General features: G+C 69.5%; 205 protein-coding genes (1 of these 205 cut by a window edge). 105 read left to right on the top strand and 100 right to left on the bottom strand.

All coding sequences use genetic code 11. The annotated features are described in order from the left end of the window. Positions 1 to 2: 2 nt before the first annotated feature. The 4 genes from ACIBO2_RS45745 (at position 3) to ACIBO2_RS45730 (ending at position 2,861) form a co-directional block, all read left to right on the top strand. Complete coding sequence (locus ACIBO2_RS45745) at positions 3 to 260, top strand: zinc ribbon domain-containing protein (protein ID WP_397304293.1); 258 nt, start codon at positions 3 to 5, stop codon at positions 258 to 260. Between the two features lie 86 nt (positions 261 to 346). Continuing rightward, complete coding sequence (locus tag ACIBO2_RS45740; RefSeq protein WP_397304292.1) at positions 347 to 1,576, top strand: Tm-1-like ATP-binding domain-containing protein; 1,230 nt, start codon at positions 347 to 349, stop codon at positions 1,574 to 1,576. A 46-nt stretch (positions 1,577 to 1,622) separates the two neighbouring features. Next, positions 1,623 to 2,444, top strand: coding sequence for a phosphoenolpyruvate hydrolase family protein (locus ACIBO2_RS45735; protein WP_358533097.1), 822 nt, complete (start codon positions 1,623 to 1,625; stop codon positions 2,442 to 2,444). Between the two features lie 9 nt (positions 2,445 to 2,453). Further along, positions 2,454 to 2,861 carry a cupin domain-containing protein gene (locus ACIBO2_RS45730; protein WP_358533094.1) on the top strand — a complete coding sequence of 136 codons (408 nt, stop codon included), beginning with the start codon at positions 2,454 to 2,456 and terminating at the stop codon, positions 2,859 to 2,861. Positions 2,862 to 2,996: 135 nt separating this feature from the next. Here the strand turns inward: ACIBO2_RS45730 and ACIBO2_RS45725 are convergent, their stop codons facing one another. After that, positions 2,997 to 3,881 carry a CAP domain-containing protein gene (locus tag ACIBO2_RS45725; RefSeq protein WP_358533091.1) on the bottom strand — a complete coding sequence of 295 codons (885 nt, stop codon included), beginning with the start codon at positions 3,879 to 3,881 and terminating at the stop codon, positions 2,997 to 2,999. 436 nt (positions 3,882 to 4,317) lie between these two features. Between ACIBO2_RS45725 and ACIBO2_RS45720 the strand changes: the two genes are divergently transcribed. Continuing rightward, a complete protein-coding gene (locus tag ACIBO2_RS45720) occupies positions 4,318 to 4,683 on the top strand; it encodes an ArsC/Spx/MgsR family protein (protein WP_357939188.1) in 366 nt (121 codons plus the stop codon). Positions 4,684 to 4,749: 66 nt separating this feature from the next. Here ACIBO2_RS45720 and ACIBO2_RS45715 read toward each other — a convergent pair whose 3' ends face one another. From ACIBO2_RS45715 to ACIBO2_RS45705, 3 genes are read right to left on the bottom strand one after another with little or no spacing between them, the layout of a single operon-like run. Next, positions 4,750 to 5,319: a LysM peptidoglycan-binding domain-containing protein gene (locus ACIBO2_RS45715; RefSeq protein ID WP_397304291.1), complete on the bottom strand. Its 570-nt coding sequence runs from the start codon at positions 5,317 to 5,319 to the stop codon at positions 4,750 to 4,752. Between the two features lie 3 nt (positions 5,320 to 5,322). Beyond that, a complete protein-coding gene (locus ACIBO2_RS45710) occupies positions 5,323 to 6,225 on the bottom strand; it encodes a hypothetical protein (RefSeq protein ID WP_358533085.1) in 903 nt (300 codons plus the stop codon). A gap of 14 nt (positions 6,226 to 6,239) precedes the next feature. After that, positions 6,240 to 6,602, bottom strand: coding sequence for a YbaB/EbfC family nucleoid-associated protein (locus tag ACIBO2_RS45705; RefSeq protein ID WP_358533083.1), 363 nt, complete (start codon positions 6,600 to 6,602; stop codon positions 6,240 to 6,242). A 277-nt stretch (positions 6,603 to 6,879) separates the two neighbouring features. On the opposite strand from ACIBO2_RS45705, the gene ACIBO2_RS45700 reads away from it, so the two are divergent. The 3 genes from ACIBO2_RS45700 to ACIBO2_RS45690 are packed head-to-tail and all read left to right on the top strand — an operon-like array spanning position 6,880 to position 9,756. Continuing rightward, positions 6,880 to 8,022, top strand: a complete 1,143-nt coding sequence (locus ACIBO2_RS45700; RefSeq protein WP_397304290.1) for a sugar ABC transporter substrate-binding protein — start codon at positions 6,880 to 6,882, stop codon at positions 8,020 to 8,022. A 7-nt stretch (positions 8,023 to 8,029) separates the two neighbouring features. Beyond that, positions 8,030 to 8,998, top strand: a complete 969-nt coding sequence (locus ACIBO2_RS45695) for an ABC transporter permease (RefSeq protein ID WP_358533077.1) — start codon at positions 8,030 to 8,032, stop codon at positions 8,996 to 8,998. Then, positions 8,995 to 9,756: an ATP-binding cassette domain-containing protein gene (locus ACIBO2_RS45690; RefSeq protein WP_358533074.1), complete on the top strand. Its 762-nt coding sequence runs from the start codon at positions 8,995 to 8,997 to the stop codon at positions 9,754 to 9,756. The genes ACIBO2_RS45695 and ACIBO2_RS45690 overlap by 4 nt, the downstream gene beginning before the upstream one ends. Positions 9,757 to 9,836: 80 nt before the next feature. Here ACIBO2_RS45690 and ACIBO2_RS45685 read toward each other — a convergent pair whose 3' ends face one another. Genes ACIBO2_RS45685 through ACIBO2_RS45675 form a run of 3 tightly spaced genes read right to left on the bottom strand, consistent with a single transcriptional unit; the run spans position 9,837 to position 11,742 of the window. After that, positions 9,837 to 10,619 (bottom strand): CPBP family intramembrane glutamic endopeptidase, encoded by a 783-nt coding sequence (locus ACIBO2_RS45685; RefSeq protein WP_358533071.1) that lies wholly within the window; start codon positions 10,617 to 10,619, stop codon positions 9,837 to 9,839. Next, on the bottom strand, positions 10,616 to 11,266 hold the full coding sequence (locus ACIBO2_RS45680; RefSeq protein WP_397304289.1) for a YciI family protein: 651 nt from the start codon (positions 11,264 to 11,266) through the stop codon (positions 10,616 to 10,618). Before ACIBO2_RS45680 ends, ACIBO2_RS45685 begins: the two co-directional genes overlap by 4 nt. Before the next feature lie 5 nt (positions 11,267 to 11,271). Then, a complete protein-coding gene (locus ACIBO2_RS45675) occupies positions 11,272 to 11,742 on the bottom strand; it encodes a VOC family protein (protein WP_358533065.1) in 471 nt (156 codons plus the stop codon). A 390-nt stretch (positions 11,743 to 12,132) separates the two neighbouring features. On the opposite strand from ACIBO2_RS45675, the gene chvE reads away from it, so the two are divergent. From chvE to mmsB, 3 genes are read left to right on the top strand one after another with little or no spacing between them, the layout of a single operon-like run. After that, positions 12,133 to 13,269: a multiple monosaccharide ABC transporter substrate-binding protein gene (gene chvE, locus ACIBO2_RS45670; protein ID WP_358533062.1), complete on the top strand. Its 1,137-nt coding sequence runs from the start codon at positions 12,133 to 12,135 to the stop codon at positions 13,267 to 13,269. A 4-nt stretch (positions 13,270 to 13,273) separates the two neighbouring features. Then, the gene (gene mmsA / locus ACIBO2_RS45665) at positions 13,274 to 14,812 is read left to right on the top strand and encodes a multiple monosaccharide ABC transporter ATP-binding protein (protein WP_358533059.1); all 1,539 of its coding nucleotides are present in this window, start codon (positions 13,274 to 13,276) and stop codon (positions 14,810 to 14,812) included. Continuing rightward, positions 14,809 to 16,071: a multiple monosaccharide ABC transporter permease gene (gene mmsB / locus ACIBO2_RS45660; protein ID WP_358533057.1), complete on the top strand. Its 1,263-nt coding sequence runs from the start codon at positions 14,809 to 14,811 to the stop codon at positions 16,069 to 16,071. The genes mmsA and mmsB overlap by 4 nt, the downstream gene beginning before the upstream one ends. 22 nt (positions 16,072 to 16,093) lie before the next feature. Here the strand turns inward: mmsB and ACIBO2_RS45655 are convergent, their stop codons facing one another. Then, positions 16,094 to 16,930: a PaaX family transcriptional regulator C-terminal domain-containing protein gene (locus ACIBO2_RS45655; protein WP_358534800.1), complete on the bottom strand. Its 837-nt coding sequence runs from the start codon at positions 16,928 to 16,930 to the stop codon at positions 16,094 to 16,096. Positions 16,931 to 17,076: 146 nt separating this feature from the next. On the opposite strand from ACIBO2_RS45655, the gene ACIBO2_RS45650 reads away from it, so the two are divergent. Both ACIBO2_RS45650 and ACIBO2_RS45645 read left to right on the top strand, forming a co-directional pair. Next, positions 17,077 to 18,561 (top strand): long-chain fatty acid--CoA ligase, encoded by a 1,485-nt coding sequence (locus ACIBO2_RS45650; RefSeq protein ID WP_397304288.1) that lies wholly within the window; start codon positions 17,077 to 17,079, stop codon positions 18,559 to 18,561. A 24-nt stretch (positions 18,562 to 18,585) separates the two neighbouring features. Beyond that, a complete protein-coding gene (locus ACIBO2_RS45645; protein ID WP_397304287.1) occupies positions 18,586 to 18,888 on the top strand; it encodes an ArsR/SmtB family transcription factor in 303 nt (100 codons plus the stop codon). Between the two features lie 94 nt (positions 18,889 to 18,982). On the opposite strand, the gene ACIBO2_RS45640 is transcribed toward ACIBO2_RS45645, so the two are convergent. Further along, on the bottom strand, positions 18,983 to 19,888 hold the full coding sequence (locus ACIBO2_RS45640; protein ID WP_358533052.1) for a hypothetical protein: 906 nt from the start codon (positions 19,886 to 19,888) through the stop codon (positions 18,983 to 18,985). 119 nt (positions 19,889 to 20,007) lie between these two features. Between ACIBO2_RS45640 and ACIBO2_RS45635 the strand changes: the two genes are divergently transcribed. Continuing rightward, the gene (locus ACIBO2_RS45635) at positions 20,008 to 20,859 is read left to right on the top strand and encodes a BTAD domain-containing putative transcriptional regulator (RefSeq protein ID WP_397304286.1); all 852 of its coding nucleotides are present in this window, start codon (positions 20,008 to 20,010) and stop codon (positions 20,857 to 20,859) included. On the opposite strand, the gene ACIBO2_RS45630 is transcribed toward ACIBO2_RS45635, so the two are convergent. Next, positions 20,763 to 21,779: a helix-turn-helix domain-containing protein gene (locus ACIBO2_RS45630; RefSeq protein WP_358533047.1), complete on the bottom strand. Its 1,017-nt coding sequence runs from the start codon at positions 21,777 to 21,779 to the stop codon at positions 20,763 to 20,765. The two genes, ACIBO2_RS45635 and ACIBO2_RS45630, sit on opposite strands and share 97 nt — an antisense overlap. 71 nt (positions 21,780 to 21,850) lie before the next feature. On the opposite strand from ACIBO2_RS45630, the gene ACIBO2_RS45625 reads away from it, so the two are divergent. Continuing rightward, positions 21,851 to 22,165, top strand: coding sequence for a cupin domain-containing protein (locus ACIBO2_RS45625; RefSeq protein WP_358533044.1), 315 nt, complete (start codon positions 21,851 to 21,853; stop codon positions 22,163 to 22,165). Between the two features lie 20 nt (positions 22,166 to 22,185). Then, complete coding sequence (locus ACIBO2_RS45620) at positions 22,186 to 22,629, top strand: protein-tyrosine phosphatase family protein (protein WP_358533041.1); 444 nt, start codon at positions 22,186 to 22,188, stop codon at positions 22,627 to 22,629. 9 nt (positions 22,630 to 22,638) lie between these two features. Here ACIBO2_RS45620 and ACIBO2_RS45615 read toward each other — a convergent pair whose 3' ends face one another. The 3 genes from ACIBO2_RS45615 to ACIBO2_RS45605 form a co-directional block, all read right to left on the bottom strand. Further along, on the bottom strand, positions 22,639 to 23,232 hold the full coding sequence (locus tag ACIBO2_RS45615) for a DUF305 domain-containing protein (protein WP_358533038.1): 594 nt from the start codon (positions 23,230 to 23,232) through the stop codon (positions 22,639 to 22,641). 111 nt (positions 23,233 to 23,343) lie between these two features. Continuing rightward, on the bottom strand, positions 23,344 to 24,507 hold the full coding sequence (locus ACIBO2_RS45610) for a histidinol-phosphate transaminase (RefSeq protein WP_358533035.1): 1,164 nt from the start codon (positions 24,505 to 24,507) through the stop codon (positions 23,344 to 23,346). 115 nt (positions 24,508 to 24,622) lie between these two features. Next, positions 24,623 to 26,068 carry an FG-GAP-like repeat-containing protein gene (locus tag ACIBO2_RS45605; protein WP_397304285.1) on the bottom strand — a complete coding sequence of 482 codons (1,446 nt, stop codon included), beginning with the start codon at positions 26,066 to 26,068 and terminating at the stop codon, positions 24,623 to 24,625. Between the two features lie 108 nt (positions 26,069 to 26,176). Between ACIBO2_RS45605 and ACIBO2_RS45600 the strand changes: the two genes are divergently transcribed. Genes ACIBO2_RS45600 through ACIBO2_RS45555 form a run of 10 tightly spaced genes read left to right on the top strand, consistent with a single transcriptional unit; the run spans position 26,177 to position 36,452 of the window. Continuing rightward, positions 26,177 to 26,944: a GntR family transcriptional regulator gene (locus ACIBO2_RS45600; RefSeq protein ID WP_358533029.1), complete on the top strand. Its 768-nt coding sequence runs from the start codon at positions 26,177 to 26,179 to the stop codon at positions 26,942 to 26,944. Between the two features lie 54 nt (positions 26,945 to 26,998). Next, positions 26,999 to 28,288 carry a substrate-binding domain-containing protein gene (locus tag ACIBO2_RS45595; protein ID WP_358533026.1) on the top strand — a complete coding sequence of 430 codons (1,290 nt, stop codon included), beginning with the start codon at positions 26,999 to 27,001 and terminating at the stop codon, positions 28,286 to 28,288. Positions 28,289 to 28,290: 2 nt separating this feature from the next. Beyond that, complete coding sequence (locus ACIBO2_RS45590; protein WP_397304284.1) at positions 28,291 to 29,202, top strand: carbohydrate ABC transporter permease; 912 nt, start codon at positions 28,291 to 28,293, stop codon at positions 29,200 to 29,202. After that, positions 29,199 to 29,999 (top strand): carbohydrate ABC transporter permease, encoded by an 801-nt coding sequence (locus ACIBO2_RS45585; protein ID WP_358533020.1) that lies wholly within the window; start codon positions 29,199 to 29,201, stop codon positions 29,997 to 29,999. The genes ACIBO2_RS45590 and ACIBO2_RS45585 overlap by 4 nt, the downstream gene beginning before the upstream one ends. Further along, entirely contained in the window at positions 29,996 to 31,996 is a 2,001-nt protein-coding gene (locus ACIBO2_RS45580; protein ID WP_397304283.1) for a GH36-type glycosyl hydrolase domain-containing protein, read from the top strand. The genes ACIBO2_RS45585 and ACIBO2_RS45580 overlap by 4 nt, the downstream gene beginning before the upstream one ends. Next, positions 31,993 to 32,847, top strand: a complete 855-nt coding sequence (locus ACIBO2_RS45575; protein WP_358533015.1) for an ROK family protein — start codon at positions 31,993 to 31,995, stop codon at positions 32,845 to 32,847. The genes ACIBO2_RS45580 and ACIBO2_RS45575 overlap by 4 nt, the downstream gene beginning before the upstream one ends. Next, complete coding sequence (locus tag ACIBO2_RS45570; protein ID WP_358533012.1) at positions 32,844 to 33,608, top strand: SIS domain-containing protein; 765 nt, start codon at positions 32,844 to 32,846, stop codon at positions 33,606 to 33,608. Before ACIBO2_RS45575 ends, ACIBO2_RS45570 begins: the two co-directional genes overlap by 4 nt. Beyond that, positions 33,605 to 34,297 (top strand): SDR family oxidoreductase, encoded by a 693-nt coding sequence (locus tag ACIBO2_RS45565; protein ID WP_358533010.1) that lies wholly within the window; start codon positions 33,605 to 33,607, stop codon positions 34,295 to 34,297. The genes ACIBO2_RS45570 and ACIBO2_RS45565 overlap by 4 nt, the downstream gene beginning before the upstream one ends. Further along, positions 34,294 to 35,511, top strand: a complete 1,218-nt coding sequence (locus ACIBO2_RS45560) for an FAD-dependent oxidoreductase (protein WP_358533008.1) — start codon at positions 34,294 to 34,296, stop codon at positions 35,509 to 35,511. The genes ACIBO2_RS45565 and ACIBO2_RS45560 overlap by 4 nt, the downstream gene beginning before the upstream one ends. Next, complete coding sequence (locus tag ACIBO2_RS45555; RefSeq protein WP_358533006.1) at positions 35,508 to 36,452, top strand: hypothetical protein; 945 nt, start codon at positions 35,508 to 35,510, stop codon at positions 36,450 to 36,452. Before ACIBO2_RS45560 ends, ACIBO2_RS45555 begins: the two co-directional genes overlap by 4 nt. Here ACIBO2_RS45555 and ACIBO2_RS45550 read toward each other — a convergent pair. Next, the gene (locus ACIBO2_RS45550) at positions 36,449 to 37,276 is read right to left on the bottom strand and encodes an alpha/beta hydrolase family protein (RefSeq protein WP_397304282.1); all 828 of its coding nucleotides are present in this window, start codon (positions 37,274 to 37,276) and stop codon (positions 36,449 to 36,451) included. The two genes, ACIBO2_RS45555 and ACIBO2_RS45550, sit on opposite strands and share 4 nt — an antisense overlap. 76 nt (positions 37,277 to 37,352) lie before the next feature. On the opposite strand from ACIBO2_RS45550, the gene ACIBO2_RS45545 reads away from it, so the two are divergent. After that, positions 37,353 to 38,651: a M28 family metallopeptidase gene (locus ACIBO2_RS45545; protein WP_397304281.1), complete on the top strand. Its 1,299-nt coding sequence runs from the start codon at positions 37,353 to 37,355 to the stop codon at positions 38,649 to 38,651. Between the two features lie 19 nt (positions 38,652 to 38,670). Here the strand turns inward: ACIBO2_RS45545 and ACIBO2_RS45540 are convergent, their stop codons facing one another. Then, positions 38,671 to 39,300 carry a helix-turn-helix domain-containing protein gene (locus ACIBO2_RS45540; RefSeq protein WP_358532998.1) on the bottom strand — a complete coding sequence of 210 codons (630 nt, stop codon included), beginning with the start codon at positions 39,298 to 39,300 and terminating at the stop codon, positions 38,671 to 38,673. Positions 39,301 to 39,428: 128 nt separating this feature from the next. Between ACIBO2_RS45540 and ACIBO2_RS45535 the strand changes: the two genes are divergently transcribed. Then, on the top strand, positions 39,429 to 40,403 hold the full coding sequence (locus ACIBO2_RS45535; RefSeq protein WP_397304280.1) for a YihY/virulence factor BrkB family protein: 975 nt from the start codon (positions 39,429 to 39,431) through the stop codon (positions 40,401 to 40,403). A 58-nt stretch (positions 40,404 to 40,461) separates the two neighbouring features. On the opposite strand, the gene rph is transcribed toward ACIBO2_RS45535, so the two are convergent. Beyond that, positions 40,462 to 43,134, bottom strand: a complete 2,673-nt coding sequence (gene rph, locus ACIBO2_RS45530) for a rifamycin-inactivating phosphotransferase (RefSeq protein WP_397304279.1) — start codon at positions 43,132 to 43,134, stop codon at positions 40,462 to 40,464. A gap of 166 nt (positions 43,135 to 43,300) precedes the next feature. Between rph and ACIBO2_RS45525 the strand changes: the two genes are divergently transcribed. Beyond that, positions 43,301 to 43,498: a hypothetical protein gene (locus tag ACIBO2_RS45525; protein WP_358532990.1), complete on the top strand. Its 198-nt coding sequence runs from the start codon at positions 43,301 to 43,303 to the stop codon at positions 43,496 to 43,498. After that, positions 43,495 to 44,088, top strand: coding sequence for a TetR/AcrR family transcriptional regulator (locus ACIBO2_RS45520; protein WP_358532987.1), 594 nt, complete (start codon positions 43,495 to 43,497; stop codon positions 44,086 to 44,088). The genes ACIBO2_RS45525 and ACIBO2_RS45520 overlap by 4 nt, the downstream gene beginning before the upstream one ends. 403 nt (positions 44,089 to 44,491) lie before the next feature. Here the strand turns inward: ACIBO2_RS45520 and ACIBO2_RS45515 are convergent, their stop codons facing one another. Next, positions 44,492 to 44,728, bottom strand: coding sequence for a hypothetical protein (locus tag ACIBO2_RS45515; protein ID WP_358532984.1), 237 nt, complete (start codon positions 44,726 to 44,728; stop codon positions 44,492 to 44,494). After that, positions 44,725 to 44,952: a hypothetical protein gene (locus ACIBO2_RS45510; RefSeq protein WP_397304277.1), complete on the bottom strand. Its 228-nt coding sequence runs from the start codon at positions 44,950 to 44,952 to the stop codon at positions 44,725 to 44,727. The genes ACIBO2_RS45515 and ACIBO2_RS45510 overlap by 4 nt, the downstream gene beginning before the upstream one ends. Before the next feature lie 123 nt (positions 44,953 to 45,075). Here ACIBO2_RS45510 and ACIBO2_RS45505 point away from each other — a divergent pair, with 123 nt between their 5' ends. Continuing rightward, positions 45,076 to 45,330 (top strand): winged helix-turn-helix domain-containing protein, encoded by a 255-nt coding sequence (locus ACIBO2_RS45505; protein WP_358532978.1) that lies wholly within the window; start codon positions 45,076 to 45,078, stop codon positions 45,328 to 45,330. A gap of 96 nt (positions 45,331 to 45,426) precedes the next feature. Next, entirely contained in the window at positions 45,427 to 45,606 is a 180-nt protein-coding gene (locus tag ACIBO2_RS45500) for a hypothetical protein (RefSeq protein ID WP_358532975.1), read from the top strand. A 109-nt stretch (positions 45,607 to 45,715) separates the two neighbouring features. Here ACIBO2_RS45500 and ACIBO2_RS45495 read toward each other — a convergent pair whose 3' ends face one another. After that, positions 45,716 to 46,303 (bottom strand): TetR/AcrR family transcriptional regulator, encoded by a 588-nt coding sequence (locus ACIBO2_RS45495; protein WP_397304276.1) that lies wholly within the window; start codon positions 46,301 to 46,303, stop codon positions 45,716 to 45,718. An 89-nt stretch (positions 46,304 to 46,392) separates the two neighbouring features. Here ACIBO2_RS45495 and ACIBO2_RS45490 point away from each other — a divergent pair, with 89 nt between their 5' ends. Beyond that, positions 46,393 to 47,184 carry an alpha/beta hydrolase gene (locus ACIBO2_RS45490; protein ID WP_358532971.1) on the top strand — a complete coding sequence of 264 codons (792 nt, stop codon included), beginning with the start codon at positions 46,393 to 46,395 and terminating at the stop codon, positions 47,182 to 47,184. 130 nt (positions 47,185 to 47,314) lie between these two features. Further along, positions 47,315 to 47,638 (top strand): hypothetical protein, encoded by a 324-nt coding sequence (locus ACIBO2_RS45485; RefSeq protein ID WP_358532969.1) that lies wholly within the window; start codon positions 47,315 to 47,317, stop codon positions 47,636 to 47,638. Here the strand turns inward: ACIBO2_RS45485 and ACIBO2_RS45480 are convergent. Beyond that, the gene (locus tag ACIBO2_RS45480) at positions 47,631 to 48,098 is read right to left on the bottom strand and encodes a hypothetical protein (RefSeq protein WP_358532967.1); all 468 of its coding nucleotides are present in this window, start codon (positions 48,096 to 48,098) and stop codon (positions 47,631 to 47,633) included. The genes ACIBO2_RS45485 and ACIBO2_RS45480 overlap by 8 nt on opposite strands. A 402-nt stretch (positions 48,099 to 48,500) precedes the next feature. Here ACIBO2_RS45480 and ACIBO2_RS45475 point away from each other — a divergent pair, with 402 nt between their 5' ends. The 7 genes from ACIBO2_RS45475 to ACIBO2_RS45445 all read left to right on the top strand — a co-directional run bounded on the left by ACIBO2_RS45475 (position 48,501) and on the right by ACIBO2_RS45445 (position 54,944). Continuing rightward, complete coding sequence (locus ACIBO2_RS45475; RefSeq protein WP_358532964.1) at positions 48,501 to 49,040, top strand: hypothetical protein; 540 nt, start codon at positions 48,501 to 48,503, stop codon at positions 49,038 to 49,040. Between the two features lie 139 nt (positions 49,041 to 49,179). Next, the gene (locus tag ACIBO2_RS45470; RefSeq protein WP_358532962.1) at positions 49,180 to 49,821 is read left to right on the top strand and encodes a GNAT family N-acetyltransferase; all 642 of its coding nucleotides are present in this window, start codon (positions 49,180 to 49,182) and stop codon (positions 49,819 to 49,821) included. A 142-nt stretch (positions 49,822 to 49,963) separates the two neighbouring features. Next, complete coding sequence (locus tag ACIBO2_RS45465) at positions 49,964 to 50,845, top strand: alpha/beta hydrolase (RefSeq protein WP_358532959.1); 882 nt, start codon at positions 49,964 to 49,966, stop codon at positions 50,843 to 50,845. A gap of 130 nt (positions 50,846 to 50,975) precedes the next feature. After that, entirely contained in the window at positions 50,976 to 51,233 is a 258-nt protein-coding gene (locus ACIBO2_RS45460) for a hypothetical protein (RefSeq protein ID WP_358532957.1), read from the top strand. A 3-nt stretch (positions 51,234 to 51,236) separates the two neighbouring features. Next, positions 51,237 to 52,517 (top strand): phosphotransferase, encoded by a 1,281-nt coding sequence (locus tag ACIBO2_RS45455; protein WP_358532955.1) that lies wholly within the window; start codon positions 51,237 to 51,239, stop codon positions 52,515 to 52,517. Then, positions 52,510 to 53,502: a T3SS effector HopA1 family protein gene (locus tag ACIBO2_RS45450; RefSeq protein ID WP_358532952.1), complete on the top strand. Its 993-nt coding sequence runs from the start codon at positions 52,510 to 52,512 to the stop codon at positions 53,500 to 53,502. The genes ACIBO2_RS45455 and ACIBO2_RS45450 overlap by 8 nt, the downstream gene beginning before the upstream one ends. A gap of 17 nt (positions 53,503 to 53,519) precedes the next feature. Then, positions 53,520 to 54,944, top strand: a complete 1,425-nt coding sequence (locus ACIBO2_RS45445; protein ID WP_397304275.1) for a lanthionine synthetase LanC family protein — start codon at positions 53,520 to 53,522, stop codon at positions 54,942 to 54,944. Positions 54,945 to 54,948: 4 nt separating this feature from the next. Here the strand turns inward: ACIBO2_RS45445 and ACIBO2_RS45440 are convergent, their stop codons facing one another. The 3 genes from ACIBO2_RS45440 to ACIBO2_RS45430 all read right to left on the bottom strand — a co-directional run bounded on the left by ACIBO2_RS45440 (position 54,949) and on the right by ACIBO2_RS45430 (position 58,043). After that, complete coding sequence (locus ACIBO2_RS45440; RefSeq protein ID WP_358532946.1) at positions 54,949 to 55,719, bottom strand: sulfite exporter TauE/SafE family protein; 771 nt, start codon at positions 55,717 to 55,719, stop codon at positions 54,949 to 54,951. 151 nt (positions 55,720 to 55,870) lie between these two features. Next, a complete protein-coding gene (locus ACIBO2_RS45435; protein WP_397304296.1) occupies positions 55,871 to 56,950 on the bottom strand; it encodes a serine hydrolase domain-containing protein in 1,080 nt (359 codons plus the stop codon). A gap of 130 nt (positions 56,951 to 57,080) precedes the next feature. After that, entirely contained in the window at positions 57,081 to 58,043 is a 963-nt protein-coding gene (locus ACIBO2_RS45430) for a patatin-like phospholipase family protein (protein WP_397304274.1), read from the bottom strand. A 147-nt stretch (positions 58,044 to 58,190) separates the two neighbouring features. On the opposite strand from ACIBO2_RS45430, the gene ACIBO2_RS45425 reads away from it, so the two are divergent. After that, on the top strand, positions 58,191 to 58,973 hold the full coding sequence (locus tag ACIBO2_RS45425; protein ID WP_358532940.1) for a DeoR/GlpR family DNA-binding transcription regulator: 783 nt from the start codon (positions 58,191 to 58,193) through the stop codon (positions 58,971 to 58,973). Between the two features lie 40 nt (positions 58,974 to 59,013). Here the strand turns inward: ACIBO2_RS45425 and ACIBO2_RS45420 are convergent, their stop codons facing one another. Continuing rightward, complete coding sequence (locus tag ACIBO2_RS45420; RefSeq protein WP_358532937.1) at positions 59,014 to 60,333, bottom strand: hypothetical protein; 1,320 nt, start codon at positions 60,331 to 60,333, stop codon at positions 59,014 to 59,016. A gap of 147 nt (positions 60,334 to 60,480) precedes the next feature. Between ACIBO2_RS45420 and ACIBO2_RS45415 the strand changes: the two genes are divergently transcribed. Then, a complete protein-coding gene (locus tag ACIBO2_RS45415) occupies positions 60,481 to 61,365 on the top strand; it encodes an AraC family transcriptional regulator (RefSeq protein WP_358532934.1) in 885 nt (294 codons plus the stop codon). 7 nt (positions 61,366 to 61,372) lie between these two features. Here the strand turns inward: ACIBO2_RS45415 and ACIBO2_RS45410 are convergent, their stop codons facing one another. Next, entirely contained in the window at positions 61,373 to 65,203 is a 3,831-nt protein-coding gene (locus tag ACIBO2_RS45410) for a glycosyl hydrolase (RefSeq protein WP_358532931.1), read from the bottom strand. 281 nt (positions 65,204 to 65,484) lie between these two features. Here ACIBO2_RS45410 and ACIBO2_RS45405 point away from each other — a divergent pair, with 281 nt between their 5' ends. Beyond that, positions 65,485 to 67,395 carry an amino acid transporter gene (locus ACIBO2_RS45405; RefSeq protein WP_358532928.1) on the top strand — a complete coding sequence of 637 codons (1,911 nt, stop codon included), beginning with the start codon at positions 65,485 to 65,487 and terminating at the stop codon, positions 67,393 to 67,395. A gap of 6 nt (positions 67,396 to 67,401) precedes the next feature. Here ACIBO2_RS45405 and ACIBO2_RS45400 read toward each other — a convergent pair whose 3' ends face one another. Together ACIBO2_RS45400 and ACIBO2_RS45395 are read right to left on the bottom strand one after the other, a co-directional pair. After that, positions 67,402 to 68,466, bottom strand: a complete 1,065-nt coding sequence (locus ACIBO2_RS45400) for a serine hydrolase domain-containing protein (protein WP_397304273.1) — start codon at positions 68,464 to 68,466, stop codon at positions 67,402 to 67,404. Positions 68,467 to 68,566: 100 nt separating this feature from the next. Next, the gene (locus tag ACIBO2_RS45395; RefSeq protein WP_358532922.1) at positions 68,567 to 69,166 is read right to left on the bottom strand and encodes a TetR/AcrR family transcriptional regulator; all 600 of its coding nucleotides are present in this window, start codon (positions 69,164 to 69,166) and stop codon (positions 68,567 to 68,569) included. 123 nt (positions 69,167 to 69,289) lie between these two features. Here ACIBO2_RS45395 and ACIBO2_RS45390 point away from each other — a divergent pair, with 123 nt between their 5' ends. Both ACIBO2_RS45390 and ACIBO2_RS45385 read left to right on the top strand, forming a co-directional pair. Beyond that, positions 69,290 to 70,111, top strand: a complete 822-nt coding sequence (locus ACIBO2_RS45390) for an SDR family NAD(P)-dependent oxidoreductase (RefSeq protein ID WP_397304272.1) — start codon at positions 69,290 to 69,292, stop codon at positions 70,109 to 70,111. 86 nt (positions 70,112 to 70,197) lie between these two features. Then, a complete protein-coding gene (locus ACIBO2_RS45385) occupies positions 70,198 to 71,991 on the top strand; it encodes a protein kinase (RefSeq protein WP_397304271.1) in 1,794 nt (597 codons plus the stop codon). Here the strand turns inward: ACIBO2_RS45385 and ACIBO2_RS45380 are convergent. Further along, on the bottom strand, positions 71,972 to 73,240 hold the full coding sequence (locus ACIBO2_RS45380) for an MFS transporter (protein WP_358532913.1): 1,269 nt from the start codon (positions 73,238 to 73,240) through the stop codon (positions 71,972 to 71,974). The genes ACIBO2_RS45385 and ACIBO2_RS45380 overlap by 20 nt on opposite strands. An 88-nt stretch (positions 73,241 to 73,328) precedes the next feature. On the opposite strand from ACIBO2_RS45380, the gene ACIBO2_RS45375 reads away from it, so the two are divergent. Next, entirely contained in the window at positions 73,329 to 74,528 is a 1,200-nt protein-coding gene (locus ACIBO2_RS45375; protein ID WP_358532910.1) for a HAMP domain-containing sensor histidine kinase, read from the top strand. Between the two features lie 103 nt (positions 74,529 to 74,631). Continuing rightward, positions 74,632 to 75,888: a C39 family peptidase gene (locus ACIBO2_RS45370; RefSeq protein ID WP_397304270.1), complete on the top strand. Its 1,257-nt coding sequence runs from the start codon at positions 74,632 to 74,634 to the stop codon at positions 75,886 to 75,888. A gap of 3 nt (positions 75,889 to 75,891) precedes the next feature. On the opposite strand, the gene ACIBO2_RS45365 is transcribed toward ACIBO2_RS45370, so the two are convergent. Continuing rightward, positions 75,892 to 76,908 carry an NAD(P)H-dependent flavin oxidoreductase gene (locus ACIBO2_RS45365; RefSeq protein WP_397304269.1) on the bottom strand — a complete coding sequence of 339 codons (1,017 nt, stop codon included), beginning with the start codon at positions 76,906 to 76,908 and terminating at the stop codon, positions 75,892 to 75,894. A 162-nt stretch (positions 76,909 to 77,070) separates the two neighbouring features. Here ACIBO2_RS45365 and ACIBO2_RS45360 point away from each other — a divergent pair, with 162 nt between their 5' ends. Further along, positions 77,071 to 78,834, top strand: a complete 1,764-nt coding sequence (locus tag ACIBO2_RS45360) for a CBM35 domain-containing protein (RefSeq protein ID WP_397304268.1) — start codon at positions 77,071 to 77,073, stop codon at positions 78,832 to 78,834. A gap of 68 nt (positions 78,835 to 78,902) precedes the next feature. Here ACIBO2_RS45360 and ACIBO2_RS45355 read toward each other — a convergent pair whose 3' ends face one another. From ACIBO2_RS45355 to ACIBO2_RS45330, 6 genes are all read right to left on the bottom strand, one after another. Then, on the bottom strand, positions 78,903 to 79,697 hold the full coding sequence (locus ACIBO2_RS45355) for a lytic polysaccharide monooxygenase (protein ID WP_397304267.1): 795 nt from the start codon (positions 79,695 to 79,697) through the stop codon (positions 78,903 to 78,905). A gap of 108 nt (positions 79,698 to 79,805) precedes the next feature. After that, positions 79,806 to 80,192: a hypothetical protein gene (locus tag ACIBO2_RS45350; protein ID WP_358532895.1), complete on the bottom strand. Its 387-nt coding sequence runs from the start codon at positions 80,190 to 80,192 to the stop codon at positions 79,806 to 79,808. Positions 80,193 to 80,267: 75 nt separating this feature from the next. After that, positions 80,268 to 82,634 carry a hypothetical protein gene (locus tag ACIBO2_RS45345; protein WP_358532892.1) on the bottom strand — a complete coding sequence of 789 codons (2,367 nt, stop codon included), beginning with the start codon at positions 82,632 to 82,634 and terminating at the stop codon, positions 80,268 to 80,270. 3 nt (positions 82,635 to 82,637) lie between these two features. Beyond that, on the bottom strand, positions 82,638 to 82,940 hold the full coding sequence (locus ACIBO2_RS45340; RefSeq protein ID WP_397304266.1) for a hypothetical protein: 303 nt from the start codon (positions 82,938 to 82,940) through the stop codon (positions 82,638 to 82,640). Further along, positions 82,937 to 83,323 carry a YbaB/EbfC family nucleoid-associated protein gene (locus ACIBO2_RS45335; protein WP_397304265.1) on the bottom strand — a complete coding sequence of 129 codons (387 nt, stop codon included), beginning with the start codon at positions 83,321 to 83,323 and terminating at the stop codon, positions 82,937 to 82,939. The genes ACIBO2_RS45340 and ACIBO2_RS45335 overlap by 4 nt, the downstream gene beginning before the upstream one ends. Before the next feature lie 203 nt (positions 83,324 to 83,526). After that, complete coding sequence (locus ACIBO2_RS45330; protein WP_397304264.1) at positions 83,527 to 84,756, bottom strand: RNA-guided endonuclease InsQ/TnpB family protein; 1,230 nt, start codon at positions 84,754 to 84,756, stop codon at positions 83,527 to 83,529. Positions 84,757 to 84,893: 137 nt separating this feature from the next. Between ACIBO2_RS45330 and ACIBO2_RS45325 the strand changes: the two genes are divergently transcribed. Genes ACIBO2_RS45325 through dgoD form a run of 4 tightly spaced genes read left to right on the top strand, consistent with a single transcriptional unit; the run spans position 84,894 to position 89,345 of the window. Next, on the top strand, positions 84,894 to 86,816 hold the full coding sequence (locus tag ACIBO2_RS45325) for a beta-galactosidase (protein ID WP_397304263.1): 1,923 nt from the start codon (positions 84,894 to 84,896) through the stop codon (positions 86,814 to 86,816). Then, positions 86,813 to 87,523: an SDR family NAD(P)-dependent oxidoreductase gene (locus ACIBO2_RS45320; protein WP_397304262.1), complete on the top strand. Its 711-nt coding sequence runs from the start codon at positions 86,813 to 86,815 to the stop codon at positions 87,521 to 87,523. The genes ACIBO2_RS45325 and ACIBO2_RS45320 overlap by 4 nt, the downstream gene beginning before the upstream one ends. Then, complete coding sequence (locus tag ACIBO2_RS45315) at positions 87,523 to 88,203, top strand: FadR/GntR family transcriptional regulator (protein ID WP_397304261.1); 681 nt, start codon at positions 87,523 to 87,525, stop codon at positions 88,201 to 88,203. Before ACIBO2_RS45320 ends, ACIBO2_RS45315 begins: the two co-directional genes overlap by 1 nt. Further along, positions 88,200 to 89,345: a galactonate dehydratase gene (gene dgoD / locus ACIBO2_RS45310; protein ID WP_358532871.1), complete on the top strand. Its 1,146-nt coding sequence runs from the start codon at positions 88,200 to 88,202 to the stop codon at positions 89,343 to 89,345. Before ACIBO2_RS45315 ends, dgoD begins: the two co-directional genes overlap by 4 nt. Positions 89,346 to 89,401: 56 nt before the next feature. On the opposite strand, the gene ACIBO2_RS45305 is transcribed toward dgoD, so the two are convergent. After that, on the bottom strand, positions 89,402 to 91,450 hold the full coding sequence (locus ACIBO2_RS45305) for a SufS family cysteine desulfurase (RefSeq protein WP_358532868.1): 2,049 nt from the start codon (positions 91,448 to 91,450) through the stop codon (positions 89,402 to 89,404). A gap of 196 nt (positions 91,451 to 91,646) precedes the next feature. Between ACIBO2_RS45305 and ACIBO2_RS45300 the strand changes: the two genes are divergently transcribed. Together ACIBO2_RS45300 and ACIBO2_RS45295 are read left to right on the top strand one after the other, a co-directional pair. Further along, positions 91,647 to 92,780, top strand: coding sequence for a helix-turn-helix domain-containing protein (locus tag ACIBO2_RS45300; protein ID WP_358532865.1), 1,134 nt, complete (start codon positions 91,647 to 91,649; stop codon positions 92,778 to 92,780). A gap of 105 nt (positions 92,781 to 92,885) precedes the next feature. Then, positions 92,886 to 93,557 carry an alpha/beta hydrolase gene (locus ACIBO2_RS45295; protein ID WP_358532862.1) on the top strand — a complete coding sequence of 224 codons (672 nt, stop codon included), beginning with the start codon at positions 92,886 to 92,888 and terminating at the stop codon, positions 93,555 to 93,557. A 20-nt stretch (positions 93,558 to 93,577) separates the two neighbouring features. Here ACIBO2_RS45295 and ACIBO2_RS45290 read toward each other — a convergent pair whose 3' ends face one another. Then, positions 93,578 to 94,729, bottom strand: a complete 1,152-nt coding sequence (locus ACIBO2_RS45290) for an AI-2E family transporter (protein WP_358532859.1) — start codon at positions 94,727 to 94,729, stop codon at positions 93,578 to 93,580. 130 nt (positions 94,730 to 94,859) lie between these two features. On the opposite strand from ACIBO2_RS45290, the gene ACIBO2_RS45285 reads away from it, so the two are divergent. Then, entirely contained in the window at positions 94,860 to 95,771 is a 912-nt protein-coding gene (locus ACIBO2_RS45285; RefSeq protein WP_358532856.1) for a YihY/virulence factor BrkB family protein, read from the top strand. A 105-nt stretch (positions 95,772 to 95,876) separates the two neighbouring features. Next, positions 95,877 to 96,053 carry a hypothetical protein gene (locus tag ACIBO2_RS45280; protein WP_357652507.1) on the top strand — a complete coding sequence of 59 codons (177 nt, stop codon included), beginning with the start codon at positions 95,877 to 95,879 and terminating at the stop codon, positions 96,051 to 96,053. An 8-nt stretch (positions 96,054 to 96,061) separates the two neighbouring features. On the opposite strand, the gene ACIBO2_RS45275 is transcribed toward ACIBO2_RS45280, so the two are convergent. After that, positions 96,062 to 96,721 (bottom strand): response regulator transcription factor, encoded by a 660-nt coding sequence (locus ACIBO2_RS45275; protein ID WP_358532853.1) that lies wholly within the window; start codon positions 96,719 to 96,721, stop codon positions 96,062 to 96,064. After that, positions 96,709 to 97,983: a sensor histidine kinase gene (locus ACIBO2_RS45270; protein ID WP_397304260.1), complete on the bottom strand. Its 1,275-nt coding sequence runs from the start codon at positions 97,981 to 97,983 to the stop codon at positions 96,709 to 96,711. The genes ACIBO2_RS45275 and ACIBO2_RS45270 overlap by 13 nt, the downstream gene beginning before the upstream one ends. A 199-nt stretch (positions 97,984 to 98,182) precedes the next feature. Between ACIBO2_RS45270 and ACIBO2_RS45265 the strand changes: the two genes are divergently transcribed. Continuing rightward, positions 98,183 to 98,413 (top strand): hypothetical protein, encoded by a 231-nt coding sequence (locus tag ACIBO2_RS45265; RefSeq protein ID WP_358532847.1) that lies wholly within the window; start codon positions 98,183 to 98,185, stop codon positions 98,411 to 98,413. A 7-nt stretch (positions 98,414 to 98,420) separates the two neighbouring features. On the opposite strand, the gene ACIBO2_RS45260 is transcribed toward ACIBO2_RS45265, so the two are convergent. Next, entirely contained in the window at positions 98,421 to 99,464 is a 1,044-nt protein-coding gene (locus ACIBO2_RS45260) for a sigma-70 family RNA polymerase sigma factor (protein ID WP_358532844.1), read from the bottom strand. Between the two features lie 73 nt (positions 99,465 to 99,537). Between ACIBO2_RS45260 and ACIBO2_RS45255 the strand changes: the two genes are divergently transcribed. Next, the gene (locus ACIBO2_RS45255; protein ID WP_358532841.1) at positions 99,538 to 100,344 is read left to right on the top strand and encodes an alpha/beta hydrolase; all 807 of its coding nucleotides are present in this window, start codon (positions 99,538 to 99,540) and stop codon (positions 100,342 to 100,344) included. Positions 100,345 to 100,354: 10 nt separating this feature from the next. Here the strand turns inward: ACIBO2_RS45255 and ACIBO2_RS45250 are convergent, their stop codons facing one another. The 9 genes from ACIBO2_RS45250 to ACIBO2_RS45210 all read right to left on the bottom strand — a co-directional run bounded on the left by ACIBO2_RS45250 (position 100,355) and on the right by ACIBO2_RS45210 (position 109,193). Continuing rightward, positions 100,355 to 100,975 carry a YoaK family protein gene (locus ACIBO2_RS45250; RefSeq protein WP_358532838.1) on the bottom strand — a complete coding sequence of 207 codons (621 nt, stop codon included), beginning with the start codon at positions 100,973 to 100,975 and terminating at the stop codon, positions 100,355 to 100,357. A 199-nt stretch (positions 100,976 to 101,174) separates the two neighbouring features. After that, complete coding sequence (locus ACIBO2_RS45245; protein WP_397304259.1) at positions 101,175 to 101,969, bottom strand: maleylpyruvate isomerase family mycothiol-dependent enzyme; 795 nt, start codon at positions 101,967 to 101,969, stop codon at positions 101,175 to 101,177. Positions 101,970 to 102,109: 140 nt separating this feature from the next. Beyond that, positions 102,110 to 102,691, bottom strand: a complete 582-nt coding sequence (locus tag ACIBO2_RS45240; RefSeq protein ID WP_358532832.1) for a carboxymuconolactone decarboxylase family protein — start codon at positions 102,689 to 102,691, stop codon at positions 102,110 to 102,112. 93 nt (positions 102,692 to 102,784) lie between these two features. Then, complete coding sequence (locus tag ACIBO2_RS45235; RefSeq protein WP_358532829.1) at positions 102,785 to 103,801, bottom strand: oligopeptide/dipeptide ABC transporter ATP-binding protein; 1,017 nt, start codon at positions 103,799 to 103,801, stop codon at positions 102,785 to 102,787. Next, the gene (locus tag ACIBO2_RS45230) at positions 103,794 to 104,777 is read right to left on the bottom strand and encodes an ABC transporter ATP-binding protein (protein WP_358532826.1); all 984 of its coding nucleotides are present in this window, start codon (positions 104,775 to 104,777) and stop codon (positions 103,794 to 103,796) included. The genes ACIBO2_RS45235 and ACIBO2_RS45230 overlap by 8 nt, the downstream gene beginning before the upstream one ends. Continuing rightward, on the bottom strand, positions 104,774 to 105,718 hold the full coding sequence (locus tag ACIBO2_RS45225; RefSeq protein ID WP_358532823.1) for an ABC transporter permease: 945 nt from the start codon (positions 105,716 to 105,718) through the stop codon (positions 104,774 to 104,776). The genes ACIBO2_RS45230 and ACIBO2_RS45225 overlap by 4 nt, the downstream gene beginning before the upstream one ends. Then, positions 105,715 to 106,641: an ABC transporter permease gene (locus tag ACIBO2_RS45220; protein WP_358532820.1), complete on the bottom strand. Its 927-nt coding sequence runs from the start codon at positions 106,639 to 106,641 to the stop codon at positions 105,715 to 105,717. The genes ACIBO2_RS45225 and ACIBO2_RS45220 overlap by 4 nt, the downstream gene beginning before the upstream one ends. Before the next feature lie 11 nt (positions 106,642 to 106,652). Then, positions 106,653 to 108,173, bottom strand: coding sequence for an ABC transporter substrate-binding protein (locus ACIBO2_RS45215; protein WP_358532817.1), 1,521 nt, complete (start codon positions 108,171 to 108,173; stop codon positions 106,653 to 106,655). An 87-nt stretch (positions 108,174 to 108,260) separates the two neighbouring features. Continuing rightward, positions 108,261 to 109,193: a 5-dehydro-4-deoxyglucarate dehydratase gene (locus ACIBO2_RS45210; protein WP_397304258.1), complete on the bottom strand. Its 933-nt coding sequence runs from the start codon at positions 109,191 to 109,193 to the stop codon at positions 108,261 to 108,263. Positions 109,194 to 109,286: 93 nt separating this feature from the next. Between ACIBO2_RS45210 and ACIBO2_RS45205 the strand changes: the two genes are divergently transcribed. Beyond that, positions 109,287 to 110,072 (top strand): IclR family transcriptional regulator, encoded by a 786-nt coding sequence (locus ACIBO2_RS45205; RefSeq protein WP_397304257.1) that lies wholly within the window; start codon positions 109,287 to 109,289, stop codon positions 110,070 to 110,072. A gap of 23 nt (positions 110,073 to 110,095) precedes the next feature. On the opposite strand, the gene ACIBO2_RS45200 is transcribed toward ACIBO2_RS45205, so the two are convergent. Further along, positions 110,096 to 112,213, bottom strand: coding sequence for a beta-galactosidase (locus ACIBO2_RS45200; RefSeq protein ID WP_397304256.1), 2,118 nt, complete (start codon positions 112,211 to 112,213; stop codon positions 110,096 to 110,098). Between the two features lie 129 nt (positions 112,214 to 112,342). Next, on the bottom strand, positions 112,343 to 113,332 hold the full coding sequence (locus tag ACIBO2_RS45195) for a LacI family DNA-binding transcriptional regulator (protein ID WP_358532805.1): 990 nt from the start codon (positions 113,330 to 113,332) through the stop codon (positions 112,343 to 112,345). 410 nt (positions 113,333 to 113,742) lie between these two features. Here ACIBO2_RS45195 and ACIBO2_RS45190 point away from each other — a divergent pair, with 410 nt between their 5' ends. Genes ACIBO2_RS45190 through ACIBO2_RS45180 form a run of 3 tightly spaced genes read left to right on the top strand, consistent with a single transcriptional unit; the run spans position 113,743 to position 117,004 of the window. Further along, positions 113,743 to 114,675 (top strand): sugar ABC transporter permease, encoded by a 933-nt coding sequence (locus ACIBO2_RS45190; RefSeq protein WP_358532803.1) that lies wholly within the window; start codon positions 113,743 to 113,745, stop codon positions 114,673 to 114,675. Further along, complete coding sequence (locus tag ACIBO2_RS45185) at positions 114,672 to 115,592, top strand: carbohydrate ABC transporter permease (protein WP_397304255.1); 921 nt, start codon at positions 114,672 to 114,674, stop codon at positions 115,590 to 115,592. Before ACIBO2_RS45190 ends, ACIBO2_RS45185 begins: the two co-directional genes overlap by 4 nt. Positions 115,593 to 115,627: 35 nt before the next feature. Next, the gene (locus tag ACIBO2_RS45180) at positions 115,628 to 117,004 is read left to right on the top strand and encodes a sugar ABC transporter substrate-binding protein (protein WP_358532797.1); all 1,377 of its coding nucleotides are present in this window, start codon (positions 115,628 to 115,630) and stop codon (positions 117,002 to 117,004) included. A gap of 118 nt (positions 117,005 to 117,122) precedes the next feature. On the opposite strand, the gene ACIBO2_RS45175 is transcribed toward ACIBO2_RS45180, so the two are convergent. From ACIBO2_RS45175 to ACIBO2_RS45165, 3 genes are read right to left on the bottom strand one after another with little or no spacing between them, the layout of a single operon-like run. Beyond that, complete coding sequence (locus ACIBO2_RS45175; RefSeq protein ID WP_397304254.1) at positions 117,123 to 118,745, bottom strand: ABC transporter permease; 1,623 nt, start codon at positions 118,743 to 118,745, stop codon at positions 117,123 to 117,125. Continuing rightward, positions 118,742 to 119,635 (bottom strand): ABC transporter ATP-binding protein, encoded by an 894-nt coding sequence (locus ACIBO2_RS45170; protein ID WP_358532791.1) that lies wholly within the window; start codon positions 119,633 to 119,635, stop codon positions 118,742 to 118,744. Before ACIBO2_RS45170 ends, ACIBO2_RS45175 begins: the two co-directional genes overlap by 4 nt. A gap of 34 nt (positions 119,636 to 119,669) precedes the next feature. After that, complete coding sequence (locus ACIBO2_RS45165; protein ID WP_397304253.1) at positions 119,670 to 120,494, bottom strand: oxidoreductase; 825 nt, start codon at positions 120,492 to 120,494, stop codon at positions 119,670 to 119,672. 218 nt (positions 120,495 to 120,712) lie between these two features. Between ACIBO2_RS45165 and ACIBO2_RS45160 the strand changes: the two genes are divergently transcribed. Further along, a complete protein-coding gene (locus ACIBO2_RS45160; RefSeq protein ID WP_397304251.1) occupies positions 120,713 to 121,423 on the top strand; it encodes a helix-turn-helix domain-containing protein in 711 nt (236 codons plus the stop codon). A 14-nt stretch (positions 121,424 to 121,437) separates the two neighbouring features. On the opposite strand, the gene ACIBO2_RS45155 is transcribed toward ACIBO2_RS45160, so the two are convergent. Then, entirely contained in the window at positions 121,438 to 121,752 is a 315-nt protein-coding gene (locus ACIBO2_RS45155; RefSeq protein WP_358532783.1) for a sensory rhodopsin transducer, read from the bottom strand. A gap of 141 nt (positions 121,753 to 121,893) precedes the next feature. On the opposite strand from ACIBO2_RS45155, the gene ACIBO2_RS45150 reads away from it, so the two are divergent. Continuing rightward, entirely contained in the window at positions 121,894 to 123,315 is a 1,422-nt protein-coding gene (locus ACIBO2_RS45150) for a hypothetical protein (protein WP_397304250.1), read from the top strand. On the opposite strand, the gene ACIBO2_RS45145 is transcribed toward ACIBO2_RS45150, so the two are convergent. After that, positions 123,316 to 124,665 (bottom strand): NB-ARC domain-containing protein, encoded by a 1,350-nt coding sequence (locus ACIBO2_RS45145; RefSeq protein ID WP_358532778.1) that lies wholly within the window; start codon positions 124,663 to 124,665, stop codon positions 123,316 to 123,318. A 251-nt stretch (positions 124,666 to 124,916) separates the two neighbouring features. Here ACIBO2_RS45145 and ACIBO2_RS45140 point away from each other — a divergent pair, with 251 nt between their 5' ends. From ACIBO2_RS45140 to ACIBO2_RS45125, 4 genes are all read left to right on the top strand, one after another. Then, entirely contained in the window at positions 124,917 to 128,492 is a 3,576-nt protein-coding gene (locus ACIBO2_RS45140) for a hypothetical protein (RefSeq protein ID WP_397304248.1), read from the top strand. A gap of 43 nt (positions 128,493 to 128,535) precedes the next feature. After that, a complete protein-coding gene (locus ACIBO2_RS45135; RefSeq protein WP_397304247.1) occupies positions 128,536 to 129,186 on the top strand; it encodes a hypothetical protein in 651 nt (216 codons plus the stop codon). Beyond that, a complete protein-coding gene (locus ACIBO2_RS45130) occupies positions 129,159 to 131,849 on the top strand; it encodes an NACHT domain-containing protein (RefSeq protein ID WP_397304246.1) in 2,691 nt (896 codons plus the stop codon). Before ACIBO2_RS45135 ends, ACIBO2_RS45130 begins: the two co-directional genes overlap by 28 nt. Before the next feature lie 146 nt (positions 131,850 to 131,995). After that, the gene (locus tag ACIBO2_RS45125; protein ID WP_358532767.1) at positions 131,996 to 132,463 is read left to right on the top strand and encodes a hypothetical protein; all 468 of its coding nucleotides are present in this window, start codon (positions 131,996 to 131,998) and stop codon (positions 132,461 to 132,463) included. 2 nt (positions 132,464 to 132,465) lie between these two features. Here the strand turns inward: ACIBO2_RS45125 and ACIBO2_RS45120 are convergent, their stop codons facing one another. Further along, complete coding sequence (locus ACIBO2_RS45120) at positions 132,466 to 133,851, bottom strand: serine hydrolase domain-containing protein (RefSeq protein ID WP_358532764.1); 1,386 nt, start codon at positions 133,849 to 133,851, stop codon at positions 132,466 to 132,468. A 6-nt stretch (positions 133,852 to 133,857) separates the two neighbouring features. Then, positions 133,858 to 134,106 carry a hypothetical protein gene (locus ACIBO2_RS45115; protein ID WP_358532761.1) on the bottom strand — a complete coding sequence of 83 codons (249 nt, stop codon included), beginning with the start codon at positions 134,104 to 134,106 and terminating at the stop codon, positions 133,858 to 133,860. 236 nt (positions 134,107 to 134,342) lie between these two features. On the opposite strand from ACIBO2_RS45115, the gene ACIBO2_RS45110 reads away from it, so the two are divergent. Both ACIBO2_RS45110 and ACIBO2_RS45105 read left to right on the top strand, forming a co-directional pair. Beyond that, entirely contained in the window at positions 134,343 to 135,266 is a 924-nt protein-coding gene (locus ACIBO2_RS45110) for a helix-turn-helix domain-containing protein (RefSeq protein ID WP_397304245.1), read from the top strand. A 207-nt stretch (positions 135,267 to 135,473) separates the two neighbouring features. Then, on the top strand, positions 135,474 to 135,884 hold the full coding sequence (locus ACIBO2_RS45105; protein WP_358532758.1) for a hypothetical protein: 411 nt from the start codon (positions 135,474 to 135,476) through the stop codon (positions 135,882 to 135,884). 54 nt (positions 135,885 to 135,938) lie between these two features. Here ACIBO2_RS45105 and ACIBO2_RS45100 read toward each other — a convergent pair whose 3' ends face one another. Continuing rightward, the gene (locus ACIBO2_RS45100) at positions 135,939 to 136,865 is read right to left on the bottom strand and encodes an RNA polymerase sigma-70 factor (RefSeq protein ID WP_397304244.1); all 927 of its coding nucleotides are present in this window, start codon (positions 136,863 to 136,865) and stop codon (positions 135,939 to 135,941) included. A gap of 223 nt (positions 136,866 to 137,088) precedes the next feature. On the opposite strand from ACIBO2_RS45100, the gene ACIBO2_RS45095 reads away from it, so the two are divergent. Next, entirely contained in the window at positions 137,089 to 137,844 is a 756-nt protein-coding gene (locus tag ACIBO2_RS45095; protein ID WP_397304243.1) for an SDR family oxidoreductase, read from the top strand. A 156-nt stretch (positions 137,845 to 138,000) separates the two neighbouring features. Here the strand turns inward: ACIBO2_RS45095 and ACIBO2_RS45090 are convergent, their stop codons facing one another. From ACIBO2_RS45090 to argH, 8 genes are read right to left on the bottom strand one after another with little or no spacing between them, the layout of a single operon-like run. After that, positions 138,001 to 139,293, bottom strand: coding sequence for an MmgE/PrpD family protein (locus tag ACIBO2_RS45090; protein ID WP_397304242.1), 1,293 nt, complete (start codon positions 139,291 to 139,293; stop codon positions 138,001 to 138,003). 43 nt (positions 139,294 to 139,336) lie between these two features. Beyond that, positions 139,337 to 140,176: a polysaccharide deacetylase gene (locus tag ACIBO2_RS45085; protein ID WP_358532748.1), complete on the bottom strand. Its 840-nt coding sequence runs from the start codon at positions 140,174 to 140,176 to the stop codon at positions 139,337 to 139,339. Between the two features lie 37 nt (positions 140,177 to 140,213). Further along, positions 140,214 to 141,035: a polysaccharide deacetylase gene (locus ACIBO2_RS45080; protein ID WP_397304241.1), complete on the bottom strand. Its 822-nt coding sequence runs from the start codon at positions 141,033 to 141,035 to the stop codon at positions 140,214 to 140,216. Beyond that, the gene (locus ACIBO2_RS45075) at positions 141,032 to 141,886 is read right to left on the bottom strand and encodes an ABC transporter substrate-binding protein (RefSeq protein WP_358532742.1); all 855 of its coding nucleotides are present in this window, start codon (positions 141,884 to 141,886) and stop codon (positions 141,032 to 141,034) included. Before ACIBO2_RS45075 ends, ACIBO2_RS45080 begins: the two co-directional genes overlap by 4 nt. Before the next feature lie 9 nt (positions 141,887 to 141,895). Beyond that, positions 141,896 to 142,648, bottom strand: a complete 753-nt coding sequence (locus ACIBO2_RS45070) for an amino acid ABC transporter ATP-binding protein (RefSeq protein WP_358532740.1) — start codon at positions 142,646 to 142,648, stop codon at positions 141,896 to 141,898. Continuing rightward, complete coding sequence (locus tag ACIBO2_RS45065; protein ID WP_358439145.1) at positions 142,645 to 143,466, bottom strand: amino acid ABC transporter permease; 822 nt, start codon at positions 143,464 to 143,466, stop codon at positions 142,645 to 142,647. The genes ACIBO2_RS45070 and ACIBO2_RS45065 overlap by 4 nt, the downstream gene beginning before the upstream one ends. Before the next feature lie 10 nt (positions 143,467 to 143,476). Then, positions 143,477 to 144,043, bottom strand: coding sequence for an XRE family transcriptional regulator (locus ACIBO2_RS45060; RefSeq protein ID WP_358532737.1), 567 nt, complete (start codon positions 144,041 to 144,043; stop codon positions 143,477 to 143,479). Next, positions 144,040 to 145,458 carry an argininosuccinate lyase gene (gene argH, locus ACIBO2_RS45055; RefSeq protein WP_397304240.1) on the bottom strand — a complete coding sequence of 473 codons (1,419 nt, stop codon included), beginning with the start codon at positions 145,456 to 145,458 and terminating at the stop codon, positions 144,040 to 144,042. Before argH ends, ACIBO2_RS45060 begins: the two co-directional genes overlap by 4 nt. A 107-nt stretch (positions 145,459 to 145,565) precedes the next feature. Here argH and speB point away from each other — a divergent pair, with 107 nt between their 5' ends. After that, entirely contained in the window at positions 145,566 to 146,498 is a 933-nt protein-coding gene (gene speB / locus ACIBO2_RS45050; protein ID WP_397304239.1) for an agmatinase, read from the top strand. Next, positions 146,495 to 148,069 (top strand): thiamine pyrophosphate-binding protein, encoded by a 1,575-nt coding sequence (locus ACIBO2_RS45045; RefSeq protein ID WP_397304238.1) that lies wholly within the window; start codon positions 146,495 to 146,497, stop codon positions 148,067 to 148,069. Before speB ends, ACIBO2_RS45045 begins: the two co-directional genes overlap by 4 nt. Before the next feature lie 47 nt (positions 148,070 to 148,116). Here ACIBO2_RS45045 and ACIBO2_RS45040 read toward each other — a convergent pair whose 3' ends face one another. Then, the gene (locus ACIBO2_RS45040) at positions 148,117 to 148,962 is read right to left on the bottom strand and encodes an AraC family transcriptional regulator (protein ID WP_397304237.1); all 846 of its coding nucleotides are present in this window, start codon (positions 148,960 to 148,962) and stop codon (positions 148,117 to 148,119) included. A gap of 147 nt (positions 148,963 to 149,109) precedes the next feature. Here ACIBO2_RS45040 and ACIBO2_RS45035 point away from each other — a divergent pair, with 147 nt between their 5' ends. After that, a complete protein-coding gene (locus ACIBO2_RS45035) occupies positions 149,110 to 150,075 on the top strand; it encodes a DMT family transporter (RefSeq protein WP_358532722.1) in 966 nt (321 codons plus the stop codon). Positions 150,076 to 150,347: 272 nt separating this feature from the next. Continuing rightward, positions 150,348 to 151,211 carry a M23 family metallopeptidase gene (locus ACIBO2_RS45030; RefSeq protein ID WP_397304236.1) on the top strand — a complete coding sequence of 288 codons (864 nt, stop codon included), beginning with the start codon at positions 150,348 to 150,350 and terminating at the stop codon, positions 151,209 to 151,211. 66 nt (positions 151,212 to 151,277) lie between these two features. Here the strand turns inward: ACIBO2_RS45030 and ACIBO2_RS45025 are convergent, their stop codons facing one another. Beyond that, a complete protein-coding gene (locus ACIBO2_RS45025) occupies positions 151,278 to 152,249 on the bottom strand; it encodes an EamA family transporter (protein ID WP_397304235.1) in 972 nt (323 codons plus the stop codon). Positions 152,250 to 152,466: 217 nt separating this feature from the next. Here ACIBO2_RS45025 and ACIBO2_RS45020 point away from each other — a divergent pair, with 217 nt between their 5' ends. Continuing rightward, positions 152,467 to 153,570, top strand: a complete 1,104-nt coding sequence (locus tag ACIBO2_RS45020; protein WP_358532713.1) for a diaminopropionate ammonia-lyase — start codon at positions 152,467 to 152,469, stop codon at positions 153,568 to 153,570. A 9-nt stretch (positions 153,571 to 153,579) separates the two neighbouring features. On the opposite strand, the gene ACIBO2_RS45015 is transcribed toward ACIBO2_RS45020, so the two are convergent. From ACIBO2_RS45015 to ACIBO2_RS44985, 7 genes are all read right to left on the bottom strand, one after another. After that, a complete protein-coding gene (locus ACIBO2_RS45015; protein WP_358532711.1) occupies positions 153,580 to 154,380 on the bottom strand; it encodes a GNAT family N-acetyltransferase in 801 nt (266 codons plus the stop codon). A 75-nt stretch (positions 154,381 to 154,455) separates the two neighbouring features. Continuing rightward, the gene (locus tag ACIBO2_RS45010) at positions 154,456 to 156,324 is read right to left on the bottom strand and encodes a hypothetical protein (protein ID WP_358532708.1); all 1,869 of its coding nucleotides are present in this window, start codon (positions 156,322 to 156,324) and stop codon (positions 154,456 to 154,458) included. A gap of 2 nt (positions 156,325 to 156,326) precedes the next feature. Next, the gene (locus ACIBO2_RS45005) at positions 156,327 to 157,157 is read right to left on the bottom strand and encodes a carbohydrate ABC transporter permease (RefSeq protein ID WP_358532705.1); all 831 of its coding nucleotides are present in this window, start codon (positions 157,155 to 157,157) and stop codon (positions 156,327 to 156,329) included. Then, positions 157,147 to 158,088, bottom strand: coding sequence for a sugar ABC transporter permease (locus tag ACIBO2_RS45000; RefSeq protein ID WP_358532702.1), 942 nt, complete (start codon positions 158,086 to 158,088; stop codon positions 157,147 to 157,149). Before ACIBO2_RS45000 ends, ACIBO2_RS45005 begins: the two co-directional genes overlap by 11 nt. A gap of 1 nt (position 158,089) precedes the next feature. Further along, complete coding sequence (locus ACIBO2_RS44995; RefSeq protein ID WP_397304234.1) at positions 158,090 to 159,352, bottom strand: ABC transporter substrate-binding protein; 1,263 nt, start codon at positions 159,350 to 159,352, stop codon at positions 158,090 to 158,092. A gap of 37 nt (positions 159,353 to 159,389) precedes the next feature. Next, on the bottom strand, positions 159,390 to 160,994 hold the full coding sequence (locus tag ACIBO2_RS44990) for an FAD-dependent oxidoreductase (protein WP_358532696.1): 1,605 nt from the start codon (positions 160,992 to 160,994) through the stop codon (positions 159,390 to 159,392). Between the two features lie 124 nt (positions 160,995 to 161,118). After that, on the bottom strand, positions 161,119 to 162,129 hold the full coding sequence (locus ACIBO2_RS44985) for a LacI family DNA-binding transcriptional regulator (protein ID WP_397304233.1): 1,011 nt from the start codon (positions 162,127 to 162,129) through the stop codon (positions 161,119 to 161,121). A gap of 291 nt (positions 162,130 to 162,420) precedes the next feature. On the opposite strand from ACIBO2_RS44985, the gene ACIBO2_RS44980 reads away from it, so the two are divergent. After that, positions 162,421 to 162,999 carry a hypothetical protein gene (locus ACIBO2_RS44980; protein ID WP_358532690.1) on the top strand — a complete coding sequence of 193 codons (579 nt, stop codon included), beginning with the start codon at positions 162,421 to 162,423 and terminating at the stop codon, positions 162,997 to 162,999. Between the two features lie 14 nt (positions 163,000 to 163,013). On the opposite strand, the gene ACIBO2_RS44975 is transcribed toward ACIBO2_RS44980, so the two are convergent. The 4 genes from ACIBO2_RS44975 to ACIBO2_RS44960 all read right to left on the bottom strand — a co-directional run bounded on the left by ACIBO2_RS44975 (position 163,014) and on the right by ACIBO2_RS44960 (position 166,119). Then, complete coding sequence (locus ACIBO2_RS44975; protein WP_357939483.1) at positions 163,014 to 163,391, bottom strand: helix-turn-helix domain-containing protein; 378 nt, start codon at positions 163,389 to 163,391, stop codon at positions 163,014 to 163,016. Next, the gene (locus ACIBO2_RS44970; RefSeq protein WP_358532688.1) at positions 163,388 to 163,795 is read right to left on the bottom strand and encodes a hypothetical protein; all 408 of its coding nucleotides are present in this window, start codon (positions 163,793 to 163,795) and stop codon (positions 163,388 to 163,390) included. The genes ACIBO2_RS44975 and ACIBO2_RS44970 overlap by 4 nt, the downstream gene beginning before the upstream one ends. A 66-nt stretch (positions 163,796 to 163,861) precedes the next feature. After that, a complete protein-coding gene (locus ACIBO2_RS44965) occupies positions 163,862 to 165,268 on the bottom strand; it encodes a pyridoxal phosphate-dependent decarboxylase family protein (protein WP_397304232.1) in 1,407 nt (468 codons plus the stop codon). Between the two features lie 41 nt (positions 165,269 to 165,309). Continuing rightward, a complete protein-coding gene (locus ACIBO2_RS44960) occupies positions 165,310 to 166,119 on the bottom strand; it encodes an AraC family transcriptional regulator (protein ID WP_358532683.1) in 810 nt (269 codons plus the stop codon). A 119-nt stretch (positions 166,120 to 166,238) separates the two neighbouring features. On the opposite strand from ACIBO2_RS44960, the gene ACIBO2_RS44955 reads away from it, so the two are divergent. The 5 genes from ACIBO2_RS44955 (at position 166,239) to ACIBO2_RS44935 (ending at position 170,933) form a co-directional block, all read left to right on the top strand. Continuing rightward, on the top strand, positions 166,239 to 166,952 hold the full coding sequence (locus ACIBO2_RS44955) for an ABC transporter ATP-binding protein (RefSeq protein ID WP_358532680.1): 714 nt from the start codon (positions 166,239 to 166,241) through the stop codon (positions 166,950 to 166,952). Positions 166,953 to 166,983: 31 nt separating this feature from the next. Beyond that, a complete protein-coding gene (locus tag ACIBO2_RS44950; RefSeq protein ID WP_358532677.1) occupies positions 166,984 to 167,673 on the top strand; it encodes an ABC transporter permease in 690 nt (229 codons plus the stop codon). A 20-nt stretch (positions 167,674 to 167,693) separates the two neighbouring features. Then, positions 167,694 to 168,779: a sensor histidine kinase gene (locus ACIBO2_RS44945; protein WP_397304231.1), complete on the top strand. Its 1,086-nt coding sequence runs from the start codon at positions 167,694 to 167,696 to the stop codon at positions 168,777 to 168,779. Beyond that, positions 168,779 to 169,375, top strand: a complete 597-nt coding sequence (locus tag ACIBO2_RS44940) for a response regulator (RefSeq protein ID WP_397304295.1) — start codon at positions 168,779 to 168,781, stop codon at positions 169,373 to 169,375. Before ACIBO2_RS44945 ends, ACIBO2_RS44940 begins: the two co-directional genes overlap by 1 nt. 586 nt (positions 169,376 to 169,961) lie before the next feature. Further along, positions 169,962 to 170,933 carry an NBR1-Ig-like domain-containing protein gene (locus ACIBO2_RS44935; protein ID WP_397304230.1) on the top strand — a complete coding sequence of 324 codons (972 nt, stop codon included), beginning with the start codon at positions 169,962 to 169,964 and terminating at the stop codon, positions 170,931 to 170,933. Positions 170,934 to 170,980: 47 nt separating this feature from the next. On the opposite strand, the gene ACIBO2_RS44930 is transcribed toward ACIBO2_RS44935, so the two are convergent. The 5 genes from ACIBO2_RS44930 to ACIBO2_RS44910 all read right to left on the bottom strand — a co-directional run bounded on the left by ACIBO2_RS44930 (position 170,981) and on the right by ACIBO2_RS44910 (position 175,866). Next, the gene (locus ACIBO2_RS44930) at positions 170,981 to 171,922 is read right to left on the bottom strand and encodes a SpoIID/LytB domain-containing protein (RefSeq protein ID WP_358532667.1); all 942 of its coding nucleotides are present in this window, start codon (positions 171,920 to 171,922) and stop codon (positions 170,981 to 170,983) included. A gap of 35 nt (positions 171,923 to 171,957) precedes the next feature. Beyond that, positions 171,958 to 172,851, bottom strand: a complete 894-nt coding sequence (locus ACIBO2_RS44925; protein WP_358532664.1) for a peptidase inhibitor family I36 protein — start codon at positions 172,849 to 172,851, stop codon at positions 171,958 to 171,960. Between the two features lie 67 nt (positions 172,852 to 172,918). Then, positions 172,919 to 173,764 carry a peptidoglycan-binding protein gene (locus ACIBO2_RS44920; RefSeq protein WP_358532661.1) on the bottom strand — a complete coding sequence of 282 codons (846 nt, stop codon included), beginning with the start codon at positions 173,762 to 173,764 and terminating at the stop codon, positions 172,919 to 172,921. Between the two features lie 356 nt (positions 173,765 to 174,120). Then, a complete protein-coding gene (locus tag ACIBO2_RS44915) occupies positions 174,121 to 175,494 on the bottom strand; it encodes a sulfatase (RefSeq protein ID WP_397304229.1) in 1,374 nt (457 codons plus the stop codon). 18 nt (positions 175,495 to 175,512) lie between these two features. Next, on the bottom strand, positions 175,513 to 175,866 hold the full coding sequence (locus tag ACIBO2_RS44910) for a hypothetical protein (protein WP_397304228.1): 354 nt from the start codon (positions 175,864 to 175,866) through the stop codon (positions 175,513 to 175,515). 131 nt (positions 175,867 to 175,997) lie between these two features. Here ACIBO2_RS44910 and ACIBO2_RS44905 point away from each other — a divergent pair, with 131 nt between their 5' ends. The 4 genes from ACIBO2_RS44905 to ACIBO2_RS44890 all read left to right on the top strand — a co-directional run bounded on the left by ACIBO2_RS44905 (position 175,998) and on the right by ACIBO2_RS44890 (position 179,968). Then, positions 175,998 to 177,011, top strand: a complete 1,014-nt coding sequence (locus tag ACIBO2_RS44905) for a LacI family DNA-binding transcriptional regulator (RefSeq protein WP_397304227.1) — start codon at positions 175,998 to 176,000, stop codon at positions 177,009 to 177,011. Positions 177,012 to 177,048: 37 nt separating this feature from the next. Then, positions 177,049 to 177,183, top strand: coding sequence for a hypothetical protein (locus tag ACIBO2_RS44900; RefSeq protein ID WP_397304226.1), 135 nt, complete (start codon positions 177,049 to 177,051; stop codon positions 177,181 to 177,183). A gap of 110 nt (positions 177,184 to 177,293) precedes the next feature. After that, positions 177,294 to 179,030 carry a glycoside hydrolase family 2 protein gene (locus ACIBO2_RS44895; protein ID WP_397304225.1) on the top strand — a complete coding sequence of 579 codons (1,737 nt, stop codon included), beginning with the start codon at positions 177,294 to 177,296 and terminating at the stop codon, positions 179,028 to 179,030. A 107-nt stretch (positions 179,031 to 179,137) separates the two neighbouring features. Then, entirely contained in the window at positions 179,138 to 179,968 is an 831-nt protein-coding gene (locus tag ACIBO2_RS44890) for a DUF6461 domain-containing protein (RefSeq protein WP_397304224.1), read from the top strand. Between the two features lie 150 nt (positions 179,969 to 180,118). Here ACIBO2_RS44890 and ACIBO2_RS44885 read toward each other — a convergent pair whose 3' ends face one another. Together ACIBO2_RS44885 and ACIBO2_RS44880 are read right to left on the bottom strand one after the other, a co-directional pair. Next, complete coding sequence (locus ACIBO2_RS44885; RefSeq protein WP_397304223.1) at positions 180,119 to 180,532, bottom strand: hypothetical protein; 414 nt, start codon at positions 180,530 to 180,532, stop codon at positions 180,119 to 180,121. A 13-nt stretch (positions 180,533 to 180,545) separates the two neighbouring features. Further along, positions 180,546 to 181,022, bottom strand: coding sequence for an ATP-binding protein (locus ACIBO2_RS44880; protein ID WP_397304222.1), 477 nt, complete (start codon positions 181,020 to 181,022; stop codon positions 180,546 to 180,548). Between the two features lie 238 nt (positions 181,023 to 181,260). Here ACIBO2_RS44880 and ACIBO2_RS44875 point away from each other — a divergent pair, with 238 nt between their 5' ends. The 5 genes from ACIBO2_RS44875 to mltG all read left to right on the top strand — a co-directional run bounded on the left by ACIBO2_RS44875 (position 181,261) and on the right by mltG (position 187,342). Continuing rightward, on the top strand, positions 181,261 to 182,091 hold the full coding sequence (locus ACIBO2_RS44875) for a helix-turn-helix domain-containing protein (RefSeq protein WP_397304221.1): 831 nt from the start codon (positions 181,261 to 181,263) through the stop codon (positions 182,089 to 182,091). Next, complete coding sequence (locus tag ACIBO2_RS44870; RefSeq protein WP_397304220.1) at positions 182,079 to 182,294, top strand: DUF397 domain-containing protein; 216 nt, start codon at positions 182,079 to 182,081, stop codon at positions 182,292 to 182,294. Before ACIBO2_RS44875 ends, ACIBO2_RS44870 begins: the two co-directional genes overlap by 13 nt. A 289-nt stretch (positions 182,295 to 182,583) precedes the next feature. Then, entirely contained in the window at positions 182,584 to 185,706 is a 3,123-nt protein-coding gene (locus ACIBO2_RS44865; protein ID WP_397304219.1) for a TIM-barrel domain-containing protein, read from the top strand. Between the two features lie 164 nt (positions 185,707 to 185,870). After that, entirely contained in the window at positions 185,871 to 186,383 is a 513-nt protein-coding gene (locus ACIBO2_RS44860) for a SigE family RNA polymerase sigma factor (RefSeq protein WP_358532627.1), read from the top strand. After that, the gene (gene mltG / locus ACIBO2_RS44855) at positions 186,380 to 187,342 is read left to right on the top strand and encodes an endolytic transglycosylase MltG (protein ID WP_397304218.1); all 963 of its coding nucleotides are present in this window, start codon (positions 186,380 to 186,382) and stop codon (positions 187,340 to 187,342) included. Before ACIBO2_RS44860 ends, mltG begins: the two co-directional genes overlap by 4 nt. Here the strand turns inward: mltG and ACIBO2_RS44850 are convergent. From ACIBO2_RS44850 to ACIBO2_RS44830, 5 genes are all read right to left on the bottom strand, one after another. Further along, the gene (locus ACIBO2_RS44850; protein ID WP_397304217.1) at positions 187,329 to 188,381 is read right to left on the bottom strand and encodes a family 1 glycosylhydrolase; all 1,053 of its coding nucleotides are present in this window, start codon (positions 188,379 to 188,381) and stop codon (positions 187,329 to 187,331) included. The two genes, mltG and ACIBO2_RS44850, sit on opposite strands and share 14 nt — an antisense overlap. A gap of 19 nt (positions 188,382 to 188,400) precedes the next feature. After that, the gene (locus ACIBO2_RS44845) at positions 188,401 to 190,650 is read right to left on the bottom strand and encodes a glycoside hydrolase family 3 C-terminal domain-containing protein (protein ID WP_397304216.1); all 2,250 of its coding nucleotides are present in this window, start codon (positions 190,648 to 190,650) and stop codon (positions 188,401 to 188,403) included. A gap of 72 nt (positions 190,651 to 190,722) precedes the next feature. Further along, complete coding sequence (locus ACIBO2_RS44840; RefSeq protein ID WP_358532615.1) at positions 190,723 to 192,066, bottom strand: MFS transporter; 1,344 nt, start codon at positions 192,064 to 192,066, stop codon at positions 190,723 to 190,725. A 42-nt stretch (positions 192,067 to 192,108) separates the two neighbouring features. Then, on the bottom strand, positions 192,109 to 193,872 hold the full coding sequence (locus ACIBO2_RS44835) for a sulfatase (RefSeq protein ID WP_397304215.1): 1,764 nt from the start codon (positions 193,870 to 193,872) through the stop codon (positions 192,109 to 192,111). Beyond that, positions 193,869 to 194,480 carry a PadR family transcriptional regulator gene (locus ACIBO2_RS44830; protein WP_358532609.1) on the bottom strand — a complete coding sequence of 204 codons (612 nt, stop codon included), beginning with the start codon at positions 194,478 to 194,480 and terminating at the stop codon, positions 193,869 to 193,871. Before ACIBO2_RS44830 ends, ACIBO2_RS44835 begins: the two co-directional genes overlap by 4 nt. Positions 194,481 to 195,098: 618 nt before the next feature. Between ACIBO2_RS44830 and ACIBO2_RS44825 the strand changes: the two genes are divergently transcribed. Then, a complete protein-coding gene (locus ACIBO2_RS44825) occupies positions 195,099 to 195,275 on the top strand; it encodes a hypothetical protein (RefSeq protein WP_397304214.1) in 177 nt (58 codons plus the stop codon). Positions 195,276 to 195,314: 39 nt separating this feature from the next. Here the strand turns inward: ACIBO2_RS44825 and ACIBO2_RS44820 are convergent, their stop codons facing one another. From ACIBO2_RS44820 to ACIBO2_RS44800, 5 genes are read right to left on the bottom strand one after another with little or no spacing between them, the layout of a single operon-like run. Next, complete coding sequence (locus ACIBO2_RS44820; protein ID WP_397304213.1) at positions 195,315 to 197,195, bottom strand: glycoside hydrolase family 2 protein; 1,881 nt, start codon at positions 197,193 to 197,195, stop codon at positions 195,315 to 195,317. Beyond that, positions 197,192 to 198,862: an alpha-L-arabinofuranosidase C-terminal domain-containing protein gene (locus ACIBO2_RS44815; protein WP_397304212.1), complete on the bottom strand. Its 1,671-nt coding sequence runs from the start codon at positions 198,860 to 198,862 to the stop codon at positions 197,192 to 197,194. The genes ACIBO2_RS44820 and ACIBO2_RS44815 overlap by 4 nt, the downstream gene beginning before the upstream one ends. A 22-nt stretch (positions 198,863 to 198,884) precedes the next feature. After that, the gene (locus tag ACIBO2_RS44810; protein WP_358532597.1) at positions 198,885 to 199,751 is read right to left on the bottom strand and encodes a carbohydrate ABC transporter permease; all 867 of its coding nucleotides are present in this window, start codon (positions 199,749 to 199,751) and stop codon (positions 198,885 to 198,887) included. After that, positions 199,748 to 200,683, bottom strand: a complete 936-nt coding sequence (locus ACIBO2_RS44805) for a carbohydrate ABC transporter permease (RefSeq protein ID WP_397304211.1) — start codon at positions 200,681 to 200,683, stop codon at positions 199,748 to 199,750. Before ACIBO2_RS44805 ends, ACIBO2_RS44810 begins: the two co-directional genes overlap by 4 nt. 22 nt (positions 200,684 to 200,705) lie before the next feature. After that, positions 200,706 to 202,214, bottom strand: a complete 1,509-nt coding sequence (locus ACIBO2_RS44800; RefSeq protein ID WP_397304210.1) for an ABC transporter substrate-binding protein — start codon at positions 202,212 to 202,214, stop codon at positions 200,706 to 200,708. A gap of 315 nt (positions 202,215 to 202,529) precedes the next feature. Between ACIBO2_RS44800 and ACIBO2_RS44795 the strand changes: the two genes are divergently transcribed. The 10 genes from ACIBO2_RS44795 to ACIBO2_RS44750 all read left to right on the top strand — a co-directional run bounded on the left by ACIBO2_RS44795 (position 202,530) and on the right by ACIBO2_RS44750 (position 214,492). Further along, on the top strand, positions 202,530 to 203,525 hold the full coding sequence (locus ACIBO2_RS44795) for a LacI family DNA-binding transcriptional regulator (RefSeq protein ID WP_397304209.1): 996 nt from the start codon (positions 202,530 to 202,532) through the stop codon (positions 203,523 to 203,525). A gap of 99 nt (positions 203,526 to 203,624) precedes the next feature. Beyond that, on the top strand, positions 203,625 to 204,800 hold the full coding sequence (locus tag ACIBO2_RS44790) for a hypothetical protein (protein ID WP_358532587.1): 1,176 nt from the start codon (positions 203,625 to 203,627) through the stop codon (positions 204,798 to 204,800). 134 nt (positions 204,801 to 204,934) lie between these two features. Beyond that, complete coding sequence (locus ACIBO2_RS44785; protein ID WP_397304208.1) at positions 204,935 to 206,248, top strand: family 43 glycosylhydrolase; 1,314 nt, start codon at positions 204,935 to 204,937, stop codon at positions 206,246 to 206,248. 82 nt (positions 206,249 to 206,330) lie between these two features. Beyond that, positions 206,331 to 207,284, top strand: coding sequence for an alpha/beta hydrolase (locus ACIBO2_RS44780; protein WP_358532581.1), 954 nt, complete (start codon positions 206,331 to 206,333; stop codon positions 207,282 to 207,284). 166 nt (positions 207,285 to 207,450) lie between these two features. Beyond that, on the top strand, positions 207,451 to 207,741 hold the full coding sequence (locus ACIBO2_RS44775; protein ID WP_358532578.1) for a hypothetical protein: 291 nt from the start codon (positions 207,451 to 207,453) through the stop codon (positions 207,739 to 207,741). Positions 207,742 to 207,895: 154 nt separating this feature from the next. Beyond that, the gene (locus tag ACIBO2_RS44770) at positions 207,896 to 208,429 is read left to right on the top strand and encodes a pyridoxamine 5'-phosphate oxidase family protein (RefSeq protein WP_358532575.1); all 534 of its coding nucleotides are present in this window, start codon (positions 207,896 to 207,898) and stop codon (positions 208,427 to 208,429) included. After that, positions 208,426 to 210,954: an excinuclease ABC subunit UvrA gene (locus ACIBO2_RS44765; RefSeq protein WP_397304207.1), complete on the top strand. Its 2,529-nt coding sequence runs from the start codon at positions 208,426 to 208,428 to the stop codon at positions 210,952 to 210,954. The genes ACIBO2_RS44770 and ACIBO2_RS44765 overlap by 4 nt, the downstream gene beginning before the upstream one ends. Before the next feature lie 134 nt (positions 210,955 to 211,088). Continuing rightward, entirely contained in the window at positions 211,089 to 212,492 is a 1,404-nt protein-coding gene (locus ACIBO2_RS44760; RefSeq protein WP_397304206.1) for a M1 family metallopeptidase, read from the top strand. 548 nt (positions 212,493 to 213,040) lie between these two features. Next, a complete protein-coding gene (locus ACIBO2_RS44755) occupies positions 213,041 to 213,700 on the top strand; it encodes a DUF998 domain-containing protein (RefSeq protein WP_358532566.1) in 660 nt (219 codons plus the stop codon). A 120-nt stretch (positions 213,701 to 213,820) separates the two neighbouring features. After that, positions 213,821 to 214,492 (top strand): DNA alkylation repair protein, encoded by a 672-nt coding sequence (locus ACIBO2_RS44750; RefSeq protein ID WP_358532564.1) that lies wholly within the window; start codon positions 213,821 to 213,823, stop codon positions 214,490 to 214,492. A 200-nt stretch (positions 214,493 to 214,692) separates the two neighbouring features. On the opposite strand, the gene ACIBO2_RS44745 is transcribed toward ACIBO2_RS44750, so the two are convergent. Further along, positions 214,693 to 216,276: a sulfatase gene (locus tag ACIBO2_RS44745; RefSeq protein ID WP_397304205.1), complete on the bottom strand. Its 1,584-nt coding sequence runs from the start codon at positions 216,274 to 216,276 to the stop codon at positions 214,693 to 214,695. 673 nt (positions 216,277 to 216,949) lie between these two features. Between ACIBO2_RS44745 and ACIBO2_RS44740 the strand changes: the two genes are divergently transcribed. Further along, the gene (locus ACIBO2_RS44740; RefSeq protein ID WP_358534790.1) at positions 216,950 to 217,105 is read left to right on the top strand and encodes a hypothetical protein; all 156 of its coding nucleotides are present in this window, start codon (positions 216,950 to 216,952) and stop codon (positions 217,103 to 217,105) included. A 140-nt stretch (positions 217,106 to 217,245) separates the two neighbouring features. Then, on the top strand, positions 217,246 to 217,452 hold the full coding sequence (locus ACIBO2_RS44735) for a hypothetical protein (protein ID WP_358532558.1): 207 nt from the start codon (positions 217,246 to 217,248) through the stop codon (positions 217,450 to 217,452). Positions 217,453 to 217,790: 338 nt separating this feature from the next. On the opposite strand, the gene ACIBO2_RS44730 is transcribed toward ACIBO2_RS44735, so the two are convergent. Further along, entirely contained in the window at positions 217,791 to 218,591 is an 801-nt protein-coding gene (locus ACIBO2_RS44730) for a hypothetical protein (protein WP_358532555.1), read from the bottom strand. Next, positions 218,588 to 219,889: the 3' portion of a hypothetical protein gene (locus ACIBO2_RS44725; RefSeq protein ID WP_358532552.1), read on the bottom strand. 87 nt of this gene lie beyond the right edge of the window; the window shows 1,302 of its 1,389 coding nt (coding positions 88-1,389); the start codon falls outside the window, past its right edge; its stop codon occupies positions 218,588 to 218,590. The genes ACIBO2_RS44730 and ACIBO2_RS44725 overlap by 4 nt, the downstream gene beginning before the upstream one ends.

The raw sequence follows: 219,889 nt of genomic DNA, 5'->3' as shown, positions 1-219,889 counted from the left end.
TCGTGTTGGTCGACCCCGCCTACACCTCGCAGGCGTGTCCGGAGTGCGGGTGGGTGTCCAGGGCGAATCGGCCGGCGCGGGGCCGGTTCGTCTGCCAATGGTGTGGCCTCGCTGGGCACGCCGATCACATCGCGGCCCGCAACATCGCCACACGCGGCGTTCCGGGCTGGGCTGTTATCAACCAGCCACACGCTACCGGCCTCCCTTCAGCCAGACGGGACCGTGAGAGCAAACCACCGGATTCAGCGGGTGGTAGTTGATTGCGTCCAGTACGCGGGCTTCCCAAGGGCGATCAACGCGATCAATGTGGCGAAGAAGGTCTTCGAACAGAGGGGTGTGGCGTGAGATGCCGACCGTCGTACTGATCGGGACGCTCGACACCAAGGGCGAGGAGTACGCCTGGCTGCGCAACCGGCTGGTGGAGCTGGGCAGCGACGTGCTCGTGGTCGACGCGGGAGTGAAGGAGCCCGGCGTGCCGCTGCTCGCCGACGTCTCCAACGCGCAGGTGGCCGAGGCGGCCGGAGGTGACCTGCGGGCGCTCCAGGAGGGGGGCGACCGCGGGGCCGCCGTCACCGCCATGGGGGAGGGCGCGGCGGCGATCCTGGCCGGGCTGTACGCCGAGGGCCGGGTCGACGCGGTGCTGGCCGTGGGCGGCAGCGGCGGATCGTCGATCGCCGCGCGGGCCGTCCGCGACCTGCCGATCGGCTTGCCCAAGCTGATCGTGTCCACGATGGCGTCGGGCGACGTGTCGCCTTATGTCGGAGCAAGGGACGTCACGCTGATGTACAGCGTGGTCGACATCGCCGGCGTCAACCGGGTCTCCCGGGCGATTCTCGGCAACGCGGCCGCCGCGGCGGCGGGCATGGCCAAGGCACACCAGCTGGCCAGAGCGGTGCGTACGACGCAGAACGACGAGCGGCCGCTGATCGGCGCGTCGATGTTCGGCGTGACCACGCCCGCCGTGGACGCGGCGCGCGAGCGGCTGGCCGAGCTCGGCTATGAGGTGCTGGTCTTCCACGCGACCGGGTCGGGCGGCCGGGCGCTGGAGGGGCTGGCGGCGAGCGGGCTGCTGGCCGGGGTGCTGGATCTGACCACCACCGAACTGGCGGACGACCTGGTCGGCGGGGTGCTGTCGGCCGGGCCCGAGCGGCTGACGGCGGCGGGCGCGCACGGCGTGCCGCAGGTGGTCGCCCCCGGAGCGCTGGACATGGTCAACTTCGGCCCGCGCGACACCGTGCCCGAGCGGTTCGCGGGCCGGCTGCTGTACGTGCACAACCCGACCGTGACCCTCATGCGCACCACGCCGGAGGAGATGGCCGAGCTGGGCGCCCGGGTGGCCGCCAAACTCGGCGCGGCCAGCGGCCCGACGGAGCTGTTCGTCCCGCTGGGCGGCGTGTCCGCGCTGGACGCGCCGGGCATGGACTTCCACGATCCCAAGGCCGACGCGGCCTGCTTCGAGGCGCTGGCCGCCTTTCCCGCGACCAAGCGGTTCGACCTGCACATCAACGATCCGGAATTCGGCCGGGCGATGGCCGAGCGGCTGCATCGCCTGATCTCGGGAGAGGATTCCGCATGACCAGGCAGCTCGGAATGGGATCCAGGCAGCTCGGAGGGGATGCCTCGTGACCAGGCAGGAGGTGCTGGCCAGGCTGCGCCGCACCGTCGCGGAGGGGCGGCCGGTGATCGGCGCGGGCGCGGGCACGGGCCTGTCGGCCAAGTGCGCCGAGGCCGGCGGCGTCGATCTGATCATCATCTACAACTCCGGCCGCTATCGGATGGCCGGGCGCGGCTCGCTGGCCGGGCTGCTGCCCTACGGCGACGCGAACCAGATCGTCGTCGAGATGGCCGCCGAGGTGCTGCCCGTCGTCGCCGACACCCCGGTGCTCGCGGGCGTCTGCGGCACCGACCCGTTCCGGGTCATGCCGCGCTTCCTCGACCAGCTGGCCGCGATGGGCTTCGCGGGTGTCCAGAACTTCCCCACCGTGGGCCTGTACGACGGCGTCTTCCGGCAGAACCTGGAGGAGACCGGCATGGGCTACGAGCTGGAGGTGGAGATGGTCCGGCTGGCCCACGAACGCGACCTGGTGACGGCCCCGTACGTCTTCGACGAGGACCAGGCCCGCGCCATGGCCGAGGCCGGCGCCGACGTGCTGGTCCCGCACGTCGGGCTGACCACCAAGGGCAGCATCGGCGCGGGCACCGCCCTGACCCTGGACGAGGCCGTGACCCGGGTGCAGGCCATGCGCGACGCGGCGGCGGCCGTGCGGCCCGACATCCTCGTGCTCTGCCACGGGGGCCCGATCGCCGAGCCCGCCGACGCGGCCCATGTCCTGTCGCGCACCGAGGGCGTGGTGGGCTTCTTCGGCGCCTCGTCCGTCGAGCGGCTGCCCACGGAGCGGGCCATCACCGAGCAGGTACGAGCCTTCAAGTCACTGAACTTCTGAGGAGCTGCCATGCACGTAAGTCCGGACTCCGTGCCCACGATGGCCTTCGACTGGGGGTCCATCAAGTGGTTCGTCACCCCGTCGGCCATCGAGGGGGCGAGTAGCACGCTGGGCGAGGTCATCATCAATCCCGGGCAGGGACACGCCCGGCACAACCACCCGGCGGCCGAGGAGATCATCTACGTCATCTCGGGTGAGGCGTCGCAGATGGTCGACGACGGTGAGCCGTTCGCGATCAAGGAGGGTGACACCGTGCACATTCCGGCGGGGGCCTACCACTCGACGTTCAACTCGACCTGGCGGCCGTTGCGGCTGATCGTCACGTACACGCCCGGTGGCGAGGAGAAGGCCCTGGAAGGAGCCCCCGACCTGCACTTGCACGATCCCGGCAGCGTGGCGGAGTGGCGCCAAGCCTGACGAGCCTCATCGGGCGGGCCGACCGGTAACGGACGAGCGCCCGGCTGGGTGGCCTGGCGAGCGCCAGGCCCTGAATAGGGTGATGCCCCGCGGCCGGGCGGCCGGCCGCGGGGCATCGTTCTGCTCGGGCGGCCGCTACTTGGCGGCGAAGTCCTGGGTCCAGTAGATCTGGCCCTTGGAGTTCTTGGCCGCGCCGACACCTATGAGGTTGTACTTGCAGTTCATGATGTTGGCCTTGTGGCCCGCGCTGTTCATCCAGCCGGTGACCACCGAGGCCGGGGTCGGCTGGCCCATGGCGATGTTCTCGGCCCAGCCCGTTCCGCCGGTGAAGCCCGCCCCGCGGATGCGGTCCATGAAGCTGCGGCCGTCCTGCGAGGTGTGGCTGAAGTAGTTCTTGGTCGCCATGTCGGAGGAGTGGCCGAAGGCGGCCTTGTGCAGCTGGACGTCATGCTTGAGCGGCTTGCAGCCGCCCTTCGCCCGCTCGGCGTTGGTCAGCCGCAGGACCTCGTTCTCGTCGACCGTTCCCACCACGTCAGTCGGCGGATTGGTCGTGTCGGTGGGAACGGGAGTGGGAGTGGTGGCCGTCGGCGACGGTGATGGCGTCGGCGTGGTCGTGTCGTTGGGAGTCGGAGTCGGCGTGGTCGGCGTGCAGGACGACAGCCGGACCGGCCGCGACTTGCCGGAGTTGCCGGCGTAGTCGGTGGCGACCGCGTAGTAGACACCGGGGGCGCACAGCATTGAGACCGTGACCCGAGGGCTGATGCCCCTGCCCGACGCGCTCTTGACGATCCGGTCGGGGCCGGCCACCGCGCGCTTGATGCGGACGCGGACGAGGGCGCTGCCTTCGCAGCCGCGCCTGGTGGCGGATGTCTGGATCTTTCCGGCGGCGGTGACCTGCGGCTTGGCGACGGTCACGCGGCATGCGGGTTGCGGCACCGTCGCGGCGTGGGCCGTGGCGACCGGCGCACCGAGGGTGGCCAGGCTCACAACACACGCGAGTACCCCTAGGGGTCTACGCATATGGGTGTCCTCCGTATGGATGGACGGCGGGTGGGCGTTCCGCATTCTGTCGGTGCCAGGCACCCTTTGTCATGAAATTTCGGACATCCAGGTGTGACGGGGGTAAACCAGAGGGGGTTCTGAGGCGTCGGGAATCCCTGCTTGGCCGGGGGTTTGCGGCCGTAAGAGGTGGTTTGGGATTTTACTTAAGCGACGCCCGTTATGTCACGCTCTGTGACCGTGTTGCTCTAGGTCGTGGTGGGTGGAGAGGCTCGACGCGGCGCTTGGCCGGGTGGCGGAAGCCGTACAAGCGGTGTCGCAGATTGACGTGGTAATCCGAATGGCTAACACTTGCTAGTGAAATAGGGGGTTGGCCACGTCCAGTGCGCCCCCTGTTTCTCCATGGGACGCCTTGCCGGATGGCTCCGCGCTCCTCGCATCCCCAAAGGAAGTCAGCATGGAGATCTGGATCAACCCCGACTGCTCCAAGTGCACCTCCGCGCTCGAACTCCTGGACACCGAGAACGCCGACTACACCATCCGCCGCTACCTCGACGACCCGCCCAACGAGCTCGAACTGCGCGAGGTGCTCACCAGGCTGCGCCTCGAACCGTGGGACATCACCCGCTTCGGTGAGGCCACGGCCACCGATCTCGGCATCGCCGGTTGGCCCCGCGACGCGGCCAACCGCAACCGCTGGATCAAGGCGCTGGCCAGCCATCCGATGCTCATCCAGCGCCCGATCATCACCGCCGGGGACGGGGCGGCCGTCGTCGGCCGCACCCCGGAGGCCGTCCGCTCGGTGCTGTCGCGCTCGTCCTGACCACAGCTACTCGTCCTGACCACAGCTACTCGTCCTGACCGCCGCCAACGCTCGCCCTGGCCGCCGTTAACGGTGCGGCTCACCCCAGATCGGCCGATCGGGGTCAGGCGTGGGCAACGCCGCGAGTACGGTGGTCACGTTCTCCCAGTCGGTGACCTCGGTCCGGTCGGCCACGAGCCGCAGGCGCTTCGGGATCTCGTGATGGGCGTCCTGGAGGACGTCGATGCCCTCGATGATCTGACCTGACACGGCCTCGTAGCCCATGCGGCCGCCTTCGCCCTTGAAGAAGGTGGCCCCCAGTTTGTCGTCGCCCCAGAAGTTGCCGATGGCGTTCAGCTCCGCCGCCGCGGCGTTGACGAATTCGCCGAGATCGTGTTTCTCGGTGTCGAAGCCCCCGGCGGCGGCCCTGATGTGACCCGGGTAGATCTCCATCGGCAGGCGGAGCCGCATGCCCGGCCGCACGTCGTTGGGGTTGTCAAGGACGTCGCGGTTCGCCTGGTAGATGCTCTCCCAGCGTGTGGGGTCCTCGAAGAGCCGCTGGGCGATCTCCCAAAGTGAGTCGTAGTCCCCGCCGGGAGGCGTGACGGTGATGGTATCCGGCCGCTCCGGCGGCTTGGGGTCAGGTTCAGGTGCCATGCGTCATCCCGCTGGTTTGTGGGCCATCGTGAAATAGAGCAGCACCCTGCCGAGCGTCTGTTTCCAGGTGGGGACGAGGTCCCCGCCGCTCTCCCCGTTCAGGGCGTCGTACGTGGCGCCGTAGGTGGATCCGCCTGCCATCCGGCTGATGAAGTACTGCACGTCGGCGTTCTTGCTCATCGCTCTGGCCAACGGCATGGCGGCGTCGAACGCGCCGTAGAACGCGACCGACGCGGTGAACTCCTTCAGCATCTGCTTCCCGTTGTCGCCCCACGAGCCCGTGTCCTCGCCGCGCAGCGCGTTGACCCCGGCCACCACGCCCACGTCTCCGACAGCGAAGAAGGCGCTGCCGAGGCTGTACTCGGTGAGCTTGCTCAGCACGATCCGGGCGATGTTGTGTTCGACCAGTTTCGCCAGCAGGCTCGCCTTGGCGCGGTTCATGAGGATTTCGGTGATCTTGTAGGCGGCCCCGGCCTGCCAGGGGAAGGTGGTGATGAACATGAAACTGGCGAGGTTGGCCAGGGCGAGGGACCAGTATGCGTGCTGAGCCTTCTCGATGACCTCCGCGTACTCCAGGCACGCCTCGCTGTTCTGCCGGCAGCGCTGGGCGAGCTTGTCGGCATAGCCCAGCGCGGGCGGGTTCGGATAGAGCCCGGCGGTCACGGCCTTCTTGTAGGCCTCGATCCCTTCGCCACCGTTGCGTTTCCACACCGCCTCGGCGAATGGGTAGGTCCGGTTCTCGCTCTGCTCCAGCCGGTCCGCGAGCCGCGCCCAGACGGCGGCGGCCTGCCGGGCCTTCGCCGGATCGCCGTCCGGGTAGTCGACCGCGAGCATCTTGAACACGAAGGCGGCGATGCCGACCGAGCCGACACCATAGATCGCACCGCGTGCGGGGCTGATGGCCATGGGAGATCAGCCGGCTACCGGCTGTCCCGGGGGCGACGGGTCGACCCCAGCACGGTGTCCGCGATGAACGGATCGACCAGGTCGGCCATCTCCTCCTCCGCGTTGCGCGCCGCCGCCTCGGCCGCTTCGACGATCGCGGCGGACAGCTCGTCGGAGCCCAGCCGCATGGCGCGCGGATCGATCGTGAGGCTCACGAGTGCTCCGGTCGGCCCGGTCTCAGCGACCACCCGCCCGTCCGCCGCCTCGCCTCGGCCGCGCACCTCGGTGATCCGGTCCCTGAGCTGCTCAACCTGCGCGACGTCGGCGTTGAACTGCGCCAGCAGCCGCTCGATCTCCGGATCTCCGCTTCCCCTGAGCGCGTCTGCGGGCGATGTCATCGGGTCTCCCAGAGGTCGGTGCGCGTCGGCAAGGCATGACATGAGTACGTCCCCACGAGGCTCGTCTTACACACTCGCCCCGCGTGTCACGTAGATCGTAACCCCTGCAAAAGGTAGTTTAGCGGTCGGAAATATGGGATTTGCCAACACTCTCGGCAGGTCACTCCAAGATGGCCCATTGACAGCTCCTTAAAACCTTTTACCTTTTTCATTGGGCGTGCTGACGGGGGGAAGCGACCACCCTGGACCCATCCGTCAGGAACTAGAGGTCGAGCACATGGAAAAGATCCATCCCAAGGTCGAAGAGGCAGTCGAAACCCTCAGCCTCACCCCGGTCGCCCGGCGGCGCCTGCTCTCCGGCGCCGGGCTGGTCAGCGCCTCGGCGGCGGCGTCCGCGCTGCTGGCGGCGTGCACCTCCAGCCAGGGCAAACCCGCCGCCTCCGGTGGTTCGGGCGCTCCCGGAGACTTCCCCGCCACGCCGAAGTGGAAGTTCGTGCTCGTCTGCCACGTCACCACGAACCCGTTCTTCACCCCCACCCAGTACGGGGCGCAGGACGCGTGCGCGCTGCTCGGCACCGACTTCCAGTGGACCGGCTCGAAGGACTCGATCGTGGCCGAGATGGTCAACGCCTGCAACACCGCCATCTCGGCCAAGGCCGACGGGCTGGCGGTGGCGGTGGTGGACAAGGCCGCCTTCCGCGAGCCGGTCGCCAAGGCACTGGACGCGGGGATTCCCGTGGTGTCGTACAACGCCGACGGCGCTCGCGACGACAAGGGCAGCGCGCGGCTAGCCTACATCGGCCAGGGACTCTACGAGTCCGGGTACGCCCTCGGCCAGCGGGCCCTCCAGCAGGTGGACTCCGGCGAGATCGTCGGATTCATCGCCACCCCCGGCGCGCTCAACATCCAGCCGCGGATCGACGGCGCCCAGCAGGCGATCAAGGACTCCGGGAAACCCGTCAAGTTCACCCCGGTCGGCACGAACGCCGACATCACCAAGGGTCTGTCGATCATCGACGCGTACGCCCAGGGCCACGCGAACCTGGCCGGGATGCTCGCCGTCGACGCCGGATCCACCCAGTCGATCGGGCAGACGGTCAAGAAGTACGGCATGCGGAGCAAGGGGCTCAAGGTCGCCGGCGGCTTCGACCTCGTACCCGAGACCCTGACGGCGATCAAGAACGGTGACCTCGACTACACCATCGACCAGCAGCCCTACCTCCAGGGCTTCCTGCCCGTGCTCTACCTGTACCTCTACAAGCTGTCCGGCGGACTGCTCTTCCCCTCCGAGACCAACACCGGCCTGCTCTTCGTGACGAAGGACAACGTCGGCCCCTACCAGACCACCAAGACCCGCTTCGAGGGCTCCGACACCGCGCAGAAGCTCGTGCCACGCTCCGGTGCCATCCCCCATGCTTAAGCGCCGAATGCGCAGGATCCGCGAGGAGTTCCTGCGGCACCGGGAAGCCAGTGTTCTGGTGGTCGCGATCGGCCTGGGACTGTACTTCGTGTCGGTGACGGACGTCTTCGTCTCCTACGACAACCTGGTCAACATCTCCCAGGCCACCGCTCCCGCGGCGATCGTCGCGTGCGGCACGGTCCTGCTGCTGGTCAGCGGCGAGATCGACCTGTCGGTGGGGGTGGTGGCGGCGCTGGCGCCGTTCATGATGCACTACGCCATCGACTTCTGGGGGGTGCCGGCGATCCCGGCGATCCTGCTGGCGCTGGCGACAGGGACCGCGATCGGGTTCGGGAACGGGTTCATCACCGTCGTGCTGCGGGTGCCGTCGTTCGTGACCACGCTGGGCACCTTCTACGCGGTGACCGGTGTGGTGCTCACCACCTCGCACGCCTATCCGGCCGAGATCCCCGCCGCCGTGGACGGGACGATCGGGCAGTGGCTCGGCGCGGCGAACTGGGCGCACCTCGGCTGGGCCCTGGTCATCGTGATCGTGCTGCACATCCTGCTGACCAGGACCCGGTGGGGGCTGCACACGATCGCGGTCGGCGGCAACCCGCTGGGCGCCTCGGAGGCGGGCGTACGCACCGGCCGCATCAAGATAGGAAATTTCATGATTGGCGGGACGTTGGGAGCGTTCGCCGGGCTGATCGAGGCGTTCCGCATCCACACCATCGACCCGAACATCGGCGGCGGCACCGGACTGATGTTCACCGCGGTCTCAGCGGCGGTGATCGGCGGCACGGCGCTCGCGGGCGGGTCCGGGACCATCATCGGCTGCGCGCTCGGGGCGCTGGTGCTGGCCGAGCTCCAGAACGGGATGAACCTCATCGGCATCTCCGCCAACCCGTACTTCCTCATCCTGGGCGCCGCGATCCTGCTGTCCATGATCGCGAACGTCTCATTGACCCGGCTGCGAAGGGCGGGACGGACATGACCGCGATCCTCCGTACCGAGTCCCTGTCCAAGCGGTTCGGGGCGGTCACCGCGCTCCAGGACGTCAGCCTGACCCTGGAGCGGGGGGAGGTGCTGGGGCTCATCGGCGACAATGGCGCGGGCAAGTCCACGCTGGTCAAGCTCCTGTGCGGGTTTCACCAGCCCGACTCGGGGCGCATCCTGCTCGACGGCGAGGAGATCGCGCTGAAGTCCGTACGGCAGGCGCGAGCGCTGGGCATCGACATCGTCTACCAGGACCTCGCCCTGATCAACGAGCTCAGCGTCTACCACAACATGTTCCTGGGGCGGGAGCACGTCGGCTTCGGGCGGCTGCTGAGCAACCGGCGCATGCGCCGGCTGGCCGCCGAGCACCTGGAGGCCATGGGGGTCCGCATCCCCTCGGTCGACGTCGAGGTGGCCAAGCTCTCCGGCGGGCAGCGGCAGGCGATCGCCGTGGCCCGCTCGGTGTACTCGCGGTCGCGGATCCTGCTGCTCGACGAGCCGCTGGCGGCCATGGGCGCCAAGGAGGGCGCGCTGATCCTCGACCTGGTCAGCGACCTCAAGGCGCGCGGCGAGGTGTCCATCGTGATCATCGCGCACAACTACGCCCAGATCCTGGAGGTCTGCGACCGGGTCAACCTCCTCCAGCACGGCACGATCACCTTCGACAAGCCCACGGCGCGGACCTCGCTCCAGGAGCTCACGGATCTGGTCGTGGCGGAGTATCGCCGAGCCCGCACGAGAGGAGCGCCGGAGTGACGCCCGCACGGCAAGGTGAGCGGGCTCAGGGGAGCCGGCTCGCCCTCGCTCGGGTGAGCGGGCTGGAGCGGACTGCCCGCTCAAGGGAGCCAGCTCACCTTGCCGTGCAGGGCGGCGTAGCCGGCGAAGGCGACGGCGTCGATGAGCGTGTGCGCGACGACGAGCGGCATGGCCCGGCCCCAGCGCTGGTACAGGCGGCCGAACACCAGCCCCATCACCACGTTCCCGACGAAACCCCCGAACCCCTGATAGAGGTGGTACGAGCCGCGCAGCAGCGCCGCCACCACGACGGAGCGCCAGGGCGCCCATCCCGCCTGCTCCAGCCGGTGCAGCAGGTAGCCGCTGACGAGCACCTCTTCGAGCACGCCGTTCTGCGCGGCGGCCAGCAGCAGGACCGGGATCCGCCACCACTCGTCGGGCAGCTGCCCGGCCACCACCGAGAGGTTGATCCCGATGGCGTACACGACCAGGTAGAAGGCCAGCCCGGATCCGCCGATCGCGGCCGCGAGCAGGGCGCCGCGCACCAGGTCGCGGCGCGGCTCGCGGAGGTCGACACCGATGGTCCGCATCGACTCGCCGGAGCGGACCAGCAGGTAGGCGACGAGCGCGACCGGCGCCACGCTGATCGCGATGTCGACGAGCTGCAACGTCAGGTCCAGCCAGGGCCGCCCCGGAGCCAGCGACCGGACGAGCACGGCCTGCTGGCCCTTCAGCTGCTCGGGCGCCGTGAGCGCGCCGATCAGCCGGACGAGCGCCAGGAGGCCGCTGGCCCCCAGCGAGACGGAGAACACCACCAGGATCTCGGCCTTGATCAGCCTTGGCCCGAGGGTCGGCAGTGGTGTGGCGGGGGACTGCGCGGTCATGACCGCGGGGCGGTCGGTCGAGGAGCCGTCGGAGGGGCGGACGGTTGAGGAGCCGTCGGCCAGCTGTCCGGCCGCCCGCCGAAGTCGTAGTCGTGGACCTCGATGTCGGCGTACCGGTCCGGCGTCAGGATGGCGCGTGCCGCGTCCTGGTCCGGCGCCCGGAGCAGCGCCGCCGTGCCCAGCCAGGTGGTGCCGTCGTCGGCCAGCAGCGGCCCGTACGCGATCAGCTCGTCCCGGCCGGGCGGCACGGTGAGATCGGCGGCCTGCCCCGAGCCGAGGCCGAGTACCAGGTATTTGTTGCCATCGGTCCGGCCACCGGGGAAGTCCCACATGGTGCGCCCCAGCAGGTTGCGCCACCGGCGCACCAGCACGTCACGGTAGACGCCGGCCTGGTAGTTGGGCTCGTCGAAGGCGAACGCGCGGGCGGCGGCGGAATCGGGCAGGTCGAGGATGTGCACGCTGCCGGTGGGCGTCTCGTCGTCGGCGGCGAAGGTCGGGCCGCGGGCGATCATCTCCTTCGCATACCCGTCCATGTAGGACCAGTGCTCCTCCAGCAGCTCGTCGCGCAGCGCCACCGAGCCGGGCCGATCGCGGTGGTAGCAGAAGAACTCCATCCCCACAGTGTGTACTACCTCGATCCCGGCCATAGCCGTCAGCGTGCGAAGAAATCCGCGCTCTGGACATACTCCATCGCCTTGATGAACACCGGGTCGCTGAGGCGCGCCTCGAGCTCCTCCGGCCCGACCTCTTCGACGCGGGTCTGGATCCACCACAGGTTGCCGAGCGGGTCGCGCACCCGCCCCACCTTGTCGCCCCAGTACAGGTGGGTGACCTCGGTCACCGAGGTGCCACCGGCCGCGACGGCCCGCCGGTGCACGGCGTCGGCGTCGTCCACGTACAGGCGCAGGAACGCGGGCGTCGGCGGCCAGTCCGGCACCGCGTCGAACATCATCACCACCGCGTCACCGATCCGGACCTCCGCGTGACCGATGCGGCCCTTCTCATCGGTGACTCGGCCGAGTTCCTCGGCGCCGAACGCCTCCTTGACGTAGTCGATGAACCGGGCGCTGTCGCGGCAGGCGACGAACGGCGTCACGGTGGTGTAGCCCTCGGGGACGGCCATGATCTCTCCTTCGAAGCGGGTAGCCCGACGCTAGAGGGCATATAGGTCAGTTTCTGTCCCACATGCGGGCATGCTTGATCAACCGTCCCGCTGTCACCCCGATCGACGAGCGGCCCCGTCGGCCGCGCTGCCGCGCGGGCACGCTGGAGTGGTCGGCCTTCCGGCTGACACTGCTGGCCTGTGGCTTCGAGGTCCATGAGCCCGCCGAACCCACCGGGCATCTGCCCGTGATTGGCCCGCGCCGCAGGCCCAGGGCCACTTCAACCGTGAAGGTTGTGTTACGTCTACGTTATCGGCTGCGCTTGACACCGGAAATGTTAGCGATAACACTCGCGGGATCGGCTGTCTCCCGTGACGCACGGGCACCTCCCCATTTCCGCAAGGAGAAACATGAGATTTCCACGATTCGCGACCGTGGTCTCCGTCCTGGCGCTAGCCACGGTCGCGACCGCGTGCGGCTCGGCCGAGAAGACGGTCGACAAGGAAGCCGCCGCCAGCGCCTCGGCCGGTTCGGCCGGCGCCCTGGTCGGCGTGACGATGCCGACCAAGTCGTCCGAGCGTTGGATCCACGACGGCGACAACGTCAAGACCAGCCTGGAGAAGCTCGGCTACAAGGTCGACCTGCAGTACGCCGAGAATGACATCCCGACCCAGGTCAACCAGATCGAGAACCAGATCACCAAGGGCGCCAAGCTCCTGATCATCGCCTCGATCGACGGCACGGCCATCACCACGCAGCTCCAGGAGGCGGCCGACAAGAAGATCCCGGTCGTCGCCTACGACCGGCTGATCCGTAACAGCCCGAACGTCGACTACTACGCGACCTTCGACAACTTCAAGGTCGGTGTGCAGCAGGCCACGTCACTGCTGGTCGGGCTGAAGCTGCTCAACGCCGACGGCTCCGCGGGCAGCGCCAAGGGCCCGTTCAACGTCGAGCTGTTCGCCGGTTCGCCCGACGACAACAACGCGACATTCTTCTTCAACGGCGCCATGTCGGTGCTCAAGCCGTTCATCGACAAGAAGACGATCAACGTCAAGAGCGGCCAGACCGACTTCAAGACGGTCGCCATCCTGCGCTGGGACCCGGCCACCGCGCAGAAGCGCATGGAAGACCTGCTGACCAAGACCTACAGCGGCGGCACCAAGGTCGACGGCGTCCTGTCGCCCTACGACGGCCTGTCGATCGGCATCCTGTCGGCGCTCAAGAGCAACGGCTACGGCACCTCCGGCCAGCCGTACCCGATCGTGACCGGTCAGGACGCCGAGCTCGCGTCGGTGAAGTCGATCATCGCGGGTGAGCAGTACTCCACCATCTACAAGGACACCCGGCAGCTGGCCGACGTGACCGTGAAGATGGCCGACGCCGTGCTCAAGGGCGGCAAGCCCGAGGTCAACAACACCAAGGACTACGACAACGGCAACAAGGTCGTGCCGTCGTACCTGCTCCAGCCGCTGATCGTCGACAAGACCAACTACGAGAAGGAACTCGTCTCCACCGGCTACTACACCAAGTCGCAGCTGGGCTGACGTCATGACTGATGACATCCTGCGGATGCGCGGGATCACCAAGACCTTCCCCGGAGTAAAGGCGCTGCAAGACGTCAACCTGTCCGTACGACAGGGCGAGATCCACGCGATCTGCGGCGAGAACGGCGCGGGCAAGTCCACGCTCATGAAGGTGCTGTCGGGCGTGTACCCGCACGGTTCCTATGAGGGCGAGATCTTCTTCGAGGGAGATCCGTGCCGGTTCGCCGACATCCGTGACAGCGAGCACCGCGGGATCGTCATCATCCACCAGGAGCTGGCCCTGTGCCCGCAACTGTCCATCGCCGAGAACATCTTCCTCGGCAACGAGCAGGCCACTCGCGGCCTGATCGACTGGAACCGGACCAACCATGAGGCGGCTGAGCTGCTGAACCGGGTCGGGCTGCGGGAGAACCCCGTGTCGCTCATCTCCGACATCGGCGTCGGCAAGCAGCAGCTCGTGGAGATCGCCAAGGCGCTGTCCAAGCGGGTGCGCCTGCTCATCCTCGACGAGCCGACCGCGGCGCTCAACGACGAGGACTCGGCGCACCTGCTCGACCTGCTGCGCGGCCTGCGTGACGAGGGCATCACCTGCGTGATCATCTCGCACAAGCTCAACGAGGTCATCGACATCGCCGACTCGATCACCATCCTGCGCGACGGCCGGACGATCGAGCGGCTCGACATGGTCACCGACCACGTCACGGAGGACCGCATCATCTCCGGCATGGTCGGCCGCGCCCTGGAGAACCGCTTCCCGCCGCACGAGCCGAACGTCGGCGAGGAGGCGCTGCGCATCGAGGACTGGACGGTGCACAGCCCGGCCCAGCGGGGCCGGGTGGTGGTCTCCAACGCCAGCCTCACCCTGCGCAAGGGCGAGATCGTCGGCTTGGCGGGGCTCATGGGGGCCGGCCGTACGGAGCTGGCCATGAGCGTCTTCGGCCGCTCCTATGGCACCGACATCTCCGGCCGCATCTACAAGAACGGCCGGCAGATAGAGATCAAGTCGGTGCAGGACGCGATCCGCCACGGCATCGCGTACGCCACCGAGGACCGCAAGAGGTACGGCCTCAACCTGATCGAGGACATCAAGCGGAACGTCTCCGCCGCCGCGCTCGGGAAGCTGGCCCGCCGTGGCTGGGTCAACGACAATGAGGAGCACCAGGTCGCCGAGGGGTTCCGCAAGAGCATGAACATCAAGGCGCCCAGCGTGCTGAGCGTCACCGGCAAGCTCAGCGGCGGCAACCAGCAGAAGGTGGTCCTGTCGAAGTGGATCTTCACGGACGCCGACGTGCTCATCCTGGACGAACCGACCCGGGGCATCGACGTCGGGGCCAAGTACGAGATCTACTCGATCATCAACCAGCTCGCCGACGACGGTAAGGCCATTCTGGTCATCTCATCGGAGCTGCCGGAACTCCTGGGCCTGTGCGACCGGATCTACGCGCTGTCGGCCGGTCGGATCACCGGTGAGGTCCCGCGCGAGGAGGCCACGCAGGAGGGCCTCATGCAGTACATGACGAAAGGACAGGACGAGATCCGATGAGCAGCAGTACCTCATCCACCGCCGCGGGGCCGGCGCCCACCGGGCAGGAGCCGCCTCCGCCGCGGGAAGCGGGCAGATCATCGTGGCTGTCGTTCAACGTACGGCAGAGCGGGATCTATGTCGCGTTCGCGCTGATCGTCGTGCTGTTCGCCTTCCTCACCAAGGGGGCCCTGCTCCAGCCGCAGAACATCTCCAACATCATCGTCCAGAACTCCTACATCCTGATCCTGGCCATCGGGATGATCCTGATCATCATCGCCGGGCACATCGACCTGTCGGTGGGTTCTGTCGTGGCCGTCACCGGGGCCATCGCCGCCGTGCTGATGGTCAACTACGGCGTGCCGTGGCCGGTGGCGCTGGTCATCACGCTGGTCGCGGGCGGGCTCATCGGCGCGTGGCAGGGGTTCTGGATCGCCTACTACGGCATTCCGGCGTTCATCGTGACGCTGGCCGGCATGCTGCTGTTCCGCGCGCTCACGCTGACCGTGCTGGGCAACCAGGGCATCGGCCCGTTCCCTGACGCCGTCCGTACGCTGTCGAACGGCTTCACCGACAGCTACCTGGGCAATGTCGGGCTCGGCCCGCTGGGCGGCGCCGACGTGTTCAGCCTGCTGCTCGGCCTGGTGGCGGTGGCCGGCATGGCCGCCAGCCAGTGGCGCAGCCGGATGGCGCGGCTGGGTTACCGCCAGAGCGTGGACCCGCTGCCGATCTTCCTGCTCCGCATCGCCGCGGCCGCCGCGGTGATCCTCGCCGTGGTGGTGCAGCTGGCCAGGTTCAAGAACCTGCCCTGGGTGCTGATCCTGCTCGCGGCGCTGGTGCTGGGCTACTCGCTGCTGACCGGCCGCGCCGTGTTCGGCCGGCGGATCTACGCCATCGGCGGCAACCTGCAGGCGGCGCTGCTGTCCGGTGTCAAGGTCAAGTCCGTCGTCTTCTGGATCTTCGTGAACATGGGCGTCCTGTCCGCGCTCGCCGGGATCATCTTCGCCGGACGGCTGAACCAGGCGGGGCCCACGGCGGGCAACTCCTTCGAGCTGGACGCCATCGCGGCGGCGTTCATCGGCGGCGCGGCCGTACAGGGCGGCGTCGGCAAGGTGGTCGGCGCGGTGACCGGCGGTCTGATCATGGGCGTCATCAACAACGGCATGTCGCTGGTCGGCGCGCCGAGTGAGCGGGTCATGCTCGTCAAGGGCGCGGTCCTGCTGGCCGCGGTCGCCTTCGACGTGTGGACCAAGCGCCGGGCGGCGGCCGGCACCCGCTGACCCGGCCTCGGCTCTTAGAGAGTCAGCGGGCCGGTGCGGTGAGCGTCAGTTCGTCCAGCACGGTGTCGGCCAGCGCCCTGGCGCTCGGCGCGTAGTCGCGGGCCAGGGCGCGGAACACCTGCTCGGCCCGGATCGCCGGCCAGTCGGCCGGCAGGTGTTCGGCCGGCAGGTGCGGGTCCTGGCGGACCAGCTGCAGCCAGTCGGTGTGCAGGAGGAGCTGCCGGGCCAGGTCGTCGGCCGCGAAGGGGAGCGGGGTCGGGGTGTCCCAGCGGTCGAGGAAGGCCCGGTAGCGGGCGGCGATCCGCTCGGTGCTGAACGCCTTGCGTACGAGGTCGGCCGTCTCGGTCGGCTCGAAGGCCCGCGCCGTCAGAACGGTGATGTGATCGCCGAGTTCGAGCGGCGCGAGGATGCCCGCGACGTCCTTGACGCCCGGCGCGATCCACAGCCCGCTCTGCAGCAGCCCGAACCCGGCCCAGATGAGCTGGGAGCGCAGGTCGTGCCGGGTGCTGCGCCGGCTGTCGGGGATCGAGAAGCCCACCAGGGTCCAGGCGCCGTCCCAGTCGCGGTTGACCGCGCCGGTCTCCCAGACCCGGCGGCGCCCGTCGTCGAGCACCTCCGCCGCGTGCTCGGTGAGCCCGAAGTACATCCTGCGCCCCTGACGATGCCGGGCCAGCAGGTTGCGCTTGACCATGCGGGTGAGCGTCGAGCGCACCGCCTCCTCGGTGACGCCGAGCCGGGCGAAGACGTCGATGACGCTGCCCGAATAGACGGCGGTGTCGCGCCCCAGCACGTAGACGCCGAGAAAGCTGAACATCAGGGACTGCGGACGGGCCGTCAGCACGTCTCCTTCGGCGAGCATCACAGCAAGAGGGTAGACGGATCCGTCACAGTCGGCAAAACTCTGACTCAGGTTGGGAAATTGCCGACCGACGCTGTTGACGGGCGTGATCGTGCTGCCTAGCCTCGCGATCACGGCGACTTACCGACGCGGGAGGCCGTACGCCCATGAACAACGCGGGAGTGGGAGGGTGGCCGGCTCGCCGGGCCCAGATGACGCCGGACCGTACGGCGTTCGTCTTCGAGGGGCGGGCGGTCACCTACGCCGAGGTGCACACGCGTACGACGAAGCTGGCCGCGCGCCTGCGTGCGGCCGGGGTGCGGCCGGGGGACCGGGTCGCCTACCTTGGCCCCAATCACCCGGCTCTGGCGGAGACCATGTTCGCCACCCATCTGCTCGGCGGGATCTTCGTGCCGCTGAACTACCGGCTGGCGGCGCCCGAGATCGCCTACATGCTGGGCGACTGCGAGCCGTCTGTGCTGATCCACGCGCCCGAGTGCGCCGAGGTGGTCGGGGCGCTCCCCGAGGTCCCGCCCTTGCTGGTGCCGGACTACGAGACGTTTCTCGCCGAGGGTGATCCCGCGCCGATCGACGTACGCGTCGGGCTCGACGACATCGCGCTCATCCTCTACACCTCCGGCACCACGGGCCGGCCCAAAGGTGCCATGCTCAGCCACGCCAACCTGGTGTGGAACACCTACAACATGCTGATCGGCGTCGATGTCACGAGCGAGGAGATGACGCTGATCAGCGCGCCGCTCTTCCACGTCGCGGCGCTGAACCAGACGTTGCTGCCCACGTTCGTCAAGGGCGGCTGCTCGGTGATCATGCCGTCCTGGGACGTGGACGGGTGCTACGACCTCATCGAGAAGCACGGCATCACCTGGATGTTCGGCGTCACCACGATGTTCGCCGCGTTCGCCCGGTCGCCGCGCTGGGCCACGGCCGACCTCTCCTCGCTGCGTAATCTGATGTCGGGCGGCGCCCCCATCCCGCCCGCGCTCATCCGCGTCTACCAGGAGCGGGGCCTGGTGTTCTGCCAGGGCTACGGGTTGACCGAGACGGCGCCGGGCACGACCTTCCTGGAGGCCGGGCAGAGCGTGCGCAAGGTCGGCTCGGCCGGGGTGCCGGTGTTCTTCGCCGATGTACGCGTGGTCCGGCCCGATCTCACCGACGCCGCAGTCGGAGAGCGGGGCGAGGTGCTCGTCCAGGGGCCCAACGTGAGCCCCGGCTACTGGCAGAATCCTGCCGCGACCGCGGCGGCGTTCGCGTCTGGCGACTGGCTCCGCTCGGGCGACATCGGCGCGTTCGACGCCGAGGGGCACCTGTACATCGTGGACCGGGTCAAGGACATGTTCATCTCGGGCGGGGAGAACGTCTATCCGGCGGAGGTGGAAAGCGTCCTCTTCGAGCACCCGGCGGTGGCCGAGGTCGCCGTGGTCGGAGTGCCGGACGAGACGTGGGGCGAGGTCGGGCGGGCGTTCGTGGTCAGTGGGGCGGCGGTGACGGCCGAGGAGCTACGAGAGTTCCTCGACGGGCGGCTGGCCAGGTACAAGATCCCGCGCTACTTCGACCGGGTGGATGAGTTGCCCCGGACCGGGTCGGGCAAGATCCAGAAGGCCCGGCTGCGAGACCGGCCGCTGGACAGCTAGTTAGCTAATTGCCACAATGCCCTGGTGCTGGATGTGGACCTGGTCAAGGCGCTGGCCAACGACAAGCGGCTGCTGATCCTCGAGTGGCTGCGCGAGCCTGAGCTGCACTTCCGGCCGCAGCGTGACGGTGACCTGGTGGAGGACGGGGTCTGCTCGCTGTTCATCGCGGAGAAGCTCGGGGTGAGCCAGCCGACCTGCGGCGGGCACCTGAAGGTGCTCAGCGGGGCGGGGCTGGTGCGCGGGAAGAAGATCAAGCAGTGGGTGTTCTACCGGCGTAACGAGGACCGCATCGCGGCCGCCAAGGAGGCGCTGGGCGGCGATTGGTGATCCACCGCTCCGGGCACTGACCGCGGATCCGCGCACACGAGCCGGGGAGACCTGTCGTGACTGGTCACCCCGGCCCATACGGCGCGGCACGGTGTTACGGGCAGGGGACGATCTGCTCGGCCGGGCCGCCGACCTGGACCCAGTTGGTGCCCGAGCCGGTCCACTTGTAGACGGCTCTGCGGTCAGGGCTCAGGCCGTAGATGTCACCGTTGGTGACCGCCCAGTCCCAGCCTGGGCCGCCGACGAGCTGCCAGGCGTAGGGCGTGTTGAGGTAGCGCCAGATGCTGCCGCGGTCCGGGGTGGTGGCGAACAGGCCGAAGCCGCCGCCGTACAGCCAGTTGGCCGGGCCGCCGACCTGGGTCCAGTCGGTGCCGGCGCCGTCCCACTTGTACACGCCGCTGCGGTCAGGAGCGAGGCCGTAGAGGGCGTCGTTGGTGACGGACCAGGTCCGGCCGGGGCCGCCCACGTTCTGCCAGAGATGGGGCGAGTTCAGGTAGCGCCAGATGCCGCTGCGGTCCGGGGAGGTGGCGAACAGGCCGAAGCCGCCGCCGTAGAGCCAGTTGGCCGGGCCGCCGACCTGGGTCCAGCTGGTGCCGGCGCCGTTCCACTTGTACACGCCGCTGCGGTCGGTAGCGAGGCCGTAGAGGGCGTTGTTGGTGACGGACCAGGTGAGGCCGGGGCCGCCCACGTTCTGCCAGAGGTTGTGCGAGCGGAGATAGCGCCAGATGCCGCTGCCGTCGGGCGAGGTGGCGAACAGGCCGAAGCCGCCGCCGTACAGCCTCCCGGCGGGCCCGCCGATCTGTGTCCAGCTGGTGCCATCGTCGTCGTAGCGCCACACGCCCGCGCTCCCCGGGGAGAGCGCGCAGATGGTGTGGGCGACGGCGGCGGAGGCCGGTGTCGCCACCAGGCCCACCATGGCCATGACCAGGGCGAAGAGCCCGGCGAATGTCCTGATTATGCGTGTCCTGGCCGACAGGCCGGGTTTGACGGTCACCCTCATGTTGATCCCTCCTGGGTGGAAACTCCGTCAGGGTGCCATCACGGGCTGTAATGGAGCTCCAACCAGGCTGGAACGGGGTATGAGACGACGGGGGCTGGTGGTGCGTAAGGGGGACAGGCATGCGGGTGAGACTGTTGGGGCCGGTGGACGTGCTGGTGGACGACATCCCGCGAAGGGTGATGGGGCTTCGCCGCACGGCCGTGCTCGCCGCGCTGGCGCTGCGGCCCGGTGCCGTGGTCAGTGTCGATCTCCTGGTCGAGGCGGTCTGGGGTACGACGGCACCGGCCTCGGCCGCCACGACGGTGCAGTCCCATGTCTCCTACCTGCGCGGCGTGCTCGACCGCCGGGAGGCGATCACCGCCCGCCGGCCCGGTTACCTGCTGGACCTCGGCGAGCGGGAGGCCACCGACGTCCAGACCGCCGAGCGACTCATCCGGCAGGGAATGGAGTCCGCGGCCCCGGACGTGCGGGCCGACCGCCTGCGAACCGCCGTGGCGTTGTGGCGGGGCGCGCCGCTGGCCGAGCTGGCCGGGCTGGCCTGGTTCGACGAGCAGGCCCAGCGGCTGGAGCAACTGCTGCTGGAGGCGCGCCACGCCCTCATCGACGCGCGGCTGGCCCTCGGGCAGGATCGGCAGCTTGTCCCCGAGCTGACGGACCTGAGCAGGCAGCATCCGCTCCACGAACAGGTGCACGCGCAGCTGATGCTCGCGCTGTACCGGGCCGGTCGGCAGGGTGAGGCGCTGGCCGTCTATCAACGGCTGCGCCGCACTCTGGTCGACGAGCTGGGCATTCATCCCAGCCAGCCGCTGCGGGACCTGGAGGTGGCCGTGCTGAGACAGGATCCGGTCCTGGACCGGCCTGCTCCGCCGCCCGCCTACCTGAGACGTTGCCCCGCTATGGCGGGCGGCTGCTCCCGGCCCTGGCCGGACGGTGGCTCGGTCCGCGTGCGCAGGTGGAAGGCGCGCCGGTAGGCGGCGGGGGTGGTGCGCAGGGCGTCGTTGAAACGGCGGCGGAGGTTCGTGGCCGAGGAGAGGCCCACCCGGGCGGCGATCGCGTCCACGGACAGGTCCGTCTCCTCCAGGAGCGCCCGCGCCCCGGCGATCCGCTGGGCGAGCACCCACTGCCCGGGGCTGGTGCCGAGCTGGGCGGTGAACATCCGGGCCAGCGTCCGGGTCGACACGCCGCCGTGGGCCGCCAGGTCGTCGACGGTCAGTGGCTCGCCGAGCCGCTCCGCCGCCCAATCCAGCAGGGGCGCGAGCGAGTCGGGCGCCCGGCCACGCGATGGCGCGATGGCGTACTGGAGCTGCCCGCCCTCCCGGTGCGGCGGCATGACCATGTGGCGGGCCACCTTCGCGGCGTAGGCGGCGCCGTGGTCGGTCCGTACGAGGTGCAGGCACAGGTCGATCCCCGCGCTGGTGCCGGCGCTGGTGGCGACGTCGCCATGGTCCACGTAGAGCACGTCGGGATCGACGGGGACGGCGGGGAAGCGCTCCGCGAGCTCGGCCGCCAGCCGCCAGTGGGTGGTGGCCCGCCGCCCGTCCAGCAGCCCGGCCTGCGCCAGAACGAACGCGCCGGAGCAGATGGCGGCGATCCGCGCGCCACGCCGGTGCGCCTGGCGGAGCGCGGCTAGTACGGCCCCCGAGGCCGTGCGCGTCTGCCAGCCGGGGATGACGACCGTGTCGGCGCTCTCCAGCGCGACCAGGCCCTTGGTGACCGTGATCGAGTAACCGGCCAGGGTGGGCAGCGGTCCCGGCGTCTCGGCGCAGACGCGGAAGTCGTAGGGGTGGGCCAGCCCCGGCCGTACGGTGGCGAACACCTCGGCGGCGCAGCTCAGCTCGAACGTCGCCTGGGGCGGGCTGGCCAGCGCGACGACGCGATGCTCTGACGACATGGCAGAAAAGTACTCCATGACGTCTTTTCTGGCACTGGGTGGATGCCCGGCGCGCTAGCCAGGATGGCGGCATGGAAACGGACCGGCAGGCAATGCACATCGACGACGTGGAGCCGGTGGAGGTGGCGCCCGGCATCATCAGGCGGCGGCTCACCGCGACCGGGCTGGCGCGGGGCTGGCTCATCGACTTCGCCCCCGGCACGCAGTGGCCCGAGGTGGACGTACACGAGGGGGAGGAGCGTTACTACGTGCTCAGCGGCGAGGTGATCGAGGGCGAGACGCGGTACAGGGAGGGAAGCTACGTGGTGTTCGCCGCGGGCAGCCGTCACCAGCCGCGGACCGAGACGGGAGCCCGCATGCTCGGTATCAATTTCCTGGTCAGCTGATCAGGGGCAAAAATGGGGGCATGACCGACTCGCAGCTTGTGGGAGCGATCCGCCTCCCCGATGGAACCTATGTTCGCGGCCGTGGCCTGTTGGACGAGCCGCCTACCGGGCCCGCCCCCGACTACGGCCTCTACCTGGGAACCTCGAAGTTGCGGCGGCGTGGCGGGGCCGGGCTGTCGTGGCCGCACGACTGGATCGACTGGCCGGACTTCCTGCTGCCGCGCGACCGCGACGGCGCGGTCGGCCTGATCCGCTCGTTGCACGAGCAGGCCAAGGCCGGTCGCCAGGTGGAGGTGGCCTGCGGACATGGCGTCGGCCGTACCGGCACCGTCATCGCCTGCCTGGCCGTACTGTCCGGGCTGTCGCCGGACGAGGCGATCACCTGGACACGGGAGCACCACAACCGGCGGGCGGTCGAGACCCCGTGGCAGCGCAGGTGGGTGGCACGCTTCCCGGTGGGATGAGCGCCCGGCTCAGAGGCGGTCGACGATCGTCTGGAGCTGGGCGACCTCGTCCCGCTGGTGGGACGCCATGTGCGTGGCCACCTTCTTGACCTTGGGGTCGGCCCCCTCGGCCTCCTGGGTACGGACCATCTCGATCGCGCCGTTGTGGTGCACGATCATGTGCCGGGCGAACAGCTTGTCGAACTTCTTGCCCTTGGCCTTCCTGAGCTGCTCCATGGCCTCCTCGGAGATGAGACCCGGCATCTCATGACCCACATGGCTGGACATCTCGGGCTTGTTCCACGCCGTCAGCCAGCCCTTCATGGTCTGGATCTCCGGCTCCTGGGAGGCCTTGATCTTCTCGGCGAGCTCCGTGACCTCGATGTCGCTCGCGCGGGACGGCGCCAGGCCGGCCATCTCCACCGCCTGCTCGTGGTGCGGGATCATCATCTGCGTGAACATGACGTCGGCGTCGTTGAACACGACCGACGGTGACGCGGCCGACGTGGCGGCGCCGAGCGCGCCGCCCGCTCTGCCGTCCTGGCCAGTCATGTCGTTGCCGCCGCACGCCGTGAGCAGGGCGAGTGTGCCCGTGGCGGCGGTGTAGGAGATCTTGCGTTTCATGCGCACCGCGACGTGGTCCCTTCTCGGTCCAGTCGGCTTACTGGGTAGGGCCGGGTGCCGCGCCCGGGTGGACGGGCGCGGCACCACGAATGTGGGGTTTCCGCCGGTGAGTCAGGCGGACAACGGGTTCACGGCTCGATGGTGCAGGCCGGTGACGGGGATCTCGTGCAGGCTGCCGGAGTACAGATACTGGGTCATGCCGACCAGTAATCGCCGTACGTCCTCCTGCGGCCGGACCACCAGGCGAAGGAACTGGCTGGTCGTGCCCAGTTTGTTGCCGCACTCGCGGACGTACACGCCGTGCTCGGAGAGCAGGTGGTCGCGCAGCGGCACCCCGTCGTGCCCCGGGGGCAGCTTCACCAGCAGGAAGTTGCCCTGCGAGGCGTAGACGGTCAGCTCCGGCATCGCGCTGAGCTGGTGGAACATCGCCCGCCTGTCCTGGCCGAGACGCCTGAGGCTCTCCTGGTACTCGGGCCGGCACTGCTTCATCATGAACACCACGACCTCGGCGAACGAGTTGAGGTTCCACTTGGGCAGCGCGTCGCGTACCTTCCCGGCCAGCGCCGGGTTGGCGACCATGTAGCCGAACCGGATGCCGTGCAACCCGAAGTTCTTGCCCAGGCTGCGGAGCACGATCACGTTGGGCCGGACCGCGGCCTCCGCGGCCACGCCCGGATACGGCTCGGCGTCCACGAACTCGCCGAACGACTCGTCGACGATCACCAGGTCCAGGTCGATGAGCAGGTCGAGCAGGCGCAGGACCTCGTGCTTGGGCAGGTACCCGCCGTCGGGGTTGTTGGGGTTGCAGATCACCGCCACGCGGGAGCCGCGCATGCGTACGAAGCGCACGAAGTCATTGACGTCGAGGCCGAAGTTGTGGTGCTCCATCAGCGGGTACATGTCGACCCGCTTCCCGGTCTCCATCGGCTGGTCGGTCCAGCGGCCGAAGGTGGGGATCGGCACCGCCAGGCTCTCCTTCACCAGCAGGTGGTCGATCCAGGTGATCAGCTCGGTGGATCCGTTTCCCATCGCGACCGTCTTGGGGTGGAGCCCGAGGGTGGAGCAGAGCTCCGCGGTGATCGTGTCCGCGTCGCTCGGATAGAACTTGAGGATCGTCTCCAGGTTCCTCCCGAGATGCTCGAATATTTCCGGGGTCGGGAAGTAAGGGTTACACGGGATGCAGAAGTCCACCGGGGCAAGCTGTCCCGATGATCCGCGCAGCAGTGAGAAGTACGAAGGGCTGTGCGCCTGCGCTCGCAAAAGGCTGAGCTCCACGACACCTCCTGGGGCACGTGTCCGGACGTGAGTAGGTACGCGGGGGTATGGGAGTCGGTTCAGCCGAAACTGATCTTTCGGCCCGCGCCTACGCCGGGGCAGCCCTTCGACGGCCCTATTTGGCGGACCACATTCCCAGGTGGGAGCCCGTGTCGGACGCCTGGATGGCGGCCGGGTCGAACGAGAGGGCACTGTCGGTGGTCAAGCCGCCGGGTGAACCGGGCAGCACCCAAGCCGCGCCGGTCTTCACGACTGTGCCGTCCTCTCCGGGGGCGCCCACGCCGAGATCGGCCCGGCCGTCGCCGTTGAGGTCGCGCAGGCTGACGGAGGCGCCGAACTGGTCCCCGTCCTCGGCGGTCCCCGGGATGCCCGGACTGGCCTGGGTGAACAGTCGTGCCCCGGCCGGGCCGCTCTTGCCGCCTCTGAGCAGCAGCACGGCGCCGCCGCCGGTCTTGCCGGGTACACCCGCGGCGATGTCGGAGTACCCGTCGCCGTCCACGTCCCCGGCGGCCAGGTCGAAGCCGAACTGGTCACCTCGCGCGCCGCTCCCCGGCACGCCGGGGGTGTCCTGGGTGAGAGTGCGGGTACGGCGGCCGGGACCGTCCGGCGAGCCGTACAGGACCTTGATGGTGCCCTTGTCGGCCTTCAGGGTGTCGACGAAGCCGCTGGGGATGACGCGCAGCACCAGGTCGCCGTAGTGGTCGCCGTCGAGGTCGCCCACGGCTCCGGTGGCGGCCGCGTCCAGCCGCCTCGGCCGCCCGGCGAGCCCCTGCGGACCGCCCTTCCAGAACAGGGACGGCTCGGCCGTCTCCTCCCAGGCGTGCGTGGTGACCAGGTCGTCCTTGCCGTCGCCGGTCATGTCGCCGGCGACCAGCCTGGTCGGCTGCTCGTAGGTCCCGTCAAGGACGACCTTGCGGGCCGGGCGGCCGTCACGCGGGAACGGGCCGTGGAAGACATTCACCAGCCCCCGCTCGCTGGTGGCGGCCAGGTCGTCCTTGCCGTCGCCGTCGAAGTCACCGACCGCCAGCTCCCGGCCCTCGGTCCGGTCGACCAGGTCCGGCGGGACGTCGGTGCGCGGGGGGTCGACCAGCGGAGTGCCCAGCGCCAGCCCGTCCTTGCCGCCCCACAGCAGGGTGACGAACCGCCGGTCCAGCTCGAAGGGGTTGTACGAGCTGACCGCCAGATCGGTGTAGCCGTCGGCGTCGAAGTCACCGGCGGCGGTGCGGGCCCCGAACGCGTCACCGGCCACGGGATCGCCGGCCACGTTGGAGCTGTCGAGGTGCAGGATCCGGCGCCGGGCGGGATCGACGCCACTGGCCGCGCCATACAAGATGGCGGTATATCCGGCTTTGAGGATGTGGCCGACCGTGCCCGCCGGGGCTGAGACCGCGTAGTCCTCGAAGCCGTCACGGTTGAAGTCGACCTTGGCCGCGCTGAAGCCGACCGGGGTGGCGGTGCTCGGCGAGCTCGCGGCGGGCCGGGAGCCGCCCTCGTGGGGCCGGGAGTCGCCGCCGCCCAGCACGAGAGACGCGCAGATCACCGTACACATGACGCCCCGCACAGATCCTCCACCGGCGCTCGACCTCAGCACGATACACAACGAGTGGTTGACACCATCCGGGTCGAGCGGAAAAGATACGGTCGTCCGTACAACTTAGGACGTGAGCGTATGACCGACTGGGAACGCCGGCTGGCCCTCGACCCGTCAGCCGTGGTGCCGCTCTACTACCAACTGCGCGAGCGCCTCAGGGCGGCCATCCGCGACTGCGAGCCCGACACGCCCATCCCCGCCGAGAAGGACCTCATGGCGTACGCGGGCGTGAGCCGGGCGACGGCCCGCCGGGCGATCGGCGACCTGGTGCAGGAGGGCCTGCTGGTGGCCAGGCAGGGCAGCGGCACCTACACCGCGCCGCTGGCCGTGGCCCCCGAGCTGGGCGCGGGCCCGGTCGGCTTCACCGAGACGATGGCGCGGCTCGGCCGCAGGCCGACGACGCAGGTGCTCAAGGCCCATCTGCAGCCGGCGGGCGCCGAGGTCGCCGTGGCGCTCGGTGTCCGGGAGACGGAGCAGGTCGTCTTCGTCGAGCGGCTGCGGCTGCTCGAAGGCGCGCCCTGCATGCTGGAGAGCGCCCACCTGCCCGCCGAGCTGGTGCCCGGCATCCTCGACGAGGATCTGACCGGTTCGCTCTATGACCTGCTGCGGGTGAAGTACGGACTGTCCCCCGCGAGCGGCAGGGAGACGATCGGCGCGGTCAACGCCGACTACCGGCTCGCCCAGCTGCTGCATGTCCCCATGGCCGCGGCCCTGCTCGCGACCGCCCGCAACACGTGCACCGAGAGCGGTGTCGCGCTCGAATACACCATCCGCCACGCGCGCGGCGACTTCGCCGTGTTCTCCGTGGAGCTCAACGACGCCAAGAACGCCCTGATGGGCCAGTAACACCCCCCAAAACAGTCATCTACCTGGACGGCATCGCCGTTCCGGAGGTTGAGCATGTCCATGATGACCCGGCGCAACTTGCTCAAGACCGCCGCGCTGACCACGGCGTCCGGCCTGCTGGCCGCCTGCGGCTCCGCCGATCCGGTGGCCTCGGTGCCCGCCGACGGGGTGCCGCGAGGGAAGATCTCCGTCTGGCTGCACCAGACCAAGGCGTACGACGCGGTGTTCACCCCGCTGTTGCGCAGCTACATGCAGGAGTTCGGCGGTGTCGACATCACCCCGCTCTACGTGCCCGTGGACAAGCTCGACGCCAAGCTGCTGACCGCCTTCGCCGGTGACGTGCCGCCGGACCTGTTCAGGATCGGCGGCTGGACCATCCCGGGTCACGCGCGCAAGGGCCGCCTCGCCCCGATCATCCCCAAGGCCATGGGCGTGGCCGACGAGAAGGCGCTGGTCCAGGACTACGACGAGCACGCGATCAGCTCACTGTCGTACGAGGGCAGGCTCTACGGCGTCCCCACCGACTACACGATCTGCTACCTCTACTACCGCAAGGACAGGTTCGCGGCAGCCGGCCTCGATCCGGACAAGCCGCCCACCACCTGGGAAGAGGTCGCCGAGTACAGCAAGCGGCTGACCTCGGCCGACGGCAAGAAGGTGGGCCTGCAGTGGATCCTGGGCAATCCTCAGTGGACGCTGATGCAGCTGCTCGCCCTGGTCAAGGGGAAGGGCGGCACGATACTCAGCCCCGACGCGGGCAAGGCGACGCTGGCCACCGACGCGGGGGTCGAGGCGCTGCGCTACTACGGGAGCCTGGGCAACCCGAAGCTGTCGAGCCCGCTGTCCGGCTTCGGGCTGTTCGCCACCGGTGAGGCGGCCATGCTGGTCTCCGGGCTGTTCGCGATGGACCTGTTCCCCACGCTGAATCCCAAGCTGACCTTCGGCGACGTCTTCGACATCGCCCCGATGCCGCGCTGGGACGCGGGCAAGCCGGTCGCCCCGGCCTACACCTGGGGCTGGGCGGTGGCCAAGCAGTCGAAGCTGCCGTACACCGCCTGGCACTTCGTCGACTACCTCCAGCGCCAGGACGTCGCGGCCAAGCAGCTCAAGGACGCCAGCATCCTCACTCCGGTCAAGGGCTGGGAGAAATTATCGGGCGCCGACCAGAAGGCGCTGGACATCATGGCGGACGCGGCCCCGTACGCCGACTTCGGCCCGCAGACGCCGGTGTGGAACGAGATGGCCAAGGCGCTGACCGACGCCGCCGACGCGGTGGCCTTCGGCAAGAAGACGCCCGAGCAGGCGGCGGCGGACTTCGACCAGGCGATGCGGATGACGCTGTGACGATGTCCTTACGACTGGTGCAGCCCGTCACAAAGGTCTCGGGCAAGGGCCAGCGATGGGCGGAGGCGCGCACCGGTGGCCTGCTGGCCCTGCCGGCGGCAGTCTACTTCCTGGTCTTCTGGCTCGTGCCGTTCGTCGCGGCCGTGTATCTCAGCTTCACCAGCTACGACTTCGCCGGGACACCCGAATGGACTGGCCTGGACAACTACCGCAGAATGCTCGGCGACCCCGGCTTCTGGAACTCGGCCCGCGTCACCGCCCTCTACACGATCGGCTCCGTGGTCCCGTCGATCGTGCTCGGCCTGGCGATAGCCGTACCGCTGAGCAAGCCGGGCCGCTACAACGCCTTCCTCCGCGGGCTGGTCATGATCCCGGCGGCGATGCCGCTGGTGGCCACCTCGATGGTGTGGTCGGTGATCTTCGCCGACAAGGGCCTGGCGAACGCGCTGATCGGGCTCGTCGGGGCCGAGCCGAAGCCGTGGCTGACCGACGAGGGGCTCGCGCTCTGGGCCCTGGTGATCATGACGACATGGAAGCACCTCGGGCTGTTCGTGATCATCCTGACCGCCGGGCTGCAGGGGTTGCCGCTGAGCGTGTTCGAGGCGGCCGCGCTCGACGGCGCAGGTCCGATACGGGTCTTCTACCGCATCACGCTCCCGCTGCTGCGCCGCACGCTGCTGTTCGTGCTGGTCATCGCGGTGGTCGGGGCGATGCAGTCGTTCGTGCCCGCCTTCCTGCTCACCAAGGGTGGCCCGGCCGGCGCCACCGAGGTGCTGCCGCTCTACCTGTGGGCGACCGGCTTCGGGTTCGAGCGCATGGGCTACGCCTCGGCTATCGCGATGGTCCTGCTGGTGGCCATGCTGGCGCTTTCGCTCGTGCAGTTCAGGGTGCTCAGGGGAGGCGATGACGGGTGAAGGTGGTCCGCAACACGATCCTGACCCTGGTCGTGGCCGTCCTGCTGCTGCCGGTGTACGCGATGTTCGCGGTCTCCTCCGCGTCGGACGCGACCGATCTCGGCGGGTTCGGCTTCGACGTCTCCCAGCTGGGCGCGCATGTCTCGCAGCTGTTCGACCAGGGCGGCTTCCCGATCTACCTGCGCAACAGCCTGATCCTCGCGCTCGGCATCGGCGTCCTCGAAGTGATCTTCTCCTCGGCCGCCGGATACGCGCTCGCGCAGCTCAGGTTCCCCGGCAGCCGGGTGCTGTTCGCGGTCATCGTGGGAACGCTGTCGCTGTCGCCGATCGTGGTGCTCGTGCCGATGTACCTCATCGTCAAGGAGCTGGGCTGGATCAACTCCTACCAGGGGATGATCGTGCCGTTCATGATGAGCGCGTTCGGGGTGTTCCTGGTCCGCCAGTTCGCCCTGGCCCTGCCGCATGAGCTGCTGCTGTCGGCGCGGGTGGACGGCGCGAGCGAGTTGCGGATCTTCCTCCGCATCGGGGTGCCGCTGCTGCGGCCCGCCCTGCTCACGCTCTTCCTGCTGCAGTTCCTCGCGCAGTGGGACAACCTGCTGTGGCCGCTCATCGTGGCCAACGATCCCGGCCTCTGGCCGCTGCCCGTGGGGCTCTCGCAGCTCCAGACAGAGTACGACTTCAGCATCGGCCTGGTCAGCACCGCGGCCCTGATCACGGCGGTGCCGCCGCTGGTGCTGATGTTCCTGCTGCAGCGCTACTACGTGGCGGGGCTGACCCTGGGAGGGGTACGGAAATGAGCGCGTTCGGCACATGGACCACCGCGTACGGGCTGCCCGCCTTCGCCTACACGGCGGACCAGGAGAGCGACCCGCGAGCGGAGTGGGACCCCGTCCTGGACCCGCTCACCCGGCGGCACTTCGTCCATGTCGGGAACCGGCGGATCACGCTGGTCGCGGACAACTACGGGCTCAGCGACCTGTTCGACGAGCACACCGGCCTGCTGTGGCTCACCCGTGGCACGGGGGTGACACGCGTCGGCACCCTTTCCACCGATATTTCGGGATCGGAGCGGGTCTTCGGGCCGACGTTCGCGAGCGTCCGGGTCGCCGACGACCGCGTGGCGCTGGACCGCACGGTGCTGTGCCCCGAGGGCGAGCACCCATGGGTGCTGATCCGGCTGCACGTACGCAACCTGCTCGACGAGCCGGTACGGCTGGAGCTGACCGAGGAGTGGACGGCCGGGGCTGCCAGGGTCGAGCTCATCAACGGCGCGAAGCCGACCGAGGACCCCGGGCTGGAGCTGGAGCTCGTCGGCGGCCCCAGAACCGGGTCCGGCCGCCTGGCCGTACCCCTGGAGCTGGCAGCCGGCGGAGAGCGCCTGCTGGAGCTGAGATACGGGCTGCTGGACGACGAGATGGACGGCAGGGTGGGCGAGGTGACGGGGTCGTTCGCGAGCAGCCTCGCCGCGCTGCGCGAGCGGCTGCCGAGGGCGGTCGCGGCGCGGGCGCCCGAGGCCGAGCGGGAGGTCCCGTGGCACGCGGCGCTGCTGACCGGCGCGGCCTGCGCCGACGGCGTGCTCGGCGGCCACACCCTCGACCAGGGCTCGTGCTACTCCTTCCGGCACGGCTTCAACGGCGCCGCGCGCGACCCGCTCCAGCACGCCCTGCCGCTGGTGTACATCGAGCCGGACCTGGCCCTGTCCGTACTGCGCAACACGTGCGCCTGGGGCGGCCCCGACGGTGATCTGCCTTATGCGCTCGGACCGGACAAGCAGCCATGGACCGACCTCTTCCGGCCCTCGGACCAGAACCTGTGGGCCCTGTGGCTGGCGGCCGAATACCTGAGCGCGACGGGCGACCTGGCGGCCTTCGGCGCCCCCGTGCCGTACCACCCGGTCCACGGGGCCACGCCTGTGTCGCTCGGCGCGAACCTGCGCCGGCAGTTCAGGTTCCTCACCGACGTGGTGGGCCGGGGAGAGCACGGCCACCTGCGGATACTGAACGCCGACTGGAACGACATGGCCATCACCGAGAGCGGGGTGGACCGCGAGGTGATGATCTCCCACGGCGAGTCGGTCCTGAACTCGGCCATGGCCGCCTGGGTCCTGCCCCGCTACGCGGTCCTGGCCGAGCGGCTCGGCGACCACGCGACCGCGGCCGAGGCCCGCAAGCTCGGCGAGGAGCTGCGCGACCTGGTGGCGGGGGAGTGGAACGGCCGGTGGTACCGGCGCGCGTACGGCCCGGGAGCCGTCGTCGGGGAGTCCGACCTGTGGCTGGAGGTGCAGCCTTGGGCGATTCTGTGCGGCGCCGCCCCGCCTGAGCGGGCTGTGGAGCTGTTGCACACGATTGAGCGGACCTCCGCCGCCGATTCACCGCTGGGCGCCCGGCTGCGCTGGCCCGACAAGGGCGCATACGGCCCCGGCGGGGTCGGCACGATCTGGTACGCGATCAACATGACGCTGATCTGGGCCGCCGCCGAGCACGCTCCCGAGCTGGGCTGGCAGTGGTGGCGCCGGATGTCCCTGGCCGCCCATGCGGCTGCCTATCCGGAGGTATGGGAAGGCACGCTGTCCGGCCCCGACGCCTATCTGGCGCCCGAGACCGAGCGGCCGGGACGCACCTGGGACCTGGCCGACGTCGGCGTGGCCATGCAGGCCTACCCCGTCGCCAACCTGCACAGCCACTCCCAACCGCTGCTGGCCTACCTGCGGCTGCTCGGCGTCGAGCCGTTCCGCCCGGTCGCGGCGCCCGAGGACGCCGGGTTCGCCTCGCGGGTCCTGAGGGTCGGGCTGTGACGCGGCTCGGGATCGACGTCGGCGGGACGTACACCAAATGGGTGGTTTTGGAGGGCGAGAGGGTGGTCGGCGAGGGCACTGTCCCCACCCCGCCGGACCCCGACGAGACGATGACGTTCGTGGCCTCGCTGGCCGCCCGCCGGGTGGAGAGCATCGGGATCGGGCTGCCCGGCCACGTGGACCGCGACACCGGGACCGCGCTGTTCGTGCCGAACCCGCCCGGCGACTGGGACGGCTATCCGGTCGGCTCGCGGCTGGGCGCCCTGACCGGGGCGCCGGTGACCGTGGTCAACGACGCCCGCGCGTTCGGGCTCGCCGAGCTGCTCCTCGGGGCGGCTCGCGGGCTGCCCGACGTGCTGTTCGCGGTGCTCGGGACCGGAGTGGGCGGGGCGGTGGCGCTGCGCGGCGGGATACTCGTCGGCCCGCGCGACAATCTCGGCGAGATCGGGCACGTCACGGTCTCCCCCTGGGGGCCGGTGTGCTGCTGCGGCAACCGGGGCTGCGTGGAGACGTTCGCCGGCGGGCCGGGCATCGTGCGGGCCTTCGGCTCCGGCTCGCCCAAGGAGGTCGCCGAGGCCGCCAGGACGGGCGACGGGCGGGCGCTGGGCGTGCTGTCCAGGGCCGGCTGGGCGCTCGGCATCGCGCTGGGCGACGCGGCGGCGTTCTTCGGCGTCGGCACGGTGGTCGTGGGCGGCGGGATCTCCGGCGCGCTCGATCTCATGCGATCCGCCCTGGACAAGGAACTTGAGCGGCGACGCCCGCTCATCGGGGAAATCGCGGTGCTACCCGCCGTACTCGGCCCGATGGCCGGGGCGATCGGCGCCGCGCTCTACGGGAGGAGATCTGGATGAAATGGATACGGCGCGCGATGGACCTGCTCGGCGAGATCGAGCGGACACAGGAGGACGCGCTCGCCGCGGCCGCTCGGACGGCCGCCTCGGCCATCGGCGGCGGGGGCGTGGTGCACACGTTCGGGACCGGACATTCGCGGATGGGTGTGGAGGAGATGTTCCCCCGCTACGGCTCCTATCCCGGCTTCCATCCCATCGTGGACCTGTCGACGACGTTCTACACGCAGGTGGCCGGGTCGAACGGGATGCGGCAGGCGATGTTCATCGAGCGGGTAGAAGGGCTCGCCGACGCCATCCTGGCCAACTTCGAGCTGCGGCCGAGCGACGCGGCCATCGTGTTCAGCGTCAGCGGCCTGAACGCCGTGCCGATCGAGATGGCGATGGGGCTGCGCAAGGCGGGACTGCCCGTGGTCGCCGTCACGTCGATGCGGGAGACCACGGCCGTCGAGCCCGGTCACCCCAGCGGGACCCGGCTCGCCGACCACGCCGACGTGGTGATCGACCTGTGCACCCCGGTCGGTGACGCGCTGTGCTCCGTCGACGGGCTGGCCGAGCCGGTCGGTCCTGGCAGCACGCTGGCCGCGGTCTCCGTGGTCAACGAGATCAAGGTCCGTACCGCTGAACTGCTCGTCGCGGGCGGCTGGGTCCCGCCGGTCATCTCCAGCGCCAAGCTCGTCGGCGGCCCGCGCTCGGAGGAGCTGTTCGAGGCCGCCTATCTCGAACACGCCCGCCGCGCCGCCGCCGTGCTCAGGAAACCATGAGCGCCGTACTGGTGGCCGGCTCGGACGGCGGCATCGGCCGGGCCTGCGTGGCGGCGGTCGAGGCCACCGGCGGGGCCGCCTTCGGCGTGGACCTGGCCGGCGGGATCGACATCACCACGCCGGGGCACGCGGAGAAGGCCCTGGCCCAGGCGACGGCCGTACACGGGCAGATCTCCGGCGTCGTGCACGCGGTCGGCATGTCGGGCCGCTCGCTCGGTGACGGCGGCGTGGTCGAGTGCACCGACACGGCGTGGCACGAGGTGCACCGGGTCAACCACGAGTCGGTGTTCCGGCTGCTGCGCGCGGCGATCCCCGCGATGCGGGAGGGCGGGTCGATCGTGGTGATCGGCTCGGCGCTGGGCTCCTCGCTCGACGACGACTTCCGCACCGTGGCCTACGCCTCGGCCAAGGGCGCGCTGATCCCGCTGATCAGGACCGCGGCCCGCGAGGCGGCGCCGCACGGCGTGCGGGTCAACCTGATCTCGGCCGGGCTGGTGGCCACGCCGATGAGCCGCCGCGCCCAGACCTCCGAGGCGATCAAGGCCAAGCTGCCGTCGCTGATGCCGCTCGGCGCCGAGCTGTGCCAGCCGGAGGAGGTCGCCCAGGCCGTGCTGTGGCTGCTGTCGCCGTCGTCCGGACGGACCACGGGCGCGGTCATTCCCGTCGACGGAGGGTGGCACCTGCGATGAACGTCCTGTGGGAAGGCGATGTCGTGGTCGCGGGCGGCGGCAGCGCGGGGTGCGCGGCCGCCGTCGCGGCGGCGCGTGCCGGGGCGTCGTGCCTGCTGGTGGAGTCGGCGGGCTTCCTCGGCGGTACGGGTGCCGCGGTGCTCGACACCTTCTACGGCTTCTACGCCCCCGGCCCCGTCTCGCGGCGGGTCGTCGGCGGCGTCGGCTGGGAGGTGTGCGAGCGGCTCTTCGAGGCCGGGGCCGCCTTCGAGCGGCCCAACACCTATGGCGCGGGCACCGGAGTGACCTACGAGCCCGAGGAACTCAAGCTGGTCTGGGACGAGCTGGTCCCGGACGCGCTCCTGCACGCCAGGGTCTGCGACTTCGTGCCGGGCACCGGCGTCGTCGTGGAGACCGTGGCGGGCCGGTTCCTGGTCAAGGCCCGGGTGGTGATCGACGCCACCGGGGACGCCGAGGTCGCCTGGCGGGCCGGGGCCACCCTCGAACGCCCTGGCATGCGGCTCCAGCCGATGACGGCCACGTTCCGGCTCGGCGGGGTCGATCTGTCCGCCACCAGTACGGCGGAGCTGCACGCGCTGATGGCTGACGCCGACCTGCCGCGGCGCGAGGGGTCCGTGCATCGGACCGTGAACGACGGGATCGTGCACACCAACCTCACGCGGGTGACCGGCCTCGACCCGACCGACCCGGTGGAGCTGGCGGAGGCCGAGCGGGTGGGGCGGCGGCAGGTCCGCGACTATGTCGCCTTCCTGCGGGCGAAGGTCCCGGGGTACGGCTCGGCCGTGCTGCTCAGCACGTCCATACGTATTGGTGTACGGGAGTCACGGCGCCTAGTCGGACGATATGTCCTGACTTCTGATGATGTGTTGGCCGGGAGGGATTTTCCCGACACGATCGCGCGGTGCGGCGCGCCCATCGAGGACCACGACTCGGGGGCCGCCACCCGCTGGGAGTACGTCCACGACTTCGGCACCTACGGCATCCCCTACCGGTGCCTGCTCCCCGTCGAGATCGGCGGGCTGATCGTGGCCGGGCGCTGCCTGTCGGCCACGCACGACGCCCACGCCTCCGCCCGGTCCATGGGGCAGTGCATGGCGATGGGGCAGGCGGCGGGGACGGCCGCGGCGCTGGCCGTACAGGCCGGGGTGGAGCCCGCGGCGGTGGACGTGGAACTGCTGCGCACGCGGCTGCGAGAAGAAGGAGCGCTTCTGTGACCGTCCGTACCGTGCTGGGGGATGTCGAGGAGCTTGGCATCACCTATGCGCACGAGCACCTGTTCATGACCGGTGGCTGGCCGGTACGCAACGAGCCGGACTACCGGCTCGACTCCTTCGACGCGGCCGTGGTGGAGGTGACGGAGGCGCAGCGGCTGGGCCTTTCCGCGGTGGTCGAGATGACGCCGCTCGGGTTCGGCCGCAGTCCGTCCCTGATGAAGGAGCTGGCGGAGCGGACCGGGCTGCACGTGATCGCGGTGACCGGGTTCCACAAGAGCGGTTACTACAGCGACATGCACTGGATGCACCGCTACTCGGTCGACGAGATCACGGAGCTCCTCGTGGCCGAGATCGACCAGGGCATGGACGAGTACGGGCTGGTGGGGCCGCTGGTGCGGCGGTCGTCTGCCCGCGCGGGCGCCATCAAGATCGCCACGTCATATCACTCGTTCGGGCGCGGTGTGGCGCGATTGGTGGGCGCGGTGGCCGCCGCCGCCCGGCGGACGGGGGTGCCGGTCGTCACCCATTGCGACAAGGGCACGATGGGGCACGAGCTGCTCGACGCGCTGGCCTCGGAAGGGGTGGCGGCCGATCGGGTGGTGCTCGGGCACATCGACCACAATCCCGACGCCGGATATCTCGCCTCATTGGCGGAGAGAGGGGCCTATCTGGCCTTTGACCGGCCGGGGCGGGTCAAGTACGGCCCGGACAGCGCGATCGTCACGCTCGTCGCCGAGCTCGCCGAGCGCGGGCTGGGGGATCGGGTGCTGTTCGGGATGGACCTGGCGCGCAGGTCGTACTGGCCGAGCCTGGGCGGCGGGCCCGGCCTGACGTACCTTCTGGAGCGGTTCGTGCCGCGGCTGGAGGCCGCGGGGCTGGGTGAGGTGGCGAAGGCGGCGCTGATCGGCAACCCGCGCGCCGCCTTCGCGCTGCGTCGTTAGGGCAGGTTCTTCTCCACCTGGTTCTGCCAGCCGGCGTTGGTGTTGAGCTCCGGGGTGGTGCCGGCGAAGGCGCCTCTGGCGTAGGTGTCGCCCTGGAGCTGGTACATCAGCCAGGCCGTCACATAACCGAGGAAGCCGCCGCCCGTGCCCTGGATCGTGTTGTGGTCGGCGCCTTTGAGCTGCGCCTTGGCCGCCGCTCCCGGGACCTGGCCGTAGTACGTCTGGAGGGCCGAGTTGGGCGAGATGATGGTGTCGTTGGCGCCGCTGACGAAGAGCACCGGGCAGGCCAACTGGTCGACGTAGAACTTGTCCCCCGAACCCACCCAGATGGGCGCGGGCAGCGCGATGGGGACGACGGTGTCGATCAGGCCGCCGGACTTGGTCGCGGTGTTCACCGAGCCGCCGGCGCCCTGGGAGTGGCCGACCGCGCCGACCTTCGTCACGTCGAGCTTGCTGTAGAAGACGCTGGAGCTGTCGGCGTTCCTGGCGATCAGGTATTGGGCGGCGGCGATCATCTCCGACCCGGTGCCGGTCGTGGTGTCGGTCGAGGCGACCACGGCGAAGCCCCAGGAGGCGAGCTGGTTGAGTAACCCGGAATACTGCGTGGGCACGGCGCCCGTGCCGTTGCCCCAGGTGATGATCGGATGCTTGACACCTCCGGCGCCGAGGTCGGCCGGGTAGTAGAGCTTGTAACCCGGGGCGTCGGCGGTCGTGACCGCCCAGGGGCCCGCGACCTTGTAGTGCGCCTCGATGGTGTCCGCGGCCTGGGCCGGTCTGGCCATGATCCCCAGCAGGACCATGATGACGGCCACGACGAGCTTCATACAGCCTCCACAAAGTTGTACGGATGACCGAAACTGTCGCTTCACAAAGGACCGCTGTCAATGGTTGGATCAGCCCATGGATCACGTGCCTTCCGCCGCCGAGATGCTCGGCTGGATCGAGACCGTCGTGTCCCGGGGCATCCGGCGGCCGGGCTATCCGGCGGACGCGTGGACCGAGCAGTGGCTGGCCGAGCGGCTGACGGAGTTCGGGCTGGAGGTCTCGCTGGAGCCGGTGGAGGTGCCCCGCTGGCAGCCCGGCACCGGGGTGTTGCGGCTCGACGACGGCACGGAGCTGACCGGGTTCCCGCTCCCGCACACCCTGCCGACGGATAGCCTGCGCGCCAGGATCGCGCCGCTCGCCGACGCGCGGCCCGGCGACATCGCGGTGGACGAACTGGCCTTCACCGAGCTGCCGCAGTCGTACGTCAGCACGCTGGCCACGTCGTCCTACGACCCGGAGGGCGTCTTCGACACGCTCGTCCAGACCCTCCCGTTCGGACCGCGGATGATGGAGGTCGTCGAGCCCGCGCTGGAGGCGGGCGCGGCCGGCTTCATCGGGGCGCTGACCGGGCTGCCGTGGGAGACGCGCGACTACTACGTGCCCTATGACGCGATCGAGCGGCCGATTCCCGGTCTGTGGCTGTCGCGGGCCGATGCCCGGCGGCTCCTGGACCGGCTGCCCTGCACGGGTGAGCTGGTCGCCCAGTCGGTCATCGACACGGTGACCACGCACAACGTGGTCGCCACGCTGCCCGGCAATTCGCCGCACACGGTCATCATCGGCTCCCACCACGACGGGCCGTGGGCCTCAGCCGTCGAGGACGCCTCCGGCATCGCGCTCGTCCTGGCCGCCGCGCGTCACTGGGCCGCTGTGCCCGTCTCGGCGCGGCCGCACAACCTGATGTTCCTGCTGACGTCCGGGCACATGGCGCATGCGGCGGGCACTCGGGCGTTCATCGAGCGTCACCGCGCGGCGCTGGCCGATGTGGTGCTTCAGCTGCATCTCGAACACGCGGCGCTGCGCTGCGAGGCCGTGGACGGCGAGCTCGTTCCCACCGCGGACCCCGAGGTCAGGTGGTGGTTCACCAGCCGGATGCCGCGGCTGGAGAAGCTGGTCGCCGAGACGCTGGCGGAGGAGGGCCTGCGGCGGTCCTTCGTGCTGCCGCCCGACGTGTTCTCGCCCATGCCGCCGACCGACGGGGCGTTCTTCCATCCGGAGGGGGTGCCACTCGTGCACTTCCTGTCGGCGCCGATGTACCTGTTCGACTCGGCCGACACGCTCGACAAGATCGACGTGGCGGGGCTGGAGCCGCTGGCCCGCGCGGCCGTGCGCATCGTGGCCGGGACCGCCGGGTGGTCGCCTCAGCTGGGCTGAGTCTCACCCGCACTGAGTCTCAGCCGGGCTGATCCAGGGCGGCCTGGGCTTTGGCGGCGTCCTCCAGGCTGAGCATGGGATGCGAGTAGATGTCGATCAGGGTCTTGGCGAGCAGTTTGTCCCCCTCGGGGCTCAGCACCTCGACGCCCAGGGCCCGGGACATGTGGTGGCGCAGGACGGTCACCGACAGCGCCATCGCGGTGCCCACCGCCGCCCGTGCCTTGCGGGGCACCGGAGAGGGATCGGGCCGGGTCCTGTCGTACTCCTCGATCCACTCCTCGCTCAGCCGTACGAGCTCGTCGAAGACGGCCTCGGCCCGTCCCTCGGCCAGGGCCCGTCCCACATACGGCTGGTGGGGCCCCAGGAGGTTCCGGGCGACGGCCACATAGTTCACGTCACTCGGCATGGTGTCGTTCCGGACCTGGTCGTTGATTCGGCGGATCAACTTGGCCAGATAGTCGTCGCAGGCGTCGCGTAGCGCCTCTTTGGAGCCGAAGTGGTGGCGTACCAGCCCGGAGGACACACCGGCGGTCTCGGCGATGCCCCGGATCGTGGCCCGCTCGAACCCGTGCTCGCCGAAGTGCCGCAGCGCCGCGTCGCGGATCCGGGCGCGGGCGGTGAGGTCTTCGGGGTCGGGTGCGATCGTCACGCTGCCACCTTTTGTATAGCTCGCTGCCTGGAAAGGAAGCCTACTATGCGTGCGTATAGCGGTCGTAGGCGTAGGGATGGAGGGCGAGGGTAGCCGCCAGGCCACGACCAGCTGAGGGCGGGAAGATCGTGACGCAGGTAGTCGAAGGGCCGGCGGAGTTGTCCAAGCGCTCCTGGTGGGGAGTGCTCAAGCGGACCGTCAAGGAGTTCAGGGACGACAAGGTCACCGACTGGGCGGCGGCGCTCACCTACTACGCGGTCCTGTCGATCTTCCCGGCGCTGCTCGCGGTCGTCTCGCTGCTCGGCGTGTTCGGCCAGTCGGCCACCCAGCCGCTGGTGGACAACCTGAGCGCGATGGCGCCGGGGCCCGCGCGGCAGATCATCGACACCGCGCTCCAGGCGCTGCAGGAGAGCCCGCGCGCCGCGAGCCTCGCCACCGTCGTCGGCCTGGCCATCGCCCTGTGGTCGGCCTCCGGCTACGTGGGGGCCTTCATGCGGGCCTCGAACGTCATGTACGAGATGCCGGAAGGCCGCCCCGTCTGGAAGACGCTGCCGCTGCGCCTGGCCATCACCACCGTGCTGGTGGTCCTGATGGCGGCCGGCGCGGTCGCCGTCGTGTTCACCGGCGGGCTCGCCGACCAGGCCGGTCGGCTTCTCGGCATCGGTCAGACCGCTCTGACCGTGTGGGGCATCGCCAAGTGGCCGATCCTGGTCCTCGTCGTGACGCTCGTGCTGGCCCTGCTGTACTGGGCGGCGCCCAACGTCGTACAGCCCGGCTTCCGATGGATCACCCCCGGGAGCGTGCTGGCCGTCACGGTGTGGATCGTCGCGTCCGCCGTGTTCGGCTTCTACGTGGCCAACTTCGCCACCTACAGCAAGACCTACGCCGCGCTGGCCGGCGTCGTCGTCTTCCTGATCTGGCTGTGGATCACCAACATCGCCGTGCTGCTCGGCGTGGAGTTCGACGCCGAGCTCGCCCGTGAACGCGCCATCGAGGCGGGTCAGTCTCCCGGACGGGAGCCGTACGTGGAGCCGCGCGACACCACGAAGATCGACGATCCGGACATTGACCGTACCCGCGATGAGGACAGCAGCTCCACGTAGCCTTCCCTTTCGGGAAGCTCCACGTAGTCTTCGCTTTCGGTCTTCGCTTTCGGGACGATCAGGACAGCAGCTCCACGTAGCCTTCGCTTCCGTTCACCCGGATGAGCTGCCCGTCCTTGATGCGCTGGGTGGCGCCCTCCACGCCGACGACCGACGGCAGTCCGTACTCCCGCGCGACCACCGCGCCGTGCGTCATCACCCCGCCGACCTCCATGACGACGCCCTTCACCGAGACGAACAGCGCCGACCAGCTCGGGTCGGTGAAGACCGTGACCAGGATGTCGCCCTCCTCCACCTCGGCGTCCTCCATGCTCAGCACGACCCGCGCGCGGCCCTCCACGACGCCGGACGACACCGGGATGCCCGCCAGCGCCCCCTCGGGCCGGTCGCCCGCGTCGTACTCGCCGTTGATCACCTCGCCCTCCGAGGTGATCACTCGCGGCGGGGTCAGCTTCTGGTACGTCTCGTGCGCCTCCCGCCGCTCGGTGATCACCGCGTAGTCCAGCCGCCCGCTGTTGACCACCTGCCTGAACTCCTCCAGCGACAGGAAGTAGACATCCTCCGGCTCCTTGATCACTCCCTGCGCCACCAGCTTCCTGGCCTCGCCCATCAACGCCTGCTTGTACAGGCCGTAGCGCTGCAGGCACGCGTGCTTGGAGTACTCCCGGTATCCGATGAAGTGGCGCACCAGGCTCATCTGCCGCGCCGCCTTCTTCGCCTTCCGGCCGCCCACCTTGCTTCTCAGCTGGTCCAGGAGGTCGTTCATCGAGCGCTCGGCGTCCGCACGGCCCTGCTCGACGCGGCGCTCGCGCTCGCCGGGCGGAAAGTTCTTGATGTTGCCGAGGATGAGCGGGACGAGCAGCGTCGGGTCCTCGCTCCAGCGCGTCCTGGTGATGTCGATGTCGCCCTGGCAGTGCATGCCGTACTTGTGCAGGTACTCCTCGATGGCCTGGCGCACGACGTCACCGCCGTCGAGGCCGGAGAGCCCGGTGAAGAACATGTCGCGCTCGGATCCGCCTTCGCCCGCGCCCCTGCCTCCGCCTTCGTCCGCGCCTCCGCCGAGATAGTCGAGGACGGCCGGGTACTGCCGCACCACGTCGGCGACGTCGAGCAGGTCGAGCCCCATCGCCGCGACGACGTTGTGGTCGGCCGACTGGCCGACGGCGTCGGCGGCGTTCTTCACGCCCAGCCAGGCGTTCATGTGCTTGTTGACCCAGTTCACCGATTGGATGCCGAGGAACGCTGACGCCACGCTCCGCGGCTCGAACATGATGTCGGTCAGCTCGCGATGGTCCTCGATGATGAACGCGAACACGTCGTCACCGGACTTGCCGGCGATCGCCTCCCGGAGCCTGGCCACCGACTCCTCATTCTGCTCGATGAGCTCGGGGACCACGCGGGGGTCGTCCTCGCGGGACAGCTTGAGGTATTGGCGGGCCATCGGCAGGGGCCCGCCCTTGCCGAAGCTCATTACCGAAGTCTTCCCGTGGGCCAGCCCTTTGACGAAGTCCTTCCTGCTCAGCACGGTGCGCAGGGCGTTGGCCATCAGCACGTCGACCTGGCCGAGACTCTTGATCGTGACCGGCCGGGCCCACGTCGACGAGAGCTCGTTGGACATGTCCTTGTAGAACCGGTTCCCGGCCACCGCCATCTTCGGCCGGCCGAGCCACTCGTCCAGCAGGAGGAAGAACGACAGGCCGAGCGGGGTGAACGCGTCGGTCATCATCTGGCGGTGCCCGTAGGAGATGTAGACGTGGTTCTTGCCGTCGTCCGAGGCCGGAACCGGGTACAGCGTGGTGATGGGACGGCTCTGCAGCACGTGGAACACACCGTCGGACAGGCCCCACTCGATGTCCTGCGGCCGGCCGAAGTGGGCCTCGATCCGCCGCCCGAGGGTCTCCAGCTGAAGGATCTGCTCGTCGGCCAGGGTCTGCGCGTTCTGCCGCGCGGCCTCCACCGGCCGCTCCTCCGTGCCGCCATCCGCCGAGGCGCGCAGCTCCATCGTCTGGACGGAGACCACCTTGTCGATGATCTGTCCCGCCTTGACCCGGTAGGTGTCGGCGTTGACCAGGCCGGAGACCAGCGCCTCGCCCAGGCCGTAGCCCGCGTCGATCGAGACCACCGTCCGGTTGGACGTGACGGGGTCGGCGGTGAACATGATGCCCGCCGCCTCGGGGAAGACCATCCGCTGCACGACCACCGAGACCTGGACCGCGCGGTGGTCGAAGCCGCTCCTGATGCGGTACGCCACCGCCCGGTCGGTGAACAGCGAAGCCCAGCACCGCCTGACGTTGTGGACCACCGACTCGGGGCCGCGGACGTTCAGGTAGGTGTCCTGCTGGCCGGCGAAGGAGCTCGACGGCAGGTCCTCGGCGGTGGCGCTCGACCGTACGGCACAGGGGACGTCGCCGAGCTCCGCCAGGTGGGTGACGATGTCCCGCTCGATCTCAGCGGGTACGGCCAGCGCCTCGATCGTCGCACGAAGGCGGGCGCAGGCGGCGGCGATAGCCGGGCGGTCGTCGGCCCGCAGACCGGCCAGCCCATCGATCAGCGCGCTGACCGTGGGGTCCTCCTCCACGATCGCCCGATACGCCGCAGTGGTCACGCAGAACCCGTCCGGCACGCGAACGCCGTCGATGCCGGACAGCTCGCCGAGGTTGGCGCCCTTCCCGCCGACCTGGGGGAGCAGGGTCTTGTCGATCTCGTGGAAGCCGAGTACGTAGGCGCTCATCGCTGAATCCCATCTGCCCTCTCGTGTGAAGGGCTTCGAGCCACTACCAATACAGTACAGTACTGTATTGAAATCAAACCGCAGGAGACCCCATGCCCTTCGATCACCCCGGCTCGCCGCTCGGGCCGCTCGGGCCGGTCCGGTGCCGCGCGGCTACAATGCGGTCGTGTCTCGCACCTCCGCCGGCGCCTTCGTCTGCACCATCGCCGGTACGTCCCCTGGCACCTCGCCCGGTCCGTTCGCCGGGCCCTTCGTCGGCTGCTGGCCCGGCATCTTCGCGAGCATCTTCGTCGGCCCGTTCGTCGGCCCGCTCGTCGGCGTGGAGGGGATGAGCGTGGTGGCTCTCCCTGGGCGGTCAACATGAGCGGCACCGCGGCCTCGCAGCGGCCGGCTGGTCGGCCGCGCAGCCAGGAGGTGGACGCGGCCATCCTCGCCGCCGCACTGGACCTGCTGATCGAACGGGGCGCCGTGCTCACCAGCATCGAGCAGGTCGCCCAACGGGCCGGCGTGACCAGGGCCACCGTCTACCGGAGATTCCCCGACAAGACCTCACTGCTGATCCAGGCCATCGAGTCGGTCCACCAGGCGCCCGAGTCGGAGATCCTCGACTGGCCGGACATCGACCGGATGCTGACCGACTGGGCCACCTATCTGAGCATGCCCCGAAACCGCTGCATGCTCCGCCGGCTTTATGGCGCCGTGGACGACTATCCCGAGCTGCTCCAGACGTACCGCAACTCCTATAGCGGCGGCCGCGCCTCGGCCGAGATCACGACACTGAGCCGGGCCCGCGACAACGGCCAGCTACCACCCGACAGGGACCTGAACATCATCCAGCAGCTGCTCACCGGCGCGATACTGCACCACCTCGGCGCGTATCCGGACTCGACGAGCGCGGCCGACGTCAAGTCGTACCTCACGGCCGTACTCCAGCAGATCGGCTACCACCCCTGACAAGCAAGGGCCTCCCTCTTTGGGCGCTTCGCGCTATGGAAGGTCGGGCTGTGTTCAATGGGGGCTGCGCCCCCATGCCCCACAAAAGCATGGTCCTCGCTTCGCTCGGGCGCTCTTATTGGGGGCTTCGCCCCCGGGCGAGGGGCTTGCCAGCCCCTCGCGCTCCCCGGCATTCGGCCGATTCGACCACGTCCAGTACTCCGGCAGTCGAAAGCGAGCAGCGCATTGTCGTCCAGGGGGACGCCGGAGTTGGTCGGTAGCGAAACCCAAGTATTCGAGCCCCTTACGCTTTTCCGCATTAACAGAATCGTTGACCGCCGGTGACCCGCTCTTTCTTCCGCCCTGATGACGGGCCGTGGCCCTTGCGGTGGCCTCCTGAAGCGACACGGCCAGCCGTGAGCGGTCAACCCCAGAGCCAGATCTTCCGCCAGACTTCTTGAACGTCGCGTGGCCGTCCCCGGCTCGACTCCGTGACGACGGTCGGGCCGTTGGTTCGGTCGGTGCGCCGGATGACCCACTGTCCACCTTCGCCGCACAGTTCGTACTCGACTCTGCCCATCGCGACGAACTCCAGCACGCGGGAGCGCTCGACGCGCTCGATGTATGGGGTCCACTCCAGACCGACGTGAACGGCGGTCACTTGGATTCGCCGGTGTCTGGGGTGACTCGCTGGAGAAGCTCGATCATATTCGTGATCGCTACGAACATGACCGTTTCGCGGGCCCGCCAGATGAGCAGTTCCCAGTGTTCCGCGCTGATCTCCCGGCCGCTGTCCTTGTGCCGACCGCGCCACGTCCCGTCATCCTGGCGCCAGACCTCGAATCCGACCATCGGGGTTGGGGTCTGGTAATCGGGCTGATCCATTGAGCCTCGCCTCGCTCACCTGTCTTGTCCTGGTGCCAAGAGTAGGGCTAGTGCGCTACGTGCGCTAGGTCTACTAGGTGCGCCGCCATCGCCACGTGAGGCAGATGTCCCTAGCGTGATCACGTGGCACAGATCGAGACCGAACAGCCTCGTTGGCGACAGGTGTACGCGGTGATCAGCGGACGGATCCGCTCAGGAGAAATCGAAGTCGGGGAGCGCGTCCCGTCGCTCGTGGACCTGACGGCAGAGTTCGGCATCGCGAACGCCACAGCACAGAAGGTCATCCGGCAGCTTCGCGCGGACGGCTTGATCCGGACAGAGCCGGGCATCGGCTCGAAGGTCGCGGACCGCGAACACTGGGAACCGGAGACCACCTAGCGCGCAGCGACGAGTCGATCGAGGTTCGCTAGGTCGGCCCGGATGAGATTGAGGAACTGCCCATGCACCTGCGCGTGAGCGGAGTGTGCTGAGCGGGTGCAGGAGGCCCGAGTCCTCGGCGCGGCGAACGGCTCATCCCGCCTCGATGAGTTGCTGGTCGAGGCCGTGACCAGCGCCGGGTCGCACATCGGCACCAAGTGCGTCCTGGAGGAGAGCGGCCAGGTCCTCCACATGGCCTCCGAGTTCGGCATGCCCGAGCAGATGGCCAGGGCCTGAGCCAGGGTGACACGCTGATGTTGCGAAGGGCGGCGATGGCCGTGCGCGGGTGGCTGGCTGCGTTGGGGCCGCATGGGCTCCACGGGCGAATGGGTCTCTTGACGCGTTGTCAGGCGGTGGTGAGTTGGTGGATGAGGGGGAGGAGGACATCGTCGACGATGGAGGTGGTCGTGTCGTCGGCGGGCAGGTGGCCGTAGACGACCACTTCGTTGCGTACCAGGTCGAAGGGCAGTCGGAGCACTCGCGGCGACAGGTCCACGGCGCGGATCTCGTGCCGGTCCGCTGCCCTGGCGAGTACGGTCGCCGTCGTGTCTTCGCGGGTGGAGCGGGCGAGCCAGGCGTGCAGGGCGGCGGTGGCGTCCGGGTCGCGGGCCGTTTCCGCGGCCAATCCCGCCAGCACCTCGCCGCGTACGGTGCCGAGCCCGTTCACCGCCTGCCGTAGCAGCTCGATCAGGTCCGAACGCAGGCTGCCGGTGTCCGGCGCCTTGATGCTGGGCGGGGCGGCGTGCTCCATGGCGGCGAGCGCGAGTTCGGCCCGGGTGGGCCATCTCCGGCTGAGCACCGGGCGGCTGGTGCCGGCCAGCGCGGCAACCGCTTCGAACGTCAGCCTGGCATAGCCGACTTCGGTCACTATCTGCCAGGTCGCGTCCAGGATGGCGTGCTCCAGCCGTTCTCCCCGTCGCCGCGTGGCCGTCACTTGATCACTCCTTAGGATGCGCTTCGCATCTTACGCGTGTTAGCGTACCGAAACGCAATTAGATGCGCCCAGCATCTTAAGGAGAGTTCATGATCACCACGGACAGCGTTCACACCGAGGGCGCGCAGATCGTCTACGACTACCAGGGCCGCGGCCCGCTGCTGCTGCTGATCTCCGGCGGTGGCGGCGACGCCGCCCGTCACCAGGGCCTGGCCGCCCTGCTCGCCGAGGAGTACACGGTGGTCAGCTATGACCGCCGGTGCAACTCCCGCAGCACCGGCGACACCACCCAGGACATGGACATGGCCCAGCAGGCCCGCGACGCCGTCGCCGTGATCCATGCCCTGGGCCACGAGCGGGCCTACATCTTCGGCAACAGTTGCGGCGCCTCCATCGGCCTCGAACTGGCCGCTCACCACCCGGAAGCGATCACAAAACTGATCGCCCACGAGGCTCCGGTCATGTCGATCCTGCCCGACGGCCGTTTCTGGCAGACGTTCATGGACGGTGCCCACGACACCTTCGTCAAAGAGGGCGAGGTCGCGGCCATGAAGGTGTTCCACTCCTCCTTCGTGGGCTTCCACGAATCCACGGTCGCCCGCATCTCGGCGGAGAACATCACCCCGAACAGCCAGTTCTTTCTGTCGCGAGAGTTCCTGCCGATCACGTACTACACGCCGGACCTCGACCGGATCCGCGTCAACGGGGTGGCGATGGTCAGTGCGGCCGGCAGCGCCAGCACCGGCGCGTTCTATGCCCGTACCGCGCCCATCGTCGCCGAGCGCACCGGCTGCCCGTACGTCGAGTTTCCGGGCAACCACATCGCCTTCATCAACGATCCGGAACCCTTCGCCCAGGCGCTCCGCGACGCCCTGCGCTGACGTCTTTCTCATTCGGATGGAGGCCGACCATGGTTGAAGGTGGTGCCTGGATCCATCGCTCACGGCGGCACGGCAAGATCGCTACAGCACTCACCGTGCAAGCCGCTAGTTCTCGTGCAACCCTAGGTGCATGTTCGGTCACAAGCGCCAGGGCTTCTACTTTCGGCCGAGTCGACGGCGCTGGTTCTGGCACCGGCCCATCCATGCGTTCGCAGATGACCCGCCAGCGGAAGGGGACGAGCAGGTGTGGCGGGTCGCCTGGTGGCACGGCGGCTGGGGCGTCTGGCCGGCCGACGCTGATCCGATGGCAGCCGAGCCCATCTACGCGACAGGGAACATCCCGCAGGCCGACTCGGACGCGGCTTGCTGCTGGGCGGCAGGCGTGGTGCCCGCGCACCCGCGCCTGCACATCTCGTGTTCGCACCGGGGAGATCCAGCAGCGCCGTTCATGTGAGCGGCTCGGAGTTGTCGCAGTCCAAGCTGGTACTGCTGCTCTCGTCGGTGACCTTGTAGGGGCTGCCGTCGATGAACGTGCCGGAGATCGACGCTCGGGCGCGGTACCAGCCATCCCGACACGGCCGCGACAGCAATGGGTACGAGTGAGCGAGTCCGGGCAGTTCGTGGTAATGGTCGTAGTCGACCTCGTACCAGTCGGCGAAACGACCGTCCTTGTGGTCGATGGCGAACCTGGCCATGAAGGTGGTGATGACCTCTTGGTCGCACCTGACGCGGAGGCTCGCTCGGATGCGGGGTTCGGCGGTGCCGACCTGGACGACGGTAAGCGGTCCCCACGAGTTGACGCAGCCGTGGCGGCCTGCGGGATGGGTGGTGCTGCCGCTGCCGCTGCCGCAGTTAGCTGGCGTGGTGGCCAGGGTCAGGGCTGTGGCGATGACGGCGGAGTGTTTGGTCCACACAGCGGGGGGCTCCATGGGTGGCGGGTGGTCCGTCGTCTGAAACGGTAGTCGCGTCAGACACGTTATGTAGGCTATAGATCACTCTTCGCAGTCGTATCCGCGTTCGAATGCAGGCGTTGTGGTGGCTACTCGAGTCGTACTGTCGCCGTAGTTCTCCGTGCGTCATGCGCCGTGCACACCGCGTTATCGAGACGTCCAGGACCTTCCGGCGTTAACGTCAAAACGTCCCCGACGTCCTCAGTCCCCCGAGGTGCACCGTGGCCAACGCTGGTTGCAGGACGAACTCGCCTTCCACGCCCCGACGCCAGTGGTCCGTCGGAGAGGCACTAGGAGCTGAGACATTCCGTGCTATGGCCAGACGCTCTTCGCAACACCCTCAAAACTGGGCCGGATCGCGAAGTCTTGACCGTCTATCCGTATCGTTCCGCGTGTCCGAAATCGAACTGGTGCAATCTGATCAACTCCGCGGACGACGAGATCGTGTTCGCCGACTACACCAACTACTTCTTGTGGCTCGAACACCCCAACCTGGTGACGCTCCTTGAGCGGAAAGCCCAGCAGGGATGCAAGATCTGGTTCGTGGTCGGAGACCCGGAGAGCGACGTGACCCGCCACCGTGAGGAGGTGGAGAACGCTCCGCTGAGCGTCTCGACCCGCATCCGGATCACTCTGTCCGCGATCGAGCGACTGCGGGACGTCGCGGGGGTGGAGGCCCGGTTCGGCGACGAGCACCTCGCCATGAGCGTGTTCCGCTTCGACTCCGAGATGCTCGTCGCCCCGCACCTGGCCAAGCTGGTGGGGCACGACTCACCGCTGCTGCACCTGCGGCGCCATCAGGACGACGGCCTGTTCGACCGGCTCGCGCAGCATGCTTCCGAGCTTTGGCGTAACGGCCGTGACGTGTGGGAGCGGCCTCAGGTGCTGGGTGACGGATCCTCCTGACCGTGTACGGGTTGGAGTCCCCGAGCCCTTTATGCTGCTGGAAATGTACTAGTGCAATATCTGGCAGGACTAGTGCACTTGTTTTTGCTAAATGGCCGGATAAAGCGCACGCGGCTGGCGGCGTCGATACCGTGTGCGCATGGCACTTGATACGGCGTACGCATCCGTGCGGCGGGCGGATGTCGAAGACCATCAGGCGGTGTTGGACGTCCTCGCCGTGGCGTTCATGAACGATCCCGTCGCCTGCTGGGCCTTTCCTGCGGCGGGCGAGAGAGGTCGGCTGCAGCCGCGCTTCTACCGCGCCTTGCTCAGCCATCCCGCCGGGGAGGCATACCTGGTCGGCCGTCGCGAGGGGGCGTCGGTGTGGCTGACGCTGGCCGCGGGTCAAACGCTCTCTGGAGAGCATCCGGTCTATGAGGGGCGTCCGGATGCACCGGAGACGGGCCCGGACGCGGGGTCGGACATGGGCTTCAGTGAGATCGGCGCGCGGGCGCGGGCTCTGGATGAGGCACTGGCTGAGCGGCACCCCGCTCACGAACCGCACCTCTACCTGCCGTGCATAGGGGTGGTCGGCGAGCGGCGGGGCGCCGGGCTGGGCTCGGCGATGCTGCGGCACCGGCTGGCGCGAGCGGACGCCGACGGGCTCGGCACTTATCTGGAGGCGAGTTCGCCCCGGAGCCGGGCCCTCTACCTGCGGTACGGATTCGAGAATCTCGGCGAACCGCTTCGCGTGGCCGACAGCCCGCTCCTATGGCCGATGTGGCGGCCCCCGAGTCGTTGACGGCCGATGTACGACAACGCCGCCGACTCGCGGCACCCAACAAACACAGCCGCCGACTCGCGGCACCCGACAAACACCGCTGCCAATTCGCGGCACCCGACAAACACAGCGGTATCCACCAACAAACACAAGGGAAGAACAGATGACCCACGAAGCAGCGGCCAACGTTGATCGGCGCCCGCCGACCCTGGTGTTCGTCCACGGCACCAACTCCTCGTCCGCTCTGGCGTCGGGGCTGATCACCGAACTCAACCTGCGCGGGCACCGGAGCGTGGCCGTCGACCTTCCTGGACACGGCAGCGAGGCGTACTTCCCTCGTGGGTACCAGGCCCCGCAGGATCTTGAGGCGCTGGCGACCGAGCCGTCGCCGCTCGCCAAGATCACCATCGACGACTATGTCGAGCGGGTTGAGGATGTGGTGCGCCGCGCCCGCCGCCACGGGCCGGTGATCCTCGCCGGCGTCGACCAGGGCGGGGTCACCGTGAGCAGGGTCGGCAACGCCATCCCCGACCTGCTCGACCGGGTGGTCTATGTCGCGGCGTACTGCTGCGTCGACCTGCCGAACATGGCCGCCTACCTCGAAACGCCGGAGAACAGCGAGAGCCTGTTCCCCCAATTGACCGCGGCGATGGTCGCCGACCCGGCGGTCCTGGGGGTGAGCCGGCTCAACTGGCGCTCGGCCGACCCGGTGGTGTTCCAAGGCGTCAAAGCGGCCCTTGCCGGCGACTTCACCGACGAAGGTGTGAGCCGGCTACTCAACCTGCTCGAACCAGACGAGACCGCCGGCATCCCCATGGCCGAAGCCCGGGGCCAGGCGGAGACCTGGGGCCGGATTCCCCGTACCTATGTGCGCTTCACCCTCGACCGGCTGGTTCCGCCGGCGCTGCAGGACCGGTTCATCAACGAGGCCGACCGCCTCACTCCGGACAACCTGACTGACGTGCGAAGCATCGCGGCGCCCCATTTCGGGCCGTTCGACCGGCCTGAATTGGTGGACATCTTCGCTGAGCTCGCCAGCCGCTGACCTCACCCCGGGTTCCCGGCCATGCGGCATGGAACGGGTTGGAACGTGGTGGAACGCCATATCTCCAGGGGGCCGCCTCACAAACGGATGCGACGACATCATTCGCCGCACACCCATGGGGAGAAAAGCAATGAGCATTCAGTACGGCGTCACCGCGCAAGCGTCCTTTCTCCAGGGCGGTATCGCGGCCCGGTACCTGCCTTCGGCCGACGTCACTCCGTTCGCGGTGCGCCGGGACCCCTACGTCCGCGCCTCGGGGACACAGGGCATCGACTGTTCGATCAACCAGCACATCCCGACCTGCCGATTCCCGACGACCGACTGCACCAACAGCTGCCCCGACACGCCGACCGGTTCCTTCTGCCCGACCCGCGAGTTCGTGTGCTGACCGATGGTTCTCGCTCTGCCGGAACTCACCACCTACCTGCTGGATCGGCAGTACGTTCACCCGGAGGCGGTGGTCGACGGTGGTCTCATCGTCGTCGACGCGTCCCGCCGCAATCACAACGTCCTGGTGAGTGCTGAGCCGGCGGTCGGGCTGTTCGTCAAACAGGGTCGTTCCGATCCGGTCCAGTCGGCTACCGGCTGGACCGGGAGCGGGTCGCTGGCGCACGAGGCGGCGGTCTACTCTCTGCTCGACCTGCTCGACTCACTACCGCGCCCTTCCAGCGGCGGGGGGATAACGGGAGCACTGCCGCGCTGCCGTGGATTCGACGCCGAGCGCGATCTGCTCATCCTGGAAGCGCTACCGGACGCGTGGGATCTCACCTCGTACCACTCTCGTACGCGCCGGTTTCCGGCCACCGTCGGAACCCGGCTCGGGACCGCGCTCGCCGACCTGCACGAGCGCGCCTTTGCCGCGGCGCGGCGAAATCCGGCGGACTTTCCCGGGCGGCTGCCCTGGGTGCTCGGGATCGACCGTCCGGGAACGGCGTTCTATCGCGAGATGAGCAACGCGGGCCTCGAACTCGTCCGCATCCTGCAGTCGTCCCCGGAGCTCCGGGCGGCGCTCGCGGCGCTGCGTACCGGCTGGCGTCAGGATGCCTTCGTCCACCACGACGTCAAATGGGACAACTGCCTGGTACTCGCGAGCGGGGCGTCGGGGCGGCGTACCCGGGTGGCGCTCGTCGACTGGGAGTTCGCCGACCTGGGAGACGCGTGCTGGGACACCGGTTCGGTGTTCGGCGCCTACCTCGGCTGCTGGCTGGCCTCGATCCCGGTGACCGGCAGCGAGCTGCCCGACCGCTACCTGGAGCTGGCCGAGTACCCGCTGACGCGCATGCGACCGGCGATGCGCGCGTTCTGGGCGGCGTACGCCGGCACGCGTGAGTGGGACGCCGCGACGGCGGACGCGGCGCTGATCCGCAGCGCCCGCTACGCCGGGGCGCGCCTGCTGCAGTCGGCGTACGAACGGGCTCAGGGTGCCGCCCGCGTCTCCACGACCGTGGTGTGCCTGGCGCAATTGGCGGAGAACGTGCTGGTACGGCCGGAAGAAGCGGTCGAGCACCTGCTCGGTGTGCCTTGGCGAGGCCAGGCCGACCGGCCGGGTGTACGCCCGCGAAGAGGAGCCGACCCGGTTGGTGCGCCGCCCTTGCGAGGAGGAGCAGGCGCACCACTGCGAGGCGAAGCTGATCTGGTTGGCGTGACCCTGCGAGGAGGGGCTGATGAGTGACAGCCGCGCGTTGGTGGCCGAGGCCGTCGCCGCGACGCGTATTCACCCGCCGACGCGCTACACCTGGTTCGGGCGGATGTCGCCCCGGCTGACCGTACGCGCCGCCCAGGTGCTCAGTCCGCGTGCCAGCCGGGACTACCTCGTGCACCGGCTGGCCGGTCAGTTGTACGGCGACTTCTACTGGCGCGGCCGGGCCGAGCCGCCGCGCTGGAGTGTCCAGGGGTCGTCCGCGAGCCGTAGCGGCTTCGCGGCCGCGCTGTCGGCGGCGAACTGCGGGCAGGGATATCTGGACGACGGCTGGCACGTGCGCGGAATCGACGAGCGCGGGGTGATGGTCGCCAAGAACGGGCTGGAGCTGACCGTCCACGCCACCGAGTTGGCGGGTGTACCGGTCGTCGGTGAACGGGCCGCGATGCGGCTGCCCAAGGAGCTCTTCGAGATCTCCCCGGGCTTCTACCTGGCCCGCGCCGACCGCCCGATGGACACCGGGCCGAGCGGCCGGGTGGTGCGGTTGTACTGGAACCTCCGCGCGGACGGGGCCGTCCCGTTCGTCGGGGCCGCGACGCGGCTGCTCAACTCGGCGGGCGCGGCCTTCCAGCTCAAGGTACTGAACGATCCCGGCGCCTTCAGCCGGTGCGACGCGGGTGTGGTCTACCTGGCCCGTGACGACCATCCGGAGCTGGCCGACCTGATGCTGGCGCTGCATGCCGAGATCGGTGGGTTCCTGGCGCCTCGGACACCGGTGTTCACCGCTGAGCTGGCGCCCGGCTTGGGGTTCGCTGAGGATCCCGGAACGGGGGAGAGCTTCGGGGAGCACCGCTGCCGACTGCTCGCGGAGGCGCTGGTACGGTCGCACGAATCGGGATGGACGGACGACGCGGCCAGACTGGCGGCCGTCGAAGAACGCTTCGCCCGCGCCGGGATCGACCTGGACGCCCCGCACCTGAGCCCCGATCCGCCCGCCGACCTGGCTCCCGCGCCATGACCCCCCAAGACCGCGCCATGACCGCGCCGTTTGGCGGGCCCGCTGCCGAGCAGTTGGCGGTCGCGGTGGCGATCGGCGAGCGGCTGGTGAAGGAGGCCGTCTGGTCGGGGGACCGCTGCAACTGGGTCGGGGCCGAGCCGGTGGACCTGCGGGACCGAGTCGGTGCGGTGACGTATCGGGCGCTGGGCCCCAATCTGTACGTGGGCAGCAGCGGCGTCGCGTTGTTCCTCGCCCAGCTGGCCACGACCACCGGCCAGGACGAGTTCCGCCGGACGGCGCTGGCGGCGATGCGGCACGCGATCTCCCGGCGCGAGGACGTCAGCCCTGCCGCCCGTCTGGGCTTCTACAGCGGCTGGGCCGGAATGGCGGCGACCGCGCTGCGCACCGGCCGGCTGCTCGACTCCGCGGAGCTCGTCGACGCTGGGAGCGGCCTGCTCCGCGACCTCGCCCAGCAGCTCAGTGGGGTGGCGGAGAGCGGAGAGCAGGAGCGCGACCTCATGTCCGACGCGGCAGAGGGCGGGGGAGAGGAGCGCGACCTCATGTCCGGGGTGGCGGACGGCGGGGACCAGGAGTACGACCTCATGTCCGGGGTGGCCGGGGCCGTTCCGGCATTCGCCCTGGGATACCGGTACACCGGCGACGAGCGGATGGCCGAGGCGGCGGTCACGGCGGCCCTATGGCTGGGGAGATCCGCCAGGAAGTCCCGTACCGGCTGGTCCTGGCGCTCGCCCGGCCTGCGTAACCAGCACGATCTCACCGGCCTCTCGCACGGGGCGGCGGGTGTCGCCGTGGCCTTCCTGGAGGTGTTCCGGCTGACCGGCGAGGAGATGTTCGCGACGGGCGCCCGCAACGCGATGCGGTACGAGGACCGCTGGCTGGACGTCGGGGAGGGCAACTGGCCGGACTTCCGGGAGAATACGGCCGACCGCCGCGCCCGCACCTTCGTGACGCTGTGGTGCCATGGCGCGCCGGGCATCGCGCTGTCCCGGCTGTACGCGTACGAGGTGCTCGGCGAGGCGCGGTGGCGGCATGACGCGATGACGGCGCTCGCCACCACGGAGCGGGTGACACGCCCGCTGGCGAACGGCGGCGGGGCCGACTTCTCGCTCTGCCACGGGCTCGCCGGCAACGCGGAGCCCTTCGAGGAGGCCCGCGAGGTCCTCGGCGCCGCCGGCACGGTCATTCCACGGCTCGGCGTCGGCGCCGTCGGCACGGTCATTCCACGGCTCGGCGCCGGCGCCGTCGGCATGGACATCCCGCGGCTCGTCGCCGATCACGGTCTGGAGCGGTACGCGCGCACCGGCGTGAGCTGGCCGTGCGGGACTCATACCGCGGAGACCCCGAACCTGATGCTCGGTCTTGCCGGGATCGGCTACTTCTACCTGCGGCTGGCCGTGCCGCAGGTCCCGTCCGCGCTGTTGCCGGTTCGGTGGGACCGGTGACCGATCACGGCCACAGCAGCAGGCGGGCGATGGTGACGGTACCGATCGCCACGATCAGGGTCCGTAGCACCGCGGGGCTGAAGCGGCGGCCCATGTGGGCGCCGATCTGGCCGCCGAGAGCGGACCCGAGCGCGATGAGTACGACGGCCGTCCAGTCGAAGTCCGCGACGAAGAGGAAGAAGAGCACGGCGACGGCATTCACGACGGCGACCAGAACGGTCTTGATGGCATTGAGGCGCTGCAGGGTCTCGTCCAGGAGCATGCCCATCAGGGACACGTAGATGATGCCCTGGGCGGCGGCGAAGTAGCCGCCGTAGACGCTGGCCAGTGTGAGGCCGATGTACAGCAGCGGGCCGCCGTCCCGGATGCCGGGGTTACCGTTCTGTTCGCGGCGGTTTCGTACGTACCTGCTGATCAAGGGCTGGAACGCTACCAGGACGAGGGCGAGGCCGACCAGAGCCGGCACGATCGTCTCGAACGCCGTGGCGGGCAGCGTCAGCAGGAGCGTGGCGCCCGCGAGCCCGCCCAGCATGGCACCCACACTGAGTTTCAGGATGCGACGGCCCTGACCGGTGAGTTCGGCCCGGTAGCCGATGGCTCCGCTGATGGAGCCGGCGATCATGCCGAGCGCGTTGGAGACCGTGGCGGTGACCGGCGGCAGGCCCGTGGCCAGCAGAACGGGAAAGGTGATCAGTGTCCCGGAGCCGACCACGGTGTTGATGGTGCCGGCGCAGACCCCGGCCACGAACACCGCGAGCATCTCTCCCGGCGTCACGCTGTGCGACCTAGCGTCGCATCGCCGCCAGAGTCAGAGCCAGAGCCAGAGCCAGAGCCGGACAAGATTGCCATGCTGGCGACCTTATGCGGCGAATGCTTCGCCACTCACCGAAGGGTGCAGGCGTCACTTCCTCTCCATGCTCAGGCGCCTACTTCCCAGGGCAGAAGACCGCCTTGGCCACCTGGTCGATGGCGGCTGGGGAGAAGTCCCTGTTGCTCACGCTCAACGTGGCGGACACGGCGAGCTGCAGGCGGCCATCAGGTGAGGTGAAGGTCATGGCCACGAAGCCGGACCCGCTGCCCCCGATCGCCTGCAGCGCGGGCTCGCCCCCGCACAGGCGGGCACCGGGGGAAGGCTGGGGAGGCGCGCCCTCCGGCGGGTCGGTGATCACCTTCTGCAACGACGCCGGCAGCAGCTTGCCCTGGACGAACGCGCGCTGGAAGGCGCTGACGTCACGTGCGGTAGAGATCACTCCGCCGGCCGCGTACCCGTAACTCGCGTTGAGCCGGTCCACGTCGCGCAGCTTGCCTTCGGGGTCGGGGTAGTAGCCATGCCCGTGCGGGCCCTTGATAGCGGCGGGCGGCTTGGTGGGCAGGTAGGTGTGGTTCATCCCGACAGGGGCGAAGACGCGCCGGGTGAGTTCGGCGGACAGGGGGTGGCCGGTCACCTTCTCGATGATCATGCCGAGGAGCATGTAGTTAGTGTTGGAGTAGGAGAACTTCTCCCCCGGCGCCCCCGTCCGGGGCAGGCCGCGGGTGGCCTTCACCAGCTCGACCGGAGGGTGGTAGGTCGTGAAGTCGAAGTCGTCGAACAGCTCGGATGCGAAGAAGTCGGGGATGCCGGAGGTGTGCCGGATCAGCTGTCGTACGGTGATCTCATCGGCCCGCTCAACCAGGTCCTGCTGAGCCACTTGCGGCAGGACATCGCTGAGTTTGTCATCCAGGCCGAGCTTGCCCTCCTTGACCAGTTGCAGCAGCACGGTGGCCGTCATCTGCTTGGTCTGGGAACCGACGCGGTAGCGGGCACCGGCGGGGATCTTGCCGCCCTTGCCGTCGAGGAGGCGGGAGCCGGCCGAGCCCTGGCCGACGCGCTTGCCGTCGACGTACACCTCGCCGATGGCACCGACCACTCCGGTGGTCTTCGCGAGGGCGTTCAACGCCTCCTGTACATACCCGGTCCGCGGTCGGTCGGCGGCCGTGGCGGGCGTGGCGATGCTCAGGGTCAACATCACGCAGGTCAGACCGGCAGTACGAGCTGCGGTCGCACGATTCACAACAATGGTCCTCTCCTCGCGGGAGCGCGCGGGGAGCATCCGGCAAGGCCAAGACGCTCCCAGCGTGCCGACGTTCGAGGACTTTCTAGGCCAGCGGCTGTTTCCTCACCGTTTCCGCAGACAGTGTGGTGGCGGGCCAGTCCACGAGCAGCCGTTCGGCCTCCTGCGCGGCCTGCGCGACCCCGGCGTGGAAGGCCGGTTGCCAGGATGCCATGTCTGACATGTCGGAGCCGAACGCCTTCAGAGAGGGGGCATCGGGGCTGACCGCCACGGTCGTGTCCGCACCGAGCCCGTCGAGCGGCTCGCGGGGGAACAGGTGCGCCAGCGGCTCGACGAGCAGCACCACGCGGGCGCCGGTGGCCAGGGCGGCGTTCGTGCCGCCGGCCAGGGCGCCGTCGATGTACCGGTGGCCGTTGATCGTGATGGGCGGGTAGGCGCCCGGCATGGCGGAGCTGGCCGCCACCGCGGCTACCAGCGGCGCGCCGCTGTCGCGGTCCCAGACTTCCGGCTCGCCGGTCTCCGCGTTGACCGCGGTGATGAGCAGTCGCCGGTCGGGCCATTGGCGCGCGGTGATCAGGGACTCCATCAGGGCGATGCGTTCCGCCTCAAGCATGGTGGGAGCTTCGAGAGCGATGCGGCCGACCCGGCGCAGGGCCTCCTGGGGTTCCAGGGTGGGGTCGCCGAGCACGGTGAAGACCTCGGCCATCCGCGCCGGGTCCGTTCGCGGGTGCGTCTGCGAGACTGCCCGGGCGTCCGTCTGAGAGTCTGCCCGCGCGTCCGTCTGCGGGCCTGTCTGCGAGGCGGTCGAGCGCCCGTCCCGCTCCTGTCGGAGGTCGGGGTCGGGACCAGTACGTGTGGCGAGCCGGTCGAGGTCCTGACCGGTCGCCAGCATGGCGCCGACGATCGCCCCGGCTGAGGTGCCGACGATCAGGTCGGCGTCCGCGAGGTCCACTCCGCGGTGCCGTAGCCCGGCGGCCAGGCCGGCCATCCAGGCCGTGCCGGGGACGCCTCCGGGCCCGAGGACCAGTGCCCGCGAAGTTCTGTTCATGATTTCCCCCTGTGGATTGGTATGGGACCAGCTTCGGACCTCAACCAAGGTTTATGTCAAGTCGGCTCGTCGCTCCTCGCGGTGCCGGTGGTGTGAGAGATTAGAAGGATTCGTGGAGGTCTCACCGATGCATGGGGAGTGCCGTAGGTGAAGTCACGCGCGGCCAGTGGGGCCACCAGGCGCCAGGCCATGGCGGAGCATGTCCTGCGGCATGGCTCGGCTTCGATGACGGAGCTCGCCGAGACGTTCGGCGTGAGCGTGATGACCGTCCACCGTGACCTGGATCAGCTGGAGAGCCAGGGCATGGTGCGCAAGTATCGCGGTGGCGCGAGTGCCCAGGCCTCCAGCATCTTCGAAAGCAACATCGCCTACCGCAAGACCGCCCAGACGGCGGAGAAGGAGGCGATCGCCCGGCATGTGGTGGGGCTGATCGAGCCGGGGAGCTCGGTCATCATCGACGACTCCACGACCGCGCTGGCCGTCGCGCGCCATCTCGACGAGGTGGCTCCCCTGACCGTGGTGACCAATTTCCTGGAGGCGATCAGGCTCCTCGCCCCCATGCCGGGCATCCGGCTCATGGCGCTCGGCGGCGAGTACTACCCGACGCACGACTCCTTCCTGGGCGTGGCCTGCGTCGACGCGGTCGAGGCGATGAACACCGACACGGTGGTCGTCTCCACCTCCGCCATCTCCGACCGGCACGCCTTCCACCAGGAGCAGGAGATCGTGCTGGTGAAGCGGGCCATGCTGGCCGCGGGCACGCGGTGCGTCCTGGCGGTCGACCACACGAAGCTCGACCGCGTGGCCTTGCACCGGGTCGCTCCTCTCGACGCCTTCGACGTCATCGTGGTCGATTCGCACGCGCCGCCCGAGGCCGTGCAACGGCTCCGCGACCGCCACCACCGCGTCGACGTCGCCCAGGTCGAGTAACCAGGTCGAGTAATCAGGGGAGGGCGGCGAGGGGTAGCGGCTACGGAAGCGCGGTGCGGGGGACGGCGAAGATGGCTCGGCCGCAGCTCAGTGGGGTGGCTGTCTCAGTGGCGCACTGGTTCTTCGTCCATTCGGTCAGCGACCAGACCAGGCCGGTGGCGTAGTCGTAGGTGAGGGACTCCGGATGCATCCCCCAGCACTCGTAAGCCGAGCTGTAGGGGTTGGCGCAGGTGTGGGATCTGCCGGTGGAGGTGTTCAGTGCCCATAGCTCGCCTGCCTCGTCCTGCCAGCTGTGCGCCACATACCAGGTGCCGTTCCAGGACAGCACCCCCTGCATGTTGCCGACCTGGGTGCGGTACGCCTGGGCCGCCGGGGTGTAGCCGCTGGCGTTGGCGCTGAGCAGGAAGTTCGCGCCGCCGAGGTTGTACCGGTAGACCCTGCCGTGCAGGGCGGGATTGCTGAAGTACTCCACGGCGGTCAGGGAGTCGGGGCTGGTGCTGCGGTCCAGGGAGATGGAGGCGAAGCACGGTACGCCCGTGTCGCTGCTCATGGTGCAGGTGCCGCTGGCGTAGCTGTAGAAGCCGACCTCCGGCATGACGTACTGGTAGCCGTACGCGGCGTACCCGCTGCTCGTCTTGCCGATCGCCGAGCTCGCGTCGTTCACCTGCAGGATCTCCGACATGCTGAACACCCTGATACCGGTGGAGTTGGCGCCCGTCGCGCTGACGTACAGCTTGTCGCCGTACCAGACCATGCCGCCCATGTGCGCCTTGGCGGGGCCGAAGTCGTTGTTGGCGTAGCTGGTGGCGTTCGCGTTGGTGGTGCCGTCCGTCGGCGCGACCAGGTAGACCCAGCGGTACTCCGGCGCCGACGGGTTGGTGTAGTCGATGAAGGCGACCCTGGCGTCGTTGTTGCGGGGGTTCACGCCGCATTCGCCGGAGTTGCAGTAGTTCCAGCCGCCGAGGATGGCCTTGTACGCGCCCCAGGTGCCGTCGTCGTCGGCGTCGCCGGAGGTGGTGAGGCTCTGTGGGATCCACGTCTCGGTGCTCGCGTCACTGCTGTCCCAGCACCAGCTGACCGTGGCGGCCGGCTTGATCGGTAGTCCCGCGGCCTCGGTGCTGTCGCAGGTACGCATGGGGTGGTTGGCGCTGGTCATGACGTCGGCGAACTCGACCTCGGTGAGGCCCGGCTGCGCCTTGAGCGTGCTCAGGCCGGTCGTCGGGTGCCAGATGACACCGGCTCCGGAGACGGCGACGAGCGGGGTTCCGTAGGCGGAGTCGTCGACGGGGTCGGCGTGCGCCGGAGTGGCGACGGCGAGGGGGACGATGAGTAGCAGAAGGATGGCCACGAGTCTGGACAAGGGGGTGTCCTCTCTTACCGGCACATGTCCCCATATTTCGAGAAGGGGACAGCAGAAATCATGGAATCCGGAGCAGGCCCTCAGATAGCACTAAACACGTCTTAGTCGGATGAAATTGACATCAATGCGACGGCTAGGGTGGCGGCTGTGACGGCCACCCCCCTGAAGTTGTCCCGAGGTCTGCTCTTCATCGCCGACGGCTCTCCCGCCTACGCGCGGCGCTACACGCACGACGGCGAGGAGCCCGTGCACGCGCACAGCTTCGTGGAGATCGCCGTCGTGGTCGCCGGCACGGCCGTACACCTTTCCTCCGCGGGACGCCAGGAACTGCAGGCCGGGGATGTCGTCCTGCTGCGTCCAGGCGTCTGGCACGGGTACGAGGACTGCGCGCGGCTCGTCCTGTACAACTGCTGCATCGGCACCGACCTGCTCCGCAACGAGCTGTCGTGGACGCGCGAGGACCCCCGGCTGGGCTACCTGCTCTGGACCGGTCCGCACTCGTTACAGCGGCGCGGCCTGCTGACCACCCATTTGGCGGATCTTGATCTGCGTAGGTGCCTCGGCTACCTGGAGGCGCTCGACGGGCTGCGCGACCGCAGCATCCAGCGGCACCGGGCCGACGTCATCGGCTGGCTCTCGCTGTTCCTCGGACACCTCTCCCGCACCGTCGACACCGGCCAGGACGAGGCGGCGGCCGTCGGCGCGGCGACGCATCCGACGGTCATGCGCGTGGTGGGCATGGTGGAGGGGGACCTCGCCCACGACTGGACGCTGAACGAGCTGGCCGGGGCCGTCGCGCTCAGCCCCGCCTACCTGGTGCGGCTGTTCAAGTCGGCCACCGGACTGCCGCCGATGGCCTACCTGGGCCGGCTGCGCGTCGAGACCGCGGCCGACATGCTGCTGCGTACCGAGGAGCCGGTGACGTCGATCGCCCGGGCGGTGGGCTGGCCGGACCAGAGCCACTTCGCGCGCCGCTTCAAGGCGTACTTCGGACTCAGCGCGACCACCTACCGCAACCGATTCCGCACCTAGACCCGTCTTAGCCGAGCAGCAGCCGGGCCGGGCCGTGCAGGCCGCTCACCCGCTGCCCGGGGAAGATGAAATGCGTGGGACTGACCGCGTCCAGGTGCGGCGCGAGCGTGCCGTACACCTCGACCTCGACCGTGTTCTCACCCTCCCGTAGCGCCGGGCCGACGTCGAACCGGTACGGCGAGCACACCCTGACCCCACACGACCCGCCGTTGACCCGCACCTCCGCGGTGCCGCGCACCCGGCCGAGGTCCAGGAGAGCGGTGTCCGGGCGCTCGTCGAGATGGACGGTGCGGCGGTAGCGGACGCCGCCGCTGTACTCCGGCAGGCCCGAACGCTCCCAGTTGCCCAGCTCGATCGGGCCAGGCCCGGTCTCGATCTCGATCGGGCCGGTGAGGATGGCGCCGCCGGTGTGCCCGGCCTCGGTCACGACGCGCAGCAGGGCCTCGCGCGGTCCGGCCTGGCCGTTGAGGGACACCGCCAGGGGGCCGGTGCCCTCCGCCGCCGGCTGACCGTCGATCAGCAGCTCGGCCGCGCCGCGCAAGGGCACCCGGAGGGCGGTGGCGCCCGGCGGGACCTGGAAGCGCAGCCATTCGACCCGCCCCGCCGTGCCCGGCTCGGCCAGAACGGTCGGCAGCACGACCGGCAGCACGACTGAGGACACGGCCGGTAGCCCGGCCGAGGACGCGGCAGGGCTACCGGTCGAGGCCGTGGCTGGCGGCACGGTCGAGGACGTGGTCGGTGACGTGGGGTCGCCCGGTTCGTTTCGGTCGCCTGACAGCCAGGAGGTGTCGGGGAGGGGGTGCGGGCGGCGCGGCAGGTGCAGGGCGGCGGGGTCGCGGTACTGCGTCCGGTGGATCTCGGCCGCGACCCGTTCGCCGTCGTGCACCGCCCACCAGCCGGGCCCGGAGGTGACGCAGCCGTCGACCAGGACCGGCTCGGCGCCGTCACCGACCCGGACGGTCACCTCGTTCGCGCCGGGCCGCAGCACCCCGGCCAGGTCGTAGCGGCGGACCCGGGGCTTGCGGTGGTCGGCGTACGGGTCGAAGCCGCCCTGCCGGCCCATCTCCACCCCGTTGACCAGCACCTGGCAGGCCGTCATCGAGGCCACCTGGAGGACCGTACCCTTCGGCGTGAACGCGGCGGTCAGCTCGGTCGGGCCCGTCGGACCGGTGATCCATTCCGGGCGTACGTAGTGCTCGGGGTCGGTCACGACGGCGACGTGCGCGCGCAGCCACCCGTCGTCCTCGGGCACCAGCCGGACCTCCAGCAGATGGTTGCCGGGCGAGAGAGGCCGGCGGGCCAACGCCAGGTAGCCCCTGTCGTCCAGGTCGATGTCATGGCCGTCGATCCGCACCGCCTTGGCGGCGGCGGCGCCGACGGCGAGGAACCCGTGCTCCGGCACGGTCAGCTCGGCCCTGAACCGGGCACTCCGCCCCATGGCCACCTGCCCGAAGTCCAGGAATTCCTCCGGCACGTGCCCCTTGGGCCCGAGGTCGAGGCGGTGGATGGGGTCCTTCCTGATGCCGCGCGAGGTCGAGTACACCGCGGGCCGCCACTCCTCGCCGTCCGTCCGCAGACTGCCGTGCGAGCCGAACGTCGCGTACGCGGGCCGCCATTTCAGGCCGTCCACGCGGTGCTCGACCTCCCAGCGGTGCAGGACCGGCCCGGAGTGGCCGAGGTCGCCCCAGGCGTCGTCCAGGGTGGGTACGAGCTCCATCTCCCAGCCGGTGCCGAGATCGAGCTCCCCCGTGGGGGAGGCGGGTTCGATTCCCGCCACCTGCACGCCCCGCTTGCGCTGCTGGCCCGGCTCGTCCTGCTGGCCCTGCTCATTCTGCTGGTCCCGCTCGCCCGTGAAGACGAGCAGTGCGGCGGGCCCGGCGTCGAACGGCACGACGACCTCGGTGTGCTCGCCCTCCACTGTGTACGGCAGCGCGCGCACCCCGCCGCCGAACGGGTCCACCAGCAGCGGCGTCCCGGAGACGCCACGCACTCTCACCGGCATCTCGGCGGCGTATCGGCCGGGGTCGAAGTCGATGGTGGCCGAGTCCCAGCCCTGGTCGATGCCGCGGTCGCCCGGCCGTTCGACCGACACGTGGCTCGCCATGGGGAAGGTGGCCTGGAGGTAGACGATGGTGGCGCCGTCGAACTCCCGTACCAGCGGGGGAACCGGCGCCTCGACCCGGCGCAGCGGCGACAGCAGGGGACCGAGCTCGGCCGTCGTCGCGGCGAAGCGGACCCGCGAGCGCAGCGGCCCCTCCGGGCGCACACCCACGGCGACGACCAGCCCACCCCGATCGGCGAACGCCACGAGCGCCTCTTCCGTGGCAGGGTCGAGCGTCGTGCAGGCGGGCAGCACGATCCCGGCATAGGACTCGCCCGCGACCTCCAGCCGCGTCCGGGCCGCACTGTCCCCAACGGCGCCGCCCCCACTCGCGGCGCTCGCCCCCGCACCGTCCCCGGCCGCGCCGGTCCGGCCGGGCCGGATGGTGGCCCGCTGGACCGAGTCGTCGTCGATCACATCGGCGTCCAGCCCAAGCCGGTCCAGAACGCCAGGAAGCATCCGGAACCAGGCCATCTCCCCAACGATCTCGCGGTACACCTCCTGCGCCCGCGCGGCTTCCGCCCCCACCCCGTCGAGCCGCGTGTCCGCCTGCACTGTCGCAGTAGGCATGAGGACCGCCAGGTCACAGGCGTGCCGGCCCAGCGAGAGCGCCGCGCACAACCGCGTGACGGCGTCGGCGAAGACGTGGTGGTGCCGCCAGTACGGCTGCCGCCAGTCCGTGGCGGGCGGCGCCCACTCCCACCATCCCGCCTTGGTCGTGTAGTAGACGGCGTGCGGGTTGTACAGGGTGGCTCCGGCCCGCAGCCAGGGCAGCAGCCAGTCGAAGGTCTCCTCCAGCGTGCCGCCCCACCCGCTGGAGTGGAACGCCTCGATCCAGGTGCGCGGCCGGTCGTACAGGTGGGCCAGCGAGGAGTGCACTCGCGCGTCACCATGATGGTCCGAGCCCGGCGCGCTGAACCAGCGGTGCGTGCGCGCGTAGTCGGCGTACAGCTGCACGCCCTCCACCGGATGACCGGCACGGGCGGGATCCTGCTGGTCACAGCCGCTCAGCAGGCCGTGGCGGGCGTGCCACTCGGCGAGCGGCCGGAAGAACGCCTCCTCCGCCAGCTCGGCGCGGGTGCGCTGGTAGTCGCGGCGGATCTCGCCCGCCCCCGTGCCGTCCGCCCACAGCAGCGGCAGGTGCGGGGTGAGGTCGTAGCCCCGGCGCTTCTCGAACTCCACGGCGAAGGTGCCCGACCAGGTCGGGACCGCGGGCAGCTCGTCCTGGAAGGAGCCGGCGATGACCCCGCCCAGCCGGTGCCCCAGCCGGCGCTCGAACTCGCCGTGCACCCGGTCGATCAGCGCCGCGCACGCGTCCGCGGACAGGTAGTCGAAGCCGCGGGTGGTCACCGAGCCGTCGGGGGCCAGCCAGCGGCCGGCGAAGCGGGGCTCCTCGTCGACCAGCCGGGCCTGCAGGTCGGCGCCCGAGAAGCCGAGCTGGTCGTAGAACCACAGGGAGATCCCCAGCTCCTCGGCATCGTCGCACACCTGCTCCAGCAGGGCCCACCACTCCTCGGAGAAGAACGGCGGATCGTCGGCGTCGGAGCCGAACATCGGCCCCGACGGCGCCAGGTTGAGTATCACGAGGTTCCACACGCCGCCCTCGGCGAACCGCTCCAGCTGCCAGCGCAGCCGATCGCGTCTCAACCGCTCGCCGCTCCACCACCAGATGGCCGCGGGCGAGTACGCCCGGGGCGGGTCACGCAGGATGTCGGCGAGCGCGACGGGCAGGGTCATGCCAGCTCCAAGGGGTACGCGGCTGCTGAAGCGGCCTAACATTCGCATGTGATTCTCACGTTGTCCAGTGTTACAAAGGAGCCTTCCGGATCATCCTCAGTCCAGTGGAGCCCAGCTCAAAGTGGATGTGATCGATCGTGTTAGATAGCCGGTCGTCTTCGCATCCGGCCTCGTGGCCGGTCTGGCGCGATATATACGTTTTCTTGACGCCCTCACCAGGCGAAACACTCATCTGCCGTCACTAGTGTCGTAGTGCACGATATTGATGGAGGGTGACCGGGATGGTGCTGGCGAAACGGCCGGTCGCTACTGAGGGAACGCTGCGGTCGTGGCTGCTCGAAGGGCTGCAGACCGACCGCAAGCAGATCGAGCACGGCCCGCACGTGAAGCACTCGTGGTGGCGGGTGATGTGCCTGACGGGTGTCGACTACTTCTCCACGCTCGGTTACCAGCCGGGCATCGCCGTGCTGGCGGCCGGACTGCTGTCGCCGCTGGCCACGCTGTTCCTGGTGGCCCTGACGTTGCTGGGCGCGTTGCCGGTCTATCGGCGGGTGGCCGCCGAGAGCCCGTACGGGCAGGGCTCGATTGCGATGCTGGAGAGGCTCGCCCCGCAGTGGTGGGGCAAGTTCTTCGTGCTGGCCCTGCTCGGGTTCGCCGCGACCGACTTCGTGATCACGATGACGCTGTCGGCCGCCGACGCCACCGCGCACCTGCTGGAGAACCCGTTCATGCCCGACTTCCTGGCCGGGCAGCGGGTGATCGTCACGCTGGTGCTGCTGGCCCTGCTCGGCGGGGTGTTCCTGATGGGGTTCACCGAGGCGATCGCCATCGCCGTCCCGCTCGTCTTCGTCTATCTGGGACTGAACGCGGTGGTGGTGGCGACCGGGATCGTGCACGTACTCCAGGCGCCACGGCTGGTGTGGGACTGGGAGAGCGCGCTGAGCGTGAGTTACAGCAGCCCGCTGGCGATGATCGGGCTGTCGCTGCTGGTGATGCCCAAGCTCGCGCTGGGAATGTCCGGGTTCGAGACCGGCGTGGCGGTGATGCCGGTGATCAAGGGCGGCATCGAGGAGCGGATCGCCGGCACCAGGCGGATGCTCACCACCGCGGCATTGATCATGAGCGTTTTCCTGATCTTCTCCAGCTTCGTGACCACCGTGCTCATCCCGCACGAGGAGTTCGCGGAGGGCGGCAAGGCCAACGGGCGCGCGCTGGCCTACCTGGCCCACGGTTATCTGGGCAACTGGTTCGGCACGGTTTATGACATCAGCACGATCGCGATCCTCTGGTTCGCCGGGGCGTCGGCGATGGCGGGCCTGATCAACCTGGTGCCGCGTTACCTGCCCCGGTACGGCATGGCGCCGGAGTGGACCGGGGCCGTGCGGCCCCTCGTGCTGGTCTTCTCCGCCATCGCGTTCGCCATCACGATCATCTTCGACGCCGACGTCGACGCCCAGGGCGGCGCCTACGCCACCGGTGTGCTGGTGCTCATGCTGTCGGCGGCGGTCGCCGTGACGCTGTCGGCCAGGAAGAAACGCCAGCACGCGGCGACGGCCGGGTTCGGCGTGATCTCGGCGGTGCTGGCGTACACGCTGATCGACAACGTCTTCGAGCGGCCGGACGGTGTGAAGATCGCCTCATTCTTCATCGCCGCCATCGTCAGCCTGTCGGTGATCTCGCGGGCGACGCGCTCCACGGAGCTGCGTGTCATCGACGTGCACCTGGACTCGCTGGCCGAGGAGTTCGTCAACGAGGCGTGCGGCGACATCCATGTGATCGCGAACGAGCCGCAGCAGCGCGACCAGGCCGAGTACAACGACAAGCTGCGCGAGACGTGGATCACCCACCGGCTGCGCAGCAACGAGCCGGTCCTGTTCGTCGAGGTGACGGTGCCGGACGCCTCGGAGTTCGAGACCGAGCTGTACGTCCAGGGCGAGGAGCGGTACGGCCACAAGGTCCTGAAGATCGAGAGCTCGGCGGTGCCGAACGCGCTGGCCGCGCTCCTGCTGTACCTGCGGGACCGGACCGGCGGCGTACCCCACATCTACTTCCACTGGACCGAGGGCAACCCGGTCGTGGCGATGCTGCGTTACCTGGTCTTCGGCGGCGGCGACGTGCCGCCCCTCACCCGCGAGGTCCTCCGCAAGGCGGAGTCCGACCCGGTACGCAGACCGCACGTCCACGTGGGCTGAACCGCTTTACTTCACCGGGGAGCAGAGGGCGGCGTCGAAGGCGGCGAAGAGGTGCCGGTCGTCCTTCGGGGTGCCCGTGACGTACACGGTCGCCGCCCGGCCCGCCCGGTTCCGCCCGCTGAGCACCCGCACGCCCGGCAGACCGCCGTCGTGCATGAGGGCGAGGCCGCAGCTCAGCGGGTAGGCGTACAGCCCCAGGCCGTAGCGGCTGCCCGCCGGGTCGGTGGCGGGGACCGTGCCGGTGAGCATGGTCCGCAGGGTCCGCTGGGGGATGGCCTGCCAGAACCGGTTCAGGTCCGCCGGCGTGGAGACCAGCCCGCCGCCCGCCCCGAAGCCGTAGCCGGGCAGCTGGGTGATGTCCGTCTCGCCGCCCTTCGGGTCCATCGGGTTCACGCCGTAGTTGTGTGCGTGCTCGCCACGGATGTCCAGCTCGCCGTTCTTGGGCCAGTACGTACCGGGCAGGCCGCGCAGCACGGTGTCCTCGGTGACCTGGCGGAAGTCCTTGCCCGTCACCTTCTCGATGAGCATGCCCGCGACCAGGAAGTTGGTGTTGGAGTAGAACCAGCGCTCGCCGGGCTCGCCCACGGGCTCGCGGGTCATCGCCAGCGCGAGGTGGTCGACGGGGATCGCGGGCTTGGTCCAGTCGACCAGGTCGAAGTACTCGGGCAGGCCGCTGGTGTGCAGCAGGAGTTGGCGGACGGTGATCGGCCGGCCGTCGAGCGAGCCGGGCAGGTAGTGCTCGACCCGCTCGTCCAGGTCCACCTTGCCCTCGGCCGCCAGGCGCAGCACGGTCACCGCGATGACCGGTTTGGTCACGCTGGCCACGCGGAACCGTCCGTCGGCGCCGACCATCGGCTTGCCGGTGCCACGCTGGGCCGTGCCAGAGGTCCACGTGCTGGTGCGGCCGTTCGCGTCGCGCACCGAGACCACCGCGCCGGTCAGGCCATCCTGTTTGGTCAGCCGGTCGACCTGCTGCTGGACGCCTTCAGTGGTGGCGACGGCGGCCATGGCCGGAGAGGCGGCGCTCAGGAGCACGACGGCGGCCGCGGCTGCTGCGAGGTACTTCCGCATTTTGGACATCTCCTCTTTATCTGGGGTGATGTCCTAATCCTTGGGTCTGTGGCCTTCAAGATCAGTCAGGTTGCCGGGCTACTTGTGGGTAGGGCCCGCACTACTCCAGGGGGCGGAACGCCTTGAGTGTCAGCTCCACCAGGGCGTCGGCGTACTCGGGTGTGAGCGGCCCGGAACGGTGCAGCCAGCGCTGGTAGAGAGGGGCGTAGAGCAGTTCGAGCGCCAGGTCGAGGTCGGCGTCCACGGCGAACTGGCCCGCCCGCTGCGCACTGCGCAGCCGCTCCTTCTTGGCCTCGTCGACGGGGCCGGCCAGCTTCTCGCGGTATTGGGCGGCGAGCTTCGGATCGTGGATGATCTCCGTGTTGAGCGCCCTGATCGGCGCCTCGAAGGCCGGATCGGCGAACTCGGCGACGGTCGCCCGCATGACCATCTTCAGGTCGGCCTCGATGTCACCGGTGTCAGGCAGCGCCAAGCCCTCGGCTCCCTCGCTGAGCGTCAGGAAGGAGTCGAAGATCACCGCGCCCTTGCCCGGCCACCACCGGTAGATCGTCTGCTTGCCCACCCCCGCCCGCGCGGCGATGGCCTCGATCGTGACCTTCGCGTACCCCACCTCGGTGACGAGCTCGCGCGCCGCGTCGAGGATCGCCTGGCGCGACCGTTCGTTGCGGCGGCCGGGGTCCGGCTGCTTGGCGTTGGACATGCGGGTGAGGATAGCAGTAAGGCGAGACGAGACGTTCCGTCTTGACGGAATGGATGAGATCGGGCAAGCTCTGCGTCGCAGCGAGACGAACCGTCTCGTCTTGAAGTCGAGGAGGTGGGGCCTGTGACGAGCACCCGAGTGTGGTTCATCACCGGGGCGTCCCGGGGCCTGGGCCGGGCGTTCGCGGAGGCGGCGCTGGCCGCCGGAGACCGGGTCGTGGCGGCGGCGCGCAACGTCGATCCGCTCGCGGAGCTGGCCGAGGAGCATCCGGGCCGCCTCGTACGCCTGGTGATGGACGTCTCCGACCGCGCGGCGGTGCGGGACGGCGTGGACCGGGCGGCGGCGGCCTTCGGGCGGCTCGACGTCGTGGTCAACAACGCCGGCGGGTTCCTGTTCGGCATGCTGGAGGAGGCCACCGAGGAGCAGATCAGGGCGCACTTCGACGTCAACTTCTTCGGCGCGATCTGGGTGGCCCAGGCCGTGGTCCCCCACCTGCGCAAGCAGGGCTCCGGGCACATCCTGCAGGTCACCTCGATGGGCTCCGGCGGGGGATTCGCCTCGGTCGGCCTGTACGCGGCGGGCAAGTCGGCCCTCGACTCGGTCAGCCAGGCGCTGGCGATGGAGGTCGAGCCGTTCGGGATCAAGGTCACGATCGTTCAGCCGGGCGGGTACGACACCGGACTGTTCACGGTCGGCACCACGGTGACTGAGCACCTTCCCGAGTACGAGCCCCTGCGGACGAAGCTGGCCGAAATGTGGGGCGAGGACGCCGGACCCGCTCCGAGCACGGCGGCGCCCGTCATCATGGAGCTGGTCGATCTTCCGGAGCCGCCGCTGCGGCTGATCGTCGGTGGCCACTCCTTCGACCTCGTGCAGCAGATGGACCAGGCTCGTACGGAGGTGTACCGCGCCTGGGAGCACCTCAGCCGCAAGGCGCCGGGCTGAACGGCCCGTGAGCAGCGACAAATGGCCGAAAATCCGTATATGAGACGGCCCATCCTGGGCCAGGCCGACAGCGTACGCTGCTCTGCATGCGCAGACGGGTGATCGACGACCGGTTCGAGCTGGTGGAACGGCTCGGCGGCGGCGGCATGGGCCTGGTGTGGCGGGCCTGGGACGTGGCCCTGCACCGGGAGGTCGCCCTCAAGGAGGTCCGCCCGCCCGACCCGGACATGGACGAGCGCGACCCCGAGGCCGCCCGCGAGCTGCGGGCCAGGGTGCTCCGTGAGGCCCGCGCCCTGGCCCGGCTCAACCACCCGCACGTCGTGACCATCCACCACATCGTGGACCACGGCGACAGCGGCTATCCGTGGCTCGTCATGGAGTTGGTCTCCGGTGGATCGCTCCAGGAACGCCTCGAACGCGGCCCGATGACACCGCACGAGACCGCCCGCCTCGGCCGCGAGATCCTCTCCGCGCTGCGGGCCGCGCACGCCGTCGGCATCCAGCACCGCGACGTCAAGCCCGCCAACGTCCTGCTGCGGCCGGACGGCCGGTCGGTGCTGACCGACTTCGGCATCGCCGCGGTACGCGAGTCCACCAGCCTGACCGCGACCGGCTCGTTCATCGGCTCGCCCGAGTACATCGCGCCGGAACGCATCAACGGCTACGAGGGCGACCCGTCCTCGGATCTGTGGTCGCTGGGGATGCTGCTGTACGTCGCTGTCGAAGGCCGCCATCCGTTGCGCCGGGCCACCACGCTGGCGACGCTGGCCGCGGTGCTCAACCAGGACGTGCCGCCGCCGCAGCGGGCCGGAGCGCTCGGTCCCGTGCTCGGCTACGTGCTCACGCGCGACGTGGCCGCCCGGCCCGACGCCGAGACGCTGGACCGCATGCTCGCCTCGGTGATCGAGGCCCCCGCGTCGATGCCGCTCGCGCCGCCGGCCTGGGCCCCGGGCCCACCGCTCCCGCAGCCGCCCATGGGCCCACAGCCGACGGGCGGCTCGCCCTACCCACAGGCGACCGGCGGCTCGCCGTACCCGCAGCAGACAGGCGGCTCGCCGTACCCGCACTCGCCTTTAGGCCCGCACTCACCTATGGGCCCGCAGCCGCCCATGGGCTCGCGGCCCACCGGCCCGCAGTACGCCCAGGTGAACACCAGCCCGCCGCTCCCGCGCTCGGTCACCGGCGCCACCCGCCGATCGAAGCGCGGCGCGCACCCGGCCATGATCGCGGTGTCCGCCGCCGTGGTCGTGGTGGTCGGCGTGCTGGTGTGGACGTTCCTGCCCCCGATACTGAACGGCGACGCTGCCGACGACCCGCGCTCCACCGGGTCCGGGGAGCCGACCAGCACCGCCACCAAGTCCGGGCGGAAGCCCAAGACCACGCCCAAGACCACGCCCAAGGCCACGCCCGAGGCCACCGAGACGGCCGCCGCCGACCCGGGCAACCTGCTGGCCCCGGCCGGGATCCGGGCCGCGATCGCCAAGCTGAAGCCGGCGATAGGCGGCACCAAGGTCATCAGAATGGTGATCTACCCCGAGTACGCGAGCGTCCAGGCGCCGGTCAAGGGCGAGAAGGGCGTCTACGAAAACTTCATGTACCGCGACGGCACCGTCTCTCAGCAGCTCGGAGGCAGCACCACGGATGAGGATCCGGTAGACCTGACCAAGTTCAATTGGGACGCCCTGCCCGCCCTGCTCCGCAAGGCGGACCAGGCTCTGGGCGTCCGCAAGCCCACCACCCACTACATCGTCGTGGACCCCGCCTACGAGTTCGTGGGTGCCCGCGAGTCGCTGCTCGTCTATGTGAGCGACAAGTACAACCGGACGGGCTACCTGGTGGCCAACACCAAGGGGAAGGTGATCAGGACCAATCCGGCGTGAGCGCGATGTCCCGCTGCCGCCGCAGCGGTGAGAACACCAGCCAGAGCACCGCGAGCCACGAGCAGGTCACCGCGACCGCCAGGGTCGTGCGGGCGCCGAGCCACGCGCCAAGGGTGCCCGCCAGCAGGCCGCCGAACGGCATGGCGCCGCGAATCAGCCATCTGATGCTCGCGTTCATCCGGCCGAGCAGTTCGGGCGGGCAGATCGACTGCCGGTAGGTGATCTGCAGCACGTTGTACGCGACGGTGGACAGGCGCGAGGCGAACAGCCCCGCCGCCACGGCCAGCACTCCCCAGCCGGGCCCGCCGAGCGGGATGAGCAGCGTGAACCCGCCGAGACACAGCTTGCCCGCCCATAACGCCCTGGCCGGACCCACCCACCTCGCGAACGACGTGGCGAGCACGCCGCCCACGATCCCACCGGCACTGCCCAGCCCCAGCACCAGTCCGAGCGTGGCGGGATCGGCGCCGAGGTCGCCGAGCACGAAGACGACCACAAGAGTGGTGATCATGGCGTCGCAGAGATTGGAGATCGCGCTGCACGCCACGACGCGCCGCAGCACCGGGTGCCCCAGAACGAAGGTGATCCCCTCGGCCGCCGCCTCGCGCATGCGCCAGGGCTCGCGGTCGGCGGGCCGTGGTTCGGGGGTGCGGATCAGCAGCAGGGACGCGATGCCGATCACGTACGAGAGGCAGTCCACGACCATCACCCGAGCCGCTGTGTGCAGCAGCGTCATCAGGCCGCCCGCCAGGGAGGGGCCGACGGCGAGGGCCACCGCGTTGGTCGTGGCGATCTTGCCGTTGCCCTCGATGAGCCGCCGCCGCGGCAGCAGGACCGGCAGGTAGCTCTGGCAGGCGATCTCGAAGACGACGTTGATCGAGCCCACGAGGAAGGCCATCGCGTACAGGTGGCTGATCGTCAGATGGCCCAGCGCCGCCGCGACCGGGATCGAGGCCACCACCGCCCCCCGCGCCACGCCGCAGCCGATCATCAGCGGGCGCTTGGCCACGCGGTCGACGATCATCCCGGCGGGCAGCGTCATGACCAGCCAGGCGGCCGTGGCGCAGGCGGTCAGCACCCCCACCTCGAAGGTGGTGGCGCGGAGCATGGTGACGGCCACGAGGGGGACCGCCAGCGTCGTCACCGCCGCGCCCAGGTCGCTGATGCTCTGCCCGGTCCAGAAGAGCATGAAGTCGCGATTCTTGAGGAGTGTGCCGTCCTGTTCGGATGCCTGCCGGTTGATGGTCACGTAATCGACCGTACGGAAATCATGCTGGCTTACCCCGGGCTGACACGTGGTCCGTCATCCTCTACCCAGAGCGGAAGGGGTGCTGGTCGTGACGGAGCCCGACGGTCCTGCCGTGCGCCCATGGAACCGGCTGGGGCTCCGGATGCGGCTCACGCTCCTGTACGGCGGCTCGTTCTTCGTCGCCGGATCGCTGCTGCTCTGGTCGACGTACCTGATCACGGGGCAGGCCCTGGAGCAGCAGTTCCCCGCGAAGGCCATGAGGGTCGTCGGCGAGCGGGCCGGGCCCGTGCAGGAGGGCGCCGTCAAGAGCGACATGGTCTTCGAGAAGGTGAACGTCCAGCAGCGGGCGGACGGCGTGCTCGACGAGATGCTGCGGTCCTCGGTGGTGATCATGATCGTGATCGGGATCATCGCGTTCGTGCTCGGCTATCTGATGGCTGATCGGGCGTTGCGGCCGTTGGATCGGGTGACGGAGACGGCGCGGCGGTTGTCGGAGAGTACGTTGCATGAGCGGATCGGGTTGCGGGGTCCGCAGGATGAGGTCAAGCGGTTGGCCGATACGTTCGATGCGATGTTGGATCGGTTGCATCGGGTGTTCGAGGCGCAGCGGCGGTTCATCGGTAATGCTTCGCATGAGTTGCGGACGCCGTTGGCGATCAATCGCACGATTTTGGAGGTGTCGCTGGAGGAGCCGGCGGCCTCGCCGGATCTGAAGGCGCTGGCTCGTGCGTTGCTGGGGACCAACGCGCGTTATGAGCGGTTGATCGAGGGGTTGCTGCTGCTGGCCCAGTCGGAGCAGGAGCTCGCCATCCGTAAGAGCGTCGACGTACGCCAGGTGATCCGGGCCGTGGAGGAGCAGCTCGACCTGCAACCCCGCAAGCGGCCGGTCACCCTGCACCAGGACTTGAGCGCCGCCCTCGCGATGGGCGACCCGCTGTTCCTGGAGCGTTGCGTGTTCAACCTGCTGGAGAACGCGATCAAGTACAACGTCCGCGGGGGTGAGGTGTGGTTGCGCCTGCGGCAGGAGGGTGACGAGGCGGTGGTCGTGGTGGAGAACACCGGGCCGCAGGTCTCGCCGTACGAGGTGGACGACCTGTTCGAGCCGTTCCGCCGGCTGCAGGGCGACCGGGTACGGTCGGCACGCGGCGCGGGGCTGGGACTGTCGATCGTACGGGCCATCGTCGACGCGCACGGCGGCACGGTCACCGCCGAGGCGCGGCCGGAGGGCGGTCTCACCGTCACCATGCGGCTGCCCCGGCTGGAGCGCCGAGCAGCCCTGCGAGCCTGAGCAGAGATAACGGGCTGTGCGCGTACGTACATTTTCCGATGCGTTGTATGCCCTCTATGTCTACTGTCTGCCGCATCGAGCGCCGTCCAAGCAAGGTAGGTTCATGCGCGCGCTGACCGTACTCCTCTCCACCGTCCTGGTTTCCGCGACCCTGGCGGCTCCCGCGACCGGTCTCGCCGCCACGAAACCCGCGGCGGCCACGACGGACGTCGTCTATCAACGGGCCGACTTCGCCTCCGGTACGCCCGAAGGGACGGCCATCGGCGAGGGCCTGTCGTTCGCCGCCGCGGTCGGCACCACCACCTACACCGACGCGCTCGGCACCAAGAGCTGGGAGTACGCCCGCTGGACCGGCCCGGAGCGGCCGATCGGCTTCGCCGCCACCGAGCTCATCGCCTCCTGGACCGCCGACCTCCCGGCGGGCAGCTGGCTGCAGGTCGAGGCGCGCACCCGGCACACGGCCGGGCTGAGCAAGTGGTACGTGCTCGGCCGCTGGGCGTACGGAGAGGGCGACATCCGCCGCACCTCGGTGCCCGGGCAGGCCGACGCCGACGGCACCGTCTCCGTGGATACGTTCGTCGCGGCGGCGGACAAGCAGATCAACGCCTACCAGCTGCGCCTCACCTTGTACCGGACGCCCGGCTCCGCCGTGACGCCGACCGTACGGACGCTGGGCGCGATGGCCTCGAACGTGCCCGAGCGCAAGACCGTGCCGGTCAGCCCCGGCGGCGGCGCGTGGGGCACCGAGCTGGCCGTCCCACGTCGTTCCCAGAACGTGCACGAGGGCCACTACCCGGAATGGGACGGCGGCGGTCAGGCCTGGTGCAGCCCGACCTCGACCACGATGGTCCTGGGCTACTGGGACAAGTGGCCGAGCGCGGAAGACACCTCCTGGGTGGATCCGTCCGATCCCGACCCTGAGGTCGACTACGCCGCCCGCTACGCCTACGACCACGCCTACCAGGGCGCGGGCAACTGGCCGTTCAACACCGCCTACGCCGGTCGCTACGGCATGGACGGGTTCGTCACCCGCCTGCGGACGCTGACCGAGCTGGAGAAGCTGATCAGCGCCGGAATCCCGGTCATCACCTCGCAGTCGTTCAAGAAGGGCGAGCTGCCGGGGGCAGGGTACGGCACCAACGGGCACATCATGGTGATCGTCGGCTTCACCGCCGAGGGTGACGTGATCGCCAACGACCCCGCATCCGCCGATGACGACGCCGTGCGGCACGTCTATCCGCGGGCCGCGTTCGAGAACGTCTGGCTGCGCAGCTCCAGCAGCGGCGGCATCGTGTACGTCATCCACCCGCCCGGCCGCGCCCTGCCCGCGACCACGCCGGGACTGCCCGCCAACTGGTGACGCTCAGGATGCTCCCCGGTAGCGGTCGAGGGCGGCGCGGGCCTGCGTGGTGATCGTGTCGATCACCACGCCCGCCGGCTCGATCGAGTCGACCAGGCCCACGCCCTCGCCCGCGAGCAGCGCCATCTCCTCCAGGTCGCCGGTCGTCAGGCCGCGCATCGGGACCAGGAAGGAGAACTTGTGCATCTCCACCGGCTCCCCGTTGACCACCGTGTGCCCGATGACCTCCAGCCCCGAGGTGTCGCGCGGCACCTCGTCCGCCCGGTCGTGCCACTCGCGGACGACCCGGTTACGTAGCACCCGCGTCGGATTGAACGCCGGATGCTCCGGGCCGAAAACCGGCGTGCGCGCGGTGTCGGTGCCTCTTGCCGTCACCAGCCGGCTCTTGTAGCCCTCGTGCGCCGCCGACTCGGTCGTGGCCACCAGCCGCGTACCGATCCAGGCGCCGTCGGCCCCGAGCATGAGCGCGGCGGCCAGCCCCCGGCCGTCCGCGATCCCGCCGGCCGCCAGGACCAGCGCCGGGGCGACCGCGTCGACCACCAGCGGGACCAGCGCGAACGTCGGCAGGGTCGCGTAATTGTGCCCGCCCGCCTCCAGCCCCTGCGCCACCACGACGTCCACCCCGTCGTCCACCGCCCGCTTGGCGTCGTCCACCGAGCCGACCTGCTCGAAGACGCGTACGCCCGCACCGTGCAACTGCCCGATCCAGCTCTTCGGCGGATGCCCCCAGTGGAACGACGCCACCGCGACGCCGGCCGCGCAGACGGCGTCGATCTGCTCGGGCTTGGCGAAGGGGGTGACGAAGTTGACGTTGAACGGCCCGGTCGTGCCGGCCCGTACCGCTTCGATGGTCTCGACCATGGCGGCGGTCGGCATCAGTCCCACCCCGAGCGACCCCAGCGCGCCGGCGTCGCTCACCGCGATGGCCAGCTCCGGCAGCATCCCGGCGAACGCCATGCCGGCCTGCGCGATCGGGGTGGTCAGACCGTACGCCTCGGTGAAGCGTGTCCGCAGTTCCATATGGGCGCCTTTCCCCTGTGTAGCTATATCTCCTGACAAAGGGGCGTTCCATGCCGTTCCAACTGAACACATCCGACCTATTGACTCGCCTGACCGTCGGTGGTCATATCGAGAAATATTAGGAAAGTTTGTTAACGAGCGCACGTCACAGGGAGCTGCGCCATGTCCAGAACGGTGCCTGTCTTAGCCGTACTCGTCCTCCTGGCGACGATATTGATCGGAGGTGTAGCGCAGGCAGCAACCAACCGGTACGAGGCGGAGGCCGCCACGATCTCCAAGGGCGTCCTGGAGACCACCCACACGGGTTTCTCCGGCACCGGCTACGTCAACGGCGACAACGTCTCGGGCAGTTACCTGGAGTTCGCCGTCACCGCCCCCTCGGACGGCAGCGCGACCCTCGACCTGCGCTACGCGAACGGCACCACCACCAACCGCCCCGCCACCATCGCGGTCAACGGCACGGCGATCGCCACCGGCCACGCGTTCACCAGCACGGGCACCTGGGACACCTGGACCACCGCAACGCTCACCGCGACGCTGCGCGCGGGCGCCAACACGGTCCGGGTCACCGCGACCACCGCCAACGGCAACCCCAACCTGGACTTCCTCGACGTCGCCCCCTCCAGCACCCAGGACATCGCCTACCAGGCGGAGAGCGCCGTACTCTCCCAGGCGGCGGTGGCCACCAACCACACCGGCTTCACCGGCACCGGCTTCGTCGACTACGTCAACACCACCGGCGGCTACGTCGAGTGGACCGTGAACGCCCCCGAGGCGGCCACCGCGACGCTGACCCTGCGCTACGCCAACGGCACGAAGGAGAACCGCCCACTGGACATCTCGGTCAACGGCACCGTGGTCGCGGCCGGCAAGGCGTTCAGCCCCACGGCGAACTGGGACACCTGGGTCGACCTCCCCATCACCGCCCAGCTCAACGCCGGGGCGAACACGGTCAGGGCGACCGCCACGGCCGCCACCGGCGGGCCCAACCTCGACAAGCTCACCGTCTCCGGGCCCATCGACTCCCACCCGCCCACGGCCCCCGGCCAGCCGAGCCAGACGGCCATCACCTCGTCGAGCGTCACGGTGACCTGGGCGGCCTCGGCCGATGACGTGGGCATCGCCTCCTACGACCTGTTCGGCGATGGGAGGCCATGCGGCACCGTCTCGGGACAGACCACCACGGGCACCTGTACGGGCCTGAGCGCCGACACCGACCACGCCATCCACGTCGTCGCGCGAGACGCGGCCGGCAACGCCTCCCCACCGAGCCCCGATCTCACCGTCCACACCCCTGTCGCGCAGAACCCGTACGGCGACCCGTACCTGGTCCCCATGTTCGACGGCACCACGCTGAACGGCTGGACCCCGCACGCCGCGGCCGGCTGGACCGTACGCGACAACGCCATCCACGGCACGGGTACGGCAGGCAGAGGCTGGATCTACTACAACAAGCAGCAGACCGGCACGTTCCGCTGGATCTTCAGCGTCCGGCAGGTGTCCGGCGACCACGCGCCGACCGTGCTGATCTGGGGGACTACCACGCCGATCAGGGACGCCCTCAGCGCCATCCAGTTCCAGCCGCCCAACGGCGGCCACTGGGACTACCGCCCCGGTCACAACAACGGCGGCGGCAGCCTGTTCACCCAGTTCCCGCACACCAAGTGGGACATCCACAACTGGAGCCAGTGCGAGCTCGTGGCCAACCAGAGCACCGGCGAGGCGAAGATGGCCTGCTGCCCGATCACGGCGGGCACGCCCACGTGTACGGCGGTCAAGGTGCTGGCCTTCAAGGACACCACCGCCGGGCAGACCGGCCCGCTGGCCATCCAGATCCACAACAGCGGCATCCAGGACGAATACCGTGACCTCTACCTGGAGTCCCCGGTGGTGGTGAACCCGGACGGCTTCATCACGACGGGCTGACCGAACGGGATCCCCGGCTTCCCGATGATCTCGGGAGGCCGGGGACCTGATCCCGAGCCCTGGGGCCCCTACCTCGGGCGGCGGCCCTTCGCTCGGGTCAGCACGATGATCGCCCCGGCCACGGCGGCGAGGAGCGCCACGCCGCCGACCGCCCACGGCAGGCCGCCGCTCCCGGAGTCCGTGGGTGCGGGTTCGGAGGGTGCGGCGGCGGCCTTGGCGGCGCGGAAGACCACGTCGGAGCAGGAGTAATAGGTGTCTGGCGTGTCGGAGTTCTGCCAGATCGTGTAGATCAGGTGACGGCCGCTCTTGCCTGCGGGCAGCCGCCCTTTCATGACATACGAGCCGTCCGCCAGTGCCGGATCGGTCACCTTGAGGAAGGGCTGCTTCTCCAGGTCGGACCACTTGAGGGCGCGAGACGGGTCGTAGCCGTCCGCCGTGACGTACAGCCGGAAGGTCCCCTGGTGCGGGATCGTGCCGCGATACCTGAAGGTGAACCCCGCTCCAGCCGTCAGCTTGGTGGCGGGCCAGTCGGCACGGGCGAGGTCGAGGCCGCCGAAGCCCTCGATGCCGCCGCTGCACAGCTTCCCGTCCGGGATCACCTCGCGGTCCCGGCCCGCGACGTCCGCCACCCTGAGGTTGTCCCACTCGTCGGGCAGTTCCGTACCGCTCACCGCCAGGGCGGCCGTACAGGCAGGGGACTTCTTCGTCAGCGGGCTGTCGGTGCCGCAAGCCGCCGCCCGGCTGAGCGGGTTCTCCAGCGCCCCATGGGCGCCGGCCGGTGCGGCGGGCAGCAGCGGGCCGCCGGCGAGCAGGCCGAGCGCGACGACGGCCACGCCCGCGATCCGGCGACGACGCACGCCCACGTGGCAGACCTCCTCGGCTCGCGACACCCGTCCTGCGTAGAGGTACGGACCTCCGGCCGCACAGGTTCACCCGAGCGGCTGCCCGTACCCGGAGAGAGCCGCGATCGGCTATCCGGACTCGGCGGAGAACCGGTAGAACTCCTGGAGGACCCGCGCGGCGGCGTCCTCGCCGACCTCGGGACACACGTACCCGCCGGCCGCGATGTGCGCGCACAGCTCCGGGTCCGGCCGCAGGTGGTGGGCGCGCAGGTAGTAGGTGACCGTGTCGGTCCAGACGTACGTCCCGTCGGTGCGGAAGCTCAGCGGCACCACCTCGCCGCGCGCCGGCTCGACCCGGTCCACGTCCAGTCCGGTGGTGCCCAGGATCGGCGTGCCCGCCTCCAGGTAGCCGGCCAGCCGTTCGCGCTCCTCCGGGCTGTCCACCAGCGGATGACCGGGCTCGAAGTACGGAACCCCGTCCAGGACGCCGTCGAACACCCGAGCGACCATGATCATGGCCTGTTCCCCTCCGGACGAATGGACGGCTGCCAGCCGATGATCGCATAGCGGCTGATGAGCTGCTCGGTCACCTCAGGAACCGCCGAAGTGGTGGACGGGCTCATGGGTCAACGGCACGTCACCGGTCGCGTGGTCGCCGATCTGGTACAGGCGGTCGAGCACCTCGTCGTGCCACGCCTGGCGACCCAGCCGCTCGAACTCCGGCCGCAGCGCCTGGATCCGCTCGGTGAACAGGTCGATGTCCTCGCGGGTGAGCTGGTTGTCGATCCACTCGCCGTCGTCGTCCATGTAGTGCCAGGCGAAGTCGTTCTGGGCGTACTCGATCTTGTCGAGGCCGAACGAGAAGGACCTGCTGAGGTCGATCCCGCCCACCCCGTCCCTCCCGTGCGCGAGCCAGTTGCCGCCCCTGCGGTCGGTGTTGCCGACCAGGGCGTCGAGCAGACCGAGCCGCCTTCCCCCCGTACTTTCGTAGAAGGGCAACATCTCGCCCCTGATCTCGGACCGGTCCACGCCGTCCATGAACTGCATGTAGACCGCGTCCCGGTTGAACGGATCCCTGATGACGTGCGGTACGGGGGCGCCGACCATCCGCCCGACGAGGGAGGCGAGCAGGTCTTTTTTCACCGTGACATGCCCATAGAGATGAAGTTTCCGGATCAGGACGGTGCCGTCGCGGAACCGGACCGTCTGCACCACTCCATGCTGGCCACCGGCCAGGAACTTGGGCTGCGGCTTCTCCTGCTCCAGCTTCGCCTTCAGCGTCTCCTCGTTGAGCGCCCCCGGCGGCAGCTCGGGGCTCGGCCGGGCCATGTCCGCCGGGACGGCCGGCTGCTGGTGCGGCTGCTCCGGCCGGGTGTGGTGCCACTGGCCGTCGTCGCGGAAGATCGGCCGGCCGTCGGGGCGGTACTGGGGGATGCTCCCGGTGTGCGCCTGCCGGTCGGCGCCGATGTAGACCAGCTTGTCGGCGGCGATGACCTCCCGGCCGGTGAGGTCGGCGAGTTGCCGCACCGCGACGCGATTCAGGTCGAGGTCGCAGCCCAGGAGGCGCAGCTTGGCGGTGGGGTCGGCCCGCACGGCCGGGTCGTGGGCGAGCATCGTGCCCACGTCGCGGCTCGACAGCCGCTCGTCACCGATGTAGAAACCGTGGCGGTCGGTGCGGATGCCCACGTCGATGACGCCGGGCGTCTGCCGCAGCAGTCGCATGTCCGCGCTGGGCATGACCGCCCGGCCCGGGTCCCGGTACCAGACGCCCGCGGCGACCTCGTGCCTGCTCTGCCGGATGATCTCCCGGTGCCTGGGCGTGAGCACCGGCACGGCCGTTCCGCCGCCGCCGGTTTCGGCCCGTCCGGTCCCCTCGGGCGGCGGCCGGCCCGGACCGTCGTGCGGGTCCTGGCCGAAGTGGTACGCGGGCGCCCGCTGATCAGCCGGACGCCCCGTGCCCTCCAGCCGGGCACCCTCCGCCCGCGTGCCCTCCAGCCGGGTGCCGTCCAGTCGCGGCGCCTCTCCCAGGCGCGGCATGCGCAGGCCGTCGGCGACGCGCGGGCCCGCGTAGCCCGCTCTGCCGTCGATGCCGCCCACGAAGCCCGCCACTGCCGCCTTGGCCAGCACCTCCGGAGTGAGCTGACCGCTCTCGTAGAGCATGGGGATCGAGCCGATCACCGAGGCCACGCTGCTCTGGGTCGCCACTCCGCCCACGGTCTGGGTCAGGAACGCGGCCACCCGCTCGCGCGCCGTCAGCTCCTCCTTCAGCACGACGCCGCCCAGCAGTCGCGGACCGCCGACCTTGGCGATGATCCCGCCCAGCCCGGCGAACGCCAGCCCGGTCAGCAGCCCGCCCTCCACCGCCGCGGCCGTCTTGCCGCCGTCCCATTCGTGCCGCTTCCCCTCGGCGAACTGCCAGAGCTGGGTGCCGCCGTCCAGTCCGACCATGAACGCGATGCTCAGCAGCAGCAGCTTGGCGATCGTCCGGACGTTCAGTCTGGCCATCGAGCAGGCGGGCCCGATGGACAGGAACGAGGCACCGCCCGTGGCGGGCCCGAACGCGTAGGACCGCAGCAGCAGGAAGGCCAGCAGGATCAGGCAGAGCGCGATGTACTTCTGCGTGTAGTCGGTGTCCAGGCCGTATGACTCAAGCTGTTTCGCCGCCGCCTCACAGGCCTTGGCCAGCTCCTCCACGTACGCGGGATCGTCGGTGGTGAACTTCTCCCAGTAGCCGCACAGCGCGGTGGCCGCCGGGCCGACGGCGTAGGCCAGCACGTGGTTGAGCGCTTCGTCCCCCTGGCCGCCCGCTGTGCGGCACATCCCGGCCGCACCGCGCAGGTCGGCGGCTCGCGCCAGGCTCTCCTCGCCGTCGCCCTGCGGGTAGTCCATGCCGACGACCCAGCCGAGTACCGGTTCCACGTACGGGAACGCGGGGCCGAGCAGGGTCTTCAGATCCACGCCTCAGACCTGCGGATACAGGTGATTGGCCCGCTCGTAGTTGCGGGCCGCCGTGTCGACCTGCTCCGTCAGGTCGTCGACGCTCTTCGCGCCCTGGTGGAAGTCCTCAAGGAGGTCTTCGAGGGTGCCGGTGAACCGGGCGGCGAACTGCCGGCCGTACTGGTCCTGTCCCCACGGGGCGCTGTCGAGCACGGACCGCACGAGCCCCCTCGCCTCACGCAGGGTGGCGGCGGGAGCGCACCAGTCCGTGCCCGCCCGGCGCATCTGGCCCCAGGCGACGTCGAACCCCTGCGCCCACTCGCTCATCGACTCTCCCCGCGCTGGAGTGGCGTGTCCGGCAGCAGCCGGTCAAGGTCGAACTCGCCGCCGAACAGCTGCTCGGCCGACATCCCCTCGGGAACGAGCGGCGCCATCAGCTTCCGCGACTGCTCGGCGACCCGCGCGTTGGCCTCGGTGATCTGGTCGAGGACCGCCTGGGCCAGCTCCGACGGGGAGAACCGGGTGTAGACGCGGGGATGGAAGACGACCTCGTCGATCCGGCCCTGCGGACCCGCCGTCACGGTCACGTTGCCGTCGGAGACCGTGGCCGTGACCTCCCGGAGCTGGGCGTGTGTCTCCCGGACCTGGCTGACTTGCCTGCCGAACTCCGCCACCAGACCCTCGATGGCCGCCTGCAAGTCATCGTGCATTCAGCATCCCTTCACTACCGAGACCCCCATAGTCCCATATGTCACACGAAATCGCAGGAAACCGCCCAGCAACACTCTTGTATTATTAATAAAATACGAATAATGTCTCCCCTCAACCGGAACCCGCAGGTCAGGCGTTCCGTTCGAAGGGAGTCAGCATGGGATCGAAGATTCCCAGGGGCCCGGCTGGGAGTGCCAAGGGATCAACTACCACTGGTTGAATCTAGTGGTTTGCTCTCGCGGTCCCGTCTGGGTGAGGGGAGGCCGGTAGCGTGTGGCTGGTTGATGGCAGCCCAGCCCGCTATGCCGCGTGTGGCGATGTTGCGGGCTGCGATGTGGTCGGCGTGCCCAGCGAGGCCACACCTGGTGCAGACGAACCGTCCCCGCGCGGGTCGATTCGCCCGGCTGATGTACCCGCAGTCCGGGCAGGTCTGGGAGGTGTAGGCGGGGTCGACCAGGATGAAGGCGATCCCGGCGCGGGCGGCCTTGTAGCGGGTGAAGGTGATCTGCTGGGCGAAGGCCCAGGTGTGCAGGGTGCGCCGCTGGAGCCGGTGAGCCCTTACCCGGCTGCGGATGCCCTGAAGGTCCTCCAGGGCGATGCCGCGGCCGGTGCGTTCGGCTTCGCGCACCACATATTTGCTGATTTGGTGGTTGAGGTCGGTCATCATCCGGTGTTCACGCCCGGACAGGCGGCGCAGCACCCGCCGCGCCGCCGACGTGCCCTTCTTCTGCAACCGGCGGCGTTGCCGGTGCCGCCGCTCCCGCAGGGTGCGGACGTGGCCATTACCGCCGATCGGGCCGGGCAGCTCGGTGCCGGGCAGCGCCACACCGTCGGAGGTGACCGCCAGGTTCGCCACCCCTTGATCCACCCCCACGAAGCCGCCGACCGGCTCACGCACCACCGGTCGGGGCAGGGTGAGGGCGACCTGCAGCAGCCACACCCCGCGCCGGCAGATCAGGTCGGCCTCACCCACCGGCAGCGCATCCACGGCTTTGAGGTCATCTGGCCGACCGGTGTAGGACACGGCGACGCGGCCGGTGGGCGTCCACAACGACACGGTACGGGCATCACGATTCCAGCTCATCAACCGGGCGTCGTAAGGGACAGCGCCGTGCGGGGGGAAGATGTGAGCCCGTTTCTTGGAAGCGCGCCGGTTGGCATAGGCGCCGGCGACCCGGGCGATCGCCCGCACGGCCGCTTGCGCGCCCAGCCCGGCCACCTGCGCGCGCACCTCGTAGTAGGCCAGCCGGTGCAGCTCCACTACCGCGAACGTGCGGTGCTGCCAGGCCAGGCGGGAGACGAGGGTGGCCGCCTGATTGCACAACAGCACCGCCGCCGCCAGCGCCCCAGCCTGGGCCGGCGCGGGTGTGAGCCGCAGTTGCACGATCGAGGGCAGGCCGTGGCGTTTGGTGGCGGAGCGGCGGATCGCCATCGCGCACCTCCTGTCACAACGTCCTCACCCACCGCTCACATTACCGAACGTGACCGATAGTTTCCATACTGTTTTCGAAAGGAGGGGTGGCGCTTCCTCCCGGCCCTGAAGGACCGGGTCTCCGCGCCACCATTCAGATGAAGCACGACCGAGTACATTTCGGCGCCGACTACAACCCCGAGCAGTGGTCGCCGGAGGTCTGGCGCGAGGACATCCGCCTCATGCGCGAGGCGGGCGTCACCATCGTCACGCTCGGCGTCTTCTCCTGGGGCCTCGTCGAGCCCGAGCCGGGGGTCTACGACTTCGGCTGGCTGGACGAGGTCATGGACCTGCTCGGCGACGCGGGCATCGAGGTCAGCCTGGCCACGGGCACCGCGTCGCCGCCTGCCTGGCTGTCGCGCCTGCATCCCGAGACGTTGCCGGTCACCCGCGACGGCGTGCGCCTGTCGCCGGGCTCGCGCCAGCACTACTGCCCCAGCTCCCCCGTCTACCGCGAGGCGGCCGTGAATCTGGCCGTCCAGCTGGCCAAGAGGTACGGCGGGCATCCCGCGCTGGCCATCTGGCACGTCGGCAACGAGTACGGCTGCCACATCCAGGAGTGCTACTGCGAGGTCTCCGCAGCGGACTTCCGTACCTGGCTGCGCGAGCGCTACGGCGACCTCGACGCGCTCAACGCCGCCTGGTCCACCACGTTCTGGAGCCAGCGGGTCGCCGACTGGGCCGACGTGCTGCCGCCCCGCGCGACCTCGACCCTGCGCAATCCCGCGCAGGATCTCGACTACCGCCGCTTCAGCTCCGACGCGCTGCTGGCCTGCTACCGGGCCGAGCGGGAGGTGCTCCAGCAGCTGACCCCCGACGTGCCGATCACCACGAACATCATGGGCATGTGGGAGCCGGTCGCCGACTACGCCTCCTGGGCGGCCGACTTCGACGTGGTGGCGCTCGACATCTACCCCGAGCCGAAGGACCCCGGCGCGCACATCGACGCGGCCTTCTTCCACGACCAGATGCGCTCCCTGGGCGGCGGCCGGCCCTACCTGATGATGGAGACCGCGACCAGCGCGATCAGCTACCGCCCGCCGAACCGGCCGAAGCGGGACGGACTGAACCGGCTGTGGAGCCACCAGGCGGTGGCGCGCGGCGCCGACGCGGTCATGTACTTCCAGTGGCGGGCCTCGGCGGGCGGCGCGGAGAAGTTCCACTCCGCGATCGTCTCCCACGGCGGCGCGGACAACCGGATCTTCCGCGAGGTGGCCGGGCTAGGCGCCGAGCTGGCGGCGCTGTCCGGCATCGCGGGCTCGCGGGTGCGCGCCGACGTGGCGATCGTGCACGACTACGCCAACTGGTGGGCGCTGGAGCTGGACGCCCGGCCGGGCGAGCTGAAGGTACCCGAGCGGGTACGCGCCCACTACGCGCCGCTCTGGCGGGAGAACGTCACGGTCGACGTGGTGACCCCCGAGGCGGACCTGTCGGCGTACAAGCTGGTCGTGGTGCCGAACCTCTACCTGTGCACCGACGCGGCGGCCGACAACCTGCGCGGCTATGTCGAGGGCGGCGGGCACCTGCTGATGTCGTTCTTCAGCGGGATCGTCGACGAGTGCGACCGTATCCGGTTGGGCGGCTACCCCGGTGCCTTCCGGGAGCTGCTCGGGCTGCAGGTGGAGGAGTTCTGGCCGCTGAGTGAGGGCGAGAGTGTGGGCCTGACCTCGGGCGGGAGCGCGGACCTGTGGGCCGACCACGTCGTGCCGGAAGGTGCCGAGGTCCTGGCCGCCTACACCGGCGGCCCGCTGGCCGGGTCGCCGGCGATCACCCGGCACGCCTTCGGCCTGGGCACCGCCACCTACCTCGGCACGCGCCCCGACGAGACGGCCATGCGTGAGCTCGTCCGCGACGCACTGCGGCTGGCGGAGGTCGAGCCCGTCCTCCAGGGGGTGCCCGACGGGGTGGAGGCCGTACGGCGTGGGACGCACCTGTTCCTGCTCAACCACGGTGACCGGCCTGTGAGCGTGGCCGGGGTGGAGCTGGCTCCCCATGATGTCGTCGTACTGGCAGGGTCATGAGCGGGCGTTTCGCGGGCAGGACGGCCGTCGTGACCGGTGGCGCGTCGGGGATCGGCGCTGCGACGGCCGCGCGGCTGACCGCTGAGGGCGCGTCCGTCCTGGTCGTCGACGTCGTCGCGGAACGGCCGCCGACGGGCGCCGGATATCTGCGCGGCGACGTGGCCGAGGAGGAGACCTGGGACCGGGTCGCCGAGTGGGGGCCGATCGACGTGATCGTCAGCAACGCGGCCGCCGCCGAGGTGGCGCCCGCCCACCAGACCACGCTGGAGTCGTGGAACCGGCAGCTCGGCGTCAACCTGACCGGCACCTTCCTGGCCGCCCGCAGGCTGCTGCCCGGCCTGGCCACCAGGGGTGGCGCCATGGTGGTCACCTCCTCCGTGCACGCGCTCGTCGGCCTGCCAGGACACCCCGCCTACGCCGCCGCCAAGGGCGGACTGACCGCGCTCACCCGGCAGCTGGCGGTCGAGTACGGCCCCGCCGTCCGCGTCAACTGCGTCCTGCCCGGGCCGATCATGACGCCCGCCTGGGACCGGGTGGACGAGGCGGGCCGGGCGGACAGTGTCAAGGCCACCGTGCTCGACCGGTTCGGCACGCCCGAGGAGGTGGCCGCGGTGATCGCCTTCCTGGCCTCGCCGGAAGCCTCGTTCGTCACGGGAGCCTGCGTGGTCGTGGACGGCGGCTGGAGCATCGTGAAGGACTCGGCGTGATGGCCGCCTACAGCGGGCGCGGGCTCCACGGGCAGACGGTCGAGGCCATCGCCTCGATGATCTTCGGCGGGGAGTTCAAGGCGGGCGACAGTCTCGACGTCAACGCCCTGCAGGAACGGCTCGGCGTCAGCTCGACGGCGCTGCGCGAGGCGATGAAGGTCCTCACCGCCAAGGGACTCATCGCGGCCAAACCCAAGCTCGGCACCTATGTACGCCCGCGCGCCGACTGGAACCTCCTCGACGGCGACGTGATCCGATGGAAGTTCGCCGGGCGCCCCGACCCGGGCTTCCTGCGCGACCTGCACGAGCTGCGCTCGATCGTCGAGCCCCAGGTCGCCCGGCTGGCCGCGCTGCGCCGCACCCCCGAACAGCTCGACGCGCTGCGGAAGGCGCTGGACGCGATGGCCTCCGCCGCCGACCCCGTCGCGGCCGACCTGGACTTCCACCGGGCGCTGCTCGCGGCGGGCGACAACGAACTGCTCATCCGCATGGAGGTCGTCATGGGCGCGGGCCTGGCCGGGCGCGACCGGCTCGTCCACGGCTCCAGCGGCAGCGACGACCCCGTACCCAGTCATTTGGCGGTGCTGACGGCCATCGAGAGACAGGACGGCGAGGCCGCGGCGGCGGCGATGCGGGACCTGCTCGACAAGGCGTGGCGCGACCTGGAGGAACTGCTGTGAAGATCACCAGGATCGAGACGTTCCCGGTGCCGCCGCGATGGCTGTTCTGCCGAGTGGAGACCGACGAGGGCATCGTCGGCTGGGGCGAACCCGTCGTCGAGGGACGGGCCGAGGTCGTGCGGGCCGCGGTGGACGTACTCAGTGAATATCTCCTCGGTCAGGACCCGCTGCGGATCGAGGACCACTGGCAGGTGCTCACCAAGGGCGGCTTCTACCGGGGCGGCCCCGTGCTGTCCAGCGCCGTCGCGGGGCTCGACCAGGCGCTGTGGGACATCGCCGGCCAGCACTACGGCGCGCCCGTGCACGCCCTGCTCGGCGGGCCGGTCCGCGACAAGGTCAGGGTCTACGCCTGGGTCGGCGGCGACGACCCCGGCGAGCTGCGGGAGGAGATCGACAAGCAGGTCGAGGCCGGGTTCACCGCGGTCAAGATGAACGGCTCGGGCCTGATGCCGCGCTCGCTCACCGTCACCGACCTCGCGTCCGTGGTGGGCCGGGCGGAGGTCGCCAGGTCGGCCCTCGGCCCCGGCCGCGACTTCGCGATCGACCTGCACGGCCGCGCCACGACCGCCAACGCCAGACGTATCCTCGCCGCCGTCGCCGACCTGCAACCGCTGTTCGTGGAGGAGCCACTGGCCCCCGACCACCTGCACCGGCTCCGCGACCTGACCGCCGCGACGGACGTGCCGATCGCGCTCGGCGAGCGCCTCTACTCCCGCACCGACTTCCTGCCGCCGCTGACCTCCGGCCTGGCCGTGGCCCAGCCCGACCTGTCCCACGCGGGCGGCATCTCGGAGGTCAGGCGGATCGCCGCCCTCGCCGAGACGTTCGACGTGCAACTCGCCCCGCACTGCCCGCTCGGCCCGATCGCGCTGGCCGCCAGCCTGCAGATCGGCTTCGCCACGCCCAACTTCCTCATCCAGGAGCAGAGCGTGGGCATCTACCACAACAGCGGCGCCGAACTCCTCGACTACGTCCTCGACCCCGCCCCGTTCACCTTCACCGACGGCCACGCCCACCGCACCACGCTGCCCGGCCTGGGGGTGACCATCGACGAGCAGGCGGTACGGCAGGCCGCCCGCCACCCGCACGCCTGGCGCAACCCGGTCTGGCGGCACGACGACGGCTCGATGGCGGAATGGTGAGGCTGCTTACTCCGCCATCGGCTGTCGCTTTCTCGGCCATCGGCTGTCTCTGACGATCAGGCTCGGGCGGTCACCACGCTCGCCGAGGTCTCCGCGTGGACGCCGTGCCCGTCCGTACAGTGGGCCAGGTTCGCGCGGACGGCCGCGTACAGGGATTGGCGATGGACGGAGATGTGCGGGCCGACCGCCGAGAAGTCGAAGAGGCAGCACAAGGCGTCCGGTCCGCCGGGAATGGTGACCGGCACCGTCCACTCGCGCAGCTCGACCCGGCCGAAGCCCGCCTCCTCCACCAGGGCGGCGACCTCCTCCCCGCTCAGCGACCACGGCTCCTCGAACAACGCGGCCGGTCCGGGACCGAGCACGGCGCCGACCGCGTCGTGCAGGGCGCGGAAGAGCGGATTGCGGCGGAGCGGTGACCAGGTGGCGATGGCGATCCGCGCGCCGGGACGGGCGGCCCGGCGCATCTCGGCCACCGCGGCCCGCCGGTCCGGGACGAATTGGAGCGCCTGCTGCATGGTGATCAGGTCGAACGCCTCGTCGGACACATGCAGGGGGGCCGCGCCGCACTCGACGTACTGGATCGGGGCCCCGCTGACGGGCGGCTCCTCCCGCGCGAGCGCGAGCATGGCCGGGCTCGGGTCGGTGCCGACCACGGCCCCGCCGTCGCCCACGGCCGCCGCCATGACGCGGGCCACCGTGCCCGGCCCGGTGCCGATGTCGAGCGCCCTGGCTCCCTGGGCGGGAGCCAGCTCCTCGACCAGCCGGTACGCCCAGGGCCGGAAGATCCCCGGCACCAGGACCTCCTGGTACGGGCGGACCTGGCGGGTGTCGGCGGCCTCGTACACCGTGCCCGGGGTCTGCTTGCCCGGCCGGGAGCCGCGCGCCTGTTCCAGAGTCGTGGCCAGGACCTCGACCTCGTCGGCCGAGTTGTACAGGTAGAAGGAGGCACGGATGGCCGCCGGGATGCCGAAGCGGCTGCACGCGAGCTGGGCGCAGTGATGGCCCGAACGTACCGCGATCCCCGCCTCGTCCAAGGCCGTGCGCACCTGCTGGAGCGGCATGCCGTCCACGACGAAGGAGAGCAGCGGCAGTCTGTCGCTGGTGTCCGCCGGCCCGATGAACCGGATGCCGGGCACCTCGCCGAGCCGGTCCAGCGCGTACTCGATCAGTGCCTGGTCGTGGGCGGCGACCGCGTCCATCCCGATCTCCGAGAGGAAGTCGCAGGCGGCCCCCAGACCGACCGCCTGCGCCACCGGCGGCGTCCCGGCCTCGAACTTGAGCGGCGGCGCGGCGTAATGCATGGCGTCCACGCTGACCGTCTCGATCATCTCGCCGCCGCCGAGGAAGGGCGGCAGCGCCGCCAGCAGCTCGTGCCGGCCCCACAGCACGCCGATCCCGGTGGGCCCGCACATCTTGTGCCCGGAGAACGTCACGAAGTCGGCCCCGAGCGCGGCGACGTCCACCCCGAGATGCGGAACCGACTGCGCCGCGTCGACGACCAGCAGGGCGCCGACCTCGGCCGCGCGGGCCGCGATCGGCGCGATGGGGTTCACGGTGCCCAGGATGTTCGAGGCGTGCACGACGGCCACGACCTTGGTCCGCTCCGTGACCAGCTCGGCCAGGCGGGACAGGTCCAGCCGGCCGTCGTCGGTGATGCCCAGATAACTGACCTTCGCTCCCACGCGTTCGGCGAGCAGCCGCCAGGGGATGAGGTTGGAGTGGTGCTCCATCTCGGTCAGGACGATCTCATCGCCGGGACCGACCCGGAGCCGCCCGTCGCCCCACATCAGCGTGTTGGCCAGGAGATTGGTGGCCTCGGTGGCGTTCTTGGTGAAGACGATCTCCTCGGCGCGGGGCGCGTTGACGAAGGCCGCGACCTTGCGCCGGGCCCCTTCGTACAGCTCGGTCGCTTCCACGGCCAGGCGGTAGACGCCACGGTGCACGTTGGCGTTGGCGCGCGTGTAGTAGTGGCTGAGGGCGTCGAGCACCACGGCCGGCTTCTGCGTGGTGGCGGCACTGTCGAGGTAGACGGGTGGACGGGATCCGTCAGCGGCTGTCTCGAAGAACGGGAATGCCTTCCGCGTCGACTCGACGTCGATCGTCATCGTGGTCTCCTCCTGCCGAACGGTGTCGCGGCAGTCTCACCCCGGCCGGGCCGCCCGGATCCAACTGGAGTTGCGCGACGGCATCCCACGATTCTCCGAATGACGATAGCGGCTTTTTCTTCGGCGCCCGATGGCAGAAAGCGGCGGTCATTTATGGCCGTCGATGGCCGTCGAATTCATCGCCTAATCTGACGGCATGGCCAGCGATTTCTTGGTCGACGGCGGCCGGATCATGGCCATGCGCCGCGCACGCGGCCTGTCCCGGCGCATTCTGGCGAATCTCGTGGGCTGCAGCGAGGAATGGCTCCGGCTGGTCGAAAAAGGCGCCAGGCCGCTGGACCGATTATCCACCATCATGCGAATCGCCGACGTACTCCGCGTCAACGACCTTTCCGAACTCATCGGCGGCCACATAACATTGCCGGCCACCGGCGACCACGGCGAATGCGATGACGTCGGCCGGGCGCTGCTGTTCCCCCGGCTGTGCGCCGACGGGGTGACCGAGAGCGTGCACCGCGTCCACCGCCACGTGTCGTCGGCGTGGGAGATCTGGCGGCGCTCGCCCAGGCGCTACACCGAGCTACGCCGTCGCCTGCCCGCCCTCCTCCTGATGGCCGACACGTCGGCGGAGCACGCGAAGGCCGAGGACCGGCAGGCCGCCGCCGCCGACCTCACCGACGTCTACCGGCTGTTCGCGACGCTGCTGCGCGGCTGCGGCCACCACCCGCTCGCCCTGCTGGCCGCCGACCGCGCCGTGGCCGCCGCCCCCGCCGCCCTGCGGGCGCTCACCCGGGCCGAACTGGCCGAAGTCCTCATCCACCTGGGCCGGTACGCCGACGCCCGCCGCTTGTGCCTGGCCGCGACCGAGCTCACGGACGACCCGTCGACCATCGGCACCTGCTACCTGACGGCGGCGCTGGCCACCGCCGAGGAGAACGACCTCCTCCGGACCGAGGAACTCCTGAACCGCGCCCGCAAGCTCGGCGGGCAGCTCGATGTGGATTTCATGACCGAGGTGGACCTGCACGCGGTGGTGGTGGCGGCACGCATGGGACGCTACCGGCAGGCCATCCGGCTGGCGGCGGACGTCGACGCCGACCGCTTGTACGCGAAGGACCGGCAGGCCCGCTATTTCCTGTCCCTGGCCACGGCCCACGCCATGGACCGCAACCCGGAAGCCGCCACCGCCATGCTCAGGAAGGTGGCGGAGAACTGCCCCGAGGAGCTCAAGTACAGCCCTCAGGCCGGCCGGGTGGTGGACCAACTCCGGCGGCTGGACTGCGAGACGACCCGCGGCGAGCTACGGCAGATCGCCCGGCTCACCGCATGATCCTCCATAACCGTTCCTTCTCATAAGGAGACGTACTATCTCTTGGACTTCTGATTCCTTCTGTCGGAGGCTGGAGACATAAGCCACCTACCTGAGGAATCCCAGATGACGACCTTCGTACTTGTCCCCGGCGCCTGCCACGGCGCGTGGTGTTTCGAACCGCTGGCGCGCCGGCTCCGGCAGCACGGCCACGAGGCGTACCCGATCACGCTGACCGGGCTGGGGGCCAGGAAGCACCTGCTCAACGCCTCGGTCAACCTCGACACGCACGTCGCGGACGTGGTGAATCTCCTGGCGGACGAGCAGATCACCGACGTCGTGCTGGTGGGGCACAGCTATGGCGGAATGGTGATCACCGGTGCCGCCGACCGTGTCCCCGAGCGGGTCGACGGTCTGGTCTATGTCGACGCCTTCGTACCCGAGGACGGGGACTCCTGCTGGACCTTGGCCACGGACGACCAGCGACACTGGTACATCGGCGACGCCCACGCGAACGGCTACGCGACCGCGCCGCTGCCCTTCTTCGATCCGCGGGCCACGCCGCACCCGCTGGCCTCCCTCATCCAGTCGATCCGTCTGCGCGGCGGGCTCGACCGGTTCCGGAGCAAGGACTATGTGTACGCGGCCGAGGGCGAGGGGGAGTCGGCCTTCAAGCCGGCCTACGAGCGGGCGCTGGCCGATCCGTCGTGGCGCGCGCATGCCCTCGCGTCCAGGCACAACGTGATGCGGGACGCGCCCGACGAGCTGCTGAAGATCCTCCTGGCCACGAGCGCCTAGTCCCGCCGCGCATCATCGCGTCACCCGGTAGGCAGCGTTGGTCCACCGCCGGTCTGGGCGGGTTTGCCGTGGTGCGGTGGTGGTTCCGGCTCCGGCGCAGGTGGGAGCGGGAGCGGTTCGTCCCGGAAGAGTTCGGGCACCGATCGGTACAGGATCGCCGCGATCGGCACGGCCACGATCGCGCCCGCGATCCCCGCCAGGATGCCGCCGACGGAGAGCACGATGATGATCGCCAGCGGGTGGAAATGGAGCGCCCGGCCGACGATCAGCGGCTGCAGGACGTGGTTCTCCAACTGCTGCTCGACGACCAGGATGCCGACGAAGATGAGCGCGTAGATCGGACCCTTCGCACCGAGCGTGACCAGCGTCGCGACGGCTCCGGCGAAGAAGATGCCGACGATCGGGATGAAACTGGCCAGGAAGATCAGTACGGCCAGCGCCGCCCAGAGCGGGACGCCCATGATCGCGAGCACGATGCCCATGAGGATGCCGTGCACCGCCGCCACGGCCACGGTGCCCTGTACGTAGTGCGAGAGCGTGACCCAGGCCGTGCGCCCGGCGCGATCGACCCGTGGCGCGACCGTACCGAACCCCTTGAGGAACCACGCCCAGATCCGGTCCCCGTCCTTGAGCAGGAAGAACGTCACGAAGAGCAGCAGGACGGTCGCGGCCAGCGCTTCGAGCAGCACGACGGTGCCCGCGAGCACGGTCGAGGTGATCTGCCGCTGCTGTTCGGTGACCAGGTTGGCGATGTCGTCGACCCAGTTGCTGAGCTGGTTCGGCTTCACGTGCAGCGGGCCCGTGTAGAGCCAGCCCTCCATCGTCTTGGCGGTCTGCTGCACCTGTTTCACCAGGCCGGGAAACTCCTCGTTGGCCCGTACGCCGATGACCCAGCCCGTCCCGGCCACCACGGCGAACGCGACGAGCATGGTGATCCACGTGGCGTAGATCGGCCGCAGCCCCATCGCGCGCAGCCGCCTGGTGAGGGGGAACAGCAACGCGGTCAGCAGCAGCGCGACCGCGACCGGCAGGGCGATGAGGTGCATCAGCACCACGATGTTGACTATGTAGTTGGCCACGAAGCCGATGAGGATCAAGCAGGCGCTCCAGGCGGCCAGCTTGGCCAACGTGGGTGGCACCAGCCCCCAGAGGGGTCCCCGATCCGGCTTCACGTCTTCCAGACTCTCACCTCCGCTCCTGATAGGCACGGATCCCGGCCGCCCAGTAAGGTGCGGCCAGGATGATTCGACGCACGCCCGGGTAGAGGCTCAGCTTGAAGATCGAGCGGTTTTGGACGGTACGGTGAGCAAGCTCGGACGGTTGCCGGCGGCTTGGGCTCGGGCGCGAAGTCGTCATGGCTGGCTGGATCATCTGGTCCGGGCCCTGATCCGCTATGACAAGGTGGACGGCGGCCGGCTGTCGGCCGCGCTCACGTACTACTCCTTCTTCGCCACCTTCGCGCTCGCGCTGCTGGGGTTCGCCATTCTCGGCCGGTACCTGGACTATCCGCCGGTGCTGATCGCGGTGCAGCACTATCTGAGCGAGAACTTCCCGCGGCTGAACGTGCAGGCGCTGATCGACGCGCGGGCGACGGCGGGAGCGGTGGCCTTCGTCGCGCTGCCGTTGACGGGCCTGTTCTGGATGGACGCCCTGCGCTCGGCCAGCAGGGCGATCTGGCGCATCGAGGAGTATCCGGGGAGGTTCATCCTGCGCCAGCTCATCGACCTGTGCGTGGTGGCCGGGCTCGGTGTGCTGCTCTTCCTGTCGATCGCCCTCGCCTTCGCCGCCGAATGGCTGCTGAGCTGGCTGGCCGTCCACACGGTGGGGACGGACGCCGACTGGGCCCAGTGGGCGCTGTCGGCGGCCGCGTTCGTCATCGGTCTCGGCATCAACACCCTGCTGGCCATGGCGTTGCTGACCGCCCCGCCCCGGCTGCACCTGCCGCTGCGCAGGGTGATCGGCCCGGCGCTCGTCATCATGATCGGCCTGGAGATCCTCAAGACCCTCGGGCAGGTCTACCTCAACCTCACCGCGGCCAACCCCGCCTATCAGGTGGTCGCCGGAGCAGTGGGGATGCTGGTGTTTCTCAAGTTGCTCAATCAGCTCATCCTGTTCGCCGTCGCTCTGGCGGCCACCAGCACCACCGGCCAGGTCAAGGACCTGACCACCGGCGCTCCTCCGCTCAGAAAGTCGCCGAAGGTCCCTCTTCAGTGACGGACGGTGGGAAAACTGTCCGTTTCCTCGGCCTCGCCAGGGGGAGAGACTGGTGACCAAGGCGGAATGACGGAGGTAGAACCGATGCGCTTAGCGTCTGTAGTGGTGATCCTTTGGCTGATCGTCGGTGCCTTCGCGGCGGGCCAGCGCGACTACTACTCGGGACCGGTCGACAACTGCAACAAGCTGGCCACCATCGCCGTGACGATCGTGGCCGGTCCGCTGAACTATCTCGGCATGAACCCGAAGATCGCCTGCCAGACACCCCAGCCCAGCAAGTGACACCCGGGTCAGACTCGGCGGTTGGCGTCCTCCAGGTAGTGCAGGACGGCGGTGACGCGCCGGTCCGCCCGGTCGGTGGGCGCCAGGTCGAGCTTGGCGAAGATGCTGCGGATGTGCTTGTGCACGGCGCCGTCGGTGACGAAGAGCCGCTCGGCGATGGCGGCGTTGCCCAGACCTTCGGCCATCAGGGCCAGCACGTCGCGTTCGCGCGGGCTGAGGCGCTCCAGCCGGGTGTCGGGCCGGGTGCGTACGAGCAGCTGCGCGACGACATCCGGATCGATGGCCGTGCCCCCGTCCGCCACCCGATGCAGCGCGGTCAGGAACTCGTCCACCCGCCCGACCCGCTCCTTCAGCAGGTACCCGAGGCGGGAGCTGCCATGGGAGAGCAGCTCGGTGGCGAACGCCTGCTCGACATAGGCGGACAGCACGAGCACGGCCAGGTCCGGCTGGCGGCGCCGGGCCTCGACGGCCGCGACGATCCCCTCGTCGGTGTGGGTCGGCGGCATCCGTACGTCGACGATCGCCACGTCCGGCTTGTGGGCCCCGACGGCGTCCAGGAAGCCGCTGGGGTCGCCGGCGGTGGCCACGACGTCGATGCCCTCGGCGCGGAGCAGCAGCGCGAGCCCTTCGCGCAGGAGCGGATCGTCCTCGGCGATCACGATCCGCATGGCAGGCTCACGGTCACGGTGGTGGGCCCACCGGGCGGGCTGGTCAGCATGAATGTCCCATCGTGTGCTTCGGTACGGCGGCGGATGCCGACGAACCCGGACCCGTCGCGTTCGTCCGCCCCGCCCTGGCCGTCGTCGGTGATCCGCAGGTGGAGCCGGTCGTCCCGGAGACGGGCCAGGACGTCGGCGCGACTGGCACGGCTGTGCTTGGCGATGTTCGTGAGCGTCTCGGCCACCACGAAGTAGGCCGTCGCCTCGACCGAGGAGGCGCACCGGACGGGCAGGTCGGCGTCGATCCGGCAGGGCACCGGGCAGGCCGTGGCCAGACCGGTGAGCGCGTCCGAGAGGCTCCGGTCGGTCAGCACCGGCGGCAGGATACTGCGGACGACCCCGCGGAGCTCGGCGAGTGCCTGCTCGGCGGCGTCCTGCGCGCGTTCGAGAATGGCCTCGGCGCTGGCCGGGTCGCGCGTCAGAGCCCGGCGGGCCGCGCCGAGCAGGACGTTGACGGCGACGATCCGGTTCTGCGTCCCGTCGTGCAGCGACCGCTCGATGCGCCGCAGCTCGGCGGAGTGCGCGTCGAGCGCGGCGGCGCGGGTCGCGGTGAGTTGTACGACGCGCAGTGCGAGGTCGGTGCCGGAGACGGGCGCCAGGAGCCGTCGGCCGGGCCAGGCCTGCAGCCGCGCCATTCCCGGGATGATCGTGGCGGTGATGATGATCCAGCCGATGCCCAGCAAGGAGACGGCGAGGGCGCTGGGCCAGCCCTGCACGGTCCAGAGCCCGCTGGCCGACGTGGCCGCCACGTCCGGTGGCAGCAGCCGCCAGTACAACGGGAAGGGGATGTCACGCACCGCGTAGAGGGGCAGCGAGAGACCGATCGCACCGACAAACAGCCCGAAGACGGCATGCGTCGCCACCCAGCCCACTTCCCCGCGTACGGCCGAGTCCGCGAGGGCGGCGCGCAGCCCGTGCGGTATCGGCTCCGGGCCGACGACCTCCGGACCCCAGCGGGAGAGCCGCCCGCGTTCCCGATCGGCGACGACACGCACCACGCGCAGCGTGACGGGCGCCAGCAGCAGGCCCACGCCGACGAGGCTGGTGATCGCGGTGGCGATCACCAGCGCGAAGGCGATCAGCGCCAGGAACGAGGTGCCGAACCCGCCGACGAGGTGTTCGAGCGCGTCCAGGACGACTCGGGCACGGGCGAGGGCGAGGGCGTCCCAGCGGGCCGCCCGCCGGCCGGTCGTGGGGTCGTCGGTCGGCATGCGGCACCTCCTTGGCCCGGGAGATCGCCCGGCGGCGCCTCCTCAGCCCAGGACAATAGGGCATCACTTGGGCGGTCGGCAGATCATCGGCCGAGGAGTACAGCCTGCTGTACCCGGCTTGTCCCGTTGATGGGATCGTCGTCAGTGGTGATCGTCCGTAGCTTCGATGGGTGACAGCCCATCGAGTGAGGAGCACCTCATGTCCGACATCCTGAACGTCTCCGAGGCAGCCCGTCCGGCACAGTCCGCCGACGCTCGGCGCGGGATGTTCCGTCCCGTGCTGTGGCTCCTGCTCGCGATCAGTGCCGTCCTCAACATAGTGACCTCGAACATCGGCTCCAACATCTTCGTCGGCATCGGATTCGGGCTCGTCACCATCGCGTGCGCCGTCGCCCTGGCCGTCCACCACTACCGCCATCGGCGCCCCTGAGCCCATCTCAGGGCAGTGAGGCGGGCAGCCCGAAGGGCGTGAAGTGCTCGGCGCCGATGAACGAGGTGACCTCGCGGATGCGCTCGCCGCGCAGGGTCAGCACGTTGATCGACCAGGCGAGGTGCGCGCCGGCGCCCTGGCTCCGGAGGTAGCAGGCCACGGCGGGCTGGCCGTTCGCGGTGACCGGCAGGTGCCGCCAGCTGCCGCAGGCGGTCAGCGGGACCCGCCTGGCGAAGTCGGCGACGGCCGCCAGGCCGTGATACCAGTGCGGCAGCGGCGGCATCGACCAGGTGACGTCCTCGGTCAGGAGCGCGACCAGGGCGTTGGCGTCGCCGCGTTCGAGCGCGGTGGAGTAACCGGCGACGATCTCCCGCACCCTGGCGTCGTCGATCTGGCGCAACGTCCGCTGCTGGGTGGGAGCGGGCACCTTCTCCGCGACGATCTTGCGGGCTCGGGCCAGGGCGGAGTTCACCGACGTGGTGGAGGTGTTCATCGTGGTGGCGATCTCGGCGGCGGAGAACCCGAGGACCTCGAAGAGCAGCAGCGCCGCGCGCTGGTTGCCCGGCAGGTGCTGCATGGCGGCGACGAAGGCGAGTTCGACGGCCTCGCGCTGCTCGTAGCGCGCGGCCGGTCCGCCCGCGCCGAGAGCCGCGTCGGGATAGGGGCCCAGCCAGGCGACGTCGGCCAGCGGGGCGTCGCCGAGCACGGCGCGATCACTGGACGGGCCGAGATCCATCGGCAGGGCTCGCCTACCCCTGGATTCGATGCTATCCAGGCAGGTGTGGGTGGCCACGGTGTACAGCCACGAGCGCAGCGAGCTGCGGCCCTCGAAACGCGCGAGCCCCCGCCACGCCCGCAGCAGGGCGTCCTGGAGGGCGTCGTCGGCGTCGTGGGTGGAGCCGAGCATGCGGTAGCAGTGGGCGTGCAGCTCCCGGCGCAACGGCTCCACGAGCCGGTTGAACGCGGCATCGTCCCCGGCCCGCGCCCGGACCAGGTCTTCGGCACCCTCCGCCGACGTGTCCGCTGTTGTGGCGGAAAAGACTTCGCTCACAAGCGACGATTCTGCCCCATCACCGGAGTCACCTCTTGGACCGACCACCAACCTCCAGACCAGGAGAACTCCGATGCACAACACCCTTGAGGTCCCTGACGCCCGCCTGTACTACGAGGTACGGGGCGAGGGCCCCCTGGTGGTGCTCGTCGGTGCCCCGATGAACGCCGACTCCTTCGCCCCGGTGGCCGAGCTGCTGGCCACCGACCACACCGTGCTCACCACCGACCCGCGCGGCATCAACCGCAGCCCCCTCCACGACCCCGAACAGGACTCGACCCCGCAGCTGCGCGCCGACGACCTGTCCCGGCTCCTGACCCACCTCGACGCCGGCCCGGCCGCGATCTTCGGCTCCAGCGGCGGCGCCGTCACCGCGCTGGCGTTCGCCGAGGCCCACCCTGAGCAGGCCCACACCGTCATCGCCCACGAAGCCCCGGTGGTCGACCCGCTGGAGGACCGCGAGCAGCTCTACGCCGGGACCGACGACCAGATCGCCACCTACCTCGCGGGCGATGTCACAGGGGCCTGGCGGAAGTTCATGGCTCAGGCCGACATCGTCATGCCGGACGGCGCGATCGAGATGATGTTCGGCGGGGAACGCGACCCGCGCCAGGTCGCGGACGAACGCCGCTGGTTCGCCCACGAGATGCGCGACACCGTCCGCTGGCGGCCCGATTTCGCCGCTCTGCGCGCGGCGAGTACCCGCGTCGTGATCGGCATCGGCGAGGACTCGGCCGGCCAGCTCTGCGACCGCACGTCGATCGCGCTCGCCGCGGCACTCGGCATCGAGCCGACGATGTTCCCCGGCGGTCACATCGGCTTCGTCGACGACCCGAAGTCCTTCGTCGCCCGGCTGCACGCGGTCCTGTACGAGAGCTGATCGGGCGGCGTCAGCGCGTACCGGTGATCAGAGCGAGGGCCACGGCCAGCAGCGCGATCACCGGAGCCGCCGCGGGGAGCAGGTGCAGGCTCACCGTGGCGGCGGCCGCGCCGAGCGCCAGGGCGAAGAGCACGGCCACCAGCTCGGGAATGTGCGGCTGCCCGTCCTCGGGAGTGAGGAGGCGGGAGAACGAGCTGGTCAGCGCGCCGGTGATGAACGTCGTCGAGCCGATGAAGGTCCGCAGACGATGGGTCACCGCGCTCTGGACGCCCATGGCGAGGGCGGCGGTCGCGATCAGCGGGAGGCGCGGGCCGGACAGGGCCCAGGCGATGGCCAGCGCGATCAGCAGGCCCAGCTCGGCGGCCAAGGCCAGCCTGATCCGGGCGGCCCAGCCGGTGGCCTCCCCGGTGAACCGGAACGCGGCGACCAGGCCACAGGTGAAGGCGATCAGCGCCACCAGCGAGCCCAGGGCCTCGGAGAGGCGGCCACGGCCGGCTGACACGCCGAGCAGGACCAGGTTGCCGGTCATGTTCGAGGTGAAGACCTGGCCCAGGGCGAGGAAGGTGAAGGCGTCCATGGAGCCCGAGGCCAGCGCCAGGCTCAGGATGGGCAGGCGGTTGGTGGCCGACATCCCCTCATGGTCGGCCGCCCGTGCGGCCTGCGGGGGGAGGCGCGCTGCGCACGGCTACAGGACGACGTGGTGGGCGGGTGCAGCCCGGCGGGGTGGGCAGGCGCGTTGGGCGGTTACGGGACGGCGGGGTGGGCCGGTGGCGGTCAGGCGGCCGCCAGCCGAATCAGAAGCCGGGTCAGCGGCCGGGTCAGCGGCCAGGTCAGAAGCCGGGGAAGATCCGTCGCAGGTCGTCCAAGGTGAGGCTGTCGCTCGTGAGGGTCACGACGCTCGGCGTGTGCTCGGGAGAGTGGCGGCCGGTGGTGAGACGCAGCCACCACTCGGCCGGCGCGCTGAGGACGGCGTCGGGCTGAGCCGGCTCGTCGGTGAGGCTGACCGCGTCACCCACGGCGAGCCCGAAGGAGCGCTCGGGCGAGGTGGTCCGGATGGCCACGCCGACCTGGCGGCCGGCGAGGGCGTCGGCCTTGCCGATGAAGTGGATGAGCATGCCCACCTGGTCGAGCAGCAGTTCGGCCGCGGCGGGGGCCAGGGTCGCCGCCGGGTCGAAGGCGACCTCGACGTCCCACGAGTGATGGGCGAACTCGCTGAGCCGCAGCCCCGCCGCGGTCGCGACGTCCACGGGGACCGGCAGGAAGCCGAGTTTGATCCGCAGCTCCTCGCGTGTCTGCGCGTCAAGGCTCTCGTAGCGGCTGACCAGCGCCTCGTTGGCGGTCAGGAAGCCCTCGGCCCGCTCGGCCGGGGACATCGCGTCCCAGCGGGCCCAGACCGACTTGTTGAAGTCTCCGTCTGGGCCGGCGGTGCCGCTCAGCGTGGCCTCCAGACCGGCCAGGTTGATCTCGGCGCCGCTGCCCAGGTGGCTGAGCACCTGGGACACGTCCCACTCCGACGCGCCGGACGGCCGGGTGAGGTCGTCGGCCGCGAGGCCGCGGACAAGGGTGGCCAGGTGATCGTGGCCGCTGCGCAGCGCGTCGATGATCTGGTCGGCACGATCGGTCATGTTCGTCTCCAGAGTGGGGACGCGGAGATGTCTACGGTCCGCCGCGTTGCGAATTTTGTTGACGGGTCAAGCATACGTCCGGCGAGGGAGAGTATCTGTCGGCGCCCTGGCCACCAGCGATCCGAAGGCGCCGACGAGGCTCATGCGGATGTGTCCCGGGGCTGGAGGGAGTCGAACACGGTCATTCCCGAGGCCGGGTCGAGATCGGTCTGCGTCACCTCGGTCAGCCGGGCCATGGTCATGTAGAAGCCGATCGCCAGGATCGCCTCGACGATCTCCCGCTCCGAGAAGTGTCGTCGAACCTCCGTGAACACGCTGTCCTCGACCCGGACGTCCTCGATCACCTGCTTCCCGAACGCGAGCAGCGCGCGCTCCGCGTTGTCGAAGACCTCATCGTCGAAGGCATTATCGGCGAGGTTCCCCTGCTCGATCGCGTCGATCTGCGCTTGCGGAACGCCGACCCCCAGGGCGATCGGCACGTGTTGCCGCCATTCGTAGGTGCCGCCCTCGATCCGCGCGACGAGCAGAATCAGCAGCTCGCGTCGCCGATGCCCGAGATCAAGACTGCTGAGGATGGCCGTGCCCAGCCGCACCTGCGGGAGCACACACGACTCCGCGTGCGCCAGCATGCGGAAGATGTTGAGCTTGACCGGTAGGGCCGCGAGTACTTTGGCCGCGTCCCCGGTCGCGTCGTCAGGATGGATGAGGGTCAATCTCGCCATCGATACCTCCGGCTGTGTCGCCGTTAGCTGGGTGGACAGGAGCGGTCGTCAGGTGACCGAGCGCCTGAGAGTCTCATCCCAGCAACGGCCTCATCAACCGGGTTCCGCGACCTCCTGGAGCGGGAGGTGACACGCGGCCAGGTGCGGCGGGTCGTCACCGTACAGCTCCAGCGGCGGCACCACCTGGGCGCAGACGTCCTCAGCCTTCCAGCAGCGCGTACGGAACCGGCATCCCGACGGCGGGTCGAGCGGAGAGGGCACCTCGCCCTGCAGCAGGATCCGCTCCCGCCGAACCCCCGCGGTGACGTCGAGGACCGGCGCCGCGGACATGAGCGCGGCGGTGTACGGATGGCGCGGCTGGTCGAATACCTGCTTGGTCGGCCCCGTCTCGACGATCTTGCCGAGGTACATGACCGAGACACGGTCGGCGACGTGGCGGACGACGGACAGGTCATGGGAGATGAACACGTACGATACGCCCAGCCGGGCCTGCAGGTCGGTGAGCAGGTTGAGCACCTGCGCCTGGACCGACAGGTCGAGCGCCGACACCGGTTCGTCGCACACGATGACGTCCGGTTCGAGGGCGAGCGCGCGGGCGATCCCCAGGCGCTGGCGCTGGCCGCCGGAGAACTCCTGCGGGTAACGGCGGGCGTCGCTCGCCCGCAGCCCCACCATCTCCAGGAGTTCGGCCACCCGCTTCCCGCGCTCCTTCACCGGCACCAGGTCACGGTGCGTCCGCCAGGGCTCGCCGACGATGTCCTCGGCGCACAGCCGGGCGTTCAGTGACGCGAACGGGTCCTGGAACACCATCTGCACCCGGCGCCGCCACTTCAGCAGCTCCTTGCCGCGCAGCGCGAACGGGTCCGTACCCTCGAACCTGACATGGCCCTGGTCCGGGCGCTCCAGCATGAGCAGCACCCGGGCGAGCGTCGACTTGCCGCAGCCGGACTCCCCGACCAGGCCCAGCGTCTCGCCGCGGGCCAGCCGCAGGTCGACGCCGTCCAGTGCGCGCAGCCGGTTGCTGCCGGAGGCGCCGCGAGCGACGTGGAAGGTCTTGCTCACCCCTGCCACGTCCAGCAGGGGCGCCTCCATGTCGGATGTGTCAGTCATCGGGCAGCTCCTTCCAGTGATGACATGCGGACAGGCGACCGGGTCCGGCCTCGACGAGGACGGGACGCTCCGCCGCGCACACGTCGCTCGCCATCGGGCAGCGCGCGCGGAAGGCGCAGCCCGAGGGAACCGAGTGCAGGTCGGGCGGGCTGCCCGGGATGGACTTCAGGGTGACGCCGCGCGCCACCTCGGCCGGCACCGAGTCGAGCAGCCCGCGCGTGTACGGGTGGCGCGGCCGGGCGAACACGTCCGCCACCCGGCCGGTCTCGACGATGTTTCCCGCGTACATGACGGCCACGTGGTCGGCCTGCTCGGCCACCACCGCGAGGTCGTGGGTGATGAGGATCAGCGCCGTCTGCTGCTCGGTGCGCAGCTCGCGCAGCAGCTCCATGATCTGGGCCTGCACAGTGACGTCGAGGGCGGTGGTGGGTTCGTCGGCGAGCAGCACCTTGGGGTGCAGGGCCATCGCCAGCGCGATGAGCAGCCGCTGACGCATGCCGCCGGAGAACTGGTGCGGGTAGGCGCTCACCCGGGCACCGGCCTCGGGGATGCCGACCCGTTCCATCAGCTCGACGGCCCGCTTGCGCGCATCGCGGCGGGAGAGACGCTGGTGGATCCTGAACGGCTCGGCCAGCTGGGCGCCGACCGTCTGTACGGGGTTCAGCGCGGTGAGCGCGTCCTGGAACACGATGGACAGGCCGGGCCCGGCCAGCCGCCTGCGCTGTGCCGGCGGCAGGGTGAGGATGTCGGTGCCGTCCAGGCGTATGGCGCCGCCCGCTACGTGCGCCACCGGGTCGAGCAGACCGACGATGGCCTGTGCCGTCATGCTCTTGCCGCAGCCCGACTCGCCCAGGAGCGCCAGTGTCTCACCGGAGCGGACGGAGAAGCTGACCTCGCGTACGGCGCGTACCGTCCCGGAGGGGGTCCGGATGTCGACCGCCAGCCGGTCCACTTCCAGTACCGGAGACTCGCTCATGGCCGCACCTCCTTGTTCTTGCGGCGGGAGTTCTCGCGGCGAGAGCGGGGCAGGGTGAGCCGCCACCGCTGGCCGGGGTCCATGGCCAGGCGCGCCCAGGACGCGAGGATGGTCGCCGAGACGGTCGTCACCACGATGGCGACTCCGGGGAAGACGGCGATCCACCAGGCGCTCTGCAGTACCTGCCGCCCTTGGGCGACCATCAGGCCCCAGCTCATGTCCGGCGGCTGGATGCCGATGCCCAGGAAGCTCAGCGACGATTCGGTCAGCATCACGAAACAGAAGTCCAGGGTCGCGACGGTGAACAGGGTGGGCAGCACGGTCGGCGCCACGTGCCTGCCGATGATCGCCCAGCTCTTGGTGCCGAACGTCCGCGCCGCGTCCACGAACAGCCGGCTCTGCAACTCGGCGGACTCCGCCCGCGCGGCCCGCAGGTAGACCGGGATGCGGGCGATGGCCAGGACCAGGACGATGTTCCCGGCGCTGGGGGAGAAGACGTACAGCACGACCACGGCCAGCAGCAGCGAGGGGAAGCTGAGGATGACGTCGGCCACGCGCATGGAGACGTTCTCCCGCCAGCCTCGGTGGTAGCCCGCCCACATGCCCCACACCGACCCGACGACCAGGGAGATCACCACGGCCGGGATGGCGACGGAGAGCGTCGTACGGCTGGCCACGATGAGCCGGGCGAGCAGGCTGCGGCCGAGCGAGTCGCTGCCGAGCACGAACGCGAAGCCGTCGTCGAGGCTGAACGGCGGCCGGTTGACCGCCCGCAGGTTCTGCTTCACGGCCAGGTCGCCGAGCAGGATCGGCCCCACGATGGCGCCGACGGCCACGATCACCAGGATCACCACCGCCAGGCAGGCGAACCGATCCCGCGCCAGCAGCCGCCACCAGGTGATCCGCCGAGCGGCGGGAGGAGCCTCCACGAGGCTGGTCATGCCGTCACCCCCTGACGGACTCGGGAGTCCAGGAGCGCGTAACAGGCGTCGATGACGATGTTCAGCGCGAAGATGGTGATCGCGGTCACCAGGACCGCGGCCTGCAGCACCGCGAAGTCGCGCTGCAGGATCGAGGTGATCATCAGCTTGCCGATGCCCGGCCAGCCGAAGATGGTCTCGACGACCACGGCCCCGTTGACCAGCCCGACCGCCAGGTCACCGGCCACGGTGAGCGCGGGGGGCGCGGCGTTGCGCAGCGCGTGGCCGAAGACCACCCGCAGCTCGCTCGCGCCCTTGCTCCGGGCCACCTTGATGTACGGCGCCGACAGCGCCGTGACCATCGCCCCGCGCACCACCTGCACCAGCACGCCGAACGGCCGGATCAGCAGGGTGAGCACCGGCAGCACCCACGCCGCCGCGCCCTCGGTGCCTGAGGTGGGCAGCCAGCCGAGAGCCACGGAGAAGACCAGGACGCCCATGATGGCGAACCAGAAGTCCGGCATGCTGGCCGCGGTCGTCGAGGTGAAGCTGGCGACCCGGTCGGCCAGGGAGTTCGGGCGGTAGGCCGCCCAGCTCCCGACGACGACCGCGCCGAGGATCGCCAGGATCATCGTGGCGCCCGCCAGCTGCAGCGTCGCGGGGAAGGCCCGCAGCACCGCGTTGGCGGCGGGCTCGGCGGTCCGCAGCGACTCGCCGAAGTCCAGCCGGACCACCTGAGCCAGGTAGTCACCGAACTGGACGAGCAGCGGCTGGTCGAACCCGTGCCGGGCGGCGAACTCCGCCCGCATCTCAGCGGTGGCGCTGAGCGGCAGGTAGAGGTTCGCCGGGTCGCCGGTCAGGCGGGCCAGGTAGAACACGCCGAGGACCACCACGACCAGCGGTATCGCACTGGAGGTGACGCGATGCCGCAGGAAGGTCAGCACACCTGCTCCTTTCAGCCGGCCGGGTGCAGCTCGGCGAGGCGCATCTCGTCGTTCGTGGCGGCGTTGGGCTTGTAGGTGACCTTCTTCGACAGGGCGAGGATGCCGGTCATGTGCGCCAGGACGGCGTCGCGTACGACGTCCTTGTTCTGGTAATCGAGCGCCTTGGCGAACGCCGTCTGGCGCTCCTCGCCCGAGGCCTGCTCGCCGGCGGTGATCAGGTCGTCCAGTTCGGGGGTGCCGAAGCTGCTCTGCGCGCCCTTGGTGCCGTAGATCTGGCCCATGGTGAAGGCCGCGTCACCGGCCTGGTTGCCGTGCTGGGCCTGCAGCAGGGTGGGGCCGGCGTCCTTGGGGAAGGGGCGCAGCAGGTACTCCAGCCAGGCGTTCACGTCGAGCATCTGGATCTTCACCGAGAGCCCGGCCTCGGTGAGCGAGTTCTGCACGACCTCCATCGCCTCGGCGGCCTTGGGGTAGATCCCGTTCCGGCCGATGATCGTGATGGGGGTGTCCGTGGCGACGCCGGCCGCCTTGGCGTCCGCGATCAGCTTCTTGGCCTGCGCCATGTCGTACGGCCAGGGCTGGATGGCCGGGCTGTGACCGGTCACGCCTTCGGGGACGAGCTGGCCCGCAGGCTTGCCGAGCCCGGCGAAGACCGAGGCGACGAGCCCGTCCTTGTCGATGGCGTAGTTGATCGCCTGGCGCACGCGAAGGTCGTTGAGCGGCGGCTTGGCGGCGTCGATGCGCAGGTAGGAGGTCTCGTTGTTGGGGAACTGCACGGCCGAGTCGCCGGCGCCGTCCTCGGGGGCGAGGCCGACGGCGATGTCCGCCTCGTCACTCTTGATCATGGCCGCGCGGATGCTGCCCTCACCACGCCAGACGTACTCGGCCGCGGCGAAGTCCGGCGCCTTGCCCCAGTATCCGGGGAAGCGCTCCAGGCGCAGGCTGCGGCCGGCGTCCCACTTGGCGATCTTGTACGGGCCGGTGCCGACGGGCTCCCGGACCTTGCCGGTGGCGTTCGTGGTGGTCGGCACGATCTCGACGAAGGACAGCCGCAGCGGGAGGATCGGGTCCGGCTTGGCCGTCTTCACCTTGAGGGTCACGTCGTCAGCGGCCGTCACCGTGAGCTTGATGCCGCCGAAGACGTACCCGTTGACGTTGCAGTCGACCTTGGAGCCGAGCGTGCGCTCGATGGAGAAGGCGGCCGCCTTGGCGTCGAACGGGGTGCCGTCGTGGAACTTCACGCCCTTGCGCAGGGTGAAGGTCCACTCGGTGGGCGAGTCCTGCTTCCACTCCGTGGACAGCGCCGGCTGGAGCTGCCCGGAGCTCGGGTCACGCTCCGTCAGAGCCTCGGTGATGTTGGCCCGGGTGACGCGTCCGGTCGCGGTGAGAGAGGCGTCACACGGCTCCAGCGTGGGCGGCTCCTCGGGCAGCACGATGCGGACGGTGCTCGCCGCCGCGCCGCCGCCGGCCGACGGCTCCGGGCCGCTGTTCGCGACCGAGCAGGCGCCGACAGACAGCAGGGTGCCCAGCGCCAAGAGGGCAGAGGCTGCCTGACGGGAGTTGGGGGGGTTGATCATAATTCCTCCGAAATCGCCTGCTCCTGATGCCGGGCAGGCCACGTGCTATGCGACAGGTGCCGCGCTGAGGGCGGAAAGGCCGCGGTCGATGATGCTGGCGAGCTGCTCGCGGTGCTCCGGGGTGACCTGCGCCAGTGGCGAGCGGACGGGTCCGGCGGAGCGGCCGCGGATGTCCAGCCCGGCCTTGACGAGGGAGACGGCGTAGCCGGGCGTCGTGTTGCGCAGTGCGGCGAGGGGGGCGTAGAACTCGCGCAGCAGGAGGTCCTGGGTCGCCTCGTCGCCCTTCTCGAACGCCTGGAAGAACGCGACGGCGACCTCCGGGAGGAAGGCCAGCACCGCCGAGGAGTAGGCGCGGGCGCCGAGTCCGACGTAGGAGCGGGCGAAGATCTCGGCCGTCGGCATGCCGTTCAGCAGGGGCAGCCGTCCGCCGGTGGCGGTCTGGATGAGCTGGAGCAGCTCCATGTCGCCGTGCCCGTCCTTCAGCGCGACGATGTTGTCCACCTCGGCGAGCTCGGCCACCGCCTCCGGGGAGAACAGCGCCGTACCCCGCTGGTAGAGGATCACGTCCAGATCCGTGGCGGCGGCCACCTCCCGGTAGTGCGCCACGAGCCCGGCCGGCGGCCCGACCTGCAAGTACGGCGGTAGCGCCAGCAGGGCGTCGGCCCCGGCGGCCTGCGCGGCGCGGGTGAACTCGGCGGCCGTCCGCGTGCCGCCGCCGACCCCGGCGAGCACCGGGACCGTTCCCGCGACGTGCTCCACGGCGGCCTTGACCACCGCCTGGTGCTCCGTGGCCGTCAACGACGCCATCTCCCCGGTCCCGCAGGCGACGAAGATCGCGCTGGGCCGCGCGGCGAGCACGTCGGTGAGATGAGCCTTGAGCCCGGACAGATCCACGTCCCCCGACTCCGTGAACGGTGTGACGGGGAAGGCGAGCAAGCCTGAGAGGGAAGCGGCGACTCGCGTGACTGCGGGGGACATCAACAGCAACCTCTTGTCTACATATGGAGACAGCATCTATATTTGTAGCCGAGACATTAAGTGGGTGTTTCACCAAACGTCAAGAGGTGGTCGATGACGCAATACGCCCCGGACTCGTTACCTCAATCCGCCGAGACCGGGGGAGGCGTCCGCAGCGTCAAATCGGCCGAGCGGACCATCGCGGTGCTCGAACACCTCAGCTCAGCCCCGAAGGCGTGCTCACTGCGCGAGCTGACCAGCGCGCTGGGCCTGCCGCGGGCGAGCGGCTACGCGCTGCTCACCACACTGGTGAGCACGGGCTGGGTGGAGGCCGACGGTGGCGGCCGCTACCGGCTCGGCATCCGCGCGCTGCGGGCCGGGATGTCGTACATCGAGCGGGACGACCTCGTCCAGCGGGCCCGTCCGGTGATGAACGACCTGAACGACGAGCTCGGCGAGACCGTCCACCTGGCCCGTCTCGACGGCGTGGAGATCGTCTACCTGGCCACCAACATCTCCGAACACTCCCTGGCCGTCGTCACCCGCCCCGGCCGGCGCCTGCCGTGCTGGGCCACCGGTCTCGGCAAGGCGATCCTCGCCGGGCGCCCCTGGGACGAGGTCGACGAACTCCTGCCGGAGACCCTGGAGCCCCGTACCGTCCACACCTTCACCGACCGGGTGGCACTGCGCGCCGAACTCGAGGAGATCCGGCGCCGTGGCCACGCCGTCGACGAGCAGGAATCGACCCTCGGGCTGCGCTGCTTCGCCGTCTCCCTGGACCTGGGACGCGTCCCGAACGAGGCGCTCAGCTGCTCCATCCCCCTCGTCCGCCTCGATCCCGAACGCGAGGAGGCGATCGTGGCCGCACTGCTCCGGGCTCGGGCCCGCATCATCCGCTGATCATCCGAGGGCTGAGCGGACGCCTAATCCACCCGCTGGGTCGTCTGGTTCACTCGCTCGGCGGCCCGGAGCACGGCGACGCCCGAAGGTGGCAGGGTGACGGTCCCGACGCTCTCGTCCGACGGAGCCAGGGCGTCGGTCCACTCGCCGCCGAGGGCGATGTCGTGCTTGTCGCCGGTGTGGTTCAGCAGGATCAGGAAGCGGCGCCCGGCTCCGGCCCGGACGCCGGCCTGTACCCCTGTAGGCAGCCCCTCGACGACCGGGGTCACGCCCGCTTCGGCGAGCGCCCGGCCGAGGACCGCCCGCATGGTGACCGCGTCGAGCCGGGTCGAGAGGTAGCGGGCGATCCCCGCGCCGAACTCGTGCCTGGTCACGGCCGGGCGCCCGGCCCAGTCGGCGGAGTCGAAGACGAGCTCGGGCTCGGCGCCGGCCAGATGAAGGTCCTCCCGCCACAGATCGGCGACCCCTTCGAGGTGCGAAAGCACCCCGTGACCGCGTACGGGGAACCGCTCGTGCTCGGCCGCCGGGCAGAACTCCTCGACCCGGACCCCGAGGACCTCGCGCAGCGGCGCGGGGTAGCCGCCCAGGTGGACCCGGTCATGCTCGTCCACGATCCCGCTGAAGAAGGAGACGGCCAGGGCGCCGCCGCCGGACACGTACGACGAGACGCGTTGTGCGTCCGCGCTCGACAGGAGGTACAGATTCGGCACCACGACGAGCGCGTAGCCGGTCAGCTCGGCCGAGGGCGGCACCACGTCCACGCCGACCCCGAGGTCGAACAGCGGGCCGTAATGGTCCAGCAGGCGCTCCTCCTGCCGTACGCCGTCCGAGGGGTGGGAGTCGAGCTCGAGGGCCCACCAGCTGTTCCAGTCGAGCAGGATCGCCACCTGGTTGCGGACCCGCGTGCCCGGCAGGTCGGGCACCGAGGCCAGCTCCCGGCCGAGCGCGGTGATCTCGCGGAAGACCCGGCTGTCGGCCCCCGCGTGCGGCACCATGCCCGAGTGGAACTTCTCGGCGCCGCCGCGTGACTGCCGCCACTGGAAGTACAGGATCGCGTCGGCGCCCTGCGCGACGGCCTGCCAGCTCCACAGCCGCATCTGGCCGGGCTGCTTGATCGCGTTCCTGCCCCGCCAGTTGACCGCGCTCGGCGCCTGCTCCATCAGGATCCACGGCTGCCCGCCGCCGGCGCCGCGCATCGTGTCGTACAGCAGGCCCGGGGCCAGATGCGGCCGCTCGTCGTGGGGGTCGGGGTAGGAGTCGACCGACACGACGTCCAGCCGCGGTGCCCAGTCGAAGACGTCCACGGCCTTCAGGCCGCCCAGGAAGTTCGTGGTGATCGGCACCTCGGGAGTGACCCGCCGCAGGATGCCCGCCTCCAGGTCGAAGCAGTCGCGCAGCGCCTCGTTGCCGAAGCGCAGGTAGTCGAGCTGCTGGGCCGGATTGGGGTACGTCGGAGCCGCGCGGGGCGGCTGGACGTGGTCGAAGGAGGCGTACCGCTGCGACCAGAAGTCCGTCGACCAGGCGTCGTTCAGCGCCTCCAGGTCGTCGCCGTAGCGCTCGCGCAGCCAGCGGCGGAAATCGGCCGCCGACACCTCGCAGTAACAGGCGGCGATGTGGCAGCCGTACTCGTTGCCGATGTGCCACAGCCCGAGTGCCGGATGGTCGCGATAATGCGTGGCCAGCCGCTCCACCAGGAGCGCCGCCCGTTCCCGGTAGACCGGGCTGGAGGGACAGAAGTGCTGCCGCCCGCCGGGGCCCAGCACGGTCCCGTCCGCGGTGACCGGCAGGATCTCCGGGTGCTCGTGGACGAGCCAGGGCGGCGGGGACGCCGTCATGGTGGCGAGGTCGACGGTGATCCCGTGCGCGTGCAGGTCATCCAGGACCTGGTCGAACAGGGAGAAGTCGTACGCGCCGCGCGCGGGCTCCACCCGCGCCCAGCCGAACACCCCGACGGTGACGAGGTTGACCCGGGCCTCGGCCATGAGGCGCAGGTCCTCCGCCCTGGTCGCGGCCGGCCACTGCTCGGGGTTGTAGTCGCCGCCGAAGGCCACGCCGCCGAGCCGGCGCCACAACCGGTCGCCCGGGGACGGGGCGCCGGTGGTCCCGGAGCCCGGCCTGACATCGTGAGGTACGGCGTTCATCGTCGGCGCGGCGGCCTCGGCGGGCGAGGACCGTCGCTCCTCCCTTCTTGGGCGGGGCGTGCTGCGGCGGGTGGGATGTTCTTCGGCGGGGACGTTTCGTCGGTGTGGGGCGTGCTGGAGTTGGTCGGATCAGGCGGTCGGTGGCGGTGCGCCGGTGCTCTCCCTGACGATCAGCTGAGGGGCGACGAAGGCGGTGGCGGCGGGAGCCGTACCGGTCTCGATCTGGTCGATCATGAGCGACACGATCCGCTCGGCCACCACGTCGAAGTCCTGCCGGACGGTGGTGAGCGAGGGGGACAGGTAGGCCGACTCGTCGATGTCGTCGAAACCGACGATGCTCACGTCCTCAGGGATGCGGCGTCCCGCCTGGATCATCGCGCGCATCACGCCGAGGGCCATCTGGTCGTTGCCGGCGAAGACGGCCGTCACGCCGGGCCGCCGGGCCAGGACGCGGCCGGCCTCGTAGCCGCTGGCCGCGCTCCAGTCGCCGAACAGCATCTGGGGCACCGTCGCGTCCGCTTCCTTGAGCGTCGCGTGCCAGGACTCCGCCCGGCGTCGCGCGGCATAGGAGTCCTCGGGTCCGGCGACGTGCCAGACCGTCTCGTGACCGAGGCCGAGCAGGTGACGGGTGACGAGCCGGGCGCCGAGGGCCTGGTCGGTGTCGACCATCGGGTGGCGGAGGCTGACGTCGCCGTCGGCCATCACGACCGGCACGTCCGGCGGCAGGCGCAGCGCCGGGGTGTCGAGGATCTGCGCCTCGACGACCACGATGCCGTCGACCGCCTGCACTGTCAGCTGGTCGAACGCCTCGTGCACGGCCCGCTCGGTCTGCGACTCGACGGCGATCATGTTCACGGTGTAGCCGGCGCGCTGCGCCGCCTTGGTGACGGCGTCGACCGTACGGGCGTTGCCGAAGCTGCCGAGCCCGAAGCTGATCAGGCCCAGGGTGCGGAACTGGCCGGTGACCAGGGCGCGGGCGGCGGTGTTGGGCCGGTATCCGAGGACCCGCATGGCCGACAGGACGCGCTGGCGGGTCTCTTCCTCTACGTTGCTGCGGTTGTTGACCACCCGGGAGACCGTCTGGCTGGAGACTCCAGCCATCGCGGCGACGTCGGCCATGGACGGCCGCCTGGGCGAGCGCCGTCCCGCCGCGGTTTTCTGGGTCGCCCCGTCCACTGGCACCTCTGGTCATCCGATGGGCTTGCTGTCGTGCAAACTCTCGCACGATGTTTACGTGAACATGACCCATCCGTCAATGGGGTGCCGTCTCAGCCGACATGTAGTCACAAACAGTGATAAATCCGGCATTGGTGTTAACTTTGGGTTACCTATTGACATGTTCTGGCGGCGAATGGAGACTACGGGACATCTTCGCCATGTTCACGTAAACACGAGTCCTCGCGATCGCAGCGCCGAGCGCTCCACGGTGGCGCAGGTAATGGGGCGGTCCATGGATCGCCATGCCCCGACAAGGAGAGTTCAGTGCCAGTCTTCGTGGCAGCGCGAACATCCCGCGGCAGGAGCACAGGATGACCGCGCCCGCCGGCCTCGCCGGGCCGGTGACCGCGCCCGGCGGTCTCGCCCGGCCGGTCCTGCGCCTGCGTGTCGCCGGCTACGCCTTCTTCCTGCCGTTCTTCGTGGTCTTCCTGGTCGCGGTGGTCGCGCCGCTGGTGTACGCGGTCTATCTCAGCTTCTTCCAGGAACGCATGATCGGCGGCACGGTCTTCGCCGGCGTGGCCAACTACACCCGCGCCATCGGCGACGCGCTGTTCGGCGCCGGCCTGCTCCGCGTCGCGCTCTTCCTGGTCGTGCAGGTGCCCGTCATGCTGCTCATCGCCCTGGGCTGCGCGCTGGCCATCGACAGCGGCAGGCTGCGCTGGCCGTCGCTGTTCCGCATCACGATCTTCATGCCGTACGCGGTGCCGGCCGTGGTGTCGGCCCTCATGTGGGGCTACATGTACGGGGACCAGTTCGGTCTGGTCGGCCAGATCGGCAAGGCCGTCGGCGTCGCGGTCCCCGACCTGCTCTCGCGCTCCTGGATGCTCTCCTCCATCGGCAACATGGTGACCTGGGAGTTCGTCGGCTACAACATGATCATCCTGTACGCCGCGCTGCGGTCCGTACCGACCGAGCTCTATGAGGCGGCCGAGATGGACGGAGCGGGCGCCATCCGCATCGCCTGGAGCGTCAAGCTGCCCGCCCTGCGTCCCGCGCTGCTCGTGGCGACGACCTTCTCGATCATCGGCAGCTTCCAGCTCTTCAACGAGCCGAACATTCTCCAGAAGCTCGCACCCGCGGCGATCGGGACGAGCTACACGCCCAACATGTACGCCTACAACCTCGCCTTCAACGGCCAGCAGATCAACTACTCGGCCACCGTCGCCGTGCTGCTCGGCGTCGTCACCATCGTCGTGGCGTACGCGGTGCAGATCATCACGGCGAGAAGGGAGAAGACGCTGTGACGGCCGTCGCCGAGGCGAACCGCACCACGGGCGGGCAGGCCGCGCACCGCTCCACCAAGGCGCGGCGCCGGGGGAAGAGCCCCGCCCTCACGGTGATCATGCTGGTGATGTTCGCGTACGCGGTGCTGCCGCTGTTCTGGCTGCTGGCCAACGCCAGCAAGAACGGCGGGGACCTGTTCTCGACCTTCGGGCTCTGGTTCGGCGGGGATTTCCACCTGTTCGCCAACATCGGCGACACCCTGAGCTACAACAACGGCATCTTCGTGCGCTGGTTCGGCAACACCGTGCTCTACTCCGTGGTGGGCGCGGGCGGTGCCGCCCTGCTGGCCACCCTCGGCGGTTACGCGCTGGCGAAGTACGAGTTCCCGGGTCGCAAGCTGCTGTTCGCGGTGGTGCTGGGCGGTATCTCCATTCCGGGCACGGCCCTCGCGGTGCCGACGTACCTGCTGTTCAGCCGGGTCGGGATCGTCGACACCCCGTGGGCGGTGCTCATCCCGGCGCTGTGCAGCCCGTTCGGCCTCTACCTGATGCGGGTCTACGCGGCCGACGCGGTGCCCGACTCGATCCTGGAGTCGGCCCGAATCGACGGGGCGGGCGAGTTCAGGATCTTCCGCACCATCGCGCTGCGGCTGCTCGCTCCGGGCTTCGTCACGGTCCTGCTCTTCGCGCTGGTCGCGACGTGGAACAACTACTTCCTGCCGCTGATCGTGCTGAACTCGCCGGACTGGTTCCCGCTCACGGTCGGCCTCAACCAGTGGAACGCACAGGCCAACAGCGGCACCTCCGGTGCCGGTGACGCCACCTACACGCTCATCCTGACCGGCAGCCTGCTGTCGATCGTGCCGTTGATCATCGCTTTCCTGGGGCTCCAGCGGTTCTGGCAGTCGGGCCTCGCTACTGGAAGCGTCAAGCAGTGATTCCCGACAAACCCCCCGTGGATAAAGGAAACGCCATGAAAACCCTTCCATCACGGCGCGGTGTCATCCCCGCCGGGATCGCCGCGGCCCTGTCTCTGGCACTCGCCGCGTGCGGCGGCGGCTCCGGTGGGAGTGCCGCCGCCCCGTCCGCCGCCGCCCCGAGCGCAACGGCGGCCGTGCAGGACGCGCTGTCCAAGCCCGCCGAGCTGACGTTCTGGACGTGGGTCACGGGGATCGAGAAGACCGTCGCCCGCTTTACCACGAAATATCCGAACATCAAGGTCAATGTGGTGAACGCGGGGCAGTCCGCCGACCAGTACACCAAGCTGCAGACCGCGATCAAGGCCGGCTCCGGCGCGCCCGACGTGGCGCAGATCGAATACTTCGCCCTGCCGCAGTTCGCCCTCGCCAAGCAGGTCGTCAACCTGGCCGACTATGGCGCCGCCTCGCTGAAGGACAAGTTCGCCGACTCGGCGTGGGGCCAGGTGGCGATCAACGGCGGCGTCTACGGCGTCCCGCAGGACACCGGCCCCATGGCGATGTTCTACCGCAAGGACATCTTCGACAAGCTGAAGATCAAGCCGCCGGCGACCTGGGCGGAGTTCGTAGACGCGGCCAAGAAGATCAAGGCCGCCGACTCCGGCTCGTTCATCACCTCCATCGACCCCGGTGACGCCGGCGGGGTGGACAGCCTGATCTGGCAGGCGGGCGGCGCGCCGTTCAAGACCTCGGGCGAGAGCTCGGTCAGCGTCAAGCTCGACTCCGACCCGGGCGTCAAGCAGTGGGTCGGCACCATGAGCACGCTGCTCGGCGAGAAGCTGGTCGACCCGCAGCCCGGCTGGACCGACGAGTGGTGGAAGGGCATGGGCTCGGGCAAGTACGCCGTCTGGCTGACCGGCGCCTGGGCCCCGAACGGCATCATCAACTCCATCCCCAAGACGAAGGGCAAGTGGGCGGTCGCCCCGATGCCGCAGTACGACGCGGCCAAGCCGATGAACGCCGAGAACGGCGGCTCCTCGGTGGCGGTCATCCCGCAGAGCAAGAACATCCCGGCCGCCGTCGCCTTCGCGCAGTGGCTCAACTCCGACCCGGAGGCCGTCAAGTCGCTCAACACCGAGGCCGGACTGTTCCCCGCCACGAAGGTGCTGCTCGACGACCCCACCTTCCGTGACGCGCCGCAGGAGTTCTTCGGCGGCCAGAAGATCAACCAGGTCCTGAGCGACGCCTCGGCCGCCGTCCGCCCCGACTGGCAGTACCTCCCGTTCCAGGTGTACGCCAACAGCATCTTCAAGGACACCGTGGGCCAGGCCATCGACAGCGGCGGTGACCTGTCCGCCGCGCTGAAGACCTGGCAGGACCGCATCTCCGCCTTCGGCACCGAGCAGGGCTTCACCCTCACCAACGGCGGCTGACCCCGGAACGACCACGACCGCGACCACGGCCGGCGGCCCGGTGGAACGCACTCCACCGGGCCGTCACCAACGGGCTGAAGGTGCCGTCGGCGCCCTGCGGCATCGATGCCTACGGCCCCTAGCCCGAGGCGAGATCGCGGCGGCGCAGGCCGTACAGGCCGAGGATCGTGAGCAGCGCGGCGAGCACGGTCAGCACCACCGTGGCCACCGGGGCGAAGGAGCCCAGCGGGTGCCAGGGCAGGTGGGACAGCACCGACGTGTTCACCAGCCACTCCGGCAGGTTCATGTAGGACCCCAGTACCTGCATGAACCCGCTGTAGACGAGCACCGCCCAGGCCGCGTTCACGGCCCGTGGGGCGAGCCCGAGCAGCGCGGCGGGGACGGCGAGCAGCACCAGCACCTCGGGGGCGCGGATGAGGCTCGCCCACGTGACCTCTCCCACGAGGCCGGCCTCGCCGGTCGACAGGGCGGCGCCGACGCCGAGCGCGGCGCCGTACACCACCGGCAGGACGACCGCGGCGAGCGCGGTGACCAGCAGGGACGACCAGTACCACGTCGATCTGCCGGTCGGCCCGGCCAGCACGGGAGCGATCCGCCCGCGCACCTCCTCCGACCGGAGCCGGAGGACCGACAGGACCACGAACACGCCGGTGTAGAGGGACCCGGTGAACACCATGAGGCTGATCCAGGCCCGCCCGAAGTCCGCACCGGAGAAGATGGGGAGGTCGGTTTCCGCCATTCCCCCGGTCATGGCGCCCAGGACGAGGCCGACGGCGAGGAACGCGGCTCCCCACGCGAGGATGGCCGCCTGCTGGAGCCGCAGCGCGAGCGTGAACGGCGAGCGCAGCCACGAAGGCGCCGACGCCCGGCCGGGACGCGGGGCCATCAAGGAGGCGCCGAGATCCCTGCGGCTCGCCAGCGAGTAGGCGCCCGCGACCAGCAGCCCGGCGAGCAGAACCGACAGGCCGAGCGGCCACCAGCGCTCGTCGGCCAGCACCCGGGTCTGCTGTGACCAGCCGATCGGCGACAGCCAGAACAGCGGACCGCCCTCCGGGCTCTGCAGCGCCCCCGCGCCGCGCAGCAGCCACGCCGTGAAGAGCACGATGCCCGCCAGCCCGTTGGCGCCTCGGGGATGCTCGGTGACCTGGGCGGTGACCGCGGTGACCCCGGCGAACAGCAGCCCGGTCGCGGCGAGCGAGGCGCCGAACAGCAGGGCGCTGCCGGCGGGGAACCCGATGCCGATCGTCGCGGCGGTGGTGAGGGCCGCGAGCACGACATTGCTGATCACGGCGACGACCAGCGCGGCGGTGAGCTGGGCGTGCCGGCCCACGACGGCCGCCCGGATGAGTTCGGCCCGGCCCGTCTGCTCCTCCGCCCGGGTGTGCCGGGTCATGAGCATCATGTTCATGATCGCGGCGGCCAGCAGGAACTCGACCCAGTAGGCGGCGAGGAAGTAGCTCTGCGTGGTGACCTCGCCGAACAGGGGCCCGCCGAGCACCCTCATGAAGGAGACGCGGATCATCTGCGACGCTTCGGCCAGGGCCTGGGGCGTCGGGACGACCGCGCTGACGGCGGCGTAGTAGAAGCGTGGGACGAGGGCCGTGATGGCGACCAGCCAGATGGTGAGCTTGATCCGATCGCGGCGCAGTGCCAGCCGTACCATCGCGCCGGTGCCGGTCAGGTGGCTGCTCGCCGCGCTCGATCCGGTACGGCCGCGCGCCCGCGTAACCGTGGTGGTCATGCCGCCTCCTTGTGCGCGTAGTGCCGGAGCATGAGCTCCTCAAGCGTTGGCGGGTGGCTGACCAGCGAGTCGATGCCGAAGGTGGTGAGGTGCCGGATGGCGGCGTCGAGGTGTTCGGCGTCCACGCCGAACCGCACGCTCCTGCCCTCGGTCTTCACGTTGTGGACCCCGGGCAGCCGGTCGAGGCCGGTCACGTCGGCGGCGGTCTCGGCCACGACCGTGGTCCGGGTCAGATGCCGCATCTGCGCCAGCGTCCCCGACTCCACCGCCTTTCCGTCGCGGATGATGGTGATCCGATCGGCGAGGGTTTCGACCTGGGCCAGGATGTGACTGGACAGCAGGATGGTCCGGCCGGCGGCTTTGGCCTCGGCGACGACCTGCTGGAACACCGCCTCCATCAGCGGGTCCAGCCCGCTCGTGGGCTCGTCGAGGATCAGCAGCTCCACGTCGGCGGCGAGAGCGGCGACGAGGGCGACCTTCTGGCGGTTGCCCTTGGAGTAGGTCCGGGTCTTCTTCTTCGGATCGAGTTCGAACCGCTCGATCAACCCGTTCCGGCGCTCGTTGTCGAGCCCGCCACGCAGCCGGCCGAGCACGTCGATGGCCTCGCCTCCGGTGAGGTTGGGCCACAGCTCCACGTCGCCCGGCACGTACGCCAGGCGCCGGTGTAACGCGACAGCGTCGGCCCAGGGGTCGCCGCCCAGCAGCCTGGCGCTGCCGGAGGTGGCTCGGATCAGGCCCAGCAGGATGCGGATGGTGGTGCTCTTCCCCGCCCCGTTCGGGCCGAGAAAGCCGTGCACCTCTCCGGTGCCCACGGTGAGGTCGAGCCCGTCGAGGGCGCGTGTCGGCCCGTAGGCCTTGACGAGCCCCGAAATGGCGATAGCAGGGGTCATGGGGTTTCTCCGAATTTCTGAGCCAGCGGCTCGATTACTTGAGCGAGCCGGTGACGCGCGCGTCGAATTCGCGGTCCGGGAGGGATCTGTTGAGCTGCAGGAAAGCCTCGGCCTGCCAGCCCACGACGTAGCGGGTTTCCGGCCGGGCCGACTCGACGGCCTGCCGGATCGTCGTCGCGACCACCCCGGGGTCCGAGGCCGGGCTGTCCACGCCTGCCCGCGGCTCGGCCGCCTGTGCCATGGCCTCGGCCATCCGCCGGTAGGCGCCGGTCCCGGAGATCTCCCGCAGTTGCCGCGCGGTCCCGGCCTCGAAGTCGGTCTTGATGATGCCCGGCTGGACGACCACGACGTCGATGCCGAACTGTCCGACCTCCATGCGCAGGGTGTCGGAGAATGCCTCCAGGGCGTGCTTGGAGGCGTAGTACCAGGCGCCGAGCGGAAGGGCGATCTCACCGCCGATCGAGGAGACGTTGACGATCGTCCCCGAGCCCCGCGCGCGCATGTGCGGGAGGACGAGCTGGGTCAGCCGGGCCGGCCCGAACACGTTGACCTCGAACTCGTCTCGCGCCATCGCCATCGGCGTGTCCTCGACCGCGCCGTGGACGACGGCTCCCGCGTTGTTGACCAGGACGTCGATCCGCTCGTGCGCGTCCAGGACGGTACGGACGACCCGCTGGAGGTCTTCCTCCTTGGTCACGTCCATCGGCAGGGCGTGACCGCCCGCTTCGCGGATCGCCTCCATCTGGTGCGCTCGGCGCGCCCCGCCGTACACGACGTGGCCGCCGCGCAGGAGTTCGAGTGCGGTGGCGTGGCCGATGCCGGATGAGGCGCCGGTTACGAGGCATATCTTGGCAGCCATTGTCGGTCCCCTCCACGTGAACGGTCATCGTTCACATATGAGGAAAGCTACGGATGCGTTCGCGGATTCGGCAAGTTAAGAATGTCGTTTTCGCAGGTCAGAATGGCGCAATTGGCGAAACGACGGTGCTGGCAAATGCAACAACTCCGTGCTGTATGTCGCGATCGATCGGGCCCCGGCCGCATACTTGGGCGGGCGCGACAAGCGGAGGAGGGCGCATGCCAGGAGGCCACCTCACGTACGAGGACCGTCGCAAGATCGCTGAGGGGCTGGTGGAAGGACTCACCTACGCGGAGATCGCCCGTCGTCTGGGACGACCGAGATCGACCATCGGCCGCGAGATCGCCCGCAACGGAGGCCCGCACGGCTACCGTGCGGCTCGGGCCCAGCAGGCGACCGGACGGCGTGCCCACCGCCGGCCGCACTCGCCGCTGAATACTCCGGCCACCGCGGATATCAGCGGGCGTGACCCCCGGGCCGTACAGGAATTCGAGCGGAAACTCGCCGGGGCGATGTCAGGGATCCCGCCGATGGCGGCCAAGGTGATGGTCTGCCTGTTCACCAGCGACAGCGGCGACATGACCGTCGTCGACCTGGTCGAGCGGCTGCGGGTCAGCCCCGCGTCGATCTCCAAGGGGATCGGCTGGCTTGAGGAGGTGGGGCTGGTCAAACGCGAGCGTGACAATCGGCGTGACCGGTACAGCATCGACGTCGACGTCTGGTATCGGGCCTGGTTGGTGGGCATCCGGTCGATGACGCTGTGGGCCGACACCGTCCAGGAGGGCGTCGACGTTCTCGGCGTCCAGACCCCGGCCGGCTCCCGGCTCCTGATGGCAAGCCGGTTCTTCCAAGTCCTCAGCAACGACATGAACCAGGCGGCCGAACATTACCGGCAGATCTTCTCCGGCGCCGGGGACGTCAAGGACTGAACCGCTATGGGAGGTCAGGCGGCCGATCGGCGTACGCCGGGGTGCGCATGGGTGAGTTGCACGATCACCGGCATGTCCGAGACGACCGCGACCGCGTAGGGGGTGCCGGGGGACAGGGCATCGGCAGCCGCCAGGTCTTCCAGGCTCAGGTCGCTGGTGCGCTGCGCGGGCACCGTCGCGCGGTAGGGGCCGAGCGGCTCCTCGCCCGTCGCGCAGAACGTGAGCTCGACGTGGGCGTTCTTGGGGCTGACATTGAACAGGCAGAGCCGGTCGCCCCTGACGCACCCGTCGGTGATCGCCATCTTCCAGTTTCCCACCAATGTGCTCATTTGCGACTCCTGTCCTCTCCTGCGACATTCGTCCAGCTACCCCGACAAGAGCGGATATATCGGATTAAGAGCCGGTGAATGGGGCCGGCGAGCGTCCGCGAGCGTATTGTCGGGGATCATCGGCGGTGTGAAGATCGGGGAATGGCCCCTTCAAAAGCCGTTCTCTCCGCGCTCGCCGTCGCCACTTCCGCATTGCTGATCAGCGGAAACGCCGAAGCGGCCGCGGATGTGCCGTTACCTTCGGCGATCTTCCGCGCCACGCACAACAGCTACTCGGGCAACGTCAGCGGCGCCAAGAACTCGATCGCCTACCAACTCGACCACGGTATTCGCTTCCTCGAACTCGACATCCACGACAACGGTTACGCCACCTCGCACGACTACTCCGTCGGCCACGACTCTCCCGGCAACCAGGTCGACCACAACGGAAACCCCGCCTCGAACCTCCTGCGCGACTGGCTCGGCGTGATCAACACCTGGTCCGCCCAGCACCCCACCGCCGCACCGATCGTCGTCGCGCTCGACATCAAGGACGACCTGACCGACAACACCTCGTACGCCGCCGGCAACCTGGCCGCACTCAACCAGGAGCTCACCTCCGTCTTCGCCTCGCGGCTGTTCTGGGCCAAGGATTACCCGGCGAGCCCGCCGTCGGTGGACACGCTGCGCGGCCGGGTGCTCCCCGTGATCTCCGGCGACGGCACGACCCGCGCCCAGTACAAACGCGACGTCGGCTACCACCCGGCCGTCGCGATCAACGGTCGCGGCCAGGTCGTGGAGGTGCACGACTCGGGCGCGGGCGCGCTCTGGTACTGGAGCGGCACGTACGGCGCCGACGGCCGCGTGACCTGGTTACGCCACGGCAAGTACGACAACGGCGTCACCCCGTCCATCGCGCTGAACGACAACGGCGACCTGGTCGAGGTCCACCAGTCCCAGACCGCGACCACCCTCTGGTACCGCGTCGGCCGCCTCGACGCCAGCGGCGAGATCACCTGGTCGGCCAGCCACCAGTACGACAACGGCGTCCTGCCGACGGTCAGGTTCACCGACGCGGCGGGCACCCAGCTACGCGAGATCCACCGCAGCCAGAGCAACAGCCAGAACTGGGACTGGGACGGCGTGCTCAACGCGTCCGCGGCGACGGTCTCCTGGAGCGGCAACGCCAAGACCTCCGACGCCCGCTACGACGCGACCACCTCGACCAGCGGCTCGTCGCGCGTGCACGTGTGGACCGGCGCCGACGGCCCGACCCCGGCCCAGACCCTGCGCCTGGACACCGACAGGGTCGCCGGCGAGCGCATCCGCTACCAGCAGACCGCCTTCGACGAGTTCCAGAAGGGCGACAGCGCGGAGCTCCAGCAGGGCGCGCTGTTCTACGCGGCGACCGCAGGCGAGTCCTCGTTCATCACCGCGGCCCGGCAGGCGGGACGGCTCGTGCGCGGCTGGGACTTCGACTCCGAAGACGACGCCACCGACCCACTGGCCAACTATCCGGCGTCCAACCACCCGTACGACACCTGGTACCAGGACCTCCTCACCCGCTCAGGCGCCGTCGAGTAGTCAAGCGGAATTGGCCCGCGCGGCCTCACACGGCGTTCGGCGAAGCAGGGCCGAGACGTGGTCGCGCACCAGATCATGGAAGCGGTACCGGCAGGGTGCGGGCTCCTGCAAGAGGTGGACGTCCAGCAGCTGGTCCAGCTGCCGCCTCGCCCGCACCACTGTCGTGTGCTGCACGGCCGCGGCCTCGTCGACCCCGAACTCGGTACCGGCCTGTGACCCCAGCACCCGGTACACGCGTCGCTGATCCTCGGAAAGCCGCTGATAGGACAGATCCAGAGCGGCGGTGACGCTGTGCCGCCCGGTCGTCAGCTCGGACAGCCGATCGTCGTTCAACCGGTCGAGCAGATGCCGCACGCTCCACGTCGGACGTGCCCGCAGCCGGACGGCGGCGATGCGGATGGCGAGCGGGAGCCGCCCACACCGCTCCACGGTCTCCGTCAGCACGCCCGCCGGCGCGTCCGCGACATGCTCCCGCCCGACCATGCGGGTGAACAGGGCGACCGCCTCCTCCAGCGGCAGGACGTCCAACGACAAGGTTCGAGTGTCGTCCAGGCCGATCAGCCGGCGGCGGCTGGTGACGATCAGCAGGCAGCCCGGTCCGGCGGGCAGCAGCGGGCGGACCTGGTCCTCGTCGGCGGCGTTGTCCAGCACGATCAGGACTTCGCGGTCGGCCACGACACTGCGATACAGCGCCGCGCGATCATCGATATGCCCGGGTATGCGGTCATCGGGGATGCCAAGCGCGCGGAGCATGCGGGCGAGCGCGTCACGCGGATCGACGGGGGTCATTTCCCGGGTATGTCCGTGAAGGTTCACGAACAGCTGGCCGTCGGGAAACCGAGAGCTGAGCAGGTGGGCGGCATGAACGGCCAGCGCTGTCTTTCCGACGCCGGCCATGCCGTCAATGGCGATGACCGTCGCGGTGTTCGCATTCTGATAATCCGACAAAGCCGTCAGTTCATGCTTTCGGCCAACAAACGCCGCAACATCGGCCGGTAGTTGTCGCGGAACGGTCACCGGCGCCCGGCCGCTCTCTTCCGGATCAACGCACTCAGGGGAAGCCGACGGGCCGCGAGCGACGACGGCCAGCATCGCGCGCTCCTCGCTGTCCAGCTCCAGCGCCTCCGCCAGCAGCAGGATCGAGGTGATGCGCGGCTGCTGGAGCACGTTGTGCTCCAACCGGCGGACGGTCCGAACGTTGAGGCCGGTACGTTGGGCCAGCTGCTCCTGGGTCAGCAACGCCCGCCCCCGCCATCGGCGCAGCAGCGCCCCCAAGGACAACCCGGCCTCGGGACACCGTATGACCTCCGTCGGTAGGGAAGTGGTCAACCGAACGTGATTGCCGTTCATCGATTTGTGCTCCTATCCAGGGAGCCGCCCCGTTTTCTCGCGCCGCCCCTGGTCGGCGAGATCCCCAAGTACATCGAAAGCGCTTTCCAGCTGTTCACGCCACTGTTGGACGAAAGCGAACGGAATCGGACGGCTTTGGGACGGATGAGACGATCGCGACCTGCGGTTATCTCTCGGGCTCGGTCGCGACCGATGTCTTGCGGTTTGAATGCAATTGATGAGCATCGCCGCAATTAGCCAGAATGAAGGCCATGAGCGACGGGGACGAGGGCGGCGACCGCCAAGCCCAGGTGCTGTCACCGTCCGACGACGGGGGCGAGGTATGCCCCTACCAAGGACTTGTGCCGTTCGAGAGGGAGAAGACCGAGTTCTTCTTCGGCCGCGCGCGGGCCACGCACAGCCTCGTCGACCGCCTGGGCGCGCGCCTGGACGGGCACGGGACCGTCCTGCTGGTCTCGGGTGCCTCGGGAGTGGGCAAGTCGTCGCTGTTGCGGGCGGGGCTGCTACCGGCACTGGCTCAGGAGATGCTGCCGGGCTCGCCGCATTGGCCGCGCCTGCTCATCACGCCGACCTCGACGCCGCTGCGGGCGCTCGCCGAAGAGTGGGCGAAGGCGTTCGGCGAGTACGTCGAAACGGTGTACGAGCAGCTGCGCGACGATCCAGGACGGATGGCGCCTCTCCCGGCGGACGGCCGTCTCATCCTGGTGGTCGATCAGTTCGAGGAACTGTTCACCCTGGTGAGCGACGAGCAGGAGCGCCAGGCGTTCGTCAGGGTGCTGCACGCCTTGGCCGAAGGCCCGCGGGGCGCCGGAGTGATCGTCGGCGTACGCGCGGACTACTGGGACCGCTGTGCGGCCTATCCGCAGTTGGCCGAGGCCATCCAGGACGGCCAGGTCATCGTCGAGCCGATGTCGGAGTCGGACCTCCGGCTGGCCATCACCGGTCCCGCGGCCGCCGTGGGCCTGGAGATCGAACCCGGTCTGGTGGAGACCATCCTCGGCGAGTTACGCGTCGACCAGGCCGCGGGGGACGGCTACGAGGCCGGCGCCCTGCCCCTGCTCTCGCAGGCGCTGCGCAACACCTGGGAGAGACGTGAGCACGGCCGGCTGACCGTCCGGGGGTATGAGGAGTCCGGCCGGGTCCGCGACTCCGTACAGCGCACGGCCGACGAGATCCTCGACCGGCTGTCGGCGGAGGACCGCAAGACCGCCCTCAGACTCTTCCGCCGCATGACACTGATCACCGCGGGCGGGCGGGTGGCCCGGCGCAGGGCGACGCTGACCGAGATCCACGCCGCCGCGTCGGCACTGTCGGCGGATCGGCGCGGTCAGGTGACGGCGCTGCTGTCCGCGTTCGCCGACCAGCGCCTGCTCACCCTGTACGAGGACGCCGTCGAGATCGCCCATGACGCGCTCCTGATCGCCTGGCCGACCCTGCGCCAGTGGCTCGAACCCGACTTCACCGCGCAGACGGTGTACGACAGCCTCATCGACGACGCCGCCCAATGGCGCGAACACCACCGCGACCCCGCCTTCCTCTACCGGGGCGCCCGGCTACTGGCGGTTCAGGACAGCCGGCACCGCTGGGACCGCGACCCTGACAGCTTTCCGCCCCCCGGCCCGGCCGCCGAGGGTTTCGTCGCGGCATCGACACGGGCGGCACGACGTACCGGCCGCCGTCGCCGGCTGGTCATGGCCGGTCTCGCGACGCTGTCGGTCCTCGCTCTCATCGCGGCCGGCGCCGCCGTCAACGCCGCGAACGAGGCCGATACGCAACGCGGGGGGGCGCTCTCCCGCCAGATAGCGGCGCAGAGCGAGATCACCGGAGACGTCCCCCTGTCCTCGCTGCTGGCCGTGGCGGCGTGGCGGATCGCCGACACCGACGAGGCCGGCAACCGCGTGCTGGTCGCGGCGACGCGTACCGGCCGGGGGACCCTCACCGGGCACACGAGAGGCGTCACGGACCTGGTGTTCAGCCCCGACGGTTCGTTCATCGTGACCGGAAGCGACGACGGCACCGCGCGGTTCTGGGACGTGGCGAGGCGGCGGCAGCTCGGCGCCCCGATCACCCGCCCGAAGTACGAGTGCTCAGCCGTCAAGCTGGCCCTGAGCCCCGACGGGCGTACGCTGGCCACGGCGTGTCTCGGCACCGTCCGGTTCTACGACGTGGCCACCCGTCGCGACCTGGGCGCCCCGCTGGATCCCGGGGAGGTCGTGTCGGCGCTCGCGTACAACCCGGACGGGAAGACCCTCGTGACCGGCGACTTCAGTGGCGTCGTCCGGCAGTGGGACGCGACCACGCACCGTCCGCACGGGACTCCCCTGGGCCGCGCCGACAACGGACCGGACCTCGCGTCCATCATCAGGGCGGTGGCGTTCAGCCCGGACGGAAAGACGCTGGCCGTCGCGAGCAAGAAGAGCGCACAGCTCTGGGACATCGCCAGCTCCCGCCGGCTCGGCGCCCCGCTCGCCGGGCACACCGACACCATCACCAATCTCGCCTTCAGCCCGGACAGCACGACCCTCGCGACCGTGAGCTGGGACCACACCGCTCGGCTGTGGAACGTGGCCACGCGGAAGCAGACAGGTGTGTTCAGCGACCGCCGCACCGCTTTCAACGCGATCGCCTTCAGCCCGGACGGCACCCGGCTCGCCACCGCCGGAGACACCGGCCGCACCGTCCTGTGGGACACGGCAAGCCGCCAGCAGCTGACCGCGCTCGCCGACAATGGCATGGGTGTCGAGCGCGTGGCGTTCAGCCCGGACGGGAAGCTCCTCGCCGCCGCCAGCGACGACGGCGTCGTACGGCTGGCCGACCCCCAGATCCACTTGCAGGTCGGGACCTCGATGCCCGCACAGGCCGCCGTCGCGCTGAGCCCAGACGGACGGATCCTGGCCACCGGCGTGGCCGACCAGCTGGACCCCGCGATCCAGCTGTGGGACGTGGCCACCCAGCGTCGCCTCGGCCCGCCGCTGCGTCCCCGGGGCGCGCGCCGTTCCGTGTACATGATCGAATTCACCCGCGACGGGCGGACGCTCCTGACGTCCAGCTCGGACGGCCTGCGGCTCTGGGACGTCGCGAGCCGCCGCGAGCTCGCCCATGAGGCGACGCTCAAGGGCTTGGCCAGGCTCAGCCCCGACGGTAGGTACATCGCCGTCCAGCAGGACAAGGCCGTCGCGTTCTGGGACGTCGCGAGCCGCCGGGAGACCGGGCCGCGCATCAGCGTCCCCGACCACACCGACGTCCTCACGGCGATGGCGATCAGCCCCGACGGCTCGACCCTGGCGACCACGGGCTACGACAACCAGGTGCGGCTCTTCGACGTGGCCACCCGCCGCCCGATCGGGGGCTCGCCGCCCGCGGCCAACGGCGGGTTCGTCAACGACCTGGCGTTCAGCCCCGACGGGCGGACGCTGGCACTCACGGCCGCCGACTCCAGCGTCCGGTTCTGGGACGTGGCGCGGCACCGCACGCTCGGCATCGCCCTGATCGCCGAGGACGGCGCGATCAACACCTTCGCCTTCAGCCCGGACGGGCAGGTCCTCGCCACCGGCTCCGCCGACGTGGTGCGGTTGTGGGACGTGCGGAGCCACCGGCAGCTGAGCACCCCGCTGGTCGGCCATACCCGCGGCGTGACGGCGATCGCCTACAGCCGGGACGGGACGGCCATCGCCACGGTGGCCGGTGACGGGACCGCGCGGCTGTGGAACGTCCGCCTGCCCGCAGACCCGGTGGCCGCGGCGTGCGCCAACGCTGGCCGCACCCTCACCCGCGACGAATGGGCGAGCTACGTACCGGGGGAGGCATATCGGCAGACATGTCCATGACCCAGGGGAACCCCACTGGAATCCATCACGAGAGAGAGCGAGCATGTTCCTGCGAGGCTTCCGGCGACGGACGGGTAAGCCCGTCCCGGAACTGGCCACGTTGTTCCGCTCGATCGTCGCAGAAGGCCGGGACTTCCACCCGATGGCGTCCGACTTCCTGGAACACTTCATGGACGGCGCCGGTGCCTCCAGGACGATGTCGCTGCGCTGGCTGCGCTCGTTCAAAGTGATCAAGAAGGCCGAGCGCAAGAACCAGAACCGGTTCGAGCGGCAGCTCGTACGAGAGGCGAAAGTGTTGCGCGACGGCGCGTCGACCTGGCTGCACGACTACTGGGACGCCCGGATCAACGCGTTCATCGGCACGGAGCTCTTCTACGTCAGCCGGATGAGTCTGCTGCGCTCACAGGGCTCGTTCGTCCTGACCCGGGCCGGGCTGGAGGTGCGGATGTCGGGCACGGTCCGCCACCACTGGTTCGATCCCTATGACTGGGACCGCGGCCGATGGGTCTACATCCCCCGGCACGGGTTCGTGCCCATCGCGGTCGGCCGGGAGCTGGTGGAGTCCGACGAGGCGCGCGACTTCCTGATGGAGTCACGGCATGTCCAGACATTGGCGGGCACCTACCTGGACGGCCGATGGCCCCGGCGCGGCAGCACGAGGTTCGAGTGGTCGCTGGTGAGGACGAAGCACTGATGGCCGCCGACCACCCCCGTCCACCCGACCCCACCGAGGCCGGCAGCGCCGCGGACTTCGTCCGGTCGCTGGTCCGGCTCAAACGGTGGGCGGGCGAGCCGTCGCTGAGCAGGCTGCGCTCTCTCGGCGGCCAGACGGTGACCTCGGACGGAACCACGATCGACGCGTTGCCCAAGAGCACGACCTCGCACGTTCTCCGGCAGACCGACAGGCTGCCGCGGTGGGACTTCGTCAAGGCGTTCGTCACCGCCTGCTTCCGTTACTGCGACTATCCGGCCGAGCTGATCCCCGGCGAGCTCGAACGCTGGCGGGTGGCCAGAACCGCTTTGGCCGGGCCGGTCCCCCGTACACCGCCCGCCTCGGACGTGGAGCGGCGGACGCCGCCGACGGTGGACCCGGCGGAGGCGATGGCGGCGGAGGTGTCCGCGGCGGTCGCGGCGGAGGCGATGGCGGCGGAGGCGTTCGCGATGGTCGCGGCGGAGGCGGTCGCGGCGGTCTCGGTGGGCGGCGCGGTCCAGATCGCGGCGACCGACGCGGAGACCACCGACCGTCCCGGGCGCGACCACGCCGCCGAGCTCCTGGCGCGGCGAGTGGCCCGGGAGGAGGACAGGGCACGTAAGGGGCTGCTCGGCGGCTACACCATCGCACCGGTCTCCTTCGGGCCGTACGAGGACCCGATCCACCTGGACGACGCCGGCGGCGAGATGAAGGACGGCCCGCGGTCGATCGGCCGCTTCTTCACCGACCTGCACCCCCGGCGCCTGCTGATCGTGGGCGAGTCGGGAGCGGGCAAGACGGTGCTCGCCATAGAGCTGGTGCTGCAACTGCTGGAGCCCTTCCTGACCGGCGGCGAACGACCCGGCCACCCGCAGATGGTCCCGGTACGCCTGGACGCCGCCCGATGGACCTTGGGCAGCCCGTTCGAGCCATGGCTGGCCGAACAGCTGGCGCACGACTTCGGGCTCCCGGCCAAGGACGCGGAGCGGCTGGTACGGGACCGCCAGGTGCTGCCGGTGCTGGACGGGCTCGACGAGCTGGACCCCGAGCCGTCCATGGGCCCGCCGCGCCGGGCGATCGGCCTGCTGACCGAGCTCAACCGGTACAGCGACCTCTCCGGCCGGCGGCCGGGCGCGGTCGTGGTGACCTGCCGGGCCGCCCGCCACACCGAGCTGTCCCTGGTCCGCGCCGGGCTCGACAACGCCACCCGGATCCATCTGTACGACCTGACCATCGAGCAGATCAACGCCTACCTGCGCACCCGCTGGCCGGACGGCCATCCCTGCGACATCCACCGCGACGGCCTGCACGCCGCGCTGTCCGGACCATCCGGGAGGGCCGTGCACGCCGCCCTGGCCACGCCGTGGCGCCTGTTGCTGACCGTGACCGCGGTGGAGTCCGGCGCCGATCCGGACGAACTGCTCCGCGTCGACCAGGACCCTGACACGCGTTCGGCGGCGGCACGGATCGCCCGCAGGCTGCTCGGCGCGTACGTCCCGGCGGCGACCGCACTGGCGCCCCGCGCCGCCCACGGCACCCCCTACCGTCCTGAACAGGTGCGGTCCTGGCTGGAGAACCTGGCCACCCACCTGCGGTGGCAGGCCGCCCGCACCACTGAGACGGATCGACCGCCGCCCGGCATGACGCCGATCGACATCGTGCCGCACCTGCTGTGGCCGATCGGCGGCCAGCGCCGGGTACGGGCGGTGCACTGCCTGTGCTGTGTGATCTTCGCTGTGGTCGCCATGCTGGCGTTCTGGGCGGGGTCGGCGGTCGACCGGCCCGGTGACCCGCGCGACTGGCTTGGAGAAGGGCTCACCCTGTCGCTCATGGCGGGCTGGGTGGTCATCGCCACCGGCCTGTCGATGTCGCAGTGGCCGACCGCCGCCGGTGGGCGGGCCAACGTCCCCCGGCGGCGACGCGTGATCGGCGGCCTGTTCGGCGCACTGGCGGGCGGGCCGGTCGGTGCGCTCTGCGGCCTGACCGGGCTCGTGCTGACCGAAGGCAGGGTCTTCGGTCCCGTGTTCGCCATCGCGGCGGGGGCGGCCGGGGGCGCGGTGTTCGGCGCGGTCATCGGAGTGACCGCCGCCGCCCGGCAGGGCGAGCGCATGACCATATCCGAGGCGATCCGCGCCGAGCCGGTCACCCTGCTGGGCTTCGGACTGTGCGGCGCTCTGACCGGCCTGCCGCCGCTGCGCCTGGCAGGAGCCGGTCCGGTGGCACTGACCGCGGAGATCATCGGGGCCTTCGCCCTGGCCTTCGCGCTCGGGGTGCTCTTCAAGATCACCACGGGCGGCTGGAGCGAGGACGCGGAGCTGGCCCACCCGCGAGAGGCCCTCCACCGCAACCCGATGATCGGAGTGGCCTTCGGGCTCACCGGGGGTGTCGCGGCCTTCCTCGTGTTCGTCATGAACCAGGGCATCGTCCAGTCACTGGCCTGCGCGCTCGTCGGTGGGGTGACCTTCGGCCTCGCCTTCGGCGCGGTCGCCTGGTCCCGCACCATGATCGGCTTGATCATCGCGGCCGCGCGCGGGGTGCTGCCGTTGCGGCTGTGGACCTTCCTCGACTGGGCCTGCGAGGCACGGCTGCTGCGCGTCAGCGGCGCCACCTACCAATTCCGGCACCGCGAACTCCAAGACTTCCTGACCCCGCCCGAGCCTGACTGATCCAGCCTTCGTACGTCGGATCCAGCCTTCGTACGTCGGACCCGTCCGAGACCGACTGGCCCGTCAGAGGCCGGCGCGACGTAGGGTCCAGGACAGCAGCCACTTCACGGCCGACCGCGTCGGTCCTGGCGGAGATGGGAGCCTTCATGACCGTCACTCCGGCGCAGCTGCGCGCCCTCGCGAGTCGCGCCGAGGCGCTCACCGCGGAGGTACGCGCGCTCTGCGGCACCGCCCTGAACGGATCGCCGGAACGCGAGCACCTGGCTGGAGCTTGGCAGGCCGCGGACCAGCTGGCCCGAGGCGCCGAGGATCTCCAGCAGGCGGCCGCGGACCTGGCCAGGCTCCAGGACCAGCCGTGCGGCCTGCCGTGGGGCGTCTGCCCCGAGCACGGCAACACCCTGTCCGCCGGCGGGGGCGTCTCCACGTGCCGGGTGTGCCGTCGCTCCTGGACCGGTGACCTGCTCGGCCAGCCGTGCCGGGAGCCGAGGACGTGGAAGGTGATCGACCGGGCCGGGACGGAGACGAGGATGTGCGACGGGCACGTTCTCGGCGCCCGCGCCGCCGCCGCGGGCGCCACCTTCATCCGTCTCGACGAGGCGGCCGCGCAGATGTGACGCTATTGCCGGGCTCGTGGATTCACTCGGCAATTGGTGTGGAGATACTGGGCGGCGCCATTCTGGAAGTCGTAGATCGCGACGGTCTGGGTGTCTTCCAGGGGATCGTCGGAAGGCATCAAGAAATGCGTGTCACTTACCGGCAGCAGCTTGTACGTGAGGCGTTCTGGTTTGCCGAGGAAGCTCGCCTCCATGGGGTTCAGGGCGAAAGTGAGCGAGAGCTTTCCGTCCTCGGCCGCGACCTCGTAGTGGGTGCCGAGCCGCCCGTACGTGCCCTCGTACCTGGACAGGTCGAGGTTCAGAGAAGGGTCGGGTTTCGGCAGGTCCGGGATCGTGACGGCGCCGAGCTCGGCCAGGATGACGTTGAACACCTTCTTGTAGAAGCTGTCTCGCGGCCCCACGTTGGCCAGCATCGAGATGGCGATATTCGAGTCCGGAAGAATCCGCAGCCGGGCGTTCTGGCCGACAGTGCTGCCGTCGTGGGCGTAGACGGTCTCGCCGTGCCAGTCGCACACGATGAGCCCGAGGGCCCACTCCGGGCCGTACATATAGGGGTCGGGAATGGGGACGCGAGATTCCATCATCTCGCGGATGATCTCGGGTGCGGCGATGCGGGTGCCGTTCGGCGCCTTTCCCTCGTTGAGGAAGACGTGCGCCATTGTGAGCACTTCCCGCGCCGTCGAGTTCACGTTGCCGCCGGGTCCGAAGGAACGCGGCAGATGCTCCACCGGTGAAACGATGGGGCCCTCGTCGACGGACCGGATGATGTGGCCCGTCGCGGCCCGGCCCGGGGCCACCTGCTCGTGCCAGCTGGTCGTGGAGGTCAATCCCAGAGGGTCGAAGAGACGATCCCGCATGATGTCGTCCCACTTCTTCCCGTCGATCACCTCCATGACGCGGGCGAGGATCGCGTAACCCAGGGCCGCGCTGTAGCCATGGGTATATCCGAGGGGATGAACCTGGGGGGCCTCGGCGATGTTGGCGACCATGCGCTCATATACGTCGTCGTCCTCGCCGGGGTCGCCGAAGTCCTCCTCGATGCCGTTCGTGTGGTTCAGGAGATGGCGGGGCGTGACTTCGGCGCTCACCTCCGGGTCGGCGACCCGGAAATCACGAAGGTAGGTCCGCACCGGCTCGTCCAGGCCGACTTTTCCCTCATCGACGAGCTGCATGAAAGCGAGAGCGGTCCATGTCTTGGACAGGGAACCGCACTGGTAAATGGTGTCGGTCGTCGCGGGCTCTCGCGTCGACAGCTCCTTGACGCCCAAGGCGAGGTCGGTGATCTCCCCGTCTTGGAGAATGCCGATCGCGACGCTCGGGACCTGATATTCGGCGAGAAGCTCGGCCGTTCGAGCCTTGATCCGCGTTATGTCCAGCCCTTTCGCCATGGGGACCTACTTCGGGAGGCCGACCGCGTTGGCGGCGTCGGCCTCGAAGTATTCGGTGGTGGCGAAGGAGCCGGCGTACTCCTCGAAGAAGCCCCTAACGCCGTCGATCGAGTCGTGCACGATGACGTTCACCGCCTTGGTCCCGTCGGTGCTCGACACCGCCAGGGTCCACTTCGCCCCCTTGGGCAGCTTGCCGTGCGCCTTCTTCAGTGAGCCCCAGAATCTGTCCTGGTCAGAGACCGTGGATACCGCCATCACATGCATGCTCGTGTCCTCTCGCGAATGTTTCCGAATGAACAAAGGCTACGTTGCATTCGATTTTCGGTCAACGCTTGGCGAAATCGATAATCGCATTGACCAGCACATATGAGTGACAATCGTTGCAACAGCCTTGTGAGGAAATGCAATATCGACCTGGCTCGCCGTTGCAATGTCCTGTCGATGAAAGCACACTGGACCCCCGCGGACCGTTCACGACAGGAGAGGCGCCGATGCCCGGAGGCAGGCTGACCCATCAGGACCGCCGGCGGATCGCGAGCTGGCTGGCCGAAGGGCTGGGCTACGCCGAGATCGCCAGACGGCTCGGCAGGCCGACCTCCACGATCAGCCGCGAGGTGGCGCGCAATGGCACGTCCGGCGACTACCTGCCGGACCGCGCCCAGCAGGTCGCCGCGCGGCGCGCCCGCCGAGCCAGGCCGGGCCAGGCGGCGGAGCCGCCCGAGGGGCAGCCGACCGAGGCGGCGCGCGGCTTCGTGGATCAGTTCGCGGCCCTGCTGGCCGCGATCGGCGTGCCGCGGATGGCCGCCCGGGTGTTCGTCTGTCTGCTCACCTCCGACGGTGGGAGCCTGACGGCCGCCGAGCTCGTACGCCTGCTGCAGGTCAGCCCGGCATCGGTGTCCAAGGCCATCGGCTACCTGGAGACCATGGACCTGGTCGGGCGCGAACCGGATCCCGGCGGGCGGCGCGAGCGCTACGTCATCGACGACGACACCTGGCTCCGGGCGTGGCGAACCGACACCGGAGCGCACGCCGAACTCGCGCGGGCCGCGCAGCGCGGCGTCGCCCTCTTCGGCGCCGACTCACCCGCCGGGACCCGGCTGGGCCAGATGGGCCAGTTCTTCGACTGGCTCAGTGGCGAGATGAGCGGCAGCCGCCTGACCGACACCGTCATGGGCGATGCGCTGACGGTGCTCGCCGCGCTGGTGCACGCCGCCCGGCCGCTCCCCGTCGATGGACTGGTCAGGGCGTTGGGGCTGCCTGTGGACCGGGTCGCCGACGCCCTGGCCGCGATCGAGGAGCACCCGGCCGTCGCCGACCCGCTCACGCTGCTGCGCACGGAGCCCGGCACATACACCGTCACCACCAGATCGGACCGCCTGAGCCCGGCGCAACGCGCGGCACTCGCGCCCAGCTGAGCAAGCCCGCCATGCGGCAGGGGGCGGTGGGCGGCCGCTGCGAAGCGTGACGGCCAGTAGATCATCTTTACCGTGTCGCGACGTCACTCTCTGTGTCGGAAAACTACAGTGAGTGCTGGCTTCGGACCGGCCGGAAGATCATCGTCTGGCCCGATGAGACAGCCCTGTGCCCCTACTGTCAGTCCCTTTCTCGAAAAGAGAACCAGCATGCCGCGCATCAAGAAGACCGCTATGGCCGCTGCCGTGACCCTGACCTCCTGTATCGGCGCGCTCGGCGCCTTCGCCGTCCCGGCGCTGGCCGATCTCGGCGGTGCCTCCGGTCCGGGTGTCCGCGCCGCCGCCATCGTCAACGCCAACGGCTTCGTCGTCCGCTCCAAGGGCGTCACCGGGGTCCGTAAGATCGCCACCGGCCAGTACTGCATCCGGCTTGACGCCGACATCAACGCCGCCAACACCGTCCCGGTCGCCACCACCCAGTGGACGGGCTCGCCCTGGGACTCCAGCATCTTCGTCCGCCCCGACGGCAACATCGTCTGCGGGGACTCCCGCGACATCTTCGTCGGCACCGGCAGCGCGTCCGGCGCCCGCGACACCGGCTTCCACGTGATCATCCCCTGACCGAAACCGTCCTAGATCGGCCGACCGGTTCGCCGCCTGGGCGAACCGGTCCCCTTACGGTGGGGCGGACACAGCGGTGATCTTGGCCGGGTTCATCATCCACAGAACCTGGTCGATGCCCTGCTCCGAGGCGTTGACCGTGAGGACGGCGAACACCTCTCCGTCGCGGCTCAGCAGCGCGGCGCTCTGCCCGTTCGTGCTCGCGTACGCCACGTCGACCCCGGTCCAGAAGTGGCTCGCGAACGCCCTGTGGAACTTCGCCACCCGCGACGCCCCCACCACCGGAAAGCGGGAGGCGCGCACGGCGCCGCCGCCGTCGGAGTAGGTGATCACGTCCAGGGCGAAAAGCTCTTCCAGCGCCGTCAGGTCGCCAAGGCGGGCGGCGGCGACGAATGCCGTCAGCAGCTTGCGTTGTTCGGCTTTGGCCACGGGTGTACGTCGTTCGACGAGCACATGCTTGCGCGCCCTGCTGACCAGCTGCCGTACGGCCGGCTCGTTGAGCCGGATGATGTCGGCGATCTGCCGGTACGGATAGTCGAAGGCCTCCCGCAGCACGTACGCCGCCCGTTCGGTGGGCGTGAGCCGCTCCAGGAGCAGCAGCACCGCGAGCTCCAGGGCCTCACCGCGCTCGGCACCGAGGTGCGGATCGGCGCTGGTGTCGACGGGTTCGGGCAGCCACGGGCCGACGTAGGTCTCCCGGCGGGCGCGCGCGGACCGGGCGGCATTGAGGGCCAGCCGAGTGATCGTCGTCGCCAGGAAAGCGGCCGGATTGTCCACCGTGGCGCGGTCGTACGCCTGCCAGCGCAGCCAGACGTCCTGCACCAGATCCTCGGCTTCGGTGGCGCTCCCCAGCATCCGGTACGCGATCCCGAACAGGCGAGGTCGCACGCCGCCGAAGACCACCGCGGCCTGCTCGAGATCCTCCGGATCGCCCGATTCGGTGTCCGCCACTCCCATCGCCCCCGCCGAGACCTTTCGCACCGGGATGTATTTCCACCGACCGTACTCTGCGATCCACCTGGCCTGAGGAACCACCCCACGGTAATCGAGTCCTTTGCCGGTCGGCGTGGGCGAGAAGAGACGGGGAGGGGAAGGAGGGCCCTGGGAAAGATTTCGCCGGGGCTGTCACAGGCCGAGAGGCTGCCCTGTCTTAGCTCGCGGACCGGCCGGCACATGGGTGCCCCGGCGGGCAGGAAGGCTCATCATGAAGATCGTGGTAATCGGCGGGACCGGCCTGATCGGGTCGAAGCTCGTGACGAAGCTGAGAGAACACGGCCACGAGGCGGTGGCGGCCTCGCCGAACACCGGCGTGAACACGCTCACCGGCGAAGGTCTGGACGAGGTGCTGACCGACGCGGCCGTGGTGATCGACGTGTCGAACTCGCCGTCGTTCGAGCGGGCCGCGGTGATGGAGTTCTTCGAGACCTCCACCCGCAACCTGCTCGCCGCGGAGGCCGCGGCCGGGGTCGACCACCACGTCGCGCTGTCGGTCGTGGGCACCGAGCGGATGCCGGACAACGGCTACTTCGCCGCGAAGATCGCCCAGGAGCAGCTGATCGAGAAGTCGGGGATCCCGTTCTCGCTCGTGCACGCGACGCAGTTCTTCGAGTTCGTCCGCGGCATCGCCGACGAGGCCACGGACGGCGACCAGGTACGGATCGCGCCCGTGCTGTTCCAGCCCATGGCGGGCGAAGACGTCGCCGAGGCGATCGGCCGCGTCGCGGTGGGCGCACCGCTGAACCGCCGGATGGAGATCGCCGGGCCGGAGCAGTCGCGAATGGATGAGTTCTTCCGCGACGCCCTGGCCGCCTGGGGCGACCCGCGTACGGTGGTCACCGACCCGCACGCGCGCTACTTCGGCACCGAACCGGGCGAGCGGACGCTGGTGCCCGCCGACGGCGCCAGCCTCGGCCGAATCCACTACCGCGACTGGCTGAGCCAGAACGCCACCGGAAAGTAGATCTACGCGGGCGGAGCCACCAGTTCGGAGATCGACTCCAGTGCGTCGAAGCGGGTGAACTCCTCGCGGGGCTCCCGTGCGCGGGTGCGGTAGGAGGGCGTCGAGAGGACCGCGTCCACGGCCGTACGGACCGCGGCGTAATCGGCCAGGAAGGAATCAGGACAGGAGCGGGAGAAGGTCCCGCGCGTCCGGCTGGGTGTCGAGGGTCATGACCTTGTCCACCAGGCGCTCCCGGCCCGGTGCGAGGCCGTGGAACTTGGCGAGCAGCCGCTCGTCGGAGAGCGGGTTGGTGGGGGTACCGAGGGGATCGTTCACCCTGGCCCGCCGGACGGCGCCCGAGGTCGTGGTGACGGTCAGGGTCGGCTCGTCGATGCCGCCCATCTCCGGGTCCACCTCCAGGTCGATGAGGTTCATGAGCTCGGCGGCCCGAGGGTCGCTTCGCCGTTCGGGGGCGTAGGCGGCCAGGTCGGCGTCGCCGTACAGGACTCTGGCCGCGATGCCGTACGGCAGGCTCAGCTGTGCGCGGGAGAGGGTGGCGACGTCCCGGCCGCCGCACATGTCGGCCACGAGCGGGCTCAGCCGCACGTGAATGCGGGCGATCTCACCGGCGTGCAGGTCCAAGCCGCCGATCGCGTCGATGGCGGAGTGAGTGCTGCGGCAGGACGCGTACGGCTTGATGGAGCAGCGCGAGATCCGCCACACCGTGCCGAGATCGCGGGTCAGCGCGCCGGGGTCGGCGTCGGCGCCCGCGTAGGTCCGCAGGAAGCCGCCCCATACGTCGTCGAAGATCCGGTCGGGGCCGCTCGTGCCGGACGCGGCCAGCAGCGCGGCGGTCAGTCCGCCCTCGGCGGCGCGGCCCGCGTGCAGCCGTTTGCTCGCCGCGCCGTCATGTACGAAGGCCCACAGGCCGCCGGAGAAGCTGGCCGCCAGCCCCAGCGCGTGGGCGGCCCGCTCGCTGTCCAACCCCAGCAGCCGCGCGCTCGCCGCCGCCGCGCCGAACGTGCCGCAGGTGCCCGTCGAGTGCCAGCCGGCCTCGTTGTGTGCGGCGTAACCGCCACACGCCTCCAGCGCGCGGCGGGCCACGTCATACCCCAGGACGACCGCCGCCAGCAGCTCGGCACCGCTGACCGGGCGGTCGGCGAGGCTGAGGCAGGCCAGCGCGGCGGGCACCACCACGGCCCCCGAATGATCGCAGCCGCCGGTGTCGTCGAGTTCGAGCGCGTGCGCGGCGACGCCGTTGAGCAGCGCCGCGTCGCGCGGCGCCACGGTCAGCCCGGTCCCCCAGACGGGTGCGGGCCCGGGGCCGGCCAGGCCGGGAGCGGGGGTGGCGGCCCCGGCCAGGGCCGCGCCCAGCGTGTCGAGGAGGTGCCGCTTGGCCCGCTCGACCACGTCGGGCGGCAGCGGCGGGGGCCCCGCGACCAGGTCGGCGAGCGGGAGGAGTGGAGTCATGAAGGCAGTTCCGCGATGAGGCCAGACAGCGGGAGGGGTGGGGTCACGAGGTCAGCTCCGCGAAGACGTCGGCGGGGTGGCCGGGTTCGTTGCCCGTGCGGGTGGCGCGCCAGTGGTCGGCCACCTGGCTGCCGGTCGCGAACCACACGCCGGGCCGCTCACGCATGACCGACAGCAGCGAGCGCAGGAGCCCGATGCGGCCGGGCGTGCCGATCACCTCGGGCTGCAGGCGCAGCACGTAGCAGAGGCCGAAGCGGTGGTAGGCGTCGAACTCCTGGGTCCAGTTCTCCAGCACGGCGGCGTAGGGGGCGATGCGCGACTGCCCGGTGGGGAAGGGCGGGTCGAGGTTGAACATGAAGTAGGGGTGGTCCTCCAGCTCGTGGTGGAGCGGGATCTCCACCAGGCCGGCGGGATGGAAGTACGGCAGGTCGTCGCCTCGCCAGGAGGAGGACCAGTCGATGCCGAGCGCGGGCAGCTCGGCCGCGAGCCCCGGCTTCCATTCGCCGATCGGCGTGCGGAAGCCGCGCGGGAGCGAGCCGGTCACCTCGGCCAGCGCGTCCTGGCCGCGTCTGATCGCGTCGAGCTGCCCGGCGAGGTCGAGCGGGTCGAAGTCCTCGTGCGCGTGGCCGTGGTTGGCGATCTCGTGGCCGGCCTGCTCTACCTCGCGGATCAGCCCGGCGTGCAGGCCGGGCACGAACCACGTCGACGGCACCCCGTCCAGCGCTCCGAGCAGCCGCTCGACGCCGCGGGTCGCGCCGTACTGTCCGACGGACAGGGTCTTGACGCGGTCGCGGGTGCTCGGGTCGGCGGCCAGGATCGCCAGCTCGGCGTCGAGATCGACGGTGATCAGTACGGCGCAGCGCGCCTCATCGGGCCAGGTCATGCCGCTCCTCTCAGACGGCGAGGTCATGCCGCTCCTTTCAGACGGCCAGGTCATGCCGTTCCTTCCACCAGGTGGCCACGTCCACGCCGGTGGCGAACCAGACGTCGTCGTGCGCGCGCATGTGCTCGAACAGCCGCTCCAGCAGCAGGATCCGGCCCGGCTTGCCGGACACCTTGGGGTGCCACAGCGTGCTCAGGCACAGGCCCTCCGCGTGGTAGCCGTCGAACTCGCGCTTGTAGTTGTCGAGCGTCGAGCCGTAGCCCGCGATGCGATCCAGCCCGGCCGGGTAGTCGGGGCGGCGGGTGTAGGCCAGATAGGCGTAGTCGTCCATGTCCCAGCGGACCGGGATCTCCACCAGCCCGCCCGGGTGCAGGTAGGGGCGGTCGTCGCCGCGCATCGAGCTGGAGTAGAGGAACCCCTCCTCGGCCAGGATCCGCGCGGTCACCGGCGACCAGTCGCCCGACGGCGTACGGAAGCCGACCGCCTCGACGCCGAGCACGTCCTTGAACACGGCCTGGCTGCGCGTGAGGATCTCGCGCTGCTCGGCCTCGGTCTTGCCGTAGTACGGCTCGTGCCGGTAGCCGTGGTGCGCCATCTCGTGCCCGCGCTCCACGATCATCCGGCAGCGCTCCGGCCAGGTCTCCACCACCCAGGCGGGCGTGTAGAAGGTGGCGGGCAGCTCGAAGGCGTCCAGCAGGTCGAGGATCCTGGGCAGCGCCCGCCACGGCCCGTACGAACCGAGCGTGAAGTATTCGGGTTTGGCGAGGATGCTGCCGTTCAGCATCGCCGCCCCCGTCGGCCCGTCGAGGTCGAAGGCCAGCGACACGCACGACTTCTTCCCGTACGGCCAGCGACTCACGTGGGCGAGCCGTTGAGGGTGACCTGCTTGATGGCGTTGTCCTTGAGGCCCCACTTGTCGAGCAGCTGCTCGTAGGTGCCGTCCTTCTGCAGGGCGCCGAGTGCCTTGATGACCGCGTCGCGCAGGCGGGTGTCCTGCTTGCCGAATCCCATGCCCTGGTTGACCGCGGTGAACGGGTCGCCGACGACGTTGAACTTGCCGGGGTCCTGCTTGGCGATGTAGGGGAGAGTCTCGCTGCCCTGTACGGCGGCGTCGAGCCTGCCCTGGGTGAGCTGGGTACGCGCGTCCGCGGAGCCCTCCGTGCCGACGACCTTGATCGGCTTACTGGAGCAGTTCTGCTCGCTCCACTTCTTGATCTCGTCAGGGAAGGACGTGCGGCGGCTGGCGCCCACCGTCTTGCCGCACAGGTCCTTCGGATCGGCGACCTTGGTCGTGGAGAAGAACTGCGCGCCCGAGGTCATGTAGCCGACGAGGTCGAGCGTCTTGCGGCGCTCGGGCAGGTCGCTCATCCCCGAGAGGATCATGTCGATCCGCCCGGTGGTGACCGCGCTCTGCAACTGCTCGAACGACGTCTCTTGCCACTTGAACGTGACGCCGAGCTGCTTGCCGATGGCGTTGCCGAGGTCGATGTCGAAGCCGGTGAGCTGGTTGGTCGAGGGGTCCTTGAACTCCAGCGGCGGGTAGTTGGGCACGTTGCCGACCACCACCGTCTTGGACTCGGCGATCTTCGGCGGGAGCCCGCCGCTCGATTCGGCCTTGAGGTCCTTCGGCGCCTGCGCGGTGCAGGCGGTCGCGGCCACGGCGAGGCAGGCGAGGAGGAGGATGGGACGAGACCGGATGGGAGAAGACAAGGTGAACTCCTAGAGAACCGCTGAAAGGAAGGTTTTCGTACGCTCGTGGGTGGGGTTGACCAGCACCTGGTCGGGGGTGCCCGTCTCGATGACGCGGCCGTCGTCCATGAACACGACCTGGTTGGCGACCTCTTTGGCGAACCCCAGCTCGTGGGTGACGACGACCATGGTCATGCCGGAGGCGGCCAGGTCGCGCATGACCGCCAGCACCTCGCCGACCAGCTCCGGGTCGAGCGCCGAGGTGGGCTCGTCGAACAGCATCAGCCGCGGCCGCATCGCCAGCGCGCGGGCGATCGCGACCCGCTGCTGCTGCCCGCCGGACAGGGTCGAGGGGTAGGCGTCGGCTTTGTCCTTTAGCCCCACCCGCTCCAACAGCTCCAGCGCACGGGTCCTGGCGGTGTCGCGCGATTCGCGCAGCACTCTGATCGGGCCCTCGACCACGTTCTCCAGCGCGGTCATGTGCGGGAACAGGTTGAAGCGCTGGAACACCATCCCGATCGGCCGCCGCTGCTTGGCGATCTGGGCGTCGCTGAGCTGGTGCAGCTTCCCATCGCGCTCCGTCCACCCGAGCAGCTCGCCGTCGACCCAGGCGGCGCCCTCGTCGATCGTCTCCAGCTGGTTGATGCAGCGCAGGAACGTGCTCTTGCCCGAGCCGGACGGCCCGATGACGCACAGCACCTCGCCGGCGGCCACCTCCAGCGAGATGCCCTTGAGCACGTGGTGGGCGCCGAAGCGCTTGTGGACGTCGACCGCCTTGATCATTTCCTCACCCCTCGGGAGAAGCGGCGCTCGACGACCAGCTGGCCCAGACTGAGGATGGTGACCACGATCAGGTACCAGAACGTCGCCACGAACAGCAGCTCCATGACGCGGTTGTTGGCGTAGTAGATGTTCTGGGCGCTGTGCAGCACCTCCTGGTACTGGATCGCGCTGGCCAGCGACGTGAGTTTCACCATGCTGATGAACTCGTTGCCGATCGGCGGCAGGATGACCCGCATCGCCTGCGGCAGCACGATCCTGCGCATCGTCTGGAAGCGCGTCATCCCGATCGCCTGCGCGGCCTCGGTCTGCCCCTGGTCGACCGAGAGGATGCCGCCGCGTACCACCTCGGAGGTGTAGGCGCCCTGGCAGATGCCCAGCCCGAGCAGCGCGGCGACGAACGGGGTCATCAGGTCGACCGTGCGCGCCTCGACGATGCCGGGGATGACGAAGTAGGGGAAGACCAGCGCCAGGTTGAACCAGAGGAACAGCTGCAGCAGCTGCGGCGTGCCACGGAAGATCCACGTGTAGAGGGCTGAAACGGCGCGGGTGACGGGGTTCTGCGACATCCGCATCACCGCGAACAGCACGCCCAGAGCCACCCCGACGATCATGGCGAGCACGGCCATCACGATGGTGTTGACCACGCCGGTCAGGATGGCCTCCGCGGTCAGGTACTGCCCGACCACGCTCCACTCGATCTGCCCGCCGGCGAACGAGACGACGATCGCCACGAGGGCGGCCACCACGAGGATCGCCGCCACGTAGCGGCCGTAGTGCTTGCGCGCCACCCGGGGCAGGTGGGCGACATCTGTGGACATGGGGATCTCCTCAGGAGCGAGAGGTCAGAGCGGGTGACAGCACCCACAGGACTCGGGCGACCTCATCGCCGGGGTTGGTGAAGGTGTGGGGGGTGTCGCCGGGGAACAGGAACGAGTCGCCCTCGCACATCTCGACCCGCTCGCCCGCGGCCTCGATCGTGAACAGCCCCTTGAGGACGTGCACGAACTCGATGTCGACGGGAAGCGTGTACGGCTCGCGGCCCGACCCGCCGCCCGGCTCGATCTCGCTGAGCAGGACCAGCAGCCTGCTCTCGTCCTTGGGCGTCAGCTGGTACTCGGTCATGCCGCTGCCGCCGAACTCGAGCCTGGCCCGGCTCTCGGACCTGACCAGCCGCCCGGCCGAGCCGGCGAACAGGTCGGCCACGTCCAGGTCGAGCGCCTCGCACAGGCGCAGCAGGGAGGCGACCGAGATGGACACCTGGCCGCGCTCGAACCTGGACAGGAAGCCCTTGGTGAGCCTGGCCCGCTCGGCCACCTCGGTGAGGCTGAGCCGGCGCCGGCGCCGCAGCTCACGGGCCCGCGGACCCAGCCCGGGCGAGTCCGGAAGCAGGATCACGTGGCGGGACCCTGGTAGTCGCGGGCCCAGGCGCGCTGCCGCGCCAGCACGTCGGTGAGGCGGTCGATCTGCTCAAGGACCCGGTCGGGGGAGGTGGCGCCGTAGCCGGAACGCGCCGCGAGAGCCGCCTCGACGGTGAGGTGCGGACGCACGTCCGGCGTCAGCCGCGCGTCCACCGCGGCCAGGTCGGCGTCCGACAGTTCGTGCAGGTCCAGGCCCTTGTCCTCGCACGTTCGCACGAGCACGCCGGTGATCTCGTGGGCCTCGCTGAACGGCACGCCGCGGCGCGAGAGCCAGTCGGCCGCCTCGGTGGCCAGCGTGAAGCCCTCGGTCGCCTGCCCGCGCAGCTCGTCGACGTTCACCGACAGGGTGCGTACCAGCCCGGCCATGGCGGGCAGCACGATCACCAGGGTGTCCACGGTGTCGAAGACGGCCGCCTTGTCCTCGGCCAGATCCCGGTTGTAGGCCAGCGGCATCGCCTTCAGCGTCGCCATCAGGCCGTTGAGGTTGCCGAGCAGGCGGCCCGCCTTGCCCCGGGTGAGCTCGGCGATGTCGGGGTTCTTCTTCTGCGGCATGATCGAGCTGCCGGTGGCGAAGGAGTCGTGCAGCTCCACCCAGCGGAACTGGCGCGAGGCCCAGGTGCAGATCTCCTCGGACAGCCGCGACAGGTTCACCCCCAGCATCGAGGCGGCGAACAGGAACTCGGCCACGTGGTCGCGGCTGGCGACGGCGTCGATGGAGTTCTCGCACGGCCCGTCATAGCCCAGCTCGGCGGCCGACAGCTCCGGATGTACGGCTATCGCCGACCCGGCCAGCGCCGCCGAGCCCAGCGGGGAGCGGGCGGTGCGCCGGTCCCAGTCCGCCAGTCGGTCGGCGTCGCGGGCGAACGCCTGCGCGTGGGCCAGCAGCTGGTGCCCGAACACGATCGGCTGGGCGGGCTGCAGGTGGGTGAAGCCGGGCGCCGCGGTACGGATGTGCGTGCGGGCCTGCTCAACCAGGCTGTCCTGCAGCTCGGCCAGTGCCAGGACCAGCTTCCTGGCGTGATCGCGCAGGTACAACCGCAGGTCGTTGGCCGTCTGGTCGTTGCGCGAGCGGCCGGCGCGCAGCTTGCCGCCTACCTCGCCCAGCCGCTCGACCAGGACCCGCTCCAGGAAGGTGTGCACGTCCTCGTCTGAGTCGTTCGGGCCGACGCGCCCGGCGCGTACGTCCTCGTCCAGCGTGTCGATCCCCGCCAGCAGCCGCTCCGCCTCGGCCGCGTCGACGATCTCGGCCCTGAGCAGCTCACGGACGTGGGAGCGCGAGCCCGCCAGATCGTAAGCCGACATGCGGAAGTAGCTGTCGGGCGAACGGGACAGGGCGAGCAGGGACGGGTCGGCGGGCGAGCGGAAGCGTCCACCCCAGAGCTTTTCGGACAACGCGGTTGCCTTCCGGTAAACGAGGTTTTCCGACATAGTGGTCTGCGGCGCCAAGGGTGTCAATAGCAGCCTTTGTCCAGAAACGTGCTGTTCACAGGGGGAGTTACATGTCTCAGGGACCCGTCGACGCCTCGCAGGTGCCACGCTTCGCGGGGCCCGACACCTATGCCCGGTTGCCCCGCATCGACCAGGTGGAGCGGGCCGATGTCGCGATCGTGGGCGTGCCGTTCGACAGCGGGGTCTCCTACCGTCCCGGCGCCCGCTTCGGCCCGGCCGCGGTGCGTCAGGGCAGCAAGCTGATCAGGCCCTACAACCCGGCGCTGGACGTCTCGCCGTTCGCCGACCTCCAGGTCGCCGACGCCGGGGACATCGCGTGCAACCCGTTCGACATCGGCCAGGCCATCGACACGATCGAGCAGGCCGCCGGGGAGTTCGAGGCCAAGCTCGTCACCATCGGCGGCGACCACACCATCGCGCTGCCGCTCCTGCGTGACGTCCACCGCAAGCACGGGCCGGTGGCGCTGCTGCACTTCGACGCCCACCTGGACACCTGGGACACCTACTTCGGCGCCGAGTACACCCACGGCACGCCGTTCCGCCGCGCGGTGGAGGAGGGCATCCTGGACACCGAGGCGCTCAGCCACGTCGGCATCAGAGGGCCGCTGTACGGCAAGGCCGACCTGGACGAGGACCGCAGGCTCGGCTTCGGCATCGTCACCTCGGCCGACGTCATGCGGCGCGGCCCCGACGAGATCGCCGACGCCCTGCGCCAGCGGATCGGCGAGCGCCCGCTCTACATCTCCGTCGACATCGACGCGCTCGACCCGGCCCACGCTCCGGGCACGGGCACCCCGGAGGCGGGCGGCCTGACCAGCCGCGAGCTGCTGGAGATCTTGCGCGGGCTGTCGGGTTGCAATCTCGTCGGCGCCGATGTGGTGGAGGTGGCGCCCGCCTACGACCACGCCGAGATCACCTCGGTCGCGGCCGCGCACGTCGCCTATGACCTGATCAGCCTGTTCGCGCTGGGGAAGCGGGCATGAGAACCGGGGGAGACCTGGTCGCCGAGACCCTGGTCGCGCTCGGCGCCACGACCGTGTTCGGTGAGCCGGGTCAGCACGCGCTCGCCATGTTCGACGCGCTGCGCCGCTCGCCGTTGCGCTACGTCGGATGCCGCACCGAACTGGGCGTCGCCTTCGCCGCCGACGGCCACGCTCGGGCCGCCGGGACGGTGACCCCGTTCATGGTCTCCACCGGCCCTGGCGCGCTGGCGACCCTGCCCGCCCTGATGGAGTCGCGCCTGGCTTGCGCGCCGGTGGTCGGCATCTCCAGCCAGATCCCGTCCGACGGGCTGGGCGGCCGCAGGAAGGGGTACCTGCACGAACTGCCCGACCAGGCGGCCTCCTTCCGTGGCGTGGCCAAGTCGGTGCAGGTCGTAAGGGCGGCTTCACAGATCCCGTCCGCCCTGGCCCTGGCCTGGGAGGCGGCGCTCAGCGTGCCGCAAGGTCCGGCGTGGGTGGAGATCCCGCAGGACATCCTGCTCGCGCCGACGGACATCCCGGTGGTGGCCGACCTGAGCGTGCGTCCGCGCACGCCACAGCCCCGTGCCGAGCTGGTACGGCAGGCCGTACAGGCGCTCGACGCCGCGTCCAACCCGGTCATCCTGGCCGGCGGCGGGGTCGCGTTGTCCGGGGCGGGTCCGGAGCTCCTCGCCCTGGCCGAGCGGCTGCGCGCCCCAGTGGCCACCACATTCGCCGCGAAGGGCGTCTTCCCTCGCGAACATCCGTTGTCGCTGCAGTCATGGCTGGAGGACCGCTTCGTCACCGAGTTCCTCGAAGAGGCGGACGTGCTGCTGGTCGCCGGTTCGGGGCTGGGGGAGCTGTCCAGCAACTACCACACGATGCGCCCGCGCGGCCGCGTCATCCACATCGAGGCCGACCCCGGCAAGCTGGAGGCCAACACGAGCGGTTCGCTCGCCGTACACGCCGACGCCAAGGCGACGCTGGGCGCGCTCGCCGAGGCGGTGCGACACAGGGAAGGCGACGGGCGGGCGGAAGCGGCCGTGGCGGACGTGCTGCGGCGGGTGCGCGACCGGCTCAACGGCCACGAGCAGGAGTTCGCGCTCCTGGCGTCGATCCCGTCCGACGTGCTGTCCTTCTGGGACATGACCATCCTCACCTACTGGGCGTGGTCGGCCTTCCCCGGCCACATGTGGTCGGCGCAGGGCGCGGGCGGCCTCGGGTACGGACTGCCCGCCGCGGTCGGCGCGGCGGCTTCCGGACAGCGCGCGCTCGCGATCTCGGGCGACGGCGGCGCGATGTACGGCCTGGCGGAACTGGCCACCATGCGCCAGCACGACCTGGACGTCACCTGGCTGATCGTCGACGACGGGGGTTACGGCATCCTGCGGGAGTACATGACCGGCGCGTTCGGCACTCCGACCGGCACCGAACTGGTCCGGCCGGACTTCGCCGCCCTGGCCGCGTCGTTCGGGGTCCCGGCCCGCGTCGTCACGCCCGCGTCCCTGGCTGACGAGCTCGCCGATGCCCTGGCAGAGCCGGGCCCGAACGTCGTGATCCTGCACGCCAGCCCTCGCATGTTCGCCGGCACCTAAGACCGCCATCCCGCACGTCGTCGGCAGCGGCATCAGCGTGGCGAGCCTCAGGCCCTCGCCAGGCGGTATTGGGCGGGCGTGACGCCGTACGAGCGGGTGAACCAACGAGTGAGATGGGCCTGGTCGGTGAATCCGACCTCGCTCGCGACCCGGGCCGCGGGCCGTCCCCGGGCGAGCAGGCGGCGAGCGGCACGCAGGCGCAGTTGGCGCTGGTAGTCGCTGGGCGCCAGCCCGTACGTCGTGCGGAAGGCCCGGTAGACGGCGTACCGGCTGGAGCCGGTCCAGGCCGCGAGGTCGTCGGCGTTGATCGGCTCGCTGTAGCAGTCGTCGATCAGCTCGCGGGCCCTCGCGGCGAGATAAGCGGCAGTGGCCGCGCGGAGGGTGGCGGGTGGTTCGGGGGGCCTGCGCGCGGCGAGGCGGACAAGGGCGGCGATCGTGCCGGAGAGCAGTTCGTCGCGCTCGAGCGGGTCGGCGCCGCCCAGCAGCGCGGTGTGCAGGTCGCGTAGCCGCGTCGCCAGGGCGGGAGAGTCGAGGACCGGGCTGGCGAACAGCGGCAATCCGGCGGGACGCTGCGTCACGTCGGTGAGGACGTCGGTGATCAGCTCCTGGCCGATGTGCACGATCCGATAGGTGAATCCCAGCTCGTGGGCCGCATGCCCGTCGTGGACCTCGTCGGGATTGAACACCATGACCATCCCGGCCGCGCTCGTATGCCCGGCGCCGCGGCAGGTGAAGGTCTGCGCGCCCTGCTCGGTGACACCGAAGGAGTAGGTCTCGTGGCTGTGGCGGTGATAGCGGTGGCTGAGGAAGCGCGCGTACATGGCCTCCAGCGGCATCTCGGCCGAGCGCCAATAGCTGGTCCATTCCCGGGCCGCGTGGCCCCTGCCGGTCATCTCGTCATCACCTCGTTCCCTGTGCGTACGACTCGCGGCGCACGAGCGTACAAGACCGGCCTTTCGCCTGGAGCACAGGATGGTCGCTGCTGTCGCGCCCGCCTCCTCGATCCTCGGGCGCGGAAAGACGCGTTGCGGAGGTTCCCCATGGCGGACACGGAAACGAGTGGCGCGGGCCGGACCCGGCCCTACCTACTGCTGGCCACGACGATGCTGTTGTGGGGAAGCGGCTTCAGCAGCTCCAAGGTGATCGTGGATCACCTGCCCCACTCCGTGGTCGCGACGTTGCGTTTCGGCGGTGGAGCTCTGGCACTCCTGGTCGCCCTGCGGTTGTCCCGGCAACTCGGTGGTGCCCGCCGGCGGTCGTCGACACGGGACTGGGTACGGGCCGCCGGGGCGGGCGTGATCGGGGTTTTCGCCTACAACCTGTTCTTCTTCTGGGGGCTGTCACTCGCGCCGGCGATCGACGGAAGCAGCATCGTCCCGGTCATGAGTCCCGTGCTGACCACCGCCTTTCTGCTGATCACCCGACAGGAGAACGCGTCGGTGGCGCGGGTGGCCGGGTTGGCGACCGGAGCGGTCGGCGCACTGATCTTCTTCGCGGGTTCGGCCGGAGCCGCGGGCGCGGGCCAGGCCCGGCTCGCCGGTGATCTGCTGTTCCTGCTCAGCGCCTGTTGCTGGGCGGCGTTCACGCTGTCCGGTCGCCGCGTACTCGCCGGCATCGAGCCGCTCAAGGCGACGACGTACGCGACGCTGAGCGGGGCGGTGCTGCTGGCGATCTACAGCGCGCCGGCGGCCACCGAGGTCGCCTGGCAGGATGTGCCCGCCTACGTCTGGCTGAACGTCGTCTTCGTGGCGCTCGGCCCGACCGCCGTGGCGAACCTGCTCTACTACCGGGGCATTCACGCCGTGGGTCCCGCGTCGGCGTCCATCATGATGTTCGTCGTGCCCGTCGTCGGGACCGCGTGCTCGGCCGTGTTCCTGGGTGAGTCCTTCGATACGGTGCAGGCCACGGGAGCGGCCGTGCTCCTCGTCGGCGCGGTCCTCGCCGTCACCCAGGGCAGGTTCCGGGCGCGGCGGCCCGACGCCGCCGCTCGGCAACCCACCTCTTAGCGATGCGCTATGCGGGGGTTATGCGGGTGATATGCGGGCCCTCGATTACGGTCTGCTTCTTATGTCGACCGTTCGCCCTGAAGGCGGCCTTCCCTTCCGATAGAACGGGATCACCATGCCGCCGACGTAGTCCTGTCCCCACAGGACTCTTGGCATCAAGGAACTGGGCGCCTAACCGTATCCCCCCATACGCACCTGTTCAGAGAGAAGTGAGCATGCTTGCAACCGGCAGGCCGACCTGGCCGAAGACGCTTAAACTTGCCGTCCTTGCTGTGTCAGTCACTTTCGCGGCGGCAGCGCTGATTCCCCAGGCCGCCTCAGCGCAGAGCACCAGCGTCATGGCCGTGTCCCACAAGAGCCCGTTCAACTGTGGGAAGACCTTCAACGCCAACAACTGGACCGGGACCCCCGCCCACAACCCATCGGGCTCCATCGACTGGCAGAACTATGGAAGCGATCCCATCAACGGTGAGACCGTACGGGCCACCGCCGCGGGCACCGCGACGTTCTACAACGCGGGAAACACCAGTTACGGCAGGTGGGTGGAGATCCGTCACAGTGACGGCACCAGGACCCGGTACGCCCACCTCGCGACCCAGGTGAAGTCGGCTGGCAGCTCCATGACCGTCAGCCAGGGCACCGTGATCGGGACCGTCGGCTCGACGGGCGGCTCCAAGGCTCCCCACCTGCACTACGAACAGCGCACCTCCTCCGGCGCGATGGACACCAGCCCGACCGTTGAGGGCGTGACCGTGTCCTTGGGCACGAAGAAGGCCATCAAGAGCACCAACGGTTGCGGCGGGGGCGGCACTCCCAACCCCAACACCCCCGAGAGTGTCTGCGGCAGCGGTTTCACCGTCATCGACTCAGCCGCTCTGACGGGTGGCCGCACCTACCTGCTGTACAACTCGGGCAACGGCACCAACTGCGTCGCGACGCTGAAGACGACGAACCTCGGTAAGGCGTCGGCGGTATCGGCCTTCCTGGAGCCGCAAGGGGCAACCAGAAGGACCGACTCGGGCAGTTTCGCCTACTACGCGGGGCCGGTGAAACTCAGCGCTCCCGGAAAGTGCGTCAAGTGGGGCGGCTCGGTCGGCAGCAGCACGTACACCAGCCCCTTCGAACACTGCGACTGACCTGATGCTCGGTCGCTGAAGCGTTCTGGCGAAGGCCACTACCTGATCATGGGTAGTGGCCAGGGCTCACCCGGCGGCGAAGGCGCCGACGGAGGCCGCGCACAACAGCAGCCCCGCGGCGTGCGCCAGGCTGGTCCGCTCCCGCAGCACCACGGCGGCCAGGGCGACCGTGAAAGCGGGGTAGAGGGAGGTGATGACGGCGGAGACGGTGAGTGTCGCCTCGCGGGTGGACAGGAAGTACAGAACGGTCGCGCCCACCCCCAGGACCCCAGTCCAAACCGCGGCCCACGGCACCCGCGCCGCCCACGGCACCCGCGCCGCGCCGGTAGTCCGTGCCGCTCCAGCGGTCCGTGCCGCTCCAGCGGTCCGCGCCGCTTCGACAGGTTGGGCCGCTTCGACAGGTTGGGTCGCGTCGGCGGGTTGGGCCGCCCGCGCCTGCCGGCCCCGACGGCCGGCCAGCGCGTAGACAGCCAGGACCACGACGGCCGACAGCTGGCTCGCGGCCACCGGCCACAGGCCGGCTGTGTCCCCGGCCTGGCCGAGGCAGACGAACAGGGCGGCGAAACCGAGCCCGGCCAGCAGCCCTTCGACCACCCCAGCACCACCCGCACTGTCACCGCCGCGCTTGCCCGGCTGCGCGGCGACCAGCCAGATCCCGGGGATGGCCAGGGCGACGCCGAGAACCGCGAGCCCCCTGAACTCCCCGCCGGACAGCAGGTCGACCGGAATGGGCAGACCGGCCGCGCCGACGGCCGACAGCGGCCCGGCCACGTTCATCCGTCCCCGGGAAAGGCCACGGTAGAGGGCCAGCGTCCCGACCGCCCCGCCGAGCCCGGCGCCGATCCCCCATCCGATCGCGCCCATGCTGGGGTGGGCGCTGACGGCGAGGGCGGCGGCCAGGCCGCCGATCGCGGCGGCGGACTGCCCGACGAGCCCGACCAGCGCGTAGTGGGTACGGCGCGACAGCAGCCCACCGAGGAAGTCCGAGGCGCCGTACAGGGCGGCGGCGGCCAGGGCGAGTAGCACCGCCGTCGGCATCAGTGCTCACCGCCCGACGCGGTAGCGAGGTGGCACGCGTTCGGGCTCGTCATAGCGCTGTCCACGATGGTCCGTCCTCTTTCAGAAGTCATAGGGAGTACATGAGCCATGCTCCCGACAGATTGGACGGCTGGACAGGGCCGATTCCCGTCTGCGACAGAGGTCCGATTTCCGCATTCGCTGGACCAATGATTGACAAGGGCCACAGGCTGAGAACGTGCTAGATGACGCTTCTTCCACGACGACCCTGCCGTGGTTCGCCCGGCCCGCCGCCCGGTCCTGGACCTGCGCGCCCGCCCCGGCCGGCGTGCGGGACTTCCACGCCGCCATACCCGGCTACGCGCCCACCCCACTGACCGAACTTCCGTCCCTGGCCACCGAGCTGGCGGTCGGTCGAGTGTTCGTCAAGGACGAGTCGTCCCGCCTTGGGCTGCCGGCCTTCAAGGCGCTGGGCGCTTCCTGGGCGGTACACCGGGCCCTGGCGGAGCGTACCGCCGCGGAGCCCGTCACGCTGGTCAGCGCCACCGACGGCAACCACGGCCGTGCCGTGGCCAGGACGGCGCGGCTGCTCGGCCGGCGCGCGCACATCTTCGTCCCCCGGGATGTCCATCCGGACGCCGTGGCGGCCATAGCCGCCGAGGGGGCGGAGGTCACCCGGGTTCCGGGCTCGTACGACGACGCCGTACACCAAGCGGCCGAGGCAGCCGCCACCGCCGACGCGATCCTGATCCAGGACACCGCCTGGCCCGGCTACGAGACGATCCCGAGCTGGATCGTCGAGGGCTACTCCACCCTCTGCGTCGAAATCGACGAGCAGCTCGCCGCCGCCGGAGCCACGGCGCCCGGGCTCGTCGCCGTCCCGGTGGGCGTCGGCTCCCTGGCCCAGGCCGTGGTCACTCACTACCGCGGTCGTTCGTCCGCACCGGCGCCGGCCTTGCTGTCGGTCGAGCCGGAAGCCGCGGCCTGCGTCATCGAAAGCCTTACCCATGGCGAACCCGTCAGCGTCACCACCGGCCCGACCGCCATGGCCGGGCTGAACTGCGGCACCCCGTCCAGCATCGCCTGGCCCTACCTGTACGGCGGGCTGGACGCCGCGGTCGCCATCACTGACGCCGCGGCCGCTCGCGCGGCCGGTGATCTGGCGGACCTCGGTGTCTCCGCGGGCCCGTGCGGGGCCGCCGCGCTCGCCGGTGTCCGCGCGGTGCTCGCCGGGGAGGGCGCCGACGAGCGTCGTGTGACGCTCGGGCTCGGTCCGACCTCGGTGGTCGTCCTGCTCAGCACCGAGGGTACGGCCGCCAACCCGCACGGGGCCTGTCCTTGAACCGGCGATTCAGCCGAGGTCCGGATGGGGGACGTAGCGGTCCGGTTGGATCAGGTCGAGGCCGGCGTCGTCGGCCATCAAGGTGTCCATGTCCGCGATGCGCCAACCGGCGCCGAGCAGCATGGGCACGAGGGGATGCGTCCCCGGGACCGCGATCTGGGCGGTGCGCGCCTGGGTGGCGGCGAGGGCGCCGAGCACCGCGTCCGCGCAGTCCTGTGGGGTGACCCCGCCGCCCGGGCCGATGACGACATCGTGGCCGGTCCGGCGGGCAGCGGCGTAACCACGGTCCGTGGCGTACACAGTGACGCCCGGCAGGGCGGCGTACCAGGCAAGCGTGGCGCGCCGTACCCCTCCGGAGGCGCGGGCGTCCAGCTCCGCGATGTCGTCCGCAGCCGTTCGCCGCACCGGGGGCGTGGGCAGCTTCGCCGTCGGCCCGGTCAGGTAGAGCAGCGGGACCCAGGGACGCAGTCCGTGCCGGACGTACAGGGCCATGGCGCGGGGGTCAGACGAGGCGAACGTCACTTTCGGCCCGTGTTCGGAGAGCAACTCCGTGAGCATCGTCCGGCCCACCCCTGAGGACTGATGCTCGCGCAGCACGAACAGATCGCCCAGGTGGGTGAGGGGGCCACGTCGGAGTGTGCCACCGAAGCCGAGCGCTCCACCGGCCTCGTCCACGGCGAAGAGGAGCATGCCGAAAGAGCGCTCGGCGTCGAGGAAATCGGGTGTGCCAGACCATCCGGCCAGCAGGCCGAACCTCTTGGCGACCTTCCGTACGGCGGGCATGTCTTCGGGTGTCGCGGCCCGAATCACACGTTCTCCATCCGGCTCACTTTAGAGCGCCGGCCACCGGAGGACGGGCCGGAGTACCCCGGCCCGTCAGTCGCGTCATCCCACGATGACCGTGAGATCGAACGTGCCCTGGTGAGGGATGCGGAGGGCGTGGAAGCGCCGGGCGCCGTCGCGGAAGTAGCGTACGGAGCCGGCCGCGACGGTCGCCTCCATAGGGGTGCCCCAGCGGAAACGGATCGTGGTGCGGCCCCGGCGGATGTCGAAGCCGTCGGCGGTGGCCGTGGTCGAGCCGCCGAACGTGGCCTGCGTGCCGTTGGTGAAAGTGAGGACGTCCGTGGGATGGAGGACGAGGGGGATCTGCTCGGTGGCGGCGGCGTTCGCCTTGACCGTGCGCCGGATCGTCCGGCGGGTGACCAGGACGTCCGTGGTGACGTTCGCGTTGCTGTAGCGGATGCCCAAGGCGGCGGGGGGCGGGCCGCCGGTCCACTCCTTGCCACCGGGGGCGCCGTGGAAGTAGGTGGCGGGCAGGGGGCCGTTGGAGTCGGGCGCCTGGCCGGGGAAGACGGTGGCCCAGCAGGCGTAGTTGTTGTCGTTGAGCCCGCAGATGATCGTGCCGGCTTCGGGATGCCACAGGAAGGTCAGGCCGGTGCGGGCGAGGGAGGCGCGCTCGCCGAAGTAGCCGCCCAGGTACAGGCCGGGCTTGCGGACGTACAGGAAGTCCTGGCCGCGGTCCTCGCGCAGCTCGACGAAGTTGTCGGAGCGCAGGTAGGGCAGGTCCGCGATGGCGGCGGCCCGCTGCCGTCTGGTGGGGAACCCTTCGCCGTAGAGGCCGTGGGTGAGGATGCGCGGTGAGGTGTCCTGCTTGGCGAGCGGCGTCACCGGCTCGGTGGAGCCGGCCCAGGCGGCGCGGGCCTCGGCGAGGTCCTCGCGGGCGGTCAGGAAGGCCGACAGCAGCGGCACCTGGCGGATGAACGTCCAGTTGAGCGCGGTCCTGTCGGGGTCGGGCCGGACCTCGTCGTACCAGCGGGCGCTGGTGCGGGTGGAGGGGGCGACGTTGACCATGTACCCGGCGCCGTCGGGCTCGCGCAGCAGGTTGTAGGACAGGAAGCCGGTGAAGGCGCGGGCCATGTTCACCAGGTTCAGGTCTGCGGTCTGCTGGTAGGCGTCGGCCATCTCGGGGAGCATGACCTCGAAGTTGTAGTTCATGTCGTGGCCCCCCTTCTCGTGGAAGAAGCCGGCGGTGCTCAAGCCGGTCGCGGCGAGCCGGGGGAACGCCTCGGTCAGGCCCTTGGCCAGCGCGGGGTCTGGGTCGAGCTTGAGCGCGAGCGCGGCCCCGGCCAGGCCCGAGGTGGTCTGGTTGGCGTAGCCGAGGGGTTCCTGCCAGACGCTGTGGTTGGTGGGGTCCAGGAACCAGGTCATGGCCGTGTGCAACGCGGCGGTGAGCTGGGTCTGCCGTGCGGGCAGCACCTTGGCCGCGCGCAGGATCCGCAGGGTCTTGGCCAGGTAGCCGATGCCGAACCCGGTGGGCGCCAGGCCGTGCTCGTTGCGGCTGTACTCGGGGAAGGAGCCGTCGGGGTGCTGGAGCGAGAGGTAGTGGCCGAGCGCCGCGTCGAGCGCGGCCAGCAGGTTCGCGTTCCCGGCGTACGGATTCCACGGGCGGGCGTTGGCGTAGAACCAGGCCAGCGTGAAGACGTGCTCCTGCACCCGGGCGTTGTACGACGCCGCCGGCGAGCGCCACCAGCCGCCGGCGAAGAAGCCGCTGTCGTCCATGTCGTTGACCATGGGCGCGAGGGTGGCCAGGTACGGCGCGAAGCGCTGCTCCTGGGGGGAGAACGACGCGCGATTCAGGGTGGACAGCGGCGGCAGGTCGGGGACCGCCGCGAACGAGGTGCCGGGCACGAGCAGGGGGGTGGCGGCCACCGGGAGCAAGGCGGTGGCTCGGAGGAGGGTGCGGCGAGAGAGCATGATCAGCCTTTCAGACCGGTGTGCGCGAGCCCCTCGATGAACTGCCGCTGGGCCAGCACGAAGACGACCAGGATGGGGAGGGCGGTCATCGTGGCGGCGGACAGCTGTACGTTCCACAGGGGCGAGCCGTAGGCGTCGACGAACTGGGTGAGCGCCTGCGGCAGGGTGAACTTCGACGGGGTCGACAGGAACACGATCGGTTCGAGGTACAGGTTCCACGAGTGCAGGAACGTGAAGATGGCGACGGCACCGAGCGCCGGCCTGGCCAGCGGCAACGCCACCCGATAGAAGGTGCCGAAGCGGCCGAGCCCGTCGACCCTGGCGGCCTCCTCCAACTCGCCGGGCAGCGTGATGAAGAACTGCCGCATGATGAACGTCGCCAGCACGCTGGGCGCGCCCAGGATCGGCACCAGGATCAGCGGCCAGTGCGTGTCGGTCATCCCCAGGGTGTGGAACATCTGGAACAGCGGGACGATCGTCACCTCGCTGGGGATCAGCAGGCCGACGAGCACGACCAGGAAGAGCACGTTCTGGCCGGGGAAGCGGACGCGGGCGAAGGCGTAGCCGGCCATCGCCGCCACCGCCATCGTGCCGACGGTCACCACCGCGGCGATGTAGAGGCTGTTGAAGTACTGCTGTCCGAACGGCTGCAGCTCGAAGACCCGGCTATAAGTGGAGAAGTCAAACCGGGAGGGCACCAGCGCGGGCGGGAAGGCGAAGATGTCGCTGATCGGCTTCACCGACGAGGTGACCATCCACCAGGTCGGGAAGACGAACGGCACGCACAACACGCACAGCAGCGCGTACAACGCGAGCTTGACCCTACGACTCATGGAAGACCCACCTCCGGCGCAGCCGCCATTGCAGCAACGTCAGCGCCGCGACGATCAGGAACAGCAGGACCGACAGGGCGGCGCCGTAGCCGAGGTGCCGGAACTGGAAGGCCTGCTGGTACAGGTAGTAGACGAGGACGGTGGTGGACATACCTGGCCCACCCTGGGTGAGCACGGCGATCTGGGCGAACACCTGCAGCGACCCGACCACGGTGACGATCGAGGTGAGCAGGATCGTCGGGCTGATCAGGGGCACCGTGATGCGCACGAACCGGATCCAGGCGCCGGCGCCGTCGAGCTGCGCCGCCTCGTACAGCTGGCGCGGCACGCCCTGGAGCGCGGCCAGGAACAGGACCATGTTGAGGCCCACGTTCTTGACGACCTGGACGACGATGACCGACAGCAGGGAGGTGGTCTCGCCGCGCAGCCAGTTGGGACCGTCCACGCCCACCACGCCGAGCACGCCGTTGACGCCGCCGTCCTGCTGGAGCAGGAACTGCCAGACGATGGTCCAGGCGACCAGCGAGACCAGCACCGGCGAGAAGAACAGCGTGCGGAAGAACGTGGTGCCGCGCAGCCGCTGGTTGAGCAGGATGGCCAGGAGCAGGGCGAGGGCGAGGTTGAGCACGACCAGGCCGACAGAGAAGAGCGCGGTGCTGGTCAGCACCTGTCCCATCTTCGGGTCGGCGAGCAGCTTGGCGTAGTTGTCGCCGCCGACGAACTCGAACGTGCCCGCCAGTACGTTCCACTCCTGGAGGCTGTAGTAGACGACCAGGCCGAGCGGCAGCAGGACGAACAGCGCGCTTCCCACGAGCTGCGGCGAGATCAGCAGGTAACCGACCAGGGCGTCGCGCCGGGGGATCGTCCAGAAGGGGCGGCGCCGGGTGGCGGCGCGCTCGGCCACCCGGTTGCCCAGATCCGTCACCGTCACGTCATCCGCCCAGCAACGGCTGGATCTTCGCGCACACGCCGTCCAGCACCGCCTTGACGTCGGCGTCCGGCTTCCACAGCGGGTCGAGCGCGGCCCTGGCGGTCTGAGCGAGCTCGGCCTGCCCCTTGTGGGCGGGCTTGACCACGCCCTTCTCGATGCCGTCGATCACCACTTCCTGGAGCTGGTCGCTGTTCAGCATGGGACTGGTCTTGGCCATGGTGTCGGCGGTCAGCAGGGAGCTACGCGCGGGCGGGAAGTACGCGGCGAGCTTGGCGGAGTTGGCGGCGTTGGTGAAGTAGGCGAGGAAGTCGGCGGCCTGCTCGGCCCTCGGCGACTTCTTCAGCACGCCGATCCCGGCCTGGCCCATGACCGCGTACTTGCCCTTCGGCCCGGCGGGCAGCGGCACCAGGTCCCACTTGAACGTCGCGTCCTTCAGCATGGCGGCGCGGGAGATCTGGGCCACGGCCATCGTGGTGTCGCCGGAGAAGAAGTCGACGGCGGTGCCCGGCCCCGGCATGGACTTGTCGGTGAAGATCGCCTTGTGCACGAACGTCATGGCGTCCACCATCTCGGGCGAGTTGAACTGGCAGGTGGCGCCGTCGTCGCTCCACGCCTTGGCGCCCCAGCCCTGCCAGATGGTGGCGAGGTTGTCCCAGGCCTTGTAGTCGAAGTTGAGGATGGTCAGACCGTTCTTACCCTTCGCCGCGACGGCCTTGTTGATCTCGTTGGCGTGCTCCCAGTCCCACTGGCCCGCCTTGATCAGCTCGCGCGGCGACTTCTGGCCCGCGCTCTTGACCAGGTCGGTGTTGACGAAGATGCCGAAGGGCGAGGTGGAGAACGGGTAGGCGTACAGCTCGCCGCCGTTCTCCCACAGCCGGGTGGCTGCGGGGACCAGCTCGTCCGCCTTCTCGATCTTGCTCTTGAGCGGGACGAGGGCGCCGGAGCCGACGAAGTCCGGGGCGGAGTTCTCCAGGATCCACGCCAGGTCGGGGGCGTTGCCGCCGGCGATCTGGGTGGTCAGCGTGGTCGTGTAGTTCTCGAACGGGATCGGGTCGAAGGTGATCTCGCCGACCTGCGGGTGGGACTTGCGGTACTCGGCGGCGATCTCCTTGAACAGCTTCAGGTGGGCCTCGTTGGAGGTCCAGATCGACATGCGCAGCGGCTGCGGGCCCTTCGCGGCCGGCGCGGCGTCACCGCCGCCGCAGGCGGTGAGGGTGAGGAGGGCGGTCAGCGTGAGGGCCGCCAGCTTCCCGGGTGCTTTCATGGGGGATTCTCCTTGTACGTCAGTAACCGGCTGTACGTCAGTAACCGGTGACGTCGGGCCAGCGCAGCTCCACGCCGTCGCCGGCGAGCCGGTGCTGGTAGTCGGCCAGGAGCCGCCCGTCCGCGCGCACGGCGTGCGGCGTGGTGGCCTGGTCCAGGCAGAAGGCGGCGAGCGCGCCGGCCGCCTCGCCGACGTTCCACTCCACCGGGTGCAGACGGTAGGCGCCGTTGGTGATGTGGGTGGTGCCGATGTTCTTGGAGGCGGGCAGCAGGTTGGTCATCCGCTGCGGGATCAGCGCCCCGAGAGGGATCTCGAACGGGGAGCAGGCGACGTCGATGTAGTTGTCGCCGCCGGTCGAGGGGTGCAGGTCGATGCGGTACATGCCCACGCCCACCGAGTCGTGATAGGAGGCGGCGCCCTTGTCGCCGCGTACCGCCACGGACAGGTCCTGTTCGGTGACGGTGGTCAGGGCCCGGATGCGCCGGGACTCGCGGATGTAGGGGGCCTGGGCGAGCCCGTCGGCGCTGCCGGTGACGTCGCCGCGCAGCCGCAGGCCCGGGTAGCCGGTGCCGCCGTCGTGGCGGGGGGCCTCGGTCTGCAGCCAGTACATCACCGACATCGACAGCTCGCGGGCCGCCGCCAGGTGCCGATCGGCGTCCGGCACGTCGATGATCGGCCCTTCCAGGTAGTCGATCATCGGCCAGTTGACCAGCGTGATGTCGCTGTCGTACGTGCCGGGCCGGAAGTTGTCGCGGGCGGCGATCCTGCGGAACGTCCACAGGTTGCCGTCGCCCGGGTTGACCCGCTGGTCGGCCTGCACCAGGCGGGGGTCGTCACCCGGGTTCGGGGTGAAGGAACGCTCCACGATCTCCAGCGTCCGCGGGCTCGGGCAGCGCCAGGACAGCAGCCGGTCGCCCCAGAAGGGCGGCTGGTAGGCGCGCCAGAAGTCGTACGAGGCGGGCTTGTCCACGGTGTGGTCGCCGTCAACGTGGTCGATCGCGAAGCACACGGACACGGCCTGCATGTTCATCGGCTGCGCCGTCGCCGGGGCGCTCGGCTCACCGGTCTCGTCCCGCGACTCGAACCCGGTCACGTACTCGGCCCCGGCCAGCGGCAGCAGCTCGCCGGTCTCGGTGGCGTCCAGCACGTACGCCGCCACCGCGGTTATCTCGTCGCCGCTGTCGCGGTGCGCGAGCCGCACAGCCGTGACACGGTCGCCGTCCACCTCGGCCCCGACTGGCCGGTACGGCTGCAGAACGCGTAACCTGCCCGACCCCCGGTACGGGGCCAGCATCTCCTCGATGACCGCGACGGCGACCCGCGGCTCGTGGCACAACTTGCTGACATGCCCGGCGCCCGGGTTCAGCTCCCGCCACGCCCGCGCCCGCTCGGTCAGCGGGTAGTGGTCGCGGTAGTAGCGCCGGATGCCGTCGCGCAGCGCGCGGTAGCTAGCCGTGACGCCGAACCGCTCCACCCAGGTGTGCTCGTCCGGGGGCACGGCCTGGCTGGTGAGCTGTCCGCCCAGCCAGTCGTACTCCTCGGTGAGCACCACCGAGCGCCCGGCCCGCAGCAGTGCCAGCGCGGCGGCCACGCCGCCCAGCCCGCCGCCGACGACGAGCGCGTCTGCCGATATCTCAACCACGTGGGGTTTTACCTCTCCTCAAGTACGGTCTGTGTCAGGTACGGGGGCCAGAAGTGCGGTCTCTGTCAGGTACGGGGGCCAGGGTCATGTCCGGGGCGCGGGGTGCTGTGCGGGGGTGCCAACGTCATGTCCGGGGTGCGGGTGCCAACGTCGATCCCTCGACCAGCTCGCACGCCAGCAGTTCCTGCGGAACACCACCGCGTTCCAGCACCCCGGTCAGCAACTCGACGGCCCTGCGCCCCATCTCCCGCCGCGGAATGCGGAACCCGGCGAAGTCGATGTCGGTCGACACCGGCCTGGTGGACGCGCCCAGCGCGAGAATGGACAGGTCGCGCGGCACGTCCAGGCCACGGGCTCGGGCGCTCTCGACGATGGCCACGCCGTCGGCCAGCTCCTCGGCGAACACCACGGTCGCACCGGAGTCGAACAGCCCGTCCGCGGTGGTCAGGTGCAGCCCTTCGACACCGGTCGCGGCCACACCTTCGGTGAAACCGCGCAGCCGGTCGGCGAAGGACTCCGCGCCCGCCCCCACTCCGACATAGGCCATCCGGCGGTGCCCGAGCGCCGCCGCCCGCTCGACCAGCGCGCGCATCGCGGGCGGGTAGTCGGCCCCGACGTACGGCACCGGCCCGCCGGCATCGTCGCGACGGCCGACGGAAACGAACGGGATGCCTTCGGTCAACAGCCGAGACAGGTCGTCCCGGTCGATGGTCCGGCCGAGCAGGACGCATCCGTCGGCCAGCCGAATCCGGCTCTCCCCACTGAAGATCCGCCGCCGCTCACCCTGCTCCACCTTGGCACTGGTGAACAGCAGCAGGTCACAGCCCGCCTCCTCAGCGCACTCCTCGATGCCGACCAGGAACGGATGGTAGAAATCAGCACCTTCCGCCGGGAAGACGGCCTCGTAGGTGAACACGCCGTAGATGCGGTTACGCCGCTCGGCCAGCCCGCGCGCCGCCGGGTCGGCGACGTAGCCGGTCTCCCTGATTACTTGGAGTACTCGGTCGCGGGTCTCGGGCGAGATCCGCACCTCGCCGTCGGCCCGCCCGTTGAGCACCAGTGACACCGTCGTCTGGCTCACTCCAGTCATGCGCGCGATGTCCTGCTGCGTCAGACGCCGCCCTGAACCAGTCACTGTGCGTATCACCTATCGTCCTGCTAATGCGCATTAGTTCGGTCATTGTGAAACCGGACATTGGACGATGTCAAGGGGTAATAGCTGAAGTAATCCGTATTATCAGCGGCGCTTGCTCTCGCGGGTATGACGACGCCCAGTGACGCCGCCAAAACCCGCCCACGGTATTTGACCTGGCCTTCCGGGACCGTGCCCCAGGGTCCAACCTTGACGCCCTTGGCCGCCCAGCGGACGGGCGGTCCCGGCTACTGTGCGGCGAACGGACAGAAAGCCAGACCGAGGGGTGAACGAGTGAACAGGAAGCTGGCAACCGACCCGGCGGCTCTCCGGAGCGCCGCGAACGATCAACTGGCAAGCGCGGAAGGAGCATGGGCCGGCGGAGAAGTCTCTGTTGAGGGGTTCCTCCGGCGGGTCATCGCCGATCTCGACCGAATGCCTATGTTGAGCGTTGACTATGCCGAGTTCCGGCATTACGGCTCTGGGTACGCGTCCTACGTCGAGGTCCTCATCACCAAGCGCGACGGATCGATGTGCCGTTCCGAGAGCGGCTGGACGAAGGTTGAAGGGTTACCCCTGACGCTGTGCCGACTCGCTCCACTGGCGGCACTCTTCAAGCCCGACATCCGATCATCGAGGCCTGACGGTGCCGGTAGCAGCGGCCTACCGGCTCTGTCACTGGTCACGGACACCGCTCCTCCGGGATGGGAGGAGGAGTTTCGGCAGATCGGCCAGGCGCTCGATCGACACGATGTCGCCTTGCTCGGTTCTCAGGTCCTCAGCTTGCCGTTAGAGGCCGGGCTGCGGGTGGAAACAAACCTTGGCGACCCGCCGTACAGCGTGTTCGATGCCTGGTTCCACTGGATGGACTGATGCATCGTGACGGATCACGCTGATCGCTGGTCGGAGGAAGCGGCGCGCAGTTGCGCCAGGTCCAGTTCGATGCGGCGTCCGTGAACGGTCACGACGATGCTGGCGCCTTCGGCTCCCGTCGCCGTGAGGTAGTCGAACAGGGTGGACAGCAGCATGTCGCTGCGATTCTCCAACCGGGACACCACGGCTTGTCCCACGCCAAGTCTCTTGGCCACTTCGACCTGGGTCATCTGTCCGGCTTTGCGGATCATCGCTAGGTTCATGGCATAGGCGCGGTCCATTTCCTCGGCCGCCTCGTGCGCCTGGGCGACGTCAGCGGCGAGTTCGGGATCGGCGAGCAGTCGGTCCAGGTGTTCGTTGCCGCGGACGAAAGTGTTGTCAGGCTCGGTCATGGCTTCTCCTCAAACGCTGTCTCCCGTTTCCACTGATCGATCAGTCCGTCCGCGCGTGCGGCCACGCTGTCGTAGAACAGATCGCCCAGCTTGGCCTTGTCGCCGGCGAACAAGGCCACGACGACCTTCCCGGTGTTCGGTGGAAACCAGCAGATCAATCGCACCGCCACCTCCGGATGGTAGGCGTGCGACACCCGCCACAGCTGATGGCGGCGCGACTGGCGAACCCACCGCAGTGTGGCCGTTTCCGCATCCGGGGTGAGTGGTCCAGTCATATTCCGAAGCTGATCCAAGGCGCGGGCGGTGAACATCAGGAGCAGCCGCGATCGCTGGTCGCCAGCACGGGCTTCTGCTTCGAGCCGGTCAAGCCACGCGCCGAACTCGACTGGCCAGTCAATGTCCACACACCCACTATGCCATCGAAGTCATATGCCTTTCAAGTCATATCGATTCGGGGGCGTCGCCTTGAGTCAGCACGCTGATCGGATAATTCCCAGTGCCTCCTCGACGCGGTCCGCGTGGGTGCGGAAGCTGAGCACGCACAGGCGCAGGAAGAACCTGCCGTCGATGGCCGTACTGCTCAGATACACGCGCCGGCTGGAATTGATCTCGGCCAGGAGCCGCCTGTTGTCCTCGTCCGTTCCGCGCAGCCGGAAGAGCACCACTGTCAGGTCCGGTTGCCACGGCACCTCGAAGCGTGGGTCCCGGGCGAGCTGGCGGTGGACATAGGCGGCGAGGTCGAGCTTTTCGTCCAGCTCCCGTTCGAAGGCCCGTACGCCGTGCAAATGCAGGGGCAGCCACAGTCGCAGCCCCCGGAACTCCCGGGTCAGCTCCACCCCGAGGTGGCCGAAGTCGGGCAGGTCGTCCACCGGGCTGAGGTCCTGCAGGTACCGGGCGTCGGCCGCGTGGGCGGCATGCAGTACGGCGGGGTCGCGCACCAGGAGCAGGCCCGTGCCGTACGGCAAGAACAGGCTCTTGTGCGGATCCAGCGCGATCGAGTCGGCCGCCTCGATCCCGGCGAGCCGGTCCCGGCCCCGCTCGGTGAGCTGGAACCCGCCACCGTAGGCGGCGTCCACGTGGAACCACAGCCCCTCCTCGCGAGCCAGCTCGCCCAGCTCGGGAAGTGGGTCGATGGTGCCGGAGCTGGTGGTTCCCGCGGTGCCGACCAGGAGGAACGGGCGTAGCCCCGCGGCGCGGTCGGCGGCGATCATCGTGGCCGCCGACGAGACGTCCATGCGCAGGTCCGCGGTGGCGGGCACGGTACGGATCCGCTCGGCGGGCAGGCCGGCGATGCGGGCGGCCTTGGCGACGCAGTAGTGCGTGTGCTCGGTCACGTACAACATGCCGTCGCCGTCGCCGTCGCCGTCGCCTCCGCCGTCTCCGTGGGCGTGGCGGGCGGCGAGCAGTGCTGACAGCGTCGCCACCGACGCGCCCGTCGTGACCAGCCCGCCCGAGCCCTCCGGCAGTCCGAACCGGTCGCAGAACCAGGTCAGCACCCCGTGCTCCATGGCGACCAGCGCGGGCGCCACCTGGGCCACGCCGGTGAAGCGGTTGACGGTCTGGGCCAGCAGTTCGGCCAGCGCCGCCGTGACCAGCCCGCCCGCCGGGAAGTATGCGAGATAGCCTGGACCGGCCGTGTCCACGCCTTGCCCGGCGGCTTGGCGGAAGAGCTCCAGGAGGGCGGCGAAGTCGCCGGGGCCTTCGCCGGGCGGGCGCCGCAACGTGGTGACCAGTTGTCCGGCCTGCCGGTAGTCGCTCGCGGGCGCCGAGTCCAGGTCGCGGACCCAGTCGGCCAGGAAGTCCACCGCGTGCCGGCCCAGGCGCTGAATGGCGGAGGAGTCGAGTTCGAGGGGGAGAGCGCGTTCGTCGGTCGTCATGCGGGCACGGTAGATATGCGGCGTACGCGAAGGATTGGACGTTATTGCACCCCACGCTGGTAGGCGCGCGGCGGAACCCCGACGAGGCGGCGGAAGTGCCGCGAGAGGTGCGACTGGTCGCAGAACCCCACCGTGACGGCCGCCTGCGCCGGCGGCATGCCCTGCCGCAGCAGTTCACGAGCCTTCGCGACGCGCAGCTGGGTCACGTACGCGTGCGGCGGCATGCCGTACGCGTGCCGGAAAGAGCGCAGCAGGGCGTAAGGCGTGACCTCTGCCACCGCCGCCAGTTCAGTCAGGCCCGGCGGGTCCGGCATTGTCGCGTGCAGCAGATCCCGTACCTGGGCCATGCTCCTCCTTCCGGTCCGGCGGGCCTGGCGCTGCGGGCGGCGCGTGCCGTACGCGCGGAGCATGAGGGTCAGCAGCGTGTGGAGCTGGGAGTCCGCGGCCAGTGACGCGCCGGACTCCGCCACGCGATGGGCGGCCGCCACCCGCCGGGCCATCCGCGGGTCGGTGATCACCCGCCGCTCGAACGACGGGGTTCCGCCGGGCACGCCGATCTCGTCGGCGACCTCCCGCACCTGCTCGACGCTCGGGTACAGCACCCGGTACGTCCATCCGTCGGTCGTGTGGGGCCCGCCCGTGTGGACGACGCCCGGTTCGATCACCACGACCTCGTCCGTCCCCGCGTACTGCACGCCGTCGGAGAACCGGATCTCCTCCTGACCGGCCTCCAGCGTTCCCATCGCGTACGTCTCGTGGCTGTGCCGGGCGAACCGGTGCTGGACGAACTGCGCGCGCATCAGATCCAGGCCACCGAGCCCGTGGTAACGCCAGTAGCGGGCAGATTCCACATATCCCTTCATAGCGCGAAAGCGAATGAAACGCGCCGACGCGCATCACCCGGATGGAGGATGCCGGGGCGGCGTGATGGGCGATGTTGCGCGACCCGCCCCGACGGGAGTCTTGAGGCATGGAAGCCATTGAGGTGACAGACCTGCGCAAGACGTACGGGGACACCACCGCCGTGGACGGCGTCACGTTCACGGTCCACGCCGGGGAGACCTTCGGCATCGCCGGCCACAACGGGGCGGGCAAGACCACCACCGTCGAATGCCTCCTCGGGCTGCGGCGCGCCGATGGAGGCAGCGTGCGCGTCCTGGGTGAGGACCCCGCGCGCCGGCGCCGGGCCCTGGCCCAGCGCGTCGGCGCCCAGCTCCAGGAGAGCGCGCTGCCGGAGCGGATCAAGGTCGCCGAGGCGCTGCACGCCTTCGCCTCCTTCTACCACCAGCCCGCCGACTGGCGGGAGGTCATGGAGCGCTGGGGCCTGACCCCTCTGGCGCGCAAGGCGTACGGCGACCTGTCCGGCGGGCAGAAGCAGCGGTTGATGCTCGCCCTGGCCCTGGTCGGCGACCCCGAGGTGGTCGTGCTGGACGAGCTGACCACCGGCCTGGACCCCGTTGCCCGCCGGGAGACCTGGCGGCTGGTACGGGAGCTGAAGACCTCCGGCACCACCGTGGTGCTGGTCAGCCACTACTTCGACGAGACCGAGGCTCTGTGCGACCGCCTGGCCGTCTTCGCCCACGGCCGGATCCGGGCCATGGGCACCCCGGCCGAGATCATCGCCCGGACCGGCACCTCCTCTTTGGAAGAGGCGTACTTCGCCCTCGAAGGAGCGGACCAATGACGGCGTACTTCGCCCTGGAAGGAGCGGACCAATGAAGGCGTTCACCGCGCTCACCACGACCGAGCTGAGGCTGCTGCTGCGCGATCCCGCCTCGGTGTTCTTCATGATGGCCTTCCCGCTGATGCTGCTGGTGCTCAAGCGCGGTGACAGCGGCGCGGTCCCCGGCTACATGGCGATGATCGCGGCCATCGGCGGCTTGGGCGCGCTGCCCGGCATCGTGGCCTCCTACCGTGAGCGCAAGGTGCTCAAGCGGCTGGGGACCACGCCGATCTCCCCGGTTCTGCTGCTTGGCGCCCAGTTGGTGGCGCAGGTCGCCGCGGCCCTGGTCGGCTCGGCGCTGCTGGTGGTCGCCGCGATCGTGGTGTTCGGCGTGCGGCCACCCGCGAACGTGCCCCTGCTGGCCGTCGCCATCCTGCTGTGCTCGGTGATGGTCTGCGCGCTCGGCTTCGTAATCGCCGCGGTCGTGCGCAACACCAGGGGCGCGAGCCTGATCGGCATGCTGGTCGAGTTCCCGATGCTCTTCCTGGCGGGCGCGGCCGTGCCCCGCGAGGCCCTGCCCGACTCGCTGCGCGCTATCGGCGCCTACCTGCCGCTGACCCCGGGCGTGGACGTGCTGAACGCCGCCTGGACCGGCGCCGCCGCCCTCTTCCCGATGATGATCCTTGCCGGGATAATCGTGGCGGGCACTGCGGTGGCCGCGGCGCTGTTCCGATGGGAGTGACGGAGCGGGGGAGTGACCAGGTGGACGTCTGGGAGGCGCGCTGGGTGCGCGCCTTCCACCTGCTGTACTACGCCTGCCTGGCGCTGGGACTGATCCTGTCGATCGGCGAGCACAAGAGCCCGGCACCGATGACGCTGGTGGTGCTCGCGTCGCTGGCCGGCTGGCACTGGTTCTTCATCGTCCGCCGTCCGCACCTGCTCGGCCGGCTCCGCCCTATGGCGCTCCACCTGGCCGTGCTCTGCGCCCTGTACGTCGCGCTGGTGCTCACTGACCGCTCCCTCGATGTGGTGATCTTCGGGCTGATGCCCCAGCCGTATGTGATGCTGCCCATCCCCTGGTCGTACGCGGGGGCTGTGGCGACAATCCTGTGCACGTTCGCGGCCAGGGGTTACCTGGACGACCCCGACGTCCTGTGGCGGCTCGCCGGGAGTTGCGGCCTGGTGGTGGCGATCGGCATGTTCTTGACGTACGTCCTGCGCCAGAGCGAGCAGACGAAGGCCCTCGGCGTGCTGGAGGAACGGGCCAGGCTGGCCAGAGAGATCCACGACACCATCGCCCAAGGGCTGAGCGGGATCATCACCCAGCTTGAGGCGGCCGAGCAGGCCATGCCCGACGTGCCCGCCGTACGCAGGAGGATCGCGCTGGCCAAGGAGCTGGCCCGCGACAACCTCCAAGAGGCCCGCCGCTCGGTGGACGCGCTGCGGCCGGGGCCGCTGCGGGACGCGCGCCTCGACGCCGCCCTGGCGCAGGTCGCCGAGCGGTGGTCACGTACGTCCGAAGTGGCCGCCACTGTGACAGTGGAGGGCACACCCCGGCCACTGCCCGGCGAGGTGGGCGCCACGCTGCTGCGCGCGGCGCAGGAGGGGCTGTCCAACGCGGCCAAGCACGCGCGGGCGGGCCGGGTGGCGATCACGCTGACGTACATGGACGACGAGGTGACGCTGGACGTGTTCGACGACGGTAAGGGCTTCGACCCGGCCGCGCGCGGTTCCGGTTACGGGCTGGCGGCCATGCGCGAGCGCGCCCGCGGCGTGGGCGGAACGCTGACGGTGGAGACGGCGCCGGGAGAGGGGACGGCACTGTGCCTGCGTATCCCCTCAAGCTGATGATCGTGGATGACCATCCGGTGGTCCGCGACGGGCTGCGCGGCATGTTCGACCACGTGGACGACATCGAGGTGGTGGCCGAGGCGGGCGACGGGTACGAAGCGCTGGCCATGGCCAGGCAGGCCCGGCCGCACGTCATCCTCATGGACCTGCGCATGCCCGGCCTGGACGGCGTGGGCGCGATCGAGCGACTGCGCGTGGACCACCCGGAGATCAAGGTGATCGTGCTGACCACGTACGACACCGACGCCGACGTGACCCGGGCCATGGCCGCCGGGGTGGCGGGCTACCTGCTGAAGGACGCGCCACGCGAGGAACTGCACCGGGCGGTCCGTACGGCCGCCGCGGGCGGCGCGGTCCTGGCGCCGTCGATCGCCTCCGCGCTCATCCGCGGGCCCGCGGCGCAGGCGCCGAGCCCGCGCGAGCTGGAGGTGCTGCGCCTGGTGGCACGCGGCGCGGCCAACAAGGAGATCGCGAGAACCCTGTTGATCAGCGAGACCACGGTCAAGACGCACCTCAAGCACGTCTTCGCCAAGCTCGGCGTCGAGACCAGGGCGGCGGCGGTCGTGGTGGCCATGGAACGAGGGCTCCTCTGACTCGGACGGCTTCGTAGCCTCTGGTAACTCTCCGTGGTCACTGACTTGATGAGCCGGCCGATTGACTTGAGGCACTACGCGCCGGATGAGAATTGCCGGCACGCCTGCTGTATTACCGACTGTGTGGTTACAGAAGGTGTCAAGTCGACAGGTCTTTGCGGGGTCGGAATATGCGAATCGCAGGATTACGGAGTGTTCGCCTCTCGTCACTTGGATCTCACTCCTGCCAGTTCAGAGCTGGCCTAGATCGCCCGCGATCCATCCCCCTTGGACGTGAACGCACGGGTTATGGCTTCATTGACTCGGATTCTGGTAAAGACGGAAAAGTCGGTTCGGACTTTCCAAACATTTGACGGCCGCCTTGTCCGACGGGAACGTCGATGGCGCCCTGGCTTCGGCAATCGAAGCCCTCGCGCCGGACGGCGGGCCCTGCACCTTGGGTGGCGGCCATGCTGCGCACCGTATTCGAGCAGAGTGACGAATGGTGCGAATGATAGCCGGGTAATAGGTGACCTTCTCAAGCACCATCTCAACGGGCTTGTCCGTTTCGGTTGATGAACACCATGGGTGCTGTTAACTTCACACGGTGGACGACACGCGGGTACGGACGGAGGCAATCGAGGACTTCGCGGTGACCCTGCGGGAACTGCGCACCTCGGTCGGCAACCCGTCTTTTCGGGAAATGTCCGGCCGGTCAGGGGCGATTTCTCACACAACGCTGCACGAGGCTACGAAGGGTAACCGGCTCCCGAGCTGGGAGACCACCGTTGAGTTCCTCAAGGTGTGCGGCGCGGACCCGGCCGCGTACCGCGAGCGCTGGGAGCGAGCGAACCTGGCGGTCAGATCGGGGAGCGCCGGGGAGCTTTCGATTCGCCCGGACACCTCAGTGGATCATCTGCCCGGCGGAGTCGCGGAACCCCTTACCGTGCACCTCGCCAACGGATGGTCAACCGGCGAGACCGTGGGCGAGGTCCCCGCGCCGGGGGGACAAGGGCGATCGCGGTGGATCCGCCCGGCCGCGTTCGTGGCGGCGGCCGTCACCGTGGGGTCGGTGGCCGTCATCGTGACCACCATCAATCGCGGTGCCACGCCCGACGTACAACCTGGCCCGGCCCTGTCCAACACCTCAGCGATGGCCGCGCTGTCCCCGGCCGATTGCCCGGTGCGTTCGACCAGCCCGCCCTTGGCCGCGCCGCTGCACAAGGGTGACGCGGTGACGTTCATCGAGGACGTCACGCTTCCCGACTGCTCGCGCGTCGAAACCGGTAAGAGCGTGACCAAGACATGGCGGCTCAAGAACGCCGGGACCGTGCCGTGGAAGGGATATTCGCTGCGTCGCCTCGACGTCACGCAGCAGGCCGATCAGTGCCAGACCATTTCCCACGTGCCGATCAAGGACACCCAACCCGGCGAGCTGGTCGACATCCAGACCGTCGTCACCACGCCGAGCAAGCCGGGCCTGTGCTACGTGCGATTCAAGATGGTGGACGCTTCGGGAACGGTCCTTTTCCCCGGAAGCCGGCCGGTCAACTTCCAGATCATCGTAGACGCGCCATAGTTCCCCGCCGCGCAGGATACGGCGGGGAACTATGGTCTTCGGAGGGGTCAGGAGCCGATGACGATCCCCGTGTAGTAGTTCTTGAGGATCCTGGAGTAGCTCCAGCCCGCTCTGGCCTTGTCGCGGGAGCCGTACTGCGACATCCAGTCGCCGTTGACCCAGTTGCCGCACGCCGTCGTCGTTGAGCAGTACTGGGCCCGGAAGATCTTCCCGCTGCGAGTCAGCCGGGTGCCCCAAGTCGCGTCCACCGCGGCGTTCGTCACCGCCTTCGCGGAGCCGGGCTTGTACACCTGGCTTGAAGTGTGGTCATAGACGTCGAAGCACTGGCCGCTCGGCGTCTTGCTGGCGGAGTGCAGCGCCCAGTACCAGCCGAAGTTCTTCACGGCCATCGCGCCGGCCTTGAGGGACTCGCTCGGCCAGCTCGTCACCCACTCGTTGGGCAGGACGTTCTTGACGTAGGTCTTGAAGTCCACCCGCTCCACGCGATTGAGGGACTCGCGGTACACGAGGATCGTCGTGGGCAGCTTGCTGTCCGTGCCGTCGGTCTTGCATTGGGTCGGCGGTAGGGAGCTACCCAGGAACTCGTGCGAGGCGTTCTGGTTCTTGAGAGTGGAGTTGAGGTTGGCCTTGGCGCCCGGGGCGAAGTCCTGGTAGCTGCCGGTGAGGCCGGTGTTGAAGTAGACGCGGACCTTCTTGCTGCTGCGGTTCCAGGCGGAGGCGGCGGCGTTCTTGATGCACTTGCCCTTGCCCGCGCCGGGACCCTTGAAGTCATAGCAGCTGGGCTGCGTGGTGGAGTAGTCGGGGATCGAAGTGGTGAAGTCGGAGACCGATCCCTGGTTGTTGCTGTTGAAGTAGTAGCAGAACTCGCCGGTGTCGCAGACTCCGTCGCGGCTGGCCGCCGAGGCGGGCGAGGCGGTGGCCAGCATGGTTCCGCCGAGCGTCATCGCCGCAGTGAGCCCCGAGATCAGCCGTACAGTTCGTGAAGGCACAGGTGTCTTCCTCTCTTGTCAGCGGTCGGGGTTCGCTATCGGACGTTGTAGCCCTGGGAGTTCCAGAACGAGGTCGGGTTCGGGTTCTCCAGGTTCGGGTCGCCGACGCTCTTGGACGCCCGCGTCTGGCGTCCGGGGCGCATCTCGACGTGGGTGTGCGCGGACCCACTGCTCGAAACCCCGTGCCACGACTCGTCGGCGATGATCTGGCCGCGGCTGACCGTCTGGCCGACGCGCAGGGAGGACCGCGGAGCGGAGTGCAGGTAGATCACCGTCTTGTTCGCCGCGGAGTTGTAGACGGCGATCGTGGACAGTCCGGCCCGGCCGGTGGATCCGAACTGGACATTGGTGATCGTGCCCGCCACCAGGTTGTGCACATCCGAGCCGATGCCGCGGGCGATGTCGATGCCCTCATGCCGGCCGGAGGTGGAGGTGTAACCGTCGAAGCCGCAGCTGATCCCGCCGCCGGAGCTCGCGTACAGCGCGAACGACATGTTGGTGCGCGTCGTCGTCGACGGGTTGAACTCGTGCGAGGCGTTCTGGTTCTTGAGGCTGGCGTTCAGGTTGCCCTTGGCGCCTGCGGCGAAGTCCTGATAAGTGCCGGTATTGCCGGTGTTGAAGTAGACGCGGACCTTCTTGCTGCTGCGGTTCCAGACGGAGGCGGCGGCGTTCTTGATGCACTTGCCCTTGCCCTCGCCGGGGCCCTTGAAGTCGTAGCAGGTGGGCTGCGTCGTGGAGTAGTCGGAGACCGATCCGGTGAAGTCGGAGACCGAGCCCTGCTGGTTGCTGTTGAAGTAGTAGCAGAACTCGCCGCTGTCACAGACGCCGTCACGGCCGGCCGCCGAGGCGGGCGTCGCGGTGGCCAGCACCGTTCCGCTGAGTGCCATCGCGGCGGTCGTCGCGGTGAGGATCCTGGTGAAAGTTCTCATGCTGTTTCTCCTTTGTCTGCGGTGCTTCTAGGTCTCGGATGATCAGCGGAGCTTGGTTTCGGAGGACTCAGCGGCGCTGGTACTCCTCCCAGGTGCGGATGGTCACCTTGGGACCGTCGTCCGGCCCGCGGTTGGCGAGCCCGTTCTGGCCCAGGTAGTAGTCACCGATCTGGTGCTGGGCCTGGCTGGAGAGGCTGGTGTCGTTGATGGCGGCGGCGTGGATGTGCCACGGCCAGTCGCCCTGCTGGGGGCTGCGCACCCAGGCCGCGAAGCCGACCCGGCGCAACGCGCGGCAGACCGCGGTGCGGGTGGCGGCGGTCATCCCCTTTACGGAGACGTCGATGACGCCGCCGCCGTCGTGGGTGCCCACGGAGGTCGGGTCGCCGCCGGGGTTGTACGAACCCTGGTCCAGCGCGAGATCGCGGCCGAGCAGGCGCTTCGCCTCGGCCAGCATGTTCCGGGTACGGGTGTTGACGACGGCGGCGCCGTAGGACACCCGGGCGCCCGGGTCGACGGTGGCGGTGACGGTGAAGCGGCCGGCTCCGAGCTTGGCGAGCGACCCCTTGCCCGGCAGGCCGTTGGCGTCCAGACCGGTGAGGCCGAGCGACTTCTGGTACTTCGCATAGGCGGTGACCGTCGTGGAGCCGAAGTAACCGTCCACCCATTTCGCGTCGAGCAGGCTCCGGTCGCGCAGCGCCTGCTCAACGAGGAGCACACTGGCCTTGGCGCCCGGGGTCTGCGTGCTGTCAGGTCGCCTCGGGTCGATCAGGGCCGCCTTGACGGTGGCTTCCATGTTCACGCTCGGAAGGGCCCTCATGCCGGCCGCCTCGGCCGCCGACATCACGGACCCTTCGGCCAGTGATGTGAGCAAGGCGGCCGACAAGAGGGCAGCGGCGCATGAGGCCAACTTCATCGTTACTCCTGGGGTGGGGTTGCTGGGCGGCGGGATCAATCTCGCCGGTTACCCAACGTGTCCACAAGGAGATCGGTGTTGTCAGCCTGTCCGCATGCGATCTGACAGCCCTGGCCATACGCCATCTGACAGGCCTTCCGGTGGCGCTGACAGGGCCTGACCAGGCACGACGAGCATCATGACGTCGGCCAAGGGCTGGCGGCAGAACGGCCCGCTACGCGGGTGCGGCAGCATCGGCGGCGGTTACACGCAGTGGCCGACGGCGCGCAGCGAGTGGGAGGTGGGGCGCTAGTGCCAGTTGTGCGGTGCGCGTTTGAGAGTGTAAGCCGCCTCTGGCAGGTCGTCCCGGACGCGGATCATCCAGCGGACGAGATCGGTGGTGAGGTCGGCCCGGATGGCGGCGAGCGCGGGATCGTCGTACCGGTTGTCCAGCTCCGCGGGGTCGGTGTCCAGTCGTACAGCTCGCCGGTGCCGCGCTCGTCCAGCAGCAGCTTCCACTGCCCGCGCCGGAGCATCACCGTCGTGCCGGACTGGGTGACGGTGTTGAGCTCGTCGAAGGTGCGACCCTCGTACGGGAAATGCAGCGGAGGGCGCTCGCCGACGTCATAGGACAGCCCACCGAACCCGCGTTCGCCGTACCCGCTGGCGAACTCTTCGGCCGGATACGGCTCCCCGGTGAGCATGGGCCACAGGCTGCGGCCCTGGACACCGGGCGGGATCTCGACGTCGAGAGCGTCGCAGATCGTCGGGAACAGATCGGCGAGCGAGACGAAGTCGGCGCGATTGACCATCGGCCGCACGTCCGGCCCGGCCACAGCGAACGGGATGCGCATCAGGCACTCGGCCATGCCCGCGCCCTTGCGCGGCAGGCCGTAGTCGCCGGTGTAGTCGCCGTGGTCGGCGACGAAGAACACCAGCGTTTCCCGATCGCCCAGGTACGCGAAGAACCGGCGTAGTTGGTCGTCGATGAGGCGGAGCATCCCGCAGTAGTTGGCGCGGTATCGCCGCCACTCCGCGTCGTAGCCGGGCCGCTTCTCCTCGATCAGCTCGCGCAGCCAGGTGTACGTGCCGCCCTTGCGCTCGGCGCCCTCGGGCCCGACCATCCGCTCGGGCATCTCCTCCGGCGCGAACAGGCTGAAGTACGGCTCCGGCACCTGGTACGGGTTGTGCGGCTCGGGGAACGACAGCCAGGTGAAGAACGGCCGGTCGGCGGGCGTCCGGTCGATCGCGCTGATCGCGTCGTCGACGATCCGATACGGAAACTGGCACTCCAGCGGAAACGGCGTCGGCTCATGGCTCACCGAGTGGTCGAGCGCGCCGAGCCACTGCTCGAACCGTGCCTGCTCAGGCGTCCCCGCCGGTCCGCGATTATGCCCGTACGGCGCGGCGAAGGTGTCGAAGTCGGCGGGCTCGCGGTAGAAATGCGTCTTGCCCGCCATATGCAGCGCGTAGCCGGCCGCACGCAGCACGTCCACCAGATCGGCGCCGCGCAGCACGTGCTGCGCGGCGCTGTTCTGCCGGACCCGGTGCGCGGACGGATACCGCGCGGTGAGCAGGCTGACCCGGGCGGGCACGCACGCCGGCGACGTGGTGTAGGCCCGGCGGAACTGGGCGCCGGTGCTCATCAGCCCGTCGAGGAAGGGCATGGTGTCCAGCGGGAAGCCGCTCGCGGCCGTCCAGGCGGCCCGCTGCTGATCGGTCATGATCAGCACGATGTTAGGTCTGTTCACGGGTTGTGGGTCCTCCGGCTAGCGCTTCGCGTACATCGGCTTGAGGTGGTCAGCCCGCGGCTTCCAGTTGAGGCCGGCGTTGGTGCGGATGTCCGGCAGCTGGCCGCTCTGTTCGGCCGGCTGCAGCGCCTGGCCCATCTTCGCCGGGTTGTAGTAGGCGTAGTGCACCGGAACGCCGCCGAGGCTCTTGGCGAACTTGGCGAAGATCTCCGCCTTCGCCTTCTGAAGCTGGCTCTGATGATCCCACCAGGTCAGCGAGTTGCCGCCCGTACCGGTGCCGCCACCACCAGCCGCGCCGCGCGCGCCGGTCGCCGTCGCGGCGGCCAGGGTGCCCGCCGCGGCGAGGACTCCCCGCCGAGTCATCGCGGTCATCCGTCCTGCCTTTCACCCCGCGGCCCGTGAAGGTCTCGTGAAGAATATTGCCGCGTAGCAATTCATTCTTGCCACGCGGCATGCCGCGTGGCAAGACTCTTCTTAACAAGACAGGAGGATGAACGACTGTGGTGACACAACGTGACGTGGCGCGGCGGGCGGGAGTCTCAGTACGGACCGTCTCCAACGTCGTGAACAACTTCGCCTACGTGTCCGAGGAGACCCGCGCCCAGGTGCAACAGGCCCTGGACGAACTCGACTACCGGCCCAACCTCGCGGCGCGCAGCCTCAACCGGGGGCGGTCCAGCCTGCTGGCCCTCGTCCTGCCGCTGGACGTGCCGTACTTCACCGAACTGGCCGCCCACGTGGTGGACCGCGCCGAGGAGCGCGGCTACACGGTGCTCATCGACCGCACCGAAGGCGTGGCGGAACGCGAGCGGCAGATCGTCATGCGGCGAGACCGGTCGGCCCTGTTCGACGGGTTCATCTTCAGCCCGCTCGGTCTGACCAAGGACGAGCTGCGCGACTGGGCGGGCAAATGCCCGTCGGTGACGCTGGGTGAGGTGAGCGTGGAGGGCGTGGACCACGTCGCCATCGACGACACCGCCGCCGCCCGCGCCGCCACCGCGCACCTGGCCGCGCTGGGCCGGACCAGGATCGCCGCCATCGGCGCGGTGGAGAAACCGCGCGGCAACACCGCGGCACACCGTTCCGCGGGCTATTGGCAGGCGCTGGAGGAGGCGGGGCTGCCTCTGCGGCCCGAGCTGACGGTGCCCGTACGGCGCTACCAGCGTCAGGACGGCCGCCAGGCGATGGACCGCCTGCTCGATCTGGCCGAGCCGCCGGATGCCGTGTTCTGCTACAACGACCTGCTCGCGCTCGGCGCGATGCGGGCGGTGCTGGCCCGAGGGCTACGGGTGCCGGAGGACGTCGCCGTCGCCGGGTTCGACGCCATCGACGAGGGCCGGTTCGCCACTCCGCCGCTGACCAGCATCGCGCCCGACAAGGAGCGGATCGCCGAGCTCGCCGTGACCCGCCTGCTGGCGCGCATCGAGGGTGACAAGAGCCCGGCCGTCCACCTTGAGGCGCCGTGGCGGCTGATGGTCGACCAGAGCACCACGGGCGTCGCCGGAGCGAGCGGATGACGGTCGCGATCCCCTCCGCGGCGCGACCGCGGCCGCCGTGCTGTTCGGGCTGTTCGTCTGCCTTGTCGGTTTGGCCGCCGCGGCGACGATCTCGCCGCTGCCGGTCGTCGTGCTGTTCGTCGCCCTGCAGCGCTACTTCGTCGAGGGCATCGCCGACGCCGTCAAGTCCTGAAAATTCCCGATATTTCCACCGAGAAAGCGAGCACTGTGAGCATTCCGCGACCCGAGTACCCGCGCCCTGAATACCCACGTCCGCAATTCGTCCGCACCGAATGGCGGTGCTTGAACGGAGCCTGGCAGTTCGAGCGGGACGCCGGCGACTCCGGGCTTGAGCGTGGCCTGGTCGACCGGGACCTGACCGGTGAGATCGTGGTGCCGTTCTGCCCCGAGGCACCGCTGTCCGGCATCGGCGACCCGGACTTCCATCCGGCTGTCTGGTACCGCCGGACCGTCCGGGTGCCGGAAGGTTGGGCCGGGCAGCGGGTGCTGCTGCACTTCCAGGCGGTGGACCACGACGCCACGGTGTGGGTGGACGGCGTCGAAGCCGGCCGGCACCGGGGCGGGTTCACCCCGTTCAGCTGTGATTTGTCCACAGCGGCCGATCCGGCGCACACGTACACCGTGGTCGTGCGCGCCCGGGACCCCCGCACCGGCCCGCAGGCGCGCGGCAAGCAGGCGGTCACTTTCGAGGGCGCCGGCGCGTGCTACGGACGCACCACCGGTATCTGGCAGACGGTGTGGTGCGAGCCCGTGCCCGACGCGCACCTCGGCCGGCCGCGGATCACGCCGAACGTCGCCGCGTCCGCGTTCCGGATCACCGTGCCGGTGTCGGCCAACCGCCCGGGGCACCGGGTTCAGGTGACGGTCTCGGACCAGACCGGAGACCTCGCGCGGGCGACGGCGCGCGCCGACCTCGACCTGGCCCCCGAAGTGTGGCTGCCGCTGCCCGACGACCGGGTCCGGCTGTGGTCTCCCGAGGATCCGCACCTGTACGACCTGCGCATCGACCTGCTCGACGGCGACGACGCCGTGGTGGACACCGCCACGAGCTACGCCGGCCTCCGCTCGGTCGCCATCGACGGGCACGCCGTCCTGCTCAACGGTGCGGTCCGCTTCCAGCGGCTCGTGCTCGACCAGGGCTACTACCCGGACGGCCTGATGACCGCGCCCACGGACGAGGCGCTGCGCCGCGACATCGAGCTGGCCATGGCCGCCGGGTTCAACGGCGCCCGATTGCACCAGAAGGTGTTCGAGGAGCGGTATCTCTACCACGCGGACCGGGCGGGCTTCCTGGTCTGGGGCGAGTTCGGAGACTGGGGAGCCAACACCGGCGGACCTTCGGGAGACAACCAGCGACCGACCGCGTCGTTCGTGACCCAGTGGCTGGAAGCCGTCGAGCGCGACTACTCCCACCCGTCCATCGTCGGCTGGTGCCCGCTCAACGAGACCTGGCAGCGGCTGACCGACCAGATCACCGTGCTCGACGACGTCACTCAGGGGATGTACCTGGCCACGAAGGCGGCCGACCGCACCCGTCCAGTGGTCGACGCGTCCGGCTACGCGCACCGGGTCCCGGGCGCCAACGTCTACGACTCGCACTGCTACGAGCAGGATCCCGAGGTGTTCGGCAAGCTGATGGCGGGCCTGGCCGACGGGACGCCGTACGTCAACGCCGATCCCGACGGCACGGCATGGTCGGTGCCGTACCAGGGCCAGCCGTACTTCTGCAGTGAGTTCGGTGGCATCTGGTGGAACTCGGACGTACGGCCCGAGGAGCACTCCTGGGGATACGGCGAACGACCCGCGAGCGAGGAGGAACTCCAGCAGCGGTTCGCCGGGCTGGTCGGCGTCCTGCTGGACGACCCCCGGATGTTCGGCTACTGCTACACCCAGCTGACCGACGTCTTCCAGGAACAGAACGGCATCTATCGCTTCGACCGTACGAGCAAGCTGGACGTCTCACGGATCCGCACGGCCCAGCTACGTCCGGCCGCCATCGAGCAGACGCCACCGCGGTGATGGCAGGTCGAGACCGTGCGCGTGCTGCGCGACCGGTTCAATCCGCACGCCTCCGCACACAAACGTCGGTGCTGCAGCGGCTCGCGATCTTGCGTAGGTTGCCCAACATGTCGGACCCTTCGTTTCGCTCGATGCGAATGACGCGCCTTGTCCGTCCTCCCGGTACTCCCGGCATTCGGGAATGGGCCGAGGCCAATGGCGACAGGATCGGTAGAAGCGGCATGATCCCAGCTCACATCCGTGAGGCCTACTTCGCGGCCAACCCCGAGGTGTTCGAGGTCGTCCGGGTCTTCGCGCAAGACTCAGGAGTCGGCCCGGATGTTTACGGCTGGCCTGATGACGGACCGCTCGGCCCTGTCTACGGGATCACCTTCGTCCGTGATCTCGATGAGCGGGAAGTCCTCCACCGTCTTGGTGCCGCGGATCAGGACGTCCGGCTCGTCTCCGACGAAGAGGTCGCCAGGCATCAGGAAGCGGAAGGTCCTGAGGAGATCATCACGGTTGCTCGTATCGAGGATTGGACCGTTGCCGCGTGCAAAGGCCGTCGAGGGAGCCGACGCGAACTCGTCAAAGCCCTGTCCGTCGGCGGAGGCGAGGCTATTGCCGTACAACGTGACCGCGGCGCACATGACCGATTCATCTATGCGATGGACGGGCAAGTCGTAACCAGCTTCGCGCCGTCTCGCCCCTTCGATCGCCAGGGCAGCGACCCAGACAGGTTGAACGGTCACCTTCGCATGTTGGGCATCGACCCTGCCGGGGACGACATAGTGGACAATGCTGTCCCTGCAGCTCTGGCTCTCGCAAGCAGGATCAGCGGTGTGGTGATCGTCGATCTCGGTGGCAACGAGATCCCTCCGCCCCTCGCAGGCAGGTTCGGCGGTGCGAAGATCCTCAATCCCAAATCTTCCAGACTGGGGGCAACTGTCTCCAGTTGATGATGGAGCCCGATCGAGCCAATAACCGTGGGGGACCTGGTCTATGCAACCGGGACGGCGACCACCGTCCGAAAGGGGCGCGACCTGGCCGTGTACCGGATGCCGGGGGTGGCCAGTGGGCGTTGTCCAGTTGTTCAGCGTTGATCGAGGTCAGGCGGCGCCTCGCCGTGCTACGGCCAGTACGCGGCAGATGTGATCGGTCGCTGTGGCGAGATCGACGACCCCGACGATCGGTTCGGCCCACGACCACCAAAACAGCCATTGTCCTTCCTGCGGCGCGGCGGAGATCACCTCGGACAGGGTGGTGGCTTCGGGGTTGATCACACGCAGGCGCGGTAGCTGCTCGTCCTGGGTGAGCAGGCGTGCATGCAAGCCGAGGGTCTGCAGCCGTGCCTGCAGATTGGTGAGGTGAGTGGCGGCATGCGCGGCCATGGCGGGGGTGATGGGTTCGGGCATGGCAGACTCCGACGGTAGACGGATGGTGGGGAAGGGGCTGCTCGCCTTTGCGGGGATGGCGAGGCTGCGGGTGCTACGAGCCAACACCACAGCCAGCATGCTGATCATCTGAAGCAGCCGGTTAGGCGGAGGCGCTGAAGAGCTCTTCGAGTTGTGCCGGGGTAGGACGGAGATCGAGGTGGCACCACACGCAACGGTGCCCGTTCACCGGCAGTCGGTGGCTTCCCCACCGCCCGCGCGACAGGTTCTCCACGATCGCCAGCCCTCGCCCCTGCTCCGCGTACAGGTTCGACGCCTGCATCGGGATACGCGAGGGCGTTGAGCAGGCCAATCCTGGATCGGTCACCACCAGACGGAGGAAGTCCAGTCCCTGGGACAGTTTGAGCTCGATCCAGTCGATGTCGCCGGCATGTGTGACGGCATTGGTGATCAGCTCAGATGTCGCCAAGATCAAGATCTCCTGGGCGGGATGCGCGGCCCCCGTCCAGGCGGCGACCGCCTTCCGCGCCTGATATGGAGCCCGGTCATTGCACTCCAGTTGGATAACGCCGAGTTCCTGAAGTTCGGTCTGTGCGGGTATCTCGATCACCGAATTCACCTCGCTATTTCTGGATCGTCGGCTCTGTCCTTTATGTGAAGAATGTGAGCGCCCTTATGCACGCCCGTTCGTCTTTTCGTGCGGCGACGGTGCTGCGTCGAAGCGGCCTAAAGAGACCATCCCAGAAACCCGCTGCTCATAGGGGGTAAGACAAAGCACTTCCCAGGCACGAACCAGGTGTGCTACTACACATGACACGTGCATTTGTTGTGTGCAATCGGGAAGGAGAATCTCGGTCTTGCATAACACCGATCCGGAACCCGCTTTGAGGGGGCCGAGGGTAAAGTTCGGCACTCATCTCCGCGAATACCGCATCACTGCAGGGAAGCGGCAAAAGGAACTCGCCGCGATGCTTGGCTGGTCGGTATCGAAGATCAGCATGGTCGAACGGGGACAACGTCCGGCCGATGAAGACTTCGCCCGCGCAGCCGACGCCGCGCTGAGCGCGGATGGCGGGCTGCTGTCGCGCTGGCGCGAGACGGTCGAACACGCCTCACGCTGGCCCGTTTGGCTGGCTCGGCTGGCGGAGATCGAGCAGCAGGCGGACACGCTCCGGCTATGGCAGCCGCTGATCGTGCCTGGCATGCTGCAAACGCCGGAGTACGCGCGAGCCATTTTCCGCGGCAAGCCCGCCACCACCCCGGACGAGGTCGAGCGGAATGTTGAGGCACGTCTGGAACGCCAGCATGTTCTTCAGCGGGACAACGGGCCTACGGTATGGGTAATAGTGGACGAAGTGGTTCTTAGTCGGCCTATCGGCAGCGAGGCGGTAATGGCTGAGCAGATGGCGCACCTGGCCGCACTGGACGAATGTCCTCGCATCAACGTCCGCGTGCTCCCGCGTAACTCCTGGTTGACCACCGGTCTGCAAGGCGCTTTCGTTCTCGCCAGTGGGCCAGGGATGCCGGACATGGCTTACCTGGAGTCGATCACGCTGAGCCAGATCACCGCTGACAGTGAGCGAGTCCGCGAGATCAAGTCGAGGTACGAGATGTTGCACAACGAGGCCCTGCCTCGGCGGGCTTCACTCCAGTTGATTGGGGAGATGGCAGAGCAATGGACGACATGACCGCAGAACTGCTGGAGAGCGCTGCGTGGCGTAAGGCGACTCGCTCCGGGGAGGCCGGCGACTGCATCGAAGTGGCTCCCTTGGGCGACGGCCGAGTGGGCTTGCGCGACTCCGAGCATCCGGAGAAGGCCCCCTACGTCTTCTCACCTTCGGTCTGGGCGGCGTTCATTGATGGCGTCAAGAAGGGCGAATTCAACTTCTAAAGTGTCCATGGCGGCGTCCCTGTCTCGCTCACCAGATCGGCTTCAGCCGTCGCTGCGCCATTTCGGGGGGTAGACCTGACCGGCGGGAGGGGGAGTCGCGCATACCTTGCTTCCCCAGCCGGTGAAGCGGGCTTCCGGTTCTTCCGCTGACCGATTTACATACCCCACTGACCGAATCCGATCAATATGATGCTCCGATCTTGTCAGGTCGATCAGTCTGGTCAATAGTTGCGGCAAAGCAGTCAAATTCGGTCCGCTGTCCGATCGAACGTGACTAAGGAGCCGCCCAGTGCGACCAAGCCCCTTCCTGCGCCTCGTAGCCGTCGCGATCACCGCGGTGGCCATGTCGGGCATCGCCCCCACCCCGGCGGAGGCGATGCCTGACAGCAACCGGATCAAAGCGGTGACCTCAGGAAACGCCCGCTTCGAAGTGCTGTCCCCAACCCTGATAAGAACCGAGTACGCGGGCGACGCCAAATTCCTCGACACCCCGACCTTCAACGCCGTCGGGCGCGGCACCTTTCCGGCGACGCCCTTCACCTCCAGTACGTCGAACGGCTGGCTCACCATCAGGACGAGCGCGCTCACCCTGCGCTACCAGGTCGGATCGGGACCGTTCACCCCGCAGAACCTCTCGGTCAGCCTGAAGACCACGACCGCCGCCCCGTGGCAACAACTGACCTGTCCCGCCGGAGCCCTGTGCGAGGCCGAGGATCTCTCGTACGGCGGGCTGGCTGTCGCCACCGACCACACCGGCTTCACCGGCGCGGGTTTCCTGGCGGGCTTCGAGGGCACCGGCAACTCGCTGTCCGCGGACGTGAACGCGACCACATCAGGGCAGCACCAGTTCGCCATCCGCTACTCCAACGCCGTCGGCGGCGACGGCCAGCACACGCCGCGCACGCTCACCCTGTCGGTGGACGGGGGCACCGGCCAGACGGTGACCCTGCCGGTGACCGCGAACTGGGACACCTGGGCCATAGCCACACCTGCGGTGCAGCTCGCCGCGGGCCGGCACATGATCACGCTGACCCGCACGCCCGCCGACTCCGGCAACGTCAACATCGACAGCCTCGCGCTGCTGCCACCGGGCGCCGGATATCCGCCGCCGTCGGCCAGAGCCACCGTGCCCTGCGCGTACGGCACGAGCTGCGAGGCCGAGGCGGGCGGGCTCGCCGGTACGGCCAAGGTGGTGCAGGACCACGCCGGCTACGCGGGCAGAGGTTTCGTCGCCGAGCTCAACCAGGGCGCCGGCCTGGCCACCCGCCTGGTGGGCGTGCCCGCCGACGGCACGTACACGCTGCACATCCGCTACGCCAACGGCGTCGGCGGCGACGGCCTGCACCAGACGCGAACGGCCACCGTCACAACGGGCGGCGCCACGCAGCAGATGACCTTCCCGATCACGGCCGACTGGGACACCTGGGCGACGGCCGCCATCACGGTCGCGCTCAAGTCCGGCACGAACGACATCGCCCTCACCTGCCCCGGCGCCTCCGGCTGCCGCGTCAACGCGGACACGCTCGCGGTGACCCCCACCGGCACGGCCGCCCCGCCGCCCCACCTCCCGCTCGGCGGCTACCGCCGCAGCCTCGACAACGTGAACGGCGACAACGGCACCCCGCCGACCACTCCGGGCATGCTGCACAAGGACGGCTGGTACCTGCTCGACGACACACCCTCGGCCCTGTACGACCCCGCCACCGGGAAGGTCACCCAGCGGCCCGGCGGCAGGGCATACCAGGACGGCTACTTCTTCGGTTACGGCCACGACTACAAGCGCGCCCTGTCGGACCTGTCCACCCTGACCGGGCCGCCGGCGCTGCTACCCCGCTGGGCGTACGGCGTGTGGTACTCCGAGTACATCGACCGCACCGCGGCCGACTACCAGAACACGATCCTGCCCAGGTTCCGCTCCGAGGGCGTCCCGCTGGACGTCCTGGTCACCGACACCGACTTCAAATCGCCCAACACCTGGAGTGGTTGGCAGATCGACCGCGCGAAGTTCCCCGACCCGAAGGCGTTCTTCGACTGGTCGGCCGCCCAGGGCCTGCACAACACGCTCAACGTCCATCCCAGCATCGTCGGCGACGACCCCCAGTTCGCCCAGGCACAGGCCACGGCCAAGGGCAAACTCCGCAAGGGCGGCTGCGCCGGGGCCGCGGGCGCGAACTGCTACACCTTCGACTGGGGCGACCCCGACCAGCTCAAGGCGTACATGGACCTGCACAAGACCATGGATCAGCAGGGCAACGACTTCTGGTGGCTCGACTGGTGCTGCGACGCCTCGCAGTCCTCGCTGCCCGGCGTGACCCCTGACGCCTGGATCCACCAGCAGTACGCCGCGGCCAACGGCGGCTTCGTGCTCTCCCGTGCCTTCGGCTCCCTCCAGACCGGCTCGTACGCCGGCCGCTCGGGCCTGCCCACCGGCCCGTGGGCCGACAAGCGCAGCACTGTCCACTTCACCGGCGACACGTCCTCCACCTGGGGAACCCTCCGGGCGGAGGTCGGCTACACGCCCGGCGAATCCGCCGCCACCGGCATGTCGTCCATCAGCCACGACATCGGCGGCCACAACGACACCACGGGCCTGCCGGGCTCGGAAACCTACCTCGACAACGGGCAGACCAGGCGGACCAGCAAGCTGCCCGACGACCTGTACGCCCGGTGGGTCCAGTTCGGCACCTTCCAGCCCATCGACCGCCTGCACAGCAACCACGGCGACCGGCTGCCCTGGCAGTACGGGAGCGCGGCGAAGGACTCGGCGAAGAAGTTCCTCAACCTGAGGGAGAACCTGGTCCCCTACACCTACACGCTGGCCCAGGAGGCCAACACCACCGGCGTCCCGATCGTCCGCCCGACATACCTGGAATATCCCGAAGAGGAGAACGCGTACGCCACCGCCGCCACCCAGTACTTCTACGGCCCCGACCTCCTGGTCGCGCCCGTGACCACGCCCGGCGCCAGGGCCACGACCTCGGTGTGGTTCCCGCCCGGGCAGTGGACCGACTACTTCACCGGCCAGACCTACACCGGCGGCACCACCCGGAACATCACCACCGGCCTCGACACGATGCCCGTGTTCGTCAAGGCCGGGGGCATCCTGCCGACCAGGACCGCTGACGTCGCCAACGACGTCCAGAACCCCCTGGACAAGCTCACGCTGAGCATCGCCTCGGGGGCCTCCGGCTCGTACACGCTGTACGACAGGACCACGATCCGATACTCGGAGTCAGGAGGGCGGCGGACCGTGAAGATCAGCGGCAAGCCGCGCCAATGGACGCTCAACTTCCTGAATGCCGCACCTCCCAAGGACTTGCCCGCCGAGGCGTACCGCTATGACAGCGCCACCCGCACCCTGACCGTCAAGCTCCCCAAACACACGACGCGGCTCAGCTTCACTTCCGGCTGACCCCTGACGGCCCACCAGGACCCGGAGGATGACACCCGAGGCCCCGTCGGGGCGGGGCCTCACACCTCGACGACTGAGCGCCTTGCCGCGGATCAGTTCGGCCACGGCGGCATAGATCGACCCCCTGTCCGCGTCCTTGCTTGGCGACATCGCGAGGAGGACAGGTGGATCCAGGATTTGCGGCGGACTTCCGGGAGTTCGTCATCGATCGATCAGGGGCGCTGTTCCGTACCGCGTACCTGCTGACCGGTGACCGGCACGCCGCCGAGGACTTGGTCCAGTCGGCGCTGGCGAAGACCGCAGCGAAGTGGCGCGGCCTGCGCGACACCGCGGCCATCGAGGGCTACGTCCGCCGCGTCATGTACCACGAGCAGGTGAGCTGGTGGCGGCGCCGTTCCCGCGTCGCGGAAGTGTCCACCGGATGGCTGCCCGAACAGATCGGCGATGGGCACGCCGAGATGGTGGATCTTCGCCTGGTGATGCGCGCGGCCCTCGCCCGGCTGACGCCCCGGCAGCGGACCATGCTCGTGCTGCGCTACTTCGAAGACCTCTCCGAGACCGAGATCGCGCGGCTGCTCGGCGTCAGGGTCGGGTCGGTTCGCAGCCAGATCTACCGGTCGTTGGAGCGCCTGAAGAAGGCCGCGCCTGAACTGAGCACCGTGAGGGAGTTCGGATGAACATCGAGGATCTGCTGCGTGAGACCCTCTCCGACATGGCCCATGAGGAGCAGCCGCCCCCACCGGGCCGGTTCCTCCAGGTCAAGCAGGGTCGATCCCGTCGGCGCGGCCTCGCCCTGGCGGCAGCGGCGGCCGTAACCGTGATGGCGGTCGGATCCACGCTCGTGGTCCAGGGGCTGTCCGCTGTCTCCAAGGACGTCTCCAAGGACGTCGCCGGGCAGGGCTCTGGAGAGACGATTGTGGACACCAAGCAGGGACAGATCACCGTGACCGTGAGGGAAGGACTACGGCTCTCACAGATCTTGGAGCAGTTGTCGACCACCACCGGCAGACCGCTGGTGGAGTTCCAGCGAGCCGCCAAGGACGGCAAGGCGCTCGGCCTTCCGGCCTACGCCAAGGGCGCGCTGGAAGGATTCGCCTTCCCCGGAACCTACGAGGTCTCGCCCACGTCGAGCCCCGCCGAGATCCTCGCCGCGATGGTGACACGCTTCAATCGCGCCGCCGAGGAGAGCAACCTGGTGAAGGGTGCCAGGCGGGTCGGCCGTACGCCACTGGAGATCCTGACCATCGCCAGCATCGTCCAGGCCGAGTCGATCGACAAGCGCGCCATGCCCAAGATCGCGCGGGTCATCGAGAACCGGCTGAAGCACAGGCCCGAGATGGAGCTGCGGATGGACAGCACGGTCCTGTACGGCCTGAGCAAGTTCGGCGCCACGGCCTCGAACGAGGATCTCAAGAGCCGGTCGCCGTACAACACCTATGCGCGCCTCGGCCTGCCGCCAGGTCCCATTTGCAACCCGGGCGCCGACGCCATCGCGGCCGCCCTGAAGCCGGCCGCCGGGCCGTGGCTGTACTTCGTGACGATCGATCCGAAGACGGGCGTCACGAAGTTCGCCGGCTCCCCATCCGAGTACGACACGCTGGTCGAGGAATACAGAAAGAACCTCAGGACCTGGTGATGGAGCTACGGGCGGTCTCTCCCAGCCAGGCCAGGCTCGGCTTGGGCCGGCGGTCGAACGCCCGGCGGTCGACCTCGATGAGACCGAAGGTCGGCTCCCAGTGCCCCCACTCGAAGTTGTCCAGCGCGCTCCAATGGATGTAGCCCCGCACGTCGATGCCGTCGTCCATGGCGGCGAACAGGTGGTCGAGGGCCTCCGACGTATAGGCGATCCGCCGTGAGTCGTCGGCGGTGGCGATCCCGTTCTCGGTGATGAGGATGGGAACGCCACCGGTCGTCTCCCAGGTGTGCCGGACGGCGATGCCGATCGCGTCCGGCCGGTAGGCGTCGCCGGTCATCGTGTTGTCCGGACGCTTCGGATGCGGGACGACGCCGTTCTCGTCCACGGCCTGGCTGGAGTACGACTGCACGCCGATGAAGTCGTCACCACGGGCCGCCTCCAGGTAAAGATCTTCGCGGACGTAGCTCACCTCGCGCAGCTTCTCCTCGTTGCCAGGAGTCGCGGTGTACGCCTGGCACGCCACGGTCCAGCCGACGGCCGCGCCGGTGCGCTGTTTCAGGACCTCGCGGGCCGCGTCGTGTGCCTCGGCCAGCCGCGCCGCGACCTTGGGGTCGGGATCCGGCAGCACCGGACGTGTGACGCCTTCGACCGTGGGGCTCGTCCACGTCTCGATGTCACCGGACTGCGCGGCCCGGCTCATCCCGACCATGAGGGCGAGCATGTTCGGCTCGTTGATCGTGCATACCCACTCGACGCCATCGAGAATGCCCGCGGCCTCCCGGACGTAGGCCGCGAAGCGCTCGATCCCTTGGTCGCCCATCCACCCGCCGACGTCGGCGAACCACCGTGGCTGGGTGAAGTGATGCAGGGTGACGACCGGGGTGAGTCCCAGATCCAGGGCGGTGTCGATCATCGCGCGGTGCTGCATGCCGGGCATCGTCTGTTCGAGAGCCCACCAGTCGCTGTTGACGTTGTTGCCTTCCACCTGGTGCGGCGCGGTCGCCGCACCCCAGAGGAAGCCAAGGGGGAGTTGGGGCATGCCTGACTTCCTCATGAGCCTAGGAGTTCGCCTTCCGGACCAGGTCGTCGATGGACGGTGGGAGTTGCCCGGTGGGAGAGGCGCCCATGCTGAGGAGGGTGGCCAGCGGGATCTGCGCGACCAGTGGCTGGCTGGCCGGGTCGGTGATGAAGGACGAGCCAGCGGACGTCGCGAAGATCTCCTGGATGATCTCCTGCCCACGGGTGTGGGCGAGCCATTCCGCGAGCGTGCTGTCGGCCGTGAGAGGGGTCGGCGGCATCGCCAGATCGAGGTGAATGCGCTGCTCCAGGGGCAGGTCGCGGGAGGAGGGGCCGACGTGTACGCCGTATTCGCCCGGTTCGGCCACCCACTGCCCGTGCCGGGCGCTCCAGTAGCTGAAGGCGCGGGCGTCGAGCTCGATCGCCACGCGGGCGCTCTCCCCGGGCGTCAGGCGCACTTTGCGGAAGCCGCGCAGCTCGCGTACGGGACGGTCCACGTCCGAAACGGGGTCGCTGACGTACACCTGGACGACCTCGGCGCCCTCGCGCGCGCCGGTGTTGGTGACGGTGACCTCGACGCGCGCCTCTGGCCGGGTCGGGTCGGGTACGTGCACGGACAGTTCGGAGTAGGCGAAAGTGGTGTACGACAGCCCGAAGCCGAACGGGAAGGCCACGTCGCCTTCGGTGCGGTCGTACCAGCGGTAGCCGATGTAGAGCCGCTCCCCGTAGAGGACCTGCCCAGCCGAGCCTGGCCAGTTGACGTGCGCGGGCGTGTCGCTGAGCCGGTGCGGGACGGTCTCCGCCAGCCGGCCGGCGGGCGCGGCGTGCCCGAAGAGCAGATCGGCCGTGGCGCTCCCGCCGGCCTGGCCGGGCAGCCACATTTCCAGCAGGGCCGCCGCCCGAGCGGTGAGCGGGCCGGTCAGTACGACGCCGCCGTTGCTCAGCACGACCGCGATCGACGGGTTGACCTCGAAGACCGCCTCGATCATCCGGAGCTGTACGGCCGGCAGGTCCAGGTCGTCGCGGTCGAAGCCCTCCGACTCGGCCTCTGACGGCTCGCCGAGGAACACCAGCACCACGGCGGCGCCGCGAGCCGCCTCCACCGCCTGCGCGAGCAGGGCCTCATCGGCCGTCCCGTCGAGACGGAATCCCGGCGCGAACGTCACCTCGCGCGAGGTGACGGCGCGGATCGCCGTCAGGGCGTCGTCGACCCGCGTCGGGTTGATCTGGGAGCTGCCGGCGCCCTGGTAGCGCGGGGTACGCGCGAACTCGCCCAGGACGGCGATCCGGCCACCGGCGTCCGGGTCCAGCGGGAGCAGGGCGCCGTCGTTCTTGAGCAGGACCGCGCATTCCGCGGCGACGCGCCGGGCGAGCGCGTGGTGGGCGTCGAAGTCCGGTGCCGGGGCCTCGCCCTCGCGTGGCAGCCGTACCCGGTCGTGGGTGTCCAGCAGGCGGGCCACGGCGGTGTCGAGGATGTCCTCGCTGAGCTCGCCGGCGCGTACGGCCTCGACGATCGTGGCGGCGCTTCGGCCGCCGGTGCCCGGCATCTCCAGGTCGAGCCCGGATCGGAGGGCGGCGACCGGGTCGTGCACCGCGCCCCAGTCCGAGACCACGTACCCGTCGAATCCCCACTCCTCGCGCAGGAGCGTGGTGAGCAGCCAGGGGTTCTGTGAGGCGTACACGCCGTTGATCCGGTTGTAGGAGCACATGATCGTGGCGGGCCGCGCCTCGCGGACGACGTGCTCGAAGGCGGGCAGGTAGATCTCCCGCAGGGTACGCTCGTCGACCTCCGCGCTGACGCGCATGCGGTCGGTCTCCTGGTTGTTGGCCGCGAAGTGCTTGACCGACGCGCCGACGCCGCGCGACTGCAGGCCCGCGACCCACCCGGCCGCCATGACGCCGGCCAGTAGTGGGTCCTCGGCGAAGTACTCGAAGTTGCGCCCGCACAGGGGGGAGCGCTTCATGTTGACGCCCGGGCCGAGAAGGACGTCCACGCCGAGCGCCCTGGCCTCGACCGCGAGCGCCTCCCCGACCTCGCGCAGGAGTCCCTCGTCCCACGACGAGCCCAGTGCCGCGGCGGTGGGGAACGACGTGGCGGGCATGCTGTCGGCGAGCCCGAGGTGGTCGGAGCCGGCCCGCTGCATGCGTACGCCGTGCGGGCCGTCGGTGAGCACCGTGGCTGGCACGCCCGCGCGGGCCACCTCCGCGGTCGCCCAGAAACCGGCGCCGGACACGAGGCTCGCCTTCTCTTCGAGCGTGAGCCGCTCGACGACGGAACGTTCGTCGGTCATGTCGTGACCTTCCTGGTAGGGATTGCAGGGGGTGCCCGCCGCCTCAGGAGGCGACGGGTGCCCTTCTACGCGTCAGTCCGCGAGCGTCTGCTGGCGACGGCTGTCCAGCATCTCGCTGACTCGGCCGACGTCTCGTGGATAGCTGAAGTACAGGATCGAGAGCAGGAGACCGTTGACGATCATCAGCACGACCAGAACCCAGAAGAACACGCCCTGGATGCCGATCGCCGCCGCGAGCGTGCCGGCCAGGAGCGAGAACAGCGCCCACCCGATCGTCTCGAACACCGTCAGCCAGATCGCGAACGCCTGGCCGCGCAGCTCGGGCAGCACGACGGCGGCCACGATGGGGCGGTTGACCGGCGGGTTCAGCCCTTGGCAGGCGCCGAGCAGCGCCCAGAAGACCGCGTAGACGGTGATCGTCTCGTACCGGAACTGCGTGCCGAAGAAGGCGATGACGCCGAACGCGATCTGCGCGAATTGCAGCATCATGACCCGGCCTCTGCTCGGCATGAGCCGGTCGAGGCGGGGGAGGATGAATCCGGCGCCCAGCGTGGCGACGCTGTAGCCGATGCCGAACGGCAGCGCCACCAGGATGGCGGTGGAGTTGGGGATGCCGCGCTCGGTGACCAGGAACTGGACGCCGAAGATGATGATCAGCAGATGCCCGGACAGGAGCCGGCTCAGCATCATCACGGCGTAGCTGGGGATGCGGAACAGTCCGATGACGGAGCCGAAAGTGACCTTCGCCTTCGCTCGGTCCTCACGCGTGAGGTCGGCGAGTTGCCGCTCGGCGGCCCCGATGCCCGGATCCTTGAAGAATGCCAGGACGACGAATCCGGCGACGATGCAGACGCCGCCGAGTGTCCACAGGGCCCACCGCCAGCCGTCCTGCATCGCGACGAAGGCGGCCATGATGGGGCCGAGGACGATGCCGGCGAGTTGGATCGAGCTGAAGAAGATGCCGTTGGCCCGGGCACGCTGCTCGTCGGGGAAGGAGTCGGCGATGACGGCCATGGCGATGGGAGAGCCACCGATCACGGCGGCGGACATGAGCGTGCAGCAGATCAGGAGCTGGACGAAGTTCTGCGAGAAGCCGGCGGCGATGCCGAACAGGCCGCCGGTCACTGTCGTGGCGGCCAGAGTGGCGCGCCGGCCGATCCTGCCGGACAGCCAGATCCAGAATGGTCCGGCGGGTACGCTTGCGATCTTGCCGAGGGCGGCGATGAGGCCGAGGTGGCCGCTGTTGAGCCGCAGCGCGGCCGCCAGCGTGGGGAAGACGGTGTTGATGAGGCCGGCTTCGGTGCCGTCGACGACGCTCACGCCGGAGACGACGGCGAGATTGCGCCAGCGGTGAGGGACATTGGCGGCCTGAGCCGCTCCTGGCTGGACGGACGTGGTGGAGGCGCTGGCATCCATGGGGGGTCCTGTCTGCAGTGGTGCGATAAAGCAAACGCCGTCTCAGGGGGCTGAGACGCCGGGTGGTGCCGTGAGAAGGGCGAACTGCTCGTCGATGCGGCGCAGCACCGCGGCGGGCATGTAGCCGTAACGGGCGAGATCGAGCAGGCTCATGGAGGCGGGGGCGGAGAGCAGCTCCGACTGCACCAGCGCGGGCGCCTCCCGCGCGAGGACGTCCTTGGCGCCCGTCATCCGCAGGAGCTCCAGAAGCGGGGCGCGGAGCAAAGCCGGGGCGCGCAGGTTCTCCATTGCGGGAAGGGGCGCGGCGACGGCCGTCGCGCGCTCGCGCTGTTCGCGGACCAGGAGGTGCTTGGGCTCGATGTCACCGTCACGCGGGATGCCCAGGCGCTCGTACTGGCTGGGCGGCGCGTCATTGTCGAGCATGAGGCGGCGCAGCAGCTCGACCATCCGCAGCTCCACGTCGTCATCGACGATCGGCGTTTCCTGGGCCGGATCCTCCTGGAGGTCGAACAGGAGCGTGCCGTGCTGCCACGGGTTCATCCACGAGGGGGAGGCCGGTATTCGCATGGTCCGCACGCCCTTGGTGAAGGTGAACGGCTCGGCCGGCGCCCACTCCTTGAGCTCCTGCGTCGAGAAGCGGGCGCGCATGTGAGTGGGCATGAGGGTGAACTCTTCGAGCGGGCCGTTGGCCTGCTCCTTGGCGGCGCGCATGTAGACGTAGCGGCCGTCGGTGACGTTGACGTGCCCACCGTGGATGCCGAACAGCGCGCCCTCGCGGGCGGGCGCGTCCTGGGTGAGGTCCGCGCCTTGCATGTCAGGGGTCGGCTCGATGCCGAAGTAGCGCAGCACAGTCGGCGCGATGTCGATGGTCTGCGCGAGCGCGCCCCTGCGCTGGTCCCGGCCGCCGGTGCGCGGGTCCCACAGGAACATCGGCAGGTGCACCAGCTCGTTGAACCACGGCATCACCGACTTGGCCCACCAGCCGTGCTCGCCGAGCAGGAAGCCGTGGTCGGTGTTGACCAGCAGCAGCGTGTCGTCCCACATGGCGTGCTCGTCCATGAAGTCCAGGACCCGGCCGAGCGAGCGGTCGCACATCGAGACCAGGGCGGCGTACTCGTTGCGGGCATGCTCGACCTGGTCGCCGGGTTCGAGGACCTTCTGGTACGGCGGCCAGTCGAACTCCGGGCCGTCGTAGTCGTGCGGGTAGAGGTCCTTGTAACGCTGGTGGGTGAAGAACGGCTCGTGCGGATCGAACATCTCGATCTGCAACAACCACCGGTCGGCGGCGACGTTGGTCTCGAGGAAGTGCAGGCCCGCGTCGACGGTCCGGGTCTGCGAGTGTTCGGCCTCGGTCGGCATGTACGTGCGATTGACCGCGTCCTGCCGCCTCATCGCCTCGAACAGGCCCTTCGGGGCGTCACCGACCACGCCCTTCCACGGATCCCCCTCCTGACCGCGGAAGAACTCCCACGTGCTGTAACGCGTGTGGTAGGTCGCGCCGCCGTCCTCCCAGTAGTGCGGGTGGTCGGAGGCCAGGTGCGTGTGCACCCCTGCCTGCTTGAGCAGCTCCGGCATCGAGTCGTCGAACGGCTCCAGCGGGCCCCAGCTGCGGTGCAGGAAGTTGTACCGTCCGGTGTGCATCTCCCGGCGCGCGGGCATGCACGGCATCGAACCGGCATAGAAGCGGTCGAACGTCACCGCCCGCGCCGCCAGCCGGGCGAAGTTCGGCGCGTCGATGAACGTGTCGGCGTACGGCGAGAGCATGTGCCGGTTCAGGCTGTCGAACATGACGATGATCGCCCTCATCGCGACGTCTCCTCCGTTCGCACGATGGTGGGCGGGGAGTCCTGATTGAGCGGCTCCCCGTCGAGCAGGCGCCGGCGCAGCTCGATGAGGGAAGCGATGTGGTGGTCCATCGCCTCGGCGCCGCGCCGATGAAGCCACTCGTCCATCTGGGCGCCGAGCTGGACGTCGTAGCCGCGCGGGGGCTCGTCGTAGCGGCTGCGGTCTCGGTGGCGGTAACGCGCCACTTCCGCCACCCGGGTGTTGATCTCGACGTCGAGGATGGCGAGCACCTGATCGACCGTCATGAAACCGGCGCCACCCAGGCGTGCGTACAGGTCGGGGTCCTGGAAGCGGGTGGGCGGGTTGTACGGGCGCGTCAGCCAGTCGATGAAGACGGTGTAGCCCTCTTCGGTCACGTGGTACCGCTTGGCGTTGCTCGCCCCGGGACGCTCCTCGATCGTGTGCTCGACCCAGCCGCGCTCCTCCATCGAGGCCAGCGTCCGGTATGCCTGGCTCATGGTCGTGTTCGAGCGCGCGAACCGGCCGTGCGTGTCGAAGAATTTCTTCAGCTCATAGCCCGTGCTGGGACGGTTGAGCAGCGCCCCGAGGAGAAGAATCTCAAGCTTCATCAAATTGCCCGTCGTCGTAACGAAGTTAACCGTGCCACAAATGGAATGGTGATACCATGACATAAGTGTCATGCTCTGTCGAGAGTCGCCTTGTGGAAGATTTCGCCTGATCAAGCCAGAGCAGGAGGTCTTCTGGACCGAGCTCGGCGGCTCGGCCACGATGAGGACATGACGGGGAGCGGATCAACGCAGCCGCCAACGGCGGGCGGAAAAGCAGGCTCGCGCCTGAACTGGACGGCAGTGAGCGGTCTGGCGGGTGTGATCGCCGCCGTGGTCGCGCTGGTCGCGTACCTGGCGCCGCCGGCCCCACCTCCGCAGCCCCAGCCCCAGCCCCAGCCTCAGACCGACACGGAAGTCCCCACCCCGGCCCCGCGGTCATCGTCACACGAACCGGTCACCACCAGGCACGCGCCGCGGACCCCGAAACCATCGCCCAAGTCCAGGACGCCCGAACCACCGAGCCCCACGCGAGAAGCCCCGGCTTCCTCTTCACCGCTGTCAGCGATCCGGCCCGGCGGCTGCGACGAGGCGGCAGCGGCGCTGACCGCATACCGCCGGAACGCCGGGTCCGTCCGCAGCAGCCAGGCGGCCGCGGCTCAGCAGACGTACCGCGACCTGATGGGCGCACGTCTCGACGCGGAAGGAGTGGTAGGGGAGAAGATCAGTCGGCTGGCCCAAGAATTCCAGGAGCTGAACTTTCGCATGACGGGCATGACCGGCGGCAATCCCAACCAGGTGATCGCGGATATCAATACAGACGTCGCGGAGCTCAACAGGCTGTGCGAATCCCCCTGAGCCCGCGCACGCCTGATCCGCACACGCGGCGGATCGCCGTCAGCGGTCCCTGGCCGCGCGGCGGGCGGCGTCGATGGCCTCGGCGGGCACCGATCGGGCCGGGCGGGTGAGGATGCGGCGGATGGCCGTTGCGGGCACCTTGGGCTCGCGGTCCTCGGTCAGCAGCCCGTTCGACTCCTGCTCGGTGTCCGTCAGTTGGGTCCAGCACAGACCGGCCAGCTCCGGGTTGTCCAGCACCGCGTCCACGATCTGCCGGAAGCCCTCGGCCAACTCCTCGGTGGAGCCGACGGTGCCGTACCCGTGCCAGGCCTCGTCCCGGGCCGGGCGGAGGCTGGTCCCGCCGATCTCGGACAGCACCACCGGCTGGCCGCGCCGGACCGGGTCGCCGAGCAGGGCGACGCGCCGCGCGGGCGGGCGGTCGCCGAGGATGCGCGCGAGCGCCTCGGGACCGTCATAGCGCTCGCGGATCGACTCGCCGGTCGGCGCGTAGTCGTGCAGTCCCCAGATGTCGCTCTCCGTGTGCTCCCATCCGTCGTTGGAGATCACCGGCCGGGTGCCGTCGAGTGCCTTGGTGAGGTGGTAGAGCGCGGCGGTGGCGTGCCGTTGCTCGGGTACGTCCGCCCCGTGCCAGACACCCCAGCTCTCGTTGAACGGCACCCACGTCACCACGCACGGATGGCTGCGGTCGCGGGCCACGACCTCCAGCCATTCGCGGGTCAGCCGCTCGACCGTGCGGGGCGCGTACTCGTACGCGCTGGGCAGCTCGCTCCACACCAGCAGGCCGAGCCGGTCGCACCAGGCCAGGAAGCGCGGGTCCTCGACCTTCTGGTGGATCCTGACACCGTTGAACCCCAGCTCCTTGGCCAGCTCGACCTCCCGGCGCAGCGCGGCGGCGTCCGGCGCGGCCAGGTGCGAGCGGGGCCAGTAGTTCTGGGCCAGGACCAGGCGCAGGAAGCGGGGCTGGCCGTTGAGGAGGAAGCGGCCGTCCCGGACGCCGGTGCTGCGCAGGCCGACGTACGAGGTGGCCGCGTCGATCGGCGCGCCGTCGCCCCCGATCACCTCGATCCTGGCGGCCAGGAGCGTCGGCTGCTCCGGCGTCCACAGCAGGCGGCCCTGCTCCATCTGGTGCCGGGCCGCCGGGACGGCGATCGTCCACCGGCCGTCCCGCCGGTCGGTGCGGCACGTCTGCTCCGCCAGGACCTCCTCGCCCAGGCTGAGGACGACGCGGACGTCCACGGCGGGATCCGGCCGGCGGGACAGCTCCACCTCGACGGTGACGGACGCGCCAGGGACGTCGGGAGTCCAGTGCAGGCCGCGGACGTGCAGGTCGGGCACGACCTCCGCCCAGACCGGCTGCCAGATGCCGGTGGTGCGGTGGTACCAGATGTCGTGGGGCTCCCCGCGCCAGTCCTGCTTGCCGCGCGGCTGGGTCGCGTCGTCGCACTCGTCCTGCGCGCGGACCACCACGACCTGCTCCTCACCGGGAACGACGGCCTCGGTGACGTCGAAGGTGAAGGGCGTGTGGCCGCCCTCGTGCTCACCGGCGTACTCGCCGTTGAACCACACCCGCGCCCGGTAGTCCACCGCGCCGAAGTGCAGCAGGAGCCGCTCGCCCGGCCCCGGCTCGCGCTCCAGGCGCAGCGCGCGGCGATACCACACGATCGGGTGGGGCTCGGGCTCGTTTACGCCGGACAGTTCGCTCTCGGGCGGGTACGGCACGACGATCGCGCGCGTGAAGGCCCTGGCGTCGCGGTGCCAGCCCTCGGCCAGGCCGCGGTCGCGATCGTCGGCCGCGTAGCCCCACTCGCCGCACAGGTCCTGCCAGTGCGGGCGGACCAGGAGGGGACGGGGGTAGTCGGGATCGGGGGTAACGAAAGCTTCTTGAGAGTGGGTTACGGAAGCTCCCCGAGAGTGGGTCACGAAAGCTCCTCCAGCAGGGTCAGCACGGTCACCGAGTGCGGCGCGATCTCCCACGCCCCGCCGCTCGCCTCGACCTCGCCCAGGTCCCGCACGGCGATCGTGTCCTGTGCGGCGAGCGTGTTGACCGCGCCGAGGCCGGGGACGTCACCGCCGACGGTGCGCACCCGCGCGCGGGCCGGGGTGGCGCCGGAGCTGCCGTCGAGGACGACCCGCACCCGGATGCTCTCGTCGCGGTGGCGGTTGACGACGGCCACCCGTACCGAGCCGTCGTCGGCGCGGGTGGCCGACACGTCGATGTACGGGACGGTCATGGGCGCGGTGAGCAGCCGGCCGTCAGGGCCCCGGTTGTCGCCGAGCCGGACCGCCGCAGTCCTGGCCGGGCCGTCCACCTCGGACGGCAGTACGGTCCTGCCGGTGTGGTGCCGGTAGAGGTGCCAAAGGTGGTAGATCGCCGAGCGCAGGGCGCCATCGGGGCGGGCGACCACCAGGCCGTTGGCGTTGACCAGGTTGACCGGGTTGGCCATGGACACGGGCGCGGGCAGGCCGGCGGAGCGATGGACGGCGTGGAACACTCCGGCGCAGAAGACCAGGTCGGCGACCGTGCGAGGGCTCCACCGGTTCACCCGCACCCGGCGCTTCGGGCCGCCCGTTTCGGGAAGCTCGGGCCCGCCGCCGCCCGTCTCGGGCAGCTCGCGCTCGGCGACGCCGCCGTCCTCGCCGGGCAGTGGTTGCGGCCAGTCCTCGGGTTCGAGGTGGCGCATGGTCCACTCGTCGAGCGCGAGCGCGGGCGGGCGCTCCAGACCCACTTCAGCGGCGAGCTCGGTGACGAGCTGGGAGTAGGCATGGATCTCGCGCTCGAAGTACAGCGCCTGGGCCACGACGGCGTCGTAGTCGTCGCCGGTCCACAGATGGGTGCTGGCGCCGTACAGGTGCAGGGACAGATAGTCCAGCAGCTTGCCCGCCCGGGCCAGCAGCGGGCGCGTCCACTGCTCCTGCTGCCAGGGGATGCCGACACCGATCAGGCGGATCTCGGGGTCGACCAGGCGCATGAACCGGGCGTGCTCAAGGGCGGCGGCGGCGTACTCCTCGGCCGTGCGGTGGCCCATCTGCCACGGGCCGTAGACCTCGTTGCCCACGCCCCAATAGCGCACCTTCCACGGCTCGGCCCGCCCGTTCTCGGCGCGACGGCCGGTGAGCGTGGTCGCGCGGGCGGAGTTGGTGTACTCGACCCAGCGCACCGCCTCGTCCACGTTCCGGCAGGAGTGCACCAGGTACGGCTCCGCGCCCGCCGCCTCGCACCAGGCCAGGAACTCGTCGGTGCCGAAGCGGTTGGACTCCTGCCCACCCCAGGCCAGCTCCAGCCGGCTCGGCCGCGTCCCGCGCGGGCCGATGCCGTCCTCCCAGTGGTAGGCCGAGGTGAAGTTGCCGCCTGGCCAGCGGATCGGTCCCGGGCCCAGCTCGCGTACCAGGTCGAGCACGTCAGTACGGACGCCGTTGAGCAGGCCCGGCTCGGCGACGGACAGGGGTGAGCCCTCGTCGAACACGCCGCCCTCGATGTTCCCGAAGAACGCCGATTCCAGGAAATGTCCGTAGACGTCGTCGTCGATCCGGCCCGCCGGGCGGCGGGTGTCGATCGTCACGAGTGCCTCGCGGCCGTGGACAGACATATGGCTCAGAACTCCATTCCGGTCACTGCTTCACCGCTCCCGCGATGCTGTCGACGAACTTGCGCTGGAGGACGACGAACACGGCGATCACCGGGATCAGCGAGATCACGGCGGCCGCGGCCATCCCCGACCAGTCCGTTTCCCGTTCGCCCGCGAAGACCGTCATGCCCACGGCCAGCGTTCGCAGGTCGGGGTCGCTGAGCGTGAACACCAGCGGAAGCAGGTAGACGTTCCAGGCGAACAGGTACGTGAGGATGACCACCGTGGCGGTGATCGGCCAGGCCAGCGGGAGCATCACGCGGAAGAAGACGGTGAACTGTCCCGCGCCGTCCAGGCGGGCGCACTCCTCCAGTTCGTTCGGCAGCTTCCTGAAGAACCCGGCGTACAGGAGGGTCGAGGCGATCTGCCCGCCCGCGCCCAGGCCGAGTATCACGCCGGCGTGGGTGTTGAGCAGCCCGAGCTGGTCGGTGAGCTGGGTGATCGGGATGATCGTGTAGCCCTCGGGCAGGAAGAAGGTGACCAGGAACAGGCCGATGACGACCTTCTTGCCGGCGAAGTCGTAGCGGCCCAGTACGTAGCCCGCCAGGGCGCTGCGCACGACGACGAGCACCACCGTGCCGATGGTGACGACGAGGGTGTTGACGAAGTACTTGGCGAAGCCGACCTCGGTCCAGGCGCGGGCGTAGTTCTCCCAGACCGGCTCCTCGGGCAGGAGGCCGAGCCCCGAGCCGAAGATCTCGGGCGAGGTCTTGAGCGACGCCGAGACCAGCCAGATGAACGGGTAGACCCACAGGGCGCCGAGCACGAGCAGCAGTACGGCGGTCACCACCTGCCCGGCACTCAGCCGGAGAGGCGGGCGGAGGGCCGACCGCCCCGTGAGCGCGGTCATGCCGAGCCCATCCGGTTCCTGGCCCAGCGCATGCCCACTGCCTGGGCGATCGCGAGGACCATGGTGAGCAGCCCGAACAGCACCGCCGCGGCCGAGGCGTACCCGAGCTGGGGGACGGTGGCCTGGAAGGCCGTGCGGAAGATGAAGATCTCGATCACCTCGGAAGAGAAGGACGGGCCCCCGCCGGTGAGGGTCTGCATCAGGTCGAAGACGTTGAGCGCCGCCACGGTGTCGATCAACGTGATGATCACCAGGAACGGCACCAGCAGCGGCAGCGTGACGCGCCGGAACTCCGCCCAGGGGCCGGCGCCGTCGATCATCGCGGCCTCGTGGACGCCCGGCGGGATCGTCTGTAGCGCGGCCAGCCAGTAGATGAGCGTGATGCCCAGCCACTTCCACACCCAGACGGCGATCCCGGCGTAGAGCGAGGTGCCGACGTCGGCGGCGAAGTTCGCCGGTGAGTCGATCAGGCCCGCCCAGACCAGCGACACGCTCACCGGGCCACTGGCGTCCAGCAGCAGCGTGAACACGATGCCGACGATCGCGCCGGTGGTGACGACAGGCAGGAAGAACAGCGTGCGGAAGAAACCCTTGAACGGCGTCTTCCTCCGATTGAGCACGATCGCCAGCGCGAGCGCCAGCCCGACCCGCAGCGGCACGGCGATCACGAGGAACACGATCGAGTTCCAGAACGCGTTCCAGAACAGGTCGTCCTCGATCAGCCGCGCGAAGTTCTCGACGCCGATGAACGTCCCGGCGTCGGCGAAGCCCGGCCAGTCGAGGAAGCCGAACCACCACGACGCCAGCAGGGGATAGATGGTGTACGCGCCGTACCCGACGAGGGTCGGCAGCAGGAAGAGGTAGATCCACCAGTCCTTGCGCAGGCGCCTCAGCCGTCCGGGCCGGGGGCGCGCGGAGTGGGTTGTCGTCATGGTGCTCCTGTCCGGCCGCCCCTCAGCGGCCGGCGTAGTCCTGCTGCTCGTAGTCCTTCTTGCGGTCCCAGTTGGCGAAGACCCAGGCGTCGAGGCCGACCTGGACCCCCTTCTCCTCCTTGACCGCCTTGATGGCGCGCTCGCGCTCGGCGCTGAGCTGGTCCTTGTAGCGCCGGAGCTGGCCGCCCACGTCGGAGCTGGAGCCGGTCAGCACCGACTGGACGATGTCGCCGAGGTCGGGATGGATGTCGCGCATCTCGGCCAGCACCTGCCACACGCCCGGCGTGCCGACCTCGGGCACCGGTCCGATGCGCACGTCCTCCTGGAAGTTGGCCACGCACTGCCGGTAGGCGGGGTGCACCTCCGCCTCCTTCACCACCTCGGCCAGCGCGGGCGGCTGGTCCATGGCGGCGGCCAGCTTGAGCTGGAACTCCTTGGTGGTCATTCGCAGCAGTACCTCGGCCGCGGACTTGGCCTTCTTCGACTGGCTCGACACCCAGAACGTGCCGGGCATCGGAGGGCTGTAGACGAAGTTCCTGGTGGTCTCGGGGCAGGGGATGTGCCACACGCCGACCCCGCGCTCGACCGCCTCGGGCTCGTCCACGCGCAGGCCGCCGACGAACCACGCGCCCCACGGGTAGATGGCCGCCTGCCCGGCGGCCCAGCGGGCGCGGGCGTCACGGGGCCCCATCGACGCGGACGCCGGGTGGACGACCTTGTCCTTCTGCAGCGAGACGAGGAATTCGACGGCGTCGATGTACGGCTGGGAGTCGTGGACGTACGCGCCCGTCGCCCAGTCGATGGCGCCGGGGGCGCCCGCCGTCATGGCGAGCCGGTGCACCAGGGTCGCCAGGTACGCGGGGTCCTTGAGCGGGATCACCATCCCGTACGCGCCCGAGGCGTTCCCCTTGGTCACGCGGCGGGCGATGGCGCGCAGGTCGTCCCAGGTGGCCGGCTCGTCCTCGGGGTCCACCTTGGCTTCCTTGAGCAGCGCCGTGTTGAACCACGGCACCGCCTCGTGATTGCGGCCGGAGAACGGGGCGAAGGAGTAGATCTCACCGTTGAAGCGGTGGATGCCGTCGTAGAGCTGACCGGCGATGGGGCTGCCGGTGAAGTCGGCCAGCTTGCCGACCGGCTGGAACCAGCCCTCGCTGACCAGGGCGGCAGGGGAGACGGAGCCCAGCCCCGCCAGCGAGTGCACGTCCGGCATCTGGTTGCTGCGCCGGGCCACCTGCAGCGCCTGGCCCAGGTTGGGCGCGTCCATCTGGCGCCGTTCGATCGTGACGCCCTTGTGCCCCTGCTCGTAGGGGGTGAAGAGGTCGCTCTCCAGCATCTTGGTCAGCGGCCTGAACTGGTCCCACCACTGCAGCGCGTCACTCGCGGCCTGGCTCCGGCGGCTCATCTGCCCGCCGCCGGTGCACGCGGTCAGCGCCGCGGCCAGGACGGCGGCGCTCGCGCCACCGAGGAACTGGCGGCGGCTGACGCCTGCCACGCCGGGCGGGATTCCGGGGATTCGGCGATGCGACCCCATGGCGACTCCTCTTGGTCGTCGGCTTGGTCACGATCCCGCCCAGCCCTGAAGGTTCAGGACTCCCCGCGAAGCGGATCCATGTTTGCGCAAACCTATGGCTGACCTCTATCAACGTCAAGGTCATGATGGTTAGGTTCTTAAAAGACCAGTTCAGAGGCCATGACCTCCTCTGTCGTATGTTTGCGGAAACACGCATCGCGATCCAGCGAGCGGCAACAGAGGACGTCGATGTACGCTGTACGCCGCTGCTACGAGGAAGGGAGAGCGCCCCGCGTGGCTCGACTACCAGGAACGGGATCGTCCGGTGGCCCCTCGATGGCGGACGTCGCCAAGCTCGCCGGTGTCTCAGGCCAGACCGTGTCGCGGGTCGCGAACGGCAACGACCGGGTGACCGCCGCCACGCGGCTCAAGGTCGAGACGGCCATGAGACAGCTCGGCTACCGCACCAACATCGCCGCGCGGGCGCTGGCCACCGGCCGGTTCGGCACGATCGGCGTCGTCATGTTCAACCTCAGCGCCGTGCTCAACGTCCGCATCGTCGAGGCCGTGGTGAGCGGCGCCCAGGCCCGCGGCTACTCGGTGAGCGTCGCGATGGTCGACGGCCCGACCGAGAAGGACATCCGCGCCGCCGTCCGCGGCCTCACCGACCGCGCGGTGGACGGCGTGATCGTGATCGAGGCCCGGGTGCTCGACACCCCGCACCTGCAGCTTCCCGACGAGGTGCCGGTGGTGATCGCCGACAGCAGGGCGGCGCACCGGCACCCCACGTTCGGGATGGACGAGGCCGCGGGCACCCGCGCCGCCGTGGATCACCTGCTCGGGCTCGGCCACGCCACCGTCCACCACGTGGCCGGGCCGGCCGGCTCGATCCCGGCGCAGCGGCGCCGGGCCGCGTGGCAGCGGCTGCTGAAGCGGGCCGGCCGCGCCGTCCCGCCGCCCGTCGTCGGCGACTGGTCCCCGCAGTCGGGGTACGACGCCGCCCGCCGCCTGCTGGCCGACGACACCGTGACCGCTGTCTTCGCCGCCAATGATCAGATGGCCGTGGGCGTCCTGCGGGCGGCCGACGAACTGGGGCGCAGAGTGCCGGACGATCTGAGCGTCGTCGGCTTCGACGACCTCGACTTCACGCCGTTCCTCTCTCCGCCGCTGACGACCGTACGCCAGGACCTCGCCGCCGTCGGCCGCCGCTGCCTCGAACAGCTGATCGCGCAGATCGAGGCCCCGCAGGGGGCCGAGGCGTCTGCCTCCGCCAGCCGTTTCGTGCTGCCGGAGCTGGTGGTGCGGGCCTCCACGGCGCCACCGCGCCGCTGACCTCAATACCGCCGTCCGTTGACAGGCGAAATGGGTTAGCGCAAACATGAATGCGGCCAGCCGATATACGCATCGGCCCCCTCCGAGAAAGCAGGTCCCATGCTGCGCCGACTGTCGACCATCGCCATGACAGCGGTTCTCGCCCTCTCGACTCTCACCCAGGCCGCCATCGCGGAAGGAGCCCAATCCGTGGCCCACGACAAGCCGCGCGCCCGCGCGTACGGCGCTCTGGGAGCCAACTTCAACGAGAACCTCGACACCCTCGACTTCCGGGAACTGCGCGAGGCCAACGCGCAGTGGGTCCGCGGGTTCTTCCCGATGCCCCAAACCGACCAGGGCGACCCCGCCAAGCACGTCTCGATCAGCACCATCACCAAGGCGGCCGCGCGCGGCTACGACACCGTGCTCAGCCTGAAGTTCCCCTACAACTCGGCGTCCTTCCCCGCGCCGGGCAGCGCCAAGATGGCCGCGGAGCTGGCCCGGCTGGACAAGGTGCTGCCCGCGGTGATGGGCAAGGTGGACATCCTCGCGATCGGCAACGAGCCCTTCATCGAGAGCCTGCCCGCCGAACGTGACCAGCGGCTCAACACCTTCTACGAGACCGTCGCCCGCCACGTGATCGACTACCGGCGCGAGAAGTGCGGCGCGGACTGCGGCACCTCGCTCTACATGGGCGCGCTGAACCGCCTCGACCTGGCCGACCGCCGCACCCCGGCGGCCGAGCGCTGGATGACCTTCGTACGCGAGACGCCGGAGATCGCGGGCGTGGACATCCACCCGCACGTCCCCTCGCAGGCGGCCGCGAAGCCGTTCCTGGACTACATCCTGCCGAAGATGCGTCCGGACCAGACGTTCCTGGTCACCGAGTTCTCCATCGTCTGGTACTGGCAACAGCACCTGAAGGACCCGATCCCGGCCACGTTCGCCAAGAAGTACGACTTCCCCGCCGACACCCTGGTCTGGCAGGTCATCAAGGCCGCCATCGACAAGCCGTTCACTGAGCGGAAGTGGGACGACTTCCTGAACAGTAGCCCGTGGTTCACCAGCCAGGCGAACTTCCTGCGCGACCAGATGAAGCTGTACCGGGGCACCGGGCGGCTGGCCGTCGCCACGTACGGCTTCAAGCAGGACGACCCGATGGTCACGAACTTCGGCCCTGACAAGACCCCGTGGCTGCTCAACAGCGTGTACGCCTCCAAGATCGTGCGGCCCCGCGGCGAGCTTTCTGGGCGCGGCTACTGGCTCGAAAGCTTCCGCAAGCTCCAGCAGCCCTGACCAGGCCAGCCCTGACCAGCCCGCACCGGTCGTCGCGAACCTGCGGCTGCCGGTGCGGTGTCACGGACGTTTTCCTGCCGTGACCTACCTGCGTGCACCGAACGGATCGCGCGCTGACGTGGAGGACGTGACTGATGACTGATTCCAACAACGGGTTCAACGTCGACCGACGGTCCCTGCTGGCGGGAGCCGCCGGCCTGCTGGGAACGGCGGCACTGCCCGCGACCGCCGCGAAGGCGAGCACCTCGATGAAGCGATACCCAGCGAACTGGCCCGACCTCGAACCTTACGGCCTCGCCGACACCCGGCTCGACCTGTGGCCGCGCGAGGACAACTCCCTCATCCTCCCGCTGGAGCTCCGCCCCCGTGACAAGGAGCTCGGCCGGGTCTGGATGCGGGACACCTACGTCAACTGTTTCGTGGTGAAGGGTCGTCCGATCTACGTCGCCACCGGCACCACCCGGGCGCCCGGGGTCGAGGGCGCCGCCCCGTGGAACGACGGCATCTTCATGTGGGTGTCCCCGTCCCTGCGCGGGCCGTGGAAGCTGGCCGACACCACCGGCATCCGCCCCGGCGCCGAGAAGGGCAAGGTCTGGTCGCCCGAGTTCGTCGACGAGAACCGGCCAGGCCGCATGGTGGTCGCTCCGTGGCAGGAGTACTGGAACGACGACCAGTTCGGCAAGCGCGGCGATGTCTGGGCGCCGGAGGTGCACTACTTCCGCGGTAAGTGGTACATCGTCGCCTGCATGGGCGACCACGCGCACAAGGTCGGCTCGTTCATGCTCGTGAGCGAGGGTGGTCCCGAAGGCCCGTACCGGCTGGTCCAGGGCAACCACGACAAGCCCTTCGGCGACCCCGTCAGCGGCGGGCCCGGCTTCATCCTGCCCGGCGCCTACCACCACATCGACGGCAGCCTCTACTCCGAGGGCGACGACGCCTGGCTGGTGCTGCACAACCACGTGTACGCGAAGTTCCGCGACGACATGGAGGACATCGTCCCGACCACCAACCTCCCGCAGTTCCAGCAGACGCCCTACACACCCGAGCCGTATCTCGAAGGCGCGTACGTCTTCAAGTACGGCGGCAAGTACTTCCTGCTCCAGGCCGCCTGGAACCGGACCTCGACCAACGCCGACGGCAGCACCCGATACGCCTACGACCCACCCGGCACCGGTCGCGCGCAGTACCACTACGACGCGGTCGTCGCCGTCTCGGACACCTTCGAGGGACCGTACTCGAAGCGGTGGACCGTGGGTGTCGGCGCCGGCCACAACAACTTCTTCGTGGATCACACCGGCAAGCTGTGGGCGACGTTCTTCCGCAACCCCAGATTCGGCTACTGGGCCGACCCGTCACGCGTCGGCGACACGGCGGTGCCCGGGATCGTGCGGGTGGAATGGACGGGACCGAAGGGCAACCGCCTGTACGTCCAGCGCCGGAACCACTGACCCTGTCCCCCGAGCGAGCTACCGGCGAATGTCCTCCGTGTGGTGACGATTCCGCACCCGTCGACTCCATAACGTAACGGGCGTGGCACGACACCTCGGCCACCTTCCCGATTCCGCACTGGAGGACATCATGCCCCGCAAGCTCAAGGCAGCCGTTGTAGCCGCACTGTGCGTCACCGTGATCGGGGCGGGGGTCACCGGCTGCGACGAGGACTCGATGGACAACTGGGACCCACTCGCCCCCGCGACCCACAAAGCCGACGCCGATCGGATCTCCGGAACCAAGAAGATCACTGTTGACGGCCGGTCGGTGAACGTGTCCTGTTCGGGCGACCCGGCGAAGGGCAAGCCCGTCATCGTGCTGATGCACGGAGGAGGTGACGGGCTGGACAAGATGGCCGCCCTCCAGAAGACGCTGAGCGAGAAGAACCAGGTCTGTAGCTACGACCGGCTCGGCGCGGGCGCCAGCGACCAGCCGGACGGCCCGCAGGACTTCGCGAGCACCGGGAAGATCCTCACCGGCGTGCTCGACCGGGTCGCCGGTGATGGCCCGGTCGTCCTGGCGGGGCACTCGCTGGGCGGACTGATCGCCGCCAGATACGCCCCCGACCATCAGGACAGGGTCAAAGGGCTGGTCCTGATGGACGCCACGCCACCCACGATGGTGCACGACATCTCGAAGGTGATCCCCGAGTCCGCCAAGGGCCCGGCAGCCGAGGTACGCGCGCAGAACCTCGCGATATTCCAGGGACAGAACCCGGAGAAGCTCGTCATCACCGATGGAAAGGCGCGCTCCGCCGGAAACATCCCGGTGGAGGTGATCCAGCACGGCAAGCAGTACCTCGCGGCCCTCCCCACATACGGGCCGCGCCTGGAGCAGGCGTGGTCCGCGGGCCAGCGCAAGTGGCTCGCGCTGTCCAGCGCCGGCAAGCTGAGCACGGCCACCGGCAGCGGCCACTACATCTACCTCGACCAGCCTGACGTCGCCGTCCAGGCCATCCAGCGCGTCACCTCGGCCGCGGAAGACAGCGCCTGAGCCCAGATCCACCGCATTCCCGCAACGGTGCCGCGGAACCAGGCCGCTACTCGTCGATCCAGCCGAGCTCAACTGCCCACCCGTGCGTCATGGCTTCGGCCGCGGGCAGAGTGAGAAACGAAACGGCATACACAACAACGAGGAGCCCGATCGGAACGGCCCAAGCGTGAAGATGGGTTTCCGCTGGACCGGCCCCATCCTGTCCAGCATTGGCACGGCGCTCCCGCCGGAGTCGCGTCTGCGGGAGCCGACGGTCGGCGCCGCCGGCCACGTCGCCTTCGGCCACGGGGTGCACCACTGCCTCGAGGCACCGCTGGCGCGGATGGAGATGCGCATCGCCTTCCCGGCCCTGCCGCGGCGCTTCCCCGGCCTCGCCCCGGCCGAGCCGGACGAGCAGGCCGACTTCCGAACCTTCAGCGCCGTATACGGCTTGAACGCGCTGCCGGTGACCTGGTGAGTGGACGGCCGCTCGCCCAACAGCTCTACGCCTGATGTCCGCACAAGCGATGAAAAACATGACACAAGATGTCGGGTTTTGGGACGAGCATGGGTCCGCCGGTCGGCGCTGATGGAGGACGTCGGCCGGGCCCTACGGATGGACAAGAACCGCGATGCGCGAAACCCAAGAAGATCTCAAAGAGCTGCAGGCCCTGCTGGATGCTTCTCTCTCCCTTTCCACCTCGCATCTCCGCTCGATCATCAATGCCGAGAGGACGTTGACCGCGAAGCAGCTCACCGGCGTACTCACCGGGATGCGCACCCTGGCCCTTTCCACTGTGACGGCCAAGGGCGAGCCGCGGATCAGCGGGGTGGACGGGCACTTCCTGCACGGTAAGTGGCACTTCGGCACGGCGCGCGAGGCCGCCAAGGCCCGTCATCTGGCTGCCCGCCCCGCCGTCAGCGCCGCGCACATGCGCGGTGAAGACCTGGGCGTGTTCACGCACGGCACGGTGGAGATCCTCAACCCTCCAGGCGGCGAGCCGGCCGCGGACTGGCCGGACCTGCTCGCCTACTTCAAGGACTTCTATGGTGACGACTTCTTCGACTGGGACAACGAAGTGGTCTACTACCGGCTGCGTCCGCACTGGATGAGTGTCTTCGCCCCCGACATCGCCAAGGTCATTGCGAGGGTGAACGAAAGTTGACGGCATTCGTACGGGACGTCGGGGCTATGGGACGCGAGGCCATCGACGTGGTGGGGGCTCGTACCAACAATCTGCGGGACGTGTCGGTGAGCATCCCCAAAGGGCGGCTCGTCGCGTTCACGGGAGTGAGCGGCAGTGGCAAGACCTCGTTGGCCATCGACACACTGCACAATGAGGCCCAGCTTCGGTATCTGGAAGGGCTTTCGCCGTTCGTACGGCAGTACATCACCCAGCGCAATCGACCGAAGGTCGACCGCATCCTGGGGCTCGGCGCGACGATCGCGGTCGATCAGCGTCGCCTGAACCGCAACCCCCGCTCCACGGTCGCGACGATCACCGGCATCGACGGGCACCTGGGGCTGTTGTACTCGCGCCTTCCCGGGATCGGCGCGGACCCGGCGGCGGAGAGTGGGGACGGGCATCTGACGACCGCTCACTTCGACCGCAACACGCCGGAAGGGAGCTGCGCGGACTGCCATGGGGTGGGCGGGCGCTGGCAGGCGCAGGAGGACCTGGTCATCACCCACCCGGAGTTGCCGCTGTTCGAGGGGGCCTCGCCCTGGTACGCGAAGTGGCGGTCGGGAGAGCACGCGTTCGTACCGGCGCTTGCCGACAAGCGGGGCGTGGACCTCGGCCGGCCGTGGCAGTCGCTGCCTGAGGAGTTCCGTCACTGCGTGCTGTACGGCACGGGTGACGAGAAGATCGAGGCGACCGTGGACATGACGAACAAGAATGAGACGGCCCAGGTGACCTACACCTTGAGCGAGCCGCTGCGGGGGGCGCTCGCTGAGGTGGAGCGGGTGTTCATGAACGCCCAGACCTCCAGCGCCAAGCAGCGCTACCTGCCGTACATGCGTAAGCGGCCCTGTGGCACCTGCGGGGGCAGCGGGTACGACCAGGTGGCCCTGTTCGTGCGGCTCGGCGGTCTGACCTATCCCGACCTGCTCGAGGTGGAAGTACGGGAGGTTCGCAGGTGGGTGAGGCGCGTGGCGGACGACCTGGGCTCCCGGCAGCGCGAGGTGGGTGAGCCGCTGCTGCAGGACCTGGACCGCAGGCTCGGCATCCTCGACCGGCTCGGCCTGGCCCATCTCCAACTGGCCCGGAGCGCGGCGACGCTGTCCGGGGGTGAGTTGCAGCGGACCCGGCTCGCCGCGCAGCTCAGCACTGAGCTGAGCGGCATCATCTTCGTCCTGGACGAGCCCGGGGCCGGGCTGCATCCGGCGGACAAGGCACACCTGCTCGACATCGCCCTGGAAGTGCGCGCGGCCGGCAACACGGTGCTCCTCGTCGAGCACGACCCTGAGCTGATCGCCCGGGCCGACTGGGTGATCGATATGGGGCCGGGCGCGGGCCGTCTCGGCGGTGAGGTTCTGGTGTCGGGGCCGCCCGCCGACGCGGCCGCCCACCCGAAGTCGCTGACCGGGCGCTATCTGGCCGGTGAAGGGCCGCGGCTGCGCCGGACCCGCCGCCCGGCCGGGGACGACACCGGCTGGATGGAGCTGCACGGCCTGCGTGCGCACAACGTGACCGCGGACCTGGTGCGTTTCCCCGTCGGCCGGCTCACCTGCCTGACCGGGGTGAGCGGCAGCGGCAAGAGCAGCCTGCTAGGCGTGCTCGGGACGAGCGTGGCGGCCGCCCTCAACGGGGCGGCGACCGACACGGTGCGGGAGGTGACCGGCATCGAGGCATTCGGCTGGGTCGCCGTCGTCGATCAGGAACCGCTCGGGCGGACGCCGCGGTCCAACCCGGCTACGTACAGCAAAGCATTTGACATCGTCCGCAAGCTGTTCGCCGAAACCGACATGGCGCGCGGGCGCGGGGTCAGTGCCTCCTGGTTCAGCTTCAATACGGCGGGTGGCGGCCGCTGCGAGACCTGCACCGGTTATGGCCGCAAGCTGGTTGACATGCACTTTCTGCCGGATGTGTGGGTCGTCTGCGACGCGTGCGAGGGGCGGCGCTACCAGCCGGAGGCCTTGGAAATCAGGTATCAGGGGCTGGCCATCGACCAGGTACTAGAGCTGACCGTCGCCGAGGCCGTGGCGCGGTTCTCCGAGCCCCGGCAGCTCACGGAGACCCTGGAATCCTTGAACCAGGTCGGACTCGGCTATCTCCAACTCGGCCAGAGCGCCACCGAGTTGTCCGGCGGCGAGGCACAGCGGCTGAAACTGGCGTCCGCGATCCAGCGCGGTGCCGCGAGCCGCAAAGCCGGGCTCGTCGTTCTCGACGAGCCCGTCTCGGGCCTGCACCCGTCTGACATCCAGCGTGTGGTGGATGCGCTCGATGTGTTGCTCGACTCGGGCAACACCGTCGTCGTGGCCGAACATGACATCCCCGTCGCCGCGTCGGCGGACTGGGTGATCGACCTGGGGCCGGGAGCCGGTCCGGACGGGGGCGCGGTGGTCGCGGAGGGCACCCCGGACGCCGTCGCGACGGCGGACACCCCGACCGCCGGCTTCTTCCGCCGGTACGCGGCGGGCCTGCCGCTCCTGGAGGTGGGAGAAGTCGTTTCGGTGCCTTGTTCGTGAGCGTGGCGTCGTGGGCGAGGGTTCTGAGGCCGTGGTAGTGGTGGTCGTCGACGCGGGTGCCGAATTTTGGGTCCGGACAAGTTCCGGTTTTTCCTTCATTCTCGGGCTGATGACCTACCCCACGGAGGCTTGCGATGGTGCCTGCCCAGATCGCTCGCTGGACCGCCGCTCTCAGCATGGCGGCGGCCATGACCTTCGCAGTCGCCCCTTCCGCTGCCGCGGCCGCGCCGCCCGACTTCCGGCCGGGTGCGCCCGGTCTCGGTGACCCCTACTTCCCCCTGGAGGGAAACGGCGGGTACGACGCCCAGCACTACTCCCTCAACCTTGGCTACGACCCTGCCACCAAGGTGCTCAGGGGGACGGTGCACATGCTGGCTCGCGCCACCCAGGACCTGTCCAGCTTCGATCTGGACTTCCAGCAGCTCACGGTGAGGTCGGTCACGGTCAACGGCCGCCAGGCCGCCTACGTACGCGACGGCCAGGAGCTGATCGTCACGCCCAGGTCGGGCCTGCGGCGTCAGAGCGTGTTCGACGTAGGCGTCACCTACGACGGCATCCCGCAGCCGCTCGGCGGCCCGATCGTGTTCGGCCTGCCGTACGGGTGGATCGCCACGGAGGACGGCGTGCTCGTCGCCTGCGAGCCGAACGCGGCCAGCACCTGGTTCCCCTCCAATGACCACCCGAGCGACAAGGCGACCTACTCCATCTCGGTGACCGTCCCGAAGGGGCTCACCGCCGCGGCCAACGGCGTGCTGGCGGCCCAGGTCACTCACGGTGACACGACCACCTTCCTGTGGAACGAACTGCGTCCGATGGCGTCGTACCTGGTCACGACCACGATCGGCCGGTTCGACGTGCAGAAGGGCAGGACGCCGGACGGCCTGCGCGAATGGGTCGCCACCGATCCGACCGTGCCTGGTACCGAGGTCGTCTTCCAGCAGACCGCCGACATCACCGACTACTGGAGCGAGTTGTTCGGGCGCTACCCGTTCGAGGAGACGGGCGCGATCGTGGACAACGTCCCCATCGTCGGCTTCTCACTGGAGAATCAGACCAAGCCGCTGTACTCTGCCGTCCGCAGCGAGACCACGGTCGCGCACGAGCTGTCCCATCAGTGGTTCGGCGACAGCGTTTCGGTGCGGACATGGCAGCACATCTGGCTCAACGAGGGCTTCGCCACCTTCGCCCAGCACTACTGGACCGAGCACACCGGCGGCGAGACCGTCCAGGCGTGGTTCGACCGGCAGTACACCACCAGGCCGGAGTCGTTCTGGCTGTCGAAGGTGGCCGACCCGCAGCGCGACACCATGTTCGACACCGCCGTCTACAACCGTGGCGGCATGACGCTCCAGGCGCTGCGTGCGAAGATCGGCGACGAACCCTTCTTCCGGCTGCTGCGGACGTGGGCGGCCGATCACCGCTACGGCCTGGCCGACACTGATGAGTTCATCACGCTCGCGGAGAAGATCTCCGGCCGGGACCTGACCGACTTCTTCAACGTCTGGCTGTACACCCCGAGCAAGCCCGTGACGTGGTGACGACGTTCTGCTGAGCCTCCGAACAGTCCTTGCCCTCCGCGATCTCGCTCAGTACCTGCGCTGCGAACGACGCCTGGAACACAACTCACTGCACCGCTTTCGGCATCTCGGCCAGCCGGATCGGGTCTGTCCAGTGATCGGCTCTGTCTCTCTTTCCGGCGGTAACGGAGAGTAAAGCCGCATGCCTGCCCACCGTACGGGCGGAACGCTCCCGCCGAGGGCCCATCTCGACATTAATAAGACTTGACTTATATAAGTATCGAGTGAAATTGTTGGCCTCGTTCACGCACTCGACGTGCTCGGCGGCGCGGTCGGCACCCCGGCGCCTGCACGCGCTGGGCGCCGAATTCGCGAACGCCGCCACCCGCTTGACGAGACGCCGCCCGCGGAGGAACGACCAGGCTCGAACGACGAGGGGGAAGAAGGGGAATGATCGACATCGTCAACCAGATCAACGCCACCCATCGGGAGATCGGCAACAACGCCGGCGGGGACGGCGACAGATGACCCGCCGCGCGGTGAATCGTCCCGTTCTCAGCGAAGTACCGATGACCGACGACCTCACTGGCGGGGCGACGCGGACGCTGCTGGGTTGCGGCATCGTCGCCGGCCCGCTCTACATCGTCGTGGTGCTGCTACAGATGCTCACCAGGGACGGCTTCGACATCAGCCGGTACCCGGCCAGCATGCTGAGCAACGGTGACCAGGGATGGATTCAGATCGCCAACTTCGCGGTCAGCGGCCTGCTGTTCGTGGCGGGAGGGATCGGCCTGCACCGGGCGCGTGGTCCGGCGGGCTGGGGAGGTACCTGGGGGCCGCGGCTGGTCGGGGTCTTCGGCGCCGGGATGGTCGCCGCCGCCTTCTTCTCCGCCGACCCCGCCGATGGCTTCCCGCCTGGGACGCCCCTCGGCCCGCCCACGAGCATGAGCACGCACGGGATGGTGCACTTCCTCGTCTCCGGGGTCGCCTTTGTCGCGCTGATCGCCGCGTGTTTCGCTTTCGGCCGACGGTTCGCGGCGGCCGGCCGCCGCGGCTGGGCCGCCTTCAGTACGGTGACCGGCACGCTCTTCCTGGCAGCCTGGATCTCGATCTTCGCGTCGCAGGGCTCACGGGCGGCCAATGTCGCCTTCGCCCTCGCCATCGCGGTCGTCCTGGCATGGACATCGCTCCTGGCGGCGCGACGGCTGACTACCGGCCGCTCGGAGTGAAGGGGTCAGGGCGCGAAGATGCGGGATCCCGTGTCGGTGGCTGCCGCCGAACCAGCAGGTACGGTACGAAGCGGCCTCCCGTCTAGGCTGAATCTCGCACGTGAGGGACAGGAGGCTGAGGTGGCCGAGACGACGCTGGGCCAGGTGATGGCCGAGCTGGCCGGGTTGGAGGACCCGAAGGCACGCGAGGTGAACGAGAGGCACGGTGACGATCACGGTGTGAACCTCGGCAAGCTGCGCGCGCTCGCCAAGCGGCTGAAGACGCAGCAGGAACTCGCGTGCCGGCTCTGGGAGACGGATGACACCGCGGCGAAACTGCTGGCGATCCTGATCTGCCGCCCGAAAGCATTCGAGCGTGACGAATTGGACGGCATGCTGCGCAAGGCGCGCACCCCCAAGGTGCACGACTGGCTCGTGAACTACGTGGTGAAGAAGAACCCGCACGCCGAAGAGCTGCGCCTGGCCTGGTTCGCCGATCCGGACCCGGTGGCCGCGAGCGCCGGCTGGGCGTTGACCGCCGAACGCGTGACGAAGCAGCCCGAGGGGCTCGACCTCGCGGGACTGCTCGATGTCATCGAGGCGGAGATGAAAGACGCCCCGGATCGCCTGCAGTGGGCGATGAACACCTGCCTGGCGCAGATCGGGATCGAGCACGCCGAGCACCGCGCGCGTGCGATCGACATCGGTGCGCGCCTGGAAGTGCTCAAGGACTACCCCACTTCCCCAGGCTGTACGTCTCCGTTCGCGCCCATCTGGATCAATGAGATGGTGGGCCGGCAACGCGACAAGTAGGGAGGGACGATGCGACGATCAGCCGTACTCCCGTGCGAGTCGACGACGCCATTCCCGGCAGCGAGAGCCACGAGAAGCTGCAGGTGCTGTCCGTCATCGGAACACAGACGCTCCGCTGACACCCAGAGCCGCTCGGGTTCGAGCGCGCGCCCGGTCAGGGGCAGCGGATGTCGTGCTGCCCCCGGCCGGGTTTGCCCAGGTCAGAGGCGGGCCGCGGTCCAGCAGTCCGGGGCGCCCGCCTTGCCGCACTTCGTCAGTGCGTCGAGGACCTTGGCCATGTCGGCGGTTTTGGCGTTGCTGGGGTCGTTGGACTCCTGCCTCGGGTCCGACACCGTGTCGTAGTACTCGGGCTTCGACACGCCCTCGTATTCGACGTACAGGTCCCCGGCAGTACGTACGGCCGTGTAGCTGGGGGGCTGGGAGTTGCCCGCCTGGAGAGGTTCGGCGTCGGGGTCCGACTCTCCGGTTGTGGCCGGGTTGGGTTTGACGTGCTCGATCAGGGCCGCCTTACGCCAGTCCTCGGCCTTTTTGCCCTGGATGAGCGGCAGCAGGCTGCGGCCGTCGCGGCTGTCGCGGGTGGGGGCGCCGACGCCGGCCATGTCGAGGAAGGTCGCGAACAGGTCGACGTTCTGGGCGATGGCGCTGGTCACGAGGTCGCCCTGCCGTCCCGCTGTAGGACGCTTGACCAGCAGCGGCACGCGTACATCGTGGTCATAGGCGGTGCTCTTGCCGCGTACTAGGCGGTGCTGGCCGAGGTGGAAGCCATTGTCGCTGGTGAACACCACGTACGTGTTGCGCTTCTCGGCGGCCGTCAGCGTGCCCAGGACGCGGGCCACCATGTCGTCCACCGACTGCACCATGCGGACCCGGTCGCGGTAGTCCGTCCGCAGTTGCTTGACCAGCCCGGGAGCGAGCGGTTCGCGGCGTACCCAGGAGGGCTTGTCGGCGGTGTCCTCGTCGAAGGTGGGCAGCTTGCTCACGTCGATGTCATTGCAGTCGGGCCCGCCGCAGTCACCGTTCGGGAACTCCCCGGCCGGGAACTGGGTCTTGGGCCGGTCGCGGCGGGCGGGCGGGAAGCGCGGCTCCTTCTCGCCTGGCTTGACGTTGAGCCTGGAGTGCGGCGCGAACGGCGCGACCTGCAGGAAGAACGGCTTGCCCGGGGCGCGCTCGCGCGAACGTGCGATGAAGTCCGTGGCCCGCTTGCCGAGCAGGTCCACCAGGTAAGTGCCGTCGGAGGAGTCCAGGCCGGGCGTCTCCCCCTTCACATAGTTGGTGAGCTCGTACTTGTACTCGCCGTAGCCGTTGGCCGCCACGTGCCACTCGTCCCAGCCCGTCGGCACATGATAATCGGGGCCCTTCACCGGGTACTCGTTGATGTACTTACCGAGGTAGCCGGTACGGTATCCGGCCTTTTCCAGCGAAACGGCGTACGTCTTGGGCTCGAGCGGCGCGAACGCCTTGTAGCCGCCGCGGTCGGTGTTCAGGTTCGTGGCCACACCGGTGTTGTGCGGGAACTGACCGGTGAACATCGAGGCGCGCGACGGGCAGCACAACGAGTTCGACACGTAGTAGTTGGTGAACGTGGTGCCGTCGTCGGCCAGGCCGCGCACGGTGTCCATGTACTGCAGCAGGTCGGCGGACATGTCGTCCACCAGGAAGAAGATGATGTTCGGCCGCTGGGGCTTGGCGGCCGCGGCCGTCCCCGTACCTGCCTGGGAAACCAGGCTCAGGCTGAGGACGAGCGCGAAGGCCACCGCCAAGGCTCTGCGGGTATGTCGGGTCATCGTTGTGACCGCCTTCTTGACAACTCGGGAAAACTGAGGGTGGAATGCACGTTAATAGCGCTTTATGCGATGGATCAACCGATTGATCCTGAAAACTTCCTGGCAAGCGTGCCGAAGCAAGGCCAGGCAAAGATGAGTCGGCCAAGGGTGGAAGACGACCCGAATCCCGCCCCGCTCGAAAGTCCGGTTCTGTGAAGCCCCTGGTCAAGATGGGCTTTTGACGGTTAGGCGCCCGGGGCTCGAACCCGGAACCTGCGTATTAAAAGTCGTCGGCTTTTTTATCGGGCCTTGCTGTACAGAATTCAATGCCAAGAGCATGGCGATGCCCTGACGGGGAGTTCCGCAGGCCGAACGGACCTCGGCCGCGGGATCGCGAGGGCTTCGTCCGAGGGCACCGTCGAGGCCTCCTGTAGGTGATAGGAGGCCGTGTCAGGCTGGGGGTGCGCTTGCTCCCATAGATGAGGCGGACCTCGCGGACGAGGCCCGCCCTTACCCGCAGCAGATATAGATCCCGCACAGCGCGGCGATCTCCGCGTAGAAGTTGCGGACGGTGAAGTAGTGGAGCATCGCCACCGGCAGCGTCGCGGGTGGTCGGCACCTGCACGCTGTCGCTCGGTACGGACGTCGCCGCGCTCTACTGCGTCGCCACCACCCCGATCTCCGCCGGCAAGGCATTGCCACGGCCCTGACCCTCGATGCGCTGCGTATCGCCCGAAACTCCGGAAGGCGCATCGCCACCTTGCAGTCGAGCAGCGAGGGCAGGCCGGTGTACCGGCGGATCGGCTTCGAGACTGTTTCCCCCTGTCGCCTCTTCGCCTTCGGCGAGTAGTTCTGATCCAGTCGGAGTCAAGTCGCGCTCTGTTCAATGGAACTTGGTTTGGGCGTACGCCAGGCTTTCGAAGAGTTCTGACGCGTTCGTCCGCAGGCGGCCTCGGCCGACCACATGATTGAAAGAGCGAAAGCAATTCCTTGTTCAGCAAACGGAAGGCGATCAGCGCCGCCGCCGTCGTCACAATGGCGGCAGCCGCGACGCTGGTTCTGGGCACGCCCGCGCAGGCGACGCCGCCAGGACCCGGCGTGGTCGGCACGGTCATCGCCCAGAAGACGGTCGGCGACACCGACTACATCCTGCGCGAGATCACGATCCCGGCAGGGCGAATCACCGACCAAAGATAGGCCGGCGAGACCGGCTCGGCGGCGTCCTTCACGAATGCTCACATGCCGCTTGACGAGCATGGATGGAATTTTCGGTAGGCGCGCCGCCGCCGCAGATCAGCCCGCGGGAAGATCGACCCCACCTCTACCAAGAGGTCCTCCAGCTGATCTGCCCACTCATCCGCGCGTTCCCGGTCAGTAACGACCGGCTAGATGTCCAACACCGGGACCTGCATGGACGGCAGCTACCCACCGCAGACACCACTGAACTGCCACTGAAAAGAGGATCTACGACTGAAGGGCTAGATACGCCGTCATAAGGAGGCCTCCCCTAACCCGCGCCTTCCTGAGGCCCCTCCTCAGGAACCGCCCGCGTCGATCCTCGCGAGCGTGATCGTCAGATCGCGCGGACAATGATCTCGAAGACCGGTGAGCATCAAGGCATGCACGGGATCGAGATCATCCGGAACGATGGGCTCGGATTTCCCATCGATCAATCGAAGCAGAGTGGCACGCGCCTCGGGAGAGTCCATGAGCAGCACACCTGTTTGGTGTGCGATCCCCATCCAAGCTTGTTCGTGTGAGCGGATCGCCTTCTCTGCGAGCTTTCGGCGTGCGCGTACTCGCCGTGAGCGTTCGGGATTGGTGGCGAGCGAATGACGTGATCCGCCCCAAAAGACCGCACCGAACGTCGCGGCGGCGACACCGAGAATCAACAGCACACCCGCCGCGAACGCGATGGAACGCGCCGCCTTGAGCGTGCTCTCCAACCACAACGTGACCCACACCGCCCCGCCGATCACGCTGATTCCGCACAGTACGGTCAGCACAGGCATGACGGGCCGCTTCGCGAAGTCGCGGAACGCGGTCGCGGTGATCACGGTCGTTCCCGTTACCGCCCCGGCCAAGGCGAGTCCGGGGAGGAAGGCGATCAGGAGCGGGACCACGCCGCCGGTTACCGTCTGGAGCGCGTCAGCGGACGTCCATCCGAGAAAGGCTGCGGTGAGAGCGGCGGGTATCGACCACCACGGGAACGGCCCGGCCGGCGGGCGCCGGGTCTCCGCGGCGTAGCGGGCCAGCGCCGTACCTGCCTGGTCATGGCCGTGCGCCAGCCGCTCCATCTGCTGTAGCAGCCGCCAGTGGCTGTGCGGCGCGGTCAAGGATTCGACCCCGCGTCCGGCGTGGTCCCGTCGCCCTCGATCCCCGACGGCTCGTCCCGCTGCCTGATAAGCGGGTCGGGCAGATGCGGGTGACGCTTCGCCAGTTCCTCGGGGCGCAGTTCACGGACTGTGCGGATGGTCTCGGCGAGCGGCCCGAGGCCGGGCTGCGGCTGCTCCACCCCCTGGAAGATCCGGTAGAACACGCGCGGTGGATCTTCGGTATCGGTCATCTCGGCACCTGTCGCGGAGTCGACGTCCGTATCTGGTGGGACCGGCACCGGCGTGGCCCGGCCGTGCCGTAGGCGGGCGGGCAGGATGACCTCGTGCCACGGCCGCGCTAGTTCCGCACGTACGATCGCGATTACCTCGTCGCGGCATGAGCGCAGGTCACGCCAGGCAATCTCATACGCGGACACGGCGGAGCGAGCCCTGTCGCCGACTTCGCGAGCTTCTTTCTCGCGTCGACGCAGCTCCCGTTCAGCGATCTTGATTCCCGCCTGATAGGGGTTGTAGATCAGCACCTCAAGCAGGATCACGGTCAGCGCCATGATCATTAGCAACATCATGACCTCGTAAGACTCCGGCAGGTAGATGCTGCCCGGGTCCTGCGCCGTCAGACGGGCCAGTTCACCCCGGAGGTTTGCCCAGTAGCCGAGAACGAACAGGATCGCGCCAGGTCCCGCGATCAGCAGCGTAATCCGGAACAGTATCGTCCGGCGGGAGGGAGGTGGTTGGTCAGGGCTGGCCTGCGTTCTCCACCTACGAGCCAGATGCCACAACGGCTCGGCCAGGATCCGCCCGGTGACAACCAAGCCCACCGCCAGCGACGCCGCCGCGAGGACTCCCACCACTTTGTCCAGCGAGACGTCGTGCAAAGGGACATTGAGGATGTCGAGGAACGCCTTTTGGAAGAACACCGCTTCGAACAGGCCGACCGCAAGCGCGAGTCCGAAAGTCAACCACACCAGCCAGCGCGGTGTAGGAAGGCGCATCTCCGCTGGCAAATCGGCAAAGCGTTCTTCGACCGCCTCCATCGCTCCTCGCGCCTGTGCAACCCAGTCTTTGGCCAGCACCTCCGACCACGCGTCCAGCGCATGCAGTGCCGCGAACCACGCCTCGACAACGATCGTGCGCTGCTCCTGCAGATGGTTGTGGTAGCCGTTCAGCCGCCGGGTGGCCTGCTCTGCGGCTTCGGTGAGAAGCCCCATCTCTCCCTGGTCAAGCACCTCGGGTGGATGATCGGGAACCCGCTGTCCGTACACCAGTTGCGCGTGCAAGCGACAGGTGCAGCCATGGTG

The organism is Nonomuraea sp. NPDC050022 (genome assembly GCF_044460705.1).
In the GTDB taxonomy this organism is placed as follows: domain Bacteria; phylum Actinomycetota; class Actinomycetes; order Streptosporangiales; family Streptosporangiaceae; genus Nonomuraea.
Note: the sequence above shows the minus strand (reverse complement) of the source record. Positions and strands in the feature narration are given on the sequence as shown.

What these genes read in the sequence shown, in the direction of transcription:
- ACIBO2_RS45740 (WP_397304292.1), top strand. Translation starts at nt 347, where the DNA reads ATGCCGACCGTCGTACTGATCGGGACGCTCGACACCAAGGGCGAGGAG.
- ACIBO2_RS45730 (WP_358533094.1), top strand. Translation starts at nt 2,454, where the DNA reads ATGCACGTAAGTCCGGACTCCGTGCCCACGATGGCCTTCGACTGGGGG.
- ACIBO2_RS45725 (WP_358533091.1), bottom strand. Translation starts at nt 3,881, where the DNA reads ATGCGTAGACCCCTAGGGGTACTCGCGTGTGTTGTGAGCCTGGCCACC.
- ACIBO2_RS45720 (WP_357939188.1), top strand. Translation starts at nt 4,318, where the DNA reads ATGGAGATCTGGATCAACCCCGACTGCTCCAAGTGCACCTCCGCGCTC.
- ACIBO2_RS45715 (WP_397304291.1), bottom strand. Translation starts at nt 5,319, where the DNA reads ATGGCACCTGAACCTGACCCCAAGCCGCCGGAGCGGCCGGATACCATC.
- ACIBO2_RS45710 (WP_358533085.1), bottom strand. Translation starts at nt 6,225, where the DNA reads ATGGCCATCAGCCCCGCACGCGGTGCGATCTATGGTGTCGGCTCGGTC.
- ACIBO2_RS45705 (WP_358533083.1), bottom strand. Translation starts at nt 6,602, where the DNA reads ATGACATCGCCCGCAGACGCGCTCAGGGGAAGCGGAGATCCGGAGATC.
- ACIBO2_RS45700 (WP_397304290.1), top strand. Translation starts at nt 6,880, where the DNA reads ATGGAAAAGATCCATCCCAAGGTCGAAGAGGCAGTCGAAACCCTCAGC.
- ACIBO2_RS45695 (WP_358533077.1), top strand. Translation starts at nt 8,030, where the DNA reads ATGCGCAGGATCCGCGAGGAGTTCCTGCGGCACCGGGAAGCCAGTGTT.
- ACIBO2_RS45690 (WP_358533074.1), top strand. Translation starts at nt 8,995, where the DNA reads ATGACCGCGATCCTCCGTACCGAGTCCCTGTCCAAGCGGTTCGGGGCG.
- ACIBO2_RS45685 (WP_358533071.1), bottom strand. Translation starts at nt 10,619, where the DNA reads ATGACCGCGCAGTCCCCCGCCACACCACTGCCGACCCTCGGGCCAAGG.
- ACIBO2_RS45680 (WP_397304289.1), bottom strand. Translation starts at nt 11,266, where the DNA reads ATGGCCGGGATCGAGGTAGTACACACTGTGGGGATGGAGTTCTTCTGC.
- ACIBO2_RS45675 (WP_358533065.1), bottom strand. Translation starts at nt 11,742, where the DNA reads ATGGCCGTCCCCGAGGGCTACACCACCGTGACGCCGTTCGTCGCCTGC.
- chvE (WP_358533062.1), top strand. Translation starts at nt 12,133, where the DNA reads ATGAGATTTCCACGATTCGCGACCGTGGTCTCCGTCCTGGCGCTAGCC.
- mmsA (WP_358533059.1), top strand. Translation starts at nt 13,274, where the DNA reads ATGACTGATGACATCCTGCGGATGCGCGGGATCACCAAGACCTTCCCC.
- mmsB (WP_358533057.1), top strand. Translation starts at nt 14,809, where the DNA reads ATGAGCAGCAGTACCTCATCCACCGCCGCGGGGCCGGCGCCCACCGGG.
- ACIBO2_RS45655 (WP_358534800.1), bottom strand. Translation starts at nt 16,930, where the DNA reads ATGCTCGCCGAAGGAGACGTGCTGACGGCCCGTCCGCAGTCCCTGATG.
- ACIBO2_RS45650 (WP_397304288.1), top strand. Translation starts at nt 17,077, where the DNA reads ATGAACAACGCGGGAGTGGGAGGGTGGCCGGCTCGCCGGGCCCAGATG.
- ACIBO2_RS45640 (WP_358533052.1), bottom strand. Translation starts at nt 19,888, where the DNA reads ATGAGGGTGACCGTCAAACCCGGCCTGTCGGCCAGGACACGCATAATC.
- ACIBO2_RS45635 (WP_397304286.1), top strand. Translation starts at nt 20,008, where the DNA reads ATGCGGGTGAGACTGTTGGGGCCGGTGGACGTGCTGGTGGACGACATC.
- ACIBO2_RS45630 (WP_358533047.1), bottom strand. Translation starts at nt 21,779, where the DNA reads ATGTCGTCAGAGCATCGCGTCGTCGCGCTGGCCAGCCCGCCCCAGGCG.
- ACIBO2_RS45625 (WP_358533044.1), top strand. Translation starts at nt 21,851, where the DNA reads ATGGAAACGGACCGGCAGGCAATGCACATCGACGACGTGGAGCCGGTG.
- ACIBO2_RS45620 (WP_358533041.1), top strand. Translation starts at nt 22,186, where the DNA reads ATGACCGACTCGCAGCTTGTGGGAGCGATCCGCCTCCCCGATGGAACC.
- ACIBO2_RS45615 (WP_358533038.1), bottom strand. Translation starts at nt 23,232, where the DNA reads ATGAAACGCAAGATCTCCTACACCGCCGCCACGGGCACACTCGCCCTG.
- ACIBO2_RS45600 (WP_358533029.1), top strand. Translation starts at nt 26,177, where the DNA reads ATGACCGACTGGGAACGCCGGCTGGCCCTCGACCCGTCAGCCGTGGTG.
- ACIBO2_RS45595 (WP_358533026.1), top strand. Translation starts at nt 26,999, where the DNA reads ATGTCCATGATGACCCGGCGCAACTTGCTCAAGACCGCCGCGCTGACC.
- ACIBO2_RS45590 (WP_397304284.1), top strand. Translation starts at nt 28,291, where the DNA reads ATGTCCTTACGACTGGTGCAGCCCGTCACAAAGGTCTCGGGCAAGGGC.
- ACIBO2_RS45580 (WP_397304283.1), top strand. Translation starts at nt 29,996, where the DNA reads ATGAGCGCGTTCGGCACATGGACCACCGCGTACGGGCTGCCCGCCTTC.
- ACIBO2_RS45570 (WP_358533012.1), top strand. Translation starts at nt 32,844, where the DNA reads ATGAAATGGATACGGCGCGCGATGGACCTGCTCGGCGAGATCGAGCGG.
- ACIBO2_RS45565 (WP_358533010.1), top strand. Translation starts at nt 33,605, where the DNA reads ATGAGCGCCGTACTGGTGGCCGGCTCGGACGGCGGCATCGGCCGGGCC.
- ACIBO2_RS45560 (WP_358533008.1), top strand. Translation starts at nt 34,294, where the DNA reads ATGAACGTCCTGTGGGAAGGCGATGTCGTGGTCGCGGGCGGCGGCAGC.
- ACIBO2_RS45550 (WP_397304282.1), bottom strand. Translation starts at nt 37,276, where the DNA reads ATGAAGCTCGTCGTGGCCGTCATCATGGTCCTGCTGGGGATCATGGCC.
- ACIBO2_RS45545 (WP_397304281.1), top strand. Translation starts at nt 37,353, where the DNA reads ATGGATCACGTGCCTTCCGCCGCCGAGATGCTCGGCTGGATCGAGACC.
- rph (WP_397304279.1), bottom strand. Translation starts at nt 43,134, where the DNA reads ATGAGCGCCTACGTACTCGGCTTCCACGAGATCGACAAGACCCTGCTC.
- ACIBO2_RS45520 (WP_358532987.1), top strand. Translation starts at nt 43,495, where the DNA reads ATGAGCGGCACCGCGGCCTCGCAGCGGCCGGCTGGTCGGCCGCGCAGC.
- ACIBO2_RS45510 (WP_397304277.1), bottom strand. Translation starts at nt 44,952, where the DNA reads ATGGATCAGCCCGATTACCAGACCCCAACCCCGATGGTCGGATTCGAG.
- ACIBO2_RS45490 (WP_358532971.1), top strand. Translation starts at nt 46,393, where the DNA reads ATGATCACCACGGACAGCGTTCACACCGAGGGCGCGCAGATCGTCTAC.
- ACIBO2_RS45485 (WP_358532969.1), top strand. Translation starts at nt 47,315, where the DNA reads ATGTTCGGTCACAAGCGCCAGGGCTTCTACTTTCGGCCGAGTCGACGG.
- ACIBO2_RS45470 (WP_358532962.1), top strand. Translation starts at nt 49,180, where the DNA reads ATGGCACTTGATACGGCGTACGCATCCGTGCGGCGGGCGGATGTCGAA.
- ACIBO2_RS45465 (WP_358532959.1), top strand. Translation starts at nt 49,964, where the DNA reads ATGACCCACGAAGCAGCGGCCAACGTTGATCGGCGCCCGCCGACCCTG.
- ACIBO2_RS45460 (WP_358532957.1), top strand. Translation starts at nt 50,976, where the DNA reads ATGAGCATTCAGTACGGCGTCACCGCGCAAGCGTCCTTTCTCCAGGGC.
- ACIBO2_RS45455 (WP_358532955.1), top strand. Translation starts at nt 51,237, where the DNA reads ATGGTTCTCGCTCTGCCGGAACTCACCACCTACCTGCTGGATCGGCAG.
- ACIBO2_RS45450 (WP_358532952.1), top strand. Translation starts at nt 52,510, where the DNA reads ATGAGTGACAGCCGCGCGTTGGTGGCCGAGGCCGTCGCCGCGACGCGT.
- ACIBO2_RS45445 (WP_397304275.1), top strand. Translation starts at nt 53,520, where the DNA reads ATGACCGCGCCGTTTGGCGGGCCCGCTGCCGAGCAGTTGGCGGTCGCG.
- ACIBO2_RS45435 (WP_397304296.1), bottom strand. Translation starts at nt 56,950, where the DNA reads ATGTTGACCCTGAGCATCGCCACGCCCGCCACGGCCGCCGACCGACCG.
- ACIBO2_RS45430 (WP_397304274.1), bottom strand. Translation starts at nt 58,043, where the DNA reads ATGAACAGAACTTCGCGGGCACTGGTCCTCGGGCCCGGAGGCGTCCCC.
- ACIBO2_RS45410 (WP_358532931.1), bottom strand. Translation starts at nt 65,203, where the DNA reads ATGACCCTGCCCGTCGCGCTCGCCGACATCCTGCGTGACCCGCCCCGG.
- ACIBO2_RS45405 (WP_358532928.1), top strand. Translation starts at nt 65,485, where the DNA reads ATGGTGCTGGCGAAACGGCCGGTCGCTACTGAGGGAACGCTGCGGTCG.
- ACIBO2_RS45400 (WP_397304273.1), bottom strand. Translation starts at nt 68,466, where the DNA reads ATGCGGAAGTACCTCGCAGCAGCCGCGGCCGCCGTCGTGCTCCTGAGC.
- ACIBO2_RS45395 (WP_358532922.1), bottom strand. Translation starts at nt 69,166, where the DNA reads ATGTCCAACGCCAAGCAGCCGGACCCCGGCCGCCGCAACGAACGGTCG.
- ACIBO2_RS45385 (WP_397304271.1), top strand. Translation starts at nt 70,198, where the DNA reads ATGCGCAGACGGGTGATCGACGACCGGTTCGAGCTGGTGGAACGGCTC.
- ACIBO2_RS45370 (WP_397304270.1), top strand. Translation starts at nt 74,632, where the DNA reads ATGCGCGCGCTGACCGTACTCCTCTCCACCGTCCTGGTTTCCGCGACC.
- ACIBO2_RS45365 (WP_397304269.1), bottom strand. Translation starts at nt 76,908, where the DNA reads ATGGAACTGCGGACACGCTTCACCGAGGCGTACGGTCTGACCACCCCG.
- ACIBO2_RS45360 (WP_397304268.1), top strand. Translation starts at nt 77,071, where the DNA reads ATGTCCAGAACGGTGCCTGTCTTAGCCGTACTCGTCCTCCTGGCGACG.
- ACIBO2_RS45350 (WP_358532895.1), bottom strand. Translation starts at nt 80,192, where the DNA reads ATGATCATGGTCGCTCGGGTGTTCGACGGCGTCCTGGACGGGGTTCCG.
- ACIBO2_RS45340 (WP_397304266.1), bottom strand. Translation starts at nt 82,940, where the DNA reads ATGAGCGAGTGGGCGCAGGGGTTCGACGTCGCCTGGGGCCAGATGCGC.
- ACIBO2_RS45335 (WP_397304265.1), bottom strand. Translation starts at nt 83,323, where the DNA reads ATGCACGATGACTTGCAGGCGGCCATCGAGGGTCTGGTGGCGGAGTTC.
- ACIBO2_RS45330 (WP_397304264.1), bottom strand. Translation starts at nt 84,756, where the DNA reads ATGGCGATCCGCCGCTCCGCCACCAAACGCCACGGCCTGCCCTCGATC.
- ACIBO2_RS45325 (WP_397304263.1), top strand. Translation starts at nt 84,894, where the DNA reads ATGAAGCACGACCGAGTACATTTCGGCGCCGACTACAACCCCGAGCAG.
- ACIBO2_RS45320 (WP_397304262.1), top strand. Translation starts at nt 86,813, where the DNA reads ATGAGCGGGCGTTTCGCGGGCAGGACGGCCGTCGTGACCGGTGGCGCG.
- ACIBO2_RS45315 (WP_397304261.1), top strand. Translation starts at nt 87,523, where the DNA reads ATGGCCGCCTACAGCGGGCGCGGGCTCCACGGGCAGACGGTCGAGGCC.
- ACIBO2_RS45305 (WP_358532868.1), bottom strand. Translation starts at nt 91,450, where the DNA reads ATGACGATCGACGTCGAGTCGACGCGGAAGGCATTCCCGTTCTTCGAG.
- ACIBO2_RS45300 (WP_358532865.1), top strand. Translation starts at nt 91,647, where the DNA reads ATGGCCAGCGATTTCTTGGTCGACGGCGGCCGGATCATGGCCATGCGC.
- ACIBO2_RS45295 (WP_358532862.1), top strand. Translation starts at nt 92,886, where the DNA reads ATGACGACCTTCGTACTTGTCCCCGGCGCCTGCCACGGCGCGTGGTGT.
- ACIBO2_RS45275 (WP_358532853.1), bottom strand. Translation starts at nt 96,721, where the DNA reads ATGCGGATCGTGATCGCCGAGGACGATCCGCTCCTGCGCGAAGGGCTC.
- ACIBO2_RS45270 (WP_397304260.1), bottom strand. Translation starts at nt 97,983, where the DNA reads ATGCCGACCGACGACCCCACGACCGGCCGGCGGGCGGCCCGCTGGGAC.
- ACIBO2_RS45265 (WP_358532847.1), top strand. Translation starts at nt 98,183, where the DNA reads ATGTCCGACATCCTGAACGTCTCCGAGGCAGCCCGTCCGGCACAGTCC.
- ACIBO2_RS45255 (WP_358532841.1), top strand. Translation starts at nt 99,538, where the DNA reads ATGCACAACACCCTTGAGGTCCCTGACGCCCGCCTGTACTACGAGGTA.
- ACIBO2_RS45250 (WP_358532838.1), bottom strand. Translation starts at nt 100,975, where the DNA reads ATGTCGGCCACCAACCGCCTGCCCATCCTGAGCCTGGCGCTGGCCTCG.
- ACIBO2_RS45245 (WP_397304259.1), bottom strand. Translation starts at nt 101,969, where the DNA reads ATGACCGATCGTGCCGACCAGATCATCGACGCGCTGCGCAGCGGCCAC.
- ACIBO2_RS45240 (WP_358532832.1), bottom strand. Translation starts at nt 102,691, where the DNA reads ATGGCGAGATTGACCCTCATCCATCCTGACGACGCGACCGGGGACGCG.
- ACIBO2_RS45235 (WP_358532829.1), bottom strand. Translation starts at nt 103,801, where the DNA reads ATGACTGACACATCCGACATGGAGGCGCCCCTGCTGGACGTGGCAGGG.
- ACIBO2_RS45230 (WP_358532826.1), bottom strand. Translation starts at nt 104,777, where the DNA reads ATGAGCGAGTCTCCGGTACTGGAAGTGGACCGGCTGGCGGTCGACATC.
- ACIBO2_RS45225 (WP_358532823.1), bottom strand. Translation starts at nt 105,718, where the DNA reads ATGACCAGCCTCGTGGAGGCTCCTCCCGCCGCTCGGCGGATCACCTGG.
- ACIBO2_RS45210 (WP_397304258.1), bottom strand. Translation starts at nt 109,193, where the DNA reads ATGTCCCCCGCAGTCACGCGAGTCGCCGCTTCCCTCTCAGGCTTGCTC.
- ACIBO2_RS45205 (WP_397304257.1), top strand. Translation starts at nt 109,287, where the DNA reads ATGACGCAATACGCCCCGGACTCGTTACCTCAATCCGCCGAGACCGGG.
- ACIBO2_RS45200 (WP_397304256.1), bottom strand. Translation starts at nt 112,213, where the DNA reads ATGAACGCCGTACCTCACGATGTCAGGCCGGGCTCCGGGACCACCGGC.
- ACIBO2_RS45195 (WP_358532805.1), bottom strand. Translation starts at nt 113,332, where the DNA reads ATGGCCGACGTCGCCGCGATGGCTGGAGTCTCCAGCCAGACGGTCTCC.
- ACIBO2_RS45190 (WP_358532803.1), top strand. Translation starts at nt 113,743, where the DNA reads ATGACCGCGCCCGCCGGCCTCGCCGGGCCGGTGACCGCGCCCGGCGGT.
- ACIBO2_RS45180 (WP_358532797.1), top strand. Translation starts at nt 115,628, where the DNA reads ATGAAAACCCTTCCATCACGGCGCGGTGTCATCCCCGCCGGGATCGCC.
- ACIBO2_RS45175 (WP_397304254.1), bottom strand. Translation starts at nt 118,745, where the DNA reads ATGACCACCACGGTTACGCGGGCGCGCGGCCGTACCGGATCGAGCGCG.
- ACIBO2_RS45170 (WP_358532791.1), bottom strand. Translation starts at nt 119,635, where the DNA reads ATGACCCCTGCTATCGCCATTTCGGGGCTCGTCAAGGCCTACGGGCCG.
- ACIBO2_RS45165 (WP_397304253.1), bottom strand. Translation starts at nt 120,494, where the DNA reads ATGGCTGCCAAGATATGCCTCGTAACCGGCGCCTCATCCGGCATCGGC.
- ACIBO2_RS45160 (WP_397304251.1), top strand. Translation starts at nt 120,713, where the DNA reads ATGCCAGGAGGCCACCTCACGTACGAGGACCGTCGCAAGATCGCTGAG.
- ACIBO2_RS45155 (WP_358532783.1), bottom strand. Translation starts at nt 121,752, where the DNA reads ATGAGCACATTGGTGGGAAACTGGAAGATGGCGATCACCGACGGGTGC.
- ACIBO2_RS45150 (WP_397304250.1), top strand. Translation starts at nt 121,894, where the DNA reads ATGGCCCCTTCAAAAGCCGTTCTCTCCGCGCTCGCCGTCGCCACTTCC.
- ACIBO2_RS45145 (WP_358532778.1), bottom strand. Translation starts at nt 124,665, where the DNA reads ATGAACGGCAATCACGTTCGGTTGACCACTTCCCTACCGACGGAGGTC.
- ACIBO2_RS45140 (WP_397304248.1), top strand. Translation starts at nt 124,917, where the DNA reads ATGAGCGACGGGGACGAGGGCGGCGACCGCCAAGCCCAGGTGCTGTCA.
- ACIBO2_RS45135 (WP_397304247.1), top strand. Translation starts at nt 128,536, where the DNA reads ATGTTCCTGCGAGGCTTCCGGCGACGGACGGGTAAGCCCGTCCCGGAA.
- ACIBO2_RS45125 (WP_358532767.1), top strand. Translation starts at nt 131,996, where the DNA reads ATGACCGTCACTCCGGCGCAGCTGCGCGCCCTCGCGAGTCGCGCCGAG.
- ACIBO2_RS45120 (WP_358532764.1), bottom strand. Translation starts at nt 133,851, where the DNA reads ATGGCGAAAGGGCTGGACATAACGCGGATCAAGGCTCGAACGGCCGAG.
- ACIBO2_RS45115 (WP_358532761.1), bottom strand. Translation starts at nt 134,106, where the DNA reads ATGGCGGTATCCACGGTCTCTGACCAGGACAGATTCTGGGGCTCACTG.
- ACIBO2_RS45110 (WP_397304245.1), top strand. Translation starts at nt 134,343, where the DNA reads ATGCCCGGAGGCAGGCTGACCCATCAGGACCGCCGGCGGATCGCGAGC.
- ACIBO2_RS45105 (WP_358532758.1), top strand. Translation starts at nt 135,474, where the DNA reads ATGCCGCGCATCAAGAAGACCGCTATGGCCGCTGCCGTGACCCTGACC.
- ACIBO2_RS45095 (WP_397304243.1), top strand. Translation starts at nt 137,089, where the DNA reads ATGAAGATCGTGGTAATCGGCGGGACCGGCCTGATCGGGTCGAAGCTC.
- ACIBO2_RS45090 (WP_397304242.1), bottom strand. Translation starts at nt 139,293, where the DNA reads ATGACTCCACTCCTCCCGCTCGCCGACCTGGTCGCGGGGCCCCCGCCG.
- ACIBO2_RS45085 (WP_358532748.1), bottom strand. Translation starts at nt 140,176, where the DNA reads ATGACCTGGCCCGATGAGGCGCGCTGCGCCGTACTGATCACCGTCGAT.
- ACIBO2_RS45070 (WP_358532740.1), bottom strand. Translation starts at nt 142,648, where the DNA reads ATGATCAAGGCGGTCGACGTCCACAAGCGCTTCGGCGCCCACCACGTG.
- ACIBO2_RS45065 (WP_358439145.1), bottom strand. Translation starts at nt 143,466, where the DNA reads ATGTCCACAGATGTCGCCCACCTGCCCCGGGTGGCGCGCAAGCACTAC.
- speB (WP_397304239.1), top strand. Translation starts at nt 145,566, where the DNA reads ATGTCTCAGGGACCCGTCGACGCCTCGCAGGTGCCACGCTTCGCGGGG.
- ACIBO2_RS45045 (WP_397304238.1), top strand. Translation starts at nt 146,495, where the DNA reads ATGAGAACCGGGGGAGACCTGGTCGCCGAGACCCTGGTCGCGCTCGGC.
- ACIBO2_RS45040 (WP_397304237.1), bottom strand. Translation starts at nt 148,962, where the DNA reads ATGACCGGCAGGGGCCACGCGGCCCGGGAATGGACCAGCTATTGGCGC.
- ACIBO2_RS45035 (WP_358532722.1), top strand. Translation starts at nt 149,110, where the DNA reads ATGGCGGACACGGAAACGAGTGGCGCGGGCCGGACCCGGCCCTACCTA.
- ACIBO2_RS45025 (WP_397304235.1), bottom strand. Translation starts at nt 152,249, where the DNA reads ATGCCGACGGCGGTGCTACTCGCCCTGGCCGCCGCCGCCCTGTACGGC.
- ACIBO2_RS45010 (WP_358532708.1), bottom strand. Translation starts at nt 156,324, where the DNA reads ATGCTCTCTCGCCGCACCCTCCTCCGAGCCACCGCCTTGCTCCCGGTG.
- ACIBO2_RS45005 (WP_358532705.1), bottom strand. Translation starts at nt 157,157, where the DNA reads ATGAGTCGTAGGGTCAAGCTCGCGTTGTACGCGCTGCTGTGCGTGTTG.
- ACIBO2_RS44995 (WP_397304234.1), bottom strand. Translation starts at nt 159,352, where the DNA reads ATGAAAGCACCCGGGAAGCTGGCGGCCCTCACGCTGACCGCCCTCCTC.
- ACIBO2_RS44975 (WP_357939483.1), bottom strand. Translation starts at nt 163,391, where the DNA reads ATGACCGAGCCTGACAACACTTTCGTCCGCGGCAACGAACACCTGGAC.
- ACIBO2_RS44965 (WP_397304232.1), bottom strand. Translation starts at nt 165,268, where the DNA reads ATGACGACCGACGAACGCGCTCTCCCCCTCGAACTCGACTCCTCCGCC.
- ACIBO2_RS44955 (WP_358532680.1), top strand. Translation starts at nt 166,239, where the DNA reads ATGGAAGCCATTGAGGTGACAGACCTGCGCAAGACGTACGGGGACACC.
- ACIBO2_RS44950 (WP_358532677.1), top strand. Translation starts at nt 166,984, where the DNA reads ATGAAGGCGTTCACCGCGCTCACCACGACCGAGCTGAGGCTGCTGCTG.
- ACIBO2_RS44940 (WP_397304295.1), top strand. Translation starts at nt 168,779, where the DNA reads ATGATCGTGGATGACCATCCGGTGGTCCGCGACGGGCTGCGCGGCATG.
- ACIBO2_RS44925 (WP_358532664.1), bottom strand. Translation starts at nt 172,851, where the DNA reads ATGAGAACTTTCACCAGGATCCTCACCGCGACGACCGCCGCGATGGCA.
- ACIBO2_RS44920 (WP_358532661.1), bottom strand. Translation starts at nt 173,764, where the DNA reads ATGAAGTTGGCCTCATGCGCCGCTGCCCTCTTGTCGGCCGCCTTGCTC.
- ACIBO2_RS44910 (WP_397304228.1), bottom strand. Translation starts at nt 175,866, where the DNA reads ATGACCGCGATGACTCGGCGGGGAGTCCTCGCCGCGGCGGGCACCCTG.
- ACIBO2_RS44890 (WP_397304224.1), top strand. Translation starts at nt 179,138, where the DNA reads ATGTCGGACCCTTCGTTTCGCTCGATGCGAATGACGCGCCTTGTCCGT.
- ACIBO2_RS44885 (WP_397304223.1), bottom strand. Translation starts at nt 180,532, where the DNA reads ATGATCAGCATGCTGGCTGTGGTGTTGGCTCGTAGCACCCGCAGCCTC.
- ACIBO2_RS44870 (WP_397304220.1), top strand. Translation starts at nt 182,079, where the DNA reads ATGGACGACATGACCGCAGAACTGCTGGAGAGCGCTGCGTGGCGTAAG.
- mltG (WP_397304218.1), top strand. Translation starts at nt 186,380, where the DNA reads ATGAACATCGAGGATCTGCTGCGTGAGACCCTCTCCGACATGGCCCAT.
- ACIBO2_RS44850 (WP_397304217.1), bottom strand. Translation starts at nt 188,381, where the DNA reads ATGCCCCAACTCCCCCTTGGCTTCCTCTGGGGTGCGGCGACCGCGCCG.
- ACIBO2_RS44845 (WP_397304216.1), bottom strand. Translation starts at nt 190,650, where the DNA reads ATGACCGACGAACGTTCCGTCGTCGAGCGGCTCACGCTCGAAGAGAAG.
- ACIBO2_RS44840 (WP_358532615.1), bottom strand. Translation starts at nt 192,066, where the DNA reads ATGGATGCCAGCGCCTCCACCACGTCCGTCCAGCCAGGAGCGGCTCAG.
- ACIBO2_RS44835 (WP_397304215.1), bottom strand. Translation starts at nt 193,872, where the DNA reads ATGAGGGCGATCATCGTCATGTTCGACAGCCTGAACCGGCACATGCTC.
- ACIBO2_RS44830 (WP_358532609.1), bottom strand. Translation starts at nt 194,480, where the DNA reads ATGAAGCTTGAGATTCTTCTCCTCGGGGCGCTGCTCAACCGTCCCAGC.
- ACIBO2_RS44825 (WP_397304214.1), top strand. Translation starts at nt 195,099, where the DNA reads ATGGGCGCACGTCTCGACGCGGAAGGAGTGGTAGGGGAGAAGATCAGT.
- ACIBO2_RS44815 (WP_397304212.1), bottom strand. Translation starts at nt 198,862, where the DNA reads ATGTCTGTCCACGGCCGCGAGGCACTCGTGACGATCGACACCCGCCGC.
- ACIBO2_RS44810 (WP_358532597.1), bottom strand. Translation starts at nt 199,751, where the DNA reads ATGACCGCGCTCACGGGGCGGTCGGCCCTCCGCCCGCCTCTCCGGCTG.
- ACIBO2_RS44805 (WP_397304211.1), bottom strand. Translation starts at nt 200,683, where the DNA reads ATGACGACAACCCACTCCGCGCGCCCCCGGCCCGGACGGCTGAGGCGC.
- ACIBO2_RS44800 (WP_397304210.1), bottom strand. Translation starts at nt 202,214, where the DNA reads ATGGGGTCGCATCGCCGAATCCCCGGAATCCCGCCCGGCGTGGCAGGC.
- ACIBO2_RS44795 (WP_397304209.1), top strand. Translation starts at nt 202,530, where the DNA reads ATGGCGGACGTCGCCAAGCTCGCCGGTGTCTCAGGCCAGACCGTGTCG.
- ACIBO2_RS44790 (WP_358532587.1), top strand. Translation starts at nt 203,625, where the DNA reads ATGCTGCGCCGACTGTCGACCATCGCCATGACAGCGGTTCTCGCCCTC.
- ACIBO2_RS44785 (WP_397304208.1), top strand. Translation starts at nt 204,935, where the DNA reads ATGACTGATTCCAACAACGGGTTCAACGTCGACCGACGGTCCCTGCTG.
- ACIBO2_RS44770 (WP_358532575.1), top strand. Translation starts at nt 207,896, where the DNA reads ATGCGCGAAACCCAAGAAGATCTCAAAGAGCTGCAGGCCCTGCTGGAT.
- ACIBO2_RS44760 (WP_397304206.1), top strand. Translation starts at nt 211,089, where the DNA reads ATGGTGCCTGCCCAGATCGCTCGCTGGACCGCCGCTCTCAGCATGGCG.
- ACIBO2_RS44755 (WP_358532566.1), top strand. Translation starts at nt 213,041, where the DNA reads ATGACCGACGACCTCACTGGCGGGGCGACGCGGACGCTGCTGGGTTGC.
- ACIBO2_RS44745 (WP_397304205.1), bottom strand. Translation starts at nt 216,276, where the DNA reads ATGACCCGACATACCCGCAGAGCCTTGGCGGTGGCCTTCGCGCTCGTC.